Origin of the sequence: Polaribacter glomeratus, assembly GCF_002954665.1 — a bacterium.
In the GTDB taxonomy this organism is placed as follows: domain Bacteria; phylum Bacteroidota; class Bacteroidia; order Flavobacteriales; family Flavobacteriaceae; genus Polaribacter; species Polaribacter glomeratus.
Genome location: NZ_MSCM01000001.1, coordinates 755,457 through 986,142, shown reverse-complemented (window position 1 = coordinate 986,142; position 230,686 = coordinate 755,457). Strand labels below are relative to the sequence as shown.

At 29.6% G+C, this 230,686-nt stretch carries 206 protein-coding genes, 2 tRNA genes, 1 other RNA gene and 1 riboswitch (2 of these 210 only partly in view); of the genes, 101 read left to right on the top strand and 108 right to left on the bottom strand.

Annotation, left to right across the window (positions count from 1 at the left end; all coding sequences use genetic code 11):
* Positions 1-201, bottom strand: partial view of a YqjF family protein gene (locus BTO16_RS04205; protein WP_105020387.1) — the 5' end (the start) only. 522 nt of this gene lie to the left of the window's left edge; only the first 201 of its 723 coding nucleotides appear in the window; its start codon is at positions 199-201; its stop codon lies off the left edge, out of view.
* 127 nt (positions 202-328) lie between these two features.
* Positions 329-1,414 (bottom strand): glycine cleavage system aminomethyltransferase GcvT, encoded by a 1,086-nt coding sequence (gene gcvT / locus BTO16_RS04200; RefSeq protein ID WP_105020386.1) that lies wholly within the window; start codon positions 1,412-1,414, stop codon positions 329-331.
* A gap of 131 nt (positions 1,415-1,545) precedes the next feature.
* On the opposite strand from gcvT, the gene BTO16_RS04195 reads away from it, so the two are divergent.
* A complete protein-coding gene (locus tag BTO16_RS04195) occupies positions 1,546-3,171 on the top strand; it encodes an aminopeptidase P N-terminal domain-containing protein (protein ID WP_105020385.1) in 1,626 nt (541 codons plus the stop codon).
* Positions 3,171-3,392 carry a VF530 family protein gene (locus BTO16_RS04190; protein ID WP_104808912.1) on the top strand — a complete coding sequence of 74 codons (222 nt, stop codon included), beginning with the start codon at positions 3,171-3,173 and terminating at the stop codon, positions 3,390-3,392. The genes BTO16_RS04195 and BTO16_RS04190 overlap by 1 nt, the downstream gene beginning before the upstream one ends.
* A 62-nt stretch (positions 3,393-3,454) precedes the next feature.
* Here the strand turns inward: BTO16_RS04190 and BTO16_RS04185 are convergent, their stop codons facing one another.
* The 6 genes from BTO16_RS04185 to lysA all read right to left on the bottom strand — a co-directional run bounded on the left by BTO16_RS04185 (position 3,455) and on the right by lysA (position 12,190).
* Positions 3,455-4,390 (bottom strand): sterol desaturase family protein, encoded by a 936-nt coding sequence (locus BTO16_RS04185; protein WP_105020384.1) that lies wholly within the window; start codon positions 4,388-4,390, stop codon positions 3,455-3,457.
* Between the two features lie 83 nt (positions 4,391-4,473).
* Positions 4,474-6,816: a type IA DNA topoisomerase gene (locus BTO16_RS04180; RefSeq protein ID WP_105020383.1), complete on the bottom strand. Its 2,343-nt coding sequence runs from the start codon at positions 6,814-6,816 to the stop codon at positions 4,474-4,476.
* Positions 6,817-7,427: 611 nt separating this feature from the next.
* Complete coding sequence (locus tag BTO16_RS04170) at positions 7,428-9,551, bottom strand: Tex family protein (protein ID WP_105020382.1); 2,124 nt, start codon at positions 9,549-9,551, stop codon at positions 7,428-7,430.
* A 182-nt stretch (positions 9,552-9,733) separates the two neighbouring features.
* Entirely contained in the window at positions 9,734-10,246 is a 513-nt protein-coding gene (locus BTO16_RS04165; RefSeq protein WP_105020381.1) for a GNAT family N-acetyltransferase, read from the bottom strand.
* Between the two features lie 4 nt (positions 10,247-10,250).
* Positions 10,251-10,862, bottom strand: coding sequence for a fumarylacetoacetate hydrolase family protein (locus tag BTO16_RS04160; protein ID WP_105020380.1), 612 nt, complete (start codon positions 10,860-10,862; stop codon positions 10,251-10,253).
* 80 nt (positions 10,863-10,942) lie between these two features.
* Positions 10,943-12,190 (bottom strand): diaminopimelate decarboxylase, encoded by a 1,248-nt coding sequence (lysA, locus tag BTO16_RS04155; protein WP_105020379.1) that lies wholly within the window; start codon positions 12,188-12,190, stop codon positions 10,943-10,945.
* A gap of 223 nt (positions 12,191-12,413) precedes the next feature.
* Here lysA and BTO16_RS04150 point away from each other — a divergent pair, with 223 nt between their 5' ends.
* From BTO16_RS04150 to BTO16_RS17550, 7 genes are all read left to right on the top strand, one after another.
* The gene (locus BTO16_RS04150; protein ID WP_105020378.1) at positions 12,414-14,270 is read left to right on the top strand and encodes a DNA topoisomerase IV subunit B; all 1,857 of its coding nucleotides are present in this window, start codon (positions 12,414-12,416) and stop codon (positions 14,268-14,270) included.
* 342 nt (positions 14,271-14,612) lie between these two features.
* Positions 14,613-15,110: an ORF6N domain-containing protein gene (locus BTO16_RS04145; protein WP_105020377.1), complete on the top strand. Its 498-nt coding sequence runs from the start codon at positions 14,613-14,615 to the stop codon at positions 15,108-15,110.
* A 239-nt stretch (positions 15,111-15,349) separates the two neighbouring features.
* Positions 15,350-18,094, top strand: coding sequence for a DNA gyrase/topoisomerase IV subunit A (locus tag BTO16_RS04140; RefSeq protein WP_105020376.1), 2,745 nt, complete (start codon positions 15,350-15,352; stop codon positions 18,092-18,094).
* A gap of 34 nt (positions 18,095-18,128) precedes the next feature.
* Complete coding sequence (locus BTO16_RS04135) at positions 18,129-18,830, top strand: aspartate/glutamate racemase family protein (protein WP_105020375.1); 702 nt, start codon at positions 18,129-18,131, stop codon at positions 18,828-18,830.
* Between the two features lie 29 nt (positions 18,831-18,859).
* Positions 18,860-19,195 carry a DUF2834 domain-containing protein gene (locus tag BTO16_RS04130; protein ID WP_105020374.1) on the top strand — a complete coding sequence of 112 codons (336 nt, stop codon included), beginning with the start codon at positions 18,860-18,862 and terminating at the stop codon, positions 19,193-19,195.
* Entirely contained in the window at positions 19,185-20,507 is a 1,323-nt protein-coding gene (locus BTO16_RS04125) for a response regulator transcription factor (protein WP_105020373.1), read from the top strand. Before BTO16_RS04130 ends, BTO16_RS04125 begins: the two co-directional genes overlap by 11 nt.
* A gap of 262 nt (positions 20,508-20,769) precedes the next feature.
* Entirely contained in the window at positions 20,770-20,907 is a 138-nt protein-coding gene (locus tag BTO16_RS17550) for a hypothetical protein (protein WP_170064408.1), read from the top strand.
* 4 nt (positions 20,908-20,911) lie between these two features.
* Here the strand turns inward: BTO16_RS17550 and BTO16_RS04120 are convergent, their stop codons facing one another.
* Together BTO16_RS04120 and BTO16_RS04115 are read right to left on the bottom strand one after the other, a co-directional pair.
* Positions 20,912-22,042 (bottom strand): ABC transporter substrate-binding protein, encoded by a 1,131-nt coding sequence (locus BTO16_RS04120; protein ID WP_105020372.1) that lies wholly within the window; start codon positions 22,040-22,042, stop codon positions 20,912-20,914.
* A complete protein-coding gene (locus tag BTO16_RS04115) occupies positions 22,042-23,079 on the bottom strand; it encodes a GMP reductase (RefSeq protein WP_105020371.1) in 1,038 nt (345 codons plus the stop codon). Before BTO16_RS04115 ends, BTO16_RS04120 begins: the two co-directional genes overlap by 1 nt.
* Positions 23,080-23,156: 77 nt before the next feature.
* A riboswitch (cobalamin riboswitch) is annotated at positions 23,157-23,375 on the top strand.
* 80 nt (positions 23,376-23,455) lie between these two features.
* Here BTO16_RS04115 and BTO16_RS04110 point away from each other — a divergent pair.
* Complete coding sequence (locus BTO16_RS04110) at positions 23,456-25,393, top strand: TonB-dependent receptor plug domain-containing protein (protein ID WP_105020370.1); 1,938 nt, start codon at positions 23,456-23,458, stop codon at positions 25,391-25,393.
* A gap of 53 nt (positions 25,394-25,446) precedes the next feature.
* Here the strand turns inward: BTO16_RS04110 and BTO16_RS04105 are convergent, their stop codons facing one another.
* From BTO16_RS04105 to BTO16_RS04095, 3 genes are read right to left on the bottom strand one after another with little or no spacing between them, the layout of a single operon-like run.
* Positions 25,447-25,959 carry a DUF7935 family protein gene (locus tag BTO16_RS04105; RefSeq protein ID WP_105020369.1) on the bottom strand — a complete coding sequence of 171 codons (513 nt, stop codon included), beginning with the start codon at positions 25,957-25,959 and terminating at the stop codon, positions 25,447-25,449.
* 4 nt (positions 25,960-25,963) lie between these two features.
* A complete protein-coding gene (locus tag BTO16_RS04100; protein ID WP_105020368.1) occupies positions 25,964-26,683 on the bottom strand; it encodes a DUF3307 domain-containing protein in 720 nt (239 codons plus the stop codon).
* Between the two features lie 2 nt (positions 26,684-26,685).
* The gene (locus BTO16_RS04095) at positions 26,686-27,300 is read right to left on the bottom strand and encodes a SatD family protein (protein WP_105020367.1); all 615 of its coding nucleotides are present in this window, start codon (positions 27,298-27,300) and stop codon (positions 26,686-26,688) included.
* Between the two features lie 240 nt (positions 27,301-27,540).
* On the opposite strand from BTO16_RS04095, the gene BTO16_RS04090 reads away from it, so the two are divergent.
* The 7 genes from BTO16_RS04090 to BTO16_RS04060 all read left to right on the top strand — a co-directional run bounded on the left by BTO16_RS04090 (position 27,541) and on the right by BTO16_RS04060 (position 36,816).
* Positions 27,541-29,862, top strand: a complete 2,322-nt coding sequence (locus BTO16_RS04090) for an ATP-dependent helicase (protein ID WP_105020366.1) — start codon at positions 27,541-27,543, stop codon at positions 29,860-29,862.
* A gap of 162 nt (positions 29,863-30,024) precedes the next feature.
* On the top strand, positions 30,025-30,687 hold the full coding sequence (locus tag BTO16_RS04085; protein ID WP_105020365.1) for a DUF4290 domain-containing protein: 663 nt from the start codon (positions 30,025-30,027) through the stop codon (positions 30,685-30,687).
* Positions 30,688-30,690: 3 nt separating this feature from the next.
* Positions 30,691-32,001: a UDP-N-acetylglucosamine 1-carboxyvinyltransferase gene (murA, locus tag BTO16_RS04080; RefSeq protein ID WP_105020364.1), complete on the top strand. Its 1,311-nt coding sequence runs from the start codon at positions 30,691-30,693 to the stop codon at positions 31,999-32,001.
* Between the two features lie 113 nt (positions 32,002-32,114).
* Positions 32,115-32,663, top strand: coding sequence for a nucleotide exchange factor GrpE (locus BTO16_RS04075; protein ID WP_105021505.1), 549 nt, complete (start codon positions 32,115-32,117; stop codon positions 32,661-32,663).
* A 68-nt stretch (positions 32,664-32,731) separates the two neighbouring features.
* Entirely contained in the window at positions 32,732-33,871 is a 1,140-nt protein-coding gene (gene dnaJ, locus BTO16_RS04070; RefSeq protein ID WP_105020363.1) for a molecular chaperone DnaJ, read from the top strand.
* Between the two features lie 186 nt (positions 33,872-34,057).
* An RNA gene (gene rnpB, locus BTO16_RS04065) (RNase P RNA component class A) lies at positions 34,058-34,366 on the top strand.
* A 182-nt stretch (positions 34,367-34,548) separates the two neighbouring features.
* Positions 34,549-36,816, top strand: coding sequence for an aconitate hydratase (locus BTO16_RS04060; protein WP_105020362.1), 2,268 nt, complete (start codon positions 34,549-34,551; stop codon positions 36,814-36,816).
* Between the two features lie 283 nt (positions 36,817-37,099).
* Here the strand turns inward: BTO16_RS04060 and BTO16_RS04055 are convergent, their stop codons facing one another.
* The 10 genes from BTO16_RS04055 to BTO16_RS04010 form a co-directional block, all read right to left on the bottom strand.
* A complete protein-coding gene (locus tag BTO16_RS04055; protein ID WP_105020361.1) occupies positions 37,100-39,307 on the bottom strand; it encodes an endonuclease MutS2 in 2,208 nt (735 codons plus the stop codon).
* A 12-nt stretch (positions 39,308-39,319) separates the two neighbouring features.
* Positions 39,320-40,057, bottom strand: coding sequence for a LytR/AlgR family response regulator transcription factor (locus BTO16_RS04050; protein ID WP_105020360.1), 738 nt, complete (start codon positions 40,055-40,057; stop codon positions 39,320-39,322).
* Positions 40,054-42,918, bottom strand: a complete 2,865-nt coding sequence (locus tag BTO16_RS04045) for a sensor histidine kinase (protein WP_146105336.1) — start codon at positions 42,916-42,918, stop codon at positions 40,054-40,056. The genes BTO16_RS04050 and BTO16_RS04045 overlap by 4 nt, the downstream gene beginning before the upstream one ends.
* Positions 42,919-43,133: 215 nt before the next feature.
* The gene (locus BTO16_RS04040) at positions 43,134-44,909 is read right to left on the bottom strand and encodes a T9SS type A sorting domain-containing protein (RefSeq protein WP_105020358.1); all 1,776 of its coding nucleotides are present in this window, start codon (positions 44,907-44,909) and stop codon (positions 43,134-43,136) included.
* 9 nt (positions 44,910-44,918) lie between these two features.
* The gene (locus BTO16_RS04035) at positions 44,919-47,330 is read right to left on the bottom strand and encodes a MopE-related protein (RefSeq protein ID WP_105020357.1); all 2,412 of its coding nucleotides are present in this window, start codon (positions 47,328-47,330) and stop codon (positions 44,919-44,921) included.
* 330 nt (positions 47,331-47,660) lie between these two features.
* Positions 47,661-48,590 carry a CPBP family glutamic-type intramembrane protease gene (locus BTO16_RS04030; protein WP_105020356.1) on the bottom strand — a complete coding sequence of 310 codons (930 nt, stop codon included), beginning with the start codon at positions 48,588-48,590 and terminating at the stop codon, positions 47,661-47,663.
* A 69-nt stretch (positions 48,591-48,659) separates the two neighbouring features.
* On the bottom strand, positions 48,660-49,247 hold the full coding sequence (locus BTO16_RS04025) for a hypothetical protein (protein ID WP_105020355.1): 588 nt from the start codon (positions 49,245-49,247) through the stop codon (positions 48,660-48,662).
* 11 nt (positions 49,248-49,258) lie between these two features.
* Entirely contained in the window at positions 49,259-50,008 is a 750-nt protein-coding gene (locus BTO16_RS04020; protein WP_105020354.1) for a prolipoprotein diacylglyceryl transferase, read from the bottom strand.
* A 14-nt stretch (positions 50,009-50,022) separates the two neighbouring features.
* Entirely contained in the window at positions 50,023-50,631 is a 609-nt protein-coding gene (locus BTO16_RS04015; RefSeq protein ID WP_105020353.1) for a hypothetical protein, read from the bottom strand.
* A gap of 72 nt (positions 50,632-50,703) precedes the next feature.
* Complete coding sequence (locus BTO16_RS04010; protein ID WP_105020352.1) at positions 50,704-55,767, bottom strand: thrombospondin type 3 repeat-containing protein; 5,064 nt, start codon at positions 55,765-55,767, stop codon at positions 50,704-50,706.
* Between the two features lie 423 nt (positions 55,768-56,190).
* Here BTO16_RS04010 and BTO16_RS04005 point away from each other — a divergent pair, with 423 nt between their 5' ends.
* The gene (locus tag BTO16_RS04005; RefSeq protein WP_105020351.1) at positions 56,191-56,853 is read left to right on the top strand and encodes a uracil-DNA glycosylase; all 663 of its coding nucleotides are present in this window, start codon (positions 56,191-56,193) and stop codon (positions 56,851-56,853) included.
* Positions 56,854-56,945: 92 nt separating this feature from the next.
* Here BTO16_RS04005 and BTO16_RS17545 read toward each other — a convergent pair whose 3' ends face one another.
* From BTO16_RS17545 to BTO16_RS03965, 9 genes are all read right to left on the bottom strand, one after another.
* Entirely contained in the window at positions 56,946-57,083 is a 138-nt protein-coding gene (locus BTO16_RS17545; protein ID WP_170064407.1) for a hypothetical protein, read from the bottom strand.
* Between the two features lie 18 nt (positions 57,084-57,101).
* Positions 57,102-57,962 (bottom strand): substrate-binding domain-containing protein, encoded by an 861-nt coding sequence (locus BTO16_RS04000; RefSeq protein ID WP_105020350.1) that lies wholly within the window; start codon positions 57,960-57,962, stop codon positions 57,102-57,104.
* A 3-nt stretch (positions 57,963-57,965) separates the two neighbouring features.
* A complete protein-coding gene (locus BTO16_RS03995) occupies positions 57,966-58,835 on the bottom strand; it encodes a nucleoside phosphorylase (protein ID WP_105020349.1) in 870 nt (289 codons plus the stop codon).
* A complete protein-coding gene (locus tag BTO16_RS03990; RefSeq protein ID WP_105020348.1) occupies positions 58,836-59,780 on the bottom strand; it encodes a DUF1835 domain-containing protein in 945 nt (314 codons plus the stop codon).
* 52 nt (positions 59,781-59,832) lie between these two features.
* Positions 59,833-60,156, bottom strand: a complete 324-nt coding sequence (locus tag BTO16_RS03985; protein WP_105020347.1) for a translation initiation factor — start codon at positions 60,154-60,156, stop codon at positions 59,833-59,835.
* A 77-nt stretch (positions 60,157-60,233) separates the two neighbouring features.
* Positions 60,234-61,181: an isopenicillin N synthase family dioxygenase gene (locus tag BTO16_RS03980; RefSeq protein WP_105020346.1), complete on the bottom strand. Its 948-nt coding sequence runs from the start codon at positions 61,179-61,181 to the stop codon at positions 60,234-60,236.
* A gap of 61 nt (positions 61,182-61,242) precedes the next feature.
* Positions 61,243-61,947, bottom strand: a complete 705-nt coding sequence (locus BTO16_RS03975; RefSeq protein WP_105020345.1) for a DUF6048 family protein — start codon at positions 61,945-61,947, stop codon at positions 61,243-61,245.
* Positions 61,928-62,413 (bottom strand): DUF6452 family protein, encoded by a 486-nt coding sequence (locus BTO16_RS03970; protein WP_245891972.1) that lies wholly within the window; start codon positions 62,411-62,413, stop codon positions 61,928-61,930. Before BTO16_RS03970 ends, BTO16_RS03975 begins: the two co-directional genes overlap by 20 nt.
* Positions 62,414-62,457: 44 nt before the next feature.
* Entirely contained in the window at positions 62,458-62,745 is a 288-nt protein-coding gene (locus BTO16_RS03965) for a 4a-hydroxytetrahydrobiopterin dehydratase (RefSeq protein WP_105020343.1), read from the bottom strand.
* Positions 62,746-62,862: 117 nt separating this feature from the next.
* Between BTO16_RS03965 and BTO16_RS03960 the strand changes: the two genes are divergently transcribed.
* Positions 62,863-63,207, top strand: coding sequence for a hypothetical protein (locus BTO16_RS03960; protein ID WP_105020342.1), 345 nt, complete (start codon positions 62,863-62,865; stop codon positions 63,205-63,207).
* Positions 63,208-63,351: 144 nt separating this feature from the next.
* Here BTO16_RS03960 and rlmD read toward each other — a convergent pair whose 3' ends face one another.
* Complete coding sequence (rlmD, locus tag BTO16_RS03955) at positions 63,352-64,806, bottom strand: 23S rRNA (uracil(1939)-C(5))-methyltransferase RlmD (RefSeq protein ID WP_105020341.1); 1,455 nt, start codon at positions 64,804-64,806, stop codon at positions 63,352-63,354.
* A 208-nt stretch (positions 64,807-65,014) separates the two neighbouring features.
* Here rlmD and BTO16_RS03950 point away from each other — a divergent pair, with 208 nt between their 5' ends.
* Positions 65,015-65,575, top strand: coding sequence for an RNA polymerase sigma factor (locus BTO16_RS03950; protein ID WP_105020340.1), 561 nt, complete (start codon positions 65,015-65,017; stop codon positions 65,573-65,575).
* A complete protein-coding gene (locus BTO16_RS03945) occupies positions 65,565-65,951 on the top strand; it encodes a DUF6768 family protein (RefSeq protein WP_105020339.1) in 387 nt (128 codons plus the stop codon). Before BTO16_RS03950 ends, BTO16_RS03945 begins: the two co-directional genes overlap by 11 nt.
* A gap of 58 nt (positions 65,952-66,009) precedes the next feature.
* On the opposite strand, the gene BTO16_RS03940 is transcribed toward BTO16_RS03945, so the two are convergent.
* On the bottom strand, positions 66,010-66,390 hold the full coding sequence (locus tag BTO16_RS03940; protein ID WP_105020338.1) for a c-type cytochrome: 381 nt from the start codon (positions 66,388-66,390) through the stop codon (positions 66,010-66,012).
* A 275-nt stretch (positions 66,391-66,665) separates the two neighbouring features.
* Between BTO16_RS03940 and rocD the strand changes: the two genes are divergently transcribed.
* Positions 66,666-67,946, top strand: coding sequence for an ornithine--oxo-acid transaminase (gene rocD / locus BTO16_RS03935; RefSeq protein ID WP_105020337.1), 1,281 nt, complete (start codon positions 66,666-66,668; stop codon positions 67,944-67,946).
* Positions 67,947-68,050: 104 nt separating this feature from the next.
* Positions 68,051-68,494 carry a DUF5362 family protein gene (locus tag BTO16_RS03930; protein WP_245891970.1) on the top strand — a complete coding sequence of 148 codons (444 nt, stop codon included), beginning with the start codon at positions 68,051-68,053 and terminating at the stop codon, positions 68,492-68,494.
* Between the two features lie 176 nt (positions 68,495-68,670).
* Here BTO16_RS03930 and BTO16_RS03925 read toward each other — a convergent pair whose 3' ends face one another.
* From BTO16_RS03925 to BTO16_RS03905, 5 genes are all read right to left on the bottom strand, one after another.
* Positions 68,671-71,307 carry an AsmA-like C-terminal region-containing protein gene (locus BTO16_RS03925; RefSeq protein WP_105020336.1) on the bottom strand — a complete coding sequence of 879 codons (2,637 nt, stop codon included), beginning with the start codon at positions 71,305-71,307 and terminating at the stop codon, positions 68,671-68,673.
* Positions 71,308-71,463: 156 nt separating this feature from the next.
* Positions 71,464-72,234, bottom strand: coding sequence for a DUF6090 family protein (locus BTO16_RS17720; RefSeq protein WP_211298195.1), 771 nt, complete (start codon positions 72,232-72,234; stop codon positions 71,464-71,466).
* Positions 72,235-72,370: 136 nt separating this feature from the next.
* Complete coding sequence (locus BTO16_RS03915; protein WP_105020335.1) at positions 72,371-72,703, bottom strand: CCC motif membrane protein; 333 nt, start codon at positions 72,701-72,703, stop codon at positions 72,371-72,373.
* A 12-nt stretch (positions 72,704-72,715) separates the two neighbouring features.
* Positions 72,716-72,991 carry a DUF2752 domain-containing protein gene (locus tag BTO16_RS03910; protein WP_105020334.1) on the bottom strand — a complete coding sequence of 92 codons (276 nt, stop codon included), beginning with the start codon at positions 72,989-72,991 and terminating at the stop codon, positions 72,716-72,718.
* A gap of 158 nt (positions 72,992-73,149) precedes the next feature.
* Positions 73,150-73,473 carry a YbaB/EbfC family nucleoid-associated protein gene (locus BTO16_RS03905; RefSeq protein ID WP_105020333.1) on the bottom strand — a complete coding sequence of 108 codons (324 nt, stop codon included), beginning with the start codon at positions 73,471-73,473 and terminating at the stop codon, positions 73,150-73,152.
* 147 nt (positions 73,474-73,620) lie between these two features.
* On the opposite strand from BTO16_RS03905, the gene BTO16_RS03900 reads away from it, so the two are divergent.
* The 3 genes from BTO16_RS03900 (at position 73,621) to BTO16_RS03890 (ending at position 78,242) form a co-directional block, all read left to right on the top strand.
* Positions 73,621-75,723 carry a S9 family peptidase gene (locus BTO16_RS03900; protein ID WP_105020332.1) on the top strand — a complete coding sequence of 701 codons (2,103 nt, stop codon included), beginning with the start codon at positions 73,621-73,623 and terminating at the stop codon, positions 75,721-75,723.
* Positions 75,724-75,924: 201 nt separating this feature from the next.
* A complete protein-coding gene (locus tag BTO16_RS03895; RefSeq protein ID WP_105020331.1) occupies positions 75,925-76,920 on the top strand; it encodes a PLP-dependent cysteine synthase family protein in 996 nt (331 codons plus the stop codon).
* A 74-nt stretch (positions 76,921-76,994) separates the two neighbouring features.
* Positions 76,995-78,242, top strand: coding sequence for an aminotransferase class I/II-fold pyridoxal phosphate-dependent enzyme (locus BTO16_RS03890; RefSeq protein WP_105020330.1), 1,248 nt, complete (start codon positions 76,995-76,997; stop codon positions 78,240-78,242).
* Between the two features lie 292 nt (positions 78,243-78,534).
* Here BTO16_RS03890 and BTO16_RS03885 read toward each other — a convergent pair whose 3' ends face one another.
* Complete coding sequence (locus tag BTO16_RS03885) at positions 78,535-79,284, bottom strand: arylesterase (protein ID WP_105020329.1); 750 nt, start codon at positions 79,282-79,284, stop codon at positions 78,535-78,537.
* Between the two features lie 27 nt (positions 79,285-79,311).
* Between BTO16_RS03885 and BTO16_RS03880 the strand changes: the two genes are divergently transcribed.
* The 18 genes from BTO16_RS03880 to BTO16_RS03795 all read left to right on the top strand — a co-directional run bounded on the left by BTO16_RS03880 (position 79,312) and on the right by BTO16_RS03795 (position 101,603).
* Positions 79,312-80,007, top strand: coding sequence for an ABC transporter ATP-binding protein (locus BTO16_RS03880; protein ID WP_105020328.1), 696 nt, complete (start codon positions 79,312-79,314; stop codon positions 80,005-80,007).
* A 41-nt stretch (positions 80,008-80,048) separates the two neighbouring features.
* A complete protein-coding gene (locus tag BTO16_RS03875) occupies positions 80,049-82,544 on the top strand; it encodes an ABC transporter permease (RefSeq protein WP_105021503.1) in 2,496 nt (831 codons plus the stop codon).
* Positions 82,545-83,140: 596 nt separating this feature from the next.
* A complete protein-coding gene (locus BTO16_RS03870; RefSeq protein WP_105020327.1) occupies positions 83,141-83,533 on the top strand; it encodes an HU family DNA-binding protein in 393 nt (130 codons plus the stop codon).
* Between the two features lie 814 nt (positions 83,534-84,347).
* Positions 84,348-84,638 (top strand): hypothetical protein, encoded by a 291-nt coding sequence (locus BTO16_RS17340; protein WP_146105335.1) that lies wholly within the window; start codon positions 84,348-84,350, stop codon positions 84,636-84,638.
* A 2-nt stretch (positions 84,639-84,640) separates the two neighbouring features.
* The gene (locus BTO16_RS03860) at positions 84,641-85,849 is read left to right on the top strand and encodes a tetratricopeptide repeat-containing S1 family peptidase (RefSeq protein WP_105020325.1); all 1,209 of its coding nucleotides are present in this window, start codon (positions 84,641-84,643) and stop codon (positions 85,847-85,849) included.
* A gap of 254 nt (positions 85,850-86,103) precedes the next feature.
* On the top strand, positions 86,104-88,317 hold the full coding sequence (locus BTO16_RS03855; RefSeq protein WP_105020324.1) for an AAA family ATPase: 2,214 nt from the start codon (positions 86,104-86,106) through the stop codon (positions 88,315-88,317).
* A 209-nt stretch (positions 88,318-88,526) separates the two neighbouring features.
* A complete protein-coding gene (locus tag BTO16_RS03850; RefSeq protein ID WP_105020323.1) occupies positions 88,527-88,784 on the top strand; it encodes a type II toxin-antitoxin system ParD family antitoxin in 258 nt (85 codons plus the stop codon).
* Complete coding sequence (locus tag BTO16_RS03845; protein WP_105020322.1) at positions 88,771-89,070, top strand: type II toxin-antitoxin system RelE/ParE family toxin; 300 nt, start codon at positions 88,771-88,773, stop codon at positions 89,068-89,070. Before BTO16_RS03850 ends, BTO16_RS03845 begins: the two co-directional genes overlap by 14 nt.
* Before the next feature lie 450 nt (positions 89,071-89,520).
* Complete coding sequence (locus tag BTO16_RS03840) at positions 89,521-89,892, top strand: PH domain-containing protein (protein WP_105020321.1); 372 nt, start codon at positions 89,521-89,523, stop codon at positions 89,890-89,892.
* A gap of 501 nt (positions 89,893-90,393) precedes the next feature.
* The gene (locus BTO16_RS03835) at positions 90,394-90,936 is read left to right on the top strand and encodes a pyridoxamine 5'-phosphate oxidase family protein (protein WP_105020320.1); all 543 of its coding nucleotides are present in this window, start codon (positions 90,394-90,396) and stop codon (positions 90,934-90,936) included.
* A 468-nt stretch (positions 90,937-91,404) separates the two neighbouring features.
* The gene (locus tag BTO16_RS03830) at positions 91,405-92,736 is read left to right on the top strand and encodes a TolC family protein (RefSeq protein ID WP_105020319.1); all 1,332 of its coding nucleotides are present in this window, start codon (positions 91,405-91,407) and stop codon (positions 92,734-92,736) included.
* A gap of 11 nt (positions 92,737-92,747) precedes the next feature.
* Positions 92,748-93,965 (top strand): efflux RND transporter periplasmic adaptor subunit, encoded by a 1,218-nt coding sequence (locus tag BTO16_RS03825; protein ID WP_105020318.1) that lies wholly within the window; start codon positions 92,748-92,750, stop codon positions 93,963-93,965.
* A 4-nt stretch (positions 93,966-93,969) separates the two neighbouring features.
* Positions 93,970-94,713 (top strand): ABC transporter ATP-binding protein, encoded by a 744-nt coding sequence (locus BTO16_RS03820; protein ID WP_105020317.1) that lies wholly within the window; start codon positions 93,970-93,972, stop codon positions 94,711-94,713.
* 2 nt (positions 94,714-94,715) lie between these two features.
* Positions 94,716-95,936, top strand: a complete 1,221-nt coding sequence (locus BTO16_RS03815; RefSeq protein WP_105020316.1) for an ABC transporter permease — start codon at positions 94,716-94,718, stop codon at positions 95,934-95,936.
* A 210-nt stretch (positions 95,937-96,146) separates the two neighbouring features.
* Positions 96,147-96,980 carry a sensor histidine kinase gene (locus BTO16_RS03810; RefSeq protein WP_245891966.1) on the top strand — a complete coding sequence of 278 codons (834 nt, stop codon included), beginning with the start codon at positions 96,147-96,149 and terminating at the stop codon, positions 96,978-96,980.
* A gap of 3 nt (positions 96,981-96,983) precedes the next feature.
* Positions 96,984-97,715, top strand: coding sequence for a LytR/AlgR family response regulator transcription factor (locus BTO16_RS03805; RefSeq protein WP_105020314.1), 732 nt, complete (start codon positions 96,984-96,986; stop codon positions 97,713-97,715).
* A gap of 1,457 nt (positions 97,716-99,172) precedes the next feature.
* Positions 99,173-100,189 (top strand): homoserine dehydrogenase, encoded by a 1,017-nt coding sequence (locus tag BTO16_RS03800; protein WP_105020313.1) that lies wholly within the window; start codon positions 99,173-99,175, stop codon positions 100,187-100,189.
* Between the two features lie 10 nt (positions 100,190-100,199).
* Positions 100,200-101,603 carry an aldehyde dehydrogenase family protein gene (locus tag BTO16_RS03795; protein ID WP_105020312.1) on the top strand — a complete coding sequence of 468 codons (1,404 nt, stop codon included), beginning with the start codon at positions 100,200-100,202 and terminating at the stop codon, positions 101,601-101,603.
* A gap of 72 nt (positions 101,604-101,675) precedes the next feature.
* Here BTO16_RS03795 and BTO16_RS03790 read toward each other — a convergent pair whose 3' ends face one another.
* Together BTO16_RS03790 and BTO16_RS03785 are read right to left on the bottom strand one after the other, a co-directional pair.
* Positions 101,676-102,173: an Lrp/AsnC family transcriptional regulator gene (locus BTO16_RS03790; protein ID WP_105020311.1), complete on the bottom strand. Its 498-nt coding sequence runs from the start codon at positions 102,171-102,173 to the stop codon at positions 101,676-101,678.
* 991 nt (positions 102,174-103,164) lie between these two features.
* Complete coding sequence (locus tag BTO16_RS03785) at positions 103,165-103,977, bottom strand: RDD family protein (protein WP_105020310.1); 813 nt, start codon at positions 103,975-103,977, stop codon at positions 103,165-103,167.
* Positions 103,978-103,999: 22 nt separating this feature from the next.
* Here BTO16_RS03785 and BTO16_RS03780 point away from each other — a divergent pair, with 22 nt between their 5' ends.
* The 9 genes from BTO16_RS03780 to BTO16_RS03740 all read left to right on the top strand — a co-directional run bounded on the left by BTO16_RS03780 (position 104,000) and on the right by BTO16_RS03740 (position 112,198).
* Complete coding sequence (locus BTO16_RS03780) at positions 104,000-104,965, top strand: stage II sporulation protein M (RefSeq protein WP_105020309.1); 966 nt, start codon at positions 104,000-104,002, stop codon at positions 104,963-104,965.
* Complete coding sequence (locus tag BTO16_RS03775; RefSeq protein ID WP_105020308.1) at positions 104,966-105,676, top strand: hypothetical protein; 711 nt, start codon at positions 104,966-104,968, stop codon at positions 105,674-105,676.
* Positions 105,673-106,890 (top strand): hypothetical protein, encoded by a 1,218-nt coding sequence (locus BTO16_RS03770; RefSeq protein ID WP_105020307.1) that lies wholly within the window; start codon positions 105,673-105,675, stop codon positions 106,888-106,890. Before BTO16_RS03775 ends, BTO16_RS03770 begins: the two co-directional genes overlap by 4 nt.
* Positions 106,891-106,894: 4 nt before the next feature.
* Positions 106,895-107,899 carry an AAA family ATPase gene (locus tag BTO16_RS03765; protein ID WP_105021502.1) on the top strand — a complete coding sequence of 335 codons (1,005 nt, stop codon included), beginning with the start codon at positions 106,895-106,897 and terminating at the stop codon, positions 107,897-107,899.
* Between the two features lie 114 nt (positions 107,900-108,013).
* A complete protein-coding gene (locus BTO16_RS03760) occupies positions 108,014-109,348 on the top strand; it encodes a DUF58 domain-containing protein (protein WP_407675511.1) in 1,335 nt (444 codons plus the stop codon).
* A gap of 38 nt (positions 109,349-109,386) precedes the next feature.
* Entirely contained in the window at positions 109,387-109,749 is a 363-nt protein-coding gene (locus BTO16_RS03755; protein ID WP_105020306.1) for a DUF805 domain-containing protein, read from the top strand.
* A 15-nt stretch (positions 109,750-109,764) separates the two neighbouring features.
* Complete coding sequence (locus BTO16_RS03750) at positions 109,765-110,154, top strand: DUF805 domain-containing protein (protein WP_105020305.1); 390 nt, start codon at positions 109,765-109,767, stop codon at positions 110,152-110,154.
* Between the two features lie 95 nt (positions 110,155-110,249).
* Positions 110,250-111,458, top strand: a complete 1,209-nt coding sequence (locus BTO16_RS03745; protein WP_105020304.1) for a multidrug effflux MFS transporter — start codon at positions 110,250-110,252, stop codon at positions 111,456-111,458.
* 35 nt (positions 111,459-111,493) lie between these two features.
* Complete coding sequence (locus BTO16_RS03740) at positions 111,494-112,198, top strand: pseudouridine synthase (RefSeq protein ID WP_105020303.1); 705 nt, start codon at positions 111,494-111,496, stop codon at positions 112,196-112,198.
* Between the two features lie 266 nt (positions 112,199-112,464).
* Here the strand turns inward: BTO16_RS03740 and BTO16_RS03735 are convergent, their stop codons facing one another.
* From BTO16_RS03735 to BTO16_RS03715, 5 genes are all read right to left on the bottom strand, one after another.
* Entirely contained in the window at positions 112,465-112,650 is a 186-nt protein-coding gene (locus BTO16_RS03735; protein WP_245891964.1) for a CPXCG motif-containing cysteine-rich protein, read from the bottom strand.
* Positions 112,651-112,652: 2 nt separating this feature from the next.
* The gene (locus tag BTO16_RS03730) at positions 112,653-113,660 is read right to left on the bottom strand and encodes an NADP-dependent oxidoreductase (RefSeq protein WP_105020301.1); all 1,008 of its coding nucleotides are present in this window, start codon (positions 113,658-113,660) and stop codon (positions 112,653-112,655) included.
* Between the two features lie 33 nt (positions 113,661-113,693).
* Positions 113,694-115,685 carry an alpha-ketoacid dehydrogenase subunit alpha/beta gene (locus tag BTO16_RS03725; RefSeq protein ID WP_105020300.1) on the bottom strand — a complete coding sequence of 664 codons (1,992 nt, stop codon included), beginning with the start codon at positions 115,683-115,685 and terminating at the stop codon, positions 113,694-113,696.
* A 114-nt stretch (positions 115,686-115,799) separates the two neighbouring features.
* Entirely contained in the window at positions 115,800-116,279 is a 480-nt protein-coding gene (locus BTO16_RS03720) for an Lrp/AsnC family transcriptional regulator (RefSeq protein ID WP_105020299.1), read from the bottom strand.
* Between the two features lie 76 nt (positions 116,280-116,355).
* Positions 116,356-117,414 carry a M14 family zinc carboxypeptidase gene (locus BTO16_RS03715; RefSeq protein ID WP_105020298.1) on the bottom strand — a complete coding sequence of 353 codons (1,059 nt, stop codon included), beginning with the start codon at positions 117,412-117,414 and terminating at the stop codon, positions 116,356-116,358.
* Between the two features lie 348 nt (positions 117,415-117,762).
* On the opposite strand from BTO16_RS03715, the gene BTO16_RS03710 reads away from it, so the two are divergent.
* The 4 genes from BTO16_RS03710 (at position 117,763) to BTO16_RS03695 (ending at position 120,273) form a co-directional block, all read left to right on the top strand.
* On the top strand, positions 117,763-118,113 hold the full coding sequence (locus tag BTO16_RS03710; RefSeq protein ID WP_105020297.1) for a helix-turn-helix domain-containing protein: 351 nt from the start codon (positions 117,763-117,765) through the stop codon (positions 118,111-118,113).
* A gap of 96 nt (positions 118,114-118,209) precedes the next feature.
* Entirely contained in the window at positions 118,210-118,989 is a 780-nt protein-coding gene (locus BTO16_RS03705) for a HipA family kinase (protein ID WP_105020296.1), read from the top strand.
* Positions 118,979-119,359, top strand: coding sequence for a DUF3037 domain-containing protein (locus tag BTO16_RS03700; protein ID WP_105020295.1), 381 nt, complete (start codon positions 118,979-118,981; stop codon positions 119,357-119,359). Before BTO16_RS03705 ends, BTO16_RS03700 begins: the two co-directional genes overlap by 11 nt.
* A 137-nt stretch (positions 119,360-119,496) precedes the next feature.
* Positions 119,497-120,273, top strand: a complete 777-nt coding sequence (locus BTO16_RS03695; RefSeq protein ID WP_105020294.1) for a DUF6090 family protein — start codon at positions 119,497-119,499, stop codon at positions 120,271-120,273.
* Between the two features lie 274 nt (positions 120,274-120,547).
* Here the strand turns inward: BTO16_RS03695 and BTO16_RS03690 are convergent, their stop codons facing one another.
* The 13 genes from BTO16_RS03690 to BTO16_RS03635 all read right to left on the bottom strand — a co-directional run bounded on the left by BTO16_RS03690 (position 120,548) and on the right by BTO16_RS03635 (position 134,151).
* The gene (locus BTO16_RS03690; protein ID WP_105020293.1) at positions 120,548-122,548 is read right to left on the bottom strand and encodes a hypothetical protein; all 2,001 of its coding nucleotides are present in this window, start codon (positions 122,546-122,548) and stop codon (positions 120,548-120,550) included.
* A gap of 3 nt (positions 122,549-122,551) precedes the next feature.
* Positions 122,552-123,319 carry a hypothetical protein gene (locus BTO16_RS03685; RefSeq protein ID WP_105020292.1) on the bottom strand — a complete coding sequence of 256 codons (768 nt, stop codon included), beginning with the start codon at positions 123,317-123,319 and terminating at the stop codon, positions 122,552-122,554.
* 5 nt (positions 123,320-123,324) lie between these two features.
* Positions 123,325-123,786, bottom strand: a complete 462-nt coding sequence (locus BTO16_RS03680; protein ID WP_105020291.1) for a T9SS type A sorting domain-containing protein — start codon at positions 123,784-123,786, stop codon at positions 123,325-123,327.
* Positions 123,787-124,087: 301 nt separating this feature from the next.
* Entirely contained in the window at positions 124,088-125,947 is a 1,860-nt protein-coding gene (locus tag BTO16_RS03675; RefSeq protein ID WP_105020290.1) for a B12-binding domain-containing radical SAM protein, read from the bottom strand.
* A 90-nt stretch (positions 125,948-126,037) separates the two neighbouring features.
* Entirely contained in the window at positions 126,038-126,667 is a 630-nt protein-coding gene (locus BTO16_RS03670) for a YceI family protein (RefSeq protein WP_146105334.1), read from the bottom strand.
* 915 nt (positions 126,668-127,582) lie between these two features.
* On the bottom strand, positions 127,583-127,723 hold the full coding sequence (locus tag BTO16_RS17940; RefSeq protein WP_262503045.1) for a zinc-dependent peptidase: 141 nt from the start codon (positions 127,721-127,723) through the stop codon (positions 127,583-127,585).
* Between the two features lie 61 nt (positions 127,724-127,784).
* Positions 127,785-127,919, bottom strand: coding sequence for a zinc-dependent peptidase (locus tag BTO16_RS17935; protein WP_262503029.1), 135 nt, complete (start codon positions 127,917-127,919; stop codon positions 127,785-127,787).
* A 480-nt stretch (positions 127,920-128,399) separates the two neighbouring features.
* Positions 128,400-129,203 (bottom strand): peptidase associated/transthyretin-like domain-containing protein, encoded by an 804-nt coding sequence (locus BTO16_RS03660; protein WP_105020288.1) that lies wholly within the window; start codon positions 129,201-129,203, stop codon positions 128,400-128,402.
* Between the two features lie 246 nt (positions 129,204-129,449).
* Entirely contained in the window at positions 129,450-131,891 is a 2,442-nt protein-coding gene (locus tag BTO16_RS03655; protein WP_105020287.1) for a M1 family aminopeptidase, read from the bottom strand.
* Positions 131,892-132,082: 191 nt separating this feature from the next.
* Positions 132,083-132,619, bottom strand: coding sequence for a DUF4252 domain-containing protein (locus BTO16_RS03650; protein ID WP_105020286.1), 537 nt, complete (start codon positions 132,617-132,619; stop codon positions 132,083-132,085).
* A gap of 62 nt (positions 132,620-132,681) precedes the next feature.
* Positions 132,682-133,200 (bottom strand): DUF4252 domain-containing protein, encoded by a 519-nt coding sequence (locus BTO16_RS03645; protein WP_105020285.1) that lies wholly within the window; start codon positions 133,198-133,200, stop codon positions 132,682-132,684.
* 32 nt (positions 133,201-133,232) lie between these two features.
* Positions 133,233-133,655, bottom strand: a complete 423-nt coding sequence (locus tag BTO16_RS03640) for a hypothetical protein (protein ID WP_105020284.1) — start codon at positions 133,653-133,655, stop codon at positions 133,233-133,235.
* Positions 133,642-134,151 (bottom strand): RNA polymerase sigma factor, encoded by a 510-nt coding sequence (locus BTO16_RS03635; RefSeq protein ID WP_105020283.1) that lies wholly within the window; start codon positions 134,149-134,151, stop codon positions 133,642-133,644. The genes BTO16_RS03640 and BTO16_RS03635 overlap by 14 nt, the downstream gene beginning before the upstream one ends.
* 154 nt (positions 134,152-134,305) lie before the next feature.
* Between BTO16_RS03635 and BTO16_RS03630 the strand changes: the two genes are divergently transcribed.
* A complete protein-coding gene (locus BTO16_RS03630) occupies positions 134,306-135,760 on the top strand; it encodes a S41 family peptidase (protein WP_105020282.1) in 1,455 nt (484 codons plus the stop codon).
* A 2-nt stretch (positions 135,761-135,762) separates the two neighbouring features.
* Entirely contained in the window at positions 135,763-137,226 is a 1,464-nt protein-coding gene (locus tag BTO16_RS03625) for a S41 family peptidase (protein WP_105020281.1), read from the top strand.
* 73 nt (positions 137,227-137,299) lie between these two features.
* Here the strand turns inward: BTO16_RS03625 and BTO16_RS03620 are convergent, their stop codons facing one another.
* Complete coding sequence (locus tag BTO16_RS03620) at positions 137,300-138,268, bottom strand: patatin-like phospholipase family protein (protein WP_105020280.1); 969 nt, start codon at positions 138,266-138,268, stop codon at positions 137,300-137,302.
* Between the two features lie 46 nt (positions 138,269-138,314).
* Between BTO16_RS03620 and BTO16_RS03615 the strand changes: the two genes are divergently transcribed.
* The 3 genes from BTO16_RS03615 (at position 138,315) to pepT (ending at position 141,384) form a co-directional block, all read left to right on the top strand.
* Entirely contained in the window at positions 138,315-139,358 is a 1,044-nt protein-coding gene (locus tag BTO16_RS03615) for an oxidoreductase (protein WP_105020279.1), read from the top strand.
* 182 nt (positions 139,359-139,540) lie between these two features.
* On the top strand, positions 139,541-140,137 hold the full coding sequence (locus BTO16_RS03610) for a hypothetical protein (RefSeq protein WP_105020278.1): 597 nt from the start codon (positions 139,541-139,543) through the stop codon (positions 140,135-140,137).
* Positions 140,138-140,139: 2 nt separating this feature from the next.
* On the top strand, positions 140,140-141,384 hold the full coding sequence (gene pepT, locus BTO16_RS03605) for a peptidase T (RefSeq protein WP_105020277.1): 1,245 nt from the start codon (positions 140,140-140,142) through the stop codon (positions 141,382-141,384).
* A 38-nt stretch (positions 141,385-141,422) separates the two neighbouring features.
* Here pepT and BTO16_RS03600 read toward each other — a convergent pair whose 3' ends face one another.
* On the bottom strand, positions 141,423-141,962 hold the full coding sequence (locus BTO16_RS03600; protein ID WP_105020276.1) for a 1-acyl-sn-glycerol-3-phosphate acyltransferase: 540 nt from the start codon (positions 141,960-141,962) through the stop codon (positions 141,423-141,425).
* A 44-nt stretch (positions 141,963-142,006) separates the two neighbouring features.
* On the opposite strand from BTO16_RS03600, the gene rmuC reads away from it, so the two are divergent.
* Complete coding sequence (gene rmuC, locus BTO16_RS03595; protein WP_105020275.1) at positions 142,007-143,344, top strand: DNA recombination protein RmuC; 1,338 nt, start codon at positions 142,007-142,009, stop codon at positions 143,342-143,344.
* 244 nt (positions 143,345-143,588) lie between these two features.
* Here the strand turns inward: rmuC and BTO16_RS03590 are convergent, their stop codons facing one another.
* Entirely contained in the window at positions 143,589-143,927 is a 339-nt protein-coding gene (locus BTO16_RS03590; RefSeq protein WP_105020274.1) for a DUF4870 domain-containing protein, read from the bottom strand.
* A gap of 173 nt (positions 143,928-144,100) precedes the next feature.
* On the opposite strand from BTO16_RS03590, the gene BTO16_RS03585 reads away from it, so the two are divergent.
* From BTO16_RS03585 to BTO16_RS03565, 5 genes are all read left to right on the top strand, one after another.
* Positions 144,101-144,601: a Dps family protein gene (locus BTO16_RS03585; RefSeq protein WP_105020273.1), complete on the top strand. Its 501-nt coding sequence runs from the start codon at positions 144,101-144,103 to the stop codon at positions 144,599-144,601.
* A 48-nt stretch (positions 144,602-144,649) separates the two neighbouring features.
* Positions 144,650-145,504: a mechanosensitive ion channel family protein gene (locus BTO16_RS03580; RefSeq protein WP_105020272.1), complete on the top strand. Its 855-nt coding sequence runs from the start codon at positions 144,650-144,652 to the stop codon at positions 145,502-145,504.
* Between the two features lie 88 nt (positions 145,505-145,592).
* Positions 145,593-146,996: a tRNA uridine-5-carboxymethylaminomethyl(34) synthesis GTPase MnmE gene (mnmE, locus tag BTO16_RS03575; RefSeq protein ID WP_105020271.1), complete on the top strand. Its 1,404-nt coding sequence runs from the start codon at positions 145,593-145,595 to the stop codon at positions 146,994-146,996.
* A gap of 29 nt (positions 146,997-147,025) precedes the next feature.
* Positions 147,026-149,098 (top strand): lipocalin family protein, encoded by a 2,073-nt coding sequence (locus BTO16_RS03570; protein WP_105020270.1) that lies wholly within the window; start codon positions 147,026-147,028, stop codon positions 149,096-149,098.
* 34 nt (positions 149,099-149,132) lie between these two features.
* Positions 149,133-149,492: a hypothetical protein gene (locus BTO16_RS03565; protein ID WP_105020269.1), complete on the top strand. Its 360-nt coding sequence runs from the start codon at positions 149,133-149,135 to the stop codon at positions 149,490-149,492.
* A 267-nt stretch (positions 149,493-149,759) separates the two neighbouring features.
* On the opposite strand, the gene BTO16_RS03560 is transcribed toward BTO16_RS03565, so the two are convergent.
* The 3 genes from BTO16_RS03560 to BTO16_RS03550 all read right to left on the bottom strand — a co-directional run bounded on the left by BTO16_RS03560 (position 149,760) and on the right by BTO16_RS03550 (position 152,488).
* Positions 149,760-150,611, bottom strand: a complete 852-nt coding sequence (locus BTO16_RS03560; RefSeq protein ID WP_245891963.1) for a DMT family transporter — start codon at positions 150,609-150,611, stop codon at positions 149,760-149,762.
* 85 nt (positions 150,612-150,696) lie between these two features.
* On the bottom strand, positions 150,697-151,362 hold the full coding sequence (locus BTO16_RS03555) for a bifunctional 4-hydroxy-2-oxoglutarate aldolase/2-dehydro-3-deoxy-phosphogluconate aldolase (RefSeq protein ID WP_105020268.1): 666 nt from the start codon (positions 151,360-151,362) through the stop codon (positions 150,697-150,699).
* A gap of 85 nt (positions 151,363-151,447) precedes the next feature.
* Positions 151,448-152,488, bottom strand: a complete 1,041-nt coding sequence (locus BTO16_RS03550) for a sugar kinase (protein WP_105020267.1) — start codon at positions 152,486-152,488, stop codon at positions 151,448-151,450.
* A 152-nt stretch (positions 152,489-152,640) separates the two neighbouring features.
* Here BTO16_RS03550 and BTO16_RS03545 point away from each other — a divergent pair, with 152 nt between their 5' ends.
* Positions 152,641-153,672: a LacI family DNA-binding transcriptional regulator gene (locus tag BTO16_RS03545; RefSeq protein ID WP_105020266.1), complete on the top strand. Its 1,032-nt coding sequence runs from the start codon at positions 152,641-152,643 to the stop codon at positions 153,670-153,672.
* A gap of 51 nt (positions 153,673-153,723) precedes the next feature.
* Here BTO16_RS03545 and glyA read toward each other — a convergent pair whose 3' ends face one another.
* Positions 153,724-154,998 carry a serine hydroxymethyltransferase gene (gene glyA / locus BTO16_RS03540; RefSeq protein ID WP_105021499.1) on the bottom strand — a complete coding sequence of 425 codons (1,275 nt, stop codon included), beginning with the start codon at positions 154,996-154,998 and terminating at the stop codon, positions 153,724-153,726.
* A gap of 198 nt (positions 154,999-155,196) precedes the next feature.
* Here glyA and fahA point away from each other — a divergent pair, with 198 nt between their 5' ends.
* Entirely contained in the window at positions 155,197-156,474 is a 1,278-nt protein-coding gene (gene fahA, locus BTO16_RS03535) for a fumarylacetoacetase (protein ID WP_105020265.1), read from the top strand.
* A gap of 100 nt (positions 156,475-156,574) precedes the next feature.
* The gene (locus tag BTO16_RS03530) at positions 156,575-158,098 is read left to right on the top strand and encodes a carbon-nitrogen hydrolase family protein (RefSeq protein ID WP_105020264.1); all 1,524 of its coding nucleotides are present in this window, start codon (positions 156,575-156,577) and stop codon (positions 158,096-158,098) included.
* Between the two features lie 71 nt (positions 158,099-158,169).
* Here BTO16_RS03530 and BTO16_RS03525 read toward each other — a convergent pair whose 3' ends face one another.
* The 5 genes from BTO16_RS03525 to BTO16_RS03505 form a co-directional block, all read right to left on the bottom strand.
* Entirely contained in the window at positions 158,170-158,451 is a 282-nt protein-coding gene (locus BTO16_RS03525) for a hypothetical protein (protein WP_105020263.1), read from the bottom strand.
* A 5-nt stretch (positions 158,452-158,456) separates the two neighbouring features.
* Complete coding sequence (locus tag BTO16_RS03520) at positions 158,457-159,434, bottom strand: deoxyhypusine synthase family protein (RefSeq protein ID WP_105020262.1); 978 nt, start codon at positions 159,432-159,434, stop codon at positions 158,457-158,459.
* Positions 159,424-160,371, bottom strand: coding sequence for an agmatinase (speB, locus tag BTO16_RS03515; RefSeq protein ID WP_105020261.1), 948 nt, complete (start codon positions 160,369-160,371; stop codon positions 159,424-159,426). Before speB ends, BTO16_RS03520 begins: the two co-directional genes overlap by 11 nt.
* Before the next feature lie 57 nt (positions 160,372-160,428).
* On the bottom strand, positions 160,429-161,820 hold the full coding sequence (locus BTO16_RS03510; RefSeq protein ID WP_105020260.1) for an arginine decarboxylase: 1,392 nt from the start codon (positions 161,818-161,820) through the stop codon (positions 160,429-160,431).
* Between the two features lie 377 nt (positions 161,821-162,197).
* Positions 162,198-163,745 (bottom strand): DEAD/DEAH box helicase, encoded by a 1,548-nt coding sequence (locus BTO16_RS03505; protein WP_105020259.1) that lies wholly within the window; start codon positions 163,743-163,745, stop codon positions 162,198-162,200.
* A 170-nt stretch (positions 163,746-163,915) separates the two neighbouring features.
* Between BTO16_RS03505 and BTO16_RS03500 the strand changes: the two genes are divergently transcribed.
* Positions 163,916-166,039 carry a hypothetical protein gene (locus BTO16_RS03500; protein WP_146105333.1) on the top strand — a complete coding sequence of 708 codons (2,124 nt, stop codon included), beginning with the start codon at positions 163,916-163,918 and terminating at the stop codon, positions 166,037-166,039.
* Between the two features lie 2 nt (positions 166,040-166,041).
* On the opposite strand, the gene ytxJ is transcribed toward BTO16_RS03500, so the two are convergent.
* On the bottom strand, positions 166,042-166,443 hold the full coding sequence (gene ytxJ / locus BTO16_RS03495; RefSeq protein WP_105020257.1) for a bacillithiol system redox-active protein YtxJ: 402 nt from the start codon (positions 166,441-166,443) through the stop codon (positions 166,042-166,044).
* A 150-nt stretch (positions 166,444-166,593) separates the two neighbouring features.
* On the opposite strand from ytxJ, the gene clpB reads away from it, so the two are divergent.
* A complete protein-coding gene (gene clpB, locus BTO16_RS03490) occupies positions 166,594-169,200 on the top strand; it encodes an ATP-dependent chaperone ClpB (protein WP_105020256.1) in 2,607 nt (868 codons plus the stop codon).
* A gap of 94 nt (positions 169,201-169,294) precedes the next feature.
* Entirely contained in the window at positions 169,295-169,804 is a 510-nt protein-coding gene (locus tag BTO16_RS03485; protein ID WP_105020255.1) for a phosphoglycerate mutase family protein, read from the top strand.
* On the opposite strand, the gene BTO16_RS03480 is transcribed toward BTO16_RS03485, so the two are convergent.
* Positions 169,801-170,547 (bottom strand): DUF6503 family protein, encoded by a 747-nt coding sequence (locus tag BTO16_RS03480; RefSeq protein WP_105020254.1) that lies wholly within the window; start codon positions 170,545-170,547, stop codon positions 169,801-169,803. The genes BTO16_RS03485 and BTO16_RS03480 overlap by 4 nt on opposite strands.
* Before the next feature lie 102 nt (positions 170,548-170,649).
* On the opposite strand from BTO16_RS03480, the gene smpB reads away from it, so the two are divergent.
* From smpB to BTO16_RS03465, 3 genes are all read left to right on the top strand, one after another.
* Positions 170,650-171,117 (top strand): SsrA-binding protein SmpB, encoded by a 468-nt coding sequence (smpB, locus tag BTO16_RS03475; RefSeq protein ID WP_105020253.1) that lies wholly within the window; start codon positions 170,650-170,652, stop codon positions 171,115-171,117.
* Positions 171,118-171,126: 9 nt separating this feature from the next.
* Positions 171,127-171,705, top strand: a complete 579-nt coding sequence (locus tag BTO16_RS03470) for a Maf family nucleotide pyrophosphatase (RefSeq protein WP_105020252.1) — start codon at positions 171,127-171,129, stop codon at positions 171,703-171,705.
* Positions 171,706-171,995: 290 nt separating this feature from the next.
* Positions 171,996-172,952: a transketolase family protein gene (locus BTO16_RS03465; RefSeq protein WP_105020251.1), complete on the top strand. Its 957-nt coding sequence runs from the start codon at positions 171,996-171,998 to the stop codon at positions 172,950-172,952.
* Positions 172,953-173,240: 288 nt separating this feature from the next.
* On the opposite strand, the gene BTO16_RS03460 is transcribed toward BTO16_RS03465, so the two are convergent.
* On the bottom strand, positions 173,241-174,062 hold the full coding sequence (locus BTO16_RS03460) for an FKBP-type peptidyl-prolyl cis-trans isomerase (RefSeq protein ID WP_105020250.1): 822 nt from the start codon (positions 174,060-174,062) through the stop codon (positions 173,241-173,243).
* 79 nt (positions 174,063-174,141) lie between these two features.
* Between BTO16_RS03460 and BTO16_RS03455 the strand changes: the two genes are divergently transcribed.
* A complete protein-coding gene (locus BTO16_RS03455; protein ID WP_105020249.1) occupies positions 174,142-174,522 on the top strand; it encodes an RNA-binding S4 domain-containing protein in 381 nt (126 codons plus the stop codon).
* Positions 174,519-175,022, top strand: a complete 504-nt coding sequence (locus tag BTO16_RS03450) for a phosphoribosyltransferase domain-containing protein (RefSeq protein ID WP_105020248.1) — start codon at positions 174,519-174,521, stop codon at positions 175,020-175,022. The genes BTO16_RS03455 and BTO16_RS03450 overlap by 4 nt, the downstream gene beginning before the upstream one ends.
* Here the strand turns inward: BTO16_RS03450 and BTO16_RS03445 are convergent.
* On the bottom strand, positions 175,014-175,529 hold the full coding sequence (locus tag BTO16_RS03445) for a shikimate kinase (protein ID WP_105020247.1): 516 nt from the start codon (positions 175,527-175,529) through the stop codon (positions 175,014-175,016). The two genes, BTO16_RS03450 and BTO16_RS03445, sit on opposite strands and share 9 nt — an antisense overlap.
* A gap of 94 nt (positions 175,530-175,623) precedes the next feature.
* Here BTO16_RS03445 and BTO16_RS03440 point away from each other — a divergent pair.
* The 3 genes from BTO16_RS03440 (at position 175,624) to BTO16_RS03430 (ending at position 176,708) form a co-directional block, all read left to right on the top strand.
* A tRNA-Lys gene (locus tag BTO16_RS03440) sits at positions 175,624-175,699 on the top strand.
* 49 nt (positions 175,700-175,748) lie between these two features.
* Positions 175,749-175,832, top strand: a tRNA-Leu gene (locus tag BTO16_RS03435).
* A gap of 72 nt (positions 175,833-175,904) precedes the next feature.
* Positions 175,905-176,708 (top strand): carboxypeptidase-like regulatory domain-containing protein, encoded by an 804-nt coding sequence (locus BTO16_RS03430; protein ID WP_105020246.1) that lies wholly within the window; start codon positions 175,905-175,907, stop codon positions 176,706-176,708.
* Positions 176,709-176,965: 257 nt separating this feature from the next.
* Here BTO16_RS03430 and BTO16_RS03425 read toward each other — a convergent pair whose 3' ends face one another.
* The 11 genes from BTO16_RS03425 to BTO16_RS03375 all read right to left on the bottom strand — a co-directional run bounded on the left by BTO16_RS03425 (position 176,966) and on the right by BTO16_RS03375 (position 188,932).
* The gene (locus BTO16_RS03425; protein WP_105020245.1) at positions 176,966-177,796 is read right to left on the bottom strand and encodes a prohibitin family protein; all 831 of its coding nucleotides are present in this window, start codon (positions 177,794-177,796) and stop codon (positions 176,966-176,968) included.
* Positions 177,797-177,840: 44 nt separating this feature from the next.
* The gene (locus tag BTO16_RS03420; RefSeq protein ID WP_105020244.1) at positions 177,841-178,743 is read right to left on the bottom strand and encodes a cation diffusion facilitator family transporter; all 903 of its coding nucleotides are present in this window, start codon (positions 178,741-178,743) and stop codon (positions 177,841-177,843) included.
* Positions 178,744-178,795: 52 nt separating this feature from the next.
* Positions 178,796-180,694, bottom strand: a complete 1,899-nt coding sequence (locus tag BTO16_RS03415) for a VWA domain-containing protein (RefSeq protein ID WP_105021498.1) — start codon at positions 180,692-180,694, stop codon at positions 178,796-178,798.
* Between the two features lie 287 nt (positions 180,695-180,981).
* Positions 180,982-181,728, bottom strand: coding sequence for a 3-oxoacyl-[acyl-carrier-protein] reductase (fabG, locus tag BTO16_RS03410; protein WP_105020243.1), 747 nt, complete (start codon positions 181,726-181,728; stop codon positions 180,982-180,984).
* Positions 181,729-181,837: 109 nt separating this feature from the next.
* The gene (gene sucD, locus BTO16_RS03405; RefSeq protein WP_105020242.1) at positions 181,838-182,710 is read right to left on the bottom strand and encodes a succinate--CoA ligase subunit alpha; all 873 of its coding nucleotides are present in this window, start codon (positions 182,708-182,710) and stop codon (positions 181,838-181,840) included.
* A 124-nt stretch (positions 182,711-182,834) separates the two neighbouring features.
* A complete protein-coding gene (locus tag BTO16_RS03400; protein WP_105020241.1) occupies positions 182,835-183,761 on the bottom strand; it encodes a UDP-3-O-(3-hydroxymyristoyl)glucosamine N-acyltransferase in 927 nt (308 codons plus the stop codon).
* Between the two features lie 32 nt (positions 183,762-183,793).
* Positions 183,794-184,360 carry an elongation factor P gene (gene efp / locus BTO16_RS03395; RefSeq protein ID WP_105020240.1) on the bottom strand — a complete coding sequence of 189 codons (567 nt, stop codon included), beginning with the start codon at positions 184,358-184,360 and terminating at the stop codon, positions 183,794-183,796.
* 89 nt (positions 184,361-184,449) lie between these two features.
* A complete protein-coding gene (lpxA, locus tag BTO16_RS03390) occupies positions 184,450-185,235 on the bottom strand; it encodes an acyl-ACP--UDP-N-acetylglucosamine O-acyltransferase (protein WP_105020239.1) in 786 nt (261 codons plus the stop codon).
* Between the two features lie 2 nt (positions 185,236-185,237).
* Entirely contained in the window at positions 185,238-186,629 is a 1,392-nt protein-coding gene (locus BTO16_RS03385; RefSeq protein WP_105020238.1) for a bifunctional UDP-3-O-[3-hydroxymyristoyl] N-acetylglucosamine deacetylase/3-hydroxyacyl-ACP dehydratase, read from the bottom strand.
* The gene (gene lpxD, locus BTO16_RS03380; RefSeq protein ID WP_105020237.1) at positions 186,626-187,663 is read right to left on the bottom strand and encodes a UDP-3-O-(3-hydroxymyristoyl)glucosamine N-acyltransferase; all 1,038 of its coding nucleotides are present in this window, start codon (positions 187,661-187,663) and stop codon (positions 186,626-186,628) included. Before lpxD ends, BTO16_RS03385 begins: the two co-directional genes overlap by 4 nt.
* 45 nt (positions 187,664-187,708) lie before the next feature.
* Positions 187,709-188,932, bottom strand: a complete 1,224-nt coding sequence (locus tag BTO16_RS03375; protein ID WP_245891961.1) for an HD domain-containing protein — start codon at positions 188,930-188,932, stop codon at positions 187,709-187,711.
* A gap of 187 nt (positions 188,933-189,119) precedes the next feature.
* Here BTO16_RS03375 and porX point away from each other — a divergent pair, with 187 nt between their 5' ends.
* From porX to BTO16_RS03350, 5 genes are all read left to right on the top strand, one after another.
* A complete protein-coding gene (porX, locus tag BTO16_RS03370; protein WP_105020235.1) occupies positions 189,120-190,667 on the top strand; it encodes a T9SS response regulator signal transducer PorX in 1,548 nt (515 codons plus the stop codon).
* Between the two features lie 188 nt (positions 190,668-190,855).
* Positions 190,856-191,263: a tRNA (adenosine(37)-N6)-threonylcarbamoyltransferase complex ATPase subunit type 1 TsaE gene (tsaE, locus tag BTO16_RS03365; protein ID WP_105020234.1), complete on the top strand. Its 408-nt coding sequence runs from the start codon at positions 190,856-190,858 to the stop codon at positions 191,261-191,263.
* 7 nt (positions 191,264-191,270) lie between these two features.
* Complete coding sequence (locus BTO16_RS03360; protein ID WP_105020233.1) at positions 191,271-192,467, top strand: alanine dehydrogenase; 1,197 nt, start codon at positions 191,271-191,273, stop codon at positions 192,465-192,467.
* Between the two features lie 105 nt (positions 192,468-192,572).
* The gene (locus BTO16_RS03355) at positions 192,573-196,709 is read left to right on the top strand and encodes a T9SS type B sorting domain-containing protein (RefSeq protein ID WP_105020232.1); all 4,137 of its coding nucleotides are present in this window, start codon (positions 192,573-192,575) and stop codon (positions 196,707-196,709) included.
* A 56-nt stretch (positions 196,710-196,765) separates the two neighbouring features.
* Positions 196,766-197,134 carry a DUF4258 domain-containing protein gene (locus BTO16_RS03350; RefSeq protein ID WP_105020231.1) on the top strand — a complete coding sequence of 123 codons (369 nt, stop codon included), beginning with the start codon at positions 196,766-196,768 and terminating at the stop codon, positions 197,132-197,134.
* A 3-nt stretch (positions 197,135-197,137) separates the two neighbouring features.
* Here the strand turns inward: BTO16_RS03350 and BTO16_RS03345 are convergent, their stop codons facing one another.
* Entirely contained in the window at positions 197,138-197,827 is a 690-nt protein-coding gene (locus tag BTO16_RS03345) for a TrmH family RNA methyltransferase (RefSeq protein ID WP_245891954.1), read from the bottom strand.
* Positions 197,828-197,878: 51 nt separating this feature from the next.
* Here BTO16_RS03345 and BTO16_RS03340 point away from each other — a divergent pair, with 51 nt between their 5' ends.
* On the top strand, positions 197,879-198,562 hold the full coding sequence (locus BTO16_RS03340) for an SIR2 family NAD-dependent protein deacylase (RefSeq protein ID WP_105020230.1): 684 nt from the start codon (positions 197,879-197,881) through the stop codon (positions 198,560-198,562).
* 27 nt (positions 198,563-198,589) lie between these two features.
* On the opposite strand, the gene BTO16_RS03335 is transcribed toward BTO16_RS03340, so the two are convergent.
* The 15 genes from BTO16_RS03335 to BTO16_RS03265 form a co-directional block, all read right to left on the bottom strand.
* Positions 198,590-198,868 carry an STAS domain-containing protein gene (locus BTO16_RS03335; RefSeq protein WP_105020229.1) on the bottom strand — a complete coding sequence of 93 codons (279 nt, stop codon included), beginning with the start codon at positions 198,866-198,868 and terminating at the stop codon, positions 198,590-198,592.
* A gap of 11 nt (positions 198,869-198,879) precedes the next feature.
* Entirely contained in the window at positions 198,880-199,119 is a 240-nt protein-coding gene (locus tag BTO16_RS03330) for a hypothetical protein (protein ID WP_105020228.1), read from the bottom strand.
* 109 nt (positions 199,120-199,228) lie between these two features.
* A complete protein-coding gene (locus tag BTO16_RS03325) occupies positions 199,229-199,933 on the bottom strand; it encodes a LytR/AlgR family response regulator transcription factor (RefSeq protein ID WP_105020227.1) in 705 nt (234 codons plus the stop codon).
* Between the two features lie 4 nt (positions 199,934-199,937).
* The gene (locus BTO16_RS03320) at positions 199,938-200,261 is read right to left on the bottom strand and encodes a histidine kinase (protein WP_105020226.1); all 324 of its coding nucleotides are present in this window, start codon (positions 200,259-200,261) and stop codon (positions 199,938-199,940) included.
* 2 nt (positions 200,262-200,263) lie between these two features.
* Positions 200,264-201,310: a sensor histidine kinase gene (locus tag BTO16_RS03315; protein WP_105020225.1), complete on the bottom strand. Its 1,047-nt coding sequence runs from the start codon at positions 201,308-201,310 to the stop codon at positions 200,264-200,266.
* A complete protein-coding gene (locus BTO16_RS03310) occupies positions 201,310-202,449 on the bottom strand; it encodes an FIST signal transduction protein (protein WP_105020224.1) in 1,140 nt (379 codons plus the stop codon). The genes BTO16_RS03315 and BTO16_RS03310 overlap by 1 nt, the downstream gene beginning before the upstream one ends.
* Before the next feature lie 583 nt (positions 202,450-203,032).
* Complete coding sequence (locus BTO16_RS03305; protein ID WP_105020223.1) at positions 203,033-203,446, bottom strand: response regulator; 414 nt, start codon at positions 203,444-203,446, stop codon at positions 203,033-203,035.
* Between the two features lie 161 nt (positions 203,447-203,607).
* Positions 203,608-204,075 (bottom strand): DUF6495 family protein, encoded by a 468-nt coding sequence (locus tag BTO16_RS03300; RefSeq protein WP_105020222.1) that lies wholly within the window; start codon positions 204,073-204,075, stop codon positions 203,608-203,610.
* Between the two features lie 256 nt (positions 204,076-204,331).
* The gene (rplI, locus tag BTO16_RS03295; RefSeq protein ID WP_105020221.1) at positions 204,332-204,778 is read right to left on the bottom strand and encodes a 50S ribosomal protein L9; all 447 of its coding nucleotides are present in this window, start codon (positions 204,776-204,778) and stop codon (positions 204,332-204,334) included.
* 15 nt (positions 204,779-204,793) lie between these two features.
* Positions 204,794-205,090 (bottom strand): 30S ribosomal protein S18, encoded by a 297-nt coding sequence (gene rpsR, locus BTO16_RS03290; RefSeq protein WP_105020220.1) that lies wholly within the window; start codon positions 205,088-205,090, stop codon positions 204,794-204,796.
* A 3-nt stretch (positions 205,091-205,093) separates the two neighbouring features.
* Entirely contained in the window at positions 205,094-205,435 is a 342-nt protein-coding gene (gene rpsF, locus BTO16_RS03285; protein WP_105020219.1) for a 30S ribosomal protein S6, read from the bottom strand.
* Positions 205,436-205,747: 312 nt separating this feature from the next.
* A complete protein-coding gene (gene ald, locus BTO16_RS03280) occupies positions 205,748-206,830 on the bottom strand; it encodes an alanine dehydrogenase (RefSeq protein WP_105020218.1) in 1,083 nt (360 codons plus the stop codon).
* Positions 206,831-207,043: 213 nt separating this feature from the next.
* Positions 207,044-208,150: a hypothetical protein gene (locus BTO16_RS03275; RefSeq protein ID WP_105020217.1), complete on the bottom strand. Its 1,107-nt coding sequence runs from the start codon at positions 208,148-208,150 to the stop codon at positions 207,044-207,046.
* Positions 208,151-208,264: 114 nt separating this feature from the next.
* The gene (locus BTO16_RS03270; RefSeq protein WP_105020216.1) at positions 208,265-209,056 is read right to left on the bottom strand and encodes a hypothetical protein; all 792 of its coding nucleotides are present in this window, start codon (positions 209,054-209,056) and stop codon (positions 208,265-208,267) included.
* On the bottom strand, positions 209,043-209,603 hold the full coding sequence (locus tag BTO16_RS03265; RefSeq protein ID WP_105020215.1) for an RNA polymerase sigma factor: 561 nt from the start codon (positions 209,601-209,603) through the stop codon (positions 209,043-209,045). The genes BTO16_RS03270 and BTO16_RS03265 overlap by 14 nt, the downstream gene beginning before the upstream one ends.
* 310 nt (positions 209,604-209,913) lie before the next feature.
* Between BTO16_RS03265 and BTO16_RS03260 the strand changes: the two genes are divergently transcribed.
* Positions 209,914-211,554 (top strand): carboxypeptidase-like regulatory domain-containing protein, encoded by a 1,641-nt coding sequence (locus BTO16_RS03260; protein WP_105020214.1) that lies wholly within the window; start codon positions 209,914-209,916, stop codon positions 211,552-211,554.
* Between the two features lie 156 nt (positions 211,555-211,710).
* On the opposite strand, the gene priA is transcribed toward BTO16_RS03260, so the two are convergent.
* Positions 211,711-214,152 (bottom strand): replication restart helicase PriA, encoded by a 2,442-nt coding sequence (gene priA / locus BTO16_RS03255; RefSeq protein WP_105020213.1) that lies wholly within the window; start codon positions 214,150-214,152, stop codon positions 211,711-211,713.
* Between the two features lie 584 nt (positions 214,153-214,736).
* Here priA and BTO16_RS03250 point away from each other — a divergent pair.
* From BTO16_RS03250 to BTO16_RS03240, 3 genes are read left to right on the top strand one after another with little or no spacing between them, the layout of a single operon-like run.
* Positions 214,737-215,612, top strand: a complete 876-nt coding sequence (locus BTO16_RS03250) for an alpha/beta fold hydrolase (RefSeq protein ID WP_105020212.1) — start codon at positions 214,737-214,739, stop codon at positions 215,610-215,612.
* 5 nt (positions 215,613-215,617) lie between these two features.
* On the top strand, positions 215,618-216,502 hold the full coding sequence (locus tag BTO16_RS03245) for an alpha/beta fold hydrolase (protein ID WP_105020211.1): 885 nt from the start codon (positions 215,618-215,620) through the stop codon (positions 216,500-216,502).
* A gap of 33 nt (positions 216,503-216,535) precedes the next feature.
* Entirely contained in the window at positions 216,536-217,387 is an 852-nt protein-coding gene (locus BTO16_RS03240; RefSeq protein WP_170064406.1) for an alpha/beta fold hydrolase, read from the top strand.
* Positions 217,388-217,593: 206 nt separating this feature from the next.
* Here BTO16_RS03240 and BTO16_RS03235 read toward each other — a convergent pair whose 3' ends face one another.
* The gene (locus BTO16_RS03235) at positions 217,594-218,781 is read right to left on the bottom strand and encodes a THUMP domain-containing class I SAM-dependent RNA methyltransferase (RefSeq protein WP_105020209.1); all 1,188 of its coding nucleotides are present in this window, start codon (positions 218,779-218,781) and stop codon (positions 217,594-217,596) included.
* Between the two features lie 291 nt (positions 218,782-219,072).
* Here BTO16_RS03235 and BTO16_RS03230 point away from each other — a divergent pair, with 291 nt between their 5' ends.
* The 5 genes from BTO16_RS03230 to BTO16_RS03210 all read left to right on the top strand — a co-directional run bounded on the left by BTO16_RS03230 (position 219,073) and on the right by BTO16_RS03210 (position 223,885).
* Positions 219,073-219,798 carry a class I SAM-dependent DNA methyltransferase gene (locus BTO16_RS03230; RefSeq protein ID WP_105021496.1) on the top strand — a complete coding sequence of 242 codons (726 nt, stop codon included), beginning with the start codon at positions 219,073-219,075 and terminating at the stop codon, positions 219,796-219,798.
* On the top strand, positions 219,795-220,472 hold the full coding sequence (locus BTO16_RS03225; protein ID WP_105020208.1) for a ZIP family metal transporter: 678 nt from the start codon (positions 219,795-219,797) through the stop codon (positions 220,470-220,472). Before BTO16_RS03230 ends, BTO16_RS03225 begins: the two co-directional genes overlap by 4 nt.
* A 106-nt stretch (positions 220,473-220,578) precedes the next feature.
* Positions 220,579-221,298: a hypothetical protein gene (locus BTO16_RS03220; RefSeq protein WP_105020207.1), complete on the top strand. Its 720-nt coding sequence runs from the start codon at positions 220,579-220,581 to the stop codon at positions 221,296-221,298.
* Positions 221,282-223,180, top strand: a complete 1,899-nt coding sequence (locus BTO16_RS03215; protein ID WP_105020206.1) for a sensor histidine kinase — start codon at positions 221,282-221,284, stop codon at positions 223,178-223,180. Before BTO16_RS03220 ends, BTO16_RS03215 begins: the two co-directional genes overlap by 17 nt.
* A 63-nt stretch (positions 223,181-223,243) precedes the next feature.
* A complete protein-coding gene (locus BTO16_RS03210; protein ID WP_170064405.1) occupies positions 223,244-223,885 on the top strand; it encodes a response regulator in 642 nt (213 codons plus the stop codon).
* Here the strand turns inward: BTO16_RS03210 and BTO16_RS03205 are convergent.
* Positions 223,882-226,065: an ATP-dependent DNA helicase RecQ gene (locus tag BTO16_RS03205; protein ID WP_105020204.1), complete on the bottom strand. Its 2,184-nt coding sequence runs from the start codon at positions 226,063-226,065 to the stop codon at positions 223,882-223,884. The genes BTO16_RS03210 and BTO16_RS03205 overlap by 4 nt on opposite strands.
* A gap of 138 nt (positions 226,066-226,203) precedes the next feature.
* Here BTO16_RS03205 and BTO16_RS03200 point away from each other — a divergent pair, with 138 nt between their 5' ends.
* From BTO16_RS03200 to lptB, 4 genes are all read left to right on the top strand, one after another.
* A complete protein-coding gene (locus BTO16_RS03200; RefSeq protein WP_105020203.1) occupies positions 226,204-227,172 on the top strand; it encodes a KpsF/GutQ family sugar-phosphate isomerase in 969 nt (322 codons plus the stop codon).
* Positions 227,172-228,002, top strand: a complete 831-nt coding sequence (gene tatC, locus BTO16_RS03195; RefSeq protein ID WP_105020202.1) for a twin-arginine translocase subunit TatC — start codon at positions 227,172-227,174, stop codon at positions 228,000-228,002. The genes BTO16_RS03200 and tatC overlap by 1 nt, the downstream gene beginning before the upstream one ends.
* Positions 227,977-228,324: a carboxymuconolactone decarboxylase family protein gene (locus tag BTO16_RS03190; protein ID WP_105020201.1), complete on the top strand. Its 348-nt coding sequence runs from the start codon at positions 227,977-227,979 to the stop codon at positions 228,322-228,324. The genes tatC and BTO16_RS03190 overlap by 26 nt, the downstream gene beginning before the upstream one ends.
* 138 nt (positions 228,325-228,462) lie before the next feature.
* A complete protein-coding gene (lptB, locus tag BTO16_RS03185) occupies positions 228,463-229,206 on the top strand; it encodes an LPS export ABC transporter ATP-binding protein (protein WP_105020200.1) in 744 nt (247 codons plus the stop codon).
* On the opposite strand, the gene BTO16_RS03180 is transcribed toward lptB, so the two are convergent.
* On the bottom strand, positions 229,196-229,555 hold the full coding sequence (locus tag BTO16_RS03180) for a VOC family protein (RefSeq protein ID WP_105020199.1): 360 nt from the start codon (positions 229,553-229,555) through the stop codon (positions 229,196-229,198). The two genes, lptB and BTO16_RS03180, sit on opposite strands and share 11 nt — an antisense overlap.
* 6 nt (positions 229,556-229,561) lie before the next feature.
* A protein-coding gene (locus BTO16_RS03175) for a sensor histidine kinase (protein WP_105020198.1) crosses the window boundary here: on the bottom strand, positions 229,562-230,686 show its 3' portion. The gene runs 102 nt beyond the window's last position; the window shows 1,125 of its 1,227 coding nt (coding positions 103-1,227); its start codon lies beyond the right edge, outside the window — the gene reads right to left on this strand; its stop codon occupies positions 229,562-229,564.

Below are 230,686 nucleotides of genomic sequence, written 5' to 3'. Positions count from 1 at the left end.
TTCTTCTACTTTACTATGAAATGGAATTTTAATACCTTTTATTTTTGTGTCTAAAAAAAGAAAACCGATTAAACTAACAAAGCATTTACCTTTATATAAATCAAGTTCTGTTCCTGGCGGCACGTATGCTGCTAAAATATTGGGATCAACTTCATAATTTGCAAAAGCCAACTTTCTCCATTCTGCCTTTAAAAAGCTCATTTTTTATCGTTTTTAATAAGGTTTATTTCACCTCTGTTTCCAATATCAAAAATAAGGCTTTAAAACAAAGAAACCTCACTTCCAAAGATTAGGAAATGAGGTTTTTTATTAATTTATTGCTAAAGTTTTATCCTTTATAAAAAGGTAATTTTATAACCGTTGCAGGAATTGCATTTTTACGAACTTGAATATAAATTTGTGTTCCTAATTTAGAAAACAACGATGGTACATAACCCATTCCGATTCCTTTTTGCAAACAAGGACTCATCGTTCCTGATGTTACGTTTCCAATAATGTTTCCGTTTCCATCAACGATATCATATCCATGTCTTGGAATACCTCTTTCATCCAATTCAAAAGCAACTAATTTACGCGACGGTTTTTGCTCTTTTTGTTTTGCCAAAGCTTCACTATTTACAAATTCTTTGGTAAACTTTGTTATCCAACCTAAACCAGCTTCAATTGGCGATGTAGTATCATCAATATCATTTCCATACAAACAATATCCCATTTCTAAACGCAACGTATCTCTTGCCGCTAAACCAATTGGTTTGATGCCAAAATCAGCGCCAGCTTCAAAAACCTTATTCCAGATTTGTACAACATCAGTATTTTTACAATAAATTTCAAATCCGCCAGAACCCGTATAACCTGTTGCAGAAATAATTACATGGTCAATACCTGCAAAATCACCAACTTTAAATTTGTAAAAAGAAATTGCTGCTAAATCTAAAGAAGACAATGATTGCATTGCTTCTACAGCTTTTGGACCTTGAATTGCCAATAAAGAATACTCATCAGAGAGATCCTTTAAATCAGCATTAAACTCTTCATTATATTTAGAAATCCAGTTCCAATCTTTCTCAATATTTCCGGCATTAACTACTAGTAAATACTGATTTTCTTTAATTTTATAACAAATTAAATCATCTACAATTCCGTTTTCTTCATTTGGGAAACAGCTGTATTGTGCATCACCAATTTCTAGTTTAGAAGCATCATTGGAAGTTACTTTTTGAATTAATGCTAAAGCATTTTCACCTTCTACTAAAAATTCTCCCATATGACTTACATCAAAAACACCCAAAGATTCTCTAACAGTAAGATGTTCTGCCGTTACGCCTTCATATTGAACAGGCATATTAAAACCTGCAAAAGAGACCATTTTTGCTCCTAATTTTTCGTGAATTGAATGCAATGCAATATTTATCATTTATTGATTTCTTTAAATTTTAGCTAAAATATTGAAAAAACAGCAATAAACGTTCACTAATATTTTGTTAATATTTTTTATTCAAAAATAAATAATGTTACATTTGAAAAAACTACCAATAAACCTACAAAATGAAAAAATTTAAATTTTTAGTAATTGCTTTGATTGCATTTTCCGTAAACGGATTTTCGCAAACACCAACAGATTATTTATCGAAAGAATTTCATGCAGAAAGACGCGATATTTTACGATCTAAAATGCCAGCAAATTCAGTTACCGTTGTATTTGCAAATCCGATTAGAAATAGAGCAAATGATGTAGATTTCATTTTTCATCAAGATCCAAATTTTTATTATTTAACTGGTTATAGAGAACCAAATGCTGTTTTAGTGCTGTTTTCTGAAAATCAAACAAATGAAAAAGGGGATTCTTATAATGAAATTTTATATGTTCAAAAGCGTGATAAAAGAGCAGAACAATGGAACGGAAAAAGGTTAGGAGCGGAAGGAGCTACAGCCGAATTAGGTTTTAAAACAGCGATGAATGCCGAAGAATTTTTAAAATCGAATATTAACTTTAAAGCTTTTGATAAAGTTTTTATCGAAAAATTTAATGATGATTATAGAAATTTAGGCAATGCAGCAGATATTTTTGATTTGGTAAAAGGTTTTAAAATGAACGCAGGCTATGATCCAAGCCTTTATTTATCCGGAGTAAAAGAATTTGTGTACAATAATATTGCAAATGCACCCATTGAAAGCAGTGCAAATTTAATTCAAAAGATCGCTAGAATTGAAGCCGATTATGAAGAAATTAAGCAGGATAAATTAATTAAAGAATACAAATCTGCCACTACAGACGATTTAAAAAAGGAAATTAAACAAAAAATTACGTTGGCTTTAAAACCAAAAACAAATATTGATATCACTTTTTTATCTGCAAATTTAGCAACAATGCGCGAGGTAAAAACTGCCGAAGAATTAAAACTTTTAACCAAAGCGGTGCGTATTTCTGCAGTGGGACAAATAGAGGTTATGAAAGCAATGAAGCCTCATATGTCTGAAACTGAGTTGCAAGGAATTCATGAATTTGTATACAAAAAATATGGCGCTGAATATGAAGGGTATCCTTCAATAGTTGGTGCAGGAAACAATGGTTGTATTTTACATTATATAGAAAACAATCAAACCAAAGTTGGTAACGACATGGTTTTAATGGATTTAGGTGCAGAATACAGAGGTTTTACTGCGGATGTAACGCGTACAATTCCTGCTAGCGGGAAGTTTACTAAAGCACAAAAAGAAATTTATGATTTGGTTTATGAGGCGCAAGAAGCAGGTATTGCTTTGTACACAATTGGTACGAGCATGAGAGAACCAAATTTAGCTGCAATAAAAATAATTAACGAAGGCTTGTTTAAATTAGGAATTATAAAATCTGCGGATGAAGAGCATCCTTATTTTCCGCATGGAACATCACATCATATTGGTTTAGATGTTCACGATCCAGGAAATTATGAAAATTTTGAAGAAAATATGGTGGTTACGATGGAACCAGGAATTTACATTCCTGATGGAAGTGATTGTGATAAAAAATATTGGGGAATAGGAATTAGAATTGAAGATGATATTTTAGTTACTAAAAACGGACCTGTTAACTTATCTGGTGAAGCTCCGAGAACTACAATAGAAATAGAAAAAATGATGGCTAAAAAATCTGTTTTAGAAGATTTCGTTTTGCCAAACTTAGATAAATAATGAGCACAGAACAACCAAATAATCCGCTTCACGGAATAAAATTAGCAACGATGTTAGAAGAGTTATATCTAGAATATGGTTGGGAAGAATTAGGAAATATTATAAATATTAATGCATTTAAAAATAATCCTACATATAAATCGAGCCTAAAGTTTTTAAGAACGACTCCTTGGGCGAGAGAAAAAGTAGAAAATCTGTATTTAAAAACGATGATTAAATAGTTTTAAAAACTATTTAATTCGCTCTAAAAAATAGTTATCAAATTCTTGACACAAACAATATTCTAAAGTTTATTGTTTGCGTCAAGAATTTTTTGTTGCTGTTTAATTGTAAGTGTACTGCCGTCATGACTCCAACCAGGAGCCCCAAATGCATACATAAATTTATGTTGCCATTTACTTGATTTCTTCATATCACTCCAAATATCTTTATATTCATGCGTTAATATGGTAATCGGGTTATACGAATTTGGCGGATGACTTACGCCATATTTTATTTCTATTTCTTCGTCAAGTTCTTTCCAAGTTCCGAAAACCTTATCAAATATATTTAAAAAACCGCCATGATTTTTATCCATATATTCGAAATTTTGGGCATGATGCACTTGATGCATAGTATGTGTATTAAATACTTTTTCGATTATTCCTAATTTAGGAACATATACAGAATGCAATTGAAATTGCCATAAAGCTTCTATTCCTAAACAAACCACTAACATTTCTGGTGGAAAACCAATCGCAACAATCCACATATAAAAAAAAGGTTTGTATAAAATAGTAAACCATCCGTTTCTAACAGCAGTACCTAAATTAAAATTATCCGAAGAGTGATGTACAATATGAGCAGCCCAAAGAAAACGCACATTATGGTTCTGTCTATGAAACCAATAATAGCTAAAATCATCTAATAATTGACATAAAATCCAAATATACCAAGCATACCCAAAAGATTCATAACCCATAATATTCATACGAACACCATCTATAATTGGGTTAAAAAGGTCATACACAAAACTAAAAAGTACAATAGCAGCAATGGTTTTTGTTAAAGGAGCTAAAATTGCAGAACCAACACCCATGGTAAGACTTGCCGCTAAATCTTTCCATTTATAAAGACTTTTCTTTTCTTCTTTTTTCTGATGTTTGCTGTAAGTTAACTCAAGTAAAATAAGTCCTAAAAAACAAGGAACTCCGTATACAAGTGGATTTGTAAAATTCATTTAATGTATATTTTTTTTAAAAATATTGACTTATTAATTCAGAAAAAAGGCAATAAATAATTTTTTGAAAGATAAAAAATAAATTAACCATTAAGAATTTTAATGACGTATTCTTTTGTTAATGGTTTTCCGTTTGCTATTTTTTTAAGATTTTCAAATGTAAAACGAAAATCACACCCCGATTTATATTCGGAACATCCATAAGCTGATGATCCTCTTAAAATTGAGCCTTTTTTGCATTTAGGACAACTAATTTTTTCTGGTTGAAGAGCAGATTTCTTAGTTTCACTCGTAATGATTTTTTGTTTTGGCTCCAGTTTTAATTTAAAGTTATCATCAAAACGAATCAATCCTTCTACAGAACCAGCATCCGATTTAAAACCTTTTAAATTCGTTGTGCAACCTTTATCAATCAAACGTATTAACTGATTTTCAGAAACTTTCTTTCCGTAAATTTCAAACGGAATTTTAAAATCACAACCAACTTTATATTCAGAACATCCAAAAGCGGAAGATCCTCTTATTAACCTTCCTTTTTTACACTTCGGACAGGCTTTATTAACAACTTCTTTTGATTTTGTTTTTTTGGTTTGAGTTTTTAGATTAACAGATTGCTTCGTTTTATCCGCAATGACTGTAGTATTTGAAGAAATTCTTTTCGTAGAAGTATTTGAACGAACTTCATAAACCAAATCATCCACCATTTTTTTCATGTTGTTGATAAAAGTTCCTGCGTTAAATTCTCCTCGTTCAATTTCTTTTAAACGTTTTTCCCAACGTCCAGTAAGTTCAGCAGATTTTAACAATTCGTTATCAATAATATTAATTAAGTCAATGCCCGTTTGCGTGGGAATTACTAATTTCTTCTGTCTTTCAATATATTTTCTTCGGAATAATGTCTCAATAATACTTGCTCTTGTAGAAGGTCTTCCAATTCCGTTTTCTTTCATCAACTCGCGCATTTCATCATCATCTACTTGCTTTCCAGCAGTTTCCATGGCGCGTAATAAACTAGCTTCTGTAAAATTTCTTGGTGGTTTTGTCTCTTTTTGTAAAAACGAAGGTTCGTGCGCTCCTTTTTCTCCTTTTACAAAGGATGGCAGCGTTTGCGCCTCATTTAACTCTTTCTTAATCTTACTTTCTTCCGTTTCGAAAGCAACTCGCCAACCTTTTGTAATAATTTCTTTTCCGGTAGTTTTAAAAGGAACTTCTGCAGCTTTACCAATAACAGCAGTATTAGAGACATCAGAATCTGGATAAAAAGCACCAATAAATCTTCTGGTAATAATATCATACACTTGTTGTTGATTGTATTGCAAGTGTGCTTGAATTCCTGTCGGGATTATTGCATGGTGATCGGTTACTTTTTTGTCATCAAAAACACGACTCGTTTTCTTTATTTTCTTGCCTAAAAGCGGCTGTGTTAATTCGCTATAGTTTGTTAATTTTGATAAAATTCCTGCAATTTTTGGATAGACATCATTCGGTAAAAAAGTAGTATCAACCCTTGGATACGTAACTACTTTCATTTCATACAATTTCTGTACAATTTTCAAAGTATCATCCGCAGAAAAAGAAAATTTATTATTACAATACACCTGTAATCCTGTTAAATCAAACAGTTTTGGAGCATAATCCTTTCCTTTCTTTTTGATGACAGAAACGATTTCAAAATCAGATTCTTTTACTTTATCAGCTAAAACTTGACCATCTTCTTCTTTTAAAAACCGTCCATCTTCGTAATTAAAAAGTGTATTTCTATACGTAGTTTGCAATTCCCAATAAGGTTCTGGCTTAAAATTCTGAATTTCGATAAACCGATTTACCAACATGGCTAGAGTAGGAGTTTGCACTCTACCAACTGATAAAACCTGTTTGTAACCGCCAAATTTTAAGGTATATAAACGAGTTGCATTTAAGCCCAAAAGCCAATCGCCAATTGCTCTAGAATACCCAGCATAATACAAGTTATCATATTTTTCGGAAGGTTTTAAATTGTTAAATCCTTCTTTAATGGCTTCTTCTGTAAGAGATGAAATCCATAAACGTTGCACTTCTCCTTTATAATTGCATTGGTTAATTACCCAACGCTGAATAAGTTCTCCTTCTGTACCAGCATCCCCACAATTAATTACTACGGTTGCTTTTTCGAATAAAGATTTTACAATATTAAATTGTTTTTTAATTCCAGAATCTCCTGTAACTTTCGTGTCGAAACGTTCTGGCAACATGGGTAAGTTGTTTAAATCCCAACTTTTCCAATGCGGTTTGTAGTCTTTAGGTTCTAAAAGTGTGCATAAATGCCCGAAGGTATACGTTACTGCATAGCCGTTTCCTTCATAGAAACCGTCACGTTTTGTGTTGGCTCCCAGAATACTAGCAATTTCTCTTGCTACACTTGGTTTTTCGGCAATACAGACTTTCATTGGTTATTTTTGCGAAGTCGAAAGTAAGGAAATATTTGTGAAATCTTATAAATCCTTTTGTAACTTATTAGGATTTTGTCTTGTGTCAAAAATAGTGATTATTTCTATTTCTTGCTGATTTTCTAAAACTCTGTATTATAATGTAGTTTGTTTTGAAATAATACATTTATATAGCCCTTTTTTCTTATTTGACTTCCGAAAACTTTCAGGATGTAATTTAATGATATCAATCTTTTTATCTAATTTCCTTACAAAATCTAATTTTACGTTTAAATTTCAATTTGTGGCTAAATAACAAAAAAGTTTATCAAGTTTCTTTTCTGATGTCTTAGAAATTTCTATTTCTCTCATTATTTTCTATGAGAAGCCATAAAAGTTTCATAATCTGTAGTTTCTTTATTTAGAATTTCTAAATCTAATTTATTGATTTCCTCGTGTTGATAAGGTGTTAAATCATTCCAAAAATCTTTTTTTTTCTTTTCTTAAAAAATTTAGAACCTTTTCAATTAGTTCAGAAGCTTCAATATCTAAAATTTCTTTAATTAACTTAATTTTTGTTGTTTGAATATCCATTTTATTTTTCTTTTTATAAAGATAAGAAAATTATTATTTTACTTCACCAAAGCCAATTGAATCCGCTTTCTCACAACATCAACTTCTAATACTTTTACAATAATTTGTTGTTGTAAATTAACAATTGCACTTACATCTTTTACAAAAGTATCAGATAGATTAGAAACGTGAATTAAACCACTTTCTTTGATTCCGATATCAACAAAACAGCCAAAATTCGTAATGTTATTTACAATTCCGGGTAAAAGTTGCCCTATTCTTAAATCAGCAATTGTTTTTATAGTTGCATCAAAAGAAAACATTTTTGCTTTTGCTCTTGGATCTACACCTGGTTTTTCTAATTCCTTAATAATGTCTTCTAAAGTTGGCAAACCAACGGTTGTAGAAATATAATTTTTTAACGGAATTTTATTCAGCAATTCTTTATTCCCAATAAAATCAGCTACATTTTTTTTAATGTCTTTGGCTATTTTATCAACCAAAGTATAATTTTCTGGATGCACTGCAGAATCATCTAGCGGATTTTTAGCATTTTTAATTCGTAAAAAACCAGCAGCTTGTTCAAAAGCTTTTGCGCCTAAACTTGGTACTTTTTTAATAGCAGTTCTTGATGTAAAAGAACCATTTTCATTTCTATAAATTATGATGTTTTGCGCAATTTTTGGACCAATTCCGGATACATAACTAAGCAAAGATTCACTTGCTGTGTTGATGTTAATTCCGATAGTATTTACACAACTTTCAACAACTGTATCCAACGATTTTTTTAATTTTGTTTGATCTACATCATGTTGATATTGACCAACTCCAATCGATTTTGCATCAATCTTAACCAACTCAGCTAAAGGGTCTTGCAATCTTCTACCAATAGAAATTGATCCACGAACGGTAACATCAAATGTTGGAAACTCGTCTCTCGCAATTTTTGAAGCAGAATAAATGGATGCGCCAGCTTCACTTACTACAAAAACTTCTACTTGATTTTTAAATTGAATTTTTTTAACAAACTGCTCTGTTTCTCTAGAAGCCGTTCCGTTGCCAATTGCAATGGCCTCAATTTTATGAGCATCCACTAAAAAACTAATCTTTTTGATCGCTTCAATTAAATTATTTTGAGGCGCATGCGGATAAATGGTTTCATTATGTTCTAAATCTCCTTGCGCATTTAAACACACAATTTTACAACCAGATCTAAACCCAGGATCAATTGCTAAAATTCTTTTTTCGCCCAAAGGAGCTCCTAAAAGTAATTGTTTTAGGTTTTTAGAGAAAACGGTAATTGCATCTTCGTCGGCTTTTTCTTTTGCAATTGATAGCGCTTCATTTGATAAAGAAGGAAATAAAAGACGTTTAAAAGCATCTTGAATCGCTAATTGAATTTCTGATGAGCACTCATTTTGAGTTCTGATAATTCTATCTTCCATTTTTTGAATGGCTTTCTCTGAATCGATCTCTATTTTAACCCGAATAAAACCCTCTTTTTCGGCTCTTAAAATGGCTAAAAAACGATGCGAAGGAATATTTTTTAGAGATTCATTCCAATCAAAATAATCTTTAAATTTTTGCGCTTTTTCGTCGTCAATCTTCGTTTTTATAACTTTGGATGAAATTGTTGCAAAACGCTCTATTTGTTGTCTAATATTGTTTCTAATATCTGTGCGTTCGTTTACCCATTCTGCAATTATAAAACGAGCGCCTTCTAAAACAGTTTCAATAGTTTCAACTTCTTTAGAAATGTATTTCGTTGCTGTAGCTTCTAAATTTTGTACTCGCTGACTCATCATCATTTTTGCCAACGGTTCTAAACCTTGTAAACGTGCAGTTTCTGCTTTGGTTTTACGCTTTTTCTTAAAAGGTAAATACAAATCTTCTAAAGCGATTAAATCTTGAGAATTGTTTACTTTTTGCTCTAATTCTAACGTTAAAACGTCTTGTTCTTCTAATGCTTTTAAAATGGCTTTTTTACGTTTTTCTAGAGCTTCAAAAAGTTCTTTATATCTAAGAATATCACCAATTTCAACTTCGTCTAAATTACCTGTCATTTCTTTTCTATATCTTGATATAAAAGGAATTGTACAAGCTTCGTTTAACAATGAAATTGTGTTTTCTACAGATTTTGATGAAAGTCGTGTTTGCTGAACTATATAAGAAAGTAACTGCATTTTTTAGATTGAATTTAAAGAAATAAAAAAACCTCATAAATTGATTTTATGAGGTTGTAAATATACTTTTATTTTGTTTTTTTCTTCTGAATTTTAAAGATAATTGCCGTTTTTCTCCTTGACTAAAGTTGAGCGGTTTAAAGAATTATTGAGTAAGATTTAACTAACTTTCGTTTGATTACTTATAAAATTACTTTCTCAAAAGCCAATCTTTTGTCACCATAATTGGTGTAAATAATTCCGCAATATTTGTAGCCTAGTTTTTTGATTAAAGATTGCATTCCAATATTATCTTCATGCGTATCAATCTTTAGGCTTTTGATGTTTTTTTCTAGTAATTGTAGATGAAATTCATCAAATAACAAGGTTGCCAATCCAAATTTTCTAAACTCTTTTTTGATGGCCATTCTGTGAATTACTCCGTAAACTTCATTTTCCTCAACAATCCAATTCCCTTCAATAATTTTGTAAGTTGGTTCTTTATTTGTTGTAAACATCGAAGTTGCCATTATCTTATTTTCATCATTAATAACAATAAAACTTTCTCCGTTTAAAATATCATTTTCAATTTGTTCTGCATTCGGATACCCATTTTGCCATTGATCAATATTTTGCGATGCTAAGTAAGCTCTTGCATCTTCAATTATTTCCAAAATTTTTGGAACATTTTTTAAAGTAGAAAGTTGAATTTTCATCCGTTTAAATCATTTTAAAATCTAACATTAAATCGCCTTCTATAGAAAGTTGTAAACGATCTCCAACTTGGATTTCTCCTGCACCAGTAGCCGGCGTTCCTGTAAATATTAAATCGCCAGGTTGTAACGTCATATATTTTGAGGTGAATGCAATAATTTCGGCAAAATTATAAATCATAAAAGCCGTATTTCCTACTTGTTTTTGTTCTCCGTTAATTTTTAAATCGAAATTAATATCGTTTAAATTCGGGAAATTAGAAACCGTTTTAAAACTAGAAATTGGTGCAGCGCCATCAAAACCTTTAGACAATTCCCAAGGACCTTTGTTTTCTCTAGATTCGTTAAAAATATCTTTTGCTGTATAATCGATTCCTGCTGCAATTTCAGAAATATAAGAAGTTGCATTTTCTAAAGTAATATTTTTCCCTTCTTTTCCAATTTTGATAACCAACTCAATTTCATACAATAACTGCTTTGTAAAACTTGGGTATTCAACATCACAGTTAACAGCTAAACTTGATGCTGGTTTAGAAAAAATAATTTGGTTCCCTGTTTTACCAATATTCTTATCGTCTAAATTATTAACGTAATTTTTACCAATTGCTAATATTTTCATTATTTATTATTTTAAAAAGCCACGAATTTACAAATATAAATATTTGAGAATTCGTGGCTACTTATTTAATTTATAATTTTTTAAGCTTGTACAGCTTCTTTTTTTGTTGCTTTTTTCTTAGCAGAAAAATCAATATTTTCTTGATTGTGTAAAATATCTTGAATGGTTTGTCTTTTTCTAATTAAATAATCTTTTCCGTCATGAAACATTACTTCCGCAGGTAAATAACGAGAATTATAGTTAGATGCCATCGAAAAACAATACGCTCCAGCATTGTGAAAACACAAAACATCTTCTTCAGAAATTTCTGCAATTCTTCTGTTGGATGCAAAAGTATCTGTTTCACAAATATAACCGACAACAGAATAATATCTATCTCTTCCTGTGGGGTTTGAAATATTTGTAATATGATGATAAGAATCGTACATCATAGGTCTAACCAAGTGATTAAAGCCAGAATCTACGTGCGCAAAAACGGTAGAAGTTGTTTGTTTTACAACATTTACTTTTGCTAAAAATGAACCCGCTTCAGAGACTAAAAATTTACCAGGTTCGAACATTAGCGTAATTTCTTTGCCATATTCAACACAAAACTCATTAAATCTTTCTGATAACTGCAAACCTAATTGCTCAATATCCGTAGAAATGTCTCCTTCTTTATAAGGAACTTTAAATCCGCTTCCAAAATCAATAAAATCAATGTTTTCAAATTGTTTAGCAACATCAAACAAAATTTCTGTAGCACGTAAAAAAGTATCAATATCTAAAATATCAGAACCTGTGTGCATGTGAATTCCGTTAATATTCATGCCTGTATTTTCTACAACACGTTTAATGTGCGGAACTTGGTGTATTGATATTCCGAATTTAGAATCGATATGACCCACAGAGATTTTAGAATTCCCACCTGCCATAATATGTGGATTGATACGCACACAAACCGGAATTTCGGGATGTTTTTGTCCGAATAACTCTAAAATAGAAAGATTATCAATATTAATCTGAACACCTAATTTCGCAACTTCTTCTATTTCGGTTAAAGAAACTCCGTTTGGTGTATAAATTATTTTTTTAGGATCAATGCCTGTTGTTAAACCCAACTGCACTTCTTGAATAGAAACCGTATCTAAACCAGCACCTAAATTTTTAAAGAACTTTAAAATATTAATATTCGAAAGTGCTTTTACGGCATAATTAAGTTTTAAACTTTTAACACTGCTAAAAGCATCTGTTAATCTATTATATTGAGATTCAATTTTGTCTGTATCGTAAACATACAAAGGACTGCCGTATTTGTTCGCTAATTCTAAAAGTTGTACTCTATCCACTTTGATTTTATTTTATATCTGGGCTCAAAAGTAATACAAATGTTTAATAAATTATGATTTGTTTAAAAATATAACAAATTGTTTTTTATTGTGATTTTTGCATCAAAAAAACTGATTTTTAACCGTTGAAATCCTGTTGATAACTAATTAACAAAGGCATTTTATCTTACCTTGTAAAATCTTAATTTAGCAAGGCTAAACCCTAACCACAGTTCCAATTTTTATGACTCAAGAAACAAAATATACAGAAGATAATATTAGATCATTAGACTGGAAAGAGCACATTAGAATGCGTCCAGGAATGTATATTGGTAAATTGGGTGATGGATCTTCTGCGGATGACGGAATTTACATTCTTGTAAAAGAAGTTTTAGACAATTCTATTGATGAATATGTAATGGGCGCTGGTAAAACCATCGAAATTTCTATTCAAGGTAGTAAAGTTACCGTAAGAGATTTTGGTAGAGGAATCCCTTTAGGGAAAGTAGTTGACGTGGTTTCTAAAATGAATACTGGTGGTAAATACGACTCAAAAGCATTTAAAAAATCGGTAGGTTTAAACGGGGTTGGTACAAAAGCCGTAAATGCATTATCCGATTTTTTTAGAGTAGAATCAACCAGAGATGGTAAGTCTGCATCTGCAGAATTTAGCCAAGGAAATTTAATAAGTCAAGATTTTTTAGAAGAAACGTCTCGTAGAAAAGGAACTAAAGTTTCTTTTATTCCGGATGAAGCAATTTTTAAAAAATATAAATTTAGAAACGAATATGTTTCTAAAATGTTGAAGTATTATGTGTATTTAAATCCGGGTTTGACCATTATTTTTAACGGAGAAAAATATTTTTCTGAAAACGGATTAAAAGATTTATTAGAAGACAATAACAATTTAGATGATATGTTGTACCCAATAATTCACTTAAAAGGAGAAGATATTGAAGTTGCAATAACGCACAGTAAAACCCAATATTCAGAAGAATATTATTCGTTTGTAAATGGGCAACACACAACGCAAGGAGGAACACATCAAGCAGCATTTAGAGAAGTAATTGTAAAAACAATTCGTGATTTTTATGGCAAGGCATTTGAAGCTTCTGATGTAAGAAAATCAATTATTTCTGCGATTGCCATCAAAGTAATGGAACCTATTTTTGAAAGTCAGACAAAAACAAAGTTAGGATCCACAGAAATGGGCGGTAAATTACCAACTGTTAGAACCTATATTAGTGATTTTCTAAAAACCAAGTTAGATAACTTTTTACATAGAAATAGTGATGTTGCAGATTTCCTTTTAAAGAAAATTGTACAAGCAGAAAGAGAACGAAAAGAATTGTCTGGCATAAGAAAACTAGCAAAAGACAGAGCAAAAAAAGCGAATTTACACAATAAGAAATTACGAGATTGTAGAGTTCATTTAGGTGATATTAAACATGAAAATTACTTAGAAAGCACCTTGTTTATTACCGAGGGAGATTCTGCTTCTGGTTCTATTACAAAATCTAGAAATGTAAACACACAAGCCGTTTTTAGCTTAAAAGGAAAACCTTTAAATTCTTACGGATTAAGTAAAAAAATTGTGTACGAAAATGAGGAATTTAATTTATTACAGGCAGCTTTAAATATAGAAGATGGTTTAGACGAATTGCGCTATAATAATATTGTAATTGCTACGGATGCCGATGTTGACGGAATGCATATTCGGTTGTTATTAATTACGTTCTTTTTACAGTTTTTTCCAGAATTGATTAAAGACGGACATTTATATATTTTAGACACGCCATTATTTAGAGTTCGTGATAAAAAAGAAACTATTTATTGTTATTCAGAAGAGGAACGAAGAGCCGCAGTTGAAAAGCTTAGAGGAAAAGCAGAAATAACTCGATTTAAAGGTTTGGGGGAAATTTCGCCAAACGAATTCGTGCATTTTATTGGTGATGATATTCGTTTAGATCCCGTAATGTTAGATAAAGAAATGTCTATTGAACAAATGTTAGAATTTTATATGGGGAAAAATACGCCAGACAGGCAGAAATTTATCATTAAAAACTTAGTAGTTGAGTTGGATGTAATTGAGGAATTATAAACATTTTAAACTTCTTATACTTCGGATGAGTTTTGATTAATATATGATTATGGGTTAAGGTGTTATATAAATTTGGCTAAAGCCTTAGTGTTGATATAATGAAATACCTATGAATAAATCCATAGGCAATTTAAAAAGAGTAAAAATAGTTAATTATGATTTTCAATTTTCACAAGCTTTAACCTGCGTTTCTTAAATAAAAAGGATAATGGCTTTAGCCAAACAATATGAATTAATGCGAGTTTAAGTAAGAAAAAATAAAAATTGGAGGTAGTAATTTGGCTCCTCCAATTTAAAAGTATAATATATGAGGTTGCAATTGGCGACCTCAATATAAAAAAAATGAAAAAGAAAGAAGAAAATTCACTAATTCCTGATGAAATTATTACTAACAAAATCTATTTGATTCGCAATCAAAAAGTAATGTTAGATAGCCATTTAGCTGAGTTGTATCAAGTGGAAACTAAATTATTAAAAAGGCAAGTTCGAAGAAATATTGAAAGATTCCCGGAAGATTTTATGTTTGAATTATCTAAAGAAGAATACGAATCTTTAAGGAGTCAATTTGGCACCTTAAAAAGAGGTGAACACTCAAAATACCTTCCAATGGCTTTTTCAGAACAAGGTGTTGCCATGTTGTCTAGTGTTTTAAATAGTGATAGCGCAATTGTAGTAAATATTAGAATTATAAGAATATTTACTAAAATGAGAGATTTATTAAGTGATAATTTAAACTTGCGATTAGAAGTTGAAGAAATTAAGAAAAAGCTAAACAATCACGATAAAAATATAGAATTGGTATTTAGGTCATTGCGAGGTACGAAGCAATCTTATGTGTAAATAAAGATTGCCGCAGAAAGTGAAAAACTTTCTTCGCAACGACAAGCGGAAAGAAATAAAATTGGATACAAAAATAATGAAAGTAAATAGTTAGCAAGTATGCCCGCGTTAGGGATTGAAGAGGAAATCCTTTTTTATTTTTCATAAAAAAGATTGCAACGTAAAGCCCGACCTTTTTAGGGAACGCCCAAATAAAAGAATACACAATTAAACGATTACACAATTAACGTTTATAAAGAATGAGTGAAGAAATAAACGAAAACGAAGAAGAATTACAAAAAAAAGTAGATCAAACGGATGGCGTAAGTGACCAGGGTGATGTTGTTGAGGAAACCATTACCAAGGTTACAGGAATGTACAAAGAGTGGTTTTTAGAATATGCTTCGTATGTAATTTTAGAAAGAGCCGTACCTTCTTTAGAAGACGGATTAAAACCAGTGCAGCGTAGAATTATGCATTCTATGAAGGATTTAGACGATGGTCGTTACAATAAAGTAGCGAATATTGTTGGTCACACCATGCAATATCATCCGCATGGAGATGCTTCTATTGCAGATGCCATGGTGCAAATTGGTCAGAAAGAATTGCTGATTGATATGCAAGGAAATTGGGGTAATATTTTAACAGGAGATCGCGCAGCTGCTTCTCGTTATATAGAAGCGCGTTTATCAAAATTTGCATTAGAAGTTGTTTTTAATCCGAAGACAACAGAGTGGAAATCGTCTTACGATGGTAGAAGAAAAGAACCGATTGATTTACCTGTAAAGTTCCCGCTTTTATTAGCGCAAGGTGCAGAAGGAATTGCTGTTGGTTTGTCAACAAAAATTTTACCGCATAACTTTATTGAATTAATTGATGCTTCAATTAAATATTTAAAAGGAAAGAGTTTTAAAATTGTACCTGATTTTATCACAGGCGGAATTGCCGATTTTACCAATTATAATGACGGTAAACGAGGCGGAAAAGTTAGAGTTCGTGCTAAAATTTCTCAACTCGATAAAAAGACCTTAGTTATTTATGAAATTCCGTTTGGCACAACAACCACTTCTTTGATTGATAGTATTATAAAAGCTAATGAAAAAGGGAAAATCAAGATAAAAAAGATTGAAGATAATACTGCAGCAGAAGTAGAAATTTTAGTGCATTTGCCACCAAATGTTTCTCCTGATAAGACGATTGATGCCTTGTATGCATTTACGAGTTGTGAAAATTCAATTTCACCATTATCGTGCACCATAGAAAATAACAAACCGGTTTTTATCGGAGTTTCTGAAATGTTAAAACATTCAACAGATTTAACAGTTGAATTGCTTAAAAAAGAGTTAGAAATTCAGTTACACGAATTAGAAGAACAATGGCATTTTGCATCTTTAGAACGTATTTTTATTGAAAATAGAATTTATCGAGATATAGAAGAAGAAGAAACTTGGGAAGGCGTAATTATTGCTATTGATAAAGGTTTGCAACCGCATATCAAGCATTTAAAAAGACCAATTACAGAAGAAGATATTGTTCGTTTAACAGAAATAAGAATTAAGAAAATATCAAAATTTGATATTGATAAAGCAAAACAACATATAGAAAGTTTAGAAGATAAAATTGCGGGTGTAAAGCATCATTTGGCAAATTTAATTGTTTTTGCAATTGATTATTTTAAGAATTTAAAAGAGAAATACGGAAAAGGAAAAGAGCGCCAAACCGAAATTAGAATTTTTGATGACATTGTTGCCTCTAAAGTAGCAATGAATAACGCCAAATTGTATGTAAATAGAGAAGAGGGTTTTATTGGAACATCACTTAAAAAAGATGAATTTGTAACAGATTGTTCTGATATTGATGATATTATCATTTTTAGAAAAGATGGTGTAATGTCAGTTTCAAAAATTGATTCTAAAACGTTTGTAGGTAAAGATATTATTCATGTTGCCGTCTTTAAAAAGAAAGACCGACGCACTGTTTATAATTTTATGTATCGCGATGGCGCAAAAGGAGCAAGTTACATGAAACGATTTAATGTTACTTCTGTTACGCGTGATAAAGAATACGATTTAACCAATGGAAGTAAAGGTTCTTTAGTTCATTATTTTTCTGCAAATTATAATGGTGAAGCAGAAGTTGTTACTATTAATTTACGTTCTGTGGGCAGTGTTAAAAAACTGAAATGGGATATTGATTTTGCTGATTTAGCTGTAAAAGGTAGAGCGGTTCGTGGAAATAGAATTACAAAATACAACGTTAGAAGTGTCGATTTTAAATCTGAAGGAGTTTCTACGCTAAAACCAAGAAAAATTTGGTTCGATGATACGGTTCAGCGTTTAAATGTGGATGAAAGAGGTGAGTTGCTGGGCGAATTTAAAGCAGAAGATAAATTATTAATTATAACACAAAGCGGAAAAATAAAAGCGGTAAAACCAGATTTGGCAATGCATTTTGAAGATGATATGATTGTTTTAGAAAAATGGAAACCAAATAAACCAATTTCTGCCATTTATTTTGATGGAGAAAAAGAGCGCTACTATATAAAACGCTTTTTAATTGAAACTACAGATAAGGAAGAAATTTTTATTTCGGAACATGCAAAATCGCATTTAGAAATTATTGCTACAGATTACAGACCAATTGCAGAAGTGCAGTTTTCTAAAAGAAATATAGAAAATGAAATCGTTAATTTAGAGGACTTTATTGCTGTAAAAGGAATAAAAGCACTCGGAAACCAGTTTTCTACAGAGAAAATAAAACTAGTAAGTTTATTAGAATCGTTGCCTTTTGAAGAACCAGAAGAAGAAAAAGTAGAGGAAGTAGAAGTTGTTGATGAGGAAGTTATTGAAGATAAATTGTATGTCGAAATTCCTGAAACTAAAAAACCTGTTTTAGAAGAACTTTCTGCGGATGAAAAAGCAAAAATAGCGTTGCAAAAATCAATAGCAAGAAAGAAAGCCGAACAGAAGAAGATTGATGATGAGAATCAAACGAAGTTGTTTTAAATAAAGTTTTTGTTTTAATAATATAATTGAATAGATGAAAAAAATAGGATTAATAGGAGGTATAACGCCAGAATCTACCATTTTATATTATCGAATATTAAACCAATTAAATGCTACAAATTTTGGGAAACCACATTCAGCTGAAGTGATTATCAACTCTTTTGATTTTGGTGACATTGCTAAATTACAAAAAGAAAGTAGATGGGATTTGTTAAATGAAATGATGTTTAAAGCTGGTGAAAATTTAGAAGCTGCTGGTGCAGATTGTATTTTAATTTGTGCAAACACAATGCACTTGTGCATAGATTCAGTCAGAAGAGCAGTAAATATTCCTGTTATACATATTGCAGAAGCAACTTCAAAAAAAATAATTGAAAAGAAATTAACTAAAGTTGCATTGATAGGTACTAAATATACAATGGAAAAGGATTTTTTTAAAGTTATTTTAACTTCATTTGGTATTGAGACTATTATTCCTGAATTAGAAGAAAGAGACGTAATTCATTCTGTAATTTACGATGAATTATCTGTCGGAAAAATTAATCCACCCTCTAAAGAAAAATATTTAACAATAATTGATAGATTAATTAGTAATGGAGCAGAAGGTATTATTTTAGGATGTACTGAAATCCCTTTGCTTATTGAACAAAAAGATGTTTCTGTACCTGTTTTCGATACTACTAAAATTCATGCAACTTCTGCGTATGAATTTTCAATAAATAATAAGAACACATAGAAACTGAATAAAATATTAAATAACTAATTATGAAACTAAAACACGCATACATTTTACTATCAATTTTAGGAATCTGTTACACTTGGTATTATAATATTCAATGGTTTCAAACTGTAGAAGATCCAACGTTTACAAATTTTATGAAGGATGCTCAATTAAACTTTGCAGGCAAATCTTTTGGTGCAGATTTAACAGTAGTTGTACTTACCTTTTTTGCTTTTATGATTCCTGAATCTTTACGTTTAAAAATTAAATATTGGTGGGTTTTAATTCCTTTTACATTTTTAATTGCGATTGCATTTACGTTTCCACTATTCTTATACATGAGAGAAGTTGCATTAGAAAAGCGCATTAATGAAGCCTAATATTCTCATTTTACTATTATTTTTTAGTTCAATTTTGTTTTCACAAAATGATGTTTATTATTTTAAAGATGTAGGTAATGCCTATTCTGTAAAAAATATTGCAGAAGCCAATTTTAAAAAAGTAAATAATACAATTTTAGATAAGGAAACCAAGGTAACTTTTTGGTTTAAAATTCCAAATGATAACTCAAATTTAGAGTACATTTTTAGAATTAGTTCAAATAGAATTAAAAACGCAAATGCTTATCAAGATTTTAAAGAGATTTTAAAGATTCCAGGAGAGAGATATGTAGCTTTTAAATTTAACAGAAATGCACCAGTTTACATCAGGGTTAATTCAGATTATACTTCCTATTATCCTTTTGAATTAGCAGCAGAATCTGAATCTAATTATAAAGAGAAAATTCAACTCTTGCTAAATGGTTTTTATTACGGTTTTGCTTTTTTGGTTATTATTTATTGTTTTTACTACTATTATTTTTTTAAAGATAACACCTATCTTTATTATGCTTTACTTCTTTCGAGCTTAGTATTATCATTTAGCTTAGTTGATGGTATTTGGGCCTTTTTCAAAGCATCTCAAAACATTATAGATATTACCATTTTATTAAATTATGTATTTGTTGCTTTCTTTTCGTCAAAATTTATTCAGAATTTTTTAGTTGTTGATAATTATTTCCCTAAACTAAAGAGGTACACCTACAGTTTAGGCTTTCTTATTATATTAATGATTTTAATTTATTTGCTATCTAAAAATCACTCCATTTTTATTGTTATAAATATTTTAGTTTTTTTGATAAGTTCTATTTATTGGTTTGTAGGAGTTTTACTTTTTAAAAATAGTGTTTATAATAAAATATTTGTATTTGCTTATGTAACTATATTATTTTCTGGCATTGATTTTTTTGTATTAAAAAAATTAGGTTATAGCTTGTTTGAAACAAATGCAATAGGTTTAAAAATTGGTGGCTTTATACAAATTATAGTTTTATCAGTTGCAGTTCTATACAGAGAGAAAACTTTACGCGCTTCTAATTACACAATGAAAATTGAAATAATTGAATACTCTAAAGAAATTGAGCGAATAATTTTAGATACTAAAGATGAAACACAAAAAGATGTTTTAGAAACTTTAAGTATAAGAGAAAGAGAAATTTTTGAATTAATAACGTTAGCAAATTCTAACAAAATAATTGCAAACACATTAAATATTTCTGTAAACACTGTAAAATTTCATGTGAAGAATATTTACGAAAAATTAGACATAAAAAGTAGAAAAGAGGCGATAATACTCGATAGCGCGAACAAATAATAAGGATTAAGATAAAACTACCCTAAAACCACCCGGACTAATTTAAACAAATTAGCATAAATTGTTTAAATTGGCCACAGAAGTTTTATAAAGATAGTCCCTCAATTCATTTTAACTCCAAAATTTATTTTTGGAGTTTTTTTTGTCAATTAATTTAAATAAATAATTTATTGATTTGTGAAATTCTTATCTTTATAAGGGAGTAGAAATTTAAAATTATTTGTTTACAATAAAGAATAACTAAAAATAGAACCAAAAAAATATGAAAGAAAAGTCAAATTCAGAATTTAGTCAATTAAAAAATTCAACTTCTTTACCTGCTTTAGATAATCAGAAAAAAGAGCAGCTAATTAATGATAAAGATAAGCAGAAACAAATTCAAGAAAATCAGCAGCAATAATAAATTATTGCATTTTCTCAAAGAACGTAAATTTGTAATCAGGTAACAAATCAGGATTTGTTATTTTGATCATATCTTTTAAAACTAAATCGGGTCTTGTTGGTGCTAATTCGTAATAAATAACACCACCTGTCTTTCCTTTTTTAAGTGTTGGCGTGTAGATATTATCGTTCTTAAAAGCATCAAATTCAGCATAAATTTTATTACTATTCAGTAATTGTTCTTTGGATGAAAAATAACCAGGAGCAATCCAAAAATCAGCATTTCTAGCTTTATCAAAAACACTTTCAAAACTTAACGACAAACTTCCTTTTCCTTCGGATTCTTGCCATAAATAGGTAAGGTTTGCATCTTTTAAAAATTGAGCTACAAAACTTTCTCCGGCGGGTAAATTCCAAATGTCTTTGCTCATAATTGCGCCAGACAAAATTGTTGGTTTTTTTGTTGATTCTAAAGCGATGTTTTTAGCCTCTAAATAATTTGTTTCAATCACTTTAAAAATGCTGTCAGCTTGTTTTTCTTTATCAAATAAAACCCCAAAAAACTTAATCCATTCTGCTCGACCTAAAGGTGTTTCTTCTAGCCAATCGCCATTATAAATTACATTTATTCCTGCTTTTTCTAAAGTTGTTAGCGATTTATCAGCCTTAGAAACACTGTAACCAACAATTAATTCTGGTTGTAGGTCTAATAGAATCTCTGTGTTTAAAGCACCTTCTTTGCCAATTTCTGCAATTTTATTTGCATTTATTAATAGTCTGGTTTTTTCTGATGAAACATATTTTGCATATGGAAATCCGATTATAGAAGTTTCTTCATTTAGTAATTCAACCATCGGAATGTGAGTTGTTGATGTAACTACAATTTTTTGAACAGGGGTAAAGACGGTGTTTTTAATATTTGATTTTATAGCAGTTTTATTTTTGATGATGTATTCAAAAGCTTCATCAGAGTTTTGATACCGGGCTTTTATAATTAGTTTTTTAATTCCGTTATCATTAACAATATCAAAACCTTTTGCGTATTTAATTTTGCTGATGGGTTCTAATTTTTTATCATCTTGAACAACCTCCTTTTTACAAGAAATTAAAATTGATAAAATTGATAAAAAAAAGATAGTTTTTGAATTTCTCATTAGTTGTAAACTTGATTTTCTTGTTCTTGGACTCTTATAAAAGTCGTTCTTTTTGTTAATTCTTTTAATTTGCTAGCGCCAACGTAGGTGCAAGTAGATCTCAATCCTCCTAAAATATCAATGATAGTTTCATCTACATTTCCTTTAAAAGGAACTTTGACTGTTTTTCCTTCGGATGCTCTATAATTTGCAACTCCGCCAACATGCTTATTCATAGCTGTTTCTGAACTCATACCGTAGAAAGCTTTAAATTTTTCACCGTTTTTCTCGATTAAATCACCACCGCTTTCTTCGTGACCCGCTAACATTCCGCCTAACATTACAAAATCTGCACTTCCTCCAAAAGCTTTTGCAATATCTCCTGGAGTTTTGCAACCACCGTCAGAAATAATTTGCCCGCCCATACCGTGAGCAGCATCTGCACATTCTATAATTGCCGAAAGTTGCGGATAGCCAACACCCGTTTTAATTCTTGTGGTACAAACTGAACCAGGACCAATACCAACTTTTATAATATCTGCGCCAGCTAATAACAATTCTTCTACCATTTCGCCAGTAACCACATTGCCAGCAATAATTACTTTATTAGGATGGTTTTTACGCATTTTTTGCACAAAATTGACAAAATATTCAGAATAACCATTGGCAACATCAACACAAATAAAGTTTATTTGCGGGAATTCAGTTAAAATTTGATTTACTTTTTCAGAATCTTTTTTTCCGATGCCTGTACTTACTGCAATATTTTTTAAAATATTTTCTGATACATTTAATGCAAAATCTCTCCATTCTTCCAAAGAATAATGTTTATGAATTGCTGTAAATAGATTGTATTTTGAGAATGCTTTTGCCATTTCAAAAGTACCAACAGTATCCATGTTTGCTGCCATAATTGGTATTCCTGTCCAAATAACAGAACTATGTAAAAACTTAAATTCTCTTTCTAAAGTTACTTGCGATCGTGATTTTAAAGTAGATCGTTTTGGACGAATCATAACATCTTTAAAACCTAATTTTAATTCATTTTCTATTCTCATCTTTTTCAAATAAAAGTAAGTGATAAAGGTATAAAATTTGAAAGCGATTTAATTAGATTGTTTATAATAACTCATATATATTTGCAGCGATTTTAGGTTTTGACACAAAAATCATTTTGTGTCGAATTAAAAGGGAATCTGGTTTAAAGCCAGAACTGTACCCGCAACTGTAAGCTATAAAGCTTGTAACTAATTCTTTAACCACTGTTTAGTTTCTGAAATAAATTTAGAATAAAAAATGGGAAGGTTTGTTACAAGACGCAAGTCAGGAGACCTGCCGTAAATCACGAAATAAAAACTTTCGGGATAAAAGTTTATGTACTAAAATACTGTGCACAAAATTTACCTGATTTATTGTAAATCAAATTTATTAAAAATGAAAAAACAATTATTAATTGTTAGTGTATTGGCATGTAGTTTTGTTAACCAAAATTTATTTTCTCAAGAAAAAAAAGAGAAAATAGAAACCTTAGAAGAAGTTGTTGTTGTTGCAACAAAATTTAGCCTTAAAAAAGAAAATACAGGTAAAGTAATTAATACAATTACTCAAAAACAATTACAGCAAAATGCAGGTAAATCTGTTATCGAAATTTTAAATACCATTGCTGGTATAGATGTTAGAGGTGTAAATGCAAACCCAACAGAACCAAGAAGTATTAATGTTAGAGGAGGAAGAAGTCGCCAAGTTTTAGTTTTAATTGACGGTGTGCCTGTAACCGACCAATCTGCAATTAATCAAGAATTTGATTTGCGTTTAGTTGCCGTAAATCAAATTGAAAGTATTGAGATTTTAAAAGGAGGTTCTTCAACTTTATATGGTTCTGGTGCTGCAACGGCAGTTATTAATATCATTTTAAAAAAGGCATCTATTGATAAAATTTCTGGTTCATTTGAAACAAGTGTTGGTACAAATAACACCGCAAATACATCAGAAAGTGGTTTGTCTGACCTAAACCAAAATGTAAATATTAATGGTACTTTAGGCGATTTTAATTTCTTAGGTTCTTTTAGTTTAACGGGTGTTGATGGTATGTCATCAGCAAAAAGTAACACAAATTCGGTTTTTGAAAATGATGCTTTTTATTCTAAAAACGGATTATTGAAATTGGGTTATAAGGTTACCGATCAACTAAATATTGAAACTTTTTTAAATTATGATGAATTTGATTATGATTTTGATGCTGGTGCTTTTTCAGATAGTGATGTAAATACTGGAAATCAAGAACAATTTAGAATCGGAATTAAGCCTAAATACACCTATAATAAAGGTCAAGTTTATGTTTTGGCTTCCATAAATACTGTAAATAGAGCATTAAATCAATTTAATTCTTTTTCAAATACGCTAGATAATTATCAATTTGAAGGTAGAAGTTTAAATTTAGATTTAGTAAATAAATATGAGTTTTCTCCTCAATTCCAATTAATTGCAGGAATCAATTATCAAGAACATAATAACAACACGGTTACACCTTTTGCAACAATAGATAAAGATGTTGCTAATTTTAATACATTAGATCCGTATGCAAGTTTGGTGTATATTTCTGATTACGGTTTAAGTGTAAACGTAGGCGGACGTTTAAATATGCATAATGTTTATGGAAACCAGTTTGTGTATGACGGAAACGTTGCTTACAATATTTTAAAAAATGAAGATGCAACAGTTAAATTACTAACATCTTACAGCACCGCATTTATTGCACCAAGTTTGTATCAATTATACGATGGTTTTTCTGGAAATATAGACTTAAACCCAGAAACCAACGAAACTTTTGAAGTAGGTTTTGATGCAACTTATAAAGACTGGCTGCAATTAGACGTTGTTTATTTTAACAGAAGAGAAACCGATGCCATTATATTTGACAATACTACTTTTAAATATGGAAACGGTTCTTCGGATGCAAATGGTTTTGAAGTAAATACAAGAATATCACCTGTTTCTTACTTAACTTTAAACGCTTCATACACCTATGTTGATAGAGATGTTTTCGAAGATTTTAATGACTATATTCCTGCAAATAAATTTGTTGCTGGTCTAGATTTTACACCTTTTAAGAATACTTTTTTTAATTTAACATATAGAAATGTAGGTGAAAGAACAATTTTTGATAGATATGGTTCTTTTGGAACTGCAGGAGAAGATGTTATTTTAGAAGATTACACCGTTTTAGACTTTATGACGAATTACAAATTATTAGGAGATACAGTAACTATTTTTGCAGCAGTTACTAATATCTTAAATGAAGATTATGATGATATTTTCGGATATTCTACAAGAGGTAGAAATTATAAAGTAGGAGTAAGATTATCGTTTTAAAGAGGAGAATTGTTAAAAAGAAAAAAAGGCTTCAGTTATTGAAGCCTTTTTTTTTATAATAATTTTCGGACTTCATTCTTAATAAATGAAATGGCTGTTTCGGTTGGTGGCAATGTCTTAGTATAATCGATTAAAACATTTTGTCTTAAATCATTCGCAGAATTTGAGTTTTCTGCAACTTGTTTCAATTTATTTGTTATGGCACTTTTTGCAGCAACAACAGCTAGCCAAGTATCGTTAGATACATAAATTTGTTGTACTAAATTATGCTCAAATTCTTGTTCTATATTCGCGAGCAAAAGCTGTAAATATTCATCTGTTTCATCAGAAAGAGGTTTAATTCTTATCAACATCTTTACAGGGTTAACTCGTTCACAAAACAATAACATTCGCTCATAAGCTTGCAATTTTATAGGCAAAGAATCTTTTTTTTTTTGCACTAAAAGCGCTAATTTTTTCTCAGAGTCTTGATGCTTTATAAATCCGTTAAACATATAATAAGCAACAACACCTGTAACAACAGCGGGCAAAACATATGCAATACTTTCTAATAATTGATCTTCCATTTACTTACAATATAGTTAAGAAATACAAATATAGAACTCCTAAAAAGATGGCAATCCAAAAACTTAATAAAGTTCCTATTAAAATATATTCTGTTAATTTTCTATCTTTTGATGATGTTAAATCTCCGAATCTAAAAACAGATTTTGCGGCCAACAAAAAACCAATAGCTTCCCAATGATTTGTAATTACAAAAACGAAAACAAACAAACGTTCTAAAATGCCAATATATCGTCCTGCTTTTGCAAGAGAATCGTCGTTTTCTTTCTTGGTTTCAGGATTCCATTGTGTAATAACTATTTTAATAATAATTGCAGATACAGAGGTTACAAGGAGTATAAAAATGAGTAATAGCAATATTTCATCAGTAAATATATTTTCTACGGATACTGTAAAATCAGCATATAAAGCGCTTGCTAAAAACAAGAATACAACATGAAGTACTTGATCTATAAAGAACCAAATTCGTTTTGTCTTCTTTTTTTGAAAATATAGTTTTAGTAAATCAATTGCATAATGAGAAACAATAATCAATAAAAAACCAAGCCAATACTGGTACAAATTAAATTGTAAAATGAGCAAAACTAAAAAAGCATGAATACCAATATGATAATATAATTTTACCGATTTTACTTTCTTTTTTTCTTTATCTAAAACCCAACTTTCTGATTGAAAAACAAAATCGCCTAAAATATGTGCCAACAAAAATTTTAAAAATAGGATCATCTTTAGTTGTTAATTTTTTGCAGAATTAATTTTCGAAAACGTTTCTCTAGTTTTATAATTGACTCAAAACCAGCTCTTTTATAGCGCTCGCTAACGCTACCTTGCGTAATTCCTAGAATAGCTGCTATTTCTTTTTGAGTACGATTTTCTGAAGCTAAAGACAGTTTAAAAACTTCGGCAGAATTTTTTGTCCAAGAATCCATTGTTAATAAGGCAAGATCAAATGCGATATTAAATTCATCATCTAACTCTTGCCAAGGTGTTTTTATGGCAATTGTTTGTTTCTTTAAATAGTTATCAAAAGCAAAACCAGAATTTATAAACGCTTCGCCATTCGATTCTGTAATTTTATCAACATTAAACTCTTTTTTACCAATTCCGATGCCAATTCTAACATCAATATTTTCTGTAGACTTTAAATAAGACTTTAATTTTAGAGCAGCATAAAATGCACTTTCACAATTTTTAATCTCTACTTGAAAACTATCACCTCTATAAATCTGCCAATATTTTGGAGATTCGCCAAAAGTATCTAATGTTTCTTTTAACGTTTTTAACCAAAAATTGTCATCATTTTTTCTAGAATTAATAATATCACCTGTTAAAATACTGGTCATGATGCGTTTTAATTTTAAGCTAATATATACTTTATTCCTTTAAAAAACAAAAATATCTACTTATGAGCAGATATTTTAAAATATCGGTATTTAAGCAGATATATTTATTTATCTGTCTTTAAGCAGATAAAACTACATTATATTTATGAATAACTTGTGAATAAAAATTAGTCATCTTCTTTTATAGAAAGAAATAGTTTGGTTAAATTCACACTTTCAAATTCTTTCAAAACATAACTATTGAATACGTATTTAAATACTTTAAATGAAGCGCAGAAACAAGCTGTAATTCAGAAAGATGGACCAATGATTATTATTGCTGGTGCAGGTTCTGGAAAGACACGTGTTTTAACTTACAGAATTGCACATTTAATGCAACAAGGTGTAGATTCTTTTAATATTCTCTCATTAACATTTACCAACAAGGCTGCTAAAGAGATGAAAGCAAGGATTGCTGGAGTTGTTGGTGCAAGTGAAGCAAAGAATTTATGGATGGGCACTTTCCACTCTGTTTTTGCAAGAATTTTACGTTCTGAAGCAGATAAATTAGGCTTTCCATCAAACTTTACAATTTACGATACACAAGATTCCGTTCGTTTAATAACCTCGATTATTAAAGAAATGAATTTGGATAAAGAGCGATACAAAGCCAAACAGATTTTAGGCCGAATTTCATCTTTTAAAAATAGTTTAATTACGGTAAGAGCCTACTTTAATAGTTCGGATTTGCAAGAAGCAGATTTACATGCAAGCAGACCAAAAGTTGGTGAAATTTATAAAGAATATGTAGACAGATGTTTTAAATCTGGTGCTATGGATTTTGATGATTTATTACTAAGAACCAATGAGTTACTTGCTCGTTTTCCAGAAGTTTTAGCAAAATATCAGTCTCGATTTAAATATATTATGGTCGATGAGTATCAAGATACAAATCATTCGCAATATATTATTGTAAGATCTTTAGCAGATAAGTTCGAAAATATTTGTGTGGTTGGTGATGATTCTCAAAGTATTTATAGTTTTAGAGGTGCAAATATTCAGAATATTTTAAACTTTCAGAAAGATTATCCGAATGTTAAAACCTTTAAATTAGAGCAAAATTACCGTTCTACAAAAAATATTGTGAATGCCGCAAACTCTGTAATTGCAAGAAATAAAACAAAGTTAGATAAAGAAGTTTGGACTAGCAATGATGATGGTGATTCTATAAATGTAATGCGCACCATTTCTGACGGAGAAGAAGGTCGTTTTGTAGCGCAATCAATTTGGGAAAACCAAATGAACCATCAATTAAGTCCAGATGATTTTTGCATATTGTATAGAACAAATTCCCAATCTAGAGCCATTGAAGATGCATTGCGTAAAAAAGGAATTAATTATAAAATTTATGGAGGAATTTCTTTTTATCAGCGTAAAGAAATCAAAGATATATTATCGTATTTGCGAATTTTAATCAATCCAAATGATGAAGAAGCTTTTAAAAGAATTATCAATTATCCTGCAAGAGGGATTGGTGCAACAACCATCGATAAGTTAACAATAGCTGCAAATCATTATAAAAAATCAATTTTCGAAATTGTAAAATATATTGATAAAATTGATATCAGTATCAATTCTGGAACTAAAAATAAACTCCAGAATTTTATGAATATGATGTTGCGTTTGCAAATTGAATCGCAAACAAAAAATGCCTTTGAAATTGCAGAAATTGTGGTAAAACAGGCACAATTAATTAAAGATTTAGAAAAAGAAGGAACACCAGAAAGTGTTAGTAAAGTAGAAAATGTTCAGGAACTTTTAAACGGAATTAAAGATTTTATTACGGATAAAATTGAACAAGGAGAAGATGCGTCTTTAACAACATTTTTAGAAGATGTTGCTTTGGCCACAGATTTTGATGCAAACAAAGATGATGATAAGCCAAGCGTGTCTTTAATGACGATTCATCAATCTAAAGGATTAGAATATATGTATGTGTATATTGTTGGTTTAGAAGAGAATTTATTTCCATCAGCAATGAGTATGAACACCAGAAGCGAGCTAGAAGAGGAGCGAAGGTTGTTTTATGTTGCACTTACAAGAGCAGAAAAAGTTGCGTATTTAACCTATGCACAAACCCGTTATAGATGGGGTAAATTAGTGGATGCTGAGCCAAGTAGGTTTTTAGAAGAGATTGATGATCAATATTTACATTACCTTACTCCTAAAACGATAAACCCAATAATAAATAATTTTATTGATAAAAGTATTTTTGATGATGCTCCAAAAGGAATTCGTTTTCAAAAACCAATTCAGCGTAAAAAAATGGATCGTGATTTGGTGAAAAAGAAAGAAATTGTGATTCCTAAGAATATGAAAAAAGTTTCGCAAACTACAGCTAAAACTAATTTATTTGATGAAAATGTTGTGGTTGGTAATATTGTAGAACACAATAGATTTGGTACAGGAGAAGTAATTTCGTTAGAAGGAAGTGGACCAAATAAAAAGGCAGAAATTAAATTCGGAACTGTTGGTAAAAAGAAATTATTACTACAGTTCGCAAAATTAAGAGTGATTGGTTAATAAATAATAAGTAATAAGTACTAAGTAATTGATAATAATTAATTAATTTGCAACAATAAATTTAGAAAAGGACAAACTTGTCAGGTTTTATAAGTACGAAACTTAAATTATAGTTTTCTAAATGTTATTTGAAAATTAAGTTACTTCACAAAAAATAAATAGATGACATTCGATTTAGAATACAATTCAGAGAGACCACTAATGATAATTCCAGAATATGGCAGACATGTTCAAAAATTAGTAAATCATTGTGTAGCATTAGAAAGCGCAGAAGAACGCAACGAAATGGCGAAAGCTATTGTAGATGTTATGGGTAATTTACAACCACATTTACGTGATGTTCCAGACTTTAAACACAAACTTTGGGATCAGTTATATATTATGTCTGAGTTTAAATTAGATGCAAAATCTCCTTATCCGCAGCCATCTAAAGAAGAGTTGCAAGAAAAGCCAGAACCATTAGCATATCCAAAATCGACTTCTAAGTATCGTTATTATGGTAAAAATATTCAAACCATGATCGATGTTGCTTTAAGTTGGGAAGAAGGTGATATGAAAGAAGCATTGGTTTTTTCGATAGCAAATCACATGAAAAAATGTTATTTAAATTGGAATAAAGACACAGTGGATGATGATGTAATTTTTAAACATTTATTAGATTTGTCTGATGGAAAGTTAGATTTAAGAAATTCTGACGAAGATCTTTCTGAAACAAAAGATTTATTAAAGAAAAGAAATTCTCAAGGACAAAATACGTCGAATACAACAAAAACGACTTACAAGAAACCCCACAATAATCAACATAAAAGTAGAAAAAGACAATAAATAATGGCATCATTTAAAATTGAAGGCGGACATAAATTAAGTGGAACAATAACTCCACAAGGAGCAAAAAACGAAGTTTTACAAATACTTTGCGCAGTTTTATTAACTCCAGAAAAAGTAGTAGTAAAAAATGTTCCAGATATTATAGATGTTAATAAACTAATTTTCATTTTGGGAGAATTAGGTGTTAAAGTAGAAAAATTAAGCAGAAACTCTTATTCATTTCAAGCAGATGAAGTTAATTTAGGGTACTTAGAATCAGAAGATTTTAAAAAAGATGGTAGTTCTTTAAGAGGTTCTATTATGTTAGTTGGCCCATTATTAACTCGATTTGGAAGAGGATATATTCCGCGACCAGGAGGAGATAAAATAGGAAGAAGAAGATTAGATACTCATTTTGAAGGGTTTATTAACCTTGGTGCAAAATTTAGATACAACAAAGAAGACTCTTTTTATGGCGTAGAATCAAAGGAATTAATTGGTACAAAAATGCTTTTAGATGAGGCATCTGTTACAGGTACTGCTAATATTTTAATGGCAGCTGTAATGGCAACGGGTATTACAGAAATTTACAATGCAGCCTGTGAACCATATATTCAACAATTATGTAAAATGTTGAACTCTATGGGCGCAAAAATTTCTGGCGTTGGTTCTAATTTGTTAATTATTGAAGGAGTAAAATATTTAGGCGGATGTGAACACACTGTTTTACCAGATATGATTGAAATTGGTTCTTGGATTGGTGTTGCAGTAATGACACAATCTGAATTAACAATAAAAGATGTTAGTTGGGAAAACCTTGGACAAATTCCGAATGTGTTTCGTAAACTCGGTATCAAATTTGAAAAAAGAAATGATGATATTTATATTCCTGCTCAAAAATCATACGAAATTCAAAACTATATAGATGGTTCTGTTTTAACAGTTGCAGATGCACCTTGGCCTGGTTTTACACCAGATTTGTTGAGTATTGTTTTAGTAATCGCTACGCAAGCTAAAGGAACTGTTTTAATACATCAAAAAATGTTTGAAAGCCGTTTATTTTTTGTTGATAAATTAATTGACATGGGCGCGAAAGTTATTTTGTGCGATCCTCACAGAGCAACCGTGATTGGGTTAGATCATCAATCAAAATTAAAAGCAACAAAAATGACTTCACCAGATATTAGAGCGGGTATTTCTTTATTGATAGCTGCTTTGTCTGCAAAAGGAACCAGTATTATTAATAATATTGAACAAATAGATAGAGGTTATGAAAATATTGAAGCACGTTTAAAATCTATTGGTGCTAAAATTGAAAGAATAGAAGATTAATACTTAACATAATTCAGTTTTTTAGAATAAAAAAATAGTGTCAGTTTGACACTATTTTTTTGTTGGCAACATTTTTGCAAATAAATGATTTAGAATTTAACGATTACAAAGAAATGAGTAAGAAAGAAGATATAATAGAAGAGCAAACAGTAAATGAGCAAGAAAATGCTCAAATTGAAGATAATCAAGAAGTTGAAGTAGAAATTGTAAAAGAAGAACTTACTTCAGAAGAAATAATTCAAGCAGAAAAAGACAAGTTTTTACGTCTTTTTGCAGAATTTGAAAACTATAAAAAAAGAACTTCTAAAGAACGTATTGAGTTATTTAAAACTGCTGGACAGGAATTAATGACATCTTTACTGCCAGTTGTTGATGATTTTGAACGTGCCTTGGCACATATCGAAGAAGATACTGAAGCAGAAGAGGTAAGAAAAGGCGTTTTATTAATTTATCAAAAATTGTATAATACTTTAGAGCAAAAAGGATTATCAAAAATAGAAACCAAACAAGGAGACGTTTTTAACGCAGAATTTCACGAAGCAATTACTCAAATCCCTGCTCCAACAGAAGATTTAAAGGGAAAAATAATTGATTGTGTAGAAAGCGGATATCAATTAGGTACTAAAATTATACGTTACCCAAAAGTAATTATCGGACAGTAAATTACAATCAACAATGTACAATTACCACTGATCTTTGATTACTGTTAATTGATAATTGAAATAAAAAAATGGCAAAACAAGACTTTTACGAAGTATTAGGAATTTCTAAATCGGCTACACAAGCTGAAATTAAGAAAGGATATAGAAAAATGGCAATCAAATACCATCCAGATAAAAATCCAGATGACAAAACTGCTGAAGACAATTTTAAAAAAGCAGCAGAAGCGTACGAAATTCTGAGTGATGACAATAAAAAAGCTCGATACGATCAATATGGTCATGCAGGTTTTGAAGGACCACAAGGAGGCGGAGGCTTTGGTGGTGGCGGAATGAACATGGACGATATTTTTAGCCAATTTGGAGATATTTTTGGTAATGGTGGAGGCGGTTTCGGAGGCGGTTTTGGCGGTTTCGGAGGTGGTGGCCAAAGACAAGCAAGAGTTAAAGGAAGTAACATGCGCATCCGTGTAAAACTTACTTTAGAAGAAATTGCAAAAGGAGTAGAAAAGAAAGTCAAAGTTCGTAGAAAAGTACAAGCAGATGGCGTAAAATATAAAACGTGTACAACTTGTAACGGTTCTGGTCAACAGATGCGCGTTACAAACACAATTTTAGGTAGAATGCAAACTGCAACTACTTGTAGCACTTGTTCTGGAGCTGGAGAAATAATAAGTAGTAAACCAAGTGGTGCAGATGATCAAGGTTTAATTGTAAAAGAGGAAACTGTTTCAATTAATATTCCTGCAGGTGTAACCGAAGGTGTTCAATTAAAAGTAGGAGGAAAAGGAAATGATGCTCCTGGAAATAATTCTATTTCTGGTGATTTATTAGTTTTAATTGAAGAAGTGCCACATGACACCTTAAAAAGAGAAGGAACTAATATTCATTACGATTTGTACATCAATTTTTCTGAAGCAGTTTTAGGAACTAGTAGAGAAGTTGATACCGTTTCTGGAAAAGTTAAAATTAAAATTGATGCAGGCACACAGTCTGGCAAAATTTTAAGATTAAAAGGAAAAGGTTTACCAAGTATAGAACGTTACGGAACAGGAGATTTCTTAATTCATACAAATGTTTGGACACCACAAGAGTTAAATAAAGAACAAAGAGAGTTTTTTGAAAAAATGACTGATAACGAGAATTTTACACCAAATCCAAATACATCAGATAAATCATTTTTTGAAAAAGTAAAAGATATGTTTTCTTAATACATGTTAAAAATAGAAAAAATAGCAGATATTTTAAGAGATATGTTTTTTTATAAATCATTTTAATATATATTTGTAATGTTGTTGAGAAATCAATAACACTTTTTCTTTTTCATAGCAATTTTCCCACTCAAAATTTTATTTTGAGTGGGTTTTTTATAAAATAAAGTTCTTTTTTAAATAAAATAAGCAGACTTATCTTATCGCTCTGAACTTGATTCAGGGAGGAAAGTCCGGACACCAGAGAGTAATCATAGCGGATAACATCCGTCCAACGTAAGTTGAGGACAAGTGCAACAGAAAGCAAGTACAGTTCGGCTGTAGTGAAACCAGGTAAACTCTATGAGGTGCAATGCCATGTAAATTAGAGCTTGAGGGCTACTCGCTCGATTCTAAAGGGTAGGCAGATAGATTCTAAGAGTAATTTTAGAACTAGATAAATGATAAGAACCTTACGTTAAGGAACAGAATTCGGCTTACAAGTCTGCTTTTTTTATTTTTTTTATCAAATTCGCATAAAAAACTTCAAATAATCTGTTTTCTTTGAATTTATCTTAGTGATTTTTAAAATCGCTTTTATTTATTCATTAATTAAAGCAATCTATTATTTATTGTTTAAAATTGATATTATTACTGTAACTTTGTGTATATACAAATTTTAAAAACTTATTTATAATATGGCTTTCGATATTGAAATGATTAAGCAAGTTTATGCTACTATGTCAGAACGTGTAGATGCTGCTCGTAAAATTACAGGTAAACCTTTAACGCTTGCTGAGAAAATTTTATATTCTCACTTATGGGACGGAACTCCTCAAAAAGCATTTGTTAGAGGAAAAGATTATGTAGATTTTGCTCCAGACAGAATTGCACTACAAGATGCAACAGCACAAATGGCATTACTGCAATTTATGCAAGCTGGTAAAACAAAAGTTGCAGTACCTACTACAACACATTGTGATCATTTAATACAAGCTAAAAACGGAGCGTCTACAGATTTACAGACAGCTTTAAATACAAGTAACGAGGTTTTTAATTTTTTAGAATCCGTTTCTAATAAATATGGTTTAGGTTTCTGGAAACCAGGAGCAGGAATTATTCATCAAGTTGTTTTAGAAAATTATGCATTTCCAGGAGGAATGATGATTGGTACAGATTCTCATACAGTAAATGCAGGAGGATTAGGTATGGTTGCAATTGGTGTTGGTGGCGCAGATGCTGTTGATGTAATGGCAGGAATGGCTTGGGAATTAAAGTTTCCAAAATTAATAGGTGTAAAGTTAACTGGAAAACTTTCTGGTTGGACTGCACCAAAAGATGTTATTTTAAAAGTAGCAGATATTTTAACTGTTAAAGGAGGAACAGGTGCAATTGTAGAATATTTTGGTCCAGGTGCAACAGGAATGTCTTGTACAGGTAAAGGTACAATTTGTAACATGGGTGCAGAAATTGGTGCAACCACTTCTACTTTTGGTTATGATGATTCTATGGAACGTTATTTACGTGCTACAGATAGAAGTGATGTTGCTGATGCAGCAAACAAAGTAAAAGAATATTTAACAGGTGATGCCGATGTATATGCAAATCCAGAATTATATTTTGACCAAGTAATCGAAATAAATTTATCAGAATTAGGGCCTTTATTAAACGGACCTTTTACACCAGATTTATCTACAAAAGTAGGTTCTGATATGACTGCTATTGCAAATAAAAACGATTGGCCGCTTAAAGTAGAATGGGGTTTAATAGGTTCTTGTACAAATTCATCTTACGAAGATTTATCAAGAGCAGCTTCTATTGCGCAACAAGCTATTGATAAAGGTTTAGGAATTAAAGCTGAATTTGGAATTAATCCAGGTTCTGAAAAAGTAAGATACACAACAGAAAGAGATGGTATTTTAGGAACATTTGAAGCGTTAGGAGCAACTATCTTTACAAATGCTTGTGGACCTTGTATTGGTCAATGGGCACGTTACGATGATCCTAAAAATGCACCAAAAAATTCAATTATCCACTCATTTAATAGAAATTTCGCAAAACGTGCAGATGGTAACCCAAATACGCATGCATTTGTTGCATCGCCAGAAATGGTTGCTGCTATTACTATTGCTGGTCGATTAGATTTTAACCCGATGACGGATAAACTAATCAACAAAGACGGTGAAGAAGTAATGTTAGACGAACCTACAGGATGGGAATTACCTCCAAAGGGTTTTGAAGTAAAAGATGATGGTTATTTAGCACCTGAAGAAGACGGAAGTAGCGTTGAAATTAAAGTGGATGAAGCATCAGAAAGATTACAATTATTAGAGCCTTTTACACCGATTGGAAATGATATTTCTGGTGCAAAATTATTAATAAAAGCGCATGGTAAATGTACAACAGACCATATTTCTATGGCTGGACCATGGTTGCGTTATAGAGGACATTTAGATAATATTTCTAATAACTGTTTAATTGGTGCTGTAAACGCGTATAACATGAAAACTAACTTTGTAAAAAGTCAGTTAAATGGTGACTTTGATGCTGTGCCAAAAACGGCCAGAGCATACAAAGCTGCAGGTATTAAAACAATTGTTGTTGGAGATCATAATTACGGTGAAGGTTCGTCTAGAGAACATGCTGCTATGGAGCCTCGCCATTTAGGTGTTGCTGCTGTTTTAGTAAAATCTTTTGCTAGAATCCATGAAACAAACCTTAAAAAACAAGGAATGTTAGGTTTAACTTTCGCTAATGAGGCTGATTACGATTTAATTCAAGAAGATGATACATTCAACTTTATTGATTTAAATGAATTTGCTCCAGGCAAACCTTTAACTATAGAAGCTGTTCATGCTGATGGAAGTAAAGATTTAATTATTGCAAATCATACGTACAATCAAGGACAGATTGAATGGTATAATGAAGGTTCTGCTTTAAATTTAATCAAAAAGCAAAATGCTTAAAAAACATTATTTTATATAAAAAAAATCCTGAAGAAATTCAGGATTTTTTTTTACTATAAACTAAAATTTAGTTTTTAAACTACTACAGAAATAACTAAATAATAACTTTTAAACTTATTATATTTACTATCTAAATCTTCTTAGCTTTTATTTTACAATCTTTTTTACAGCAAACACTTTTTAATGCTTAGACCTAATTAAAATATGCTTTACAAGCTTAAGCTTACGATAAAAGATATTTAAATAAGATTCCAAAATCATATAAAATGATCATATTCAAAAGTTACTTTTTAGCTTTTTCAACCAACTCTAATTTATTAACAGAGGTTTTTGTTGTAAAGAAACCGTAATTAATCGTTACACTTTTCTTGTCTATTTTATCAATAGTACCAACCGAATTAGAGTCTATTATACGCACTTTATCGTTAATTTGATAATTGTATTCAGATTTTTCCTTAGCAATTTTAGCTGCTTCCACTTTTTTCTCTTGCCTAACTTCTACGACTTTATCTAAAACTTCTTTTTCTACCTTTTTAATAACCTGTTGTAGTTGTTTCTCTACAATTTTAGCCTGTTGTTTTTGTGATTTTGTAGTAGGAATTTGTGGCGTTTTCTTTAAATGTTTTACTTTTTCATCACTTACCCACTTATTGAAATTAGTGGTTAATTCTTTCTTATTATTGGTTTGAAAATATTTATTTAATAACTCATTTGTCTTTCTTCCTAATGACAACATTTTTTGATTTTTATCATACAATTCTTGAAAACCAGATAATTTATCCTGAATGCGTTCTTCTTTTTCCTGTAAATTATTAAGATGTTCTAAACCTTTTATTTTTTGTTTTTCTAGGCTTTCAGAGTTTTTTTGAAGTCTATTTCGTTCTTTTTGTAAATTTGAAATTGTTTTGTCTAAACGTATTTTTTCAGTTTCTACGCGTTTTTTTGCTTTGTTGATAATACTAAAAGGAATTCCGTTTTTCTGCGCAACTTCAAACGTAAAAGAACTACCAGCTTGACCAACAAATAGTCGATACAAAGGCTCTAAAGAACGCTCATCAAACTGCATATTTGCATTCGTAACATTCTCTAATTCATTTGCTAAAACTTTTAAATTTGAGTAATGAGTTGTTATAATTCCGAATGCTTTTTTCTCGTAAAACTCCTCCAAGAAAATTTCTGCCAATGCACCTCCTAATTCAGGGTCAGAACCAGTACCAAATTCATCAATTAAAAACAACGTGTTTTCATTACATCTACGTAAAAAATCACGCATGTTTTTTAAACGATAACTATATGTACTTAGTTGATTTTCAATAGATTGATTGTCTCCAATATCTGTTAACACGGCATCAAAAATATAGGTTTCGCTGCGTTCATCAACAGGAATTAAAATTCCACTTTGAAACATAATTTGCAATAAACCAATCGTTTTTAAAGTGATACTTTTTCCACCAGCATTAGGACCAGATATAACAATAATTTGCTGTTTTTCGTTTAATTCTATAGTTTGTGCAACCGTATGTAAATTTTGTTTCTTATTTTTTTTCCATAAAATGGGATGGTAGGCATTCTTAAAAAATATCCTTTTCTCTTTAGATATTTTTGGCAAAATTGCATTCATTTCTTGTGCATACTTTCCTTTTGCACCAATAGCATCCGCATGAATTAAAAAAGTAACATATTCTCTTAATAAAGATACAAAAGGGCGAATAGTATTTGCCAAAGCACGTAAAATTTTTACAATTTCTTGCTTTTCCTCATATATTAAATTTTGATATTCTCTGCTGTAAGCTAATGTAGCTTCGGGAGCAATATAAACGATATTACCAGACTTTGAAGCACCGAGTAAACTACCGGCAACTTTTCTTCTATGCATTGCAGAAACTGCTAAAACTCTTTGGTTATCAACCACAGTTTCTTTAATATCATCTAAATATCCTGCAGAAATAGACTTGGACAAAGCATTTGTAAAACTTGCGCCAATTTTTCCGCGAACGTTGTTAATATCTCTTCGAACTTGCTTTAAAACAGATGACGCATTATTTTTTACATCACCAGAAATATCAATAATTTTTTTAATTTCATCATCTATATAAGTAGTGAATTCAATTTCATTAGAGAGTTTGTAAAAAGTAGGAAACTGAATTTGAAACTTTCTAAAAAATTTAATCAACTCATTTACAGTAAGTGAAGTAGTTGCTATTTTTAAAAAGGCTTCCGTTTCTATAAAACTATTTTCTATAGCTAACCGTTTTACACTTTCTATAATGTTATCAAAATTATGATTAGGTATTCTGTTTTCACTTGTAAAAGAAGTCAAATATTCATCAACTAAAAAAAGTTCTTTAATTAACTCCTTTTTATTGTGAATTGGTTTTATCTCTAAAACTTTTTCTTTTCCTAAGCCAGTTAAACAAAATTGTGAAACGTGCAGTAAAACCGTTGAAAACTCTAAATCTTGTAATGTTTTGTCTGAAATATTTTTACTCAAGAAGAATGGATTTTAATGTGAACACAAATTTATAAATTCTTTTCGTTTAGTTTTAGAAACTGGCACTCTTTTTTCGCCTTCTAAGAGAATATATCCTTCATTTTCAAAAGCGCTCACTTTTTTTAAGTTTATAATATGAGATTTATGACATTTATAAAAATCATCATTCAACATTTTTTCATATTTACCAATATTATAAGAGCTTACAATTTCAATGTCATCTGTTAAATGAATTTTAGTATAACCATCATAACCTTCAATATGTATAATTTTATCGAAATGAATAAAAGACATTCCTTTATTTGTGGGTATAATTAACTTATTTACAATCGTATTCTTTTCTATGAGCAATTCTAGTAAAGCATTATTTTTAGTAAAGTTATTTTTTTGGTTTACACTAATTATAGCATTTTCTATGGTACTTTTAAGCTCATCATTATCTATCGGTTTTAAAATATAACCAATTGCGCAATTTTTAAAAGCTTCAATAGCATACTTATTATAGGCGGTTACAAAAATAATTTCAAAATCTGGCTTTTCTAGCTGTGATAAAACATCAAAACCACTATAAACTGGCATTTCTACATCTATAAAAAGTAAATCGATTGTAGTATTATTTATAAAAGGAATTGCTTCTTTAGGATTTTGGAAAGTGCGAACAATTTCTATGTCTTTAAAAAATAACTTAATTTTTAATTCTAAGATTTTTAAAGCATTTTCTTCATCATCTACTAATATTGCTTTTATCATAGTCGTTTTTTTAATGTTAGTATTACTTTTGTTCCGCTTTTTGTAGCATCAGAATTAGATAAATCTATTATTTTATGAGTAATCAGCCATTCTTTTGAAGCATTTAGTAATTCAATTCTATCTGTTAGTATTTGTGTAGATCTTGAGGAGTGTTTTTTAATTGATTGTAATTTAATTTCTTTAGATCTTTTAAAGCCAACGCCATCATCTTCAATTAAAACTTTAAATGTCTTTTTATCAATATAATTAAAAGCTAATTTTATTGTTCCTTTTTTATTATTATGAAAAACACCATGATTTACAGCATTTTCTACAATGGGCTGTAAAAGCATAGAAGGAATTAATGTTGTTAACTTTAGTCTTTCATCGAGATAAATCTCACTTTGCAAACCTTTTCCAAAACGCATTGTTTCTATTTCTAAATAATTAGATAATAATTTTATTTCTTCTTTTAATGAAATGTTTTTTTCTGATGAAAAACTTAAAAACATTCTTATAAGTTGTGAAAACTTTACAAGATATTTTTCTGAAACTTCAATTTCATTATTTGCAATGTAATATTGTATTGAATTTAAGGAGTTAAAAACAAAATGAGGGTTCATTTGAGAACGTAATGCATACAATTCATTTTCTGCTAATTTTTGAAGTTGATTGGCTTTCTGATTCGCATTCTTTTCTATTCTTTTTTTATTCAATTTATAAGTTAACACTAAAAGGATGAGAAAAAAGAGTAGGAGTGTAGCCTTAAAAATAATTGTTTGATACCATAAAGGCAAAATTGTAAATTCAATTTTCTTTTCAAAATTATCAGCCTTAATACTAAATATATATGTATTTGGTTCTAAATCATTAAAATTAATTTGATTGGTTTCAGTCGGAACCCAATTATTTTGAATTGGTTCTAACTTATAATTATACAAGAAATTGGTATTGTTTTCAGAATAATTGATTTGTGAAACAGTAAAATTAATATTATTGTTTTCTTGATATTTAAATGAATTAAAATCTTTTTTTAAAATATGATTATTATAGATTGCTTTTTCTATATAAATATCTAACAATTGTGAGTTGCTTTCTTGGTTTTTCGGCAATATGGCAATTCCGTTGTTTGTACTTACAATTAAATCATTGTTAGCTATAATAACATCATTAATTTGATTTGAAGGTAAACCATTTGCTTTTGTAATTGTTTTAATAAATTGATAAGTATTGTTTTCTTTAGTATATTTTAAAACTCCAGAATTTGTTGCCAGCCATAAATTAGTGTTTTCTACATACGCATTATTAACAATTAAATATTCAGAATTTTTTAATTGATAAATCTCTTCTAAGTTGGTTAAAAATGAGCCAAAACCATCAGTATTTATCAATATTTGAGTATCTGAAATTTTATTCATACTTAAAATTGACTTGTTAAATAGGGTGTTTTTAAATACAACATCACTAATTATTTCATTTTTAAATTGTTTTAAACCGTTATTTGTGGCAATTAAAAAGTTATTGTTATGAACCAATAAGTCCGTTATTCCATGTTGATAATACAGCTTTTTAATTTGTAAATCATATGGATTAATTTTGTTTAATCCAAAGGAGAAACTACCATATAAGTAAGAATCAAAAAATATTAGTTTTTTTGCAACATCATTATTGAAATTTAAACTTGTAGTATTGTCAAAAACTTTAATTTTCCCTAATTTTTTTTGAAAAATTTTAGTTTTAGAGGTGTAGAATTCTAAATCTAAAGAATCTATGTAAGTCGCGTTATATATATAATCTACCTCGTTAATAAATGGTTCAAATATTTTTTTATTACTATTGTATTTATAAAATCCTTTTTTATATATATTGGCTATAATTTTATTATTTGTAGTATTTGTTTTGAGAATTTTTTCCTTTTCAAAGGAATATTTAATCTGTTTTTTTGATTTAGAAAGTTGATAAACACCATTATTAAAACTGGCTATCCAAACTGATTCATTTTTGTCTATCATTGCAAAATGAGCGTCTAAATTTGGTGGAATGTAAACTGTATTTTTTATATGATAATTTGGATCTATGAAACCAACAAAACCTCTACCAGTAATTTGAATTTGATTGTTTATGCTATTAATTCTAGTATGTTGCGATTTATCTATGTCTATTTCATCTTTAAAATTACGTTTGTAAATTTTAGCCGTATTTAAATTCAAAATTACATAGTCTTTGGCTCCAGACCAATAAAATAAACTATCATTAATTTGTCCTCGCACTTGCATTCCCTTTTTAATGTAATGCACATTTTTAATACTTTTCTTTTTTTTGTCTTTATAAACCATATTAAGTGAATTAAAAGTTACTTCTAATGCACTAATAGTAGAATGTTCTATATAATAGAATACCTGATAATCTATATTATTTATTGTATTTTTTGAAATTAATTTCCACTTTCCTTTTTCTAATAAATGAGAAGTGTTTGAGCTTGTTAAAATAATTTTATTATTAACTTGACTACTATAAACAGGATTTAATATTTCATTTTTATTTTCATTTTCAAAAGCATGAACGCTGTCATTTTCTATATAACCTAGTTTAGAAGATTTAGAAATATACCATACTTTTCCATCTGGTGTTGGCAGTAACTCCCAAATATCATTTGTAGACAAACCATTTTTAGTGGTAAACGTTTTCATGGTATTTCCGTTATATTTTACAAGTCCTTTATCTGTAAGAAACCAAATAAAACCTTTAGCATCTTGTGTAATTTTGTAAATAAGATTTGTTGGTAAACCGTCTTTGGTAGTGTAGTTTGTATATTGTTGGGCAAAAGAAAAACTCCATATCAATATGAAATATAATGTAATATGGAGTTTTAATGATTTCAATAGCTGTTTTTCTTTTTCAAATATACGATTCTAGAATAGTAGTTTCCTTAATAAAAGTAGCAATAATTAAAGCTACTACAAGTTGTTATTAATTGAAAGGCAAGTTTCATTAAAGCAAAGTTGCTTTTGATTTAAGTAATGAAAAACTCCATATCATTTTTAACAGATATGGAGTTTTAAAATTAAAATCCCCCACTTTTTCTTTTTCAAATATATTATTTGTTTACAATAACTTTTTTAGTGGAAGTTTTTTCTTTAGTAACTACTTTAAATAAATAAATCCCTTTTGCTAAATTTAAATTGTTAATTTCATTTTTACCATTATTTAGATAAAGTCTTTTAATTTCTTTTCCAAGAACTGAATAAATTTTCAATTCAGCTTTTTCAAGAACCTCAATTGTTATTTTTCCGCTTGTTGGGTTTGGGTATAATTCAAACTTTAGAGAGTTCAAGGTATCTGTACTTAAAGTGCTACATTCTGTTTGATTGCTCACAAAAGTTGTGGTAGCATCAATATTTGTCCAGTTTGCAACACTCCAAGCTACATCATCGACTTCTACACAAGTTAAATTAGGGTTGTTTGTAGCATTAAATTCTGTGAAACTTGTGTTATTTCCGTTTTTAACGTTTAAATAGGTTAATTGATTACTTGAACAATCCAATTCAACTAAAGAAGAATTTTGTGAAAGATCTAAACCATTAGATTGATTGCTCTTTGAACTTGATTTTAACAGAATACTTGTTAAAGCGTTGTTGTTACATTGAAGAACTGTTAAAGCTATATTTTGCCTAAGATCTAAACTAATTAATAAATTGTTAGAACAATTTAAATGTGTTAAGGCACTAAAACCTCCAATACCTGTTAAATCTAAAATACTTAAATTAGATACATTTAAATTAGTTACTGTACTAATATTTGCTGTGGTTACGTAGTTATCATTAGCGATACCATTTCCCATTCCATTAGCTTCTAAATAGGCTTCAAAATTATCGTCTGGAACGTCGGTTAAACCAAAGGCATTACAGTTTGTACTAAAGTTACTTATACTATCTATATTTGTCCAATTATTTGTACTCCAAGCTGCATCATCAACCTCTATACAAACTAGGTTTGGGTTTGTTCTTGCATCAAACTGTAAAAAGTTTATATTGTTACCATTTTTAGCATTTAAACTTGTCAGTGCATTATTTGTGCAAAACAATCGATTAAGAACCGAGTTTGAGCTCACATTTATGCTTGAAATAGCATTATTATTGCAATATAATACACTTAAAATAGCACTTTGTGATACATCCAAAGTTGTCAAAACATTATTATGACAATATAGCTGTGTTAAAGAAGTATTTGATGCTATTTGTATATTAGTTAAAGCATTATCATTACAGTAAAATTTAGAAAGTAATAGATTCTGTCTGATATCTAAAGTTGTTAGTGCATTATCAAAACAAAACAAATCTATTAAATTTGTGTTTTGAGTTACATCTAAACTAGTTATTTGATTTTCTTGACAAGCTAAACCTATTAGCAATGTATTTTGGCTAACATTTAAGTTTGTTAAATTATTATCACTACAGTCTAATGTAGTTAAAGCTACAAAATCTTCAATACCTGTTATGTCTGAAATCGACACACTATTTACTAATAATATTGTTACTGTATTAATACTTGTAGTAGTTACATAATCATCATTTGCAATTCCATTACCCATACTATTTGTTGTACCAACAGTTACTATATTACCATTTGCATCGTGAGTTTCTAAATAGTTTTCAAAATTATTATCTGGCACGTAGGTAATGTTACAATTATTATTAAAACTACTTGTGCTATCAATGTTTGTCCAAGTAGAAGTAGAGTACCCAATATTATCTACTTCTATACAAGTTAAGTTTGGGTTGGTTTGTGCTTCAAATAAAACAAAATTAGAATTATTACCATTTTTAACGTTAAGGTATGCTAATTGATTAGCATCTACTTTTAAATAATACAAGTTTGGTTTTTAAGAAATATCAATATTTGTAAGTTGGTTGTTGTTACAACCCAGAACTAATAAATCATTATTATTAAAAATATCAAGATCGGTTAGTTGGTTATTATTACAAAGTAAAGTAAGTAGTAATGGGTTATTAGTTAAGTTAAGAGTACTTAATAAGTTTTCTCCGCAACTTAATTCTAATAAATTAATATTTGTAGATAAATCTAAAAGTGAAATTGCGTTCTGTTGAATATTAAACTGTGATAATAATACATTTTGAGAAACATTTATAACACTAATTAAGTTTGTTTGAGCGATTAAAATTTCTAAAACGGTGTTCTGCCTTAAATCAATAGTATTAATTTGGTTGTCTCCAAAATCTAAATGATATAATAATGTGTTTTCAGTAACATCTAATTCTGTTATTAAATTATTTGAACAGATTAAATTAACTAATAGAGTATTATTAGTTACATCAATCATTGGTATTTGATTATTACTAAATTGCAAATCTGTTAGGTTAATATTTGCTAAAATATCTAAAGCAGTAAGAGAATTATCATTTATATCTAATGTTTCTAGTTCTATATTTTGAGATAAATCTATCATAGCAATAGTATTATTAGAACAACCTAAAGTGTATAATGATAAATTAAAAGAAACTTCTAAAGCTGTTAATTGATTATAATGACAAGCCATTGATAATAAGGCTGTGTTTTGGGTAACATCTAAACTTGTTAGCAAATTATTTGAACAATCTAATTGAATTAAAGCAACAAAATCTTCAATACCTGTTAAATCAGCAATGCCTAAATTGCTAACTTGTAAATTAGTAACTGTATCAATGTTACCAGTTGTAACATAATTATCATTTGCAATACCATTACCCATTCCATTGGCTTCTAGATAGTTTTCAAAATCATTGTCTGGAACGTAGGTTTCTGGGTTTGCACAATTTGTATTAAAACTAGCTATTGGGTCAATATTTGTCCAGTTTGTAGAAGAATATGTTGTATTATCAACTTCTATGCATAATAAATTTGGGTTGTTTGAAGCATTAAATTGTGTAAAATTAGTGTTATTAGTATTCTTTACGTTTAGAAAAGTAAGTAGATTTGAACTTATGTTCAAATTAGATAAATTGAAGTGTTGCGATAAATTTAGACTTCTTATCTGATTATAACTACAATCCAAAACAAGTAAATTAGTGTTTGCCGTAAGGTTTAAGATTGCTAATTGATTACTATTACATGCTAAAGTTTCTAAAAGTAAATTCCGGCTAAAATTTAATCCCGATGAAGTCAATTGATTTTGGCTACAAATAAATATTTCTAAAGCAGGGTTCTGAAATGTATCTATATGAGTTAATAAATTACCTACACATTGCAAAGCATTTAATTGAATATTATTTGTAACATCCAATAGCACTAACTGATTAAAACTACAAGATAAAATTTGTAAAGAAGTATTTTGAGTAACATCTATACTCGTTAACTGGTTACTACCACAAAATAAAGTTTCTAAAGCCACAAAACCTTCAATACCTGTTAAATCAGAAATATTTTGAGAATTTACATTAAGATTGGTTACAGTATTAATATTTGCAGTAGTTACATAATTATCATTAGCAATACCATTACCCATTCCATGAGCTTCTAAATAGTTTTCAAAATTATCGTCTGGCACATAGGTTTCTGTTTCATCTGTATTTCCATCACAATCGTTATCAATATTATCTCCAATTATTTCTGGTGCTCCAGGATAAGTTGATGCATCTGTATCATTACAATCACCCCCAATAGTGCTATATCCATTAGTTAAATTACAACCAGAAACTTGAGCTATTAAGCTGTCTCCAAAACCATCACCATCATTATCTACATAAAATAAATAGCCAGATTCATCAATAACACTATTACAATTATTATCAATTCCATCACAAATTTCTGAAGCTCCAGGAAAAATAAAAGAATTATTTGGTTCACAGTCATTAGTATCTAGATAACCATCACCATCTGTATCTGTACAAGTAGAATTACCTATATAAAACAAGTATTTTTCTACATTAAAATTACTTGAAGTATCTTCAATTTTAATATAAATAACAGAAGTAGAATTTGGTATGTAATTTTGAGAAATACTTCCAGAACCTGTCCAATTAACAATTTCAACATTAGAACTGTCAAAAAGTGTAACTTTTAAAGTTAAATTATTTGGAACATGAAATAGATTAATATTTAGTGTTTGCCCATTTGTAACATTGGTTGAATAATAATCTACATCGTTAGTTTGTCCAATTGTTGCATTGTAATTTGTACATAAGTTTATTGAGGAGTTTGTTGCAAAACTCTCATTTGGCTCAAAATTGTCTGAAGTTTGAGAATTTGCTAAAGATATAATTCCCATAAATGCAATTAAAAGTATTTTTGTTTTCATAACGTTTTGTTTTATTCTTTTTCATTTTTAATAAAGTTAAGATTGTAAAAGAGAAAAACAAGTTGTTATTAAAGGAACTGCTTATTTCATTTAAGGAAATGAGTAGTTGATTAAATTAAAGAAAAACGCCATATCATTTTTTTTAGATATGGAGTTTTAACGATTTCAATTCTAATTTTTTAAATCTATAATTTGAATGGTTTGGGTAATTTTTATTCATATAGCAAAAAATTTCCTTTGGTAATAAAACTATATTTAAGGAAAGTGCGCTTTTATAGAATAGTAGTCTGTCCTGATAAGAGGTAAGTCGTTTTTATTAGCAATGATCTTTCAAGAACAAGTAGCACATTTTTGAAGAACTGCCATTGCATCCATCAAAAAAGCAACACCTATATGAATGATTATTCCACCAATAATTGATCGACTGTGTAGAGAAACAATGCCTAAAATATAACCACCAAAAACAGACCCAATGATTTCTCCTGTAGGTTTTCCTATATGAAAAAAGGCATACAACGCTACCATAGGTAAAATAGCTTTAGAGCCTAAAAACTTTACCATTCCTAAAATTAAAAAACCTCTAAAAAACCATTCAATAGTAACAAAATCAATTAAATATATTGGTTCGTAAATTGCCAAGGCAATCCATTTATTTATAAATGTACCCGCATTCCCAATAGTGGGATATTGTTGTAAAAAACTCGGTTGAAACGATGCGAAAATAATAAATGGAAACACAATTAATAGCAATACTAAATAAGGTTTCCATTTCACGTTTTTAAAGGAAAAACCATAAAAATTTCTATTATTTTTTTCAAACAAAAAATAAAAAAATGCAATTCCGAATGAAAAGATTATAAACCTAATACTTCTTGAAATAATTGTAGTGTAAAAAAGTATTTTTTGAGGCGCAATATTTTTTTGTATCCAACTAAAATAGTCTAAAAAACCAAATCGGAGACTAACGAGTAGTATAGCAAACAGACTTGTAATCCAAAAATAGAAGGATTTTAGAAAAGTGTATTCAGATTTTGTAACGGCTATTATTGCAATGGATGAGTAGTATGCAAATCCAAAAAATAAAAAATAATATCCGTAAATCCATAAAGATTCTTGCTGATTCTTAAAAAAAAGAATCGGAAAATTGGTGGTGTGGTTAAGGAAAATTAAAATTCCTAAAAATAAGAAAAAAAGAAAGTAAGTTCCCCTTTTATAATCTTGTTTAAAATGCTTTTTTAGATAAGCGAGTATGGTTTTCATTTTTACTAAAGACTAAAAACGAGTGTTAATTTTTAACACTCGTTTGCTTATTGTTTTAAGTTTACACTTTTAGTTGGTATCAAATTTAAAATAAATTTTTGGGATTCCATTATTAGGAACTGGACCACCGCCAGAACTAGAGCTATCTACAAAATTAGAACTTAAAAAGGTAATGTTGCCACTTGTATATGGAAAGGTTGAGGCAGCTGTACGTCCTGAGGAAGAATTTAAACCATCTCCACCTGTTCTTTTTATCGTGTATTTTACCTCTGGTACTATTGCGAAAGGAGTATTAAGTGTTATATAATCAATAGTAGCAGTCGAAAATGTACTATTAATTGCAGGTCCGTCAACAATTTCTATTTTATAACTTACAGTGCTATTATCGATAGGGAAAGGTGTGGTTTGTACCAAACTTTGATATCCAATAGCGCAAATATTTCCAGCAACATTTGTTGTAAATACATACTCATGAACTTGGAAATCCATTGACCTATTTGTTAAACTAGAAAGTGCTGTTTCTATTGTGTTTTCTGAACTTGCACAAATAGTTGGTTGAGGAGGTTCTGGGTTTCCATCTCCGCATCCAGAACCTATGATAAAGATTGTCCCGATTAATAGTAAAAATGGGAACGTTTTTTTTAAAAATGATTTCATAATTTTTTGTTTTAATTAGTTATTGTTTTTTGTTTTAATTTAAAATATAAATAAGCAGTAATAGTTAATAAAATAATGGCAATGAATTGAGAATGTGATATAAAACCATCAAGAATAAAGCCTCTGTAATCTCCTCTATAAATTTCTAAAATGCTTCTTGCAATTGCGTAGAGAGTTATATAAGAAATAAATATTTGTCCGTTAAACTTTTTATTTCTTTTGATGATAAAAAGTAAACACATAATTATAAGTATAGAAAACACTTCGTATAATTGTGTGGGATGCACAGCAACATTATTTGTAGTTGGAAAAATAACTCCAAAAAAAGAATCGGTAGGCTTTCCATAACAGCAACCTGCAAAAAAGCAGCCCATTCTGCCAATTGCGTGAACAATAGTTGTTGTAATTGCTAAAATATCTAACATTGGTAGAGCTGATGTTTTATGTTTTTTTAAATACCAGATAATTGTAAAAACACAGCAAATAAAAGAACCATAAAACACAAAGCCGCCAGAAAAAATATTGAAAATACTTTTTGGGTTTTGTAAATAATATATTGGCTTCTCAAAAAATAAAAATAATTTTCCGCCAACAAAACCTGCAGTAAAAACCAAGTAGAAAAAATTGTTTGGGATCTCTAAGTTTAATGCTTTTTTGGTCTGTATTTTTGTGTATATCACAGCTAATAATGTGCCTAAAACAATGCACAAAGCATAGGTGTAAATGGTAATATTTTGATATTCTATTATTTTTGGATACATTTTATAATAAATATTTACTCTGTTCTTTTAATACGTGCACTTCCCATAATTGAACCAGTTATTAAAGGATTATTTTGGTCTACTACATAGGTTCCACTAAAAGTAAATGCAATATAACCTTCTGTTGGGCTGTTTACAGTTGTTGGGTATTCTGTAACTGTAGTAGTAATTTGATTATTTATAAAGGCTCCTACATTGAATATAACAGGTCTGGTTATATCAGAAAAGAAAAAAGTGTTACTTGTAGTTGATCTGGTGTCAAAGCCTGGAATACCCCATAAATAATTAGTTTGGTTTGGTGAACTGCTTATAAAGCTCCCAAAATTTTGCAAATAAAAAGTTGCTGTTAGTTTTTCTACAAGATTAGTACTGGCAGCTGGTATAATCACGATATTAAAACTCTCTATACCATTAGGGTCAGGTCTGTATTTAGCTGTTACTTGGTTTAAATCTATTTCCTTATAAGTACTTCCGCCATCTAAAGAATATCTAAAATGTTCGTTTAAATTTACAGGTGTAGGCGTTATTTCATCACTATCTCGGCAGCCTGTTCCAAAGGTTAAGAATAGTAGTACCGCTGTAATTGATAAAATAATTGGAGTAGATTTTTTAATTGTTTTCATAGTTTTAAATTTTAAAAGAGTTTATATTAAAAAACCTCACAGACATAAATGTCTGTGAGGTTTTCTATTTTATTATTCTATTACAATTTTAGAGGTATTATTTAAGTTATCTCCCATTGTTTTAAGAATGTAAACTCCTTTTGGTAAATTGGTAACTTTAATTTTATTGTCACCTACATTTATACCGAAATTTCTTAATTCTTTGCCATTAATATCATACAAAACACTTTTTCCTGCAATTTGAGAAAAAATATTCATGTACTCCTTTACAGGATTTGGATAAATTAAAAACGATTGTTTACTACTTTCTTGCGTAGTTTTTAAAACTACATTGTTTTTAATTTCAACTGTTCTTAAAATTAGTTCTTCTTTATAGTTGCCATGTTTATCAATTACAGAAACTTTAAAATATAAGGTTGCTATGTAATCGCAATCTGTACAATCTTTATAATATGGTAATGAATATGCTATTTTTAAATTATTTTTTTCTCTAAAACTAACACCAGCTTCTGTCCACCAAGAAATCTCATTAAAAACAGTATTACCTTTATCATCATTTCCGTAAATTGGTTCTTTTAATTCTAATTTTTCGTTAGAAATTGAACTTTTTAAAGGATATAAAGAAATTTTAGCTGGTAATTTTCCATTTTCTACTTTACTATGTTTTATGTCTGAATAAACTAACGTTACTTTATAATCTGTAATAAAATCAGAATCTAAGGTAAAGTCATAATCATCTACAACTTTTATTACCCCTATATCTGGGTCCATTTCATAGAAAATATCATTCCAACCAAAATCTATACAACATATTGGGTTTATAAAATCACAAACATCTCCAAGACCATCACCATCAGTATCTAATTGATCTGGGTTGTGTCTTGTTGGGCAGTTATCAACTAAGTCTAGAACTCCATCACCATCTGTATCTTTATCACAGTCTTTACAAGCGTCTCCAATACCATCTTTATCTGTATCTTCTTGGTTTGGGTTTGAAATTTCTGGGCAATTATCACATAAATCTGGGGTGCCGTCTTTATCTTTATCTTCTATGCCACAAGGTGTTGGGTCACAAATATCTCCAATACCATCGCCATCCGTATCTAATTGATCTTCGTTTTTAGTTTTAGGGCAATTATCGCATAAATCAAAAATGCCATCTTCATCAGTATCAATATCTACACAAGGGTTTGGTGGGTAACATGCATCACCTTTACCATCATTATTTACATCTAATTGATCTGGATTTACAGTATTTGGGCAATTATCACAAGCATCACCAATACCATCAGTATCTATATCTCCACAGTTAGGAGGGTCGCAAACATCACCAACACCATCACCATCTGAATCTAATTGATCTGTGTTTGCTATTTCTATACAATTATCACAAGCATCACCTATACCATCACCATCTGAATCTGTTTGTTCTGGGTTTTTTGTGTCTGGACAATTGTCTTTATTATCTGGTATTCCATCACCATCAGAATCAACTACAAAATCAGGATCACAAAAATCACCTAATCCGTCATTATCAATATCAGACTGATTTGGGTTGTAATTTTTAGGACAATTATCACAGGCATCTAGCCAACCATCTTTATCAAAATCTGGTCCTTCTACACAATCAAGATCACAAAGATCACCTTTTCCATCTCCATCTGTATCTTTTTGGTCTGGGTTGTATCTTGTTGGACAATTGTCACAATCATCAGGGATTCCATCTTTATCTCTGTCTTCTTTGCCTTCACAACAAACATCACCAATACCATCATTATTAGAATCTTCTTGATTAGGATTGTATTTTTCTGGACAATTATCACATTCATCTGGTATACCATCTCCATCAGAATCTTTGTCTCCTTTACAAGGTGGTTCACAATCTGATGCACAAAAGTTGTCTAACCCAATGGTTTCTGTAAAAGAACCATCGTATTCTGATTCAAATAAAATACCTGTAACTTCAATAATTAATTGATTCCAAGCATTTACTGCATCAGAGCCTGTTAATTGTGTAGTACTATTTGGTTTAAATAATTGCCAGTTTCCTAAACTATTGCTAGGTATTGTATTATTAGTTGCCTCGTAAATTGGTAAACAATAGTTACCCCAAATATTATTTGGTAAGATTGGGTTTGATGCATTCCCTACAAAAACTGCTCTTAGTCTCGTATTTATTTGACCAATTGAGGTTATAGATGATCCTGTATATATTGCTAGTTTTGGAGCTGTTCCAATATTGTTATTCGATTTATCTTTATAGCTTACTATAAAATCGAAACACATACAATTTCCTGGAAAAAACTTTAACCAATCACCAGTAAAGTCTTTGTTATTTATAAGACTAGATTCTTTTTCATTATTCTTAAATGCTATAAAATTTTGATGTTCTTCATCTTTTTCAAAAGAAATATCTTTTAGATTATCATTTATCCAATTTTCTTTATTAAACTCTTCATCAAATGTATAACAATCTACTTCTTCAACTGGCGGTTCACAAGCATCACCAATACCATTACCATCAGAATCTAATTGATTAGGGTTAATTACCATTGAACAATTATCACAAGCATCACCAATACCATCTTCATCTGTGTCTATTTGATCTGCATTTTCTATGCCTGGGCAATTGTCTTTAACAACAACACAAACTGGAGCAGGAGTTAAGTTTTGTGTCGATAAACCATTGTATTGATCAATAGCTGTATAATTAAAAGTATTACAAATTTCACTATTAAGTTGTACAGTTGTAACAACTGTTGCAGGTATGTCTATATTAATTTCATCTCCATAAACAAATAAGAAATTAGGTAAAGAAGATACCGTTAAAGTATTATTACTAAAATTAGTACTAAAATCTGTGGTGTTTATAATAAAATTACTTCCGCCTGTAGATAATGATATTGTTTCTGAATTTGGAGTGAAATTAACATTTGGCAAAGCATCTGTAATAACCAAATCTTTAAACTCTAAATTACCAAGGTTTTTAATGTTTAGTCGGTATAAAATATTTTGTCTGGGCAAAACATTTGGCGTTACTGTAGAGTTTGTCCACGTTGTACCATTGTCTAAACTTTGTAATTTAATAACTTTATTACCTGCTAAAACTTTAACATTTATTTTAGAATCGTTTGATGATTTAGGGGTTGTTAGTTCGTCTCCATTTACTGTAAATTTATTATAATAAGAACCTGGAGGTGCATTTTCCTTAATTTTAACATCAAACTCTATATAGTTATTATGTGATGTAGAAGTGTTACCACAAAGTGGGCCGATAGAAGGTACTGTCCATTTTAAATTTGTTGCACCATAATTTGTTGGAGTTTGGCTAAAAGTTAAGCCCCAATTACTATAATTACCTGATATTGTTGGGTTGCAAATAGTACTGAAACTATTTGGGTTAGAAGGCGCATAGGAATAATAACTTACCGTACTGGGTAGGAATTCGAAATTAGGATCTAATTCATCTTCAATAACAACATTATTTAGAGCATCTGTACCTTTATTAAATATTAATAATCTGTAACGAATTATATCTCCTGGATTATGATAGGAGTTATAACCTTGACAAACTAACTTTTGAATATGAAGTTCTGGTTCTGGTGTTTCAACATTAAAAGAATTTCTTGCTGAGTCAATTATCTGAGTATTATTTAAAAAGTTAAATTCTGTTGTAGCGTCATTAATAATTGTTGTACCAGGTTGTACATTAAGATCAATAGTGAAACGAACTTGAACTTTTATCTGATATTCTGGGTCAAGGTTTGAGCTTAAATCAACTATTAGAGACGATGGGTCTGCTGTTGTATCTATATACATATTTCCAGAAGTAGAATAATTAATTGCAGATCCACCAAAAGAATATGAACCTGAATGTGGTATAGACCCAGTTCCAGAACCCGGTTTAAAAACCTGAATCATTACTTGATTAACATTAATGTTCGTTGGAAATATATCGCTTATTTGTGCGTTTTCAATAACCTCTCCAGATGTAGATGAATTATGAAATTCCATAATATAGTAAAGATTACAACCAACTGTTTTTTTGTTACCGCTAACATATTTTTTAAAACTGTAATCAAAATTTACACGATTACAATTATTTAATACGCAATAGTTGCTTATATAAATACAATTAAGATCAGCATCACTACTAGCAGTAAAGGTGTTATTTGTTGTTAAAGAAGCATAATTTGCAGTAATATCTGCAACATTACCAAAACAAGTAGTTGTGTTTACTGGTAAGTTTGATGGGTAGGTGATGTCTATATCAATGTAAAACGAGCTAAATGTTTCTGTTGCATTTAAGAAAGTCTGAGAATTGGTACTCGTAATAATGTTAGTGCTTGTATTTAAATTTAATAGACTTAAAGGAATGTTATTATTACCTCCAGTAGCTACAAGATTCATAGTGACATTGGATGGTTGTGGTGCTTCTAATATTTGTAAGTTTGTTAAATTTAAAACACCAAAATTGTCTTGCGGGTTTTTTTCTTTAACAGTTATTCTAAACCTAGCAGTAGCTCCAGGTGCTACAATCCATTCACCTGTATTTGGGTCTTTTTGTGTGGGTTCAATTATTTCTTTTTTAATTTCCCAATTTAAAATTGCAATTGCAGTTACAGTAATTGGGTTTGTAGTTGCAGACTGATCATTTGTCGAAATAGTTGCAGAGTTTTTTGCTATAGTGCCATTAGCTGTAATACCACCTTTAAACCTTACAGGAATTAATATTTCAACAGAAGAACTACTACCATCAGATGGTGCTTGTAGCACAACTGTTACTAAATTATTATTTTGACCTTTTGCAGCTGTGTTCGCAAATACTTGAGGTGAGATGGCAATATTGTTACTATTTCCCACAAATTCTAATTCGGGTGGTAATTGGTCTGTTAATGTTACTAAATTACCATCTCCATATATTGTAACATATAGTGTGTAACTAAATAATGCGCCAGTTTTTATAGAATTAACAGTTGTAGCTTTATACATTCTGTTGTTACCAACACTAACTGTATTAGATCTATTTATTTGCCCTTTTACACTAAAAGACACAAATAATAGCAGGAAAAGAAAGCAGCTTTTGGAAAGCCCCATTCTTTTTAAAGGTTTGATTACATGTTTTTTTGTTTTCATAACTTTTTTGATTTTTTTGATTAATAATAAATTAGAATTCTAAGAAAAAAGCAGCAATGTTTATGCTGTTCTAATTATAGAAAACATAATTGTAGAATTAGAGATTTTTAATAAAATGAGTGGATGTTTTAAATGTTCAATTTTCTGTACAACCTTTTAGAAAAGGCTTATAAATACTATTTATTTAACAGTAGGAATAGAATTTATTGACATTCTAAAGCACATTATTTGTAAATACTTATATTATGATTAAATAAGTTCTTTTCTTTTTTCATAGCTTTAAGTTTTTTTTCAATTTGTATAAATTTAAGATTGTAAAAGAGAACAACAAATTGGCATTTAAGGAACTGCTTGTTTCATTTAAGGAACGAAGTATTTGATTAAATTAAATATCTTTGACGTTATTATTAAATTGAAGTATAAATGAACTTAAATCTTTCTGAATCTTGGTCAACTATTCTACAACCTCAATTTAAAAAACCTTATTTCAAAGAATTAGCAAGTTTTGTTTCTTCAGAATATAAAAATTACACTTGTTATCCAAAGGAAAAAGACATCTTCGCTGCTTTTGACTTTTGTTCTTTAAATGATTTAAAAGTGGTTATTATTGGTCAAGATCCTTATCACGATGAAAACCAAGCAAATGGTTTGTGCTTTTCAGTAAAAGACGGAATAAAACATCCACCTTCTTTAAAAAATATATTCAAAGAACTTGCTTCAGATTTAGACAAAGAAATCCCACAAAGTGGAAATCTAGAAAAATGGGCAAAACAAGGTGTTTTATTATTGAATGCAACATTAACTGTAAGAGCTCACGAAGCTGGAAGTCATCAGAAAATGGGTTGGGAAACTTTTACGGATGAAGTAATCAAACAAATATCAGAAGAAAAAGAGAATGTGGTTTTTTTACTTTGGGGAAAATTTGCTGAAAGTAAAAAGGTATTGATCGATAGTAAAAAACATACACTATTTATAGCGCCTCATCCTTCTCCATTAGGAGCTTGGAGGGGTTGGTTTGGTAGTAAACAATTTTCAAAAACGAATACTTTTTTAAAAAAAATAGGAGCGAAGCCAATAGTATGGTAACAAGTAAGTATGATAGTATGGCCTTGCAAGTTCACAAAAAAATCCGCTTAAAAAGCGGATTCATTGAATTTGAGATTAAGAAACAACCAAATTTATACTAAATCTACCTGTTGTAATATTGTTTGATTCGTTGTATTATCTGCCAAACCACAAGAAGAACTTGTGCTTCTACACGATGAAAAACAACTGATTCCTAAAATACAAACTACAATAAATACTGCTTTTTTCATTGATTCTTTTTTTACGATTTAAATGTACATGTTTTTTATGAAATCACCTGAGTTTTTCTTCTCTTCAATAACGTTAAACTTTACCATTTTATTTTGAATGCGAGTAATTAAATTTTTGGTAATTGGTTTTCCATCATTCCATTCTGTAATTTTTAACCAATTTTGAATGTCATCTATTTGTTGCTTATATCTTTTAGCCAAGATTTTATCAATCTGATCGATACTTTTAAAGTTTTTAGTTTCAGCATTTATAATATCTAAAACTTTTTTAACTTCCTCAAAATTGGTTGACAAAATTTCATTTCTAACAGCAACTACAAAACATGGCCAAGGAGTTGGGCAATCGTCGATTCTTCTAAAAGTACCATTATCAACTAAAGGCTTTGTTGTAAAATGCTCCCACATAAAATAATCTGCTTCACCGTTTGTAAGCGCATCAATACCGCCTTGCAAATCACCAACAACTTTAAATTTCAACTTTTTAGCGTCCCAGTTTTGGTTATTTGCATTTACAATTGCCATTAAATGTGAACCAGAACCAAACCTACTAATTGCAATAGTAGCATGTTCTAAGTCTTCAATTTTTTTAAACGTTGAATTTGCTGATACATGAATTCCCCAAATTAAAGGAGAGTTTACATAAGTTTGAACAATTTTAGACGGATTTCCATCTGCAATGTCTTTAATAATTCCCTCTGTTAAAACTATTGCAATATCAACGTCACCTTTTCTTAAAGCTTTACACATTTGGCCTGTTCCACCAGGAAAATCTTGCCAACGCAAATTAATAGCGTGTTTATTGTATTCTTTATTTTTTAGAGTGATGTACCAAGGGAAATTAAAATGTTCTGGAACACCACCAACTTTGAGGTTGGTCATTTTTTACTCAACTAATTTTTCAAGTGTATATTTAATTAAATCGGATACAATTTTACCAGGGTTTTCACTAAAAGAACCATCTGCTCTATTTGCAATGATAGCATTCATAGAAACGGCATTGTGTCCTAATAATTTAGACAAACCATAAATGGCAGACGTTTCCATCTCTAAATTAGTTATTCTATTTCCGTCAAATTGAAAGCTATCAATTTTGCTGTTTAAATCTTCATCTTGCAAAGCCAATCTTAAAACTCTTCCTTGCGGACCGTAAAATCCGCCTGCAGTTGCAGTAATTCCTTGATGTATTTTTTCTGATGCTAATTTTGCAGCTAATTCCTGAGAGTTTGAAATAACCAAAGGATGCGATTTTTTACTGCTCCAATTTGTATGTTTTACAAAAGCATTTTCAATTTCTGGATGCGAAATCTCATCAATTTGATAGGAGTGAAGCAATCCATTTAAATCCAATGCATGAGAACTTAAAACAATCGAATCGATAGGAATGTCTTTTTGTAAAGACCCAGAAGTACCAATTCTTACAATATTCAATTTTGTAAGTTTATCTTTCGGTTTTCTTGTTTCTAAATCGATATTTACCAAAGCATCTAATTCATTTAAAACAATATCAATATTATCAGGACCAATACCTGTAGAAATAATAGAGATTCTTTTGTTGTTTAAAGTACCTGTTGTTGTTTTAAATTCACGTTTTTGAGTGGTAAACTCAATAGAATCGAAGTGTTTAGAAATTTTATCAACTCGATCTTGATCACCAACAAAAATTATATTTGTAGCTATATTTTCTGGTCTTAAATTTAGATGATAAATGCTACCATCAGGATTTAAAATTAATTCAGATTGTTTTATACTCATTTAGGTTGTTATTTGTAGCAGTTTTTTAGATTCTTCATGAAACAAGAAACTGTATTTTTTTGAGCCCCCAAGATATGAATTATCATTTCTTATTTGACCATAAAAATTTAATTGATTTTCTAAAACTTGTTTTCCTTTGTCAGAAATTTTCACAGGATCAAAGGATGTAAATAATTTACCGATCGTATTTAGATTATATTCGTACTGTAAATCTCCAAAACCATAGACTTTTTCATCAATTATAAGTTGTTGAATTAATTCTTTTTTTGACTTAAATTCTTGGCGATTTGCTGTTTCTAAAATAGTGTTTTCAACTTTGTTTAATCCATTTTCAATGGATGGAAAACGTTGTATATGTGCTTCTATCGCTGTAGCCAAATATTGAAATGGCGACATTGGATTGAATTTATACACACTTTCTAAACGCAAAGGAGAATCTGAACAATACAATTGCCAAATATAATCTGCGTACTCAATATCGTCTTGTTTTAAAGTAACTCTATTTGTATAATGTTTATGAACTTCTTCTTCCTTTAGTTGAGATAATCCAAGCATTTGCGTTGAACCTTTTATTTTTCCGCTACAAACTAACGTAATTTGATACCCATGTCTATACCGTTTTAACCAACTAATTACTGCCAACATATTAATTTGACAAAATAAATCATGTTCAAACCATAAAACAATTTCATCTTGGTCTTTTTGTTTGCAAAGACTACGGTATTCCTTTAAAGTATAATCTATAAATTTCTTTTTGCTAATATTATAGGACGATTTTAAGAATTCAAACCTATTTTTCCAGAAAGTTTCGCTACCAATATCCGAAGTAGTTTTACCTTCAGAAAGCATTTCTCTCCAAGTAATAAAACTTCCAGAATAATTTAATTTTTTGAGATAATTGGTAGTTATATCTCCATTTGTGATGTGTAAAATAGATGCCCCCATAATTTTTACAAAACGTTATTAGTTATTTTTTATTGTATTAAAATAGAAATAATTAACCACCAACTCTCTTTACATTAAATCCTTTTTCCTTTAGCATTGTCATTATTTTATCTCTATAATCTCCTTGTATTATAATTTTATCTTCTTTAAAACTACCACCAACAGAAAGTTTTGTTTTTATTTCTTTTGCCAGCATTTTAAAATCCTCGGTAGCGCCAGTATAGCCTTCTAATATGGTAATTGGCTTTCCTTTTCTTTTTTCGTATTTGCAAATTATAGGTTCCTCTTGCAACCAAATAGATGATTTTTCAACTACAGGTTCAGCAGATTCTTTATGTTCTGGAAATAAATTTTTTAATTGATCTTTAAAATCCATTCTTTTTAGTTTGCGGTCAACAGTCTTCAGTTTTCAGTCAGTTTTGTACTGCAAACTGAAGACTGAAAAACTGCTAACTATTTTTTAAGTCCTAATTCACGTAAGCGTTCGTCTAAAAATGCTCCTGATGTAATATCATCAAACTGTTTTGGATTGTTTTCATCGATGCAGTTTTCTAAAACATCTAATTTCATATCAGAAATTGGATGCATAAAAAACGGAATTGAATAACGAGAAGTTCCCCACATTTCTTTTGGCGGATTTGTAACTCTATGGATTGTAGATTTTAGTTTATTATTACTATGTCTAGATAACATATCACCCACATTTATCATTAATTCATCGGGTTCTGCAATTGCATCAATCCATTCTCCTTTATGATTTTGAACTTGTAAGCCTTTTCCTTGAGCACCCATTAATAAAGTAATTAAATTAATGTCTCCGTGAGCTGCTGCTCTTTCTGCGCCTTTTGGTTCTGTTTTTATTGGTGGATAATGAATAGGTCGTAAAATACTGTTTCCATTTTTAATGTAATTATCAAAATAGGTTTCTTCTAAACCTAAATGTAAAGCCAATGAACGCAACACATATTTGGCTGTTTTTTCTAACATTTTGTAGGTTTCTTTACCAACTTCATCAAACTTTGGCAGTTCTTTTACAGAAACATTTGCAGGATATTCTTCTGCATATTTAGAATTTCTATCAACATATTGCCCAAAATGCCAAAATTCCTTTAAATCTCCTTCTTTTTTTCCTTTTGCAGATTCTTTTCCAAAAGAAACATATCCTCTTTGGCCACCGATTCCAGGAATTTCATATTTTTCTTTGATCTCCGTAGGTAAATCAAAAAAGTTTTTTATTTCTGAATAAAGGCTATCTACTAATTCGGTATCTAAAAAATGACCTTTTAAAGCCACAAAACCTATGTTTTCGTAGGCATGCCCAATTTCGTCTATGAATTTTTGTTTTTTTATTGGATCGTTAGATAAGAAGTCAGTTAAATTTACACTAGGTATAGTATTCATTGTATATGATTTAAAAAAGAGGGTTAAATTTACTAAAAAATTAGCAACAAAAGGCTGATTTTTATTTTTTCTTAAAAGGAATTAAGTAACTAACAGTATAATTAAAACCAAAACCAGTGCTACTTTCAAAGATTGTATTAAAACCAGGTGCGTATAAGGTTTTAAAATTATCTGGCTGTTTTGAACTCATTAAAACTTTGTAAGACATACTTGCACTTAAAAATAAATTTTTAAAAGTTTCTACTTTTAATCCGAATATAAACTCAGACCAATGTGCATTTAAATTCGATGCTGTAACTGGTGTATTAATAGAATTTGCAGGAAAATAAGTGCTATTTACATTGGGTGTGTAACTATTTAAAGTTTGATCAAAAAGACTAAAACCATATCTATAGCCTACAAAAATTTCGTTATTCATATCTAGCCAATTTTCATACGCATTGTAATTAAAACCAACTCTTGCATAGCTTCCTTTGGCAGTTGAGTTTGTATAATCTTCATCACTTGTATGGTCTTCATAACCTAATTCTGCAGCCACAAAAAAACGTTTAGAAATTCTATAATCACCTACAATTTCAAAGCCGCTATAAGAGCTGCTAATACTTGCTAATATTGGCTTGCTAATGTCAACTCCTAATCTAATTCCGTAAGAAGATTTATAAATAATCGTGTCTTTTATAGGTTCTGTAGTAGTCGTTTTTTTAGACTGAGAAAATCCATCAACCAAAACAAATAACAAGAAAATACTAATGAAATATTTGTACATGTGCTGCGTTTTGATTTGCTATTGTAGTTACTGTTTTTGGCGTAAAATCTTTAATCCAAGAATTATTAGATTCAAAAGTTACATCATTAAATTGCACTCTAAATCCGCAAGAACGAGAAACATATTCTTCTTTGGGTGTATAACTAATTGTAAATGTAGCTTCTTGATTATTAGCAGTTTTACCATCAATAGTATTCATTTTTAGATGATAAACAGTCTTTGTATCAATAGCGTTTAAAGGGATAGCAACACTATCTAAAGTTATACTTTTGTACGAAACGATCGTGTCTTTATTTTCTGCCCAAATAGATAATCTCTCTACACTTTTTAAAGTTTCTCTGTTATTAGTATCATAAAAACGCAACACTAAGTTTGGAGTAATAGGATTTTGTGTACAAAAATCATCTTTTTCGCAGGCAGAAATTACAATGATTGTCATGATAAAAAGAAATACTAATTTTTTCAATTCTTTAGGTTTAGTAATAATATTTTTAAAATCTCAATTTAGATTTATTCAACTTCTACAATTTTATTAATCGCTTCTGCTAATGCAAAATCCAGTTCTGTAACACCTTGAGCATCATGTGTTTTTAATGTAATATCTAAAGTATTATATACATTTGTCCATTCTGGATGATGGTTTAAAGCTTCACATTCAAAGGCAATTCTATTCATTGCAGACATACAATCTTTAAAATTACCAAACTCTAAATCGGTATGCAAAGCGTCTTCATAATATTCCCAATCTGGTAACGATTCTAATCTTAATTCTATTTCGAATTCTGTAAGTTTTTTCATTGATTGATTTTTAAATATTAATTATTACAAAGAAACCAAAAATACCCATTAGTAGGTATTGTTTATACGTTTTTTTCTAACTAATTTTATTTTGTACTAACAATTTAATTTTAGTGTATGAAAATTATTAAAAAATTAATTCTACTTCTTAGTTTTTTGGCATTCTATAATTGTGCAGAGTTAAATTCTGTATTATCAAATTACAATCAAAGTAATGGAGGTCAGTGTGCTACGATAGAGGTAATGTACTCATTACTTAATCCTGATACTAATAAATATGAACCAGGATTGGTCTATAATAAGGATAAAAACGGAAATGATATTGCCTATAAAGAAGAAAATTGGCGCACTAATTTAGGAAGATCTTATTTAAATAGAGGAGAGTTTACTTCTTATTACAACACAAGTCCCTATTCAGGAGGTGAATATAAATTTGTAGTATACTGCACTAGTTATCACTAAACTATTTTAGTAGATTTTTCTTAAACCAATTATTCGTTAATTTGTTTATTAATTTAACTGATACTTTACTGTCGAATTTAACCTATTCGTTATTTTCTCTACTCTTTGTCTTATTAACACAGCATCCTTTTTCGCAATAAACACTTACAATTTCTCAAACAATACAACAGTTTCTATGTGCGATGTATGCGGAAATTGATCTACCAAACTAATTTTTTTAATTTGATATCCAGCTTCGCTCAACAATTCTGTATCTCTTGCTTGCGTTGCCGGATTGCAAGAAACATACACCATTCTGTCTGCATTTAAATTAATGATTTTCTGCAAAGTTTTAGGCGCAATTCCTGCTCTCGCAGGATCTAAAATAATCGTTTTTATTTTGTTTTCATACTCTGGATGTGCCGCTAAGAACTTACCAACATCCGCAGCATAAAACTCTAAACCTTCAATATTATTTCTTTTGGCATTTTTTTGCGCATCTTTAATTGCGGATGCAACAATATCTACCCCAACAATTTTTGCGTTTTTACTTCTAGAAGCGACTATTTGGCCAATTGTTCCTGTTCCGCAAAACAAATCCATTACAACAGTATTGTCTACTTTCGTTTTATCCTCTAAAACATACTCAACCACTTTGGCATACAGTTTTTCTGCACATTTAGGATTTGTTTGAAAGAAGCTTTTCATGCTAATTTCAAAATTTAAACCTAATAATTCTTCTACAATTTTATCTTTTCCGTAAATTAAATCAATACTTCCCGAAGTTGCAATTGTTCTATCGCCTGTTTCATCGTTAATAGTATGTAATAATCCGGCTACTCTTTCTCCAAATAATTCAACTAAAAATTTTGCAAATTTTTGCAAATCAAAATTTGGTAATTCGGGTGAAGTGGTTACTAAATTGAATAATAATTCATTCGTTTTAAAAGATTTTCTAACTACAAAATACCTAAAAAAACCTGTTTTTTGCGGCCCGTGCCAAGGTTCTAAGCCTGTTTCTATGCAGTATTTTCTAATTTTTATAAGATTGTCTTCCATTTGTTTATCAAACAAACCAGAATCTTTTTCTAAATTATCTCCCATCCACCAAACGCCACGTCTTTTAAAACCTAGCGTAAATTCATCTTTATCTGTTTTATTAATTCGGTCATAACCAATGGCAGAGAAACCATACTCCATTTTATTTCGGTAATGAAATACGTTTGGAGAAACAATTAATTCATCAAATAAATCTTCTATATTTTCAACTTTCCCTATTCTTTTGAACAAAGATAAAGTGCTTTCTTTTTTGTACTGATGTTGTAATTCTATCGGTAATTGAATGTAAGGTGCTCCTGGAATATCTTGAAACGGAACTTCCACTTCATTTTCGGAGGGTTCTAGAACATCAATTAGCTTCGCTTCTGCATATTTTTTGCTCGATTTTTGAATCTGAGCTTTTACCAATTGTCCTGGTAACGTATTAGGAACAAAAACAACAAAACTACCGTCTTCCGTTTTTATTCTGGCAATTCCCTTGCCACCAAAAGCGTAATCTTCGATTCTTAATTCTAAAATTTGATTTTTCTTTACAAAATTATTTCGTTCTCTACGTGGCATATTTCAAAATTATAACATTGCAAAATTAAAGAATTTGATTGCCTTTATAGGGTAAAACATCATTTATAATTACTTTATCTTTAATCGAAAACAATTTACCAAGGCTTTTGCCTAGAGTTTCCTCTAAACGGTCATTCCTGTAAAAACAGGAAACTAAAAATAATTTGAACCTTTTAAAGTTTTATTCGTCTATGTATTGTAAACGATTATGAATAAAATCAATAATTTATCGGATGTAGTTTTGATTGAAAGCTATCAAAAAGGAGATGTAAATGCTTTAAATCATTTAGTAAAAAAATGGCATGTACACTTCTGTAAGTTCGCATTATGGATTGTAAAAGATGCTGATATTGCTAAAGATATAGCCCAAGAAAGCTGGTCTGCAATCATCCATAAATTAGGAGATTTACAAGAGCCAGAAAAATTTAAAAGCTGGGCAATTAGCATCGTAAATAGAAAAGCAATTGATTTTTTAAGAGCGCAGCAAAGAGAACAGAAGAAATTATCAAAATACTATATTGATAACGAAAAAACAGATTCGTGTTTAGAAGCAGATGATAATTTGTATGTTAAAAAAGCACTTTTAAAATCCGTAGAAAAACTATCAGGAGAACATCAAGTGATACTTCGTTTATTTTATACAGAAAATTATAGTTTAAAAGAAATTAGTGAAATACTAGAAATTTCAGTGGGTACTGTAAAATCAAGATTATTTCATGCAAGAGAAAAATTAAAAACAAAATTAAAACAACTACAATATGAAAAATAATATAGAAGAAATCGACAAACTAATAAAAGAAACTTTATCCGAAGAAGAGGCAAAGTTTTATAAAGGATTAGAAGAACAACCTATTTTTGATATGATTAAGGGTCTTTTTACAGGAAAAAACAAATGGATTCTATATGTGATGAATTTTATGACTGTATTTTTCTTTGCGATTTTTATTTATTGCATCATTCAAATTTCAAATACTGAGGAAACAAATGAGCTAATTAGATGGGGTATTTACTGTTTTATCGCTCTTATTGCAATGAGCATGTTAAAAATGTTTGCTTGGATGCAAATGGATAAAAATGCAATTATTAGGGAGTTAAAACGATTGGAAATCTTAGTTTCATCTTTATCTAGTAGAATTAAAAAGTAAAAAAAAAGAGTTCCTCTTTTTTAAAGGAGAAACTCTTTTACATTTTAAAAGAATCTTATTATTTAACACTCATTATATACGCTGAGATTGCTTTTAAATCTTCTGCTTTCATTCGTTTTGTAATGCCTAAACTCGCTTTCATCATTGCTATTTGACCAGCATCTTTATCAACAATTGCCTCACTTTTTCCTTGTAAAAAAGAGACTAAATTTCCTTTTTCAGCTTTATATTTGGCAGCAATATCTTTTACAGAAGGCCCAACAATTTTCTTTTGTTCTTGATGGCAACTCGTACATGCGTTTCTAGCAAAAAGTTTTTTCCCTTTTTCAATGGATGAAGTTTGTGAAATCGTATTTAAAGTTTCTTTTTTTTCTGTGAAACTGAAAATCACAAAAGAAATAGAAGCAATAAAAGCGATACCAAATATGATTTTTCTCATAATTATTGTTAATTTTTATGTGTTTCTACAAATTTAAAGAATATTTATTTTAATCATGATAAAAGTGATGCTAATATTTAGTAATTTGCAGCTATTCGGGGATGATTTCTTTCCCACGCTGAATTTTCAGTTTAACTGAAAGAATAAAGGTAGAATAGGAATGGTTATTTTACTCGCCTGGCGAGTATAATTATTAATTTTTTGAAGACATAAATAGTGTTTTCAAATTTTGTTTTTAGATAAAACTAAAAACATTAAACTTTAAATTATATAAAATGGCTGTTTTAGACAAACTTACTTCGCAAGAAGCAATCGAATTAGAGAACAAATATGGCGCACACAACTACCATCCACTTCCTGTGGTTTTGAGTAGAGGAGAAGGCGTGCATGTTTGGGATGTTGAAGGAAAAAAATATTATGATTTTTTATCAGCATATTCTGCTGTAAATCAAGGACATTGTCATCCTAAAATTGTGGATGCAATGACACATCAAGCAAAAACATTATCGTTAACTTCAAGAGCATTTCATAACGACATGCTTGGAAAATACGAAAAATATGCTGCAGAATATTTTGGCTTTGACAAAATATTACCAATGAATACTGGAGCAGAAGCTGTAGAAACTGCATTAAAAATGTGTAGAAAATGGGGTTATGAAGTAAAAGGAATTCCAGAAAATAAAGCAGAAATTATTGTTTGCGAAAATAATTTTCATGGACGTACAACTACCATTATTTCGTTTTCTAATGATCCTGTTGCCAAAAAGAATTTTGGTCCCTACACAAAAGGATTTATAAAAATTGAATATGATAATTTACAAGCTTTACAAGAAGCTTTAGAAAACAGTAATAATATTGCAGGTTTCTTAGTAGAACCTATTCAAGGTGAAGCAGGAGTTTATGTACCATCTGAAAATTATTTGGCAGAAGCTAAAAAAATGTGTGCAGAATACAACGTACTATTTATTGCTGATGAAGTACAAACAGGAATTGCAAGAACAGGTCGTTTATTAGCAACTTGTGGTAATTGTACTTGTGAAGATAAAAATTGTTCTGGAACTCCAGAAGTAAAACCAGATATCTTAATTCTTGGAAAAGCATTAAGTGGTGGTGCTTATCCTGTTTCTGCAGTATTGGCAAATGATGCTATTATGAATGTTATTAGACCAGGAAATCATGGTTCTACATTTGGCGGAAACCCAATTGCTGCTGCTGTTGCAATGGCTGCTTTAGAAGTAGTTAGAGAAGAGAATTTAGCAGAAAACGCATACCAATTAGGAATCATTTTTAGAGAGGAATTAGCTGCCTTTGCAGCAACAAATAACTTGGTAAAATCGGTTAGAGGTAAAGGTTTATTAAATGCAATTTTAATAAATGATACAGAAGATAGTTCTACCGCTTGGGATATTTGTATGAAACTAAGAGACAACGGTTTGTTAGCAAAACCAACACACGGAAACATTATTCGTTTTGCACCACCTTTAGTAATGACAGAAGCACAATTAAGAGAATGTGTTGCTATTATTAAGAAAACAATTTCCGAATTTAAGAAATAAGGTTCAAAAGCATTTAAATTATTATAGCCAGAAACTTGTGGGTTGCAAGTTTCTGGCTAATTTTTTTTGTTTATTTTTGAAAATATAAATTAATACAATTGATTATGATAGGAAACCCGATTACACAATTAGAGCAGTTAACCTTAAACTCAAACGCAAAATCCTTTTTAAAAGAAACAGCAAAATGGGCATTCTTTTTATCAATTATGGGTTTTATTGGCATTGGCTTTTTGGTAATTTTAGCTATTTTTTCTAATATTATTTTTAGCGCAATTCCGCAAGCAAAACTCGTTCCTTTTGATTTAGGTTTTGCAATGACAATTTTGTATTTATTATTTGCTGTTTTATACTTTTTTCCTGTGTATTATTTAATGCAATTTTCTACTAAGATGAAAAAGGCACTAGCTACAAAGAATGATGAAACTTTAGCAGAATCATTTAAAGTATTAAAATCTCATTATAAATTTATTGGTGTTTTTACCATTATTGCTATGTCTTTGTATATAATGCTTATTGTGGTTTCTATCATAAGTGGTTCTTTACTATAAGTAAAAAAAACATATTAAAAAGCAGGCCAAACTAAACCTTAGCTAATGCAATAAAATAAAAAGGCCTAATAAATCATTGATTTATTAGGCCTTTTATAATTAAATCGTTTTTGCAATTTAATAGAAAGTATACACTTAACAAGTTTTTAAACTTAGCTAGCGCTAATGCTAACCTATTAATTGTTTTTCTTTTTCTTAAACAAACCGTTTATTGCATCTTTTACCTTGTCTTCTTTAGTTGTTTTTGTAGAATCTTTTTTATCACCAGTTAGTATATTGATTAACTTATCTTTCGTTTTTGTAGAATCTTTTGTAGTATCACCACCGATTAAATTAAGTAGTTTGTCTTTACCTGAATTAACTAAACTTTGCTTTTGTTGTTCTACTAAATTTTTAATAAAGCTCGCTGTAGCATCTTTAATATTTGTTGAAAAACTTGGACTAGAAAAACTTCCATTTAAATTTGCTCTTACAGGTAACGTTGTAATTTTTTCTGCGTCTTTAGGTGATAATTTTGCAATTAAATTGGTAACCTCTGTTCCTAAATATTTTACAGGCACATCAAATTTAATATCATAATTCATGGTATTATCAAAACCGTGTTTTCCGCCAATTTCGATACCTATATCTTGATACTTTAACGGAATTGGTTTTACCGTTACAACACCATTTTCGAAAGCAAAATAACCCGTTATTTTATCTAAATTTATTTTATTAACGTCTAAAAAAGCAACTTTGTCTCCTAATAAGCTTAAAGCTTTAGAGTTGCTTGCATTTATTTTAGTACTTAACAATTGTCCTAATAAATTACCCGTAATCGTTTTTAAATCTGGTGTAAAATCATCATTTAAATTACCAGCAACGTTGATGGTAGAATTCATTTTTCCTTCAATTGTTTTGGCAATAGGAGCAATGGCTTTTAACATATCTAAAGTACCAAAAGACTCCGCAATATTTAATTCTTTCAAATTTAAATCCATACTAAAACTAGACGTTTTGCCTTTTGTAGAGACTTTACCCGTAAAACCAATATTACCACCAAAAACATCTGTCTTTAAATTCTGAAGATTTACAGCTTCATCTTTTATATAAATAGTACCAGAAACGTTTTTTAAATTGATATTATCATAGACCACTGTATTCGCAGTAGCATTAAATTTACAATCTAAAAAAGCAGGAATTTTAATACTACTTGTTTCCTCTTTTTTGTCTGTGGTTGCATCAGCCGCTAAAAAATCGGATACTTTAAAATTATTTGAGTTTAAATTAAAGTTTCCTTTAAGTTCTTGATCTTTAAAAATAAAACCATAAAAATTTTCTAAATTTCCTGTAATAGAAATATCTGAATCTCCTGTTTTTGCATCAAATTCATTTAATGTAATGGTATTTGTATTAAAAGTGATGGCTGTTTTTTTGATATAAAAAGGTTTTGCAACATCTTTGCCATTATATTTAAAATCGGTTACTTTTAATTGACCCGCATTTTTTATATTTTCATAATTTCCCTTTTCAACGGAATTCATATCAAAATTGGTAGTGATATCAGCATTTAAAATCCCTGCTAATTCTTGCTGAATTGGTGCAGGATACACTTTACCAATATTTGCTAAATTAATAGTTCCTTTTGCAGCTAAATTTATTTTTGCATTTGTAGTTATATCTGCAATTGTACCATTTGCAGCAAAAACATCTTTATCAATTTTAAAAGTTAATTGATTTAGGTTGATGTAGGTATCTTTTACAATACCTGTTTTATTTATAATTCTTGAATCAATATAAATATTTTGTACAGATTTTGGTAAATCATCATATTTAAACATCGCATTTTTTGATGCAAAAGAAATATCAAAAGCAGGTATTCTATCATCCGATAAAACACCTTTTATTACGCCGTTTAAATCGAAATTACCTTCCGTTTTAATCGCATTTAAATCACCTGAATATTGCTTAGGTAAAAGCGCTAACAAGTTTTTAAAATCAGAAGTTGGTGTTTTAAAATTAATATCATAAAGCTGTGTTTCATCAACTAATTGAATAAAACCGTCAAACGCTAATGCCAACTGATTTATGTATCCTGTATTTTCTTTAAAAGTGAACTTGCTATTTTTTAAATCAATGCCTAAAATAGCATTTAAAGACACGTTTACATTGTTAAAGAAATTGGTGTTTTCATAATCAAAAGAAAGTTTTGCAGTCGTTTTTGTGTCTAAATCTAATATTTCTTTCGCAAAGTTTCCTTTACCATAATGGTAAATACTGTCTAATTGCATTTTCATATTAGAACTTCTATCCAAATACATAAAACGCATGTTTTCGAATTGATAGTCTTGAATATTTAAAGAAAAAGAAGCAGGTTCATTTGCATCTGCAGTGTCCTTTTTTAAAGCAACATCATAATTACCCAGATCGTCTGTATTAAAAATGATATTTATTTGTCCGTTTTTAGAAGAAAAGCTCTTAAGCTCAATAGCTTCCTCAGAACTTTTAAAGAGTTCAGTAATTTTCATACTCATACTTAGCTCTTTCGTGCTAAACAATGTATCGCCAAGAAAAGGAGCTTTATTTGCAACTACCACATTATTTACAGTTAAACTTGCCAAAGGAAAATTCTTAAAAAAACTTAAATTTGTTTCTTTAAAAGTTACGGTTGCGTTTATGTTTTTGTTGATAGATTTAGAAACGATTTCTACAATTTTATCTTTAAATAAAAACGGAATACTTACAAAAGCTAGTAAAATTACCAAAAGTGTGATGCTAGACCATTTTGCAATTTTAAACACTAAACTTCTTGGTTTTTTTTCTTTTTTAATCATTTTTTAATTTTTAAGGAGTACAAATGTATTTAATATCGAAGAAACTAGTATTTAATTTTCGTTAAATTGTTGTTTTTAAATGACGAAAAAACAGGTGTTTTAAAAAGTTGTTTTTTAAAAATTTCTTTTGCGCTTTTTTTTAAGATAAAATAGCAATTATTCTTTAAGTTCTTTTTCTATTAAAGACCTTGTTTTTTTAACTGTTTTTAAGATAAGAACTGTTTTATCTTTTAAATCAGTATTGTTAAACGACGCTAAGGTAAATCCATTTTTTATTACTTTACTTTGTAGTGCGCTATTTACATCTTCTAGAGATAAATCTAGTTTTATATCAGGATTTACCCAAACTTTAATACCGTTTTCATAATCAAAAATTGTCGAAAACGGCGCGTATAAATAGATCATATAATCATCATATAAATGTTTTCTCACAGCAAAAAGCTCATCATAAGAGGCATTTATTTCTAAAAGTGAGTTTCTTATTTCGGTATTTTTAAGAATGGATACGTTGCCTGCATTTACTAATTCTTTAAAAGCGATATTTCTAGGATTGTGCTCTTCCCAATACAAAACATTTGTCCAATGATAATAATAATCATTCAAGTTTTTAATTGGAGTGCCATGATAATAACTAACCATAATATCTGCAGAAACAACTTTTTTCGTTCTTTTCTCAATAATATTTTTTAATCCAATTTCATCAACTTTTAAGTCTTGTAAAATATTTGTAAGTATTACCAGTTCTTGTTTCTTGTTTTTTTGAAGCTCGTTCCAGTTATTTATTTGCAAGGCAATTAAAATACCAATTACTACCAATACAATTTCGCCAATGGCATACTTAAAGTACTTACCTGTGGTCTTTTTTTGTGCTTCGGGTAGGTTTTCGGTGAGTATTGTTTTTCGAATGCGTCTAAAAAATTTTATCATAGTATATAGTAATTTTAAGAACCTAAAGTTTTAGTTTACAACAGATAAACGTCAATTTAGGTAAATATAAATTATTAAAACAAAAAAAATGCAATTCTTGTTTGAATTGCATTTACGTTTGCTATTTTTAGACAGGTTATTGCCCCATCAATTCATTCATTTTTTGTTGCATCATTTCTTGGTCTTGTAGGTTTTCCCAGCCAATTTTAGTGATTACCCAAACAATTAAGAGTATAAAAAGTAGGTTTAAAATAATACCTACAATTCCTAATATTTTACCCGCATTGGCATTTCCTGAACTTGTATAGTTTTCGGGGTTTTCATTGTACACTTTTAATGCTTTGTTGCCTACTACAAAAGCGGCAATACCTAAAGGCAAGCCTAAAACACCATAACAGATGCAGGTTACTAAAGAGAAAATTCCTAATACTAGAGAGACAGTTGCATTTGGTAACGTTTGTTTTTCCATTTTAATTTTTAATTAATTTATAAATAGTGGTTTCATTTTGATAAAGTAACTAATAACAATGATCAAAACATTTATGATTACGAAAATAATACTAATTTTTTTACTGTTTTTAAACTTGAACTTTATGTTTAGTAGCAGAAAAATAGCCAAAAAAAGCAAGGTAAAAATTGCTGGATACACGTTAAAAGCTGCCGTAAAATCTCCTTTTAGAACATGTATTAAACCTCTTTGAAAACCGCAGCCTAAACAATCTAAACCAAAAAGTTTTTTGTTTAAACAAGGCAACATATAATCTTCTATGTTCAAAATAATTATTTTTTAACCCTATAGAAATAAGCGCTTTAAACCTTTGTTAAAACTAGTAACTTTACTAATCGATTTTTTAATCAGAATTATAAAAAGTACTAATTTAATTTTTAAAAAAGAGCAAAATACTACTATTTCACTTATTTAAACATGTCCATACCTGGTATGTTTGGCATTCCTGCTTTTGCAGCAATCGCCATTTCGTTTTCATTAATTTTAGAGGCTTTTTCGATGGCTTTATTTAAAGTAATAATTAAATAATCTTCTAATTCTTCTTTATCGGCAAGCAAAGATTCGTCAATTGAAATCGCTTTTATCTCTCTATTGGCAGTTAAAGTTACCTTAATTTTTTTATCCGCAGAAGTTTCATCAACCAAAACTGAATTTAACCTAGTCTTTGTTTCTTCTACTTTTTGCTGCGCTTCTTTTAATTTATCCATCATTCCTGACAAGTCTCCAAACATATATCTTCTTTTTTAGTTATTAATAAACGGCAAACTTACTAAAAAATAGTATCGAAATAAAATCAAAAAAAAAAGGAGAAAGATATGTGCATCAACAATACTTTTAAGTCTTATTTTTGCAGTCGCTTGTAAAATGACACGAAAGATATGAAGAGTACAGATGCTAATTATCCTGTAGCTGAGAAAAAGCCTACAACACTTGAAAAGCATGGAGATGTAAGAATAGACAATTACTTTTGGATGCGCCTAACGGATGCCCAAAAAAGTGCTATTGTAAAAGATGAACAAACCAAAAAAGTTGTTGATTATTTAGAGGCAGAAAACACCTATTTTAATGAAGTAACAGCATATACCAAGAAATTTCAAGAAAATTTATTTCAAGAAATGAAAGGTAGAATTAAAGAAGATGATTCTTCTGTGCCCTATAAAGACAATGGTTATTATTATATTTCACGTTATGAAATTGGGAGTCAATATCCTATTTACAGCAGAAAAAAAGAAACTTTAGAAGCAAAAGAAGAAATTTTGTTTGATGTAAATATTGAAGCAAAAGACTACGAATATTTTCAATTAGGCGGTTTAAATGTTTCTCCGGATAACAAAATGGCTGTGTATGCAACAGATACTGTTAGCCGAAGACAATATTTTTTACGAATCAAAAACTTAGAAACGGGCGAAATTTATAAGGATATTATTGATAATACAAATGGTGGTTCTGTTTGGGCGAATGATAATAAAACTATTTTTTATACCAAGAAGAATCCAGATACGTTAAGAAGTTCAACCATTTTTAGACATGTTTTAGGCACGCCAGCATCCGAAGATGTAGAAGTTTATCACGAAAAAGATGCTGCTTTTAGTGCGTACGTAACCAAAACAAAATCTGACGAATATATAATTATTGGTTCTCACAGCACACTTTCTAATGAAGCGCAGTTTTTAGATGCCAATACTCCAACAGGTGCATTTAAGCTGATACAAGCCAGAGAAAAAGACTTGGAATATGATATTTCTCAATACAAAGAGCATTTTTATATTTTAACGAATAAAGACGGTGCAATCAATTTTAAATTGATGAAAACGCCTATTTCTAATCCTTCGAAAGAAAACTGGGTAGATGTAATTCCGCACAGACAAGAAACCCTACTAGAAGATTTTTCAATATTTAAAGACTATTTAGTTCTAGAAGAGCGCACAAATGGCTTAAATAAAATTAGAATAAAACGTTGGGATGCAAAAGAAGATTATTATTTGCCTTTTGATGAAGAAACGTATGCTGCAGGAGTTTTTGGAAATCCAGAATTTGATACAGATATTATAAGATATTCGTACAATTCTTTTACAACACCAAGTTCTGTGATCGATTTTAACATGAAAGACAGAACTAATGATGTTAAAAAAGAACAAGCCGTTTTAGGCGGAAAGTTTCAAAAAGAAAATTATGTAAGCGAACGTGTGTGGGTAACCGCAAGAGATGGCAAAAAAGTAGCTATTTCTATGGTATATCATAAAGATACAAAACTAAACGAAAACACACCTTTGCTACAATATGCCTACGGATCTTATGGGCATACAGTATCCGATAGTTTTTCTACCACACGTTTAAGTTTGTTAGATAGAGGTTTTGTATTTGCTTTGGCACACATTCGAGGAAGTCAATATTTAGGAAGAGAATGGTATGAAGATGGTAAAATGTATACCAAGAAAAACACGTTTACAGATTTTATAGATTGTTCTAAATATTTAATTGACAATAAATATACATCGGCAAAACATTTATACGCAATGGGCGGCTCTGCGGGTGGTCTACTTATGGGTGCAATTGTAAACATGAATCCAGAATTGTACAATGGTATTATTGCTTCTGTTCCTTTTGTGGATGTAGTTTCTACGATGTTAGACGATACGATTCCATTAACAACAGGAGAATATGACGAGTGGGGAAACCCAAATAACAAAGAAGCGTATGATTATATAAAATCGTACTCACCCTACGACCAAGTTGGGGCGCATACATACCCAAATATGCTTATTATTACTGGTTTTCATGATTCTCAAGTACAATATTGGGAACCTGCAAAATGGGTTGCAAAACTTCGTGAATTAAAAACAGATAGTAATATATTGCTATTACATACAGACATGGTAGCGGGTCATGGTGGTGCTTCTGGACGTTTTGAAGCATTAAAAGAAGTTGCAGAAGAATTTACGTTCTTTTTAGCCTTAGAAAATAAATTAGAAGCAAATTAAAGTATATTTATTAAATGAATTTTGAAATTCGATGCAAGATGCGTATTTTTGCACTCGATTGAAAAATAAACGTCATTGCAATTATGCTACTTATATTTTAGCTAGTAATGCAGTAAACTCTCTAAGAATAAATGCTATATTAGGCATTAACAATAGTAGTTAAATTACTTGCAATAACGTTTTACTTTTTAAAAAGTTAGAATGACTAGAAACCAAGGGATCACTGAGAATATTTTAAAATTAGTAGGAGAAACACCACTCGTTAAATTACACACTATAACCAAAGATTTAAAAGGCTCTTATTATGCTAAATTAGAAGCTTTTAACCCAGGCCACTCTGCAAAAGATAGAATTGCGTTGCACATTATTGAAGATGCAGAAAGAAAAGGTATTATCAAAAAAGGATTTACAATTGTAGAAACTACCTCTGGTAATACAGGTTTTAGTTTGGCAATGATTAGTATTGTAAAAGGCTATAAATGTATTTTAGCGGTAAGCGATAAATCATCTGTAGACAAAATAGATATGTTAAAATCGTTGGGTGCAGAAGTACATGTTTGCCCTGCTAACGTTGCTCCAGACGATCCAAGGTCTTATTATGAGGTTGCAAAAAGAATTCATAAAGAAACTAAGAAATCTGTATACATCAATCAATATTTTAACGAATTAAATAGCGATGCACATTACAGAACCACTGGCCCAGAAATTTGGAAACAAACCGAAGGTAAGATTACGCATTTAATCGTAGCAAGTGGCACTGGTGGCACAATTTCTGGCACAGGGAAGTATTTAAAAGAACAAAACCCAGCTATTAAAGTTTTAGGTGTAGATGCGGTTGGCTCGGTATTAAAAAAATACCATGAAACGGGTAAGTTAGATCCTAAAGAAATTAAACCTTACAAAATTGAAGGGTTGGGTAAAAATTTAATTCCGACTGCCACAGATTTTGATGTTATTGATGTGTACGAAAAAGTAACCGATAAAGCGGCTGCATTGGCATCCAGAGAGATTGTTAAAACCGAAGGTATTTTTCCTGGGTATACCTCTGGGGCGGTTTTACAAGCTGCAAGACAATATAACGACTTGGGTATGTTTGATGATGATAGCTTTGTGGTTCTTATTTTTCCTGATCACGGATCTAGATATATGAATAAAATATACAGTAATACTTGGATGAAAAAACAAGGATTCCTATAAAAATATTAAAAGGTAACTATTTGAATAACTGTAAAAAAATCGGTTAATTTGTAGTATCCAATAAAAACAGAAAAATGACGAAAGATTTATTTGAAAGAATAGTTGAAGATAAAGGTCCCTTAGGTAAATGGGCAGATAAAGCAGAAGGCTATTATGTGTTTCCAAAACTAGAAGGCCCTATTTCTAATAGAATGTCTTTTAATGGCAAAAAAGTAGTTACTTGGAGTATTAATGATTACTTAGGCTTGGCAAACCATCCAGAGGTTTTAAAAGTTGATGGTGCTGCAGCAATGGAGCATGGCATGGCATACCCAATGGGTGCAAGAATGATGTCTGGTCACACACCTTTTCACGAACAATTAGAAAGAGAATGTGCTGAGTTTGTAGAAAAAGAAAAAGCCTATTTATTAAATTTTGGATACCAAGGTATTATGTCTGCAATAGACGCATTGGTCACTAAAAATGATATTATTGTGTATGACATGGATACACATGCGTGCATTATAGACGGCGTTCGTTTACATTCTGGAAAACGTTTTGTATATCGTCATAACGATATGGAAAGCTTTGAAAAAAACATAAAGCGTGCTGCTAGAATGGCAGAGAAAACTGGCGGTGGAATTTTAGTAATTTCCGAAGGAGTTTTTGGAATGCGTGGAGAGCAAGGCCGTTTAAAAGAGATTATCGCTTTTAAAAAAGAATATAATTTTAGATTATTGGTAGATGATGCGCACGGTTTTGGTACACTTGGAAAGGGTGGTAGAGGAACTGGTTTTGAGCAAGGTGTGCAAGATGATATTGATGTTTATTTTGCAACGTTTGCAAAATCTATGGCAGGTATTGGTGCTTTTTTAGCAGGTAATAAAGATGTAATTCAGTATTTACAATACAACATGCGTTCGCAAACCTTTGCAAAATCGCTGCCAATGGCAATGGTAAAAGGAGCGTTAAAACGTTTAGATATGTTGCGTACAATGCCAGAGCTTAAAGAGAAATTATGGGAAAACACCAATTCGCTTCAATCTGGTTTGCGTGCAGCTGGTTTCGACTTAGGAACTACGCAAACATGTATTACTCCTGTATTTTTAAATGGAGATATTCCGGAAGCAATGGCAATGGTAAACGATTTACGAGAAAATCACGGAATTTTCTGTTCTATTGTAGTGTATCCTGTAATTCCTAAAGGATTAATCATTTTAAGATTGATACCTACAGCAACGCATACACAAGAAGATATAGACGAAACGATTACCGCCTTTTCTGCAATTAGAGTATTGTTAGAAAACGGAACTTATAAAAAGATTGCAGCTTCAATGGCGTAGTTTCTTATACTTTATAAATTAAGACCGAACAGAAATGTTCGGTTTTTTTGTTTATTTACTGCGGTCATTGTGTTTCGTTAGCTCCTGTCATTGCTAGGAGGAACGATGTGGTAATTTAAAAAATCCAGCATGTATTAAACAGATTGCTTCGACAAAAAAGTCTCGCAATGAGAGTTTGGAACATATATTAAACAGATTGCTTTGACAAAAAAGTCTTGCAATGAGAGTTTGGAACACATATTAAACAGATTGCTCTGAAAAAAGAGTTTCACAATGACGTTAAGTCGTAAAACTATAAAATAATCATTGGTTTTAAAACTTCCCAAGCATTTTTTGCAAGCATTTTGTGCCCTTTAACGGTTGGGTGTATACCATCTGCTTGATTTAATGAAGTGACACCACCAACATCTTTTAATAAAAACGGAATTAACTGCAACTCATTCTTATTTGCCAAGTAAGGAAAAATACTTTTAAACTCGGTTGCATAATCAATCCCCATATTTGGCGGTAATTGCATGCCCGCTAAAACTATTCTTGTTGACGGATTTTTCTTTAAAACAGCATCAATAATAGCTTGTAAGTTTTCTCTTGTTTCTTTTAAAGGAACACCACGTAAACCGTCGTTTGCGCCTAATTCTAAAACAAAAATATCAATATTTTGATTATTTAATACCCAATTTATTCTACTTTTTCCACCGGCGGTTGTTTCTCCACTTAAACCAGCGTTTAAAACCATGTATTTTAATGAAAGTGAATCTATTTTAGACTGAATTAATGCAGGAAAAGCATCATTTACATCCTCTAAACCATAACCCGCAGTTAAACTATCACCAAAGAATAATATCTTTTTTGTAGTACTTTTTGCAGTACCTGTAATTTCTGTTTTAATGGGTGCAGTTTCTGTTGTATCTTCTTTTTTAGAAGTATCTGATCCACAGGAAAGTAGCAATATCATCGAAGAAAAATAACATAACTTTATGAAAACATTAAATGCAGTATTCGTGCTGTTTAGATTCAATTGTTTATTTTTAAGTCTTAGCATATTGTTATAAAATTAGATGAAATAAATATGAGTACAAAGATATTAAAGATTCACGACCTAGAGAAAACATATACCAGTGGTTCAAAAAAATTAACAGTTTTAAGTGCTATTTCTTTTGATATTGAAAAAGGAAGCATTTTCTCTATTGTTGGTCCTTCGGGAAGCGGAAAAACCACTTTATTAGGTTTATGCGCTGGTTTAGATCACCCGAGTGCAGGAAGCATCGAATTGTGCGGTAGCAATTTACAAGACTTAAATGAAGATGAACGCGCATTATTGCGCAATAAAGAAGTAGGTTTTATATTTCAAAATTTTCAATTATTACCAACATTAACCGCATTAGAAAATGTGATTGTGCCTTTAGAACTGCAAGGAGAAAAAAATGCTGCTAAAGTTGGTTTGGAACTTTTAGAAAAAGTAGGATTGTTTGACCGTGTGCATCATTATCCATCGCAATTATCTGGTGGCGAGCAGCAGCGCGTAGCATTGGCAAGAGCATTTTCTAACAAACCTTCTATTTTATTTGCAGATGAACCTACAGGTAATTTGGATGAAGAAACTGGCGAAAAAGTAATTCAGTTGCTTTTTCAATTAAATAAAGAAGCAGGCACAACTTTAGTAATTATTACGCACGATTTAGACTTAGCAAATAGAACACAACAAATATTAAGATTAAAAGGAGGAAAGATTATGTCTAACGAAAAAACAGTGGCCGTTTCATGAGCAAACTAACCTCAAAAACAGCTATACAATGGCTCTTTAAAATGGCTTGGCGAGATGGCAAAGCAAGTATTTCTAGATTGCTATTATTTATGGCATCCATTATTTTAGGAATAGCGGCGGTTGTATCCATCCAATTATTTAGCGAAAATTTAAAAGACAATATCAAAAATCAATCAAAAGGATTAATGGGTGCTGATTTTATTATAGACAGCAAACAACTTCCTTCTAAAAAAGTACAGGCAATTATAGATTCTTTGGGCGCAAATGCATCCGAAGTTAATTTTGTGTCGATGGCTGCTTTTCCTAAAAACGAAGGCACAAAATTGGTAAAAGTGCGCGCTTTAGAAGGTGAATTTCCTTTTTACGGAGACTTAGAAACTGCACCAGCAAGTGCTGCAGCAACCTATCAAAAATTGGGCGGTGCCTTGGTAGATGCTACTTTATTGTTGCAATACAATTTAAAACCAGGCGATTCTATTAAATTAGGCAAGCTAACATTCCCTATTATTGGGGCATTAAAATCGATACCAGGTACAACCGCTATTTCTAGTTCGGTAGCGCCAACCGTATTAATTCCTTTTCGGTTTATAAACGAAACTGAATTGTTGCAACAAGGAAGTAGAAAAGAATATCAATATTTTTTTGTTGCACCACCTACCATGGATATAGAATTGTTGGCTAAAAAACTAGGACCTGTTTTAGATACCGAAAATGCAGATATCGATACGCATACTAGTACCAGTGCTCGTTTAGGCAGAAGCTATGATAACGTAGGTAGATTTTTAAACTTATCGGCATTTATTGCCCTATTGTTAGGCTGTATTGGCATTGCGAGTTCGGTACATATTTACATCAAAGAAAAACTAAAAAATGTAGCCGTTTTAAAATGCCTTGGCGCTACCAGAAAACAAACTTTTTTAATTTATTTATTGCAAATTGTTGGCATTGGGCTAATTGGTGGTATTTTAGGTTCTGCTATAGGTGTTGGTTTGCAATATGCGTTTCCTTATATTTTAAAAGGATTTTTACCTTTTGATATTCAAATAGCAATTACTGCCACTCCGATACTAATGGGCGTAACACTAGGCGTTTTAATGTCGGTTTTATTTGCGTTATTACCGTTGTTGGGCACTTGGTATGTATCGCCGTTAGAAGTTTTAAGAGGTACAGATGATCATTTGGTAAAACCAAGAAAAGCACGCCTCTTTACATTGGCGGCTATCATTCTTTTTATCTTTTTATTTTCTTTTTGGTTGTTAAAAGATGCAGTAAACGGTTTGCTATTTACAGTAGGTATTTTAATAACTTTTGCAATTATGGCGGGCGTTTCTAGTTTGTTTATGAAAGCCATCAAAAAATATTTTCCTTCTAATTGGGGTTTTACAACGCGCCAAAGTTTGTTAAATTTATACCGCCCTAATAACCAAACTATGGTGTTAATTTTATCTATAGGATTGGGAACTTTTTTAATTAGCACCTTGTATTTTACCAAAGATATTTTATTGGCAAAAACATCTGTAGAGAACAGAACAAAGGATCCGAATATTATTTTAATGGATGTGCAAAACACACAAAAAGAAGCTGTTATAAATACAATCATACCAAAAGGTTTAGAAATTATTGATAATATACCTATTGTAACCATGAGAATGCAACGAATTAAAGAACGATTGGTTAATGATATTCGTCAAGATTCTACATCAGAAATTAATAGTTGGATTTTAAACCACGAGTTTAGAACTACGTATAGAAGTGAATTAATAGCATCCGAAGAAATAATAGCAGGAACTTGGGTACAGCAAATGCAACCAGGCGAACCTATTTTAATTTCTATAGCCGATAATATTGCTAAAGATGCTGGTTTAAATATTGGTGATGTGGTGGTGTTTAATATTCAAGGAGTTTTAATGGAAACGAATGTTGGCAGCATCCGTAAAGTAAATTGGGCAAATTTGCAACTCAATTTTTCTATTGTTTTTCCGGCTGGCGTTTTAGAAAATGCACCGCAGTTTAACGTGTTAACCACGTATGTGCCAAATGATGCTAGTTCTGCGGATTTACAACGAGATTTGGTGCAGAAATTTCCAACTATTTCTATTTTAGATCTAAGACAAATTTTTACAATTGTAGAAGATGTTTTAAACAAAATAGCATGGATTATTAACTTTATGGCTTTCTTTAGTATTCTTACAGGTATTATTGTTTTGATTGGTTCTGTTAGAAACAGTAAATATCAACGCATAAAAGAAAGTGTATTATTAAGAACGTTAGGTGCAAAAAGTTCACAAATTCTACAAATTACTGCTCTTGAATATGTATATTTAGGCATGTTGGGTAGTTTAGTTGGTATTTTATTATCGCTTATTAGCAGTCAATTAATAGCAACTTTAGTATTTAAAGAACCGTTTATACCCTCGGTAGTTCCGTTTTTAGTTTTTCTACCCGGAATTACACTTTTAGTTTTACTCATTGGTTTAAGCAATATTAGAAGCGTTTTAAAAAGTGCACCTTTAGAAGTTTTAAGAAAAGAAGGATAATTTTGCAGCCATTGCAAAAAGCAGCGCCATTTTATGATTTACACATGAAAATTAATAGGATTGTTTTGCTTTTTTGAAAACAATAAAGTAACCAAAAAAGAAAAAAATAATAGAAACGAATTTTAACGCCTTTAAAACATTCTTTTTTTTAAAATATACTTTTTGTACTGTTTTTAAAAATTCATTAAAAAAATGCGGATAACCTGTTGATAAATTAATTTTTAACAACAGAAGTAAGTCGTATATTTACAAAAAGAAAAAAGCCTTAAAGAAAATACTTTAAGACTTTTAAAAACCGGTAACACTTAAAGAAGTGTATAGTTTAATTTCGCAGTTATAAAATTACAACTTTCTTTTAGCTTACCAAAAAATATTTTGTTAATATTTTAAAGCAGTACAATAAACTGCATTGGGTAAAAAGCATGACTTAAATTTATTAGTCTAAACTCCTGTGAGTATTTTACATACAAACAGTTATACTATATAAAGACGTATGTGGTATTGGCAAACAATTGCCGAGTTTTAAAGCGCGCTAAAAGGGGGTCTTTGTATTGCTGCCTCTATAAAAGCAATGCATTTTTAAAACATTTTTTAGTATGGTAAAAATTATAGCAATTAGTAAGTCTAATCCACAAGATCGTGTGGCAGACAATAAATTTTATGCGCAAGCAGTAGGTTCTGGTAAAACAGATTTAGAGCGTTTAGCCTATTTAGTAGCACATCAAAGTACCGTTAGAGAAGGCGACTGTTATGCTGTTATTTTGTCTTTAATTCACAATATTGTAGACGAATTAAAACAAGGTAAAATTGTAAAACTAGACAAGTTAGGCACATTTAATATTTCTGTAAGTTCAGAAGCAGAAGAAACTGCCGATGAAGTATCTGCAAACTCGGTAAAAGATGTGCGCATAAAATTTAGACCCGATAAAAGAATTAAAAGTTCTTTAAATATAAAAACAATCGATTTTACAACTTCTAATAAAATGTAAGTCTATTCTTTTTTTAATTTTTAAACCTCATAAACAATTGTTATTGAGGTTTTTTTATGCCCAAAAGTGCCAAAAAAAACCAAAACTGCTTATAAGCTTCTAAGTAAAACCTTGCAAGCTTTTAAGCAATACCTTATAAGCTTCTTAGTAAAACCTTATAAGCTTTAGTACAAAACCTTGTAAGCTTTTTAAAAGTGCTTATAAGTTAATTTACAGAGGATTTTTTAGGCAAATTATTTTTTTTTAGACAAAAAGGAGGTTGGTTTTAGCCTTAAAATCTCTTTTTTAGGGCTAAAAAGAGGGTGAAAAGCTGTTTTTTAGTATAATTTATAGCTTACATATTGCTTTTTTTTTGATGTTTTGGGGGATTATTAGCAAAAAAAAAGTCGTTTTTTCTTAAAAAATTGCTCTAGGTTAGGGAAACCCGTAAATAATATGCAATCTGATTTTAGATATTTACACATTGAGTGTTAATTTTATGTTTAAAAATAAAATGTAACTGTTTAGAAAAGTTAAAAAAAGGATATAATAGGTTAGAAATTATTTAATTAGGTTAAAAAAATTAATAGTTAATAAACAGGAAACTTATTTTTAATTTAAAAAAAGGATAATTATTATTAATTATTTTAATATATTTCAATGCTATTTAGAAGAATTAAAATTACATACTGGTTTTTTGCACTAAAAAAACTAGAATCTATTTATAACTCCTTTTTTAATAGCTACAAAATGATTTATTATCATCAAGAAAATGATAATAAAAGAAAGCAATTGATTGTATATAAAAAGTTGTGTGTAATTTAAAAAAGAAATTTTGAAGAAAGTAATAATTACAATATTAGTGAGTTTAATATTAAGTTTTATCATTCCGTTAGTAAAGTCTGATTTTTTATATTGGGATTTTTTAGAAATTTCAACTAAAATTTTAGCATATTTTGTTATAATTATGGGACTTACTTTAATTAGCCTCATAGTTATGAAAATAGTTAGTAGTATTACAAATAGAAAAGATAAAATCCCCTTAAAAACCTTATATTTTCAATCTTGGATTATGGCATTAGTATTGATTTCAATATCATTATTATCAAATAAATTTTTAAACTAAAAATGGTCAAAATCAAAAAAAACATAATTTTTATAATAATATTAGCTATTCCTTTTTCATTAATTAGCCAGTCATTAAAGGAAAATCTTTATAAACATTCAAAATCTAATGTAACTATATTTCAGTCAAATAACACACAAAAGTATGGAAGTGGATTTATTCTTGAAAAAGGAAAAGTTATTACTAATTTACACGTAATTGAGGGATTAACTAATGGTTACGTAGTAATTAATGGAACTAATAAAAAACATAAAATAAGCGGATATTTAGCAATAGATAATCAAAATGATTTAGCAATATTATCAGTACCAACTTTAGATGGAATAGCTTTTGAAATAGCAGAATCCACACCAAAAATTGGAGAAAAAGTTTATACGTTTGTAAATCCTGAAAATTCTTCAGAAATCATTTTAGAGGGTATAGTAGAATATATTAGTTTGTTTAACAATTCTGGCATTATAAAAACAACAATTTCTACTTTTCCTGGAAATAGCGGAAGTGCAGTAATAAATGAAAAAGGAAAAGTTGTTGGTGTTATATTTGCAGGAGGTTTTATTCTGACAAATAAAGTAAATTCCTCTGGTGATTATGTAATACATCTAAATTTTTTAAAAGATATCATAAAGAATAAAAACAACAAAACAAAGGAATTAAATTTGCCATATGGTGCTTATCATTATCTTAATAAAGGAACAATACAGCATAATTTAAATAAATTTAATGAAGCAATTTCTGAAATAAATAAATCAATTAAAATCAATCCTTATCTTCCAATTTCCTATCATAATCGGGGTCTAATAAAAGTAAAGATGGGACAAATTGAAAGTGCAATTTATGATTATAACAAGTCTATAAAAATAAATCCAAAATTTTCACTTGCATATTACAACAAGGGTCTTGCAAACTCCTTGTTGAAAAATTATGAAGGCGCCTTATCAGATTTCAATAAAGCAATTGAAATTAATCCAAAATATAGTTTAGCGTATACCAGCAGAGGTATGACTAAAGCAAGTTTAAATGATATTAATGGAGGAATTAAAGATTGTGATATAGCTATAAAAATTGAACCCAGTAACGCCTTATCATATATAACAAGAGGTGGTATAAAGTTTTTTTCCAATAATAAAGAAGGTGCTTGTCTTGACTTTCAAAAAGCAAAATCGTTGGGAAATACTGATGCCCAGAAATTCATCAAAAAATTCTGTAACTAATTTATTAAATAGTTATGAAAATTATTAAAATAAATTATTCAAAATCGTTAATTTAATAAAACTACACACAACAACGTATAAAAAAAATTACTAAATTAGTGCTTTATCAACGGCAGTTGCATTTTTGCTACTTCTGTATTTCCTTCGGAAATTCCTCGCACACAAAAAACACGACTTTGTTTATACAAACACGTTGTGACTCACCTAAAGAAAACAAACTGCAAAAAACAAACAATCCAATTTAAATACCTGAAATGATAGAAAATATTACCATAAAAGACTTTGCAACTTACGACAATATCGGCATTCAAATACTTGACTTAAAGAAAGTTAATTTCATTTATGGTGCAAATGGTTGTGGCAAAACAACAATTTCAAATTATCTTTACGATAACTCTGACGAAAAGTTTTTTAATTGCTCATTAGCTTGGCAAAGTGATATTCCTTTAGACACATTAGTTTATAACAAAGAGTTTCGAGAAAGAAATTTTGGAAAAGGAAAATTGATTGGTGTTTTTACTCTTGGAGAAGCAACAGCGGAACAAGTGAAAGCTATTGCGGATAAAACTGAAGAATTAAAGGCTCTAAAAGCAGATGGAATAAAAAAAAGAGAAACACAAACTTCTCAAATTCAAAAAAAAGAAACATTAGAAAACGACTTTAAAGAAAAAACTTGGACAAAAATTTACAAGAAATATGAACCAACTTTTAAAGAAGCATTTACTGGAACCTTACAAAAGGAAAGTTTCAAGAACAAATTTTTGCAAGAATTTGGCACAAATACAGCAACTTTAGAAACTTTAGCAAATCTCAAACAGAAAGCAAAAACAATTTTTGGAGAAGTTCCAGAAACTATAACAACGATAAATCCGCTTGATTTTGAACGGATTATTGAAATCGAAAACAAAAAAATCTGGAAGAAAATCATTGTAGGTAAAGCTGATGTGGATATTGCTAAACTCATTCAGAAATTAAATATTAATGACTGGGTAAATCAAGGGAGAGATTATCTTCAAGAAGATGAAACATGTCCATTTTGTCAAGAAAAAACAATAACTTTAAATTTTAAAAATCAATTAGAAAGTTTCTTTGATGAAACTTATTTGAGCGATATAAAATCTATTAAAGAGTTGAAACAAGAGTATAATTCTCTAACTCAAAATTTAATCAACGAACTAAATTCTTTAGAAACAAATCAAAAAGATTTTAAGAATTCAAAACTTAATATCGACAGGTATTCAGCATTCTTAAAAACCTTCATAAGTCAAATTACTGCAAATTCCGAATTGTTGAGCAATAAAGTAAAGGAACCAAGCAGAAGCATTAAATTGATTTCTTTAAAAGAACAATTGGACTTGATTTCTGAATTAGTTGTTAATGCAAATGCAGAAATAAAAGCTCATAATGATATAGTTGCAAACTTCAACACAGAAAAAAACAGTTTAATTAAGGCAATTTGGAAGTTATTAATTGAAGAATACAAAACTGAAATAACGCAATTCAACACCGTGAAGAATGGTTTAATCGTTGGAATCATAACATTAAAGACTCAAATAGATGCAAAATTAATAGAGTTTAATTTATTAGATTTGGAAATCAAAAACTTGAGTAAGAATTTTACGAGTATTCAACCAACTATAAATGAAATTAACAGATTACTAAAATCCTACGGCTTTTTAAATTTTGAAATTGTGCCAACATCAGAAGAAGGATTTTATCAAATTCAACGAGAAGACGGAACTATTGCTGAAACAACTTTAAGTGAAGGAGAAATAACATTTATTACTTTCCTTTATTATCTGCAATTGGCAAAAGGAAGTATATCTGAAGATTCGGTAAATGATGAAAGAATTTTAGTAGTTGATGACCCTATTTCAAGTTTGGACAGCAATATATTGTTTGTTGTTAGTACGTTAATCAAGGAGATTATAAAAGAGATAAAATTAGGAACTGGAAATATCAAACAACTAATATTATTAACCCACAATGTTTACTTTCACAAAGAAGTTTCATTCATTGACGGAAGAACAAAAAAATGTAACAAAACCAACTTTTGGATTTTACGAAAGAAAGATAAGGCTACGACTCTACAAAGTTTTTTAATGGAAAACCCAATACAAAGTTCATATGAACTTTTGTGGCAAGAGCTGAAAAACGAAAGTCCGATTTCAAGCCTAACAATACAAAATATAATGCGGAGAATTATTGAAAATTACTTTAGATTACTTGGAAAATATGGAGACGATTACTTAATTCAAAAGTTTGCAACCAAAGAAGAACAAGAAATTTGCAGGTCTTTAATAAGCTGGATTAATGATGGCTCGCACAGCATTAATGACGATTTGTATATTGAACTACAAGACAGAACTATTGAAACTTATAAAAAGGTTTTTAAGGACATATTCCTTTTAACCAATCACGAAGGACACTACAATATGATGATGAATATTAACGAAAATGCCGAATAGAAAAAGGGCAAAGGCATAACAATGTATATAAAAATAGGCGAGTTAGTGTTAAATCTAAAGCTTTTAGCTTGTATCAAAGTTTGTGTTTATACGAAAGGTTTGTGCTTCGAAATCGCCTACTTTTCACATACAACAAAGTTCTACGCAATATGAAAAAAAAATTGAGGTTATACCAAATTTTGGTATATTTGAATTAAATTAGCTCCATAATGAACAAAAATACTTCAATATCACTCGGAAATTATTTTGACCAATTCGTCCAAATTAGCATTAAGGAAGGAAGATTTAAAAACGTTAGCGAAGTTATTCGTGCTGGATTAAGACTTTTGGAAGAAGAAGAAAGTAAAGTTATTGCTTTGAAAAATGCAATTCAAGAAGGGATTGACAGCGGAATTGCTCACGATTTTGACCCAAAAAAACATCTTGAATCACTAAAAGCGAAAAAAAATTCGAATGTCAAAATATAAACTGACGAACAAAGCTGTTGCTGATTTATCAAAAATTTGGCAATATACATTTGAAGTTTGGTCGGAGAAACTAGCCGACAAATATTACAATGAATTAATTTCAAATTGTGAAGAGATAGCTGAAAATATAGATTTAGGAAAAAACTACGAGGGAATTTCAAAGCAACTTCTTGGAATTAAAGCAAACCGACACATAATATTTTATCGAACATTAAGTGAGGATTATATTGAAATAACAAGAATCTTACACGAAAGAATGGATTTGAGAAAAAGAATAGCTGAATAAAAACTGGGTAGAGCACCGTATTTAATTTATTGCTTAAACCACACAACTTTTCTTACACAAACACCTAATCTGCAAGGCGAAAAAAATATTCGTTATTATAAAAAAAAATAGGAAAATAAAAGTACTTTAATAATCTATTAAGATTTGAAAATGAAATTACTTGTTTTAGCCAATTTACAAAAGTCCTCGCAGACTTACTTGGTAAGTAATTATTTACTAAAGTCAATGCTTAAACCACGCAACAAACTGCATACAACAATGTGGGCAAGTTTAACAGACACAAACCAAACGGACAAATGATAAGATAACCACCACATATTCTGAACGGCAGTTGAAAAACCCGACGACCAAAGAAATTTATTTTGGAGACTTAAAACCATAAAAAATACAGGGCGACACCGAATAGCCACAAGACTAGGAGAAAAAAAACAATTTTAAAATTATAATAAAATGGGCAAATATATAGATAACAATTTAATCAAAGACGAACACATTGAATTAGAAACAACATATCATTGGATAATTTTCTGCAATTTAAGAGCAATATTAACCTTATTTATTGCACCACTAATCGACAAATACACAGACGAGTTTGCAATTACAAACAAACGTGTAATTATTAAGACAGGTTTAATAAGCAGAAAGACTTTTGAAATGAACCATACAAAAATTGAAAGTGTAAATGTTGACCAAGGAATTTTGGGACGTATTCTTGGTTATGGCACAATTAGAATTGTTGGTTCAGGCGGAACAAAAGAAGTGTTTCCAAAAATTAAAAGTCCTTTGGCTTTCAGAAAAAAATTTCAAGAAATGTCTAACTAATTTAAACAATAAAGTCGAGGGTAAAATTATATTTGTTCTCGACTTTATAAAACTAAGTTTATTTTCTTATTATAATCTTTTGGAAAATTTATCTTGTCAGCAAAATTGTAAAACATCAATACTTATTGATACTTTAGTAAAAAATGTTTTTCGGCAACGTTACTATTTAATTGCTACATTTTGTAAAATCTCTTAAAAACATAAAATCTTTTATCTGCTTTAAGCAACTATTTTTTTCTTTTAAAAGTTTTCTTCCTAGTAAAATCAAATGCATTTTAAAAAATAAAATAGGAGTGAAGCAGCAATTGTGTCCAATGCATACTTTGTACAATAAATGTTTTACAACACCTATTTTTGCAATACATACTCTTAATTTTATTAAAATTTTAAGTTAAAGTCATTTTTAGTTAAAATGAAAATGAACTAAATTCGCATTGATAAGTTGTTAGTACAACTTATTAAGCAAAATGATATAATTTAGTTTTAATTAAACCAATTAAATTGACACAACAATACCTAGAAGAAACGATACGAGAACTTGTTAACGGACACTCAAAAAAACGACATCCTTTTCGATATTTCGTTTTGGCTACCAGTGAAAATGGCAAACCAAGACAGCGAACGGTTGTATTAAGAAAAACATTGTTAGATTCAAGTTTGGTAATTTATACGGATAAAAGAACTCAAAAAATAAAAGATATTCAGAATAATGCTGAATTTAGCGCCTTGTTTTATGATTCTAAAAAACTATTGCAATTGCGGATCGAAGGAAAAGCAGAATTAATTACAGATAAAGAACAAATTGCAACGTATTGGCATACTGTGCAAGCGTCTTCGCGAAAAGATTATACCACTAATTTAGCACCAGGCACGCCAATAATAAATCCTGATGAAGTAAATTACAAACCAGAAGAAAATTATTTCTGTCCCGTAAAACTAATACCCAATACGATTGAATATTTACGTTTACAGCGTCCTAATCACACACGAATTTTGTTTTCTAAAATTAACACCGATTGGTCTGGTGAATTTTTAGTGCCTTAACTTAAATAAGTTCTAGCGAGTTTATTCAATTTTCAAAAAAGTTGCAACGACTTTGAATTATTACTAACGTAATGCCGTTAAAGCCTAAAGTCATTATATCTACTAATATGTAAATAGCCGTAAAAACTGCTATGTAGAAATTACTATCTAAATGTACTATAATGTACTGCGTTATGTACACTTTGCTTTGGTAAAAAGCTTTATAAAACACCAATCTTCTTTATTTTTTTTCTTCTCAAATCTTCTTTAAAAAATGCAATGGAATACGCTTTTTACGAAACGACGATAGGAGCGTAGTGAAATGTGTGTGGAATGGGATTGAAATTCACTAAAGTTATAACTATTAAAAAAACTTTATATATAAAATTTACTCATTCGTATAGACAATTATGCCAAGCGTCTATTATAGTTTCTTAAAATAGGATATAGTTCCACCTTTGATCTGTTCAATTAAAACATTCAAAAAAAATGAAACTATATCTAATTATTTTAAGCTTATTTTTTGCACAAGTTGCATTATCTCAAGATATCGATAATACAGTACCGATAAAAGTTTGGTCTTTAGAAAATCTAATTGATTACGCTATAGAAAATAATATTAGCATTAAAGATGCTGCCTTAAATAAAGACATTGCTGCAGTAAACTATTACAAAGCAAAATCGTCTAGATTACCTAATTTGTTTGGTAGTACATCACAAAATTTTTCAAGCGGAAATACGATAGATCCAATTACCAGTGATTTTGTAACAGACCAAATTAATAGTACCAATGTTGGTTTAAATACTTCAGTTACTTTATTTCAAGGAAATCAAATTAAAAATCAAATTAAACAGAATAAAATAGTATTTGAGCAAAGTGTGTATCAAGAAGAAACAGAAAAAAACAATATTATTTTAAATATTTTAGAAACGTATTTACAAACGCTATTTAGCAAAGAAAGTATTGTTATTGCAGAAAATAATTTAGACGCATCAGAAAAAGAAGTGTTAAGAGCAAAATCTCGTTTAGAAGCAGGAACTATTGCTTTAAATGATTATACAGAAGCACAAAGCCAAGCTGCAACTAATAAATACAATGTAATTGCTGCTAAAAACGACTATGAACAATATATAATTGTTTTAAAACAGTTGTTAGAATTATCTCCTTTAGATGATATGCGAATACAATCTATTGATGAAAATTCAGATTTTATAAACATAGAATTAAACAAGTTTGAGATTTATAAAAATGCATTGGGGTATTTGCCAGAAGTTAAAGCAAGTATTTTAAATATTGAAGCAAACCAAAAGGAATTAGAAATTTCTAAAGGTGCATTTTTACCAACATTGGCTTTATCTGGGAGTTTAGGTTCTGGTTATACAAGTATCAATAATAATTCTTTTTCATATCAATTTGATGTAAATTTTAATCAAAGATTAGGGTTGTCTTTAACGATTCCTATTTTTAATAGAAATCAAACCAAAGCTGCTGTACAAACTGCCACTATAAATATCGAAAAAGCAGAAATCAAAAAGAAATCTACAGAAAACGAAGTATATAGAAAAGTAGAAACAGCCTATCAAAATGCACTCTCTGCACAAGAGCAGGTTATTGCTTCTAATGCTTCAAAAAAGGCAGCAGCAGAATCTTACAAACTAGCACAAAAAAAGTATGAATTAGGCGATTTAAACACTACAGATTTAGTGATTAGTCAAAATACGTATACAAACGCTCAACAAAACTTTTTACAATCTAAATACTTAAATATTTTATACCATCAACTATTACAATTTTACCAAGGAAACTCAATTAAACTTTAAGAAACAAAATTATGAAAGCAAAAAAAAACATCATCATAAGCAGTATTGTTATCATTTTACTTGCTGTAGTTGCCTACTTTTATTTCAATCAAAATGATGCAGTAATTATAGAAGCCAAAACAATTTTAGCAAAAAAAGGAAATGTAACTACCATGATTACTGCAACAGGAACTATGGAACCCATAACGCAAGTAGAAGTGGGTACACAAGTATCTGGAGTTGTAGAAAAAATATATGTAGATTATAATAGCGAAGTAAAACAAGGACAATTAATTGCAGAATTGGATAAAACCAATTTAAACGCATCTAAAATACAAGCACAAGCTGTATATGACAATGCTGTAAATCAAAGAAATTATATGAAAACGATTTATGACCGACAAAAGTCTTTATATGATAATCAAGTAATTAGTAAATCAGATTTTGATGAAGCTACATTTAATTATGAAACAGCAAAAGGTACAGTAACACAACGTTTATCTGATTTACAATCTGCGAGAACAAATTTGGGATATGCAAATATTTATTCGCCAATAAATGGAGTTGTTTTATCAAGAGCTATTGATGAAGGACAAACTGTTGCTGCAAGTTTAAGCACACCAACTTTGTTTACAATTGCACAAGATTTAAAAGAAATGCAAGTAGAAGCAAATGTAGATGAGGCAGACATTGGGCAAGTAAAACAAGGGCAACGCGTTACTTTTACTGTAGATGCATACATTGGCGAAACTTTTGAAGGAGAAGTAACACAAGTACGTTTAGACCCAACAATAACTTCTAATGTTGTTACTTACACAGTGGTTATAAAAGCAGACAATCCAGATTTAAAATTAAAACCAGGCTTAACAGCAACCATTTCAATTTACACCTTGGAATTAAATGATGTATTAACTGCCGAAGCCAAAGCCATTAACTTTAAACCAACACGTCCAGAGTTAACAGCTTATAATGAACAGCAAAATCTTACGGTACAACAAACAAATGAAAGACCTACAGAAAGAAGTAATGGTAGCGTTGTTTGGGTTTACAACAGCAATGGCGAAATTAAAGCTCAAAAAGTAACTTTGGGTGCGAGTGATGGCGTTAACGTTCAAATTTTAGAAGGAATTTCTGAAGGTGATAAATTAGTGTACAGTTTAGAAGGCGTTAGTGCTTCTGAAACAAAAACAACAGATAAAAGCGAAAGTCCATTTATGCCACAACAAACGCGAGGCGGAAGAAATAGATAAAAAGATGAACAAAGAAATAATAAAAATAGAAGACTTAAAACGTGAGTTTAAGATGGGCAATGAAACGGTTCACGCTTTAAAAGGGATTTCGTTTGACATTAAAGAAGGTGAGTTTGTAACCATTATGGGTTCATCTGGTTCTGGAAAAAGTACGATGTTGAATATATTGGGTTGTTTAGACCAACCTACATCAGGAACTTATGAAATTGATGGTGTCAAGGTAAAAGACCTTACTAAAAATCAATTGGCAACCATACGTAATGAAAAAATTGGATTTATTTTTCAATCCTATAATTTATTGGCAAGAACATCTGCTATTGAAAATGTAGAATTACCGCTTTTATATAACAGTAAAGTTTCCACAGAAGAACGCAGAAAACGTGCTATTGAAGCTTTGCAAAAAGTAGGCTTGGGCGACAGATTAGACCATACGCCTTCACAACTTTCTGGAGGGCAACAACAACGTGTTGCCATTGCACGGTCATTAGTTAATAATCCTGTTATGATACTTGCCGATGAAGCCACAGGAAACTTGGACACACGAACGTCTTACGAAATTATGTCTTTGTTTCAAGACTTAAACAAACAAGGCATTACCATCACGTTTGTAACGCACGAACAGGATATTGCAACGTTTAGCAGTAGAACCATTGTTTTAAAAGATGGAAATATAATTCAGGATTATAAAAATCACAAAGTACAATCGGCAGAAGAACAGTTAGCAAAATTACCTAAAGAAGACCATTAATTATGAGACTATTAAATTTATTCAAAATCGCTTTTAAAGCCATCGTTCTTAATAAAATGAGAACATTACTTACTATGTTGGGCATCATTATAGGTGTGGCTTCTGTAATAGCAATGCTCGCTATTGGTGAAGGTTCTAAAGAAAGTATCCGAGAAAATATTTCAAGTATGGGCTCTAATATTATTACTATTAGACCTGCTTCTGCTTCAAGTGGTGGTGTTCGCGCAAGTGCAGATGAGATGCAAACGCTTAAACTTAAAGATTATGAAGCCATTAAAGCACAAGCCACCTTTTTAAGTTATGCAACACCATTGGTTACTGGTAAAGGACAAGTTATAAATGGTTCTAACAACTGGCCTTCAAATATATATGGCGTAAATCCAGATTATCTAAAAATTAAAGTAGTCGATTTGCAAAGCGGCAGTATGTTTACAAATACGGAAGTAAAAACAGCGGCTAAAGTGGCGCTTATTGGTCAGACGGTTGTTGATAATGTATTTCCGGATGGGCAAGATCCTATTGGACAAATGATTCGTTTTAATAATATTCCGTTTAAAGTAATAGGTGTATTAGAAGTAAAAGGGGAAAATACTTTTGGTCAAGATCAAGATGATGTGGTAATTGCACCTTATACAACAGTGCAAAAACGTATTTTAGCAATTGATTATATCAATCAAATTATGGCTTCGGCAGTAAGTGAAGACGATGCACCAAATGCGGTAATTGAAGTCTCGAAAATTATGAGAGTACAACATCAAATATCTAATCCAAATAAAGACGATTTTAGTGTACAATCTATGGAAGAGCTTATTTCTACATTTAGTTCTACAAGTGAGATGTTAACTTTATTATTAGTGGCAGTTGCTAGTATTTCTTTATTAATTGGAGGTATTGGTATTATGAACATCATGTATGTTTCTGTAAAAGAACGTACCAAAGAGATTGGTTTGCGTATGGCAGTAGGAGGTAAGGGATCCGATATTTTAATGCAGTTTTTAATCGAAGCTATTTTAATAAGTATTACCGGTGGGCTTTTAGGGGTTTTATTAGGGCTAGGTTCTACGGTATTAATAGAAAAATTCTTAAATTGGCCAACAAGTGTTGCTTTGTATTCTATTGTGATTTCTTTTGCAGTGTGTGCTGTAACTGGTATTTTCTTCGGATGGTATCCTGCAAGAAAAGCATCAGCTTTAGATCCAATAACTGCTTTACGTTACGAATAATAAACTATGTACAAAAATAAAAACATTTCAATTCTTTCTCATTTGCTTATATGGCTCGTGTTATTTAGCATGCCTTATTTATTATCATATGGACAAGAACAAGATTTAAACCGAATAATTTCACATTTTTGGATTCCATTAGTTTTTTATGCGGTTGTGTTTTACCTAAATTATTTTATACTAATTGACCGATTTTTGTTTACTAAAAAAATGGTTCACTTTATAATAGTAAATCTCATGCTTATAGCAGGTTTTTTATTATTGAGAGAAAATATTGAAACCACTTTTTTTAACGAACTTGTTAAGCAACGTCCAAGTAATTCAGATGCTAGTAAACCACGGATAAAAATGTTTATCTATATTCAAACGCTTTTATTTTTGGCACCACTATTATTTTCTATAACTATAAAAACAACACAACGTTGGGTTAAAACCGAAGCAGAGCGAAAGGAAGCCGCTAATATTAAGTTGAAATCAGAATTGCAACATTTGCATTACCAATTACAACCGCATTTCTTTTTTAATTCGTTGAATAATATTTATGCATTGGTAGATATATCGCCAGAGCAAGCAAAAACTTCTATTCATGGGTTAAGTAAATTAATGCGATATATGCTATACGATACTAATGAAGAGACTGTGTCACTTTCAAAAGAAATCGATTTTATGAAAAAGTATATCGATTTAATGAAATTACGAGTTACTGATAAAACAAAAGTAACTTATAATTTCCCTTCGGAAGAAACAGGAATCAAAATTGCACCATTATTATTCATTTCATTAATAGAAAATGCTTTTAAACATGGTGTTTCAGCAACTAAAGAAAGTGATATTAATATTCAAATGACGCTTGATAAAAAAATTGTTTTATTTACAATTGAAAACGATAATTTACCAAAAAAGACAGATGATAAAAGTGGTTCAGGTATTGGTCTTCCAAATATTGAAAAGCGTTTAGAATTATTATACCCAAACAAAAGTAGTTTTAAGACCATTGTAAAAGATGATCGTTATATTGCACAATTAGAAATTGAAATCAACTAAATTATGAGCAACCTAAAAATAACATGTGTTATTGTAGATGATGAGCCAATGGCTCTAAATTTAGTAGAAAGTTATGTGGATAAAACACCGTTTTTAGTTCTTAAAAAGAAGTGTAGTAGTGCTATTGAAGCCATGGAATTTATAAAAACAGAACCTGTAGATTTGCTTTTTTTAGACATTCAAATGCCCGATTTAACAGGTATTGAATTCTCTAAAATGTTACCAAAAGAAACACGCGTCATTTTCACAACAGCTTTCGACCAATATGCTTTAGAGGGTTTTAAAGTAGAAGCTTTAGATTATCTATTGAAACCTTTTGATTATGCTGAATTTTTAGCTGCTGCCAATAAAGCAAATACTTGGTTTGAGTTGGTAAAAGGGCAGAAGCAACCCATCGTTAATGAGGAAAAAGAATTTCTGTTTGTAAAATCTGAATACAAGCAACTACGCATTAAATTAGCAGATGTTTTATATTTTGAAGGTTTAAAAGATTATATAAAAATTTGGTTAAAGGATAACCCAAAAGCTATTCTTACTTTAATGAGTTTAAAAAAGTTAGAAGAAGAACTGCCAGAAACACAATTTATGCGTGTACACCGTTCTTTTATTGTGTCACTAAAAAACATTGATGTTATAGAACGTAGTCAGATTATTATTAATAAACAACGTATTACAGTTTCAGAACAATATAAACCGAGGTTTTTGGAGTTTGTAAATAACAATTCATTAAGCTAAAATTACTTTATTTTTACCCAGATGATGCGTTGGTAAATGGCCTAATATAAATTTGGTAAAACAATAGGCGAATGAGCGTAATATTTTAGAGAGTTAGCAACACGTTATAATTTACAATATTTAACTAAAAATGTACTTTGGGTACATTTTCTTAACGCTAAATAATCTAAAATATAGCGATTGAGCCGTGATTGTTTCCAAATTTATATGTGAGCCTTGATACTTCGGTAAACTCAGCACAAGCTTTTTTGTTTCTTTTGGAATTTATCCTGAGTGAAGTCGAAGGGTCAAGAAAAAAAGATAATAATTAACCATTGGTACTAACAATTTCTAATTCCAATTCTAAATTTCATTAAATTCTAAAAACCAGAAAGTATTATACAAATGCAATATTAGAACAAGTGCATAGAATTTTATTTTTCTTTTATTTGAAAGCTATTTAAAAACAATCATCCACAGGATAATTGTTTTCAAATAATGTGGAAAGTTTACGAAAATGTTATTAGAAAAAAATTACAGCAGAATTTTAATTGATATTACAAATTTTGAAGAAATCTAAAAATTAGCTTTTGTGTATTTCGACTGCGCTCAATATAAACTAAGGCAAGCGTTGGGAAATTGTGTTTAAAAATAAAAGCTTTTTTCAGCTTTAAGTTTTAAAAAACAATCGAGCGTTTTGGCAAGAGGCAATTTAATACTTCAATAAAACTCAGCACAGGCGCCATGGCGAATTATAGCTACAAATTATTATAGTTCGAATGTTTGTTAGAATAACGTATTTGAAAAATGTTATTGAATAATATCAATTACGAGATTCTACGGAATTATAATTGACACTCGTGTTGACGAATGTTAAAACACCCCCAAACGAATGTTTATTGAACGTTCAGAGCTCTATGGGATATTTTACATAATAGAGAATTATAGCTATCATTTTTTTAATGGAATCTTTTAATTATGAATCATCCACTGGATAATTCATAATTAAAAATGTACTATAATGTTCTGCGTTATGTAATTTGAGCTTTGCTTAAAAGCGAAAGTTTATCTTCAGTTTCTTAAAAAAATTTATTCTCAAAAGTTTCTTCTACAATGTTAATGGAACACTTTTTATGCTAGCCTGTATCGAGCGTAGTCGAGATGACGTAGGAGGGAAGCATAATATGTGTGGAATGGAAAAATAAAACTAATTATATTCTTGCTATAGTTTTCAATTATAACCTTAGGTTATATTAAAATATACATTAAAGTTAGATCTCAAAATTCTCTAGTAAAAATTTATCTACTTAATAAAATGTTTTACGAACGATTTAAATTTTGTTTTAAATATGTTTTGCATTAACAATCGCATATAATTTACTAAAAACACACAATAACAGAATAGTTTACGATAATAATTATTCAATATGAATATATCTTTAGATTTGTAGCATAAACATGAATTTAAATAATTACAAATGGTAAAAATAGTATATGTAGGATTTGGAATTGTATCACAAGGATTAGCTGAAATTATCTTAAGAAATAAGTCGGTATTACCGCTGGCTAAAAATTTAAAAATACAAACGGTAGGTATTTTAGATATCATGAAAGGTAGTAAGATTGATGCTAATGGTATTAATATGCATGATGTGCTCACAAATGCCAATAATGATGATTATAGTTTGTTATCAGAGAATATACTTGACATTCCTAAAGCGATACAAGAAATTGATGCAGATATTATCATTGAGGCTAGCTTCACAGATATTAAAACAGGGCAACCAGCAATATCTCATATAGAAACTGCACTAAATTCAGGTAAACATGTTGTTACTACTAATAAAGGTCCTTTTGCTGTAGCGCATGAACACATCATTAATTTAGCTAAACTAAAGGGAAAAATGGTAGCAATTGAAGGAACTGTAATGAGTGGTACACCTATTATAAATGTTTTAAACAATGGTCTTTTAGGTTCAGATATTACTGCTGTAAGTGGTATTATGAACGGAACATCTAATTATATTTTATCTAAAATGGAATTAGGAATGTCTTATAATGATGCACTTTCACAGGCACAAAAACTAGGATATGCAGAGGCAGATCCTACAAGTGATGTTGAAGGATTAGACACGTTGGCTAAAGTAATGATTTTGGCAAATGTTGTTTTTGATGTGCAATTAATTCAAGAAGATATTGAGGTAAAGGGAATATCTAAAATTACACTTTCAGATGTAAAAGAAGCAGCAGCAAATAATAAAAGATGGAAACTAACTGGAAGCGTTTGGAAGGATCAAGAAGGTATGGTTCATGGTTTAGTTTGCCCTAAACTAATTTCAATGAATGATTCACTATATGGTATTTCTGATGCTACGAATGCTTTAAAAATCACGTCTAGTATTTTAGGAGATACTACAATCGTTGGAGCAGGAGCAGGTAAAATTGAAACTGGTTTTGCTTTGTATAATGATATTATATCAATAGTTAACCGTTAAACTTCAAAACATGGTGATAGATAATAAAAACATTAGTACGGTATCTGTTTATAATAGTTATACTGGAGATAAAATCGGAACAGTTCCTCAGTCAACGAAGCAAGATGTGATGAATGCACTTGATTTAGCAAAAATAGGAGAGGCAATTGGTAAAAAAATGCCAGCTTCAAAAAGAATAGCGATTCTTAGAAAAGCCGTAACTATAATGGAGCGAGAATTTGATGTATTATCGAATCTCATTGCAACAGAAGGAATAAAGACAATAGTTCAGGCAAGAAAAGAAGTTACTAGAGCTTTAAATACCATGCAACTTTCTGCAGAAGAAGCAGGAAGAATAATTGGAGCCACTATTCCGTTTAACGCAGTTCCAGGTTCAGAAGACAGAGCTGGGTACGAAGTAAAAGTACCAATTGGTATTGTTGTTGCCATTACACCTTTTAATGATCCTTTAAACTTAATTTGTCACAAGCTAGGGCCAGCAATTGCAGCTGGAAATCCTGTTATATTAAAACCAAGTGATTTTACACCTTTAGTAGCCATTAAGTTTAGTGAAATTCTTTCTGAAGCTGGCTTACCAAAAGAAATGTTAAGTGTAATTACAGGTTCTCCAGAATACTTTGGTGATGCGCTCATTAGCGATGATAGAATAAGATTAATAAGTTTTACGGGTGGAGTAGAAGCAGCAAAGGTTATCCAGAGAAAAGCAGGTCTAAAGAAAATAGTGATGGAATTGGGTTCTAATTCTCCTGTAATCGTTTTGTCTGATGCTGATGTAGAAGACGCTGTTCAATCTTGTGTTTCAGGAGCATTTTTTGCAAGTGGCCAAAATTGTGTTGGTGTAAAACGAATTTTTGTTGAAGAGGGTATTTACGATTCATTTTTAAATAATTTTTCTCAATTAACTGCTACTTTAAAAATTGGTTCACCTTTATCAGAAGATATAGATATTGGACCAATTATTAGTAAAGAATCAATTAATCAGATTGAGCTGTTTGTTGCCGAAAGCATAAATCATGGAGCAAAAATAATTAGTGGAGGAAAAACAATTGGAAATTGTTATGTGCCAACCATTTTGGAGGCTGACTGTAATAATGATATCGCCAATTGCAAAGAAGTTTTTGGGCCCGTAGTAACTATTTCAAAAATAAAAAATTTAGAGGAAGCAATAGCATGCTGTAATAAATCTCCTTTTGGTTTGCATACTGCAATTTTTACGAATGATATTAATAATACACATAAAGCAATTAATGAACTAGAGTGCGCTGGTGTAATGATTAACGATTCTACAGATTATAGAATTGATGCTATGCCTTTTGGCGGCGTTAAAAACAGCGGAATAGGTAGAGAAGGCGTAAAATCTGCTATTGAAGCGATGTCTGAAACCAAAGTTGTTTGTTTCAAGTTAAAAATATAAATATAATTTATTTTTTCAATTAGCAAGTATAGAGGAGAAGATCTAATCAATATTTTAATTAGAATTTCTCCTTTATTCATTATCTAAATAAATAGGAAACAATGGGTTGTGTGAAAAATCGTAAATCAAAGAAGTTTCTAAACTTTTTACATAATCTTTTGTAACATAATCCATTACAAAATCTCTTAAATGATTTTTATCTCTTACTGCAATGTAAAGCAGAAAATCAATTTGACCTGCTAGGTGATAAATATTAACAACCTCAGGTAACAAAGACATTGATTTTTTAAAATCTTCAACTTCATCTTTTGTGTTTTTGGTTAATTTTATAGCAACCATTGCTTCTATATTGGTACCAAGTTTAGAAGAATCAACAATAGCGTGAAACCCGAAAAATATTTTTTTTCGCTGTAATTTACGCATCCTTTCAGAACAGGTAGACTCTGCAATACCAACTTCTGCAGCAATTTGTTTATTAGATAATCTCGCATTCTTTTGTAAGAGTCTAATTATTTGTTCGTCAGTTTTATCTAATTCGTTAGTAGAGTTGTTTTTTCGAATAGTATCCATATTTTTTATATTTTTATTATTTATTACATTGTAAAAGTGTAATAATACAAAATTAAAGTAATTATGACTGATAAACCAAAAGTATAGTTTTATAATATAATGTAAAATAGAATCTCGATGTTAAACTTGGCCTAATATAAATTTGGCAAAATAATAGGCGAATGAGCGTACATATTTTAGAGAGTTAGCAATAAATACTATTGATAATCTAAAGTTTAAAACCTTTTCAAAGTAAAATTAATCATTAGAATTTATTCTAAAATATAGCGATTGAGCCGTGATTGTTTCCAAATTTATATGTGAGCCTTGATTTTTTTGTTTCTTTTTTTATCAAGAAAAAAAGATAATAATTAACTCTTAAAACTAACAATTTTTAATTCCATTTCTAAATTTCATTAAACTCTAAAAACCAGAAAATGTTTTACAAATACTGTATTAAAACAAGTGCATAGAATTTTATTTTTCTTAAAATTTATGCTCTTGTGGAAAGTTGACTAAAATGTTATTGGAAAAAAATATTGACGGATTATTATAGAATAACAAAGTTTTATACAAACTAAAAATGTTAGCTTTTGTGCGTTGGCAAGCGTTGGAAAATTGTGTTTAAAAAAATTACTGCGTAGCATAATTATTTTTAAAAAGCAATCGAGCGTTTTGGCAAGAGGCAATTTAACATAATGACGAATTATAGCTACAAATTATTATAGTTCGAATGTTTATTAGAATAACGTATTCAAAAAATATTATTGAATAATTCCAAATACGAGATTCTACAGAATTATTATTAATACTTGTTGACGAATTTTAAAACACCCCCAGACGAATGTTTATTGTATGTTCAAAGCTTTATGGGATATTTTACATAATATAGAATTATAGCTATCATTTTTTTAATGGAATCTTTTAATTATGAATCATCCACTGGATAATTCATAATTAAAAATGTACTATAATTTATATTATGTAAAATAGAGTATTTCAAAGGTCATACTTACATACTTTGGGTATAATAGTTATAATCCTTTAAAACAGTATCTATAAACTCTAAATCACTTTTATGAATAGATTTAATATCAGTTACCTCTAGTATTTTAGATCTTAATTTAATAAGTGTTTTAAAATCACTATGCTTCACCGCAGTTTTATACGTTTCTTTGATAATTCGCAAATCATTATCAGATAATTTAATAACATTGGCATATGTTGGTTTATAATCAAATTGAATATCTTCTAAAATAGTTTGTGAGAATTTTACATCATCCTTTAAAGTAATAACAATTGTATTGGCAATAATGTCTCCGAATCGTTGACTTTTATTTGTAAATAAAATAAGAAAAAAACCTACTAACTTACCAAATAAGAAAATTACAACAAGCAACACATATTGGTCATTTAAACCTAGAGAGGCAACATATACAAAAAGTAATAAAAATAAATTAAAATCTACAACCCTTAAAAACCATCGCATTATATAATCTGTAATTGATGGTTTAAATCCGTCTATATTAATAACCTTTAATTTTAACAAGCGTTTGCCTATCGTCTGGCCATCCATTAAGATTTCTGAATACAGAGAGTAAAAAGTTATTGGTATTAAAAAAAGCACTTCTACTGCTTTTATTGTCCAACCATCTCCGTTTAAAGAGTCGTCTAACATACTAAAGCCAAACAACTTATTAGAAAAATAAAAGTATGCAAATTTGACAACATTATCTAACGCAAAAGCAGAAAGCCTTTGAAATACGGTTGCTACCGTAAAATTTATATTTACATTTTGTGCTGTTTTTATTTGGAGTGTTTTCATGCAATGATTAAATTCGCTCTGTATGAGAGAGGTCGCTTTTATTAAGCAAAATAAGGAAAAATGGCTTGAATTTGAACTAAATTTTTCAAATAAAGAAAAAAAAAGTCCAGATGATGTGGCAAACCTGCATATTAAAATAATGAACGATTTAGTATATGCACAAACATATTACCCTAAAAGCAAGGTGACTAGCTACTTAAATAAGTTAGCAAAAACTAGTTTTCACAAGGTATATGACTCAAAAAGAAATACTAAAAATATGTTTTTATATTTCTTTTTTGATAAAGTACCGCTACTTTCTTATCAATATAGAAAATACTTTTACATTTCTTTTATTTTCTTTTTTATCTGTTTTTTTATAGGATTACTTTCTACTTTTAATGATGAGTCATTTGCACGTCAAATACTAGGAAATTCTTATGTAGATCAAACCTTAGAGAATATAGAAAGTGGCGATGCAATGGCTATTTATAAAGGCAGTAGTAATTGGGGTTCTTTTATTGGTATTTATGACAATAACCAAAGAGTTGGCTTAAATATGTTTTTATCTGGCTTATTTTTAGGTATCGGAACTGGTTTTTATATTGTGTACAATGCAATTATGGTAGCCGTTTTTCAAGCTTTTTTTTATCAGAACAATAGTTTATTAGATAGTCTAAAAGGTATTTGGATTCATGGAACCTACGAAATATTCGGGATAATTATTGAAGCTGCTGCAGGCTACATTATTGGCGCAAGTATTTTATTTCCAGGAACTTTAAAACGTTTTCAATCTTTTAAAATAGGCGTTCGAGATGCTTTTTATATATTTATTAGTACCATTCCGTTTACTATTATGGCCGCTTTTTTAGAAGGATATATTACGCGTTATTCTAATAAGATGCCAACCATTTTTTGTTTTTCCATTATTCTTTTTAGTCTTGTAACCATTAGTTATTATTATTTGGTTTTGCCATTTTTAGTTGCTAGAAAACACGGAATCCGATAGATGAAAAAGAGTATCGCTTCCCTCCTTTTATTGCTTAGTTTTTTTGTGTATGCACAAGAAAATCTTACTACTGCCGTAGAAAAAAAAGTTGATACAATTGCTTATGCTAAAAGCACAGAGATTAGTAAAGAGAGAACTTTTTCATCAAATCTAAATGAAACCTATTCTGATAAAGATTTTCAGTATAAAGAAAATGTTCCGAAAAAAAACGACAACTCCGCTCCTATCAATTTAGGTATTGTAAATGCTTTTGTATTTTTTATGAGTCAAATATTTCCGTTTGTTTTAGCAGGAATTATCATTTTTATCATCTTAAAAATAGTCTTAGGGTTTGATTTTCAATTCTGGAAAACGAATAATACATCCAAAAGAAAAAAAGTGAAATTAATTTATGAAGACGAAGATATTCATGAAATAGATTTAGAAACTTTATTAAGGCAAGCAATTGAACAAAAGGAATTTAGATTGGCAATTAGATATTATTATTTAACTTCTTTAAAATGTTTATCATCAAAAAAAATTATTAATTATCATAAGGATAAAACGAATTCAGACTATATTTTTGAAATTCAAAACGAAGAACTAAAAAGCAAATTTTCTTATCTTTCTTATGTTTACACGTATGTTTGGTATGGAGAATTTTCTGTAGACGAAAACAATTTTGTAGCAGCACAAAATAAGTATCAATCTTTTTTAAAAGCTATTCTTTGAAGATAGAAACTTACATAATAAAAGGAATTTTATTTCTGGGGATAATTTTACAGCTAACCAGTTGTAAAAAAACAAATTGGGATGAAAACTTTAGAGAGAAAGAAAAAAGTCCGTTTGGAACGTATATTGTTTATAATGAAGCTAATAAATTATTTAAAGGTCAAGAAATTGTTTTCTTAAAAGAGAATTTTTACGATTATATTTATGATTCAAAAGAGGTTAATAAAGACAAATTATTCAATTATATCTGTATAAAAAGCAGCACCAATAAATTAACTAAAAGTGGCGTAAATAGTTTGTTATCATTAGTTTATAAAGGGAACAACGCTTTTTTAGCACTTAATTATTTTTCTGATGAACTTAGAGAAAAGTTAGACTTTACCACTAATAATTTAGACAAAGACGTTTTTACGGTTGAAAATTTAAAAAAATTAAAAGGCAAATTCTATTTAGAGAATACACATTTTAATAATCAACCCTTTAAATTTGATAGAAACATCCGAAGAAATTATGTGGTTACTTATAACGAAAAAACTACTGTAGTATTAGGAAAAACAGAGATTGGTGGCGAAAAACTACCAAATTTTATCAAAATATATTATGGTAAAGGCACGGTTTATTTGCATACAAATCCTATAGTTTTTACTAATTACTTCTTATTAAAAGGTACAGAAAATTATGTAGAAAATGTTTTTTCATATTTACCAGAAAATACAGTGTATTGGGATCCGCAAATTAAGAAAAGTAAATATGCCAATGAATCTGATAAAGATAATGACTCAATTTTTAATTTCTTTTTACAACATAAAACTTTAACCTGGTTTTTGTTTGTTTCTTCTGCCGGCTTACTGTTATTTATGTTGTTTAATGCGCGTAGAAAACAAAGAGCAATTCCTATTATAAAACCTTTAGAAAATACTACCGTTGCATTTACACAAACAATTTCTAGTTTGTATTTAAAAGAACAAGATCATAAAAATTTAGCGGATAAAAAAATAGCATTTTTCTTAGAAAAAGTAAGAACAAAATACCTATTAGATACTTCGATTTTAAACAAAGATTTTATAGAACATTTAGCTGCTAAATCTGGTAATAAAATTGAAAATACTAACTATTTAATTAATACAATTATAACTTTACATAAAAGACCTGAATGTTCTCAAGAAGAACTAATTGTCTTGCATAAAATGATTGAAAATTTCTTTAATAAATAAGCATATGGAAACACAAAATAACGAAACAAATTTAGAGAACCTGGCGTTTAAAAACAGAATCGATTTAACCGAATTACAAGACAGTGTTTTTAAAATTAAAGAGCAATTAAAAAAGGTAATTGTAGGACAAAAAGAAATGATAGATTTACTTCTAGTTTCGCTACTTGCCAACGGTCATGTTTTAATTGAAGGCGTTCCTGGAGTGGCAAAAACCATCACCGCAAAATTACTTTCTAGAACTATAAATGTAGGTTTTAGTAGAATTCAGTTTACACCAGATTTAATGCCTTCGGATATTTTAGGGACTTCTGTTTTTAATGTTCAAAATTCACAGTTTGAGTTTAAAAAAGGGCCGATATTCTCGAGCATGATTTTAATTGATGAAATTAATAGAGCCCCTGCAAAAACACAAGCTGCTTTGTTTGAAGTGATGGAAGAAAAGCAAGTAACTATTGATGGTTTTACCTATAAGATGACAGCACCTTTTATTGTTTTAGCAACGCAAAACCCAATAGAACAAGAAGGAACCTATCGATTACCCGAAGCACAATTAGATCGTTTTTTATTTAAAGTAGTAGTCGATTATCCTTCTGCGGATGAAGAACTAGAAATTATAATAAGAGAACAAGCTTTAGAAAACATCACAAAAGATAGCAAAATAGAAACAGTTATAGACGGTTTTAAAATTGTTGAATACAGTGCTTTGGTAAAAAAGATTAAAATTGAAGAAAATTTACTAAAATACATTGCTAATATTGTAGTAAATACGAGATCAAATTCCTTTTTATATTTAGGTGCATCGCCTAGAGCTAGTATTGCAATTTTAGCTGCATCAAAAGCATTTGCAGCCATTGAAGGTAGAGATTTTGTTACACCAGAAGATATTAAAAGAGCTGCAATTCCGGTTTTACAACACCGAGTAATCGTAACACCAGAAAGAGAAATGGAAGGTTTAACGAGTAAGCAAATTATAGAACAAATTATTGAAGCAGTTGAAATACCTAGGTAAACCAACACTTTTGCAAGGAACGAAGCAGTCTGTATATTGTTGTTTTACATAAATTAAAAAAAAATACATAGCGATTAAAACAGGTACACATTTAAACAAGTACACCATAAAAAATTGAAAAGCTTTTACAACACATTATTTATAAACAATAGATTTTTCTATGCTTTAGCAACAATAGCAATGTTATTTGTTGCGGGCTTCTTTGCTCCTATCTTTTTTGAGGTTTCAAAAGTGTTATTATTGGTGCTTTCTGTCTTAACACTTGTTGATGTTTTTATACTCTACAAAACAAAAGATGCTATTAAAATAGAACGTTACTTACCAGAGCGATTATCAAACGGAGATGAAAATAAAATTACTTTAGCCCTAAAAAACAAATATCCATTTGTGGCGCATTTGTTATTAATAGAAGAGTTACCGTATCAATTTCAAAAGAGAGACTTTTTCTTTCATCAAGAGCTAAAACAACAGCAAGAAAAAACACTTCATTATAACCTTACACCCAAAGAAAGAGGAGTATATATTTTTGGTCATGTAAATGTGTACGCAAGTTCTCCGCTACAATTAGCAACTAAAAAATATATTTTAGGCGAAGAAAAAGAGCTAAAATGTTATCCTTCTTTTTTAAAATTAAGAGACTTTAATATTCAGGCTTTTAACAATTCTACTATATCATACGGAACAAAAAAAGTAAGAAAAATTGGTCATTCTTTAGAGTTTGAACAGATTAAAGAATATGTTGCTGGTGATGATGTTAGAACTTTAAATTGGAAAGCATCCGCAAAGCTAAATCATTTAATGATAAACCAATATGTAGAAGAAAAATCGCAATCTGTGTATGCCATTATTGATAAAGGACGCGCCATGCAAATGCAATTTAGTGGATTGAGCTTGTTAGATTATGCAGTAAATGCAACCTTAGCAATTAGCAATATCATTTTAAGAAAACAAGACAAAGCAGGCATGTTGTCTTTTTCTACAAAATTAGAAGATTGGGTAGTTGCAGAAAGAAGAAACTCTCAAATGAGTTTAATATCCGAAGCTTTGCACAATATTAAAACAAACTTTTCAGAATCAGATTTTGGCACTTTATACGCTGTTGTAAAAAGAAAAATTACACACAGAAGTTTACTTATTTTATTTACTAATTTCGAAACTATTGATGCTTTAAATAGACAATTACCCTATTTACGAGCTTTGGCAAAAAATCATTTAGTTCTAGTAGTTTTCTTTAAAAATACAGAATTAGATATTTTAACAAATGCAGAAGCAGAAACGATCCAAGAAGTTTATGATACGATTATTGCAGAAAAATTTATGTACGAAAAGAAGCAAATTGTAAACGAATTAAGGAAATACGGAATTCAATCTGTGTTAACCAAACCAGAAGATTTAACCGGTGATACTATAAATAAATATTTAGAATTAAAATCGAGAGGGCTTTTTTAAAGTTTAAGTTTTTCATAAAAAAATTGTATCTTAAACAAATGAAATGGTATTTTAAAGCCTTATATAACTATTTTAATTTTTCAGGAAGGGCAAGACGCAAAGAGTTTTGGGTTTTCATCCTTTCTAACTTATTAATTTTTTGGATACTTTCTATTTTAGATCATTATTTGTACACTGACTATTTTACCCTTGTTTCATATATATTTTCTGCATTAATTTTTATACCAAGTATTGCCGTTTCAGTAAGAAGACTGCATGATTCTGGTAAAAATGGTTGGAATATACTTTTTATTTTTATTCCTTTTATTGGTTGGTTTTGGTTATTAATATTGTTAATTTTGTTGGGAGAGCCAAAAATAAATAAATGGGGACCTTATCCTCAAGGGATACAAAACAAATAAACCTACTATTAAATAATGAATTGGTATTTAAAAGTAATTAATCAATACTTTGATTTTTCTGGCAGAGCAAGGCGCAAAGAATATTGGATGTTTACATTATTTAGCCTTATAATTTCCTGGTCACTTCCTATTTTAGATGTTACTTTTGGCACGTATATTTTTTCAATTATAGGCTCTATATATTATTTATTAGTTTTTATACCAGGTTTAGCCGTTATGCTAAGAAGGTTGCATGACAGCGGCAATAGTGGTTGGTTTTTATTTTTACTACTTATACCTATTATAGGTTGGGTTTGGTTACTGGTTTTATTGTGCCTAGAAAGCGAACCTAAAACAAATAAATGGGGAGAAAATCCTAAAGGAATTGTTAATGACAGCATTATTGACCAAATTGGAGTTGAATAATTCCTGTATTTCTAACAAAAAAATTACTTCTTTTTTTTATTATATTTTAAGAGTTTCAAACTCCTTTAGAGTTTAAATAAAGGTACTTTTGTGCCGTGAAAATTAAACAAAAAACAGAATTAGAATTTATTATTATAATGGCATCTTTAATGTCTTTAGTTGCCTTATCAATAGACGCTTTATTACCTGCTATTTCTGATATTAGCAAATCAATTCATATTGTAAATCCTAAAAATAATCAGCTTTTTATAACCATGATATTCTTAGGTTTAGGATTCGGACAACTTATTTCTGGCCCTTTATCTGATAGTTTTGGTAGGAAGCCCGTAATTTATGTTGGTTTTATTGTCTTTGCTTTTGCAAGTTTTATCTGTGTTTCTGCAATCAGTTTAGAAATGATGATTTTTGGTCGACTTTTACAAGGTATCGGGCTTTCTGCACCCAGAACGATAAGTATTGCCATGGTTAGAGATCGTTTTAGTGGTAATTATATGGCTAAAGTGATGTCTTTTATTGTTGTAATTTTTATTCTTGTGCCAGTTATTGCGCCTGCCTTAGGAAAATTAATGTTAGATTCGTATGGTTGGCGATCTATTTTTTACAGTCAATTAGTATTTGGTTTTTTTGTAATGATTTGGTTTTGGAAACGCCAACCAGAAACGTTAAAACCAGAAAATAAAAAGAAGTTTAAATTTTCGTTATTTATTGAGGGTACCAAAGAGTTTTTAAAACATAAAAATGCGGTAATTTTTACCTTATTTTCTGGTTTTATTACAGGTTCTTTTATGGTGTATTTAAGCGCTAGTCAATTAATATTTGAGCAGCAATATGATTTAAAAGAAGAGTTTCCTTTTATTTTTGCAGGCTTAGCGATTAGCATTGGTTTAGCCACTTTTTTAAATGGAAACCTCGTTGTAAAACTTGGCATGTATAAATTGGTGTCAATTTTTACCATTGTATTTACGATTGTTCCTATTATATATATATCACTATTTTCTGAAGAAAGTAATCCTAGCATCTATATATTGCTTGTATTTTTTGGTATTCAATTCTTTTCTATTGGATTTCTTTTTGGGAACACGAGAGCTTTAGCGATGGAGTCTATTGGGCATATTGCTGGTGTAGGAGCTGCAATTAATGGTTTTGTTTCTACAATTATGGCGGTACCTATCGCTACATTTATAGGTAGTTTTATGGATGACAGGGCTTTACCTCTTTTTATTGGTTTTTTTGTTTGCGGATTTCTGTCTCTACTACTCATAGCATTTTTACAATTCACAGAAAAGAAAAAAGCATCATTTTAGATTTTACATCACCTACTTTTAAGAAATAAAAAATAATGAACTTAGAAATAATTTTTGAAGACGACCATCTACTTTGTGTAAACAAACCTAATAATGTTTTAGTTCATCATGCATTTCATTCTAGAAATGTTGCTGATGAAGACTCGCTGCTACAAATTATTGAGAATGAAATAGGATTAAAAGTTTATCCTATTCATAGGTTGGATAGGAAAACATCAGGAATTATTTTACTCGCAAAACAAAAAGAGTTCGTTTCTAAGTTTCAAGAATTATTTACGAAAAACGAAATTTCAAAAACTTATTACGGTATTGTCCGCGGATTTTCTCCAGACGAAAAAAAAATAGATACTCCTGTTAAAGGGCGAGATGCAAACGTGCACAAAGAAGCATTAACTTATCTAAAAACCTTAGAAAAAGTTACCCTAAATATTCCTGTAAAGCCTTATGATTCTTCGCGATATAGTTTGGTCGAATTATCGCCAAAAACAGGAAGAATGCATCAATTAAGAGTGCATGCAAATAAAATAAGTCATCCTTTAATTGGTGACGCAAAGTATGGTGATAAGAATCATGACCTCATGTTTGAAGAAAATTTTGGTTGGAAAAACCTTTTTTTACACGCAGGAAAACTAGAATTCATACATCCGTTTTCATTGCAAAAGCTAATTTTAAAAGCCTGTTTTCCAAAAGATTGGATTGCTTCATTTGAAGCTTTTTCTTGGAAAAATCCTTTGGATTAAAATACTATTTTACAGAGATTCGCTGAGATAAAAAAGGAAATCCGCAGAGAAATTTTTTAAAAACTCCGTGTATCTCTGGGAAAAACTCTGTGTATCTCTGCGTAATAACTGTTGTATCTTTTTACAGATTTTCTAATGCTATTAATTTGTATGTAGATTTTTTCTCTGACAAAAATGACTACAAAAAAAGAGATTCACATAGAAGTTAAAAAAACCTCTGTGAATCTCTATGTAAAACTCTGTGTATCTCTGCGTAATAACTATAATTACTGTTCTATAGACTGAGAATCAAATCCAATAAGTTCACCACTTTCAAATCTTGGCGACACTTCTATAGGATTGCAGCAAACTTCGCAATCTTCAATATAAGTTTGATGTCTAACACTCGAATCTAACATCATTGAAATTTCTTCCCAACAATGCGGGCACTGAAAAAAATGCTCTAACTCCACTTTTATTCTTCTATTACTTTTAAAACTAACTTTCCGTTTTTATCCCCAGAAAACAATCTGTTATAGGTTTCATGAAAGTTTTCAATACCTTCATAAATATCTTCTTTAGATTTAAGTTTTCCTTCCTTCATCCAAATTCCCATTTGTTTTGCAGCTTCACCAAACTTCTTTGTATAATCCATTACAACCATTCCTTGCATGGTAGAACGTGTTACTAAAAGTGATAAATAATTACTCGGTCCATCTACTTTCGATTTGTTATTATATTGAGAAATTGCGCCACAAATAACAACTCTTGCATGCATTCTTAATTTACTTAAAGCAGCATCCAAAATTAAACCACCAACATTATCAAAAAATACATCCACTCCTTTTGGGCATTTTTTCTTCAAAGCGGTGTAAATATTTTCTGATTTATAATCAATAGCGTCATCGAAACCTAGCTCATTAATTAAATAATCACATTTATCTTTTCCACCAGCAATACCAATAACTGTACAGCCTTTAATTTTTGCAATTTGTCCAACAACGCTTCCAACAGCACCTGCAGCTCCAGAAACCAAAACAATATCTCCTTCTGTAATTTTACCAACCTCTGTAATTCCAAAATAAGCTGTCATTCCTGGCATACCCAAAGTACCTATATACATTGGCATTGGCGCTAAACGTGTATCTACTTTATACCAACCGTCACCGTTTGTAATTGCAAATTGTTGCACACCACCCCAACTTGTAACACAATCGCCAATTTCAAATTTAGGGTTTCCATTGTTTTTAATTACTTTTCCAATAGAACCAGCTCTCATTACATCATCAATGGCAACCGGAGGAATATACGATTTTGTATCATTCATCCAACCACGCATTGCAGGATCTAGAGAAATATAATGTTGTTGTACTAAAATTTCTCCTTCTTGTAATTCAGGAATTGGATTGTTTTCTAATTGCCAAGTTTCTGCGTCTGGAACACCAGAAGGACGTTTTTTAAAGATGATTTGTTTGTTATTCATGTGTACTGTATTTTTTTCTGATGTTAAATATACTCAATAATTATGTAAATCTTGTATCGCTTTTGTTAAGTTTGATTTTCCTAAATATTGTTTTTCTAAATCGGATTGAAACGGAATTGGCGTTTCTAAACTAGCTACTCTTTTTACAGGAGCGTCTAAAAACTCAAAACAATTTTCATTGATTAATGCAGATATGTCACTTGCAATTCCGCCAAACATAGAATCTTCTTGCACAATAAGTACTTTTCCTGTTTTTTTAACGGATGTATAAATCGTATCTACATCTAAAGGTTGCAAAGTTCTTAAATCGATTACATCTACAGCTATTTCTTGTAAATTTTCTAAAGCCTCTAAAACCCAATGAATTGCTGCTCCGTAACTTATAATTGTTAATTGATTTCCTTCTTTTAAAAGTGCTGCTTTACCAATTTCTGTTGTAAAGTAACCTTCAGAAACTTCTTGATATACAGATCGATACAATCCTTTATGTTCAAAAAACAATACTGGATTTGGGTCATTAATTGCACTAATTAACAATCCTTTTGCATCTTGAGGAAATGCTGGATACACTACTTTTAAACCTGGTGTTTTTGTAAACCAAGCTTCGTTTGTTTGACTATGAAAAGGTCCAGCTCCTACTCCTGCTCCACAGGGCATTCTTACTACAACATCCGCAATTTGCGACCATCTGTAATGAGATTTTGCTAATAAATTTACAATAGGATTAAAACCTGTAGAAACAAAATCTGCAAACTGCATTTCTACAACAGATTTTATACCATTTACAGATAAACCGTATGCAGCAGAAACAATAACGGATTCGCAAATAGGTGTATTTCTAACTCTTTCTTTACCAAAAGCTTCTAAAAAACCCTCTGTAATTTTAAAAGCGCCTCCATATTCTGCAATATCTTGACCCATTATTACCAAATCATCATGTTTTTGCATCGCTTCTTTTAATCCTTCAGCAATCGCATCAATAAAACGAATATTCTTTTTTTGAGAAGATGGTTTTACTGCTTCTTCTTTAAAAGATTTAAAAACATCATTGAGTTCTGTTTCTAAATTGGGAACAATTTTTTCTTCATTTAAAGCAATTTGAAGATGTTCGTTTATTTCTTGATCAATTTCTGTTTTATAAGAAGTTTTAATTTCTTCTGTAAAAATTCCTTTTTGTTTTAAAAATTGTTCATAATTTTCTAAAGGATCTTTTGCTGCCCAAAAATTCATTAAATCTTGAGGAACATATTTTGTGCCACTCGCTTCTTCATGACCACGCATTCTAAAGGTTTTAAACTCTAGTAATATAGGTCTCGGATTTTCACGAACACTTTTTGCAATTTCATCTACTTTTGTATAAACTTCAAGAATATTATTACCGTCTATAATGTAACTTTCCATTCCGTAACCAATTCCTTTATCAGCAATATCTTTACAGTTAAATTGTTCGGATGTTGGTGTTGATAAACCGTAACCATTATTTTCTACGCAAAATAACACTGGTAAACTCCACACAGAAGCTACATTTAATGCTTCGTGAAAATCACCTTCACTTGTACCTCCTTCACCGGTAAAAACAGCGCAGATTTTATGGTTATTTTTTAGTTTATTTGCTAGTGCAATTCCGTCTGCAATACCTAATTGCGGTCCTAGATGAGAAATCATTCCTACAATATTATACTCTTGTGTTCCAAAATGAAAACTACGGTCTCTACCTTTTGTAAAGCCATTCATTTTTCCTTGCCATTGAGAAAATAATCGGTATAAGGGAATTTCTCTACAAGTAAAAACACCTAAATTTCTATGCATTGGCAAGATATATTCGTCATTTTGCAAGGCAGCTGTTACGCCTATAGAAATTGCTTCTTGACCAATACCAGAAAACCATTTAGAGATTTTTCCTTGACGTAATAAAATCAGCATCTTTTCCTCTATTAAACGAGGTTTTAGCATTTTCTTGTACAAACTAAGAAACATGGCGTTATCTAGCTGGTAGTTTAAATTATAATCAATTAAATGGTTCATAAATTATATATTTCATAATCCATAACAAACATACAGATTAAGAATATGATTCCATAAAAAAATCCTTATCATTTTTAGTGATAAGGATTTTTAAAAAAGTTATAAAATATAAGGTTATAAATCAGCAAAAATTGCGTGCATCATTCTTTTTTTATCGTTAATGCTTTCTTCTAAAGCAATCATCGTTTCTGTTCTGTTAACGCCCGGAATATCATCTATTCTATAAATAATATCTTTAGCATCGTTGGTTCCTTTTGCTCTTACTTTGCAAAAAATATTATACTTACCTGCTGTAACATAAGCAACTGTAACATTTTCTATTTTTCTTAAGTTTTCTATTACAGCTTGTGTCATAGATGTTTTTTCTAAGAAAACTCCTACATGCGCTATAAAAGAATAACCCATTTTTTCGTAATTTAAAGTCAATGTAGAACCTTGAATAATCCCTTCATCTTCCATTTTTTTTACACGAACATGAATCGTTCCTGCAGACACTAATAACTGTTTTGCAATATCAGTAAAAGGAGTTCTTGCATTTTCTATTAAGATATCTAAGATTTGATGATCAATTTCATCTAAAGTGAATTTTTTCATTTTTTATACATTATTCAATTAACAATGCAAATTTATGAATTTAATTTAATTAAAACGAAAATAATATGAGAAATATTTAATAATTAATGCTTTCGAAAACGATTTCGTGGTGTCCAATTTTCGTTTTTAGGTCATTTTCTTCTAATTTCTCTAATTTTGAAATTAATTTTTCATTTATTATTTCATCTTTATATTGATATGCAACATCTTTTTTGGAATCAGAAAAACGATGAATAACATCATAAAACATTTTTTCATTGTTAGGTATCTTAAAATAAGACTCGTAGGCATCAAAATTATCTGCTTTTGCAATATGATGCAATCCTTGTAAAATTGAATAAAAGGTATATTGTCTAGAAGTTTCTCTTTGATAATCGTCTGGATAATGACCAGATTCAATTAAAATAGTATTATAACCTAGTTTTTGAAAATTATCTCCCGTCGCAGTTGGATAAAATTCATCTGTATATCTACCTATATAATTAGGTATACTATTTTGCAACAATAAATTCATTGCAACAATAACATTCATTGTTTGCTTTCGACCTGTAGTTAATGCTCTGGTTTCTTCTTCCGAAGGAGCTAAAAACGATATGGTTGCTGGGTTTCTAGTGCCTTCTACTCCAAAAATAGTTCTTTGATCGTGTAAATTAAAACAAAACTGCGGATCGAATTCCTCTAAATAGTTTCTTAAAAGATTGCTTTCTTTAGCAACTCTATCTACGGCATCTCTGTTTAAATCGATGTTATTTGCATTTACTCTAGTATACGCTTGAGATCCGTCAGGATTTAACATCGGAATAAAAACCAAGGTACATTTTTCTAAAATGGTTTTAAATTCTTGGTTGTTACAATTAGAAAAGCAATTAAAAATATCAAATAAAGCTTTTGTGCCGGTACTTTCATTTCCATGCATTTGCGACCACAATAAAATTCTCTTTTTTCCGGAGCCTATTTTTAGTTTATAGATAGGTCTTTGTTGTTCAGAAAATCCTAATTGCGTAATTTCAAATACTTCTTGATGTTTTAAAAATAGCTTTTCGATATCTTTAAAAGTAATCCATTTACCAAAAAGGCTCGTTTCTTTTTGGTCTTCAAATATTTTTTTTAATACTACTGATGATAAAATTTGCACGGGTTTATCCTGTTTAGAAATGCGAATTTACAACTTTGAAAATAAGCCACCAATTACAATGTTACAATTGTAAATTATACAAATGTTACAATTGTAAATCTTTATTCCGCTTGTTTTATTTACTTTTGTAAACTAAAACGATTTTCGAAAGATTGTGAACAACAAGCAAAACTCTCTAGTAAATTAGTATTGGTCTTAAATTAAATTAACTATTTGTTAATTAATGAATTACAATGCTTACCTAAAGTTTAGGTTCACTATTTAAGCATCTATTTATAAACAATTTTATCGATGTACTTTGCTGTTTACAAAGTTTAATTTACATTTGTAAAACAACAAAAGGTTACAATGATAAACAGTTTAGAATTTACAACTAGGATTAAAAAAGTCATGGATTTTCATGATTTAACCGCTTCTTTGTTCGCGGATAAAATAGGTGTTCAGCGTTCAAGCATCTCTCATATTTTGTCTGGTAGAAACAAACCAAGTTTAGATTTTGTTTTAAAAATAACATCCGAATTTAAAGATGTAGACATTCATTGGTTGTTAAACGGTATCGGATCTTTTCCTAAAAATGTAGAAACTAAAACCCAAACTGCTGCTCCAACTTTGTTTACCGATTCCCCAAATGATGGAAAACGAATTCAAAGAATTGTCGTTTTTTATACAGATGGAACTTTTGAAGAATATCAGAAATAGTTGAAAGTTTGAATTTCGAAGTTAGAAGAAAACGAAATAAAAATGAAGTTTCTTATTTTAACAATGAATTTATTTAAATAGCATATTTTAGCAACTATGAATAAAATTGATATTCGAACTGTAAATGTTACGCAATATATACAACCTTTAAGAGAAGGTGGTTCTTTGCCTGCAATTGTAAAAGCAGATGATGGTTTTTTATATGTTCTAAAATTTAGAGGAGCCGGCCAAGGTAAAAAAGCATTGATATCAGAATTTATTGGCGGCGAATTAGCAAGAGCTATGAATTTAAAAGTTCCTGAATTGGTTTTTATGAATCTTGATGATTCTTTTAGTAAAACAGAACCAGATGAAGAAATTCAAGATTTACTAAAATTTAGTGTTGGCTTAAATTTGGGTTTGCATTTTTTATCAAGCGCCATTACTTATGATCCTTTAGTTTCTGAAGTTGATGCTCTAACCGCATCCAAAGTAGTAATTTTAGACAGTTTGATAAGTAATATAGACAGAACTGCTAAAAATACCAATTTACTAAATTGGAATAAAGAACTTTGGATTATTGACAATGGTGCAAGTTTCTATTTTCATCATAATTGGGAAACTTGGGAAAATCACCTAACAAGAACTTTTCCGTTGATAAAAGACCATGTACTTTTACCAAAAGCAACTTCTTTAACAGAAGCTTTATCAGAAATAAAGCAACTCGTAAATGTGGATGTAATACAAGAAATCGTTCAGAACATTCCCGAAGATTGGTTACTAAGTGAAGGTGATTTTTTTAATTCAAATGAAATGAGAGCTGCGTATATTGCGTTTTTAAATGCGAAATTGTTAATGATAGATGAATTAGTTAAAGAAGCCGCAGATGCAAGATAAAGTCACTTTTGAGTATGCAATTATCCGTCTTGTACCAAAAGTAGAACGCGAGGAATTCTTTAACGTTGGCGTGATTCTTTTTTCGAAACGTAAAAAATTTTTAGATTTTAAGTTTAATATCAACCCAAATAAATTACTCGCTTTTGCACCAGAATTAGAACTAGAACAATTAAACAATTATTTAAATGCTTGGAAATTGATTTGCGAAGGAACAGCCGGAGGAAAAATTGGCGAACTAGAAATATCTGATCGCTTTCGTTGGCTTGCCGCTTGCAGAAGCACGATAATCCAAAGTTCTAAAACACATCCTGGATTGTGCGAATTTCCTGAAAAAGAATTGCAAGATATTTTTGAAAAGTATGTTTTGTAAGAAAATATTTTGAAGAAAAAAGGTTTTTACTTGGTAACTATCTAAGTGGTAAATTCTATTTTTCATTTTATGATACCAGCATTTTAAATATTTTAATATCCAAAAAACGGGACAACAAGTTAACTTACCATTTATAAATGATAAAATTATTTAGAAAAATTCGTCAAAACCTACTTATAGAAAACCAGCCTGGTAGACAGCCAAATAAAACTAGAAAATACCTAAAGTATGCTGTTGGAGAAGTTATTCTCGTCGTTATTGGTATTTTAATTGCGTTATGGATTAATAATACTTATCAAGACTATAAAAACAGCCAACTAACCAACTCTTTTTTATTAGACTTTAAAAGAGATTTATTGGCAGATACACGCGTACTAGATAAAAGAATAAAAACGAATGAAACTATGGTTAAGAATATTGATTCTATTATTATTTTTTTTCAGACAAAAAAGGAATTAACTAGTAAGGAGTTACACACCTTCGCTACTTATAACCTTTCAATAATGTATGAATCTTATTTTATACCCGAAAAAAGTACTTTAAGACAATTTGAATCAAGTAATAACAATAATCTAATTTCATCAAAATTATTAAAAGATAAGTTGTTTGAATACCATACTATAAATGACAGAAATGAAAAGAATATGGAAACTAGTGTTCAATTATATCAACATAATTTTTTCACTAGAGACTTCATGAAATTGTTAGCAATTAAAGAATTTAAAATGCTAATGTCTGGGCTAACACCAGCACTAAGCCAAGAGAGTTTGAAAAAAATAACATTAATTGAAGATTATTGGGTAAGTTTATTTCAAAAAAAAGGTTTGACTGAAAATCAAAATAAAAACTATAGCGAAGTTAGCTTGAAAGCGAAAGAAATTTTAAAACTGATAGAAGCAAAATTAAAAAAGTAGCAAAACCCTACTAGATTCTGATAATTAGACAACCAATATTTTTACAATCTTAAATTAAACGTTCAAAAAACTTGCGACCAAATCATTTTTTAAAGTTATTCTAGGAACTTTAAAGTTGAAATATTTGTGCTAAAATCGAAAATATCCATTTTACAAATTCAGTAACACGCAATCCCAAGCGAAAATGAGCTAAAAACTATTTACTTTTTAAATACCTTGTTTCGATAAAAAACATTTTCGCTATGAATTTTAAGTTGTCTTTATTTAATAATTATTAAGGATTTTTCTCTGTAATTTGTAAAATATTCAAAAATCCATAGACATTATTTGTACCCGTTCCCTTTATATGGATATCCAATATTCCGCCAGCATTGGGAACCACATTGGCTATAGAAACAAGTGTGTACTTATTATTTTTATGACCAACAACAACTTTTTCACCATTAATTGTTATTTCGGTACCTGTTCCAATAAAATTTCTTGAACAAAAAGCGGTAAAATCGTATAATTTAGTTTCATCCAAATTGGTAAGTCGAAGTGTTGATGTAAGTCCATTTAATGTTTTAAAACAATCTCTTTCAGCCTCGTAAGGAAAATTAGCTAAAGGATCTCCTTCCACACCAGAAAAATTAGCATCGTAATTTTCAAACGCCGCAGTTATTTCTATATCTATTCCTGATTGTATTGATGTTGTTGAACTTAAATTGGTTAATTTAGAACCGACGGTTACTCCTATTCCGGTATTTGTAAAGCTATTCCATGGATAAATTAATTCATATCCATTTATACTTCTACCAAAATCAATTTGCATAACAATTGCACCCGGAGTTACGATGACTCTATCTATTCTAGCTTGTAAAGAATATTTATAGCTACCGTTTCTTAGCGCTGAAACTAGGGGTTGCGCAGTATCTAAATCTGTTTGTGATTTGGTAGTTTCTAAATTTTCTACAGCCACTAAGGCTCCTAATCTTCCGGTTACTGCGTTTTCATATACTGGTTTATATGCAATATTTATAAGAGCATTCGCATTTCCTAAATTTTTATAATTTATTGCATGCGAATAATCATCAAAGCCCTCGTATTCGATATTTGTAATATTTGTATCTGCATCAATTAATAAGGATAAAGAATGTTCTCTAAATTCTGCATCAACTTCAGAAAAATCAATAGACAATGTTACCGTACTTCCATTTTGGGATTGAACAATAGAAGATTTCTCTACACATTTTAAATATCCGTAAACAGCATCTATTGTTGCCATCCACATATTGTCTGCACCATATCTGCCATAATTAGATTCCAACCCTTCCATAACCCATTTAAAAGATTTGTATCTCATTGATCCTCCGTTAGTTGTTTCAGGCTCCCCTAAGTTAATTCGATGTGTACCTAGTGTAATCCAAAGGTGCTGATTACTTTCTAATTTAGCTGTTGCTAATAAGGTATTTATAAAATCGAAATCTCTTGCTGTTCTTGTTATAGTATTATCTTTCCAAGTATCAAAATCACGAGACAATCCAAGTGCTTTTTTAGTACTCCAATATTCTGCATATCTATTTGGGCTATGTCCAAATTCATTCCCTGGATTATTAATATTATTCACAAGTTTTAAATATCCACTTTCAACTAAACCAATAGTTATTGGGTCATAAAGAGGATCGTTACTTGGTGCAGTAAAATTGGGTACTTTAACACCCAGTGTTTCCTTTAACTTTTTGTAGTTTTCTGTTATTTGAAATAATATTTGCTGATCTCTAATGGCAGGATCGCTATTAAATCCTGGAGCTGTAAATTGATTTTGAGCAGACCAACTATGATTTGTTAAACTAAAATTTTTAACGTAACTATTTTTTAACATGAATTCATTCATGTTACTTACAGGGTTGGCATTTTTGTTTATTAGGTTCATGTTAACGTTAAGCGTTGCCGAAAACGGAATATTATTACCTGTACCATCCGTGTAGAATAAGCCAGGGTAATTTGGCGTATTCCCGTCTTTATAAATTACAGTTCCACCATTAAACATTGGCATAGCAACACGATATTGACCAACTAAACCATCATCTAAATCAAAACTAAAAGCAAATTCTTTGTCATACTTATAAAATGCTTTATTTACGTTCACTTTTGTTGGTGCTGCATCAAAAGTAATTATTACTTTTTTGAAATTTGAGGAGCCGGCCTCTTCTTGAGAAAAAAACAATCCTGAACTTACACCTTGTGAGTAGACGAATGAAGAGACTAAAAATAAAAAATAGGTTATTTTTTTCATGTCTTATAAAAAGTTTTTTATTGAAACCACTAAAAAGTCAGTTCCATCGAAAATAGTTGTCATTAAATTTTTTGAATTCGTATTTAAGTCAATAACTGGAGCAATACCACCCGGAAAAATAAATTTATCTCCATAGCTTAAAGTCCACTGCCCTGAGGAATTTTGATTAATTAAAAACATATAAGTTGCACCTGTAATTGGGGTGGAAGGGTTTTCGAGCACAGCATCTTCTGTTAATTCAATGCTATATAAATTACCTTCAGCTCCTGTCCAAGAAATATTGCCTGAACTTGATGTTAGTGCATTAATTTTATTACTAATTACACCTGTTAATTCAACTGTTGAATCTGCGCCTAGATATAAGTCTCCTTCTATACTAGCAGCGGTCTTAGCATGTAAGGCATAAGGCACGCTCAAAAGCTGACTTGTTCCTGATATGCTATATGTAGAACCGCCAGTTAAATCCGTTTCTGTCTTAATAAAATAAGAACCATTGCCCCAGTCAATAGCAGAAAAATTACCACTTAACACTGTTCCAGTTCCTATTTGTAAAGTTACTAATCCATTCTCATTGGTACTTGGTGTTTGTGTTTCTACATAAATTGCCGTGTTTCCTTGCAAAACACTTATTTGCATACCCACAGGTTTATTTTGCAAAAGTTCATTACCTGCATTTCTTAACACAGCCTGATAGCTCATTTTTTCTGGTGATTGCGCAAAAGCGAAAGCAGCAATTAACACTGTTACTAGTAGGGGAAATAATTTTTTCATAGTATTTATTTTTTAATGATTTTAAAAGTTTTTATAGTTTGTTTTTTTTTGATTATTTTAAGAATATACATGCCAATTGCAGAATTTTGTAGGTTAATTGGGGTTTCTGTATTGGTTATTTCTCCTGTAGCAATAGATTTTCCATTTAAGTCGAAAAGTATATAACTTAAATTTTCTAAAGTACTATCTGATATTTTTAATGTGATAAAATCCTGAGTTGGATTTGGGTAAGTTGATGCAATTAAATTTACAGAAGTAAGCAATGGGCTACTTAATGTTTGAAATTCATAAGCATGTTGTACTCCTTGTGAAATTGAGCCATTTGTAGTGTAAAAAACTTGACCAATTGTGTAGTTTGATGAACCTCCATTTCCAGAAGCTTCTCCGCCAGAAGATGGTATGGTTTCTTGCGCTAGCATTATATTTGTAACAAACAATAAAAATACTGCGAATAGTTTAATTTTCATTTAGCTTTTTTTTAATACGTATTAATACATTAAACGCTCTTTAAAATAGAACCTTCATTGCACTCCATGAGATCTATTTATCGCGCATTCGTTTTGTAAAAAAATAAAGCTATAAACAAAAAGCAACTTGATTGTTGGGGTTAATCTATATGTGTTAGCAATTTTTTTACAATTATATAAAAAAAAACTCAATATAACTTACGGGAATCCGTAAAGGATATGCATTTCAATTTTTAAGATTGAAATCAGAAGAAAATTATACGATATAATAATTAGTAAGTTAAATAAAATTACTTGTTGTTTAAGCGTTCAAAAACCCTTTTATTAAGTCATTTTTTAAAGTTATTTTAGGAACTTTAAAGTTGAAATATTTGTGTAAAGGAATCTCAAACCCTTTATAATTTAAGTAATTATTTAAAGCCACATTTAATCCTTCGCTATATAAGTGATGGGCTGCTCCTGTTGGGTCTTCGTGATACAAATCGTTTTCTGCAAAACCTTTAAATTCTGGCCCTGTAATATTAATTTGAAATTCATCCGGATTTTTACCAACCGGACTATGACTCGTGCAGGCAAACTGATGCCAAAAAGCAGACTGAATGCAATTACTTTGAAACAACTGACGCACAACTTCTAAAGAATCGATAGTTTCTTGTGCTGTTTCTGTTGGGAAGCCAAACATTAAATAGGCATGCACCATAATATTTTCGTCAGAAAAAGCTTTGGTTACTCTTGCAACTTGTGCAATATCAACGCCCTTTTTCATTTTTGCTAATAATCTATCCGAAGCAACTTCCAAACCACCCGTAACAGCAATACAACCAGATTTTGATAATAAAGAACACAGTTCTGGCGTAAAAGTTTTTTCGAAGCGAATGTTTGTCCACCAAGTAATATACACTTTTCGTTCCATTAATTTGTTTGCCAACGCTCTTAACATTTTTGGTGGTGCAGCTTCATCCACAAAGTGAAAACCTGTAATACCCGTTTCTGATATTATTTTTTCAATTTTATTAACCAAATCGTCTGCTGTGGTATTTTCGTAATTACCAATATAAGGGAGCGTAACATCACAAAAAGAACATTGTTTCCAGTAACATCCGTGAGAAATAGTGAGCTTATTCCATTTACCATCAGACCACATTCTGTGCATCGGATTCATCACATCTAAAAAAGATAAATACTTGTTTGTTGGCAAACCAATGTAACTTGGCGCGGGTAAATTTTTATGATGAAAAATAGTATTTGGTAATTTATTAGCATATGCCACTTTACTATCTCGGCAGATATATGTTCTTTCTAAAGACTCCTCGCCTATTTTACTGTCTAAAAATTCGGTTATTTTTAATAAAGGAGCTTCTCCGTCATCCAACGTAATAAAATCGACAAAATTAAAAATTCTTGGGTCGGATAAACGTCTAAGTTCTGTATTGCAATAGCCGCCGCCCATTGCTATTTTTAGCTTCGGATATTGTTTTTTGATAAACTGTGCACATCGCAAAGCGGAAAATAAATTACCTGGAAACGGAACGGTAAAACAGATTAAGTCATATTGCTCTTGCTGAATTTTTTCATCCAACAAATACAACATTTCGTCTTCAATTAGCGTAGTTTCAAATTGCAAATAGTCATCAATCGTATCAAAACTAGAAGCGGCTCTGCCTAACTGTTCTGCATAACGCGTAAAAGAGAAAAATTCATCTACATTGGCATTTATAAAATCGCCCAATTCTTCTACAAACAGCGTTGCAATATGTTTTGCTTTATCTAAAATGCCTAGTTTACCAAACTCGGTTGTTAAATCTTTATTTAATTTTATGCGTCTGTGACCATGCGGTAAATAATCTTTGTGGACTATTTGATAGGCAGCTGTAACTTCTTGAACGCGTAAATAGTTCATAACAGAATCTACTTTATTTATATATTCTTGCCTTTGATTCCAAACTAAAGGCAGTTCTTGATTGCCCAGCATTGCTGCTTGTTTAAAAATAGCATCAATAAATTCTTTTGTAAAAACAGCTGTAAACAACTCGATACTTAAATCCATTTGCGTTGCTTTTACATTTTTAGATTCCAAAAAACCTTTAATGTATGCAGTAGCTGGGTATGCTGTATTTAGTTGTGTAAAAGGGGGTGTTATTAAAAGCGTGTTTATAGACATAGAATAAATAAAGTGCAAAGATACTATCTGATTTATGAATAGAACTTATAATTTTATACTATAACGTCTAATTGTTATAAGCACTTTACATTATGATATTTTTATGGTCATATTAAGATGTAACATTTTAGTTGGCACATCAAGCGATTCTCCATTTACAATTAAGTCATAATCAATTCCCCAATCTAATAAATTTACTTGTCCTTGTAAAATAAGCAAATGCGTCTTGGTTTCATTCGGATTTCTAATTCCTGTTACTAATAACTGCACTTCTTTTTCGATTCCTTTTATAGACATGATACCATTTACTTGATACCAATCGATTCCCATAGTAAAAACTTGAGTCGTTCTAAAAGTGATTTTTTCATTTTTCTCGTTGATAAACAACCCAGGAGTTTTAATTTTTTGTGTTACATCTTCTCCTTTACATACCATAAATGAGTTAGGATCTAGATCGAAAGAAATTTTCATATTCTCTAACGGATTTCCAAAATCTAATCTTACCGGAATATCAATATTTAAATCGGTAACATTCCCTGTAAAAGGCGTACTACAATGACCATGAGTTACAAACAAATTCATAGTTTGTTTTTGTGCTATTTTAATTGCGGATTCAACCTCCTTTTTAGTGGTAGCTGCGTTACTTTTAGTACAACTTATAACTAGAATAATTGACGTTAAAAAGATAAATGTTAAACCAATATTTTGTAAATTTTTCATGATAGTACGTTTTAATTTTTTACGAATATAGATGGTGTTTGCCGATACTTTTGTCAAAAAATTGTAAAAAAAGTGTGAAAACGTGTTTTTGGGTATTGAATGGAGTTTTTTTTGCTGATTTTTTTAACTGATGAATTATTTTGAGAAAGGGGTTTTACTGATGGTTTAATAAGTAGAAATTGTTAAGTTATATAGTTTGGTTTATGTATTGAACTTAAAATTGTGTTTTTAAGAAAACAAAACATTAAAAAGGGGGTTTTTCCTGTTGCCTTTTTGCTCCAAAAAACCTAACTTCGCTAACTCCTGATATAAAACATTGAAACGATTTTATATCATTATAGTTAGCTTTCATTGATCACTCAAATTCTGAAAATGATGTTTAAAGTTTGAAAATATTGTTTTTTAATGAAAAACTAAAAATGTGGAACACTCTCTCGCTCGAAAAATTTTGCGAATATTGAGCAAAATTTGAATTTGTAAAACGTATGAAATTACTCAAACTCTGAAAATTGATTTGGCGGAGTTCTTACTCAAAACCTGAATTTAGAAAGTTTGCGGAATTGAGGAAAATGCGGAAAATATGAATTGAGGAATTTACTCAAACTCTGAGAATCAGTTTGGCGGAATTCTTACTCAAAATCCGAATTGAGACAGTTTGCGGAGTCGAGCAAAATGATAAAAGTCTGAATTATGTGATTTACTCAAACTATGAATTAAAAGTTGGAAAATAAAAAGTTCAAAACTTGATTAGAAAAATAGAAAAGAGAAATAAAACGAAATTATAAACTAAAAACAACGAAAAGCTAACAACGTATAAACTTTATTGCTAGTAATAGCCTGCGTACGAAAGTCCTTTGGGACTTTCTTGGTTTGTGTTTTATTTACTAAATTCACTGCTTAACAACACATCAAAGCTTATACAAAAACGTTAGCGAATCTCCATAAAATCATTAAACAAAAACAAGTTTCTAACATTCTATACAATTCTGGATGCTTTTTTTTAATCAACTTTGGTCTTTCAAAAAAATATTCTCCTGCAACTGCTAAAAACTCAATTTCTGATGTGACTCCATAATTTCTGATATCAGATTTGTTATTATTGATTTACTCCATTTTTTTATGCACCAATCAATTGCAAAGACGGAATTGTGTATTGCTTGTCTAACAAATGAATAAATTCGTAAATGACAGTGTTTCCTTTGTCTGTTGTATTGCTAAAACCATGATGCAATGCATTTCTAGATAAAATCATAAGGTTTTCAAATTTTCTTGCTCCACCAAACCAGTAATATTTCTACCTTTTGTTTTGCTGTTGAATTGTAAATTTTCATGGAAAAAATCAGGATAAATAAAACAGTTGATGGCTACAATAGTTCCAACTTGGGAGTCTAAAAACAGGAATTACAGCACTTGCGATAATGAATAAAGAATCGAATTCCTTTTATTTAAAAAGAATGGCTTCAATTTTTGTGGTTTTTAAGAAACGAACACTTTAAGCGCAAAAAAGTTTTTGTTCTTCTTGCGCTAATTTCTTAAAAAACAAAACGTTTTGCACTAAAATGTGATGCCAATATTCTAGCATTACAAGGTTTTTTAAAGGAAGTTTTTTTGATGTTTTCCTAAGTTTTAATGCTACGAATAAAATGATTAAAATAATAATGACAATTAATAAATATGACATTCTTCGCTAAAAAGATTTGAAAAACTTAGATAAAATAGTTATGAAATTTGATTACTTTTTATCGTCCAAAAATAGTTTACTTTTTTTGTTAATCAATTCAAGAAATTCTATTTCATGACCGTAATTTAACAAATCAAAATCAAAAGTATCATCTTCTACATATCTAATAAATTCTTCTACACGATGCGCTGGAATATTAAAATTCTCTATTAAAAAATTAGAACCTAAATAATATTTAATAAATTCTGCAGGTACTTCTGGAATTCCTGCTGCTTTTTTATCTTTTACCTCAGATCTAAAAAGAGGTATTAACAATTGATCCACTAAATTTACAATATTCAATCCATCGGTAATTGTTTGAGTTTCTGACGGAATTACTCTTTTTCTAACTTGATTTCCCAAATCAGGAGTATTTTTGTATGTATCGTCATTCTTAATACCAAAATAAATTACATCAAGTTTTTGGCTAAATTTATTTACCTTATTAAGATCTATTGCCAAGTTGCCTGAAAGTTTTTTAGTGCTTACTAATATTATTTCGTCTAATTTATTAATTTCTTCAATTAAAAATATGTGCAACTTTTTAGATTCTAAAACTGATGTATTGATTATAACATCAAAATTCTGATATTCTAAACCCCTAATTTCTAATAAATCATTTAAAGCGACTTCAATTACAAACTCGCCATTTTTATCAGTAATTGTACCGATATCTGTTACCGTATTATAAACTGCAATACTCTCAAGATCATTACCTTCAACAATAATTTTCCCGTTTATATGTACGCGCTTTACATCTTGAGAGAAAGCAAATAAACTTGTGCAAAATAAAAGCAATACCAATAATTTTTTCATGTTTAGTTTTTATCCGATAAAAATAATCGTTTTACACCCAATTAAACCAATAATAACTGCAAAATTTTGTAATAAAGCTTTATTTAAATTGATAACGAATAGAGGTAAAATAAGACTGGCTAGTATTTTTAAATATAAGATTAACACAAACTAAAACCCTATCAAGCAAAATAGTTTAATTTACATTACATGTCAAAATAATTATTTTAAACATTTTAAAATTAAAAACCTAATTACAAACAAAATCTATAACAACCTCGCCATTGCAGTTTTAATAATTTCTATGTTTCTATCTCTGTTTGATTTATTTACTTTCTGTTGCTCTTTTATCATATCTCGCATTAAGTTAATGACTACTTTATCGAAATTAAAGCCTTTAAATTGCTTTCCTTTTTCGATCATATCATCAACCAAATTCTGAATTGCTTTAGAGTTATTGCTCTCAGAAATTTGTTTAAATGCTTTTTGAAACAATACTTTGGTAGTGTCATCGCCAGTTAAAAACATACCAGATAAAACACTTTTTGCAATAAAAGGTAATTCTGATTCGTCATTTTCTTCAATAAAAATTCTAGTTAGAGGCGTTGCTAAAATCTTTCTAACTTCGTCTGGCAATTGTTTCGATTTTGCAATTGCAGCGGGCTTATCTACATAATACAAAGACACCAGCGATTTACCCAACACAGAATACGATTTACTTTGCAAGCCTTTTTCAAAAATTGGTTTTAACTCAGGATCTGTTAATTTACCTAATGTATTAATTGCTTCTGCTTGCACCAATGTTTTTACATCGTTATTTGCCATATTCATGATTTTTTGAATCACATCCTTTTTAGAAAACTTATTAATTAAATCAATTTGTTGCAATGCTAAAACCCTAATTTTATAAGATTTGTCATCCAAAGCCTGAACTACGGCATTAAAAGCTTCTTTATCATCCTGTTTTTTTGCCACAATTAAAAAAGCCTCTCTTCTGTGCGCATAATTATCAGCATTTTTTAACTGAAAAATATAATCGCTTAAAACTTTGTTTTCGTTTATTTCACAAACCAAAGATCCATCTGCATTTACCTGAATTAAATTTGGTTGTTTTGTATACGGAAAAGTAAAGGAAGCATCTTTTGCATCTACAAAAACGCTGTGTCTTGTTCTTTTTGATCCTTCAAAAACATCGATCGCAAAGGGAAACTTAAATATTTCATTTTGCAATTGAACCACGTTTACCGTCACTGTTTTTCGCAAGGTGTTGTAATCGTATGAAATTTCTATGTTTGGGTGTCCTGCACCAAAATACCATTGATTAAAAAACCAATTCAAATCTTTACCAGTTAAGTTTTCAAAAATTAAACGCAATTGATCTACTTCTGCTGCTTGAAATTTATAGGTATTTAAATACTGCTTTAATCCTAAGAAAAAAGCTTCATCGCCTAAATATATTCTTAACATATGTAAGATAGCGCCACCTTTATTGTAGCTAACTAAATCAAACATATCTTCTTTATCTTCGTAATTATAACGCACTAGCTCTTTTTCTTTACTTTGGCCATTTAAATACGCATCTACATCTTCGAACAAATGCATTTCTGCATTTACTTTGCCATATTTATATTCTCTCCATAAATACTCGCTATAATTAGCAAAAGATTCGTTTAACGTTAAATTAGACCAACTTTCTGCAGTTACTAAATTGCCAAACCAATGATGAAAAAGTTCATGCGCAATGGTATTTTCTTGCACATTTTCATCAATTAATTGTCCAGGTTTTTGATATGCCTGTTCTCCATGCATCACAGCAGTTGTGTTTTCCATTGCTCCAGAAACATAATCTCTACCCACAATTTGGCTGTATTTATTCCAAGGATATTCTACGCCCAACTTATCCGAAAAGAAACCCATCATTTCTGGTGTTAATCCAAAAATATCTTTTGCATACGGCGCAAATTCTTTTTCTACATAATAATTTACAGAAATATTTTTGTAAGAATCTTTTATAATTTCATATTCGCCAATTCCCATAAAAAACAAATACGGAGCATGTTTTTGATCGAATTTCCAGTAATCTGTTCTGTTATTTCCTTTTTTTGTTTGACTGATAAGTGCGCCGTTAGAAAGCGTTACAAACTTATCTGGAACGGTTATAAATATTTCTTGTGATGTTTTTTGATTTGGAGCATCAATAGTAGGAAACCAGCAGCTACTTGCTTCAGTTTCGCCTTGCGTCCAAATTTGTGTAGGTTTATTTTTTTCTGAACCGTCAGCATTAATAAAATACAACCCTTTTGCACTTGTTATTGCTGCACTCCCTTTTTGATAGACCTTTTCTGGTTGTGCTGTATACTTTATATAAATAGTAAATTCCTCGTTTCTTTGATAAGTTTTTGGCAAACTAATACTTAAATTTAGGCCATCTTCATAGGTATATTTTAAAGCAGAATTATTCATTGAAACTTCATGAATTAGCATCGCTTTTGCATCTAAAGTAATTGTATTTGTGCTGTAAAAATGTGGTTTTGCGGTAATCCAAGCTTCACCATTCATCGTTTTGTTCTCAAAATTAAAATCGACATTTAATTTTGTATGCACTAAATCATGAATTTTTTCTCTTTCTGATTGATACACTTTACTTTGTGCTTCGGATAAGAAACTCATCAACACAAAACAAAAAATCACTAACTTGTTATACTTCATAAACTTTTTTATAAAAATCAAAAATAAGAAATCTGATGAAAGTAGCTGTTAATTAGCCGTTAAAATAAGTAAGCAGTTAGCAATTGCCGTTTTCAGTTAGCAATTAGCAGTTTCAGTTTTCAGTAAAAAAAAAGCTGGAAGAAAAGAGTTTAACTCTCTACTTCCAGCTTCTTAATTACTTTTAAAAAATATTATTGTCCTGTAAACATAGCGCCTAAACTCTCTAGGTTGCCTCCATCCATTTTTACGCTATTCATCATTTCAATTACCTTAGCAGGATTCATGTTTTCACCCAACAATCTTGCTACTCCAACGCCTACATCTTTACTATACATAAATGCAATTACTTCATCTAAAGACTCTGTATTACCTGTATAATAAACGTTTACACTCATACCTTTAGCTTTTACGGCTCCTAAACTTTTATATTCCTTATTTGTAAAGATATTTTTTAGTGTCGCTTTTTCTGCTTCATAAGCAACCGTGTTATCTGCTGTCTTTTTTAAAAAAGCAACATTGATTTTTTTAATACTTTTCATTGTTTCTTTTACTTCGTTGGTAACGTCTGCTTTTGCACTCATTAAAGAACTTACAGGTAAATCTCCTGTAAAAAAACCTTCTTTTCCGCTGGTATCGACTAAATAACTTTGCAACGATTTTTCATTTTTGCAAGAACTCGCAAATAGTACTATAAAAACTAGAGAAAATAATGTGTATATTTTTTTCATTTTGTAGGTTTAAATGATAAGAAAGTCAGACTTGATAATTACCTCACTTTCTTATCTTATATTTATTTTTTATTACCTTCTTTTACAAAAGTATCAGCTAATTCAGACATTTTGTTAATGTCTATATTTCCTGTTAAAGAAACAATCATGGCTTCGGATGCTTGGTTTGTTTTCTTACTCAAACCTTTAATAAACATTAAAACTTCGCTTACGTAATCTTTGTTTTTTGTTGATTTTACATAGATTTTAATACGAGACTCATCATCTTTAATACGCATTAATTGTGTTAAATTTTGAGTTTTAATGGCAGAATTAACCATATTTTCCATTTTATCTGCTACAGATGAATTTTCTGTAGAAAACATTTTAAACTCTTTTAAGTCTTGAATCATTTTAAAGACTTTCATCCCTTCGTTATCGTCAATTTTAACATTTTTAAATTTAGAAATTAATTCAAAAGCATCTTTGGTAACAACAACCATATCTACGCCTTGCATGTCTTCTAAAGTATCAAAAAACGATTGTGCATTTGTTACAATTGGTGTAACAATAAATGCTATTATCATTATTATTTTTTTCATAATTACTTGGTTTTACTATTCTTTACTTGGTTTTATTTTAAGATTTTATTTACTGTGTTTTCATAAGTATATAAGGTTGCAACTGCTTGTTCTCCTTTTTTAAGGTTTTGAGAAAGTAATCTTAATCCTTTACTTATTTGTTCAAATTGTTTTAATGCTTGGTATCTTTCATATTCTTGTTTACCAATAAATACACTAAACAATAGCACTATTGACGCTGCTACAGACAACCATTTATAGTTTCTTCTTTTAGATTTCTTAGGTTCTAACGCAATGGTTTTTGTGTAGACTTCTGCTTTTATAGTAGCAAAATATGTAAACATATACGCATACTCTTGCAAATGAGGAGCAACAGAACCTTCTGTGAAATAGTTTTTCAAGGTTGTTTCTTCCTGCAAAGTAGTTTCTGCATTTAAATATTTTTCTACTAATTTTTCTATGTTAGCTAACTCCATAGTTGTGTTTTTTAATTAATTCTTCTCTTATTGTTTTTCTTGCTCTAGATAATGCAACCCTTACTGCGGTTGGTTTCATATCTACCATTTTACAGATTTCATCAAAATCATATTCTTCTATATCTCTAAGTTGAATAATAATTTTTTGTTGTTCTGGTAATTTTTCTATCAATAAATGCACTTGGTTTACACTGTCTTGATATTCTAATTGTTTTTCTAAAGGCGTATCTTTTTCCTTATAATTATTGTGTACTAATGTTAAATTACTTGCTTGTTTACTTTTTAAACGATCATAACAGTAGTTTTTTGTCATGGTCATTGCAAACGCTTCAACATTATTATAATCAGCTATTTTGTCCTTGCTTTTCCACAATTTAAAAAATAGTTCTTGAGTAGCATCTTCAGCTTCTTCTGAAGAAACTAATAATCTTTTTGCTAATCTAAAGACTTTATCTTTAAATGGTAAAACAACTTTTAGGAAGTCTGATTGATTCATTTTTTTTATTTGTTTATCTGCTATTTTTTCATCTCTTATAGCAGGTTTACATAATTAAGACGACACATAATTTATTTTGTTACATCAATGTTTTAAAAAATACTAAATATGTTTAAATTGCGTTAAATTTACTATATAATTTAGACCTATTTACATGAGGAATTTTTTTAAAGTTATTTATCTATCAATATTTATTACAGTTTTTGCAAGCTGCTCTAAAGAATATGAAGTTCCTCAAGATTTAATTGTGCACGACTTTGTTTGGAAAGGTTTAAATGCCTACTATTTGCACCAAGATAAAATTGCCGATTTAGCAGATAGACGCTTTAGTTCTGATCAACAATTAAATACTTATTTGAGTACTTTTCTTGACTATAACGTGTTATTCTCTAGCTTATTAATTTCTTCGGATGTAAAATCTACATTAATTGAAAATTACAATACTATAAATAATGTTGAATTAAGAACTGCTTTTACAAATGGGTTGGAATTCGGAATTATAGCTGAACCAAATAATACAGACAATGTTTTAGGCTATGTAACTCATATTTTACCAAATTCTGATGCCACAACCAAAAACATAATAAGAGGCGAATTTTTTCATGCAGTGGATGGAGTACAACTTACAAGAACAAATTATCTTGATTTACTGGTAAACGGATCAGATAATTTTACCTTACAAATGGCAAATTTTAACGGAACAATCGTTATTCCTAATGCCAAAATAGTTGCTTTAGAAAAACAAATTTACAACTATGCTCCTACTTTTTTAGAGAAAATAATTACTCAAAATTCTGATAAAATTGGGTATTTAGCATATAATAATGATTTTTCTAAAAACTACATCAACGATTTAAATAACACCTTTTTATCTTTTAAAAATCAAACAGTTACCGAATTAGTTTTAGACTTTAGAAATAATATTGGTGGTGGTAGTTTTGCTAAAAACGTTTCAAAAATTGCTGCTATGATTACGGGTCAATTTACTGCCGAAGTTTTAATAAAAGAAGAATGGAATTCAAAAGCACAATCTTGGTTTTTAGCTAATCAACCAGATTCTTTACTAACTAAATTTCCTACTAAATTAAACGAGACTACAATCATCAATAGTTTAAATTTGACAGATGTTTACATCATTTTAAACGGAACTAATTTTTCTGGTTCGTCAGCAACTGAATTATTAATAAATAGCTTAAACCCTTACATAAATGTACATGTAATTGGTACCAAAACAGCTGGAAACAATTCAGGTTCAATTACATTGTATAATTCCTTAGATTACGATTTTCCTTTAAGAAATATGACACATACAGTTGCTTTACAACCCATCGTGTTAAGTTTTCTAAATAAAAACGACCAAACCTATAACAACGGCTTTACGCCAAACATTACGTTGTGTGCAAATGAAGATGTTTTAAATTTAGGCGTTTTAGGAGAAACATCAGATCCTATTCTAAACCGAGTATTAAATTATATTGCAACAGGAAATAAGGGAACAAGTTCGGCTTGTAATCCTTCTAACTTTGAGTATTTATTTAACAGTATTAGTCCTCAGAGAGAAATTGACAAAGGCATTTTTATCAACCAAAATTTACCCAATACCAATTAATAATGAAGAAGTTTTTTTTATATGGTTTATTAGCAACAGCTGTTTTGTTAACATCATGCAATAAAGAAAAATCATATTCTATTGAATCGACTGTAAATGATAAAATAAATGGGTTTATTTGGATTGGTTTAAACAATTACTATTTATGGCAAAAAGATGTGCCAGATTTAGCCGATGGTAAATTTGCGAATTTAAGCGATTTATACTTATATTTCAATGGATATTCTAATCCTGAAACTGTTTTTGAAAGTTTATTAAATAGACCTACAGATCGTTTTTCTTGGATTGTTGAAGATTATATTGCTTTAGAAAATTCCTTTCAAGGAATTAATTTAAGCAACGGCATGGAGTTTGGTTTGGTATTATACAAAAATAAATCGAATAATCTTTTTGGTTATGTTCGTTACGTAATTGAAAATTCTGATGCGGCAACTAAAGCGGTTTCCCGTGGCATGATTTTTAATACGATCAACGGTTCTCAATTAACATTAGATAATTACAATGCTTTATTATTTAGCGATGCTACAAATTATACCGTTGGTTTTGCAGATTATAATGATGGAAATCCGGTTTCTAATAACACCTCTATTTCATTGTCAAAAATTGAAATCCAAGAAAATCCAATAGCCATTACCAAAGTTTTTACAGAAGGGACAAAAAAAATTGGATACTTACTATACAATCAATTTGCTAGAAATTATGATGCACAATTAAATGCTGCATTTGCAAACTTTAAATCAGAAAATATTAATGAATTAATTCTTGATCTTCGATACAATGGTGGTGGTTCTGTTAGTACTGCAACCTATTTAGGCAGCATGATTACTGGGCAATTTAATGGTCAATTATATTCGCAAGAAGTTTGGAATGATAAAATTAAAAAAGCATTTTCTGCTGATAGTTTTATAAATAATTTTAAAAATCAAATTAGAAATACAGATGCCAACGGAAACGTTATTTTACAAGAAAGCATTCAAAGTTTAGGTTTAAATAAAATATATATTATAACTTCTTATAGCACAGCTTCTGCATCAGAATTGGTTATAAACTCTTTAAGTTCTTATATTGATGTAAGATTAGTAGGTAAAACCACTAGAGGAAAACAAGTTGGTTCTGTAACCTTATATGATTCTGATAATTTACAAAGAAACGGTGCTAATTTAAACCAAAATCATAGATATGCAATGCAACCTTTGGTGTTAGAAATTAGTAATAAAGACAATAAAAATTACCCAAATGGTATTATTCCCGGAAAAACTTTACCAGGTATAGAATTAGGTGAAGATTACACTAATTTAGGAGTTCTTGGAGAGCGTTCTGATCCTTTATTAGAGAGTACTTTAACATATATTACATCAGGATTAAAAACAAGTAATAAAACGAATACTACTTTTGAATTTAAGGAAGTATTCAATTCTAAATTAGCTACACCAGCCAAAGACAATATGTTTATTAACTTTAAGTAAAAGGATAACTTAAATTAAAAATCCAGCAATTTGTTGGATTTTTTTTTATTAAATAAATTCGAGGTTTCTTAAATTACAAAATCAACTTTTCAACATCATCAATACCTTCAACAACTTCTTTATCGGTTAAAACATCTGGTCTAAATTCGCTCATTAACTCCTCTCTTTTAGATTTTGCATACGTATAACCAGATTTCCACCAAGTATGCATTAGTTTTTCATCAAAAATTAAAGAATTTGTAGTTAAAACTGTAGGTGTATAATATAAATTTAATTTTACATCTTTATTTTTTGCTGCCAATTTGCCTATTGTAATATTGTGTCTTTCTACATGCGTTAACATAAAATCAAACACATCAAACAATAACGAAAAAGGGTTTTTAGAAGGTACTCTATTTATCTGTGAAACTTCTGTTTCTAAAATTATGGCATCAATTTCGGTTGCTCCTCTTAAAATCGCCTCTCTAATTGGCACTAAAGATCCAAAACCACCATCTGCATATTGGCAATGATCTTTTTCTAACAAACTCATAAAAGGCACATAATTACAAGAGCCCCAAATCCAATCTGCAAAATCTTCGTAAGTACAGTCATTGCTAGATTTATATTCAATTTGATTGGCCGTTAAATTAGAAACAGTTACCACAACTTCTTTGTTGCTATTTCTAATTTCTTCGTACATCCTTTTAGTGATGTTATTTTTAATTAACGTGCGTAAATTTTTACTTTCTCCAAATGTTTTTCTTCCGTTTAAAAAATTCCACAGCGTATTTAAGTGTCTTATGCTAATTACTTTTTCGCCAGCAACCATTTTAATTCTAAAAGGATTATTACTAAAAATAGTTTCTTGATTTACATTCGTATATAAATGTTGTAACTCATCAAGCATTCCTAGTGCCAAATGTGAAACCATTAAACTACCGGTAGATGTGCCTATAAACAAATCGTATGCTCTGTTTTCTTTTTTCATTAAGTATTGGGCTACACCGCCTGCAAATGCTCCTTTACTTCCTCCTCCAGAAATTACCAACGCTTTTTTCATAAACTACAAATGATTTGTTTAATTTAGACGTATAAAAATATTAAAAATGAAAAGAATATCGATACTAATTTGCACTTTCCTTTTAATAAACTCATGTTCAAGTAAATACACTCCAAGAAACATCGAGAATATTGAGATTCAAGAATTTAAAATGGATAGCACTAGTATTAGAGCCATTATTGCAATAAACAAAGACTGTGTTTATTATGCTGGTTCTATTGGCGATTTTGGTTTTACTACGGATGCTGGAAAGTCTTGGTCTGTAAAAAATAATGTTTTTAAAGATTCTATTATTCCGCATTTTAGAAGTTTAGCCAAAAATGGCGATAATTTTTTTGCCCTTTCAATAGCAAATCCTGCTTTACTGTACAAAATATCGAAAAATACTACCGCATTAATCTACTCAGAAAATCATGAAAAAGTATTTTATGATGCAATTCAATTTTTTGATGATGGTTTGCACGGCATTGCAGTTGGCGATCCAACAGAAGATTGTGCGTCCATAATTTTAACTTCGGATGGTGGTAATTCTTGGAGTAAAATTTCGTGTGTCAACTTACCAAAATTTGCAGACGGTGAAGCTTTTTTCGCCGCAAGTAATACCAACATAAAAACATTAGGAAGCACAGCCTGGATTGCTTCTGGAGGCGCAAAAGCACGTATTTTAAAGTCGGATGATTTTGGTAAAACTTGGCAAATTTTTGATACGCCAATTATTCAAGGTAATGGTCCGCAAGGAATTTATTCTATTGATTTTGCTGATAAAAATAACGGAATTATTATTGGCGGAGATTACTCTAAACCCTCAGAAAACAAAGCAAATAAAGCAATTACCAAAGATGGTGGAAAAACGTGGACTTTAGTTGCAAACAATCAAAATCCTAATTACAAAAGTTGTGTGCAATATGTGCCAAACACAAACGGACAGGAAGTTTTTGCAGTTGGTAAAACAGGAATTTCTTTTTCAAATGATTCAGGAAATACTTGGAAAGACGTTTCTAAAGAATCTTATTACACAATTAAGTTTGTTGATAAAAATACAGCTTGGTTAAGCGGCGATCAAAAAATAGGAAAGTTAGTATTAAAGTAAATTTTTAAATTTTTATCGCAAAAGCGTAAAGATGCTAAGTTTCAAAGTTACTTTTGAAATCTTATTTAAAATGATTTTTTAAATTGTATTAATTTGTAGGATTTGCATCAAATAAAAGCGATTTATTATTGCAATGTTCCAAATCATTTTAAAATTAATAAACTATAATTCATAAAATTTAAATGAAAAATAATCTATATAAATCCTTAAAATTTGGCACTAAAAAAAGGTTTCGCATTCTTTTTATAGCATCGCTCCTGCTCTTTTCTTGTGTAAAACAATCAGAAATTAGTAACGATTTTAATTGTGAAAAATCAGCCTACAGCAATTTAGAAAATGTAGAAGATATTAAAAATCTATTTTCCTTAAAGCTTCCAAAAAATTGGAAAATAAATTTATATCAAGATGAATCGCAATCGTCTATTTTTGCCGCAGACACTACAAAACAATTAACAGAAACTGTTTTGATTGATGTTACTTTTATCAAAAATAAAATTACTTTTGATGATGTTTTTATGTTACAACAAGAACAAGAGAACTTAACAAAAGGTCTGATTAAAATAAAATCTAAAGAAATTACTCTTTTAGAAAAGCCCTCTTTTTACACTATTTACAAGGGGAAAAAAGGAGCTTTTTTGTATCAAACTTGTCATACTTTTATAAAAATAAATGCAGAAAATTTTATCCTTGCAAAAACAGAAATCTATGGCGATTCTTTGGTAAACGAAAGATTCTGTAATTCTTTTTCATTAATAGAAAACATTAAAATTCACCCATAAAAATGATTGATAAACAACACATTATAGCTCGATTTATAAAATATGTTACCATTGACACAGAATCGGATCCTAATAATCCTGCTTTTCCAAGCACCAAAAACCAATGGAACTTAGCCAAAGTTTTAGAAAAAGAACTTAATGAAATTGGAATGCAAGATGTTGAGTTAGATAAAAATTGCTATATCATGGCAACTCTGCCAAGTAATTTAACTTACAAAGTGCCAACCATTGGTTTTGTATCGCATATTGATACGAGTCCAGATTTTACAGGAAAAAATGTAAATCCGCAAATAATAGAAAATTATGACGGAAAAGATATCCTTTTAAACAAAGAGAAAAACATCGTTTTATCTCCAGATTATTTTGAAGATTTAGTACAATACAAAGGTCAGACAATTATTACTACAGACGGAACAACCCTTTTAGGTGCAGATGATAAAGCTGGCGTTACAGAAATTGTTTCGGCAATGGAATATTTAATTAAAAATCCTGAAATTAAACACGGTAAAATTAGAATTTGTTTTACACCTGATGAAGAAGTTGGTAAAGGCGCTCATTTATTTGATGTAAAAAAGTTTGATGCAGAATGGGCGTACACAATGGATGGCAGTCAAATTGGAGAGTTAGAATACGAAAATTTTAATGCGGCAAGTGCAAAAGTTACTATTACGGGTAAAATTGTTCATCCTGGCTATGCAAAAGGCAAAATGATTAATTCTATGCTAATTGCAACTGAATTTATTGGTTCGCTTCCTGCCAACGAGGTTCCAGAAAAAACAAGTGGTTATGAAGGTTTTTTTCACTTACATGACAGCAACGGAAATGTAGAACAAACTGTTTTAGAATATATTATTAGAGATCACGATTTAGACTTATTTGAGAAAAGAAAATACTTATTACAAAAGATTGCATTCGATTTTAATGAGCGTTTGCAACAAGATGCAATTACCGTAGAAATAAAAAATCAATATTTTAATATGAAAGAAAAGATAACACCTGTTATGCATATTGTAGATATTGTTGAAGAAGTGATGAATAATATTGGCATTACTCCTTTAATAAAACCAATTAGAGGTGGTACAGATGGTTCTCAACTTTCATATAAAGGATTGCCTTGCCCTAATATTTTTGCGGGCGGTCATAATTTTCATGGAAGGTTTGAGTACGTTCCGGTGGAATCTATGATAAAAGCGACAGAGGTAATAGTTGGCATCGCTAAAAAAGTAGCAACTAAATATAAAGTTTAAAATACTAATTCAACAAAGGAGTAAAATCCTTTGTTAAATTAAAATTGATCGGGATTTTTACCTTTAACATTTTGATAAAAAGCATAAAAAACCTGAAAATCTTTTTCCTTATCATCTGTTGTATAATAAGGGTCAGAAAGTTTTACTTGTTTTTTTTCAAAATCTAAAGTAGCCATTACAATAGGTACATTTGCACCCTTAGCAATATAATAAAAACCTGTTTTCCATTTGTCAACCTTTTTGCGCGTTCCTTCTGGCGATAAACCTAGTCTAAATTCTTCTTTTTCGTTAAATATTTGAATAATGGCATCAACGAAATTATTACTCTTACTTCTATCTACAGGTGTACCGCCTAAAGCTCTAAAGAAAAAGCCAAAAGGACCATTAAAAAGAGAGTTTTTACCAATAAAATTTACCATAATTCCAGAACTCATTCTTGCTAACATTGCAATAGGAAAATCTTGCCAACTTGTATGAGGAGCAGCAATAATGACATATTTTTTTACAACTTTATTAAAATCGCCATCTAACTTCCAACCTAAAACTGTGTATAATATAAATCTTGCAATTGCTTTCATGGTCTGTCTTAAAAGTGATAAATTTAAGAACTTAATTTGATATGATGAACGATTTGATTATTTACTTCTTAACTGCACTGATTTTTAGCTTTGTAGGATTTCTTATTGGCAAGCTTTTGACCAAATTACTTGTAGAAAAAGAAAAAACGGTTGTAGAAAAAGAGAAATCTACTTTAGAAGAACGTGTTGCGCTGCTGCAACAATCTAAAGACATTGTTGAAGATAACTACATAGAACTTCAAAAAGAACTAAAAATTAATCAGCAAGAAAAAGAACGTTTACTAACTGTAAATACAAGACAAGATTCAGAAAACAAAAATTTACAACTAAAGTTGGATGAGCATAAAAGTGAAGTAGAAAAATTGCAAAAAAAGTTTACCAATGATTTTGAAGTGCTCGCCAACAAAATTTTAGAAGAAAAATCGAATAAATTTACAGTTCAAAATAAAGAAAACTTAAAAATAATATTACATCCGCTGCAAGAAAAAATAAAGATTTTTGAAGATAAAGTAGAGCAAACACACAAAGAAAGTATCGATTATCATGCTGCTTTACGTCAGCAAATTATCGGTTTAAAGGAGATGAATTTGCAAATGAGTAAAGAAACCATTAACCTAACAAAAGCATTAAAAGGTGATAGTAAGACACAAGGAAATTGGGGCGAATTAGTATTAGAACGAGTTTTAGAAAAGTCTGGATTAGAGAAAGATAGAGAGTATTATGTGCAGCAAAGCTTTACAAATGAAGATGGCAAGAGAATTTTGCCAGATGTAGTAATTCATTTACCCGATAATAAAAAAATGATTGTAGATTCTAAGGTTTCTTTAACCGCTTATGAACAATACATAAATGAAGATGATGAGTCATTAAAAGTGCAATTTTTAAAAGAACATATAACCTCTTTAAAAAGACATGTAGATCAATTATCAGAAAAAAAATATGAAGATATTTATAAAATAGAATCTCCAGATTTTGTGTTGCTTTTTATACCAATAGAACCTGCTTTTGCAGTTGCCATTAATACAGACAATCATTTATATAACAAAGCGTTCGAAAAAAATATAGTTATTGTAACACCAACAACTTTATTAGCAACACTGCGTACTATAGATTCTATGTGGAATAACGAGAAACAGCAAAAGAATGCCATTGAAATTGCGAGACAAGCTGGTGCTTTGTATGATAAATTTCAGAGTTTTTTAAACGATTTAATAACGATAGGTAAAAGAATTGATGAAAGTAAAAAAGAATACTCAAATGCCATGAATAAACTTTTTGAAGGCAGAGGAAACTTAATTAGTAGCGTTGAAAAGTTAAAAAAAATGGGTGCAAAAGCAAAAAAGGCAATTCCTGAAAACATTATTAAAAGAGCAAACGAATAACAACTATACTCTTATAAATTGTTCTTATATTCTAAATTAGAATCTTCATTTATTCCTTTTATTTTCAATTAGATAAAATAAAATTATAATATTAAGGACTTGTAAAGAATTAGGTAGCGCTAATAACTTTGAATAAAATTGGCTAATAGTTTTTTGTTCATCAAATAAACAGAACATTTTTATCCAAAAAAAAAATCACCTAATAAAAGATGATTCTTAATTCAAATAAATACACTCTTTCTCTCTATTTAATTATTCTTATTGAAAACGGATAGTTTGGCAACTCATCATTACTCGCTTTTATGGCATTTATAATCGGAAAAATTAGGTAGAAAAAACCAATTGCAATCAAACCTAAAATTCCTAAACCTAAAAGTAGAATTAAAGGAATACAAATTAAAATATAGATAAACATTGAAATTCTAAAATTTAGAATTGCTTTACCATGTGCATCCATACCAATTACATCGTCTTTTTTAGTAAGCCATAAAACTAACGGAACTATAAAACCACCAATTCCTGTTACAAAATCTAATAATTGACTTAAATGTGTAAGCACTAAAAGTTGTTTATCTTCTCTCATGGTTCTTCGGTTAAATTAACGCTATACAATTAAGACGAAAACTTTGTTGTTTTGTTACATAAATCTAATTATTATGATAACTAAGTATTTGAGTTAAGATGAACTCTATTTGAGCAAAGACAAACTTTGTATTGATTGTAGTTTTGTATTGAACTTAAAAACAAAAAAAACATATGAATTATTTACATATAGAAAAAGAGGAAATAAGACCAATTGTAACAGAATTAAATGTGCTTTTGGCAGATTACCAGATTTATTATCAAAAATTAAGAAATTTTCATTGGAATGTTTTAGGAAAAAACTTTTTTGAATTACACATTCAATTTGAAAAAATGTATAATGACACAAAAATTAAAATTGATGAAACTGCTGAAAGAATAGTGACCCTAAGGTACCACCCTATTAGTAATTTATCTGATTATATTAAAACTTCTAACCTTTTAGAATCAAGTCCGTTATTAACAGATACAGAAATGGTTGATACATTACTAAAAGATCAGAAAACTATTTTAATTCAATTATCAAAAGTGATCGAAAAAGCTACGAATGCAAAAGATGAAGGAACCATAGATTTAATTGGCGCTTATATTAGAGAATTTGAAAAAGCTTCTTGGATGCTAAACGCTTGGTCTAAAAACACCAAAGATATATTAGATAGTAGTTTTGTTAAATAATAACTATTATATAAAAATAACTTTTAACAATAAACTTTAAAACAAAAAATGGATAAAATAATATTAAAGCTAGAAACCTGGAAAGACCTTTTTATAAAAAACATACCAAATATTGCAATTGCTTTAATTGTAATATTTGTTGCATATTTTGCATCAAGAGCAATAAATAAATTTATTGCGAATAATTTAGGAGAAAAAATTAAGCAAAAATCTGTAAGAAACTTAGTATCTAGAGTAGCATCTGCAATTATATTCTTAACCGGTTTATACATGGCAATGACAATATTAAAGTTTGATGACACTTTAAAAGCTATAATTTCTGCCGCTGGTATATCTGGTATTGTTATTGGTTTGGCGCTGCAAGGTACTTTATCTAATACAATTTCTGGGGTAGTTTTATCATTCAGAAAAAATTTAAATATTGGAGATTGGATTGAAACTAATGGTTTTTCTGGTCAAATAATGGATATCAATCTAAATTATTTTGTTATTAAAGAAGCAGATAATAATATGGTAATTATGCCAAACAAAACCATTTTAGAAAATCCTTTTAAAAATTATACACTTACTACAAAAATGAGAATTTCTATTACTTGTGGCGTAGAATACGGTGCAGATTTAGAAAAAGTAGAACAGTTAACTAAAGAAGTTATTAGTGCTAATTTTAGCCAAAATGAGTTAGGAAAAGATGTAGAATTCTATTATACAGAATTTGGTGACAGTTCAATTAATTTTTTGTGTAGATTTTGGGTAGATTCTAAAAACGCACTTGAAAAACTAAAGGCAAAAAGTGATGCCATCATAAAAATTAAGCAAGCCTTTGATAAAGAAAACATTAACATACCGTTCCCAATGAGAACATTAGAGTTTGTTCCAAATCAAAACCTGAACATTAATAAATAAGTAATAGTATAAATTTCAATAAAACAAGCTTAATGCAATTGCATTGGGCTTGTTTTATTTTCTCTAAAATGTTATGTATTTTTGCACTATGATTAAAAACGATACTATTATTGCTTTAGCTACACCATCTGGAGTTGGAGCAATTTCTGTAATTAGACTTTCTGGTGAAAATGCAATTGATATTGTTGCTACTTTTTTTAAATCTATAAAAAAAGGGAAGACAATAAAGAATCAAAAATCGCATACCATTCATTTAGGGCATATTGTAAATAATGGTCTTATTTTAGATGAAGTTTTGGTGTCTATTTTTAAAAATCCCAGATCGTATACAGGAGAAAATGTCGTGGAAATTTCGTGTCATGGATCAAGCTTTATTCAACAAGAAATTATACAATTATTTCTACAAAATGGCTGTAGAATGGCAGATAATGGTGAGTTTACCATGCGTGCTTTTTTAAATGGAAAAATGGATTTATCGCAAGCAGAAGCTGTTGCGGATGTTATTGCATCTAATTCTGCTGCGAGTCATCAAATGGCAATTCAGCAAATGCGAGGCGGAATTACCAATGAATTGAAAGAATTACGCGCACAATTATTAGATTTTGCAGCTTTAATTGAATTGGAATTAGATTTTTCTGGCGAAGACGTTGAGTTTGCAGACAGAACAAAATTCAAAGAATTGGTGGCAAAAATTACCTTTGTTTTAAAACGTTTAATCGATTCTTTTTCTTTTGGAAACGCCATGAAAAACGGAATTCCGGTTGCTATTATTGGCGAGCCAAATGTTGGGAAATCAACTTTACTAAACACCCTTTTAAATGAAGATAAAGCTATTGTTTCTGAAATTGCAGGTACTACAAGAGACGCTATCGAAGATGAAATTATTATTGATGGTGTTGCTTTTAGATTTATTGATACTGCAGGAATTAGAGAAACAAAAGATATTATAGAAAGTATCGGAATTAAAAAAGCCTATGAAAAAGCAGACAATGCGCAATTAATTATTTTACTAATTGATGCAGGAAAAGTTGGTAGTAGTTTATCATCAGTTAGTCGTTTGGCAACTGAAGTTGAAATTATAAAAAATCGTTTTCCTAACAAACGTTTGCTAGTGATTGCTAATAAAATTGATAAACTTTCTTTGGATGAAACTGTAACATTACAAGCAGAAATTGAGAATTTAATTTTAGTATCAGCAAAAAATAAAACAGGAATTGAAACTTTAAAGCAAGAATTAACTTCTTTGGTTAATATTGGCGCATTAAGTAATAATGAAACTATCGTTACCAATTCTCGTCATTTTGAGGCTTTAAATAATGCATTAAAAGCAATTTCTTCTGTACAAGAAGGTATTAATTTAGAAATATCTACCGATTTATTTTCTATCGATATCAGAGAATGCTTGCGTCATTTAGGCGCTATTACAGGAGATTATGATGTTGATAAAGATATTTTAGGACATATTTTTAGTAATTTCTGTATTGGAAAGTAATAACCTCTTTTAAAAATTAATTGCCTTTTATGAAATTTAAATTCTATTACTTTCTATTAATAATCTATACTCTATTTACCTCGTGTTCTAATGAAGATGATATCTTTGATTTAAACACAAGGTTTTATTCCGATGTTCATAAATCTGCTTCGGCCAGGGATTTATTAGGAACTTGGGCAATATTTAATATAGAATTTAATGGAAAATTTTCACCGGTTCCTGTTAATTATCAAGATTGTGGACGTGATTATCTGGTGTTTTTAGAAAACGGAATTTATAAAGAATATGTATACCAAAACAGTGATTGCACCTATATTTCTAACACTTTAAATTGGAGCCTAGAAAATGGTGTCATAATTTTATCAAATCAATTAAATCAATCGGAGGAACTAGCTGTCACCAAATTAACGAACAACGAACTTGTTTTTAAAACTCGATTTGATGTTGATTCAGATGGTAATTTAGATATTTTAAAAGCATTCCTTAAACCTTATACTCCTATTGAAATAGATTTAATTTCAGACACTTTTGCACGAAACCAAGCTATTGAATATAAAAATATATTAAGTTACACTTGGGACGTTTATACCGGAAATCAAGAATTTATTGCTTATGAAATCTATAGAAGTTCGGGTACAAATTGCTCTAAAAGCAATGCAATATTAATTGAAACAATTTTAGATGTAAATACTGCTATTTTTACAGATCTTTTACCACCAAATGTAGAACGTCTGTGTTATTTTCTTAGGATAAAAATTAAAGACAACGTATTAGGCGAAAGCGATTTACAAACATTAGACACCTATACTTTAGAAGCAACACCTGTTAACTTAAATGTACCACAAGTAATTAATAATACGATACATTTAAATTGGGAGAAAAGCGAAATGCCCTACTTTTTATACTATGAAATTTCTTACTCAAACTTTGCCCCTAACATATCAGGATTTGGGGAACAAAACATAGACGTTATAAAAATTACTGATAAAAATGTAACTAGTTTTATTGATCAAAATCCGCCCTATTTAGAAAAACCCTACTATAAAATTAATGTATATGATATTTTTGGAAATAAAACCTATGATAGTTACGATAACTATACTGTAACTAGAGAAGTTGATTATAAAAGAGACGAAATTTTTAATATGAACAGCGTTCTATCCTATGCAATAAATCCTAATAAACCTATTATTTATTTTTTTGGATATGAAAGCAATGAATCAAATGCTATAAAAATTCATAGGTTTAATTATGAAACCAATAAAACGGAAGCAATTTCTGATATATCGCCAAATACATACACTAATTTACCAATTGAAACTTTTACATCTAACTATGGTGAAGAAATTTTTCTAGAAAATGGAGGAGAATTACAAGTTTACAATGCCAATACTTTAAAGTTTAAATACAACCTAAAACCTAATACTATTGGCTCAATTCACGATTTTATGTTTACAACATCTGGGTTTTGGACTTTTACTGATAGCAACCATATTTATACCTATTCAAGAAATAATGGCAACTTAACTCTGATAAACAAAAAGCCTCATTTTACAGGATTTCAACCAAATAATAATTACAGCATTTTCGAAATTAAAAACAATCAACTTTTAGTTGGTCATAAAAATGAATCGAATAGCATTCTTTATAATATAAACTCAAACGGGTTTCTATCCGAAGTAAAAACTGTTGCGATTAACATAAGTGAAAATGAAAAAAGAAATGCAAATTATAATGCTGCAGCTAATTTTATTATAAATTTTAACGAAAAACAATTATTTTCTACCAATAATTTTTCTGCTTTGGCATCTTTTAATCAACCTAATTTTGCATCCGGAGTGAGTATAGATGGACAAAATATTTATGGTTCAAATAACAACCCAAACTGGTCTGTAAATGACGATGGTCAGCAAAAAAAAGAGGCAATAATTTACAATAGAAATACTCAACAAATTCAAAATTTTATGACCAAAGGATATCCACATATTATTTTTGAAAATTATAAAGGTGAAATAGTTTCGATTTCAAGCGGAATGAGAAGAGAAAACCTGAAAAATAATATTAATAATAAAGCAGATATTTTTCTAGAAATCATCAGATAAATCTAGTTTATTGAGAGTAAAACCTTTAAAATAAATGAAAATAAAAGATTTAATAGGAGAATTTTCGATATTAGGAAGCAATCAAGATGCTGATGAAAATACTTATAATGGAACCCTTTCCTTAACTTTGGATGAAAACGAGCGAATTATAGCTAAATGGTTCATTAACAATACACAAAAACAATTTGGAACAGGCTTTTTTAAAAATAACATTCTTGTTATCAACTTTAATTACAAGGGTTTTGAAAATAAAACGTACAAAGGGGTTGTAATTTATAAATGCTTAAATAAAAATGTTTTAGAAGGTTTTTGGTCAGAAGAACTTGGAAATCCCAAGTATTTAGGATCAGAAAATTGTTTTAGAATAACAGACAAAAATGAGTTTCTAAATTAAACCTTGCGTAAAATAGTACACTCTTTTATTTTTTTAAAAAACCTAGTAAAATCTTATTTGTTATTTACCTAAGTATTAAAAGTATAAATTATTTATTTGTTTAAATTTGAAAATCAAAGTATTATTATTTGCTGATTAGGAAATTATTGAATAAATATATTTAGTCTATTAGAATAGGAGATAAACTTCTTTAATTCTAATTTATAAATGAACCGTTTTTATTTAAAAATTAAAATACTAAAAAAAGTATTTTTTTAGGATGGCCTTTTAACCAATCTTATCTTTTTGCCTTTTTAAATAGATGTTGTAAACAAGGCCTAATAAAATTAAAAATATACCTAGCAAAGTCCAAAGGTTATAAATTTCACCAAACCAAGAAGCACCAATTATAATCATAAATATAACTTCTAAATATTTTAGTGGCGCTATCACATTTGTTTCATGTAATTGAAATGCTTTGGTCATATATAACTGACCAACATAACCAAAAACGCCTAAACTTAATAGAAGAACCCATTCATTTAGAGTGGGATTTCTCCAATTATTGATAGACATGATTCCTCCAAAAACAAAAGCCATCACCATAAAATAATTTATGATAATTAATGGATTTTCTTTATCTCCAATTTTACGAATAATTACAAAAATGAGACCTAAAGAAATTGCCGAACAAAAAATAAATAAAAGACCTATTGAATTAACTTCAACTCCAAATCCTTTAATAATTAAAACACCAATAAATGCAACAATAAAAAGAAACCATTGCATCAATTTAATTTTCTCTTTTAAAAAAATTAGCGCAAAAATGGCTGCAAAAATAGGTGAAGTATACCTTAAAGAAACAGCAGTTCCAATTGCTAAATAATTTAAAGATTGAAAAAAACAGGTTAATGAAATAACACCTGCGAGGCCTCTAAGGGTCAATAATTTTTTATGAGTTCCTAAAAACGGAATTTTATATTTTATAATTAAAGGAACTGTAAATGCCAACGTACCAATAGATCTAAAAAACACAATTTGATACACATTAAAAACATTTAAATATTTTACAACAGTGTTCATTAACGAGAACGCTAAAACACTAAATATCATATAAAAAATTGCCTTGTTATGTTTCATGAAAATTATTTAAATAAAAAACCCAAAGTTACAATGAACTTTGGGTTTTTGTTTGTTTTATAAACTAATCAACCTCATAAAACTATTATTTTAAGTCTTGTATAATCTCAATTGCACTTTTAGTTAAACTCTCAATTTTAGCATAATCAAAATTACCATCAGCATCTTTAGCCATTAATTGCGATCCCATACCAACACTAGTTACACCTGCTTTAAACCAACCTTCTAAATTTTCTCTAGTTGGTGATACTCCGCCAGTTGGCATAATACTTGTCCATGGTTGTGGCCCTTTAATTCCTTTTACAAACTGAGGACCATAAATATCACCAGGAAATAATTTTACAATTTCGCATCCTAATTCTTCTGCTCTTGCAATTTCTGTAAGCGTTCCACATCCTGGAGACCATAAAACTTTACGTCTATTACAAACAATTGCAATGTCTTCTCTTAAAACAGGAGTTACAATAAAATTTGCACCTAAAGACATAAATCTTGAAGCTGCTGCTGCATCTGTTACAGAACCAACGCCCATAACCATTCCTGGTAATTCTTTCGTTACATATTTTACTAATTCTCCAAAAACTTCGTGCGCGAAATCTCCACGAGCTGTAAATTCTAAAAGTCTTGCACCGCCTTTGTAACAAGCAGTAATTACTTTTTTACTAATTTCTAGATCTTTATGATAAAACAAAGGTACCATTCCGGTATCCTTCATTATTTGCGCTACTTCTAACCTTGTAAATTGTGCCATAATTTGTATAATTTTTTATTTGTGTACCCGTGTAATTGTTTTCATCCGATAAAATAAATAAGAGTAAAAATCAATTAAACCTAATTTAACGTGCTACTCTACCTGATGCGTCACCACCCATTAATTTTTCTACTTCTGCAACGGTAACTAAGTTTGCATCGCCTTTTATTGTGTGTTTTAAACAAGAAGCTGCAACAGCAAAGTCTAAAGCATTTTGATCATCTTCTGGGTATTTTAATAATCCGTAGATTAAACCTCCCATAAAAGAATCACCACCACCTACTCTATCTACGATATCTGTAATTTGATATTGACGCGTTTCTAACATTTTTTTTCCATCATATAAAACTCCAGCCCAAGTATTATGAGAAGCAGAAATTGAACCTCTTAAAGTGGTAATTACTTTTTTAGCTCGTGGAAATTTTTCCATCATTTGTTTACAAACTGATAAAAAAGCCTCTGCTTTTACATCATGTCCGTGTTTGTGCACATCTAAACCTTCTGGATGAATTCCAAAATGTTTTTCTGCATCTTCTTCGTTTCCTAAAATAACATCGCAATAAGACGTTAATTCTGTCATTATTGCTTCTCTATCGCCACCGTAATTCCAAAGTTTAGCTCTGTAATTTAAATCTGTAGAAATAGTAATTCCTTTTGCACTAGCAATTTTAACAGCTTCTAGACAAACATCCGCAGCACCTTGAGAAATTGCAGGCGTAATGCCGGTCCAATGAAACCATTCTACACCTTCAAAAACTGCATTCCAATCAATCATTCCAGATTCTATTTCCGCAATTGCAGAATGTGCTCTATCATACACGACTTTAGAACCTCTAGAAACTGCACCAGTTTCTAAAAAATAAATTCCTAAACGATCACCACCATATACAATTTTATCAACTCCTACTCCACGTTTTCTCATTTCCATCATGGCACATTCACCAATATCATTTTTTGGCAAACGTGTTACAAAATCAACATCTACCCCGTAATTAGCTAATGAAACTGCAACGTTAGATTCTCCACCACCATAAACTACATCAAAATTATTAGCTTGTGAAAATCTTAAAAATCCTTGCGGAGCTAATCTTAACATGATCTCTCCAAATGTTACTACTTTACCCATTTTTTATCTAATTTTAATTGTTTAAGTTAAATTGGTTAAACGTTTAAGCAGATTGTTAAAATAAAATCAAAACCTATATTTTTCAATTTGTTTTGATTATAAGGGTAAACAAGTTACCTTTGTTTAAACGTTTAAGCAAATATATAATAATTTTGACAAACAAAAAGAAAACCACAATAAAAGATATTGCCAGTGTTCTAAATATTTCTGCAGCAGCGGTTTCTAAAGCATTACATAACGACTCTAGAATTAGTGATAAAACAAAAATTGCCGTTAGGCAAGTTGCTAAAAACTTAAACTATCAACCAAACCATTTGGCAAGTGCTTTACGAAGTGGAAAAAGTAATTTAGTGGGCGTTATTGTGCCAAAAACGAACAGCAACTTTTTTTCATCCGTCATAGAAAATATTGAACAGGTTTTAAATAAAGAAGGGTATAATATTATTATTACACAATCTAATGAATCTTTTAAAAAAGAATGTGACAGCATAGATACTTTACTATTTACACAAGTTGACGGAATTATAGCTTCTATGGCAAATGAAACAACCGATTTAGTGTATTTTAAGAAAATTAAGAAAAATGGAATCCCTTTAATTTTGTTTGATAGAGGAGAAAATAACTTAAATGTAGATTATGTAGGTATTGATGATTATGCAAGCAGTTCTTTAATTGTAGAGCACCTTGTAAATCAGGGATGTAAAAGAATAGCTCATATTGGTGGTTATAAACGAACAAGAATTTTTAATAATAGAATTAGAGGTTATGTGGATGCGTTAAATAAGTTCAACTTACCACTTGATAAAGAATTATTGATAGAAAGCAGCCTTACAATTGAAGATGGTAGAGCTAAAATGCAACAACTTTTAGCACTTAAAAATAAACCTGATGCGGTTTATGTTGCCGGAGATTATGCAGCTCTTGGTGCACAACAAGTTTTACTAGAAAATAACATTAAAATACCTCAAGAAATTGCCTTAGTTGGCTTTGGTAACGAACCTTTTACAGCAATGTTAACACCAAGTATTTCAAGTATTAATCAACATAGTGATGAAATTGGAAAAAAAGCTGCAGAAGCGTTTTTAGTACACGCAAAAAACAGCTCTTTTACACAAACTTTAAATAAGATAATTTTAAATGCTGAATTAATTATTAGAGATTCATCAAACAAAAAAAACCAGTGAACTTAGATTCACTGGTTTTATTATTTTAAAGATAATCGCTAAATTATTTTATTACATTACAAATAATCTTCTAGAGCTCATCATTTCAGAAACTCTTTCTGCAATATTTTCTAAAGCGGTATCGTTTGCAGCATTCGTAATTGCTTCGTCTATAAAATTTACAACAGCAGCCATATCTTCTACTTTTAAACCACGAGTTGTAATTGCAGGAGTTCCAACACGAATTCCAGAAGTTATAAACGGGCTTTTATCATCAAAAGGAACCATATTTTTATTTACCGTAATATCTGCTTTTCCAAGAGCGATTTCAGCATCTTTTCCAGAAATATTTTTGTTGCGTAAATCAATTAACATACAATGATTGTCTGTTCCTCCAGAAATAATATTGTATCCTTTAGCAACAAATTCTTTGGCCATTGCCGCAGCATTTTCTTTAACTTGAATTTGATATTCTAAAAATTCATCTGTTAAAGCCTCACCAAAAGCAATTGCCTTTGCAGCAATAACATGCTCTAAAGGTCCACCTTGATTTCCAGGGAAAACTGCAGAATTTATTAAAGTTGACATCATTTTAGGTTTTCCACTTTTTAAAGTTTCTCCAAAAGGATTTTCGAAATCCTTACCAATCATGATAATTCCTCCTCTTGGTCCACGTAATGTTTTGTGCGTAGTAGACGTAACTATATGACAATGAGGTAAAGGATCGTTTAAAATACCTTTAGCAATTAAACCTGCCGGATGAGAAATATCTGCCAATAAAATAGCACCAACACTATCAGCAATTACTCTAAAACGCTCAAAATCGATGTCTCTAGAATATGCAGAAGCACCAGCAATTATTAATTTTGGCTGTTCTTTTGTGGCAATTTCTTGTATTTTATCATAATTTAAAACACCAGTCTCCTTCTCTACTCCATAAAATGAAGGTGTATATAATTTACCAGAAAAATTTACTGGTGAGCCATGGGTTAAATGACCTCCATGAGATAAATCAAATCCTAAAATTTTATCTCCAGGATTTAAACAAGCTGCAAAAACAGCTGTATTTGCTTGTGAACCAGAATGTGGCTGAACATTTACATATTCTGCACCAAACAATTCTTTAGCTCTATCAATTGCAATTTGCTCTACAATGTCAACTATTTCACAACCTCCATAATATCTCTTTCCAGGATATCCTTCAGCATATTTATTTGTTAAAATAGAACCTTGGGCTCTCATCACTTGATCGCTTACAAAATTTTCTGAAGCAATTAATTCTAATCCGTTTAATTGTCTTTCTTTTTCCTCTTCAATAAGGTCAAAAATCTGATTATCTAGTTGCATTTTAGTTTTTTTAATAGAAGTTTCAAAAGTAACAAAAAACAAGATGCATAAGAAGAAGTTTTGCTAATTATTTATATGTTTTAGAGATAATTATGATTTTAAAAATAAAGTCTTGTTAAAAATGTGTTTTTCATGTTTATTTTGTTTTAAAATGGCAAAAAATTATGTAGGTTTGATGAAATTAAAAAATTTACAATAATGATTATAACAGCAAATAATCCTAATAGAAAATCTTGGCTAAAAGTAAAGGAAGATTCAGATTTTCCAATTCAAAATATTCCTTTTGGCGTTTTTATTACTAGAGACGATATTATTACCATTGGTAGTAGAATCGGCGATTTTGCTATAGATTTAGGTGCTTTTCATCAATTAGGATACTTTGAAGGAATTCCGTTAACCGATGATATTTTTTTACAAGACAATTTAAATGATTTTATTGCCGATGGTCGTAAAACATGGAGATTAGTAAGAAATAGAATTGCAGAAGTTTTTGATGTTAAAAACGGAAGTTTACGAGATAACGCCGTTCATAAAGAAAAAATAATCTTTAGAATGGATGAAGTAGAAATGTTATTGCCAGTTGCTGTTGGTGATTACACAGATTTTTATGCAAGTAAAGAACACGCAACAAATGTAGGTTCGTTATTTAGAGATCCAGAAAATGCATTGTTACCAAATTGGTTGCATCTACCTGTTGGTTATCATGGAAGAAGTTCTTCTATTGTGCCCTCTGGAACAAAAATAAGAAGACCTTACGGACAAACAAAACCTCTTGAAGGTAGTAATATTCCAGAATTTGGACCAACAAAATTATTAGATTTTGAGCTAGAAATGGCTTTTATTACTACGGATGCAAATGTTTTAGGAGAAAGAATACCTATTGATGAAACAGAAGAATATATTTTTGGTTTGGTACAGTTTAACGATTGGTCGGCAAGAGATATTCAAGCTTGGGAATATGTACCACTAGGTCCGTTTTTAGGTAAAAACTTTGCTTCTACTATTTCACCTTGGATTGTAACTTTAGATGCTTTAGAGCCTTTTAGAGTAGAAAGCCCTAAACAAGTTCATGAACCTTTACCTTATCTACAACAAAAAGGAAAAGGAAGTTACGATATTCATTTACAGGTAGGTATTAAACCAGAAAACGGCGTAGAAACGGTGGTTGCAAAATCTAACTTTAAATATATGTATTGGACGATGGCGCAGCAGTTAGCGCATCATACAGTTAACGGTTGTCCTGTAGAAGCTGGCGATATGATGGGTTCTGGAACTATTTCTGGACCAACTAAAGACAGCTATGGCTCTATGTTAGAGTTAACTTGGAAAGGACAAAATCCTATAAAGTTAAAAGACGGCACAACTCGTAAATTCATTAACGATAATGATACTGTAATCATGCGTGCACATTGTAAAAATAGTAAAGTGCGTATTGGTTTTGGGGAATGTATTGGTATGGTTTTACCTGCAAAATAAGTCAATAAAAATATTTTTAAAATTATTAAAACCTCACATTTATTGTGAGGTTTTTTTATATAATTTTTAGTTATTTTTGCAACCTAATTAAAAAACAAAAATGATAAAAAATATAGAAAACATTGAACTTCATTATTTAACTCTAGATGATTATAAAGAGTTAAAAGAAGCAATGATACAGGTATATGCAAGTATGCCAGATTCTTATTGGAGAGAAAGCCAAATTAAATCCCTAATAGATAAATTTCCTGAAGGACAAGTGGTTATAAAGATAAATGGAGACTTGGCAGGTTGTGCTCTCTCTATTATTTTAGATTACGACAAATTTGATGATGAGCATACTTATGAAGATATTACAGGAAATTTTACATTTGATACACATAATTCAGAAGGTGATGTTTTATACGGAATAGATGTTTTTATCAAAAAAGAATATAGAGGATTACGTCTTGGTAGACGATTATATGATTACAGAAAAGAACTTGCAGAAAAATTAAATTTAAGAGGTATTGCTTTTGGAGGTAGAATTCCTAATTACCACAAACATGCAGCCACTTTAACGCCAACACAATATATAGAAAAAGTTAAACGTAAAGAAATTCATGATCCAGTCTTAAATTTTCAAATTTCAAATGATTTTCATCCCTCTAAAATTTTAAACGGATATTTAGAAGGTGATGGTAATTCTGGTGAGTTTGCAGTATTATTAGAGTGGGATAATATTTATTATCAGAAAAAATCGAAAAAAGCCGCAACTAAAAAAACGGTAGTACGTTTAGGTTTAATTCAATGGCAAATGCGTTTGTACAAAGATTTAGATGAATTAATGGAACATGCAGAATTTTTTGTGGATTCGGTTTCTGCTTATCGTGCAGATTTTGCCTTATTCCCAGAATTTTTTAATGCACCTTTAATGGCTGATTATAATCATCTGCCAGAATCTAAAGCCATTAGAGAATTGGCAAAATACACACCAAAAATCGTTGAGAAATTTTCTGAATTAGCAATTAGTTATAATATTAATATTATTACTGGTAGTATGCCAGAAGTAAGAAATGAATTGCTTTATAATGTTGGTTATATCTGTAAAAGAGACGGAACAAAAGAGCGTTATGAAAAATTACATGTTACGCCAGATGAAGCAAAAATTTGGGGAATGCAAGGAGGAACTGAGTTAAGAACTTTTGATACTGATTGTGGTAAAATTGGAGTTTTAATTTGTTATGATTCAGAATTTCCAGAATTAAGTAGATTATTAGCTGACGAAGGAATGGATATTTTATTTGTACCTTTTTTAACGGATACTCAAAACGGATATTCTAGAGTACGCTTTTGCGCACAAGCAAGAGCGATAGAAAACGAATGTTATGTTGCAATTGCTGGTAGTGTTGGTAACTTACCAAAAGTAAATAACATGGATATTCAGTATTCGCAATCAATGGTTTTTACACCTTGTGATTTTTCTTTTCCAGCAAACGGAATAAAAGCAGAAGCCACTACAAATACAGAAATGATTTTAATTGCTGATGTTGATTTAGACATGCTAAAAGATTTAAATAAATTTGGAAGTGTTAGAAACTTAAACGACAGAAGAAAAGATATTTTTGAATTAAAGAAAAAATAGAAATTAGCTGTTTTTCTTAAACCAAAAAAGCTCCAAATTTAATTTGGAGCTTTTTTTATATAATGTATCTTTTAATCTTCATCTTCTTCAATATCCTCAATGTCTATATCATCGCCATCATCAAAAGAATCTTCGTCTTCTGCATAATCTTCCATTGTTTGTTCTAAACGATCACTAATTTTTACTAAATAAATAGTTTCTTCTGTTCTAACTTCTATGGCTTTTACAGTTTCTCCTTTAGCATTTTTAAAGGAAATAACATCACCATAATCATATCCGTCAGGATATTTTTCTACTAACATGTCTAAAATATCAGTTGTTAGTTTCGCGTATTCAACAATAACTCTATTCATAATAATTACATTTCTAATAAATAAGCAAAAATAAGTGGTGCAACAATTGTAGCATCACTTTCTATAATAAATTTTGGTGTATCCATATCTAATTTACCCCAAGTAATTTTCTCATTTGGCACTGCACCAGAATAAGAACCATAACTTGTTGTAGAATCTGAAATTTGGCAAAAATAGCTCCAAAATGGAGTATCTGTTCTTTCCATATCTTGATATAACATAGGCACTACACAAATAGGAAAATCGCCCGCAATTCCACCTCCAATTTGGAAAAAACCAATTCCGTTTTTAGAATTTTCTGTATACCAATCGGCTAAGAAAGTCATGTACTCAATACCTGATTTCATCGTAGTAGCTTTCAATTCACCTTTCATTACATACGATGCAAAAATATTACCCATTGTAGAATCTTCCCAACCTGGACAGATAATAGGCAAGTTTTTCTCAGCTGCAGCATACATCCAAGAATCTTTAATATCTATTTCATAATATTGTTCTAAAACCCCAGACAATAATAATTTATACATATATTCATGCGGTAAATAACGTTCTCCGTTAGCTTCTGCATCTTTCCATATTTTAACAATATGTTCTTGAATTCTTCTAAAAGCTTCTTCTTCAGGTATACAAGTATCTGTAACTCTGTTTAAACCTTTTTCTAATAAATCCCATTCATCTTGCGGAGTTAAATCTCTGTAATTAGGAACTCGTTTGTAATGAGAATGTGCTACTAAATTCATCACATCTTCTTCTAAATTAGCTCCGGTACAAGATATAATTTGCACTTTATCCTTACGAATCATTTCTGCAAAAATCTTCCCTATCTCTGCTGTACTCATCGCTCCTGCTAAAGAAACTAACATTTTAGAACCTTTATTTAGTTGCGCTTCATATCCTTTGGCTGCATCAACTAAAGCTGCAGCATTAAAGTGAAGAAAATATTTTTCTATAAAATCTGTAATCGGTTTTTGATTAGTAGTCATCCTCGTCATTTTTAAATTTTGATAATTTACCAAAAGGGTTTTTATCTTCATTATCATCTTCTCCTGTATTATACGTATCGTCTTTAGAAGCGAACTTATAACTTAGCATTTTATAAAAAAGTTTAGCTGCTATAAAGTCTGAAGATTTATCGTCTTTATTAGGGCATAATTCTACCATATCAAAACCTACTACATTTTTTTCAGCAAAAACTCGCTTTAAAAACTCTAAGGTTTCATAGTAAAATAATCCACCTGGCTCTGGTGTTCCTGCAGCAGGCAATAAAGAAGGATCCATAGCATCTAAATCAAAAGTAATAAAAACATTACTTGTTAGTTGATCTACAACATCATCCATCCAATCTTCATTTACAGCCATATCATGTGCAAAAAACACCTTGTCTGTATTCATTACTCTTTTTTCTGATACATCCATACTTCTAATACCCACCTGAACTAAGTTTGTATTTTGGCTTGCTTCATACATAGAGCAAGCATGGTTGTATTTAGAGCCTAAATATTCTTTTCTTAAATCTGCATGCGCATCAATTTGTAATACTGTTAAATTATTAAAACATTCGTTAAATGCTCTAACCGTACCAATAGAAATTGAATGTTCTCCTCCAAAAAGGGCTACAAATTTATTTTTGTTGATGTACTTTTTAGTTATTTTATGCACAGCATCAACCATCGCTTCTGGTGATGAATTTTCTGTAACAGTTTCTGCTAAAAAGATACCTTCTTTATAAACTTCAGAATCTGTTTCAATATCATACAATTCCATGTTTTCCGAAGCGTCTAAGAATGCTTGAGGACCTTTATCAGCACCTTTTTGCCATGTACTTGTTCCATCATAAGGAACAGGAATTATAACGATTTTTGATGTTGCTAGGTTTCCATGCTCTTGTGAAATTCCTGCATAATTTTTAGTTGTATTCATTTTAAATTTTGAGAATTAAAAGTACTACTTTTTTTTTATTTTTTAAATTAATTTTAATTAATAGCCCAAGATAGAAAGTAGTTCACTACTTTTTTGTTGCTCTTTAAATATTTTTGTAACAAAGTTACCGTCTTCATCCTTATCTATAATTAAGTGTTTTGGATGTGGAATTAAGCAATGCTGTAAACCACCAAAACCACCAATAGATTCTTGATACGCTCCTGTATTAAAAAACCCAATAAAAAGAGGTTTATCCTTTTCATAAACTGGTAAATAAATACCATTAATGTGCTGTTCTGAATTATAATAATCATCGCTATCGCATGTTAACCCGCCTAATAATACACGTTCGTATTTTAAGTTCCATTTATTAATTGGCAACATAATAAAACGTTTGTTAATTGCCCAAGAATCTGGTAAAGTTGTAATAAATGATGAGTTTATCATATTCCAACGTTCTCTGTCATTTTGTTTTTTCTGATACAAAACTTCATAAATTGTTGCTCCAGATTCACCAACTGTAAAACTACCAAATTCCGTAAAAATGTGAGGCACATCAACTTCTGCATTCTCACAAGTTTGTTTAATTTGATTTATAATTTCATCGATCATGTATTCATAATCAAAATCAAAAGCTAGTGAGTTTTTAATAGGAAATCCACCTCCAATATTTAAGCTATCTAAAGTAGGACAAACTTTTTTAAGGTTAATATAAACGTTTAAACACTTCATTAATTCGTTCCAATAATACGCATTATCTTTAATACCTGTATTGATAAAAAAATGTAACATTTTTAACTCTACCTGCTCATTATTTGCAATTTCACGTTCGTAAAAAGAAACTATGTTTTTATAACCAATACCTAACCTTGAAGTATAAAACTCAAACTTAGGTTCCTCTTCGGATGCAATTCTAATACCTACTTTAAACTTCTTTTTTGTTTCTTCTTGTAATAAATCAATTTCTTCATAGTTATCTATGATTGGTACACAATTTTTATGTCCAGAATTTATTAAAGCTCCAATATTTTTAATGTATTGGTCTCTTTTAAATCCGTTACAAATTACATAAGTACTGTCTTTTATTTTTCCTTCTTTTTTTAAACTATTAACAATATCGATGTCAAACGCAGAAGAAGTTTCTATATGTATATCATTTTTTAAAGCTTCATTTAAAACGTGTTTAAAATGCGAGCTTTTTGTACAATAACTATAAAAGTAATCACCTTTATAATCATGTTTTTCCATACTATTCTGGAACCACTTTTTTGCCTTGTTAATATTTTCTGATATTTTAGGAAGATAAGTAAATTTTAATGGAGCGCCATATTTTGCAGTTAATTCCATTAAATTAATTCCATGCCAAAATAATTTATTGTTTTCTGTTTTAAATTCTTCTTGTGGAAAGTAGAATGTTTGTTCTATTAAATCTGTGTATTTAGTATTCACTTTATTTATTTATATAATTAATGTTAAATCTATCTAAGCTAAAACTTTTTAAAATTTCGTTTTAGTGAAGAATTTGTATTTTTTATATTAAAGTGTTATCACTGCAAAATTTGCAAATAGACTACATGCAACTTAGAAAAAAGCTGCAATTTGATTAAAAACGAAGGTGGAGATAACTCAATTTTTTCGTGACATTTCCAAAATGTGTTGTAACGATCTTTCTCCCAAAGAAAGTTACTACCGAAATAAGAAAAACTTATGATTTTGCTCATTAAAAAGTGAATAAATATAAATTATTTTTTAACATAAAAAACAAAATTAAAAAAAAATACTTTTTTTTTCAACCTTTAAATTTCTTTGTAAACTGTTTAATTTCATTATTCTTCTGGAGGATGCCCAAATATATCTTCAAATATTTCATCAAAGTTTGTTCGTAAATGGGTGTTTAATTTTTTTCTGTAATCGTCTTTTAACCAAGTTACAAAATTATGGGTGCTTTTAGAAATACATTTTGCATATCTGTTAATTCTATCATCAATCTCCTCTCCTAGTAATTTGGCTAAAATCAATGCATCAAAAACGTCTTCGCTATTTTCTACACACATTATTGCATGGTGTTCTATCGATTTTTCTAAAACTCTTTTAGACGATTCACCAGCTTTAATAGTATCTATGTACACTTTTTTCATATCGAAATAAGTGTCTTTCGATTTTTCGAATTCTTTTTTAACATCCGAAGGTAATTCGTATCTAAAAGTACTTTCTATGTCTTCATCAGAAAGAATGGCATCTAAATAATAATCTGGCGATCTAAACATTTTTTGCCAGTCTAAATCTGCACCCCAAGCACCAAATCTGTGAAAATTATTTCCCAAATCGACTACCTCAAAAGTATTTTTATCGCCATAAATACGAGATCCACGACCAATCATTTGATAGTATAACGTTAACGATTTTGTGGCTCTATTTAAAATAATAGCTTCAATACTTGGCTCATCAAAACCTGTTGTTAAAATACTTACGGAAGTTAATATTGCATTGGGTGTTTTATGAAACCATTTTAAAATAAACTCACGCTCTTTTTTGGTATTTGTATTGTCTAAATGTGCAATTGCGTATCCTGCTTTTTTAAATGCATGAAAAACTTGAATAGATGTATTTATACCATTATTAAAGATTAATGTTTTTTTACCTTTAGAAGTTTCTTCGTATGCAGAAACTAATTTAGAAAGCATGTCTGTGTTGGTGTATAAATCTTCAGAAGATTTTACCGTATAATCGCCGTTTGCACCAACTTCTAATGAAGTTAAGCCTACATTATAAGAGTACAAATTTGCACTTGCTAAATAATCACTTTCAATTAAATGCTGAATTGTTTCACCAACAAATAATTCTTGATAGTTTTCATACATTGGTAATTTAGTGTTAGAACTCAAAGGAGTTGCCGTAACACCTAATATAAAAGCGTCATCAAAAAACTTAAATATTTTTGTAAATGAATTGTAATGAGCCTCATCTACAATTACCAAACCGATATCAGAAATATCAACTTTTTCATCGTTTAACCTATTTTTCAAGGTTTCTACCATGGCTACAAAACAACTATAATTGTCTTGGTCATCTAAAACTGCGGTTGAATTTATGATTTTGTTTTTTACACCAAACTCGTTCAACATTTTAGAAGTTTGCTTACTTAGCTCAATTCTATGAGTTAAAACTAAAACTTTCTTCTTAAACGTCTCTATATAACGTCTAACAATCTCAGAGAAAATTACCGTTTTTCCACCTCCAGTTGGCAATTGATATAACAAGTGATAATCTTGAGGCGCATCTTCAAAGCGTCTAAAAATTTCTTCAAGAGCATCTTGCTGATATCCGTATAATTCTTTACCTATAATTTTTTTCGAGGTGCTTGTTTCTTCCAAAAGGATATATATTTAGTTACAAAAATAAGACTTTAAAAGGTTTTTAAAGAATTTTTGAAAATAATTTTATTAATCTGTATTTTTTATTGAAACCTTTATGGTTATATTTATTTTTTATAATTGTAATAAATAAACGGAATGGTTTTTGGTGCTTAAATAAAAAAATTACTATGAAAAATATACTTTTGATTATCGTGATGCTTATTTCAAATGGCATACTATCACAAACAACGGAAAAAGAATTAGTTGACAATTTTATTAACAAAAATCCGTATTTCAACAATTATCAAGAAGAATTATTTTTTCTTCACACTAATAAAGAAACTTATTTTTCTGGAGAGGACATTTGGTTTGCAGCTTATATTTATGATAAATTAAATGAAAAACCCTCTGAAATTACTAAAAATTTACATCTAAATTTATATGATTTCAATTTTAAATTAATTGATCAAAAGTTATTTTACGTTAAAGAAGGTAAAGCTGCTGGTCAATTAAAACTCTTAGAAAATTTATCTTCTGGTACTTATTACATAGAAATGGATACAAATTGGAATAGAAACTTTAAAAAAGGTACTATATCAGAAATAACAATTATCAATCTAAATAATCAGCTTGACTCTTCTAAAAAAGTTTCTAAACCTGCAGAAACTAAATCAAAAAAGATAGATACTAAAACTGAACAAAATTTTCTTATCCATAGAAATGTAGAAGATATTAACACTGCTAATTTTAAAATTAAATCTATTTCAGATGTTATTGATAAACTTAAAGGAAATACAATTTACGCAGTTCTTCATAAAAATGATATTTTAGCTGCATGTGCTTCTATAAAAATAACGGATAAGAAATATTACAATCTTAAATTTAATTCTGAATCTTTTTTAAATGGAGCAAATACCATTTCGATATTTGATGAAAACAATATCATCTTAGCTCAAAGTACTTTTTGGAATTTTGAAACAAAAACTGGATCTGTTGGTGTTTTAAGTAAAGAAAAAAAGAGAGATACATTATATATAAGGCTAGATCATTCAAAAAACTTGTTAAACCCTAACCTAAGTGTTTCTATATTAAATGCTAAAAGTGAGTTAATTTCTGATGTCCCTAATATTTTAAATAGCTTTATTGATTCAGATTTTACAAAAATTAATAAAACGAAAGATTACAAAGAAATAAATAATCTTTTAACAGATAGAAAAATAAATTTAAATAAAACTACACGTCAAATTATATACGAAAACGAAGCAGGAACCAAATTAAAAGGAAAAGTAAATACAAAAACTGAAGTTCTTGAAGATTTTAAAGTATCGCTTATTTCCGAAGAAAATGAACTTTTTTTAGTGACTAACTTAAATAAAGATATGTCTTTTGAGTTTGATGATTTGTATTTAAATCATCCAACAAAATATAAACTAGCTCTTTTAAACTCTCAAGGAGAAATTGAAAATGCAAGCTTCTACATTTATAATAATTTTTATAATTATGAAGCTACAAATTTTTTAGAAGTAGAAAAAGAAACTAACAATATAAAACCGCTAGAAAATAACATATTTAAAAATAATATTATTCTAAAACCAGAAAAAGAAGTTGTAAAATTAAAAGAAGTTATACTTAACTCTCATGTTGACAAACAAAAAAATATTCGTGAAAAATATAAAAACATCATTGGTGTTGGTTTTACAGACTTTTATATTCCTGATGATAATTTAGCCGTAGGAGTTGATATCTTTTTTTATTTACAAACCATACCAGGTCTAAGGGTTTATTACCCGCCTTTATCTAGTGCGCCAATAGTATTAAATACCAGAGGGCCTAGTTCTATAACAGGTACAAAACTTGTTAATGTTAAACTAGACGGAGTTCCTATGGGAGAAGATTTACTACCATTAACTGGTTTTTTAACTACTGATTTTGAGGTAATTATGGTAAACCTAAGCGGTGCTGGAGAAGGTTTAAGGGGAAGCAATGGTGTTGTAAACTTAATAACCAGAATTGATAATGATTATCTAAGTAAAAAACACCCTATGAAAACTGCCAAACCAAAAGAAACATTAAAAGGTTTTGAAATTTCACTAGAAAACTATAAAAAACCTAATTTGATGTTTGATGATAGTTGGCTTGAGGAAGCTTACGGTACTATAGATTGGATTCCTAATTTAAAGACGGATATTAATAATGAGTTTTTATTAAAAATACCCGTTTCAACAGATCAAAAAGACATTAAATTAATTATTAATGGTTTTGATAAATATGGAATATTAATACATGAAACTATCAAAATATCAACTAATTAACCTTAAATAAACTCTTTTAAATTTACATTTGTTATATCATTATGAGATGCATCAAATACAGAAACTTCATTTTTTATAACTAATAATTGAGGTGATTGGTGCATTACTTGAAAAGTATACCCTATTTCATCAGAAATATTTCTGTAATTTAATAAATCAAGATAATATACTTTTAAATGCTGATGCTCTTCTGTAAATAAATTTTCAAATCGTTTAATAACCATACTACTAATTCCGCAACGAGTAGAGTGCTTAAAAATACAAATAGATTCCGTTTTAGATTGTTCTTTAATTTCACTTAATTGTTCTAATGAAGTTAAAGGAATCCAGTTTAAGTATGACTTTTTTTCTGGTTTTGAATCCTTTTCGCCTTTTGTACCAAACATGCTGTTAAATATACCCATTCTAAGTTTTTTTCTTTGTGGATGCAAATATAAGAAACTTTTATCAGTCAATAAGTCAGTAATAACAAGGTTTTAACAGACAATTTGGCTTGCTTTTTTCTCTTTCTTTGGATGGTACTAAAATTGTAGTAGTGATTTAAAAAACAGAAAATGAATTTAAATAATTATACAACCAAATCGCAAGAGACCATACAAATGGCGCAACAGATTGCGCAAGGTTTTGGTCATAATCAAATAGAAAACGAACATATTTTTAAGGCGTTAACTCAAGTTGATGAAAATGTATTACCATTTTTACTCAAAAAATTAAACATCAATTTAATAGTTCTTAATCAAATATTAGACAAACAATTAGAAAGTTTTCCCAAAGTTACCGGAGCTGAATTAATGCTTTCTAGAGAAGCAAATAAAACCTTGAATGAAGCATCAATCATAGCCAAAAATATGAAAGATGATTTTGTTTCGATTGAGCATTTAATTTTAGCAATATTTAAATCGAAAAGCAATATTGCCCAAGTTTTAAAAGATCAAGGCGTTACAGAAAAACACTTAAAAGCGGCAATTAACGAGCTTAGAAAAGGAGAAAATGTTACTTCTCAAAGTCAGGAAGAAACCTATAATTCTTTAAATAAATATGCAAAAAATTTAAATGAATTAGCAGAAAACGGCAAATTAGATCCTGTAATTGGTAGAGATGAAGAAATTAGAAGATTATTACAAATTTTATCTAGAAGAACAAAAAATAATCCAATTTTAGTTGGTGAACCAGGAACAGGAAAAACTGCAATTGCAGAAGGTTTAGCACACAGAATTGTAGACGGTGATGTGCCAGAAAATTTAAAAAATAAATTAATTTTTTCTTTGGATATGGGCGCGTTAATTGCTGGTGCTAAATACAAAGGTGAATTTGAAGAGCGTTTAAAATCTGTAATAAAAGAAGTAACAAATTCTGATGGTGACATTGTACTTTTTATTGATGAAATTCATACGTTAGTTGGCGCTGGTGGCGGGCAAGGCGCAATGGATGCAGCAAATATTTTAAAACCTGCTCTAGCTCGTGGAGAACTGCGTGCAATTGGTGCAACAACTTTAGATGAATATCAAAAATATTTTGAAAAAGACAAAGCTTTAGAGCGTCGTTTTCAAAAGGTGATTGTGAACGAACCAGATACAGAAAGTGCAATTTCAATTTTAAGAGGAATTAAAGAAAAATATGAAACGCATCATAAAGTTCGAATTAAAGATGAAGCTATTATTGGTGCGGTAGAATTGTCGCAACGTTATATTACCAATCGTTTTTTACCAGACAAAGCCATTGATTTAATGGATGAAGCGATGGCCAAATTACGTATGGAAATTAATTCTAAACCAGAAGAATTAGATGTTTTGGACAGAAAAGTGATGCAATTAGAAATTGAAATTGAAGCCATTAAGCGTGAAAAAGACGAATCAAAATTAAAATCATTACGTTCTGATTTAGCAAACTTGAAAGAAGAGCGCAATGAAATGAATGCAAAATGGAAATCAGAAAAAGAAATTGTAGACAATATTCAGAATGCAAAAGCTGCAATTGAAGATTTTAAAATTGAAGCAGAAAAAGCAGAACGTGACGGAGATTATGGTAAAGTTGCAGAAATTAGATATGGTAAAATTAAAGAAGCTCAAGAAGATTTAGAACGCTTTCAAAAAGTGTTGCACGAAAATCAGTCTGAAAAATCTTTAATAAAAGAAGAAGTAACCTATGAAGATATTGCAGAAATTGTAGCAAAATGGACCGGAATTCCGGTTACAAAAATGATTCAATCAGATCGTGAAAAGTTGCTAAAACTAGAACTACAATTACATAAAAGAGTTGTTGGCCAAGAAGAAGCAATTATTGCAGTTTCTGATGCTGTTAGACGTTCTAGAGCAGGTTTGCAAAACCCAAATAAACCGGTAGGAAGTTTCCTTTTTTTAGGAACAACAGGAGTTGGAAAAACAGAATTAGCAAAAGCGTTGGCAGAATATCTATTTGATGATGAAAATGCCATGACTAGAATTGATATGAGCGAATATCAAGAACGCCATTCTGTAAGTAGATTAATTGGTGCGCCTCCTGGTTACGTTGGGTATGATGAAGGCGGACAATTAACAGAAGCGGTTAGAAGAAGACCTTATTCTGTGGTGCTTTTAGATGAAATTGAAAAAGCACATCCAGATACTTTTAATATTCTTTTACAAGTTTTAGACGAAGGAAGATTAACGGATAATAAAGGTAGAGTTGCAGATTTTAAAAACACCATTATTATTATGACTTCAAATATTGGTAGTCAAATAATTCAGGAAAAATTTAGTGATCCAAAAGCAGATTTAGAGTCTGTTACAGAATTAGCAAAAATTGAAGTTTTAGCATTGCTAAAACAATCGGTTAGACCAGAATTCTTGAACAGAATTGATGACGTTATTATGTTTACGCCTTTAAATAAAAAGGATATTTTTAAAATTGTAAAGCTTCAATTAGATTATTTAAAGAAAATGATTGGCAAACAAGATATTACTTTAGACGCTACAGACGAGGCAATTACCTATTTAGCTAAAAAAGGATATCAGCCAGAATTTGGTGCAAGACCTGTAAAAAGAGTCATTCAGAAAGAAGTATTAAATCAGCTTTCTAAAGAGATTTTATCAGGAAAAATAACAACCGATAGCATTATTTTATTAGATGCTTTTGATGATCAATTAGTTTTTAGAAATCAATCTGATTTTGTTGAAAATTAATAAATAAATAATTTGGTTTGGTTAATTTGTAAAAGTGATATTTGAAAAAATATCGCTTTTACTTTTTTACTATATTCGCAGAAATATTATCATCATGAAAAAGCACATTCTTTTATTATTTATCGTTTTAATTTCTTGCACTTCTAATGTTAAAAAAGAAGAAACTGCTACAACAACTACCTATTATTTAATTCGTCATTCAGAAAAAGTTAGAACAGATACCTCTAATAAAAATCCGAATTTAAATGAAGTAGGTTTTGAAAGAGCTAAAAAATGGGCAGAATATTTTAAAGATATTCACTTAGACGCAGTGTATTCTACAAATTATAATAGAACAATGCAAACCTCTAAACCAACTGCAGAAAGTAAAAAATTAGCGATTATAAATTATAATCCTAGAAATATGTATGATTCTATATTTCAAAAAAACACACAAGGAAAAACAGTTTTGGTAGTTGGTCATAGCAACACAACTCCGGCTTTTGTAAACAAAATTTTAGGAGAAAAAAAGTACAAAGACATTGATGATAATGACAATGCAAGCTTATTTATTATCACCATAACTAAAGAAGGAAAAACAAGTACAATTCAAAAAGTTGATTAATTTAAAATAGTAACTTGAATATCTTCTAAAACTATTTCTGATATTTTTTTAAGCTGATTATTTTCAAAAGCTGTATCGAGATCAATTAAAGAAATAGATTTGGTTAAAGGTTCGTAATTATGATAATCAACAAAACGAATTCCGTTTTTAACACATTGCTCTTTTAGAACCCTAAAACGTTTTCCACCACCATTTGTGTGATAAGAATACGCTAAATAATCAATTAAAAAATCCTTTTTACCAATCCAATAAATAAACACATCTTCAAAATCTTCTCCTCCTCCATTTTCAGAAAAGGTAACTTCTATTTTATAATATTCTTTTCCTTTTATAATTGCTGATGGTAACAATTTTTTGCGAACTGCTTCGTCATTTAATCCATAGGGCAATACAGAAAAATAATGAACGGAATTTACTGAGTTTGCATACTTGTTTGCCATAGAATCTGGAACCGCAAAAGCATTTGCATTTATCTCTCTTCGAAAACCAGTATTACTTAATATGTCAGAAATTTTACCAACTTTCTTCTTTTTTTTAGTTCTAATCAATTCAAATTCGCCATTTAATCTTCTAGTAGCTAAATATTCTATATCTCTAAACTTAAATTTAATTTGAGAATTGCCAACTTTATCAGCGCCAGAAGCAATCATTGTTTTGTCAATAATTTGCTGTGCGGTTAATTTTGTATCAGAAAGTTGAAAAGAAATTAAAAAAGCAAATAACACTGCGGATAAATATCTCATTGAGTTTTGTTTATTATGGTCGAAAATAGTTTTCAAAATTACATTTCTTTCGCCAAAGTAAAAATGTATCTTTGTTAAAATTATTTAAATTAAAACCAGTCAATGACTGTACAGAAAAAAATAAATATACAGAATAAAAAAGCGCGTTTCGAATTTGAAATTCTAGATAAATATGTCGCTGGAATTCAGTTAACTGGAACAGAAATAAAATCGATTCGACTAAGTCAAGCAAGAATTACAGAAAGTTTTTGTGAGTTTAATGATCGTGGAGAATTGTTTATCGTAAATATGTATATACAAGAATATATGTTTGGACATCAATTTAATCACAATCCAAAAAGTGAACGTAGACTATTGATGCATAAGCGCGAATTAAGAAGTCTTAAAAGAGATGTTGAAGCTAAAGGAAATACAATTGTTCCTTTACGCTTATTTTTAAATGACAAAGGTTTTGCAAAATTAGAAATTGCTTTAGCAAAAGGAAAGCAAACGCATGATAAACGCGAAGTACTCAAAGATCGAGATAACAAACGCGATCTATCTAGAATTAAGAAAAATTTTAACGCATAATTTTTTTTGATGCTAAGAGAGAAACTTAAAAATTACAATCTTATTTTAGCTTCTGCTTCCCCAAGAAGACAACAGTTTTTTAAGGATTTAGACATTGATTTTACCATTCAATTAAAACAAGTGGATGAAGTTTATCCGCAGGAATTAAAAAGAAGCGAAATAACAGATTATCTAGCAGATTTAAAATCAAAAGCATTTACAGATTTATCAGAAAAAGACCTATTATTTACTTCGGATACCATTGTTTGGCTAGAAAATAAAGCGCTTGGAAAACCCAAAGATAAGCAAGATGCTTTTAATATGCTAAGAGCTTTATCGGGCAAAAGACACGACGTAATTACATCCATCAGTATAAAAAGTAAGCATTTTCAAAAAATTGTAAACGATACTACAATTGTTACTTTTAAAGAAATTACCGATGAAGAAATTAAGTATTACATAAAAAATTACATTCCTTTAGACAAAGCTGGCGCATACGGAATTCAAGAATGGATAGGATTTATAGCCATTGAAAAAATTGAAGGAAGTTATTTTAATGTAGTTGGTTTGCCAGTTCATAAACTTTATGAAGAGTTAATAAAATTATAAAGTTGATATGTTACAATCCTTAAAAAATTAATGCTACATATTATCTAAATTTTACAAATTTCTGATGAAATAAGTGTAAAAATCAAAATTTAGATAAGCCGCAATTCTCAAAATGATTTAATTCTTTAGATTTCTTCTAAAAAGTAAAAATTTAGGGCTAACCTGTTATTTTTTTAAACGTTACGCACATTCTGTTAAAAAGTCTTTTTTCTATTCTCTGTTTTCATTTCTCTAAAGAGAAATAAAAGTTTATTTTTACGCAAAATTTTACAACACAACACAAATTTATAATGAAAAAATACACGTACACAGAAAAAAAAGACACACGTTCTGGCTTTGGTGATGGTTTAACAGAATTAGGTAGAACGAATCCAAACGTAGTTGCTTTATGTGCCGATTTAATTGGTTCTTTAAAAATGGATCAATTTATTAAAGAGAATCCAGAAAGATTTTTCCAAATAGGAATTGCAGAAGCAAATATGATTGGTATTGCTGCTGGTTTAACAATTGGAGGTAAAATTCCGTTTACAGGCACTTTTGCTAACTTTTCTACTGGACGTGTTTACGATCAAATTCGTCAATCTGTTGCGTATTCTGGTAAAAACGTAAAAATTTGTGCATCTCATGCAGGTGTTACTTTAGGTGAAGATGGCGCAACACATCAAATATTAGAAGATATTGGTTTGATGAAAATGTTGCCTGGAATGACTGTTATAAACCCTTGTGATTACAATCAAACAAAAGCAGCAACAATTGCAATTGCAGAATTTGATGGCCCAGTTTATTTGCGTTTTGGTCGTCCAAAAGTTCCTGTATTTATGCCTACGGATGAAAAATTTGTAATTGGTAAAGGAATTCAACTAACAGAAGGTAGTGATGTAACGATTGTTGCAACCGGTCATTTAGTTTGGGAATCTTTACAAGCTGCAGAGCAATTAGAAGCGGAAGGAATTTCTGTAGAAGTAATAAACATTCATACAATTAAACCTTTAGATGAAGAAATTATCTTAAAATCTGTTGCCAAAACAGGCTGTATTGTTACTGCAGAAGAGCATAACAAATTAGGTGGTTTAGGTGAAAGTATTTCAAGAACATTGGCATTAAACAATCCTACTCCACAAGAATTTGTAGCGACTAATGATACTTTTGGAGAATCTGGAACTCCAGAGCAATTAATGGCAAAATATGGTTTAGATGCTGCCGCAGTTATAAAAGCTGTTAAAAAAGTAATCTCAAGAAAAAAATAAGGTTTAAAATTAAAAAAGCATATTGTTTAAAAAATTAAGTGTGGAAATATAATTAGAACTAAAAAAAGTATTTCTATAAAGAGTGTTTTTATTTTATTTTTAAAATCCGTTTAAGTGTCAATAACTTTTGAATTTATGTAACTTTTAAATTCTACTTTAGAATTTAGGACTATGCTATTATTGATTGTGACCAATTTTTAAGAAAAATAAACTTACTTATTATAAAACGAAAAATGCTCTTGATTTCTCAAGAGCATTTTTTATTTATAATGTTATTTTATTAATAATTTATTTTATTAATGGATTTAAATAATCTGCTATAGTTGGATTATCAGGATCGCTCAAATCATTAGTTAAATCGCCATCATTGTTAGCATCTTCTTCATGAGATGGTTTTCCATCATTATCATGATCTGTATCTTTTACAAAATCTAATAGCTCAATATAAAAAAGTAAATTTCTATTTACTAAAGTACTTGTATAATTTCTTGAATCTATTGATGTATATGATAATCCTGAAGGAATAAATAAAATTCCTTTACCTCCATTTAAGTAAGTAATTGGACCGTTAAAAACATCTCCATTAGGTTCTTTTTTTAAATATCCTCCTTTAAAATTTTTAAAACCAAAAGACCAACCTCTAACGGCTAAAGTGTTGTATGTAAACCATGAACCTCTAGTATTACTATCAAAAGTAGCACTTAATTCAGTTGTACTATTAATTGCCTGTCCAGAGTATTTTGCAAAAATAGAATCTGAAACAGAAGGATACCCTTTATCTGGTTTAGACGGATTATTTGGATCTGTAGGATCTCCTTCACTTATTTTGTACACATAAAGTTTATAATTAATATCGTTCCTTTTTGCATCCATAATAATAATATTATCAAACAATGTTGCTTGTCCAGAAACTAGTGGCTTTACAGAATCTAATGTTGCATCATAATAATGATTTTTCAAAAAATTAACCAAAGTATCATTATCAGACATAGCTAGTGCCTGATGATCTACACTTAAAAAAGGATTTATAGCTCTGTTATTGTTATCACTACAAGAGTAAAAGGCAGTACTTAGAGCAATAAGCACAATAATATTTTTTATTTTATTCATTTAACCTTAAAATTTGAGTGCGCAATTTACCATTTTTATACCTTTGTAAAAAGACAAACGTTATTTTTTAACTTTTTTTATGAGAATTGACAAATATTTATGGTGCATTCGGGTTTTTAAAACTAGAAGCATCGCAACAACAGCCTGTAAAAAAGGGCAAGTTAAGATTGAAAATAAGAGCATAAAACCCTCTAAAGAAGTCTTTGGTAATGAATTGATTTTAGTAAGAAAAAATCAAATAAATTATCAATTAAAAGTTTTAGATTTACCAGAAAGTAGAGTTGGTGCAAAATTAGTAGCGCTATATATGAAAGACGTTACCCCAAAAGAAGAATTTGAAAAAACAGAACTTTTAAAATATTCAAAAGATTATTATCGTAAAAAAGGTGCAGGAAGGCCAACTAAAAAAGACAGAAGGGATATAGAAGGATATCAAGAAGATACAGAAGAAAGCATATGACAACAGAAAAAAATATAATTTTAAATACGGTTCAAATTAATCAAAAAATTAAAAGAATTGCGTACCAAATTTATGAATGCAATACAGATGAAAAAGAGGTTATTATAGCTGGCATTGTTGGTAACGGCTATATTTTTGCTGAAAAACTAGTGGAAACTCTTAATGAAATTTCAGCTTTAAAAATAAGCATTTGCCAAGTAAACATTAATAAGAAAAAACCATTAGAACCTGTAACTACCTCTTTAGCGGTTGCTGATTATAAAAATAAGTCATTAGTTTTAGTTGATGATGTTTTAAATTCTGGTACCACTTTAATTTACGGAGTAAAGCACTTTTTAGATGTGCCGTTAAAAAGATTTAAAACAGCAGTTCTTGTGAACAGAAACCACAAAAAATATCCTGTAAAAGCAGATTTTAAAGGGGTTTCTTTATCAACTTCTATAAAAGAACATATACAAATAGATTTTACGGAAAAAGAAGCTAAAGCGTATTTAGTTTAATAGTTTAACTAATTCTTTGGCTACTTTTTTCTTTGATTTATCGTCAACTTTTAAGGTTATTTTAGCTTGGTCGTAAAAAAAACGTCTTTCAAAAAGATGTTTTGCCACAAACTCAGGAATTTTATCATCGTCTAAAGAAGCTATTAAAGGTCTTTTAGTTTTCTTTTTTATCAACCTTTTGACTAAAGTTGGTATAGAAGCTTGTAAATAGATAGATATTGTATCATTATTATTAATTTCTTCGATGTTATTTGCATAACAAGGCGTTCCGCCACCAACAGAAAGTATAAAATTTTCCTTTTTTAAGAGTATTTCTTTCAAATATATGCTTTCAATTAACCTAAAATAAATTTCGCCCTTTATTTTAAAAATGTCTGAAATGGTCATTTTTTCTTTTTCAATAATGTAATCATCTAGATCTATAAAACTCATAGACAACTTTTTAGAAAGTTTTTTACCAACACTAGATTTCCCAGAAGCCATATATCCTAATAAGACAATTTTCATCATTTAAAATTTTTAACAAATATCGATAAAATTTATTCAATTTTATATTTCTAATTTAAATGATAGGTAGTATATTTGCACCTCAATTAAAAATGACCTGGTAGCTCAGTTGGTAGAGCATCTCCCTTTTAAGGAGATGGTCCTGGGTTCGAGCCCCAGCCCGGTCACCATAAAAAAGTTAAGCAATCATTGCTTAACTTTTTTATTTTAATTTAAAAAGCGCACGTGGCGAAATTGGTAGACGCGCAGCCTTGAGGGGGCTGTGAACGCAAGTTTGTGGAAGTTCGAATCTTCTCGTGCGCACTTTTAAAGATTTTTTTTATTCTTCACAAAATATTAACTTTTCTATGCCGTTTTATACCTAATTTAGCCGCTATGCAAAGAAACCTATTCATTTTGTGCTTATTTTTAAGTGTAAGCGCATTTTCTCAAAAAGACAGTATTCGTACTACAATTTTAAAAGGCCAGATTGTACATGCAGAAAACAAGCGTGCGTTAAGTGCCGCTCACGTTTTAAATCTAAACGCAGTTGTGGGTACAATTACAGATGATAAAGGTTTTTTTGAATTACCAACAAAAGCAAACGATACAATTTTAGTTTCTTATTTAGGATTTTCATCCATCAAACTAAAAGTTACAAATGATTTACTAAAAGGTAATGAACTAGAAATTGCACTTTATGAAAAACCAGAAGAAATTAAAGAAGTAATTATTAAATCTACTCAATTAATTGGTGTTTTAGAGGTTGATGTAAAACTTGTTCCTAAAGATCGGTTTACTAGAATTCATATAAACGGATTGCCGCAAACGTATGAAGTTGGTAAACCTCAGGGTAAAAACTTCGCTTCTCCAATAGCAGCTTTGTTTCAGCCTGTAGATTTCCTTTACAGCCTCTTTGGTAAGAAACCTAATCAACTTAAAAAGCTTCAAAAACTAAAAAAAGAAGACGATTTACGTAAAATGTTAGCTGGTAATTTTGATAGAGAGGTAATTATGGAATATCTAGAAATGGATAGACAAGAACTAACAGATTTGCTTACAGACTGTCAATACTCTGACTATTTTATCAAAAAAGCTTCTGACTTGCAAATGATTGAAGCGGTGTTAGATTGTTACGAAAATCACAAAGCACTTAAAAAAGGTAAAATAGAACGTAATAAAATTCCTGTAAAAAATTAACTTTATTAAAAATGACTAGAATTAAACACATTCATTTAAATTCTAATCAACTACTAAAAACGAATCAATACAAAGCCTTTTAAAGCGTTTTTACGTATTGTAAACATACTTCTACAGGCTTTATTAAATTACAAGCTTAAAAAGTGTTTAATTTCAGTTTAAAAAATAAATCTTCTTAGTTCTTATATACTTAAGAATATAGCAAAAAAAAATCCAGCTAAAAGCTGGATTTTTAATTTATTAAAGTTTAAATATTCTTACTGATTTCCTAATATAATTGGCATTCCAGACTTCCCAGAACCAATAACAATTACTTTACTGTTTGTAGATTTAGCAAGTTCTAAAGTAGCTCCAATACCTTTTTCCTGTAAAATTTTATCAGTTAAAGATTCACTTAAAATCTTGTTTGCAACCGCTTTACCTTCTGCATCAATTCTTTGTCTTTCTGCTTCTTTCTTCGCTTTAGATAATCTAAACTCATACTCTAAAGACTCTTGCTCTTGCTTTAATTTAGTTTCAATTGCAATTCTAATAGTTGAAGGTAATTTAACATCTTCTACTAAAACTCTTTTAACAGAAAGAAACTGTTCTTTTAAAATATTTTGAACTTCATCTAAAATTTCTTGCTCAATAACATCTCTTTTACTCGAGTATAATTGTTCTGGAGTATAACGACCAACAACACTTCTTGCTGCTGCATTAATTGCAGGATCTAACAATTCACGTTCATAATCTTCACCTTTAGTTTTTATTAATAAACCTAAGTTTTTAAGCTCTGGTTCATACCAAATTGTACCATTTACTTTAACTTCTAATCCATTAACAGAAAGTACATTCATTTCATCAGAAATAGACTGTTGACGAACTTTAATTACAATCATTCTGTTCCAGGGTGCAACAATATGAAATCCTTCTCCGTACGTTTTATCTGTATTTATACCGCTTCCTAAAGTTTCAAAAATAACGCCTCCTTCTCCAGGACCAATAGTTACTGTTGATTTAGAAAATAAAATAATAACTGCTACTATTAATACAACAATGAATATCCCACCTTTTGGGAATTTAAACTCCATTTGATTATTTGCCATTTTTGCTTGTTTTTAAATTTAACCAAATTTACGATATAAGTTCTTTAAACGCAATCTATATAGATACAATCTTCCGAAACTTCTATTTCTAATGTAATATGTTCTAAATGAAAATTATCATTTAAAACTTTTCTAACTTGACTTTTAATTTGTGCAGTTTTCTCTAAAGAAATACTTTTATCATGTACTACCAAATGTGAAGTAAAAACGTTATAATCCCCATCCATAGACCATAAATGGCAGTCATGAATGCTTTTTATCTCTTTATTTTCTAAAAGCTTTAATTTAATTTTATCAATCGAAACTCCTGTAGGAACACTTTGTAATATAATTTGAATACTTTCTTTACCGTTTTTAAAAACATTGAATAAAATAAAAATTGCAATACCAATTGACAAAATAGGATCTAAAATAGGAACATCCCAAAATTGCATAACAACACTTGCAATTAAAACTGCAAACCAACCTAAAACATCTTCTAATAAATGCAGTGAAACTACTTTTTCATTTATAGATGTTCCTTTTTGAAGCTTTAAAACTGCTGCTCCATTTACTATAATTCCTAGAATAGCAAACCACATCATTCCTTTAGCATCCGCATTTTCTGGGTTAATAAGTCTAGGAATTGCTTCTTTTATGATAAAAATTGATCCTATTAATAATACAACTGAATTAATAATTGCTCCCAACAGAGAGAATCGTTTAAAACCATAAGAATAATTTTTTGTTGCTTTCTTAGTCGCTATTTTTTGTAAATACCAAGCCATTCCTAAACTTAAGCTATCGCCTAAATCATGAACAGCATCAGACATGATAGCCAAACTATTAGTATAAAAGCCACCAATAAACTCAATTATTGTAAAAAATACATTCAAAAAAAATGCAGCTCTAATATTTTCTGTTGATGAATTATGATGATGATGATGATGATAATGATTGTGTGCCATACCGTTTTATAAATAGATTGCTAAATACTCTTACAGTTACAAAATAATACTTTTAAATTTTACCATGGTATTTTCTGATAAACCATTCAGCTGTAAAAAGAGCTACTACAAAGAATAAAATCCATTTCCAATCAATTAAATTTTGTTGTTTTACAGATGATTTTTGCACCGTATAAAAATACTCATTTTCTAAAAGTTCTTTTGTTACATCTGCCAATTGATTTTTATAATAAACCTTCCCGCCTGTTTTTACTGCTAATTGTTGCAACTTAGTTACGTTGGCGTTTGTAAACTGTTCTTCAATTTGATATTCAGTAATTATAAAGCGTCCGTAACTTTTAATATTTAACCCTAAAACTTCCACTTTATAAGAATAATCTCCAGAAACTAAATTCTCAATTTCAACCTGATAAGAATTGTTGACTAATGAAAACGGAATTTTTGTTACTTCTTTAGTTGCTGTATTTGTAATAGCTATTTCTAAAGCTGCTCTCGCATCAAATTGATAATTTTTATCGGTGTAAAATGCGGATATATTTATGGTTGAATTTGCAGGATAAATTGTGTTTGCATTTACCTCTAAACGGTCTCTCTTTTTATTGGATGCCAAATATTGCACTAAACTACCTGTAAATTTATCAAAGTCTTCGTATGAATTTGAATTTAAAAAACTTGCTGCTCTCCATTTCCAAATACCTTCTCCAAACAAAACTGCCGATTTCTGGTTGTTCACATCAAAAGTTGTTAGTAAAGGTTGATTGGTTTGAATACCGTTTATATTTTGATATAATAAAGTTTGATGTTCTTTAGAAATTAAAACTTCGCCAAACTTATCTTTTAAGGGAGGAAAGTTATTAAAACCAATATTTTCTTGTAAAAAAGTTAGAAACGAATCATTAAAAATTGCTCCATAATTTTCTGTTTGATTGATCGCTTTTTTTATAAAACCTAGTTGTTGTTTGTTGATAAAATTCCAATCCGTATTTGCCCCAGAAATTAATAAATAATTGCTGTTTGTTTCATTTAATTGAGAGATAATAGTATTAAACTTATTATTTACTTGATTTAATATAACTAATCTATAATCATTAATTTGACCTTTAAAATCATCAATCATAAAAACAGCTACAGAACGCTGTTTATTACTTTCTATCGATTTCTTTAAAGCACCAATATCTGGATGTAAAACCGAACTTAATATCAATACTTTTGTTTGTTCATTAATCACTTCAACAGAAAAACTTTTGCTATTATTTTTTGTATTTTTTTCGTTTTTTAAATTACTTACAGAAGCTGTATAATATTGCAAACCTTCTTTAGTAGAAGTCAAATTTGCAGTAATTGTTGCTGATTTTTTTTCCGAAGAAAAAGAAACATTTTCTCGATAAACAGTTTTTCCGTCACTAAAAATTGAAAATTGTGTGTTTACCGTTTCGGATCCTTCGTAGTTTAAAATCACCTCAACAGGAAACTTATTTTGAATATAACTGTATTTATTTACATTTAATTGGGCAATTTTAAGATCCACATATTTTGTAGTATCACCAATAATAATTGGGTAAATTGGCTGTTTAGTGTTTAAAAACTCATATGCAGCACCTATTGTTTGGTTTCCATCTGTAATTAAAATGATAGGTGCAATTTTATCTTTTTGCAATTCATTTACGCCTATAATAGCTTTGGCTATATTGGTTTCATTTTCTAAGAAAGAAAGGCTGTCTAAAATTTGTAATTCTCTTCCAAAAGAGAATTCATTTAAAGAAAATTTGGTAATTAAAGCATTGTTATTCTGTAATTTATAAATAAAATCAGTTACACTTTTGTCTTCCTTAAAAAAAGAAACTGATTTAGAGTTATCAACTAAAATAGAAAGCGTTGGTTTTTCATTTTCAATTTCTATTTTTTCAATGCTGGGATTTATCAACAATAAAATTAACAAAAATAAACTCATTGTTTTTAAGACAAAAAGCAGGTTTGTAACTTTTAATTTGTGCTTTTCTTTGTGAAAATACTGAAAGTAAGCAACTGAAATTGCCAGCAAAAAAGCGAATAGCACATAAAAAATAGTGGTTGTTTGCAATACTTTTATTTTATTGGAAAGATATACATATCATTGATAAAAGAAAAACCTGTAACGTTAATTTGTTACAGGTTTTTTTATATTTATAAAATTATACACTTTTTTATTTCTAAGTGATGATAAATTCTTTTTTACTACATATTAAAACGGCCAACTTATTAAGTTAACATTCCGCCATCAACAGATAGTGTTTGTCCTGTAATATAAGAACTCATATCCGAAGCTAAAAACACACATGCATTTGCAATATCTTCTGGCCTTCCTCCTCTTTTTAACGGAATAGAATCACGCCATCCTTGCACCACTTTTTCATCTAACTTGTCAGTCATTTCTGTTTCTATAAATCCAGGAGCAATAACATTACTTCTTACGTTTCTTGAACCTAACTCTAACGCAACAGATTTAGAAAACCCAATAATACCAGCTTTTGATGCTGCATAATTTGTTTGCCCAGCGTTTCCTTTTAATCCAACTACAGAACTCATATTTATAATTGAGCCTGCTCTTTGTTTCATCATTGGTCTAATAACCGCTTTGGTTAAATTAAAAACCGATTTTAAATTTACTTCAATTACCTGATCAAAATCTTCTTCGGAAATACGCATTAACAAATTGTCTTTGGTAATACCGGCATTGTTTACTAAAATATCAATTGAGCCAAAATCTTCTAAAACATTTTTTGCTAATTCTTGCGCTGCATCAAAATTTGCTGCGTTTGATTGATAACCTTTCGCCAATACTCCAAAAGCTTTTAATTCTTCTTCTAAAGCATTCGCTGCGTCTACAGAAGAACTATACGTAAAGGCTACATTTGCTCCATGTTTTGCAAATTCTATTGCAATTCCGCGTCCAATTCCTCTCGTTGCTCCGGTTATTATTGCTGATTTATTTTCTAGTAATTTCATGTTTTATTTTTTAGTTTTTGTGTTAAGCCCAAACTGACAATTATCAAATATAAAAAAGAAATTCCCGTTTTCACGGGAATTTATAGACCATTCTATTTAAAAAGAACGATTATTTTAAAACTTTAGCAACCATTTCACCAATTTTTGCTGGTGAACTTACTACGTGAATTCCGTTTTCTGCTAAAATTTTCATTTTTGCTTGCGCAGTATCATCTGCTCCACCAACAATAGCTCCGGCATGTCCCATGGTTCTTCCTGCTGGTGCAGTTTGACCAGCGATAAAACCAACAACTGGTTTTCTATTACCATCCGCTTTAATCCATTGTGCAGCTTCAGCTTCTAAATTTCCACCAATTTCACCAATCATAACAATTGCTTCAGTTTCTGGATCATTCATCAACAATTCAACAGCTTCTTTTGTAGTTGTACCAATAATAGGATCTCCTCCAATACCAATTGCAGTAGAAATTCCGAATCCTTGTTTTACAACTTGGTCTGCAGCTTCATAGGTTAAAGTACCTGATTTAGATACAATACCAACTCTACCTTTTTTAAAGATAAAACCTGGCATAATACCAACTTTAGCTTCACCTGGTGTAATTACACCCGGACAGTTAGGGCCAATTAATCTAGTATCTTTATTAGCAATGTATGCTTTTACTTTTACCATATCTGCAGTAGGGATTCCTTCTGTAATACAGATAATAACTTTGATTCCTGCATCGGCAGATTCCATAATTGCATCCGCAGCAAAAGCTGGTGGTACAAAAATTATTGATGTGTCTGCACCTACTTTTTCTACAGATTCTAATACTGTATTAAAAACTGGTTTCCCTAAGTGTTCTTGTCCTCCTTTTCCAGGAGTAACTCCTCCAACAACATTAGTTCCATAATCAATCATTTGGCCAGCGTGAAAAGTACCTTCACTACCTGTAAAACCTTGAACAATAATTTTTGAATTCTTATTTACTAAAACACTCATAGTTTATTATTTAGTCCATTTATTTTAAAATTTTCCAAAAGGAAAACAAAATGGTATTTGATTTAATTTATGTTACAAAAATAGCTATTTGTTCGTTTTTAAAAAAACAAAATAAATACTTTATTTACGATTTTTTTTGAGATTTTAAAAATTGCTTAATTTCTGCCATTTCTTTTAATTTTTCTCTTGATTCTGCTATAGGTGTTCCAAAATAAGATTTTCCACCAGCTACAGATTTTGTAACTCCTGTTTGACCTAAAATAATTGCACCCTTACCAATTGTAATTCCGCTGTTTGTACCAACTTGTCCCCAAATAGTAACTTCGTCTTCAATAATTACACAACCTGCAATACCAGTTTGTGAGGCTATCAAGCATTTTTCGCCAATAACAGTATCGTGACCTACATGAACTTGATTGTCTATTTTTGTACCTTGTTTAATGGTTGTATCACCACTAACACCTCTATCTATAGTACAAGAAGCTCCTAAATCTACATTATCTTCTATTACAACTCTTCCACCAGAAATTAATTTATCGTATCCTTCGGGTCTTTTTTTATAATAAAAAGCGTCTGCACCTAAAACCGTATTTGCATGAATCGTTACATTATTACCAATAATTATTTGGTCATAAATAGTAACATTTGGATGAATTACGCAGTTTTTACCAATTTTTACGTTGTTACCAACAAAAACATTGGGTTGAATAACCGTTCCTTCTCCTATAATTGCGCTTTCAGAAATACTTGCTTTGGATGCAATAAAAGGATTAAAATACTTGGTTATTTTATTAAAATCTCTAAAAGGATCATCAGAAATTAATAAGGCTTTTCCTTCTGGGCAAGCTACTTTTTTATTAATTAAAATAGTAGTTGCAGCAGAATTTAATGCTTTATCATAATATTTTGGATGATCTACAAAAACAAGGTCGCCTTTTTCTACAACATGAATTTCGTTAATACCTAAAATCTCAAAATTAGCATCACCTATAAACTCTAAATTTAAAAGAGTTGCAATATTTTGTAATGAATGTGGTTTCTTAAATTTCATTTATTTACTACCAACTGAAACTGATTACAACTTTATTCTTTAATTCTTTCTTGATAGGTACCTTTTGCAGTTTCTATCTTAATTTTATCACCTTCATTAATAAATAAAGGAACATTTACCGATGCACCAGTTTCTACAGTTGCAGGCTTAGTTGCATTTGTAGCTGTATTACCTTTAACACCAGGTTCTGCATGTGTTACTTCTAGAATTACACTTAGAGGCATTTCTACCGAAAGTGGCATATTGTCTTCTGAGTTGATAATTATAGTAACTATTTCTCCTTCTTTCATTAGTTGCGGTGTATCTAAAGCTGCTTCTAATAAACGAATCTGTGTATAATCTGCTTCATTCATAAAGTGATAAAACTCACCATCGTGATATAAAAACTGAAACTTATGAGTTTCAACTCGTACGTCATCAATTTTTCTTCCTGCAGGAAAAGTATTGTCAATTACTTTACCATTTGTAACACTTTTTAATTTTGTTCTTACAAACGCTGGACCTTTACCTGGTTTTACATGTAAAAATTCTATAATTTTAAAGATATCATTATTATATCTAATACATAATCCGTTTCTAATGTCTGATGTTGTTGCCATTTTTATTCTTTAATGCTTTCCTTTTTTAGCAGTATGCTTTTAGCGAAAAGCTATTATTTTTTTTAGTTAACTAACTTTTATAAACTTTATTAATTTACGTTGAAATATCCTTTCATGATTCCTCTATGAGAATCTTTTATAAATTGTATAATTTCATCACGTTCTGGAGTTGCTTCCATTTCCGCTTCAATAATATCTATTGCTTGTGTGTAATTATAGTTTTTTTGAAATAATATTCTGTAAATATTCTGAATTTCTCTTATTTTTTCGGTAGAATAACCTCTTCTTCTTAAGCCTACCGAATTAATACCAACATAAGATAAAGGCTCTCTAGCTGCTTTTACATAAGGCGGTACATCTTTTCTTACTAAAGAACCACCGGTAACAAATGCATGTTTACCTACTGATGCAAATTGATGTACAGCAACCATACCTGCTAAAACAACATTATCACCAATAGTTACATGACCTGCTAAAGTAGTGTTATTAGAAAAAACACAATTATTACCTACATAACAATCGTGTGCAATATGGCAATATGCCATAATTAAACAATTATTACCAACTGTAGTTTTCATTCTGTCTTTTGTGCCTCTGTTAATTGTTACACATTCACGAATCGTTACATTATCACCAATTTCTACCGTAGTTTCCTCATCATCAAATTTTAAATCTTGCGGAATTGCAGAAATTACAGAACCAGGAAAAATTCTACAATTTTTACCAATTCTAGCACCTTCCATAATGGTAACATTAGAACCAATCCAAGTTCCTGAACCAATTATAACATTATTATGTATAGTAGTAAATGGCTCAATTACAACGTTTCTTGCAATTTTTGCTTGAGGATGTACGTAAGCAAGTGGTTGATTCATAGTTATTTAATTTTAGAAATTTGCGCCATTAATTCAGCTTCAGCAACTAATTTACCATTTGCATACGCATACGCCTGCATGTGACAAATTCCTCGTCTTATTGGTGTAATTAAATCTGCTTTAAAAATTACAGTATCACCTGGTAAAACTTTTTGTTTAAATTTAACGTTGTCCATTTTCATGAAATAGGTTAAATAATTCTCTGGGTCAGGTACTGTACTTAACACTAAAATACCACCACATTGTGCCATTGCTTCTACTATTAAAACTCCTGGCATTACTGGCGAACCAGGAAAATGACCTACAAAAAAACCTTCGTTCATCGTTACATTTTTCATACCAACAACATGTCTGTCTGAAAGCTCAATAACTCTATCAACCAATAAAAAAGGTGGTCTATGCGGTAAAATATCCATAATTTGATGAATATCTAATAAAGGTGGTAAGTTTAAATCGTATTGAGGAACGTAATTTCTCTTTTCCGCTTTTATAATTTTAGCCAACTTCTTTGCAAACTGAGTATTTATTAAATGCCCGGGCTTATTTGCTATAACTTTACCTCTAATTCTTGTACCAACTAAAGCTAAATCGCCAATAACATCTAATAATTTATGACGAGCCGCTTCGTTTGCCCAATGCAACGTTAGGTTGTCTAAAATTCCATTTGGTTTTACGGCAATATTATCTTTTTTAAATGCCTTTTTTAGCTTCTCCATTGTACTAGCAGACAGCTCTTTATCTACATATACAATTGCATTGTTTAAATCTCCTCCTTTAATTAAATCGTTTTCTAATAACATTTCAATTTCATGTAAAAAACTAAAAGTTCTAGCATCTGCAATTTCTTCTTTAAAGTCAGACATTTTATCTAAAGTAGCATTTTGTGTACCTAAAATTTTGGTTCCAAAATCTACCATGGTAGTTACTTGATATTCATCCGAAGGCATTAAAATAATTTCGCTTCCAGTAACTTCATCCTTATAAGAAATAATCTCTTTAACAATGTATTCTTCAATATTGGCATCTTGTTCTTCTATACCTGCTTTTTCTAGAGCTTCTATAAAAAATTTAGATGAACCATCCATAATTGGAGGTTCTGATGCATTTATTTCAATTAATAAATTATCAATATCTAAACCTACAGCTGCGGCTAAAACATGCTCTGATGTTTGAATCTGAACTCCGTTTTTCTCAAGATTTGTACCTCTTTGAGTATTTACAACATATTCTGCACTTGCCTCTATAACTGGGCATCCTTCTAAATCTATTCTTACAAATGTAAAGCCATGATTTATAGGTGCCGGTTTTAATGTCATTGATACTGTATTACCTGTATGTAATCCTACACCCGATAAGGTAATTTCTGATTTTATAGTTTTTTGTTTCTTACTCATATTTGTGGATTTTGGGCATTCAATTCTTTTTCCATTTTTTCAATTGATGCTGCAATCTTGGGTAAATTTCTAAAATAAACGTACGATTTACTGTAATCTGAATAATTCATTGCTGGTGATCCTTGCACTTTTTCGCCATCTTTTAAGTTTTTGGAAATACCAGACTGACCTTGAATCTTTACATTATTACCAATTACTAAATGGCCTGCAAAACCAACTTGACCACCAATCATACAATTTTCTCCAATTTTGGTTGATCCTGCAATTCCTGTTTGTGCAGCAATTACAGTATTTTTACCAATTTCTACGTTGTGTGCTATTTGTATTTGATTGTCTAGTTTTACACCTTGTCTTATAATTGTAGATCCTAAAGTGGCTCTATCTATAGTAGATGATGCACCAATATCTACATAATCTTCTATAATTACATTTCCAATTTGCGGTATTGTACTATATTGTCCGTTTTCATTTGGCGCAAAACCAAATCCATCAGAACCAATAATACATCCAGAGTGAATTTTACAATGTTTTCCTATTTGGGTTTCTGAATAAATTTTAACTCCAGCAAAAAGTATAGAATTATCGCCTATAACAGAATTATCACCTATATAACAATTAGGATAAATTTTAACATTATCGCCAATTGAAACATTTTCTCCTATGTACGTAAAAGCTCCTAAATACTCATTTTTGCCAATCTTTGCAGAGTCTGCAATAAAATTAGGCGCTTCTCTACCCAATTTATTATTCTTTACTTCATTATAAAACTCTAATATTTTTGAAAATGCTTTGTAGGCATTTTCTACTTTTATAAGCGTTGTAGAAATTTCTTTCTCAAGCTCAAAACCTTTATTTACGATTGCTATAGAAGCATTTGTTGTATACAAATACGGGTGATACTTAGGGTTAGATAAAAAAGTTAATGAACCTTTTTCTCCTTCTTCTATTTTAGATAATCTAGAAACTTCTTCATTGGGATTCCCAATTACTTCGCCTTCTAAAATATCTGCTATTTGTTGTGCTGTAAATTTCATTAAATGCAAAAGTATAAAAATTAAAGCTATCTGTCTAATATCATTTTACTTTGGATAACAAATAAAGTGTTTTACAACCGGTTTTGTTAATGCCAATATATTTAATTGATCAGAAGCTTTTGCAATATCTTTTAATTTTCCTTTTTTATTTAAAATATAAATAGGCTTTTCGGTATTATAAGCTTGATTTATAATTTCTTGTGAAAAAACAAAATAATTAATTTCGTCTTCTGATAAACCTAGTTTCTTTGAAAACTTAGTTCTTTTTTTGTTGATTTTCTCCTCATCAAAAGCGTCTATTTGCAATTCAATTCGCAGTAATTTTCTGTCAACAATCATTTTAGACAAAACAGATAATATTTTATCTTGATGATTTGTCCATTCTTTTATGGCAGATAAAACATCATAATCATCTAATTTAGAAAACATTTCTAACGTTTCATTTGTGAAATTTTGCTGATTAATTTGTTTGTACAAAAAATATTTTAACGCAGAACTGCCAAATAACTCCTCGCCTTTTTCTGCTAATTCTTTTGCTCTTTTTAAAACGTTTACCAACATATTTTCTGCAACCAAACCTGTTTTATGCAAATAAACTTGCCAATACATTAATCTTCTCGCGATTAAAAATTTTTCTACAGAATAAATTCCTTTTTGTTCAATTACTAATTCCTCATTTTTAACATTCATCATCACAATTAATCTGTCTGATGAAATATTACCTTCTGTAACTCCTGTATAAAAACTATCTCGTCTTAAATAATCTAATCGATCTATATCTAATTGACTAGAAATTAACTGACATAAAAATTTACGTGGATATTTACCTTCAAAAATTTCGATTGCTAAACTTAGTTCCCCATCAAATTCTTTATTTAACTTTTTCATAAATTTTAGAGAAATTTCTTCATGCGATATTCCGCTAACAATACTATGCTCTAAAGCATGCGAAAACGCTCCATGACCAATATCGTGCAACAAAATTGCAATGCACAATCCGTTTTCTTCTTCTTCGGATATTTCAATTTGCTTAAAACGTAAAACTCTTACCGCCTTTTGCATTAAATGCATACAACCAATGGCATGATGAAAACGTGTGTGATTTGCGCCTGGATAGACTAAATTAGAAAATCCCATTTGGGCAATTCTTCTTAAACGTTGAAAATAAGGGTGTTCTATAATATCAAAAATTAACGAATTTGGGATTTGAATAAATCCGTAAATAGGATCATTTAAAATCTTTAATTTGTTAGGTGTTTTTTTCTTCAAATGCTTCGTTTTATCAATCGTATGCAAAATACGACTTAATGCCACAATTTTGCAAACTTTTAATTTTGGATTTTTTAAATTATCGGTGAATTGATTACAAAACCACAATTGGCAATATTTTATCATTATAATGCATCAAAAAAAATAACAATACCGTATTTTTAACGTTAAAATTTAAAAACAATATATGAGCAACATACAAATTTTATGGGTTGATGATGAAATTGAATTATTAAAGCCTCACATTCTTTTTCTTGAACTTAAAAATTATAAAGTTACAACCTGTACAAATGGTGCTGATGCGATCGATTTAGTTGATGAAAATAATTTTGATATTGTTTTTTTAGATGAAAATATGCCTGGTTTATCAGGTTTAGATACACTTGCAGAAATCAAGCAGAAACAGGCAAATTTACCTGTGGTTATGATTACAAAAAGTGAAGAGGAATATATTATGGAAGAAGCAATTGGTTCTAAAATTGCAGATTATTTGATAAAACCTGTAAATCCAAATCAGATTTTATTGAGTTTAAAAAAGAACTTAGACCACTCTAGATTGGTTTCAGAAAAAACAACGTCTAATTATCAGCAAGAATTTAGAAAAATAACAATGGATTTAGCAATGGTAAATAGCTACCAAGATTGGATTGAGTTGTATAAAAAATTGGTTCACTGGGAATTAGAACTAGAAAACATTAGTGATTCTGGCATGTTGGGTATTTTAGAAAGTCAAAAACAAGAAGCTAATAATCAGTTTTTTAAATTCATCAAAAAGAATTACGAAGACTTTTTAACAAGCAACGATAAACCTACATTTTCACATACTTTATTTAAAGACTATGTAGTGCCTCAATTAAGTAAAGAACAAGGTGTTTTATGGGTTATAATTGATAATTTGCGTTATGATCAATACCGTATTTTAGAACCTTTGATTAATAATTATTACAAAAAAGAGCAAGAATATTCGTATTTCTCTATTTTACCAACAGCAACACAATACGCTAGAAATGCTATCTTTTCTGGTTTAATGCCATCAGAAATGGAAAAACGTCATCCAAGTTTTTGGAAAAATGATACCGATGAAGGCGGAATGAATTTATTTGAAAATGAATTTTTAACTGCTCAAATAAAACGATTAAGTTTAGACATTAAACACGAATATTATAAAATAACTACCTTAAAAGGGGGTAAAGAATTAGCCGATAATTTTAACGGAACAAAGCAAAACGATTTAACGGCAGTTGTTTATAATTTTGTGGATATGCTTTCGCATTCTAAAACAGAAATGGAAGTTATTAAAGAATTAGCTGGTGATGATAAGGCTTACAGAAGTTTAACGCTAAGTTGGTTTAAAAACTCACCATTGTTCGAAATTATTCAGAAAGCGCAGCAATTAGGCCAGAAATTAATAATTACCACAGACCACGGAACAATTAATTGTAAAAATCCAACAAAGGTAATTGGCGATAAAAATATCAGTTCTAATTTACGTTATAAAACGGGTAGAAGTTTAAGTTATGAAGAGAAAGATGTCTACGCTGTTAGAAATCCTAAAGACATATTTTTACCTACCGTTGCTATGAATAGTCCTTTTATTTTTGCAAAAGAAGATTTGTTTTTTGCGTATCCTAATAACTTTAATCACTTTGTAAAATATTATAAAAATACCTATCAACATGGAGGCGTTTCATTAGAAGAAGTAATTATTCCGTGCGCTGTTTATAGCCCTAAATAAAATTATTTGTAGCTATCTCCTGCTCTCGCTACTCGCTTTTTTGTTGAAAAAATAAAAAGAGCTCAAACAGAAAGCTTGTCTTGAGCTTGTTGAAAGGTTCAATCAGGTCTAAACCTACTTACCAAGATTATTAAGTATAAAAAGTCTGATGCGTGTTAAAAACGTATCAGATTTATTATTTTTGCAACATGAATAAAAACTTTTCTTTAGAAAATTTATCTGAAGTTGCCGCTGAACTTATTTCATCCGCAAAAAACAAAACATTATTATTTTATGGACAAATGGGTGTTGGTAAAACAACGCTTATCAAAGAAATCTGTAAGCAACTAGGTGTTTTAGATACCATCTCCTCTCCTACTTTTTCTCTAGTAAATGAATACGAAACATTAGAAAACGAAAAAGTTTTTCACTTTGATTTCTACCGAATTACAGATGAAATTGAAGCATTAGACATGGGTATTGAAGAATATTTTGACACCAATGATTGGTGTTTAATTGAATGGCCAGAAAATATAGAAATTTTATTACCTTTAGATGCTGTAAAAATTCATCTTTCAATTTTGGATGATCAAAAACGCAACATCCAACTAAAATAAGCAAACAATGAGTCAATTTTCTCCTTTCAGTAAAGAAGAGTTATTACCACAAGCAGAAATGCTAGAAATAAAAAAGCAAAAAGGAGAACTTTTTATAGGCTTGCCTAAAGAAACTCATTTAGGTGAAAAACGAGTTTGTTTAACCCCTGATGCAGTTACAGCATTAACTTCTCATGGTCATAGAATCGTTATAGAAACAGGTGCTGGCGATGGCGCAAATTATACAGATAAAGAATATTCAGAAGCTGGTGCAAAAATTTCTTATGATGTAGAAGAAGCTTTTAAATGCAAAATCGTTTTAAAAGTTGCCCCACCAACCGCAGAAGAAATCGAATATATAAACCCGCAAACAATTTTAATTTCTTCGCTTCAATTAAAAACGCAAACCAAGAAATATTTTGAACATTTAGCTAAAAAAAGAATTACTGCCGTTGCTTTTGATTTTATAAAAGACGAACAAGAAACCTACCCAATTGTAAAATCTTTGAGCGAAATTGCAGGAACAGCTTCTGTGTTAATTGCTGGCGAATTAATGAGCGGCGTTAATAAAGGAAATGGGTTGTTATTTGGTAACATTAGCGGCGTTCCGCCCACAAGTGTTGTTATTTTTGGCGCAGGAACTGTTGGTGAATATGCCGCTAGAACTGCTATTGGATTAGGTGCTAGAGTAAAAGTTTTTGACAACTCTATTACCAAACTTCGCAAGCTTCAACACTCTTTGCCGGCGCCTATTTATACATCTACAATTCAACCAAAATCTATTGCAAAAGCATTGATGAGATGTGATGTTGCTATTGGTGCTATCAGAGGTAAAAATAGATCACCAATTATTGCTACAGAAACAATGATTGAACAAATGAAAGAAGGTGCTATTATTGTTGATGTAAGTATAGATAGAGGTGGCTGTTTTGAAACATCAAATGTAACCAACCACAACATACCAACTTTTGTAAAACATGGTGTAATTCATTATTGTGTGCCTAACATTCCAGCGCGGTATGCAAGAACTGCTACTTTATCTATAAGTAACATTTTTACACCTTATTTATTAAATATAGCAGAAGAAGGTGGCTTTGAAAATGCTGCTCGTTATGATAAAAGTTTAAGAAGCGGTATGTATTTTTATCACGGAATTTTAACAAATAAAACGGTTGCAGATTGGTTTGACTTGCCTTTTAAAGATATTAATTTGTTAATTCTATAAAAAAGTATAAACTTATAGAAAATAATCAAAATTTTTGTTACTTTTATTGTCCTGCTATGGATTAGAGTTTTTAATAATTAGTTGAACCCTGCAAAACTAGCTCTAATGACTATTGTCTTCAAGACAAAAGATTCGTTCGGTAAATATTATAACTATAAAATTATCTTATTTATCTCATTTCTTTTATCCTTAAACACCACTTCATTGTGGTCTCAATCCGTTTCTGTAAATGATGAAACCTATACAGCAAACACCTTAGTAGATCTTTTGGTCTCTAACAATTGTGTTACGACATCTAATTATCAACTTAGCTCAAAAAAATCAGTTGCTTATTTTAACAATAACAATTCTAACTTCCCCATAAAAGAGGGAATAATTTTAAGAAATGGAATTGCAAAATACTCTGAAGGTAAATTTACAGATGATGAACTAAGTAGCGAAATAGTTTCAAATAGTGATGCTGATTTAACAGAAATCAGTAATAATTCTGGTCAAAATTCAGAAATTTTTGATGTTGCTTTGTTAAGTTTTGATTTTATTTCTCAATCTTCAAAATTTGATTTTAATTTTATTTTCGCATCCAATGAATATGGCGAATGGCAATGCGGATTTAGTGATGTTTTTGGTTTTATTTTAACAGATATTAGTACAGGAGAAAAAACAAATTTGGCGATTTTACCAAATTCTAACGATATTGTTTCTGTAAAAAGTATTAGAGATACTCAACACAACACTTCATGTAATTCTGTAAATGCTAGCCTCTTTAGCACTCTAAACACAATTGAAACAGCTAATTCAAGCAGTCTTAACATGAGGGGATATACCGTTATTTTAAATGCTTCAGCAAAAATAGAAACAAATAAAAAATACAATCTTAAATTGGTTATCGGTGATTATGGTGATACTAGTTTTGATTCCGCTGTATTTATTGAACCAGGCAATTTTAATCGATCTTTTAGCGTAGGTGATGATTTTTCTATCTGTCAAAATGAACCGTTTATATTAAATACATTAGTAGATGATACCACAAACTTTAATTTTGAATGGTTTAAAGATGGCGCATTAATTACTAACGAAAATGCATCGAGTTATCATGGTACTAAAATTGGTAAATATAAAGTAAAAGCTACAAATGCAGAAGGTTGTTCTATTAGTGACGAAATTGTCATTTCAAAATTAAATATCACAAAAGAGCCAAAAGATCTTTACGAATGTAATAACGGAAACGATACTTCCTTTAATATTGGGCAATTTGATATTCGCTATTTCAACTTAGATAAAGATCGATATCGTCTTAATTACTATAATTCAATCGAAAACATAAATGCCAATAACCCTATAAATTCAAGTGATTTACGTTATTACTTAAGCGCTGGTAACGAAACAATTTATATAAAGGTAGAAAGCAGGTTATTAAATGAGTTATGTGAAAATTTAACGCTTAGTTTTAAATTGAATGCAATTGAATTTAAAACAAAAAAACCAAATGATGTTGAAGTATGTAAATCAACGAACACTATTAGTATACCTGGGCTGATAAATGCAGAAATATTAGAAAATTTAAATCAAGCTAATTATACAATAACATTTTATGGCTCATTTAAGGATGCACAAAACCAGGTTTTACCCATTACAAATGCATCTGTTTATCCTATTAGCGATCCAAGTAAGACCTTAATCTATGCAAGATCAGAAAGTAAATTTAATAGTAGTTGTTTTGATATTGTACAATTTAATGTTATTGTTTTTGATTTGCCAAAAATAGATACCATTAAAAATGTTATCGTTTGTGAAAATTATACATTACCGCCAATTGCTAATGGAAATTACTTTACTCGTTCAAATGGAACAGGAACCCCTCTTTTTACGGGAGATTTACTAGTTAGTAATCAAACTATTTTTATTTATAATGAAAACGAAAATGGTTGCTCAAATCAAAGTCAATTTACAATAAGTATCCTAGATAAATTTATATTGAAAGATAATTACTGCGAAAAATTTACGGTGTTTAATCCTCCTAATGGAGATTTTTATTCGGCATCTGGAGGTAAAAATGGTGGTGGTATAAACATACCAGCCGGAACAGAAATTAGAGAAAGTAAAACTATCTATTATTATGCAACTGTTGGCGAAGAAGTTTGTAAAGAAAAATCTTTTGATATTGTAATTATACCAAGACCAAAAGTAGATAAATTACAAAATATTGCAACTTGTACGAGTTACACTCTTCCCGAATTAACTTATGGCAAATACTTTACAGGCTCAAATGGTAATGGTAGTGAACTTACTGTTGGTACAGAAATATCAAAGAATCAAGTAATTTATATTTACAATGTTGATCGAAAATGTGAAAGTCAAACTTCTTTTAAAGTTTACAAAATTGATGTAAATAATTTTAAAGACCTTAAAATCTGCGGAACTTATACGCTGCCTAACTTAGATGTTGGCGGATATTTTACACAACCAAATGGATTAGGTGAAAAAATTGAAGAAGGAACCGTTTTAAAGACATCAGAAAGAATTTATTATTACGTAAAAACCCACGAAATTAATAATTGCACAACAAACTTATCCTTTAAAATTGATATTTTCCCTATACCAGAAACAGATACTTTAGAAGATGTTGTAAGATGTGTTAATGAACCTTATCTGCTACCAAAATTAACAAATGGAAAGTATTTTACACAATCAAAAGGTAAAGGAACAGAACTTACCGCAGGAGATTTAATTTCAAAATCAGCAAAAATATTCATATACAATAAAAATAATAATTGTGATGCAGAAACTAGTTTTAATATAGAAATTAGAATTTTACCTAGAGCAGATATTTTTACAGATGTTTTTGCTTGTAAACCTTTTGTTTTGCCTGTTTTAAATAATGGTACTTATTATTCAGAATCAGGTGGTCAAGGAGATCAATTAAAAGCTGGAGACATAATTTCTGAAACAAAAATAATTTATATTTATAGTATCGATACAAAATTAGAAGGTTGCGTAAATGAAAATATTTTTACAGTTGAATATCTTGGCGTAGAAGTTGATAAAATAGCAAATGTAAATAGCTGTGATTCTTACGCTTTACCAGCTTTAAATGTTGGGAATTACTTTACAAAAAGAAGCGGAAAAGGAACTAAAATGAATGCTGGAGACATAATTACTAATAATTTAGAACTTTATATTTATGCCGAAAATGGTAGTAGATTCTTTTGCTCTGACGAACATTTGTTTTCTATAGAAATAAGTAAAACACCAACTCTAAAAGATTTAATAGATATCGAAAAATGTGGTTCTTATACTTTGCAAGATATCAGCACAATTGTAAGTAATAAGTTTGAGTATTATCGCAAACCAAATAAAGTTGATCTTATTACTCCACAAAATTATACAATAACAGCAGTTGGGGAGCATTCAATTTACGCAGTAGAAAGTGCTATTTCAAATGAAAATTGTTATTCTGAGAAAGAGTTTAAGTTAACCATTTATCCGTTACTTGATTTAATTATAGAAGACGTGTTCATTTGCGAAGATTTAGACACAAAAGAAAATAAGAAACCCGTTGAAATTAAAACGGGTTTAAACCCTGTCAAATTTTCTGCTAATTGGTTTTTTGAAGGTCAATTAGTTGGATCTGGTGTAAATTATAATGCTACTAAAGCCGGAACATATAAAATAGAACCGATAAGATTAGTGGCAGAAAACGGGAATGATTGTAATTATAAACCTACAGAAATTCAAGTTCTTTCTTCTTCACCAAAGGTTAAAATAACATATTTATCCGATGATTTTTCAGATAAAACTTCTGTAAGAGTCGATTTTATAAACTATGGTCTTGGAGATTATGAATTTCAATTAAATGATGGTGGTTTTCAAACTGATGCTATATTTACAAACTTAGAAACTGGTATCTATACCATAACCATAAGAGATACAAAAAATATTTGCCCGAATATTAAAATAAAATTTACGGCATTGTCTTATCCAAAATTTTTTACTCCTAATAATGACGGCATAAATGACTTTTGGAATATTAAAGATTTAAAAAATAACCCTGAAGCAATTATTACAATACATGATAGATACGGACTTTTAATTACTCAATTTAAAGCATCCGAACAAGGTTGGAGTGGCTTTTATAAAAATGGAAAAAACTCATTACCTTCTTCTTATTGGTTTAAAGTAAATTTTATATTTAAAGAAGAATTAACAAATTTTCAAGCATATTTTTCTCTAGAAAGAAATTGATGTTTTTAAGATGTCTTCTATAAAATTCAATTATTTTTGTAGCCAATAATTTTAGCATGTTAATAAAAAGAATAGGATATTTTTTAATAGGAGTTTCAATAAGTTCTGTAGGTGTTTACTTTTTTTGGCAAAAGAAAAAGGCAACTTTCGATTACGGAATGGATTCAAGAACTCTAAAAAGTATCAGAATTAAAAAAAGAGTTTTTTCTGATGATGCAAAACGAGTAATGCTAAATTCTGATATTGATTCAACTGCAATTTCTACTATTTTATATACGGGTGATGTAGATTTTGGTAAAAGTAATCCAAGAAAAAAGCCTTGTGCAGAGTATTATATTAACGGAAACAAAGATTTAGAAAATGTAAGTTTATACGTTTCTAGATGTGATTCTATTTCTACGATTGAAAAAATAATTATTGAATAAGTATTATTCCAAAAGTTTAGATTCGTGAAATTTTTCTTCTATTACATCACTATTTTTAATAGATTTTTTTAACCAATCAAAGTACAATACTTCTTTTTGTTCTTCTGATAATTGCCAATCAAACTCAGAATTTCTTAGTTTTGTTGTAACATCTTGTAATATAATTGCCGCAGCCACAGAAATATTTAGGCTTTCTGTAAAACCAACCATTGGTATATTTAAAAATCCGTCTGCATTTTCTTTTACAAAATCAGAGATTCCTTCTGTTTCTTCACCAAATACGAATGCAGTTTTTTTACTGATGTCAAAATCTTGTAATGAACAAGAATCAGTATGCGGACTAGTTGCTATAATTTGATATCCTTTTTCTCTTAAATTATCAAAACAAATTTGAGTGTTATTTCCGTCTGATTTATAACGTTTGGAAGTGATCCATTTTTGAGAACCTTTTGCTACATACTTAGAAACTCTATTGATATATTTATTTTCAACAGTATGCAAATCTTGAACTCCAAAAATATCACAAGTTCTTAAAACGGCACTTGCATTGTGTGGCTGGCAGATATCTTCTAAAACAACTGTAAAATGGCACGTTCTTTCAGCTATCACTTTTTTGTATAAGGCTTTCCTTTTATCTGTTAAATAACTTTCAAACAGCGTTAATAATTCTTTGTCAATCATAGTAACAAACATATAATTATTATTTTTACCTTCATAGAAAGAATTTAAAATAAATTAAAATTGATGAAAAAATTAGTTGTTTTAACTGGAGCAGGAATATCCGCTGAAAGCGGAATAAATACCTTTAGAGATGCAGATGGTTTATGGGAAGGACATGATGTTATGCAAGTTGCTACTCCAGAAGGATTTAAAGCGAACCCAAAATTAGTATTAGCTTTTTACAATGAACGTAGAAAACAATTATTAAAAGTTGTACCAAATAAAGCACATTATAATTTGGTCGATTTAGAAAAAAAGTTTGAGGTAACAATTATTACTCAAAATGTTGATGATCTGCATGAAAGAGCTGGCAGTTCTAATGTTCTTCATCTACATGGAGAACTTTTAAAAGTAAGAAGTACTGCTGATGAGTCTCTAATTTTAAATTGGAATAAAGATTTGGTGTTAGGAGATCTGTGTACTAAAAAAAGCCAATTAAGACCTCATATTGTTTGGTTTGGTGAAATGGTACCAATGTTAGATAGCGCAATTGAAATTACAAAAAAAGCAGATGTTTTAATCATCATTGGCACATCTATGCAAGTATATCCAGCGGCTAGCTTAATAGATTATGTAAAACCAAATACGCACATTTATTTTATAGATCCAAAGCCCACTATTTCTAAAAGTAACTTTAACAATCTTACAATTATTACTGATGTTGCAAGTATAGGTACTAAAAAACTAAAAAAGCTACTAAATAATTAGCAGCTTTTTTATAAAAGTAAATATTTATTAAACTGTTTTATAGTGATGCAAATCATCATAAATTTCTTTACAACCTTTACCTGTAATAAAAACATCTTTACTATTTTGCAAACCTTTATCAAGAATTTCTTTTAAGGCAGATAGACCAGCTTTGTCTATTTCTTTTGTTTTATCAATATTTAAAACAATTTTTTTCTTCGTGTTTAATTTCTTTTCAAAGTAACTTAAAAACGGATTTACTGTTGATTTAATAATTTCGCCTTTTAAATAATAAACACTTTTCTTTTTTGAGATTTTAAGGGACATAATATAAATATTTAATTAGTAAATTTTTTTCTACTTATTTCAGATATAAACATTAATTCTGCAAAATGTATCAATTTAAAAAGAGTTGAGCCAAAACCCCAATTAATAGTTTTTGTAAAAATGTTTTCTTCATTTTCTTCTAACACTATCAATTTTGAGTTTTCAATAATAGCAGGATCTAAATCTCCGTAAGCGTTTATATTTAAGGCCGTTATAATTAAAGCCACTAGTATAATTAAAATTTTTCTCATTTTATTCTATTATAAAATAAAATTAGCTAATAATTAAAATTTTAAATTAAATTTTCGTCTTTTACAACTTATCTATAGATGAAATGTACTGTTAATTTAGATAACTAAATTATAATAAATCTAAACGTTTCATTAACTCTGGTCTATTAGAGCGACTTACAGGTACTACATCCTTTTTAATTAACACACTGTTATCTTCTATATCTATTATCTTTTTAACATTTATAATGTAAGAACGATGCACTTTTAAGAATAAAGAATCTGGTAATTTTTCTTCTATTTTCTTTAATGTAGAATGCACTACATAATTTTTATCTTCTGTTTTAATATTTATATAATCTCCTTTTGCTTCTATTAAATAAATACTTGATAAATCAATTTTAATTAACCTTCTATCTATATTCACATAAAAGTCGTTTTTAAGTTCTGAGTCTTTTTTTGTAGTGATTTCAGTTTTAATAAGTTGAAGTTTTTCTGCCTTAACTATCGCTTTTTCAAAACGAGGCAGTTCTATCGGTTTTAATAAATAATCTACTATAAAATCGTATTCAAAAGCTTCCATTGCAAATTTAGGATCAGAAGTAGTAAATATTATTTTAGGAGGATCTTTTAATGTTTTTATAAAGTCTAAACCACTAAAATTAGGCATATGTATGTCTAAGAAGATTAGATCTACATGATTTTCATTTAAGAATTTAATTGCCTCTATGGCATTTGTAAACTCTTGTAAAATATTTAATGACGTTACTTGATTACATAGTGTTCTAACGATAACTCTAGCCATCTGTTCATCATCAATAATTATACAATTCATAGCGTTAAATTGTTTTTAAATATTCAGTAATAGATAAAAGTGTTTCTTCAAAATCTTGCTCTTCTTTTAAGTTTAAAATATGCTCTCGAAGATTATGTTCAAATGCATTAGCCTTGTTGTAACTCTTTTCGAGTCCTAAAATACTGAATTTATGTTTAATTCTATGAACATTATCTTCAATTCTTTTGAAATCTTTACTTTTTAAGCTTTGATAGTACTCTTTTTTTTCATCTGGAAACTCGTTTTTAATTACATCTATTAAGGTTGCCTTAATAGAATCGTCTCCTCTTGCAAGCTGCTCTATATATAACAGATTTGGTTTTTCCATACTTATTTTAATAATGTAAAATAAAATATTGTTTCTATATTAGGTGTAGATTTTAACCAAATTTCTCCTCGATATGTTTCTACAATTTTCTTTACTATTGATAAGCCAATACCCGTAGACTTATAATCATTCTCTAATTTTTGAAATGCAATAAATATTTTATCAAAATACTGTTTATCGATACCTTTACCGTTATCTGTGACAGAAAATTGCCAATATTTATCTTTGTCAAGAAAATTAATTTCTATAAAACCATTGCCTTTTTTATCATTAAATTTAATAGCATTGTCGATTAAGTTGTAAAACAAAAGTTCAACTCTGTGCTGATCTCCTTTTATTGTAGGCAAAATTTTGGGTACTGAAATATGAACATCATTAGGATTGTCGATAGTTAATAAAATATCGTCTATTAGCATATTTAAATCTAAATCATATAGAATTTTTTCTGCTTTACCAATGGTAGAATACTCTAAAATGCCACGAATTAAGGTGTCCATTTTTTCTACATTCTCTCTAATTAGATTTATCACCTCTCTACCTGAATCACCTAAAATATTAGAATAATCGTCTTTAATCCAACTAGTTAATGCATCTATACTTTGTAAAGGAGACTTTAAATCGTGAGATACCATGTGAGCATATTCATTTAACTCTTGATTTTGACGCTCTAAATTTAATAAGAGTTTATCTTTTTCTTTATTTATTTCAATGATTTCTTTTGTTTGATTTTCAATAAAATCAACTAATTCAAGGGAGTCTTGACCAACTAAATTATTATTACCTTTTAAGTCATAAAATTTTAAGGTATTAATTACATTATTAAGTTTTGTTATAATTTCTTTTTGAGATTCTGACTCTTCTCTTAATTGCTTATTAGAATTAAAAAGTTCTTCAGAACTAATAGATGCTGCTCTTTGCAGCATTATAAACTGCTCATCAGAAGTATTATAAGATTTATTTACAGCGTCTAAAAACTCTTGCAGATCTTTATTAGATTGCAAGTTTTTAGGTAAATATTTTCTTAATTGTCTTTTTAAAAGCGGGTTCATTATTCACTTATTAGGGTAATAGCTATTGTTTGATTGTGCAATTGACAGTTATTTTCTCCATTAAATGGGGCTATTTCTCCATAAGAATAAAAACCACAGATCGTTGCGTCTTTCCCGAGTACCTCAATAACTTCCTCTACCTCTTCTTCTACTCTTTGATCTAATACTAATTTTCTACCAATACAACTTATTAAAATAGCAAGTTCTGGTTTATTTTTTCTTAGCTCTAGTGCTTGTTTTGCTGCTATTTCAGCAGCATTTACAATACTATCTACATTAGTCATCATTAGCTGCACCTTTGATTTTTCTAAAATATCACCGGCTAAAATCATTGAATTTTCTTCTTCATTAATATTTAAAATAGTTCTAACAATCGATTTCTTTTCATCAGCAGATTTTACTTTCAACGGATATAATAAAGCTGCTCCTGGCAATTCTTTAGATTTTTCTCCTAAATATGTTTTATATAAATCTAGTGCAGCTTTATCATCTAATTCAAATAATATATTGTCTTTAGATTTAGTTACCACTCTTTCTGGTCCAAAAGGAGTCCAACCACCATTTGTTGCAAAAGATACTTCTAACGTTTCGCCATAAAAACCTATGGCAACTATTTTACCTTCTTTAGGTTTTTCATTGTAAGATGAAACTGTAGTTTCAAATCTTGCCGCATCACCACACAAAGCACCTGTAATTATTAAATTGTCTTTAGTAGCTGCATTCATCCCTTTTGTTAATTGACTTCCGTTGGTAAAACTTCCATCAGAAACAATAAAAACATATTTTAAACCCTCTTTAGGAAACTTAGAAATTAATTCATGTCCTGTTTTAAAACTATCTATTTCAACATTAGAATTTAAAACATTTGCTGTTTTAATTAGAAATTCACTTTTCTCGAACTCAATTGCTGTAATAGTTACACTGTTATCGTCTACCGATTCTGAAGTAATATCACCAGAAGTTGATCCAAAAACTAAATGACCGTCTTTAAAAAGTTCTCTAACTTCATTGTAAATGTTTGGATCTTGTAACATAAACCTATTCCCAAAAACTAAAACCAAAGGCGCATTAAGAGTAAATTCTTTGCTTAAATATTCAAATTTTTTAGTCCCAATTTTCTTTAATTGTATGGTTTTCATTTTTTATTCTTTTAGGGATTAAATAAATATTTAAAAGCATTGATTTTAATTTACGCCAATTTACAATTTTTACCAATTGCTTAAGTAACAAATTGTAAATTTTATGTCTTTATATATTTGGTAAAATGAACATACTATCTTTTATTATTTTTACGAAACAAATTAATGAATACTTAACAACATTTTACTCATTAATTCTAAATTAAAATAAAGTATTCATTTTTTGATTATTTAAGACTTTAAACATTATTATTTAAGAATAAGTCTTAATAATTATAAAGCTGTAAATTATATTTAACGACCAAGTTTTTTTAATTACCTATATATGAAACCATCCTAAATTCGAGATTTATAAAACGCTATAGAGATAGTTTAACTAATTTTATAAAGCAAAGATTCTATTTAAACTAAAAGCAAAAAACCAATATTAATGGAGTTAAATTTTGAAGTAAATTAAGTGCTTCTATGGACTTTTAAAAATAGTAATAGTGTTTTTCAAACTCTAAACTAGGGTTGAAAATAATTTAAATATCACATTTTGATACAGTTAATCTAAAATAAAAGCAACTATAAATGCATTATTTTAAGCCTGAATCAACTCATTTACACTCCAATAAGACAAAACTACTTCAATTTTTTTAACGTAGTCCTCATACTTTAATGGCTTTAAAATATACCCAGACATACCTGTTCTGTAACATTCTAATAAATCTTTTTGATTACTTGACGTTGTTAATATTATGGTAGGAATATGCTTTAATTCGTCGTTTGATTTTATAATCCTTAGAAATTCTATACCATTAATTTTAGGCATATTTAAATCTAGTAAAATAATATCAGGAATGTTAGATCTATCTTCTAAAAAATGAAGAGCTTCTTCTCCGTTTTTTGCTTCATGTATCGTATGCTTTAACTTTAATAATGAAATGGTTCTTTTCATTTTCATTATTTCAATTAAGTTATCTTCAACTAATAAAACCTTTAAACTTTTTTCCATATAAACAGGGTCTTTTTCAAAATATGGAACTAAAATAATATTAAAGAAACGTATTTATTGTTAATGAAAGATAAATGACAAAATTGTAGAGTTAAAATGCGTATATGTGTCGATGAACTGTTTTTGTTTACGAAAATACAAGGATTTTATTTTTAAAAAAATCAACTAACTAAGCTACTAAAATACTCAAAAATTTCACCTTTAGAAATAGCACTTCCTTTTTCTATTAAATCAAAAACTTCTAAATTCCTTTCTGTTCGATACTCTTTAGAACCTTTAAAAACATCAACAGAATTATCCATAGGGTTTTGCATTAACCACTCAAAACCTTCTTGTTTCAATAAATTTATATCCCAATTTATTTTGATAGCAATTCTATGTATTTCTTTTTCATCACACTTAAATAAGTTTGCGGTAGTTTCAGAAAAATGCTCTAAATAGCTTGTTTTTGATAAAACATCTTCCCAAACAACATCAGAAAAAACATTCATTTCTTCTTCTGCAATAGTTGGAGTTTCTTTTTTAATTTTACTCCATTCTTTTACATCAATACTTTGAGTTGCTAAAAAAAGAGCAAATTCTTCGTGTAAGCCTTCAAATTGTTCTTTGGTAAGTTGTCTGTACTTCATTTATATTAAAAAGTAAAAAGTTTAAAAATTGAGTTTTTTTGGATGTGCTTATTCGCTACAAAAATAAGAAAAGTAACCTTTTATCAAAAAATTATATTTTTATAAAATAGACTTTATATTTAGGGCAAAATACAAGATTGATAAGCTAATTGGGTTGAACGCATCGCTCATAGAGTGTTAATAAATATGGTTTTACATAAACAAAAAAGCTCGTTATTTCTAACGAGCTTTCAAATATTTTATTTAAAGTAAGTACTTATTCAGCAACTACTTCAAAAGTAATATCAGCAACTACCGATCTGTGTAATCTTACAGAAGCTTCGTATTTACCTAATCTTTTTACAGAACCACCAACAACTTTAATAAATTTCTTATCTAAATCTGTTCCTGCTTTTGCAAGTGCTGCAGCTAAATCTATATTGTTTACAGAACCAAATAATTTGTCTCCTGAACCAACTTTAGATGCAATTTTAATTTCATATCCTTTAACTGTTTCTGCTATTACGTTAGCGTCTTCAATTAATTTAGCTTCTTTGTAAGCACGTTGTTTTAAATTCTCTGCTAATACTTTCTTTGCAGATGAAGTAGCTAAAACTGCTTGTCCTGTAGGGATTAAAAAGTTTCTAGCATATCCGTTTTTAACGTCTACGATATCATCTCTAAATCCTAAATTGTCTACATCTTGTCTTAATATCAATTCCATGTCTCTACTTCTTTATTATTTTAACATATCTCCAACGTAAGGCATTAACGCTAAATGACGCGCTCTTTTAATTGCTTGCGCAACTTTACGTTGATATTTTAGTGAAGTTCCTGTTAAACGTCTTGGTAAAATTTTACCTTGTTCGTTTACTAAATACATTAAGAAGTCTGCATCTTTATAATCGATATACTTGATACCTTTCTTCTTAAATCTACAGTATTTTGCTTCTTTTTTAGTGTCTATATCTAATGGCGTTAAATATCTAACGTCAGCAGATTTACCACCTTTTGCTTGTTGTTCAATTGTTGCCATTTCTTATTTTTTAGTAGATTTAACACGTTCACTTCTAACTTTAGCCCAAGCAGCAGCATGTTTGTCTAATCTAACAGATAAATAACGCATAATGCTATCATCTCTTCTAAATTCTAACTCAAATGCAGAAATCTCTTCTCCAGCTATTTTATACTCTAACAAGTGATAAAAACCACTTTTCTTTTTTTGAATTGGATATGCTAATTTCTTTAAGCCCCAATCTTCTTTTGAGATCATTTCAGCTCCTTTTGAAACTAAATAATCTTCGAACTTTTGTACTGTCTCCTTTATCTGAGTGTCAGATAAAACGGGATTCAAAATGAAAACAGTTTCGTAATGATTCATAAATTAAATTTTTTATTGTTTATTTTTAAGGCTGCAAATATACATACTTTTTATATTAAAAAGCATCTTTTTACTTAAAAAAAAATGAACGAGATGTTTGTCTTTAAACAAACTAAAATACTGATATGCATATATCTTTAACATTAAATTTGATTCATTCTAAATTTCTTTTTTTATGTGTGTACATTATTACTGATGCTTAATTAATGTAAAAGTAAAAATATAGTTTAAAAGAATATAAGTCTACTTATATGAAGCTACAAATTCAAAAAAAATAGTTGTAATTTAAAAATTTGTAGCAAACCTTGTATTTTAACCAAAAATGCCTTCTAATTCTTTGTACATAATTTCGCCTTTTACAATGTTTAAACCTTTTGATAAACTTAAATCTGATTCACAAGCTTTTTCCCATCCTAAATTTGCTAATTTTAAAATATATGCAAGTGTTACATTTGTCAAGGCAATTGTAGAAGTATACGGCACAGCACCAGGCATATTTGCAACACAATAATGCACAACATCGTTAATAATATAGGTTGGATCTTCGTGTGTAGTTGCTTTTGTGGTTTCAAAACATCCTCCTTGATCTACAGCAACATCAACCAAAACTGTTCCTGGTCGCATCTCTTTTAACATATCTCTTGTAATTAATTTTGGTGCTTTCCCACCTTTTACTAAAACGCCTCCAATAATTAAATCGTGAGTTTTTATAAGCTGTCTAATACTGTATTCACTAGAAAAGGCCGTAGTAACATGATTTGGTAATACATCGTTTACATAGCGTAAACGTTTCATATTAATATCCATAATTGTTACATGTGCCCCTAAACCTGCAGCCATTTTTGCAGCTTGAACGCCAACAACTCCAGCTCCTAAAATCAGTACTTTTCCTGGCGCAACTCCTGGAACTCCGCCTAATAAAATTCCACGACCTTTAATTGGTTTTTCTAAGTATTTTGCACCTTGTTGCACTGCCATTCTTCCTGCAACTTCAGACATTGGCGTTAATAAAGGCAGCGTACCTTCTTCATCTTCTACCGTTTCGTAAGCAATACAGACCGATTTACTTTTAATCATTGCTTTTGTAAGCGGTTCACTCGATGCAAAATGAAAATAGGTAAATACTATTTGGTTTTCTTTGATTAAAGGATATTCTAATGCAATTGGCTCTTTTACCTTTACAATCATTTCACTTTTACTATAAACCTCTTCTATAGTTGCTAAAATTATTGCGCCAACTTCTTGGTAATCTTTATCAAAAAAACCACTTCCTTCTCCGGCAGTGGTTTGTATAAAAACAGTATGATTTTTTTTTGTTAATTCAAAAACTCCTGCCGGTGTCATACCAACTCTGCTTTCGTTATTTTTAATTTCTTTAGGAATTCCTATTTTCATGTTGCTTAATTTAACTAGTTAAGCAGGTAAATTTATGTGGTTTTTTTTATTATTTTCTTATAAAAATAGTGCAATTCTAATTTTTAAGAATCTCCTAAAATTGGGGTTATAAATTATATAATTCTTATAATTGAAAGCGAATTTTATATACTTACTAAAAGCCAACTTTTTAAGGTTGACTTTTAGTTAATTTCAGAAGAAAATAAGTTGTAATTAATTCAAATCTAAACGAAGTCCTAAAGAAATATTTCTTGTTTCTGTATTTTTAAATAAAGGATTCAAATCATACTTTACATATAAACTGGTAGTTTTATATCCTAAATAAGCACTTAACCCATAATTAACGGTATTCATATTAAAGTTATTAAATTGAACTTCTTCTATGTCCACTCCATTTGCATCATTGTATTCTAAATATTGTCTTGTTCCTAATTTAAAACCTACAAAACCACCAACTCCAAGTCGAATCGCATTATTTGTTCTGTCTTTTACACGTCCATCTTCATAGGTTTTATTTTTTGACAAATCCCATTCTAAATGCATAGGAAAATTCATTTGCACATGTCTTAATCTGCTTTCTGATAATTGATTTCCATAAGTCTCAATTTCTGTATTCTCTCCATTTTTTACATGAATTCGGTTGTCTTGTAGTCTTAAATTATTCCAAAGAAAAGAAACTCCGTATTTAAAATAAACTTGCGAAGGATCTTCTGTTAAACGTGTTTTCCAGGTCCAACCTAATTCGTAAAAATGCGATTGCCAAAATTTATATTCAGAATTATTTAAAGAAGATAATTCATTATTGTTCAAAACATTATTTAAACCTAATGCAAAAACAAATTGTGTTGTTGTTCTTCTACTTTTTTTATTAATTAATTCCTTTTTAGAAACACTATTAAGGTCTTTTTCATTTTTTCCATCACCTTTATATGTAAGTTTAAAAACTTTATTGCCAATGGTAAATGTATTATCATCATCGTAATCACTCGTTAATTCTTCAGAACTTGCTATTTTTCCGTTTGTTTTATCTTGCACCAATAATTGTAACAAACGCTCTTGCTCACCTACCAATTTTTCTATTTTTCTTGCATGATATGCAGCAACTTCTTGCTTTAAAGTTCCTGAAGTTTCTTTGGTAATTTCACCTGTTTCTAACTTTTTATCGATGTCAATTATTTTTGATTTTAATGAGTCTTTTTGCTGATTGGTAATAATTTCTATTCTTTTTGATATTTTAATAACTTCTTTCTCAAATGTTTTTTCTTGAGATTGTGCCATGCTAGCGCACAACAACACTAAAACTAGTAGTATTCTTTTCATTTTTATTGATTTTAAAATTTGTGTTAGAGTTCGTCATTGCAAGAAGTATTTAAAGAAGTTATCTCTTGATTCATTTAAAAGATTGCTTGGTAAACCCACAATGACACTTGTTTTTTAATCGTTTCTACTTGCAATTACTGTAGCAATATCTGATATTTTATTCTTTAATGATTTCATAAAGTTATTTTGAAAATCATCATCATCAATTGTACGTTCTACTTCTGCCAAAATAGTTTCTGGATTCACTTTAATATTCGATTTTTTGAGCTCACTTTTAATCGTTTTTAAAATATCTTCTCTTCGCAAATTATTTTTGGCATAATAGGTTTTTACTTCTTCGGAAGTATGCGTTACAGCATATAATAAATCATTACTATTAATTTTAATTATGCTATTTGGGTCTTGTTCTAAATATCCTTTTTTTATTTCTGATGATTTTTTTTCTAAAAAATTTTCATCCGCTTTAGCGATAACTATTTGTGAGTCTACTTTAGCAATTTTATTTTTTTTCTTTGGATAAGATTGCTCAACTTTGTTTGCAATTCCGTTTATTTCTAATTGCTCTTCTGCTACTTCATCAACTTTTACGAGTGCTTTTTCAACAGGAATTTCATTGATAAATTTGATACTTTTTTTATCAATAGTGTTTGTGTCAATAGGATTATTAACTATAATTTCTTTAATTGATCCGTTTTGTTTAGGAATATCAGAAAAAACTTGAAACCCAATTGAAATCAACAATAAGACACTTGCTGCGGCGCCCGTATAAAAAAACCACCCTTTTTTCTTTTTCTGTGGCTGTTCGTCTAATTGCGCAGACAACCGATCCCAAGCAGAAGCCGATGGCTCAAAAGTTCTATTTGCAAACTTTTCTTTTATATTTTTATCTCTATTATTTGTCTCCATTAATTGTCTTATTCATTTTAATATAATTCTCTTGCAATAATTTACGTGCTTTAAATAATTGCGATTTTGATGTACTTTCAGAAATACCTAATTGTTCTGCAATTTCCGAATGTTTATACCCTTCTATGGCGAATAAATTAAACACCATTTTGTAACCGTCTGGCAATCTATCAATCAGTTTTTGAATGTCTTCTACAGAAGTGTTTTCTAAACTTTCTGTTGCTGCATCATTAAAAACATAGTCTTCATCATACAGCTCTATCAAGTTTTTTTTGCGTAGATACGAAATACAGGTATTCACCATAATTCTTCGTATCCAACCTTCAAAGCTACCTTCGTTTTTAAACTTGTGTAAATTGGTAAAAACCTTTAAAAATCCTTGTAAAAGCAAATCTTCTGCATGATGGTTATCTTTTACATATTGTCTACAAACACCCAACATTTTAGGAGAATGTTGCTCAAACAATTGTTGCTGAGCTTCTCTGCTGTTGGTTAACGCTTTTTTAATAAGCGATGTTTGGTTGTTATGTAATGATATAATTTTCAAGATTCTCAATTTATTTTAACTGCCTTACAAATATATAGACTCCAAAAGTTTTAAAAAGGTTGCCTTGATGTAAAAATAAATTTTACCTTTTTTATAAATACTTTTAATAATTGAAAATAAGTTGATGTATGATAGCAAAAAAACAGCATCTTAAAGTCTTTTTAATATAACAGATAATTTCACGAAGACTCAATACTATTTAGAATTTCAGAAAAAAGTATACTGTTTTTATAATTAGCACTTATTTTATTTTTAGTCTTATATATTTACATAAATTTCATTATTTTAAACATTTATTAGAAACACAATTATGAAAGAAAAACTATTAATCTTCTTGCTATTAATACCCTTTTTTTTATGTTCACAAACAGAAAAAGAAGCTGAATATAGAACAATTTCAGGTTTTATATCATATCAAAACAAACAACTGTCAAATGTTACTGTTTTTGTTGATAGCACTATGAGATATACTGTTACAGATCTTAAAGGATTTTACAGTATTAAAGCAAAACCCGGAGAAACTCTACGTTTTAGTTATGTTGGATTAAAAAAAGTTTGGGTGTTAGTTGAAGAAGTTACTAGTGTTCTTAACATCGGCATGAAAATTGAAAACACTAGAGAAGAGTTACGGCTTAATAAGACTTTAAAATTAGGAGGCGGAACTATTGGTGACTATAATGCTGCATATATGATTACGCAGATTGCCGGAGATAGTTTAAATAAAAATGCTACTTCTTTAACAAAAGCCATTCAAGATAAAATTCCTGATTTGAGAATTCGAATTAACGAATTTGCAGAAGAAGTTTTGTACATAAAAGGACAAGAATTAGATGGACCCGCTATATGGATTTTTGATGGTATTCTTTTTGATATTCCGTTACCTGTTTATACCTCTGAAGTAAAAGAGGTTTTTGTAATAAATACAGTAGAAACTGGTTTTGTTATTAGAGTAAAAACTACAATTGATTATGACACAATAAAAAATATTAATTATAATAATTTTTACTTTTTAGATGCAGATTATTATGCAAATGATGCTACTAAATACAAAAAAATAAAAATTGATACGCCAACGTATTTAGACGAATATCCAAAAAGAGCAAAGTCTACAGAAGCACTAAACATCTATTTAAATCAATACTCAAAATATAAAAATGAAACTAATTATCATTTTATCATATTTAATTATTTTAAAAAAGAAAAGTTTGATAAAAATAATTTATTAAAAGTACTTTCAGATTTTGAAAACTCATCGGCTAATAACCCTGAAGATTTAAAGGGAATTGCTTACAAATATCAAGAACTAAATGAACACGAAAAAGCTTTATCAGTCTACAAGAAAATAATAGAATTAAGGCCTAGATATTCACAATCTTACAGGGATTTAGCAAATACTTTTTTAATTTTAAAAGAATATAGAGATGTGTGGTTTGCTTATAATTATTACCTAAATAAAGGTTTTAAAATTGAAGATAATGACATCGGCGAAATTTTAACTTCAGAAATAATAGCTGCTTATAATCTTGATAAAGAAGAACAAAGTAGTCGTAGAAAAATTAAAATAAATAATCCGACCAAAAATATTGAAAGTGATGTTAGAGTGGTATTTGAATGGAATACTTCTGAAGCAGAATTTATTCTTGAATTTGTGAATCCTAATTTACTCACTTATGATGCTGAAAATTCTGCTAACAACAATAACGATTTAATTATTGATCAGAAAATGAAAGGTTATACCTCTAAAGAAATTTTTATCAAAGATTTAAAAAAAGGAAATTGGCTAATTAATCTCACTTATTTAGGAAACAAGCAACAAAAACCAACAATTTTTAAAATTACAACTTATTATAATTGGGGAAGACCAAATCAAAGTGAAAAAATAGCTGTGTTTGATTTTAATTTACAGAATGTAAAAATGCAATTATTAAAATTAAATAGCCGTTCTCTTTAAAACGAACTTTTGTTTAGATTTAGTTGTTGTAAACTCTCATTTTTAAAATCGTTAACAACTTTACCAGAAAAAATTTAGACTTTTATAAATAGTTCTTGAATGGGCTCTAACTAACATGCAGACTGTATGCTGATTTAATGAATACTGCTCACTTATTTAATACGCATCTACATCTATAATAAACCGAATTGGTCTAAAGTCTTTTACTGCTTCAAACGAATTTCTAATTTTTAAAACATGATTTTTAGTATTTGCTAAATTCTGTTTTGGCGGAATTTTAATTACAATGTTCTTTATAAACTGATTTCTAATTCGTGAAACTGCTGGTGCAGTTGGTCCTAAAACATTTTCACCAAAAGAATTGTATAACGATTTAAAAAGCCAATTAACGCCGCTATCAACTTTGTTATAATCTTTGTGTTTTAAAGTAATTTTTATCACTCGATAATATGGCGGATATTTATATTGCCAGCGTTCTTGCAACTGCTCTTTGTACATTTCTGTGTAACTTGTGGTAGAAACTTGCTGCAATATTTTATGAAAAGGATTGTAAGTTTGAATCGCCACATTTCCTTGTTTTTTACTTCTACCCGCTCTTCCAGAAACTTGTACCATCATGTCATACGCACGCTCGTGTGCTCTAAAATCTGGAAAGTTTAACATAGAATCTGCATTCAAAATACCTACTAAAGTAACATTGTCAAAATCTAATCCTTTTGATAACATTTGTGTACCCACCAAAACATCAATTTCCCTGGCTTCAAAAGCGCCAATTATTTTCTGATATCCAAATTTACCGCGAGTGGTATCTAAATCCATCCGTCCAATTTTAAAATCAGGGAAAAGTTCTTTTAATTCCAACTCAATTTGCTCTGTACCAAAACCTTTAGTATCTAAAGTATTACTACCACAAGCACCACAACTATTTGGCATTGCTCTTTGATAATTACAATAATGACAACGCAATTCGCTTCTAAATTTATGAAACGTAAGCGTTACATCACAATTAGGGCATTGTGGCGATACTCCACATGTTTTACACTCCACAACTGGCGAAAATCCACGTCTATTTTGAAATAAGATTACCTGTTCTTTTAAGTCTAAAGCATCCTGAATTAATTTGAGCATTCGATCAGAAAAATGGCCATTCATTTCCTTTTTTCGATGCTTTTCTTTCACGTCAATCAATTCAATTTTTGGTAATAAAACATTTCCATGACGTCGGTTTAATTCGACAAATCCATATTTTTTTTGTTGCGCGTTATAGTAACTTTCTAAAGACGGCGTTGCAGAACCTAATACAATTTTTGCTTTGTGAATTTTAGCCAAAACAATAGCTGCATCGCGTGCATTATATCTTGGCGAAGGCTCAAATTGTTTGTAAGAAGTTTCATGCTCTTCATCAACAACAATTAATCCTAAATTAGAAAATGGTAAAAAAATGGAAGATCTTGCACCTAAAATGATTTGTGCTTTTGTTTTATTTTCTAAAACATTATTCCAGACTTCTACCCTTTCGTTCATAGAATATTTAGAATGGAAAACAGAAATTTGGTCTCCGAAATAAACTTGTAAACGGGTAATAATTTGTGTGGTTAAGGCAATTTCTGGCAACAGAAATAAAACTTGTTTGCCTTGGTCTAAAACTTGCTGAATTAACTTTGTATAAACTTCTGTTTTACCAGAACTTGTAATTCCATGTAAAAGTGTTACGTCTTTTTCTTTAAAGGTTTCTTTAATTTCTAAAAGCGCTTTTTGTTGAAATTCGTTCAACACTTTTAAATCATTTGTATCGCCTTTAAATTGAATTCTGTCTGTTTGAATGTGATAAAATTCAAAGATATTTTTATCGACTAAAGACTTTAAAATTGATTGCGAAACTTTTGCTTTTTTTTCTAACTCTTTTGCTTTTATAGGTTTTTTAGTTGATGATAATTGAAAGAAACCAAAAACCGCTTCTCGTTGTTTTTTTGCATTTGATAATTCTTCTAACAAATTTCCTAAAGCATCATCATTATTATAATTAGCGTGTAAACGAATGTATTTTACCAATTTTGGTTTGTACTGTTCGTAAATTTCTTCCTTAATATAGATAGCCGATTTTTTTATCAACTCATTTACAGTAGGCATTACTTTTTTCTTACCTAAAATATCTGCAACTTGATGAATGGTTAATTGAGATTGATGCTGTAATGCTTCAAAAATTAAAAATTCATCATCAGCCAAAATAGATTCGTCTAAAAAAGCCTCATTTTTATACAAAATAGTTTCGCTTTCTAACAAAAAAGCAGACGGTAAAGAAGCCCTGTAAACATCACCTAAAGAACACATGTAATAATTTGCAATCCACTGCCAATGTTTTAATTGAAGCTCGTTAACAATTGGTTTTTCGTCAAGAATTTGTAGAATTTCTTTAGCCTCGTATAAAATTGGTGCAGTTTGATGGATGTTAAAAACCAAGCCAGTGTACATTTTAGTTTTACCAAAAGATACAGCAACACGCATTCCTTTTTGCAAAAAAGTTGCTTCATCTTCGGTTACAGAATACGTAAATGTTTTCTGAATTGGAATGGGTAATATAATGTCTATAAAATGCATTGTCACTTTGGGTTCTTGTGAAATTTAAATAGGTAAAACAGTATCAGGAAGTCATCTTTAAAAAAGTTTTCGATACAATATCGCCTAAAGGCAAAATTACTCGAACTGACATTTGTACGAATTACAATATTTCAAAACTACATAAAATTCACTACATTGTTACAAGAAATCATGCACAAATAGAACAATTAAAGCAATTTATAGATTATTATTTAACTTAGAAAAATGTATTTGGTGTGGAGGATGCTTTAGATAAAATCATGAATTTAACTAATGCTAAAAAATTTGTGTAATTAATAGAATTAATAGACCACTAAAAAAGGGTAAAACTAGAGACAGAAACTACAATTTATATAAATGAAACTGTCAACAAAAATTTGATTAGCTTAAAAGATTTGCTAAAAAAAATAAAAATAACCATTGTTAAAGACGCAATTAAATATTTAAAGAAAGCGATATTAAAATTAAACAAAATTTTACATGATAATTTTCATAAAGTTTTAACATTTAAAAAATAAAAGTTACCTAAAAAATTGTACCTTTATGGTATATAATTAAGTTAATAATTAACCCCCATAACAATTATGACTGCAGAAGATTGGAAAAGCAGAGGTAAATTTTATTCCGTTGCAAATCAAAATATTTTTGTTATTGATGAAGGTTCATCCTTAGATACCATTGTTATTTTACATGGTTACCCTACATCCTCTTATGATTACTCAAAAATTTTACCAGAATTAAGCAAACATTATAGAGTTGTTATTCATGACCATTTAGGTTTTGGATTTTCTGACAAGCCTAAATCTTATACCTATTCTTTAATTGATCAAGCTGATTTTGCACTACAATTATGGCATAAAATAGGCCTTAAAGAGGTAACTATTTTAGCACACGATTACGGAACTTCTGTTGCCAAAGAAATTTTAAGTAGAAAAAACCATAATCTTATTCCTTTAAAGATAAAACGTATAATTTTATGTAATAGCAGCATGAGACTTGAATATTTGCATTTAAGAAATATGGATAAATTACTAAAAGACAAAAAATTAGGAAGATACATTGCAAGGCTAACAAATTATGGGTTTAAAAAAATTAAAGACAAGTTTAAAAACAAAAATTTAAACCCAGAAATTCATACAAATTATGACATTAATAAAGTTTGGGATAAATTAGATACTTCAGAGGGCAAAAATGAAATTCTGCTTTTAAGTAACTTTATAAATGAGCGCTATACATTTTGGCATCGATGGACAGAGGCTTTAAAAAACTCGGAAATTCCTGTTAAAATTATTTGGGAAAAAAGTGATCCCGTTGCAATTAAAGAAATTGCGATTGTTTTAGCTACAGAAGAAATTAACGAAAATCTTGATTGGATTGAAAATGAAAGGTATTTTTCTATACTAGAAAATCCTACAAACTGGTTAAATTTAGTTTTTAATATTAATGAATCCAAAAGATAATAATTATGAATGTTTCAATAGACAACACCATGGTTATGAATTCTAGTGATTGGGAAAAAAAAGGAGTTTTAATCCCTGTTTTTGACAAAGAAATTTTTACGATAGACATTGGTAATCATCAAAAATGCATAGTAATTTTGCATGGTTATCTAACTTCTTCTTATGATTATTACAAAGTTTTACCAGAATTAAGCAAACATTACAGAGTTGTTCTATTAGATTTTGTTGGCTTTGGATTTTCAGAAAAACTTGATAAACAATATTTTACAACTATAGATCAAGCAGATTGTGTTTTAGAACTGTGTAGATTACTAAACTTAAATAATATTACACTTTTTGCGCATGATTATGGTACAGAAGTTGCACAAGAAATTATAGCAAGACAAAATTATTCCTTAATAGATATTACGATAGAAAAATATATACTAGGTAATGGTAATATGACTATCGATCATTCCTGTTATTTAGATTATCATAAAAAAGTAAACCAGCATGTTTCTAAAAAACTTATTGCAATGTTGGCTTCTTTTGGTATGTATAAGAAAGCTATTAAAGAGGCTTTCTTTGATGAAACTAAAATTTCTGATACAGAACTAATAGAAATGTGGCATCAATTAGAGTTAAATAAAGGTAGAGATGTTATAAATTTTATAAGCCATTATATTAGAGAGCGTAAAATTTTTTGGCATAGATGGGTAAAGGCTTTAAATGATAATAAGGTTCCTATAAAACTAATTTTAGGAAGACAGGATACTACAAACATTAATGCTAATTCTAACACTTTAGCTGATAAAAATGAAGATATAGAAATTTTATGGATTGAAAACTGTGGGCATTACCCAATGTTAGAAAGTCCAGAAAAATGGGTAGAAGCAATTTTAAAAGCGTAAAATATTTACTAAAAATTAATTATTACTTATTTTGTGAATTATTTAGATTGGAAAAATAAAGGTAAATTAATATCTGTTTTTGGCAATGATGTTTTTGTTATTGACAAAGGACACTTAAAAAAAACGCTTGTTATTCTGCACGGTTATCCAACTTCTTCTTATGATTACTATAAAACTTTACCAGAATTAAGCAAACATTACAGAGTTATTATTCACGATCATTTAGGTTTTGGTTTTTCTGATAAACCTGTAGATTACTCCTACTCTTTAATTGAACAAGCCGATGTTGCCCTACAACTTTGGAAACAATTAAAATTAACAAATATTACGTTGTTGGCGCATGATTACGGAACAAGTGTTGCTACAGAAATTTTAGCCAGACACAACAAACAACAAATTAATTTACAAATAGAAAAACTAATTCTTTGTAATGGTTCTATGCACATTGAACTGTCTAAGCTTAGAATGATTCAGAAATTATTAAGAAATAAAATTACCCGAAAATGGATTGCCAAATTAACCAATTACCCTCTTTATAGAAAAAATTTAAGAAATGTTTATTTTGATAAAAGTAAAGCCACCAATGGCGAGTTGCAAGAGATGTGGTTTATGTTAGAATATAATCACGGTAGAAAAGTAATTCATTTTTTATCAAATTATATAAATGAACGTTATACTTTTTGGCATAGATGGATTGGTGCTTTGAAAGAAACTACAATACCTACAAAAATTATTTGGGCCAAAAATGACCCTGTTGCGGTAGCTGTTATTGCAGAACTATTAACTCTAGAAATACCAAATAACAAACTGTTTTGGATAGATAACTGTGGACATTTTCCTATGTTAGAAAAACCAGATGAATGGCTTAATTTAGTTTTAAAATAAAAATTTTCTCTTAAATTGAGTTTCATTTAAAATAAAATTCTAAACCTTGATAATCTCAAAAAAATAAATAGGTTTTAAATTATGAATGAAATTCAATAAATGCATAGCCCTGATTGAAACGACATCCTTTTTTTATAAGATTTCTGTGAAGCAGAAACCTTATAAAAAAAGATATAGTGTAAAGCAGGAAATAGCTTCAAAAAAAACTACTCTTCTTCTGCTGAACTAAAACTAGGATTATTTTTGCTAAATTTACGTGAACCTTCATATAAATCATATCTTACAAACTTACAATCTAAATCTCCGTTTCGTAAATCGATTCTTTTAGAAGTTCGCAAGCCAACATGTTTTAATGCCTGAATATCTGAGGTAATAAACCAAGCTGTAGAATCTGGATAATTATGTTTTAAAGTATCACCAATTTTTTTGTAAAACTCTTGTGTATCTACATTTAAACGCTCGCCATAAGGGGGATTGAATAAAATAGTTGTTTTACCAAAAACCTCTTTGGTAGAGTTAAAAAAGTTAACGTGATGCACACCAATAAACTCATCTAAGTTCGCTTCTAAGATATTTGCTTTTGCTTTTACAATAGCCGATGGCGCTTTATCAAAGCCCATAATTTTAAAATGAGAGCTTCTAATTTTCTTTAAAAGTGCTTCTTGAATTACAAAATACAACTCCTCATCATAATCTTTCCAAGTTTCGAAACCAAAACGTTTTCTGTTAATATTTGCAGGAATATTATTGGCAATCATGGCGGCTTCAATTAAAATTGTACCCGAACCACACATGGGATCAATAAAATTTTCCTCGCCTCTATAACCAGATAACAAAACCATACCAGCTGCCAAAACTTCGTTAATTGGCGCAATATTAGTTGCTGTTCTATAGCCACGTTTGTGTAAAGAATCGCCAGAAGAATCTAGAGAAATGGTTAAAAGATCTTTGTTTATATGAATGTGAATTTTTAAATCTGGATAGTCTACATCTACATCTGGTCTTTTACCAAAATTGTCTCTAAAATAATCTGCAATTGCATCTTTAGACTTTAGAGCAATATAATGTGAATGGTTTGGTAAATTTTTAGAATTAGAAACAGCACCTATTGCAAAAGTACCATCGATATCTAAATATTTTTCCCATTTAATCTTTTTTACAGTATCGTATAAATCTTCTTCATCGTAAATTTTAGTTACTTTAATAGGCTTTAAAATACGAATAGCTGTTCTTAAAGCAATATTTGCTTTGTACATAAAACCTTCGTCACCTTTAAAAGAAACGCTTCTTATAGATTCTTGAACGTCTTTTGCGCCTAAATTTGTTAATTCTTCTGCTAAAACACTTTCTAAACCAAACATGGTGGTTGCCACCATTTTAAAATCTTTATTCATACGTGTAAAATTGACTACAAAAATACATTTTATATCTAGGAAAACGAACCCTGAGTTCATAAATTTTAAGTAACATCAAAGTCTTAAGTTAATTTGGGATAAAGCAAAACCCAATTTTATTTTATGCTTTTTAAAAGATTAAGGTAAATAGTATCAAAACAGATTTTGTGCATCGTAAGATTTAGTTACTTTTACAGACTTAAAGTTCGTAATGGACATTTTACAGCAAAAACCAATATCAATGAATAAAAGAATATTTTTAAATACTTGGTTATTGCAAATTTTATAGAAATGAAAACAAAAGATTGGTTTACAGATTGGTTTAACACACCTTATTACCATGTGTTATACAAAGATAGAAATGATGAGGAAGCGCTGTTATTTATGAAAAAAATAACTACTTTTTTAGCATTGCCAAAAACCACTCATATTTTAGATTTACCTTGTGGTAAAGGTCGTCATGCGGTTTTTTTAAATTCTTTAGGCTATAAAGTCACTGGTGGAGATTTATCTGAAAACAGTATTAAATATGCGCAAAAATTTAAAAATGATACTCTAAATTTTAGCGTACACGACATGCGCAAACCTTTTAACAATCAATACAATGCAGTTTTTAATTTATTTACCAGTTTTGGTTATTTTGAAGATGATAAGGATGATATTCTAATTCTACAAAATATTAAAAACGGATTGAAAAAAGACGGTGTTTTTGTGTTCGATTTTTTAAATGCCGAATTTGTTAAAGAAACTTTAGTTGCTAAAGAAACTAAAATTGTGGACGGTATTACCTTTAATATTACCAGAAGAATTAAAGATGGTTTTATACTAAAAGATATTTCTTTTTTTGCCGATGATCAAAATCATGCTTACACAGAAAGAGTAAAATATTTAGATGCAAATAAAATGAAAGCTTATTTTGAAAAAGTAGGCTTTACAATCACCAATATATTTGGAAATTATAATTTGTCTAACTTTGATGCGCAAACATCCAATAGATTAATATTAGTAGCAAAGTGAATTACATAATACTCCTTTTATCTGTTTTAGTTGGTTCTTTATTGGTTTTTATAATAAAGCCAGGCAACAAAATTGTTCGTTTACTATTAGCGTTTAGTGGCGCTTACCTGCTTTCTGTAACTATTTTACATTTAGTACCAGAAGTATACACGGTTCATACTGATGCAAAACGAGTTGGAATTTTTATTCTAGTAGGAATTATTTTACAATCGGTTTTAGAATCTTTTTCTAAAGGCGCAGAACATGGTCATATTCACATTCATTCTGACGGAAAAGAGTTTCCAACATTATTATTTGTGAGTTTGTGTGTTCATGCTTTTTCAGAAGGATTACCGGTTCATAACGCTGACGGTAATTTATTATGGGCAATTGTAGTTCATAAAATACCCATTGCAATTGTATTAACCACATTTTTAATCAACACCAAATACAGTAAAAAAACTATTTTTGGTTTTCTCTTTTTCTTTGGATTGATGAGTCCTTTTGGTGTTTTTGTTGGTGATAAAATTCCGTTTTTCACAGCGTATGCAACAGAAATTACGGCTTTAATTATTGGTGTATTCTTACATATTTCTACCATAATTCTTTTTGAAAGTTCTGAAAATCATAAATTTAACTTACAGAAATTTATTGCAATTCTTTTAGGTGTTATTTTAACAATCGTTACTTTATAATATTTTACGTATTTTTAGTTAATTAAATATACCTAATTGTAGGTATACAAATACCTTTATCTTTGTTAGATATTTGGTTTAATATTAACTTTTTATACGAACTATAATGCACCAAAATTTAAAAACTACATTCAGTTTAGATTTAGAAAATCAATGGCAAACTTTAATCGCGAGTAAATCTTATGGTACTTTTTTTACATTACACGGAAAATTTAAATATAAGACGGGAACTAAAGAACCTATAAATTGTGATTTATACATTCAAAATTTCTCTGGCCTAATTACAATAGGTATTGATCATGTTAACACTCAGATTAAACTAATCCACGACCCTTTAATGGGTAAACCTTGTTTTGTAATGTACGTCACCTTAAAAGCATTGCATGCAAATGATACCGTTTACAATAAGGAAGTACAATTATTTAATAACTTAAGTGGTCATTTATCTGCCAATGAATTTTCTAAAGAGTATAATTTAAAAATTGAAATTCTCTATAGTAAACTAAATGGTTTTAATAAGGATGACTTAAAAAGTTCTACAATAGTTGATCTTAATTATAAAAGAGATGGTGAAAGTTTACTAAAAAACACCTTTTCTGAACCTCTAAATGAGGACACAAAAACTCAACTATATAAAAATTATTTTAATTCGAATGATGATGTAACAATCTTAGAAGAACAAGAATTAGCATTTGATGGTAGAAAAACCATGAGAACTAGAAACTTTCAAGAAGAAACAATTGATAAAATTAAACTTTCTAATGGTGATATTCATGATGTTATAAAGCCTTATCCTTGTTATTTATCTTATGTACAATTTGTTTAAAAAAGATTTTTTATTAATTATTATTTATTTATTTATTGGTGCATCCTCATTTTCTCAAACAAATGACGATGTACTAAAATTAATTAGAAATTATGATTTTGATAACGCCAAAGAGCTAGTCTTAAATTTTAAAGATTCCATCAGTAAATCAAATTTTAATCAACTTATATATTTATTAGAAAATAAGGGTATTCACCAAGGTAATGATATTAATTTAAAGTTAAATATTAATGATAATACGACCAATGATAATTATTTAAATTCATTACAATTTTTAAATAAAGGTTTATACACACTTTATTATACTGACAATACTAATAAAATAGCCTCTTTTTCTTTCTTGAAAGAGTCATTAGATTGGGCCATTCTTAGTAAAAACAAACCCCTTATTTGTCAAGTTATAAAAGGATTTCTTGATTATTACCAGACTATAATCTCTATAGATGATACAACGTACAACATGTATCTAAATATCTATTCTAATAATATTTATGATGAAACGGAAAGAAATCTTTATCAATTTTATTCAGAAATCATAAAGTTTGAAAGAGCAAGTAATTCTAAAGTAGTTAAAAAAATTATCCCTAATTTATATAGCTTACAAAGTAAAATTACTCAAAAAATAGATTTAGCTAGAATTTATTTAAGAATAGGTAACTATCAACAAATTGAAAAAAAAGACATTGATAGTGCTTTTTTTTATTATAATAAAGCAGAAAATTTATTTGATAATTCTACTAAAGGATTTGAATTAGAATCGTTAATAAAAATACGCTCTAACAAGGCTAGACTAATGATTTTAAACAATAATGCTAGAGAAGCAGTAACGTTATTAAAAAAAATAATTGGTAAATATAAAGGATATCCTTTTGAAATAAATGAAATTTATTTGGACTACTATTTAGCTTTAGGTTATAAAAAATTAGAAAAATATGACAGTGCGTATTTCTATGGTACAAAAAGTAGTTTATCAGAAAAAAAACTAGATCAAAAACTACATTTGGCATCTCTTTATGATATTAATACCAAATATGAAACTGAAAGAAAAGAGAAAGAAAATCTACAACTAAAAATAGACAAAGAAAAAAACCAAAACCTTTTAATCGCTTCAATTCTTTCTCTTATTTTATTAAGTATAATTGCTGCTTTAACTTTAAAAAATTCTAAGCGAAAAATAAAACTAGCAGAACAAGAAAAAGAATTAGAAACTCAAAAAAATAGTACTTTTCTTAAAGAACAAGAAATAACCACTATAAATGCAATGATTGATGGTCAAGAAAAAGAACGAAAACGCATCGCTGAAGATTTACACGATAATTTAGGTTCTGTTTTAGCAACTTTAAAATTACATTTTGAAAACCTTAAAATTAATAATGAAAATAAAAAAATAGACCAACAAACACTATTTGATAAAACAGAAACCCTAATTGATGAAGCTTATTTAAAAGTAAGAAGTATTGCACATGCAAAAAATGCAGGTGTAATAGCAAACCAAGGTTTATTGGTTGCAATTAAAATGATGGCTGAAAAAATTTCATCGGCTGAAAAAATTAAAATCGAAGTAATTGATTTTGGTTTAAATAAGCGTTTAGAAAATGGCTTAGAAATTAGTATATTTAGAATTACCCAAGAGTTAATTACAAATATTCTAAAACATGCAGAAGCCAAAAATGCTACTATAAATATATCTTTATTCGACAAAAACTTAAACATTATTATAGAAGATGATGGAAAAGGTTTTGATATTAAAACAATTAATTTAAAAAACGGAATGGGAATAACTTCTATAAAAACTAGGGTTAAGCATTTAGAAGGCACATTTGAAATAGATTCAACTTTAGGAAAAGGAAGTTCTATTATTGTAAATATTCCTATTAGCTAAATACTTACTTATAGGTATATTAATAGAAGTTATAAACTGGTACTTTTAATAAAATAAAAAACTATGATTACAATAATAATGGCAGAAGATCATCAAATGCTCATAGACGGTGTGCAATCTTTTTTTGAGTATGATGAGGAAATAAGCTTTATAGGAACTGTAAATGATGGTGAAGAATTAGTGAAATTAGTTGCTTTAAAACAACCTAAAATAGTAATTACAGATATTAGAATGCCAAGAATGGATGGTATTCAAGCAACCAGGATCATCAAAAAAAATTATCCACACATACATATTTTGGCAATGACAATGTTTGATCAGCCAGAGGCGATAAAACAAATGTTAGATGCAGGTGCAACTGGTTATATTTTAAAAAATTCAGGAATTAAAATGTTATCCAAAGCCATTATTACTGTTGCAAATGGTGATACTTTTTTTGATCCAAATGTAGCTTTCAATTTTATGAACAGTTATATAGAAGATAATGTAACCATAGGCAATACTTCTAAGATCATTTTGTCTAACAGAGAAAAAGAAATCTTGAACTTAATTGCAAACGGATCAACTTCTAAAAAAATTGCAGAACTGTTATTTATTGCTAAAACAACAGTAGACACTCATAGAAAAAACATGATTAGAAAGTTAAATTTAGCATCTGGTAGCGATTTAATTAAATATGCTATCGATAAAAAATACAACTTTTAATTAGCTACTTCATTTATAAATTTAATGCGCATTAAACGAAGTTCTTCTTCATCATAATCACCATCAAATTCATCTAAAGCTTCTTGAATTTTATCTGATTTTGCATCCATAAAATAATCATAAATTTCTTCTTGTTGCTCTTCATCTAATAAATCATCTAAAGCATAATTTATATTTAGTTTAGTTCCAGAAAAAATAATGACTTCCATCTCCTTTATTAATTCACTCATTTCTAACCCTTTAGATTTTGCGATATCGTCTAAAGGCAACTTTCTATCTGTATTTTGAATGATGTATAATTTTAATCCAGAATTTACACCCGTACTTTTTACGATTAAGTCGTCTGGTCTTAAAATGTCATTTTCGTCAACATAAGTAGTAATTAACTTTACAAATTCTTTACCAAATTTTCTTGCTTTACCCTCTCCTACTCCATGAACTGTAGAAAGTTCTTCTAGTGTTATTGGGTATTTTAAAGCCATATCGTCAATAGATGGGTCTTGAAAAACAGCAAATGGAGGCACGCTCTGTTTCGCAGCCACTCTTTTTCGTAAATCTTTTAACAACTTTACCAGTTTTTCGTCGGCTGCACCTCCAGAAAGTTTTGAATTTGAAATAATTAAATTATCTCCATTTTCTATATACGAATGATCTTCTGTCATCATAAATGAAGTTGGGTTTAACAAATAGTCTTCACCTTCTTTATTTAACTTTATAACGCCATATTGTTCAATCTCTTTTTTAATAAAGTTAACCACTAATACTTGACGTAATAGTGCCATCCAATAAGGAGCCGTTTTATCTTTACCAATTCCAAAAAATGATTGTAAATGTGTTCTATGCGAAGTTAAAAGCGCATTTTCTTTACCTATTATCGTATTTACAACTTCTTTAGATTTGTATTGTTGCAAGGTGTTTTTTACTACAGAAAGTAATTTAACAACATCTTCTTTTGCTTCATTTTTTTTCTTCGGATTTCTAGAATTGTCATCCATATCTGCACCATCGCCATGCACATCATCAAACTCTTCACCAAAATAATGCAGTAAATATTTACGTCTATTCATAGAAGTTTCTGCATAACCAACAACTTCTTGTAATAGTGCGTGACCAATTTCTTGTTCTGCAACTGGCTTACTAGACATAAATTTCTCTAACTTTTCTATGTCTTTATAGGCATAAAAAGCCAAACAATACCCTTCGCCATCATCTCTACCTGCTCTACCCGTTTCTTGATAATAACTTTCTAAACTTTTTGGAATATCATGATGAATTACAAAACGCACATCTGGTTTGTCAATTCCCATTCCAAATGCAATTGTTGCAACTACTACATCACAATCTTCCATTAAAAACATATCTTGATGCCTAACCCTAGTTTTTGCATCTAAACCTGCGTGATAAGGAACTGCTTTAATTCCGTTTACTTGTAATATTTGAGCAACTTCCTCTACTTTTTTTCTACTTAAGCAGTAAATAATTCCAGATTTTCCTTCTCGTTGTTTTACAAAACGGATAATATCTTTTTCGACTTCTTTTGTTTTTGGCCTAACTTCATAAAATAAATTTGCTCTATTAAAGGATGCTTTAAACCTATTTGCCTCTGGGATACCTAATGTTTTTAATATATCTTCTTGTACTTTTTCTGTTGCAGTTGCGGTTAAACAAATTACAGGAACACTATCAATTGCTTTAATAATGTGTTTTAAATTTCTGTATTCTGGTCTAAAATCGTGGCCCCATTCAGAGATACAATGTGCTTCATCAATAGCCACAAAAGAAATTTTTTGAGTTCTTAAAAAAGTTACATACTCTTCTTTGATAAGTGATTCTGGTGCTACATATAATAGTTTGGTTATTCCGCTTGCAATATCTTCTTTAACTTGATTTACTTCTGTTTTATTTAAAGAAGAATTTAAAACATGCGCAACACCATTGTGTTCAGAAATACCTCTAATTGCATCTACTTGATTTTTCATCAAAGCAATTAATGGCGAAACAACGATTGCTGTACCTTCTGCCATTAAAGCAGGCAATTGATAGCAAAGCGATTTACCACCACCTGTTGGCATTATCACAAAAGTGTTTTCGTTATTTACAATACTTTTGATAACCTGCTCTTGTAATCCTTTAAATTTGTTAAATCCAAAGAACTTTTTTAGAGGACTATGTAAATCCATATGTGTTAATTTTCAATTTTAATTAAAGAAAACAAAACCTATTACTATAAAGTTTCAAGAAACTTTTTTTTGTAGTAAATTTGCTTGTTTTCTATATATAAAGATATAACTTTTTTTATTCTGATAAAAACATAAAGCTTGAAAGATACATCTAACATTATTGCCAATGCCAAAAGAACAATTTTAGCAGAAAGCGAAGCTATTGCTAATTTAGCAAATTTTATAGACATTGCTTTTGAAAAAGCAGTAAATTATATTTATAAATCTAAAGGACGCGTAATTGTAACTGGCATTGGCAAAAGCGCTAATATTGCTACTAAAATTGTTGCAACTTTTAACTCAACCGGTACTCCTGCTGTTTTTATGCATGCTGCGGATGCAATTCATGGAGATTTAGGCACTGTTTTAAAAGACGATGTAGTAATTTGTATTTCTAAAAGCGGTAACACTCCAGAAATAAAAGTATTAGTACCGTTAATTAAAAATTACGGAAATAAGATTATTGCAATTACTGGTAATATTGATTCTTTTTTAGGTAAAAGTGCTGATTTTACTTTAAATACTTTTGTAGAAAAAGAGGCTTGCCCAAATAATTTAGCGCCAACCACAAGTACAACTGCACAATTAGTTATGGGCGATGCATTAGCTGTTTGTTTACTAGAATTAAAAGGATTTACAAGCAAAGATTTTGCAAAGTATCATCCTGGCGGCGCTTTAGGAAAACGTTTGTATTTAAGAGTTTCTGATTTGATAAAAAATAATCAGCTTCCAAAAGTCTTAGAAAATGATTCTATTGCACAAGTAATCGTAGAAATTTCAGAAAAACGTTTAGGAGTTACTGCTGTTTTAAAAGATGATAAAATAGTTGGTATCATTACGGATGGTGATATTCGAAGAATGTTAAGTAGAACTACAGAAATCAATAATTTTACTGCTAAAGATATTATGGGTAAAAACCCTAAATCTATTCATAAAGATGCCATGGCTATCGAAGCTTTAGATGCTTTAGAAAATAATACGATTACTCAAATTTTAGTAAAAGATGATGATAATAAGTATGTAGGTGTTGTACATTTACATGATTTAATTAAAGAAGGAATTTTCTAATGGCAGAAGAACAAAAAGAAATGTCTTTTTTAGGACATTTAGAAGAATTAAGATGGCATTTAGTAAGAAGTTTTTTAGCCATATTTGTTTTGGCATTTGTATTCTTTATTTTTGCAAAAGAAGTATACGATAACTTTTTATTAGCCCATATTCAACCAGACTTTATAACTTATCGATTATTTTGCGATTTTTTTAATTATTTAGGCATGGATAGTGCCTTTTGTACTATTGATTTTGCTGATAAAAAACTACAAAGTATCGAAGTTACATCACAATTAATGAACTCTATTTGGTCTTCATTAATTTTAGGTTTTATTGCATCATTCCCTTATATTTTATGGGAAATTTGGCGCTTTATTGCCCCAGGATTAACAAAAAAAGAAATAAATAGTTCTAGAGGCTTCATATTTGTTGCTTCTTTCTTATTTTTTCTTGGCGTATTATTTAGTTTTTATGTAATTGCCCCAATTTCAATTCAGTTTTTATACAATTATCAAATTACAGATGCAATTGAAAACAGTTTTACACTAGAGTCTCATATAGGTCTTGTAACCAATATGTTAATAGGTGTTTCTATTTTATTTGAATTACCTGTTTTAATTTATTTTTTAACTAAAATTGGTTTAATTACACCAGAGTTCTTAAGAAGATATAGAAAACACGCTTTAGTTCTTGTTTTAATTGTAGCTGCAGTTATTACACCGCCAGATATTGCAAGTCAAGTTATAGTTGCTATACCAATTCTTATTTTATATGAAATAAGTATAATCGTTTCAAAAAGAGTCATCAAAAACCAACAAAAAAATGCCAACAAAAGTCCAAGAGTTTAATGAGTATCGTCAAAAAATGAACGGTAAAATTTTAGCTTCTGATAATAAAGTAATTAAACGAATTTTTAATTTAGACACAAATGCGTATGCTGAAGGTCATTTATCAGTAAAAACAAAAGAATTATTAGGTTTAGTAGCTTCTGCTGTTTTAAGATGCGATGATTGTATTGCTTATCATTTAGAAACCGCACATAAAAATGGCGTTACAAAAGAAGAAATGATGGAAACAATGTCTATAGCAACCTTAATTGGCGGTACTATTGTAGTCCCACATTTAAGAAGAGCCGTTGAGTTCTGGGAAGCACTAGAAAAAGAAGTATAATTATATAACTGTTTAAATGTGTAAGTCTAAACAATGTTTAAGAGAGCTTTAAGATTCTTGAAAATATTATTAATTATATTTACACTAATCAAAAATTAAACTTTTCTATAATTAAACAATTACACCTATTTTAAATATATGATTTTAAGAGCAGAGAACATTCAAAAAATTTACGGTAGCAGAAAAGTTGTACAAGGTATTTCTTTAGAGGTTAAGCAAGGAGAAATAATAGGTCTTTTAGGCCCAAATGGCGCCGGAAAAACTACTTCTTTTTATATGATTGTTGGCATGGTAAAACCAAACTCTGGTCGTATTTTTTTAGATGATAAAGAAATAACTGGCGACGCCATGTACAAACGTGCCCAAAAAGGAATTGGATATTTAGCGCAAGAAGCATCTGTTTTTAGAAAATTATCTGTAGAAGATAATATTCTGTCGGTTTTGCAATTCACGAACTTATCAAAAAAAGCACAAAAAATAAAGCTAGAATCTTTAATTGAAGAGTTTAATATTGGTCATGTTCGTAAAAATAGAGGCGATTTACTATCGGGAGGAGAAAGACGTAGAACAGAAATTGCACGATGTTTAGCTTCTGACCCTAATTTTATTTTGTTAGATGAGCCTTTTGCAGGTGTAGATCCTATTGCTGTAGAAGATATACAAAGCATTGTGGCACAATTAAAAAATAAAAATATTGGTATTTTAATTACCGATCATGATGTGCAAGCAACTTTAGCAATTACAGATAAAACGTATTTAATGTATAATGGTAGTATTTTAAAAGAAGGCACTCCAGAAGAATTAGCTGCGGATGAAATGGTGCGTAAAGTATATTTAGGAAAAGATTTTGAACTGAAGAAGAAGAAGTTTTTTACTCCTTAAAATTACCAAAGTGCCAAAGAATTCCCGACGGATCGTGTAAAAAGAATTCTTTTCCCCAATCTTTGTCAACAATTTTAGAAAGTTTGACTCTTTTATATGTTTTGGTAAGATTTTTTTCTTTGATTAAACTATAATAATTTTCAAGATTTTCTACTTCTAAAAATAGCATGGAATTGTCTACCCAATCTTTAACAAATGCTTTTTGTAAATAGAACCCTAGTTTTTCATCAATTTTAAAATAAGACAATGTATCTGATAAATTAGTTTCAGTAAACCCTAAGTCTTTATAAAAACTTTTAGATTCTTCATGGTTTTTTGCACCAATAAAAGTTCTTATTGATTTAAACACAGAGATTTAATCTTTTAAAAGTTGATGAGATTTTCTTTTCTGGATATAAAAATAGAAACAAACTCCTTTTTTACCATCTTCTCTTTTCTTTAAAGAAATTTTACCTCCTAATCTTTTAACAATCGCTTTTACAGTAGCCAAACCAATTCCTGTGTTGTCGTTACTTGCATCGCCTAATGTTTCAAAAATTGCAAAAACTTTAGCCCAATACTGTTCTTCAATTCCTGGACCGTTATCTTGATACGTAAAATGATATTTATGCAAATCTTCTTTAAAACTTACAGTTATTATAGCTTTTTTTTCATCAGAAAATTTTCTGGAATTCGATATTAAATTTTGAAAAACTTGTAAAAGTCCTATTTTAGAACTAAATATTTGTAAATCTAAGTTTTCTGAATCTAATACTAATCTTTTTTCAAAATCAATATTAATTATAATTCTGTCTAAAAGTTCTTTAATATTTAAATCTTCATAAACAATATTTTCACTAGTTACCTTAGAGTAATTTAAAATATCATTAATTAAATTATCTATATAAATAATTCTGTTAGAAATTAAATTTATGTGTTCTTCTGCATCCGTATTTTTAAAAAGTTGAATATGATCTTCTTTTAAAACATTTAACAAAAAATGAATACCATTAATTGGCGACTTTAAATCGTGCGTTAATCGATAAGCAAAATTATTTAACTGTTCGTTTAACTTTTTAACTTTTCTATTAGAATCTATAAGTTCGTTGTTCTTTTTTCTTAATTCAAAAAGTCGAACTACTTGTTTTGACAATAATAGTAAAGATTCTTTTTGATTTTCACTTAATACTTTTGGTTTATTATCAATAACACACAAAGTTCCTAAAGGATATCCTTCTGAACTGTTTAAAGGTGCGCCAGCATAAAAAACAACCTTAGTATCTTCGGTAGTTAAAGGATTATCGAAAAAACGACCATCTTTTGTAGCATCATTAACAATAAATAATTCATCAGGATTTAAAATAGTATGTGCGCAAAAAGCGATGTCTCTTGATGTTTCAGAAGCATTTATACCACGTTTAGACTTAAACCATTGCCTGTTTTCATCAACTATAGTTACAAGTGCAATAGGAGTTTCACAGATGCCAGAAGCTATTTTGGT

Coding starts and splice junctions, on each gene's coding strand:
- gcvT (WP_105020386.1), bottom strand. CDS start 1,414: ATGATAAATATTGCATTGCATTCAATTCACGAAAAATTAGGAGCAAAA.
- BTO16_RS04195 (WP_105020385.1), top strand. CDS start 1,546: ATGAAAAAATTTAAATTTTTAGTAATTGCTTTGATTGCATTTTCCGTA.
- BTO16_RS04190 (WP_104808912.1), top strand. CDS start 3,171: ATGAGCACAGAACAACCAAATAATCCGCTTCACGGAATAAAATTAGCA.
- BTO16_RS04185 (WP_105020384.1), bottom strand. CDS start 4,390: ATGAATTTTACAAATCCACTTGTATACGGAGTTCCTTGTTTTTTAGGA.
- BTO16_RS04180 (WP_105020383.1), bottom strand. CDS start 6,816: ATGAAAGTCTGTATTGCCGAAAAACCAAGTGTAGCAAGAGAAATTGCT.
- BTO16_RS04170 (WP_105020382.1), bottom strand. CDS start 9,551: ATGCAGTTACTTTCTTATATAGTTCAGCAAACACGACTTTCATCAAAA.
- BTO16_RS04165 (WP_105020381.1), bottom strand. CDS start 10,246: ATGAAAATTCAACTTTCTACTTTAAAAAATGTTCCAAAAATTTTGGAA.
- BTO16_RS04160 (WP_105020380.1), bottom strand. CDS start 10,862: ATGAAAATATTAGCAATTGGTAAAAATTACGTTAATAATTTAGACGAT.
- BTO16_RS04150 (WP_105020378.1), top strand. CDS start 12,414: ATGACTCAAGAAACAAAATATACAGAAGATAATATTAGATCATTAGAC.
- BTO16_RS04145 (WP_105020377.1), top strand. CDS start 14,613: ATGAAAAAGAAAGAAGAAAATTCACTAATTCCTGATGAAATTATTACT.
- BTO16_RS04140 (WP_105020376.1), top strand. CDS start 15,350: ATGAGTGAAGAAATAAACGAAAACGAAGAAGAATTACAAAAAAAAGTA.
- BTO16_RS04135 (WP_105020375.1), top strand. CDS start 18,129: ATGAAAAAAATAGGATTAATAGGAGGTATAACGCCAGAATCTACCATT.
- BTO16_RS04130 (WP_105020374.1), top strand. CDS start 18,860: ATGAAACTAAAACACGCATACATTTTACTATCAATTTTAGGAATCTGT.
- BTO16_RS04125 (WP_105020373.1), top strand. CDS start 19,185: ATGAAGCCTAATATTCTCATTTTACTATTATTTTTTAGTTCAATTTTG.
- BTO16_RS17550 (WP_170064408.1), top strand. CDS start 20,770: ATGAAAGAAAAGTCAAATTCAGAATTTAGTCAATTAAAAAATTCAACT.
- BTO16_RS04120 (WP_105020372.1), bottom strand. CDS start 22,042: ATGAGAAATTCAAAAACTATCTTTTTTTTATCAATTTTATCAATTTTA.
- BTO16_RS04115 (WP_105020371.1), bottom strand. CDS start 23,079: ATGAGAATAGAAAATGAATTAAAATTAGGTTTTAAAGATGTTATGATT.
- BTO16_RS04110 (WP_105020370.1), top strand. CDS start 23,456: ATGAAAAAACAATTATTAATTGTTAGTGTATTGGCATGTAGTTTTGTT.
- BTO16_RS04105 (WP_105020369.1), bottom strand. CDS start 25,959: ATGGAAGATCAATTATTAGAAAGTATTGCATATGTTTTGCCCGCTGTT.
- BTO16_RS04100 (WP_105020368.1), bottom strand. CDS start 26,683: ATGATCCTATTTTTAAAATTTTTGTTGGCACATATTTTAGGCGATTTT.
- BTO16_RS04095 (WP_105020367.1), bottom strand. CDS start 27,300: ATGACCAGTATTTTAACAGGTGATATTATTAATTCTAGAAAAAATGAT.
- BTO16_RS04085 (WP_105020365.1), top strand. CDS start 30,025: ATGACATTCGATTTAGAATACAATTCAGAGAGACCACTAATGATAATT.
- murA (WP_105020364.1), top strand. CDS start 30,691: ATGGCATCATTTAAAATTGAAGGCGGACATAAATTAAGTGGAACAATA.
- BTO16_RS04075 (WP_105021505.1), top strand. CDS start 32,115: ATGAGTAAGAAAGAAGATATAATAGAAGAGCAAACAGTAAATGAGCAA.
- dnaJ (WP_105020363.1), top strand. CDS start 32,732: ATGGCAAAACAAGACTTTTACGAAGTATTAGGAATTTCTAAATCGGCT.
- BTO16_RS04060 (WP_105020362.1), top strand. CDS start 34,549: ATGGCTTTCGATATTGAAATGATTAAGCAAGTTTATGCTACTATGTCA.
- BTO16_RS04050 (WP_105020360.1), bottom strand. CDS start 40,057: ATGATAAAAGCAATATTAGTAGATGATGAAGAAAATGCTTTAAAAATC.
- BTO16_RS04035 (WP_105020357.1), bottom strand. CDS start 47,330: ATGAAAACAAAAATACTTTTAATTGCATTTATGGGAATTATATCTTTA.
- BTO16_RS04030 (WP_105020356.1), bottom strand. CDS start 48,590: ATGAAAACCATACTCGCTTATCTAAAAAAGCATTTTAAACAAGATTAT.
- BTO16_RS04025 (WP_105020355.1), bottom strand. CDS start 49,247: ATGAAATCATTTTTAAAAAAAACGTTCCCATTTTTACTATTAATCGGG.
- BTO16_RS04020 (WP_105020354.1), bottom strand. CDS start 50,008: ATGTATCCAAAAATAATAGAATATCAAAATATTACCATTTACACCTAT.
- BTO16_RS04015 (WP_105020353.1), bottom strand. CDS start 50,631: ATGAAAACAATTAAAAAATCTACTCCAATTATTTTATCAATTACAGCG.
- BTO16_RS04010 (WP_105020352.1), bottom strand. CDS start 55,767: ATGAAAACAAAAAAACATGTAATCAAACCTTTAAAAAGAATGGGGCTT.
- BTO16_RS04005 (WP_105020351.1), top strand. CDS start 56,191: ATGAACTTAAATCTTTCTGAATCTTGGTCAACTATTCTACAACCTCAA.
- BTO16_RS17545 (WP_170064407.1), bottom strand. CDS start 57,083: ATGAAAAAAGCAGTATTTATTGTAGTTTGTATTTTAGGAATCAGTTGT.
- BTO16_RS04000 (WP_105020350.1), bottom strand. CDS start 57,962: ATGACCAACCTCAAAGTTGGTGGTGTTCCAGAACATTTTAATTTCCCT.
- BTO16_RS03995 (WP_105020349.1), bottom strand. CDS start 58,835: ATGAGTATAAAACAATCTGAATTAATTTTAAATCCTGATGGTAGCATT.
- BTO16_RS03990 (WP_105020348.1), bottom strand. CDS start 59,780: ATGGGGGCATCTATTTTACACATCACAAATGGAGATATAACTACCAAT.
- BTO16_RS03985 (WP_105020347.1), bottom strand. CDS start 60,156: ATGGATTTTAAAGATCAATTAAAAAATTTATTTCCAGAACATAAAGAA.
- BTO16_RS03980 (WP_105020346.1), bottom strand. CDS start 61,181: ATGAATACTATACCTAGTGTAAATTTAACTGACTTCTTATCTAACGAT.
- BTO16_RS03975 (WP_105020345.1), bottom strand. CDS start 61,947: ATGTACAAATATTTCATTAGTATTTTCTTGTTATTTGTTTTGGTTGAT.
- BTO16_RS03965 (WP_105020343.1), bottom strand. CDS start 62,745: ATGAAAAAACTTACAGAATTCGAAATAGAATTAAGATTAGAATCGTTA.
- BTO16_RS03960 (WP_105020342.1), top strand. CDS start 62,863: ATGAAAATTATTAAAAAATTAATTCTACTTCTTAGTTTTTTGGCATTC.
- rlmD (WP_105020341.1), bottom strand. CDS start 64,806: ATGCCACGTAGAGAACGAAATAATTTTGTAAAGAAAAATCAAATTTTA.
- BTO16_RS03950 (WP_105020340.1), top strand. CDS start 65,015: ATGAATAAAATCAATAATTTATCGGATGTAGTTTTGATTGAAAGCTAT.
- BTO16_RS03945 (WP_105020339.1), top strand. CDS start 65,565: ATGAAAAATAATATAGAAGAAATCGACAAACTAATAAAAGAAACTTTA.
- BTO16_RS03940 (WP_105020338.1), bottom strand. CDS start 66,390: ATGAGAAAAATCATATTTGGTATCGCTTTTATTGCTTCTATTTCTTTT.
- rocD (WP_105020337.1), top strand. CDS start 66,666: ATGGCTGTTTTAGACAAACTTACTTCGCAAGAAGCAATCGAATTAGAG.
- BTO16_RS03930 (WP_245891970.1), top strand. CDS start 68,051: ATGATAGGAAACCCGATTACACAATTAGAGCAGTTAACCTTAAACTCA.
- BTO16_RS03925 (WP_105020336.1), bottom strand. CDS start 71,307: ATGATTAAAAAAGAAAAAAAACCAAGAAGTTTAGTGTTTAAAATTGCA.
- BTO16_RS17720 (WP_211298195.1), bottom strand. CDS start 72,234: ATGATAAAATTTTTTAGACGCATTCGAAAAACAATACTCACCGAAAAC.
- BTO16_RS03915 (WP_105020335.1), bottom strand. CDS start 72,703: ATGGAAAAACAAACGTTACCAAATGCAACTGTCTCTCTAGTATTAGGA.
- BTO16_RS03910 (WP_105020334.1), bottom strand. CDS start 72,991: ATGTTGCCTTGTTTAAACAAAAAACTTTTTGGTTTAGATTGTTTAGGC.
- BTO16_RS03905 (WP_105020333.1), bottom strand. CDS start 73,473: ATGTTTGGAGACTTGTCAGGAATGATGGATAAATTAAAAGAAGCGCAG.
- BTO16_RS03900 (WP_105020332.1), top strand. CDS start 73,621: ATGAAGAGTACAGATGCTAATTATCCTGTAGCTGAGAAAAAGCCTACA.
- BTO16_RS03895 (WP_105020331.1), top strand. CDS start 75,925: ATGACTAGAAACCAAGGGATCACTGAGAATATTTTAAAATTAGTAGGA.
- BTO16_RS03890 (WP_105020330.1), top strand. CDS start 76,995: ATGACGAAAGATTTATTTGAAAGAATAGTTGAAGATAAAGGTCCCTTA.
- BTO16_RS03885 (WP_105020329.1), bottom strand. CDS start 79,284: ATGCTAAGACTTAAAAATAAACAATTGAATCTAAACAGCACGAATACT.
- BTO16_RS03880 (WP_105020328.1), top strand. CDS start 79,312: ATGAGTACAAAGATATTAAAGATTCACGACCTAGAGAAAACATATACC.
- BTO16_RS03875 (WP_105021503.1), top strand. CDS start 80,049: ATGGCTTGGCGAGATGGCAAAGCAAGTATTTCTAGATTGCTATTATTT.
- BTO16_RS03870 (WP_105020327.1), top strand. CDS start 83,141: ATGGTAAAAATTATAGCAATTAGTAAGTCTAATCCACAAGATCGTGTG.
- BTO16_RS03860 (WP_105020325.1), top strand. CDS start 84,641: ATGGTCAAAATCAAAAAAAACATAATTTTTATAATAATATTAGCTATT.
- BTO16_RS03855 (WP_105020324.1), top strand. CDS start 86,104: ATGATAGAAAATATTACCATAAAAGACTTTGCAACTTACGACAATATC.
- BTO16_RS03850 (WP_105020323.1), top strand. CDS start 88,527: ATGAACAAAAATACTTCAATATCACTCGGAAATTATTTTGACCAATTC.
- BTO16_RS03845 (WP_105020322.1), top strand. CDS start 88,771: ATGTCAAAATATAAACTGACGAACAAAGCTGTTGCTGATTTATCAAAA.
- BTO16_RS03840 (WP_105020321.1), top strand. CDS start 89,521: ATGGGCAAATATATAGATAACAATTTAATCAAAGACGAACACATTGAA.
- BTO16_RS03830 (WP_105020319.1), top strand. CDS start 91,405: ATGAAACTATATCTAATTATTTTAAGCTTATTTTTTGCACAAGTTGCA.
- BTO16_RS03825 (WP_105020318.1), top strand. CDS start 92,748: ATGAAAGCAAAAAAAAACATCATCATAAGCAGTATTGTTATCATTTTA.
- BTO16_RS03820 (WP_105020317.1), top strand. CDS start 93,970: ATGAACAAAGAAATAATAAAAATAGAAGACTTAAAACGTGAGTTTAAG.
- BTO16_RS03815 (WP_105020316.1), top strand. CDS start 94,716: ATGAGACTATTAAATTTATTCAAAATCGCTTTTAAAGCCATCGTTCTT.
- BTO16_RS03810 (WP_245891966.1), top strand. CDS start 96,147: ATGGTTCACTTTATAATAGTAAATCTCATGCTTATAGCAGGTTTTTTA.
- BTO16_RS03805 (WP_105020314.1), top strand. CDS start 96,984: ATGAGCAACCTAAAAATAACATGTGTTATTGTAGATGATGAGCCAATG.
- BTO16_RS03800 (WP_105020313.1), top strand. CDS start 99,173: ATGGTAAAAATAGTATATGTAGGATTTGGAATTGTATCACAAGGATTA.
- BTO16_RS03795 (WP_105020312.1), top strand. CDS start 100,200: ATGGTGATAGATAATAAAAACATTAGTACGGTATCTGTTTATAATAGT.
- BTO16_RS03790 (WP_105020311.1), bottom strand. CDS start 102,173: ATGGATACTATTCGAAAAAACAACTCTACTAACGAATTAGATAAAACT.
- BTO16_RS03785 (WP_105020310.1), bottom strand. CDS start 103,977: ATGAAAACACTCCAAATAAAAACAGCACAAAATGTAAATATAAATTTT.
- BTO16_RS03780 (WP_105020309.1), top strand. CDS start 104,000: ATGAGAGAGGTCGCTTTTATTAAGCAAAATAAGGAAAAATGGCTTGAA.
- BTO16_RS03775 (WP_105020308.1), top strand. CDS start 104,966: ATGAAAAAGAGTATCGCTTCCCTCCTTTTATTGCTTAGTTTTTTTGTG.
- BTO16_RS03765 (WP_105021502.1), top strand. CDS start 106,895: ATGGAAACACAAAATAACGAAACAAATTTAGAGAACCTGGCGTTTAAA.
- BTO16_RS03755 (WP_105020306.1), top strand. CDS start 109,387: ATGAAATGGTATTTTAAAGCCTTATATAACTATTTTAATTTTTCAGGA.
- BTO16_RS03750 (WP_105020305.1), top strand. CDS start 109,765: ATGAATTGGTATTTAAAAGTAATTAATCAATACTTTGATTTTTCTGGC.
- BTO16_RS03740 (WP_105020303.1), top strand. CDS start 111,494: ATGAACTTAGAAATAATTTTTGAAGACGACCATCTACTTTGTGTAAAC.
- BTO16_RS03730 (WP_105020301.1), bottom strand. CDS start 113,660: ATGAATAACAAACAAATCATCTTTAAAAAACGTCCTTCTGGTGTTCCA.
- BTO16_RS03725 (WP_105020300.1), bottom strand. CDS start 115,685: ATGAACCATTTAATTGATTATAATTTAAACTACCAGCTAGATAACGCC.
- BTO16_RS03720 (WP_105020299.1), bottom strand. CDS start 116,279: ATGAAAAAATTCACTTTAGATGAAATTGATCATCAAATCTTAGATATC.
- BTO16_RS03710 (WP_105020297.1), top strand. CDS start 117,763: ATGATAAACAGTTTAGAATTTACAACTAGGATTAAAAAAGTCATGGAT.
- BTO16_RS03705 (WP_105020296.1), top strand. CDS start 118,210: ATGAATAAAATTGATATTCGAACTGTAAATGTTACGCAATATATACAA.
- BTO16_RS03700 (WP_105020295.1), top strand. CDS start 118,979: ATGCAAGATAAAGTCACTTTTGAGTATGCAATTATCCGTCTTGTACCA.
- BTO16_RS03695 (WP_105020294.1), top strand. CDS start 119,497: ATGATAAAATTATTTAGAAAAATTCGTCAAAACCTACTTATAGAAAAC.
- BTO16_RS03690 (WP_105020293.1), bottom strand. CDS start 122,548: ATGAAAAAAATAACCTATTTTTTATTTTTAGTCTCTTCATTCGTCTAC.
- BTO16_RS03685 (WP_105020292.1), bottom strand. CDS start 123,319: ATGAAAAAATTATTTCCCCTACTAGTAACAGTGTTAATTGCTGCTTTC.
- BTO16_RS03680 (WP_105020291.1), bottom strand. CDS start 123,786: ATGAAAATTAAACTATTCGCAGTATTTTTATTGTTTGTTACAAATATA.
- BTO16_RS03675 (WP_105020290.1), bottom strand. CDS start 125,947: ATGTCTATAAACACGCTTTTAATAACACCCCCTTTTACACAACTAAAT.
- BTO16_RS03670 (WP_146105334.1), bottom strand. CDS start 126,667: ATGAAAAATTTACAAAATATTGGTTTAACATTTATCTTTTTAACGTCA.
- BTO16_RS17935 (WP_262503029.1), bottom strand. CDS start 127,919: ATGATTTTATCTAGAAATGCATTGCATCATGGTTTTAGCAATACAACA.
- BTO16_RS03660 (WP_105020288.1), bottom strand. CDS start 129,203: ATGAAAAAATTATTGGTATTGCTTTTATTTTGCACAAGTTTATTTGCT.
- BTO16_RS03655 (WP_105020287.1), bottom strand. CDS start 131,891: ATGAAGTATAACAAGTTAGTGATTTTTTGTTTTGTGTTGATGAGTTTC.
- BTO16_RS03650 (WP_105020286.1), bottom strand. CDS start 132,619: ATGAAAAAAATATACACATTATTTTCTCTAGTTTTTATAGTACTATTT.
- BTO16_RS03645 (WP_105020285.1), bottom strand. CDS start 133,200: ATGAAAAAAATAATAATGATAATAGCATTTATTGTTACACCAATTGTA.
- BTO16_RS03640 (WP_105020284.1), bottom strand. CDS start 133,655: ATGGAGTTAGCTAACATAGAAAAATTAGTAGAAAAATATTTAAATGCA.
- BTO16_RS03635 (WP_105020283.1), bottom strand. CDS start 134,151: ATGAATCAATCAGACTTCCTAAAAGTTGTTTTACCATTTAAAGATAAA.
- BTO16_RS03630 (WP_105020282.1), top strand. CDS start 134,306: ATGAGGAATTTTTTTAAAGTTATTTATCTATCAATATTTATTACAGTT.
- BTO16_RS03625 (WP_105020281.1), top strand. CDS start 135,763: ATGAAGAAGTTTTTTTTATATGGTTTATTAGCAACAGCTGTTTTGTTA.
- BTO16_RS03620 (WP_105020280.1), bottom strand. CDS start 138,268: ATGAAAAAAGCGTTGGTAATTTCTGGAGGAGGAAGTAAAGGAGCATTT.
- BTO16_RS03615 (WP_105020279.1), top strand. CDS start 138,315: ATGAAAAGAATATCGATACTAATTTGCACTTTCCTTTTAATAAACTCA.
- BTO16_RS03610 (WP_105020278.1), top strand. CDS start 139,541: ATGAAAAATAATCTATATAAATCCTTAAAATTTGGCACTAAAAAAAGG.
- pepT (WP_105020277.1), top strand. CDS start 140,140: ATGATTGATAAACAACACATTATAGCTCGATTTATAAAATATGTTACC.
- BTO16_RS03600 (WP_105020276.1), bottom strand. CDS start 141,962: ATGAAAGCAATTGCAAGATTTATATTATACACAGTTTTAGGTTGGAAG.
- rmuC (WP_105020275.1), top strand. CDS start 142,007: ATGAACGATTTGATTATTTACTTCTTAACTGCACTGATTTTTAGCTTT.
- BTO16_RS03590 (WP_105020274.1), bottom strand. CDS start 143,927: ATGAGAGAAGATAAACAACTTTTAGTGCTTACACATTTAAGTCAATTA.
- BTO16_RS03585 (WP_105020273.1), top strand. CDS start 144,101: ATGAATTATTTACATATAGAAAAAGAGGAAATAAGACCAATTGTAACA.
- BTO16_RS03580 (WP_105020272.1), top strand. CDS start 144,650: ATGGATAAAATAATATTAAAGCTAGAAACCTGGAAAGACCTTTTTATA.
- mnmE (WP_105020271.1), top strand. CDS start 145,593: ATGATTAAAAACGATACTATTATTGCTTTAGCTACACCATCTGGAGTT.
- BTO16_RS03570 (WP_105020270.1), top strand. CDS start 147,026: ATGAAATTTAAATTCTATTACTTTCTATTAATAATCTATACTCTATTT.
- BTO16_RS03565 (WP_105020269.1), top strand. CDS start 149,133: ATGAAAATAAAAGATTTAATAGGAGAATTTTCGATATTAGGAAGCAAT.
- BTO16_RS03560 (WP_245891963.1), bottom strand. CDS start 150,611: ATGAAACATAACAAGGCAATTTTTTATATGATATTTAGTGTTTTAGCG.
- BTO16_RS03555 (WP_105020268.1), bottom strand. CDS start 151,362: ATGGCACAATTTACAAGGTTAGAAGTAGCGCAAATAATGAAGGATACC.
- BTO16_RS03550 (WP_105020267.1), bottom strand. CDS start 152,488: ATGGGTAAAGTAGTAACATTTGGAGAGATCATGTTAAGATTAGCTCCG.
- glyA (WP_105021499.1), bottom strand. CDS start 154,998: ATGCAACTAGATAATCAGATTTTTGACCTTATTGAAGAGGAAAAAGAA.
- fahA (WP_105020265.1), top strand. CDS start 155,197: ATGATTATAACAGCAAATAATCCTAATAGAAAATCTTGGCTAAAAGTA.
- BTO16_RS03530 (WP_105020264.1), top strand. CDS start 156,575: ATGATAAAAAATATAGAAAACATTGAACTTCATTATTTAACTCTAGAT.
- BTO16_RS03525 (WP_105020263.1), bottom strand. CDS start 158,451: ATGAATAGAGTTATTGTTGAATACGCGAAACTAACAACTGATATTTTA.
- BTO16_RS03520 (WP_105020262.1), bottom strand. CDS start 159,434: ATGACTACTAATCAAAAACCGATTACAGATTTTATAGAAAAATATTTT.
- speB (WP_105020261.1), bottom strand. CDS start 160,371: ATGAATACAACTAAAAATTATGCAGGAATTTCACAAGAGCATGGAAAC.
- BTO16_RS03500 (WP_146105333.1), top strand. CDS start 163,916: ATGAAAAATATACTTTTGATTATCGTGATGCTTATTTCAAATGGCATA.
- ytxJ (WP_105020257.1), bottom strand. CDS start 166,443: ATGGGTATATTTAACAGCATGTTTGGTACAAAAGGCGAAAAGGATTCA.
- clpB (WP_105020256.1), top strand. CDS start 166,594: ATGAATTTAAATAATTATACAACCAAATCGCAAGAGACCATACAAATG.
- BTO16_RS03485 (WP_105020255.1), top strand. CDS start 169,295: ATGAAAAAGCACATTCTTTTATTATTTATCGTTTTAATTTCTTGCACT.
- BTO16_RS03480 (WP_105020254.1), bottom strand. CDS start 170,547: ATGAGATATTTATCCGCAGTGTTATTTGCTTTTTTAATTTCTTTTCAA.
- smpB (WP_105020253.1), top strand. CDS start 170,650: ATGACTGTACAGAAAAAAATAAATATACAGAATAAAAAAGCGCGTTTC.
- BTO16_RS03470 (WP_105020252.1), top strand. CDS start 171,127: ATGCTAAGAGAGAAACTTAAAAATTACAATCTTATTTTAGCTTCTGCT.
- BTO16_RS03465 (WP_105020251.1), top strand. CDS start 171,996: ATGAAAAAATACACGTACACAGAAAAAAAAGACACACGTTCTGGCTTT.
- BTO16_RS03460 (WP_105020250.1), bottom strand. CDS start 174,062: ATGAATAAAATAAAAAATATTATTGTGCTTATTGCTCTAAGTACTGCC.
- BTO16_RS03455 (WP_105020249.1), top strand. CDS start 174,142: ATGAGAATTGACAAATATTTATGGTGCATTCGGGTTTTTAAAACTAGA.
- BTO16_RS03450 (WP_105020248.1), top strand. CDS start 174,519: ATGACAACAGAAAAAAATATAATTTTAAATACGGTTCAAATTAATCAA.
- BTO16_RS03445 (WP_105020247.1), bottom strand. CDS start 175,529: ATGAAAATTGTCTTATTAGGATATATGGCTTCTGGGAAATCTAGTGTT.
- BTO16_RS03430 (WP_105020246.1), top strand. CDS start 175,905: ATGCAAAGAAACCTATTCATTTTGTGCTTATTTTTAAGTGTAAGCGCA.
- BTO16_RS03425 (WP_105020245.1), bottom strand. CDS start 177,796: ATGGCAAATAATCAAATGGAGTTTAAATTCCCAAAAGGTGGGATATTC.
- BTO16_RS03420 (WP_105020244.1), bottom strand. CDS start 178,743: ATGGCACACAATCATTATCATCATCATCATCATCATAATTCATCAACA.
- BTO16_RS03415 (WP_105021498.1), bottom strand. CDS start 180,694: ATGAGTTTATTTTTGTTAATTTTATTGTTGATAAATCCCAGCATTGAA.
- fabG (WP_105020243.1), bottom strand. CDS start 181,728: ATGAAATTACTAGAAAATAAATCAGCAATAATAACCGGAGCAACGAGA.
- sucD (WP_105020242.1), bottom strand. CDS start 182,710: ATGAGTGTTTTAGTAAATAAGAATTCAAAAATTATTGTTCAAGGTTTT.
- BTO16_RS03400 (WP_105020241.1), bottom strand. CDS start 183,761: ATGAAATTTAAGAAACCACATTCATTACAAAATATTGCAACTCTTTTA.
- efp (WP_105020240.1), bottom strand. CDS start 184,360: ATGGCAACAACATCAGACATTAGAAACGGATTATGTATTAGATATAAT.
- lpxA (WP_105020239.1), bottom strand. CDS start 185,235: ATGAATCAACCACTTGCTTACGTACATCCTCAAGCAAAAATTGCAAGA.
- BTO16_RS03385 (WP_105020238.1), bottom strand. CDS start 186,629: ATGAGTAAGAAACAAAAAACTATAAAATCAGAAATTACCTTATCGGGT.
- lpxD (WP_105020237.1), bottom strand. CDS start 187,663: ATGAAATTTACAGCACAACAAATAGCAGATATTTTAGAAGGCGAAGTA.
- porX (WP_105020235.1), top strand. CDS start 189,120: ATGAGCAACATACAAATTTTATGGGTTGATGATGAAATTGAATTATTA.
- tsaE (WP_105020234.1), top strand. CDS start 190,856: ATGAATAAAAACTTTTCTTTAGAAAATTTATCTGAAGTTGCCGCTGAA.
- BTO16_RS03360 (WP_105020233.1), top strand. CDS start 191,271: ATGAGTCAATTTTCTCCTTTCAGTAAAGAAGAGTTATTACCACAAGCA.
- BTO16_RS03355 (WP_105020232.1), top strand. CDS start 192,573: ATGACTATTGTCTTCAAGACAAAAGATTCGTTCGGTAAATATTATAAC.
- BTO16_RS03350 (WP_105020231.1), top strand. CDS start 196,766: ATGTTAATAAAAAGAATAGGATATTTTTTAATAGGAGTTTCAATAAGT.
- BTO16_RS03345 (WP_245891954.1), bottom strand. CDS start 197,827: ATGTTTGTTACTATGATTGACAAAGAATTATTAACGCTGTTTGAAAGT.
- BTO16_RS03340 (WP_105020230.1), top strand. CDS start 197,879: ATGAAAAAATTAGTTGTTTTAACTGGAGCAGGAATATCCGCTGAAAGC.
- BTO16_RS03335 (WP_105020229.1), bottom strand. CDS start 198,868: ATGTCCCTTAAAATCTCAAAAAAGAAAAGTGTTTATTATTTAAAAGGC.
- BTO16_RS03330 (WP_105020228.1), bottom strand. CDS start 199,119: ATGAGAAAAATTTTAATTATACTAGTGGCTTTAATTATAACGGCCTTA.
- BTO16_RS03325 (WP_105020227.1), bottom strand. CDS start 199,933: ATGAATTGTATAATTATTGATGATGAACAGATGGCTAGAGTTATCGTT.
- BTO16_RS03320 (WP_105020226.1), bottom strand. CDS start 200,261: ATGGAAAAACCAAATCTGTTATATATAGAGCAGCTTGCAAGAGGAGAC.
- BTO16_RS03315 (WP_105020225.1), bottom strand. CDS start 201,310: ATGAACCCGCTTTTAAAAAGACAATTAAGAAAATATTTACCTAAAAAC.
- BTO16_RS03310 (WP_105020224.1), bottom strand. CDS start 202,449: ATGAAAACCATACAATTAAAGAAAATTGGGACTAAAAAATTTGAATAT.
- BTO16_RS03305 (WP_105020223.1), bottom strand. CDS start 203,446: ATGGAAAAAAGTTTAAAGGTTTTATTAGTTGAAGATAACTTAATTGAA.
- BTO16_RS03300 (WP_105020222.1), bottom strand. CDS start 204,075: ATGAAGTACAGACAACTTACCAAAGAACAATTTGAAGGCTTACACGAA.
- rplI (WP_105020221.1), bottom strand. CDS start 204,778: ATGGAATTGATATTAAGACAAGATGTAGACAATTTAGGATTTAGAGAT.
- rpsR (WP_105020220.1), bottom strand. CDS start 205,090: ATGGCAACAATTGAACAACAAGCAAAAGGTGGTAAATCTGCTGACGTT.
- rpsF (WP_105020219.1), bottom strand. CDS start 205,435: ATGAATCATTACGAAACTGTTTTCATTTTGAATCCCGTTTTATCTGAC.
- ald (WP_105020218.1), bottom strand. CDS start 206,830: ATGAAAATAGGAATTCCTAAAGAAATTAAAAATAACGAAAGCAGAGTT.
- BTO16_RS03275 (WP_105020217.1), bottom strand. CDS start 208,150: ATGAAAAGAATACTACTAGTTTTAGTGTTGTTGTGCGCTAGCATGGCA.
- BTO16_RS03270 (WP_105020216.1), bottom strand. CDS start 209,056: ATGGAGACAAATAATAGAGATAAAAATATAAAAGAAAAGTTTGCAAAT.
- BTO16_RS03260 (WP_105020214.1), top strand. CDS start 209,914: ATGAAAGAAAAACTATTAATCTTCTTGCTATTAATACCCTTTTTTTTA.
- priA (WP_105020213.1), bottom strand. CDS start 214,152: ATGCATTTTATAGACATTATATTACCCATTCCAATTCAGAAAACATTT.
- BTO16_RS03250 (WP_105020212.1), top strand. CDS start 214,737: ATGACTGCAGAAGATTGGAAAAGCAGAGGTAAATTTTATTCCGTTGCA.
- BTO16_RS03245 (WP_105020211.1), top strand. CDS start 215,618: ATGAATGTTTCAATAGACAACACCATGGTTATGAATTCTAGTGATTGG.
- BTO16_RS03235 (WP_105020209.1), bottom strand. CDS start 218,781: ATGAATAAAGATTTTAAAATGGTGGCAACCACCATGTTTGGTTTAGAA.
- BTO16_RS03230 (WP_105021496.1), top strand. CDS start 219,073: ATGAAAACAAAAGATTGGTTTACAGATTGGTTTAACACACCTTATTAC.
- BTO16_RS03220 (WP_105020207.1), top strand. CDS start 220,579: ATGCACCAAAATTTAAAAACTACATTCAGTTTAGATTTAGAAAATCAA.
- BTO16_RS03215 (WP_105020206.1), top strand. CDS start 221,282: ATGTACAATTTGTTTAAAAAAGATTTTTTATTAATTATTATTTATTTA.
- BTO16_RS03210 (WP_170064405.1), top strand. CDS start 223,244: ATGATTACAATAATAATGGCAGAAGATCATCAAATGCTCATAGACGGT.
- BTO16_RS03205 (WP_105020204.1), bottom strand. CDS start 226,065: ATGGATTTACATAGTCCTCTAAAAAAGTTCTTTGGATTTAACAAATTT.
- tatC (WP_105020202.1), top strand. CDS start 227,172: ATGGCAGAAGAACAAAAAGAAATGTCTTTTTTAGGACATTTAGAAGAA.
- BTO16_RS03190 (WP_105020201.1), top strand. CDS start 227,977: ATGCCAACAAAAGTCCAAGAGTTTAATGAGTATCGTCAAAAAATGAAC.
- lptB (WP_105020200.1), top strand. CDS start 228,463: ATGATTTTAAGAGCAGAGAACATTCAAAAAATTTACGGTAGCAGAAAA.